The sequence below is a fragment of the Streptomyces seoulensis genome, assembly GCF_022846655.1.
In the GTDB taxonomy this organism is placed as follows: domain Bacteria; phylum Actinomycetota; class Actinomycetes; order Streptomycetales; family Streptomycetaceae; genus Streptomyces.
In genome coordinates this window covers 1,984,459-2,209,192 of the sequence record NZ_AP025667.1, presented here as the reverse complement: position 1 = coordinate 2,209,192, position 224,734 = coordinate 1,984,459, and the positions used below count along the sequence as shown (strand labels likewise).

Annotated in this window: 210 protein-coding genes, 8 tRNA genes and 2 pseudogenes (2 of these 220 running past the window's edge); 84 read left to right on the top strand and 136 right to left on the bottom strand. The window is 72.3% G+C overall.

Annotated elements, in window-relative coordinates:
* From ruvB to pgsA, 10 genes and pseudogenes are all read right to left on the bottom strand, one after another.
* On the bottom strand, positions 1-785 hold the 5' portion of the coding sequence (gene ruvB / locus HEK131_RS10195) for a Holliday junction branch migration DNA helicase RuvB (protein WP_244334442.1). It extends 283 nt beyond the left edge of the window; the window shows 785 of its 1,068 coding nt (coding positions 1-785); its start codon is at positions 783-785; its stop codon lies beyond the left edge, outside the window.
* Positions 786-813: 28 nt separating this feature from the next.
* Positions 814-1,419 (bottom strand): Holliday junction branch migration protein RuvA, encoded by a 606-nt coding sequence (ruvA, locus tag HEK131_RS10190; RefSeq protein ID WP_217460903.1) that lies wholly within the window; start codon positions 1,417-1,419, stop codon positions 814-816.
* Positions 1,416-1,955, bottom strand: a complete 540-nt coding sequence (gene ruvC, locus HEK131_RS10185; protein ID WP_217460902.1) for a crossover junction endodeoxyribonuclease RuvC — start codon at positions 1,953-1,955, stop codon at positions 1,416-1,418. Before ruvC ends, ruvA begins: the two co-directional genes overlap by 4 nt.
* Before the next feature lie 139 nt (positions 1,956-2,094).
* Positions 2,095-2,847, bottom strand: a complete 753-nt coding sequence (locus tag HEK131_RS10180) for a YebC/PmpR family DNA-binding transcriptional regulator (protein ID WP_217460901.1) — start codon at positions 2,845-2,847, stop codon at positions 2,095-2,097.
* Positions 2,848-2,927: 80 nt separating this feature from the next.
* Complete coding sequence (pdxT, locus tag HEK131_RS10175) at positions 2,928-3,533, bottom strand: pyridoxal 5'-phosphate synthase glutaminase subunit PdxT (protein ID WP_244334441.1); 606 nt, start codon at positions 3,531-3,533, stop codon at positions 2,928-2,930.
* Between the two features lie 12 nt (positions 3,534-3,545).
* On the bottom strand, positions 3,546-4,451 hold the full coding sequence (gene pdxS, locus HEK131_RS10170) for a pyridoxal 5'-phosphate synthase lyase subunit PdxS (protein WP_279614248.1): 906 nt from the start codon (positions 4,449-4,451) through the stop codon (positions 3,546-3,548).
* A 129-nt stretch (positions 4,452-4,580) separates the two neighbouring features.
* A complete protein-coding gene (locus HEK131_RS10165) occupies positions 4,581-5,123 on the bottom strand; it encodes a hypothetical protein (RefSeq protein WP_217460898.1) in 543 nt (180 codons plus the stop codon).
* Positions 5,120-6,340 (bottom strand): glycosyltransferase family 4 protein, encoded by a 1,221-nt coding sequence (locus HEK131_RS10160; protein WP_244334440.1) that lies wholly within the window; start codon positions 6,338-6,340, stop codon positions 5,120-5,122. The genes HEK131_RS10165 and HEK131_RS10160 overlap by 4 nt, the downstream gene beginning before the upstream one ends.
* Positions 6,337-7,245 (bottom strand): phosphatidylinositol mannoside acyltransferase, encoded by a 909-nt coding sequence (locus HEK131_RS10155; protein WP_217460896.1) that lies wholly within the window; start codon positions 7,243-7,245, stop codon positions 6,337-6,339. Before HEK131_RS10155 ends, HEK131_RS10160 begins: the two co-directional genes overlap by 4 nt.
* A pseudogene (gene pgsA, locus HEK131_RS10150) lies at positions 7,242-7,965 on the bottom strand (phosphatidylinositol phosphate synthase). Before pgsA ends, HEK131_RS10155 begins: the two are co-directional and overlap by 4 nt.
* Before the next feature lie 236 nt (positions 7,966-8,201).
* Between pgsA and HEK131_RS10145 the strand changes: the two are divergent.
* Both HEK131_RS10145 and HEK131_RS10140 read left to right on the top strand, forming a co-directional pair.
* Positions 8,202-10,400, top strand: a complete 2,199-nt coding sequence (locus tag HEK131_RS10145) for an elongation factor G-like protein EF-G2 (protein WP_217460894.1) — start codon at positions 8,202-8,204, stop codon at positions 10,398-10,400.
* A gap of 196 nt (positions 10,401-10,596) precedes the next feature.
* Complete coding sequence (locus HEK131_RS10140) at positions 10,597-12,240, top strand: hypothetical protein (RefSeq protein WP_244334437.1); 1,644 nt, start codon at positions 10,597-10,599, stop codon at positions 12,238-12,240.
* A 66-nt stretch (positions 12,241-12,306) separates the two neighbouring features.
* Here the strand turns inward: HEK131_RS10140 and HEK131_RS10135 are convergent, their stop codons facing one another.
* The gene (locus tag HEK131_RS10135) at positions 12,307-12,867 is read right to left on the bottom strand and encodes an HIT family protein (RefSeq protein WP_161150217.1); all 561 of its coding nucleotides are present in this window, start codon (positions 12,865-12,867) and stop codon (positions 12,307-12,309) included.
* A gap of 112 nt (positions 12,868-12,979) precedes the next feature.
* Here HEK131_RS10135 and HEK131_RS10130 point away from each other — a divergent pair, with 112 nt between their 5' ends.
* On the top strand, positions 12,980-13,591 hold the full coding sequence (locus HEK131_RS10130) for a potassium channel family protein (protein WP_432215695.1): 612 nt from the start codon (positions 12,980-12,982) through the stop codon (positions 13,589-13,591).
* Between the two features lie 29 nt (positions 13,592-13,620).
* On the opposite strand, the gene thrS is transcribed toward HEK131_RS10130, so the two are convergent.
* The 3 genes from thrS to HEK131_RS10115 form a co-directional block, all read right to left on the bottom strand.
* Positions 13,621-15,597: a threonine--tRNA ligase gene (gene thrS, locus HEK131_RS10125; protein ID WP_244334433.1), complete on the bottom strand. Its 1,977-nt coding sequence runs from the start codon at positions 15,595-15,597 to the stop codon at positions 13,621-13,623.
* 115 nt (positions 15,598-15,712) lie between these two features.
* Entirely contained in the window at positions 15,713-16,927 is a 1,215-nt protein-coding gene (locus HEK131_RS10120; RefSeq protein ID WP_244334432.1) for a hypothetical protein, read from the bottom strand.
* Complete coding sequence (locus HEK131_RS10115; protein WP_244334431.1) at positions 16,924-17,490, bottom strand: DUF4365 domain-containing protein; 567 nt, start codon at positions 17,488-17,490, stop codon at positions 16,924-16,926. The genes HEK131_RS10120 and HEK131_RS10115 overlap by 4 nt, the downstream gene beginning before the upstream one ends.
* Before the next feature lie 169 nt (positions 17,491-17,659).
* Here HEK131_RS10115 and HEK131_RS10110 point away from each other — a divergent pair, with 169 nt between their 5' ends.
* Positions 17,660-18,385 carry a 3'-5' exonuclease gene (locus tag HEK131_RS10110; protein ID WP_161149306.1) on the top strand — a complete coding sequence of 242 codons (726 nt, stop codon included), beginning with the start codon at positions 17,660-17,662 and terminating at the stop codon, positions 18,383-18,385.
* 64 nt (positions 18,386-18,449) lie between these two features.
* On the opposite strand, the gene HEK131_RS10105 is transcribed toward HEK131_RS10110, so the two are convergent.
* From HEK131_RS10105 to HEK131_RS10095, 3 genes are all read right to left on the bottom strand, one after another.
* Positions 18,450-18,521: transfer RNA gene (locus HEK131_RS10105), tRNA-Val, on the bottom strand.
* Between the two features lie 378 nt (positions 18,522-18,899).
* Positions 18,900-18,971, bottom strand: a tRNA-Val gene (locus HEK131_RS10100).
* Between the two features lie 61 nt (positions 18,972-19,032).
* Complete coding sequence (locus HEK131_RS10095) at positions 19,033-19,485, bottom strand: TIGR02611 family protein (protein ID WP_217460887.1); 453 nt, start codon at positions 19,483-19,485, stop codon at positions 19,033-19,035.
* Positions 19,486-19,675: 190 nt separating this feature from the next.
* On the opposite strand from HEK131_RS10095, the gene HEK131_RS10090 reads away from it, so the two are divergent.
* Both HEK131_RS10090 and HEK131_RS10085 read left to right on the top strand, forming a co-directional pair.
* A complete protein-coding gene (locus tag HEK131_RS10090) occupies positions 19,676-20,089 on the top strand; it encodes an SsgA family sporulation/cell division regulator (protein ID WP_010351314.1) in 414 nt (137 codons plus the stop codon).
* Positions 20,090-20,378: 289 nt separating this feature from the next.
* Positions 20,379-20,939, top strand: a complete 561-nt coding sequence (locus tag HEK131_RS10085; protein WP_217460886.1) for a CGNR zinc finger domain-containing protein — start codon at positions 20,379-20,381, stop codon at positions 20,937-20,939.
* A 73-nt stretch (positions 20,940-21,012) separates the two neighbouring features.
* On the opposite strand, the gene HEK131_RS10080 is transcribed toward HEK131_RS10085, so the two are convergent.
* Together HEK131_RS10080 and HEK131_RS10075 are read right to left on the bottom strand one after the other, a co-directional pair.
* Positions 21,013-21,165 (bottom strand): hypothetical protein, encoded by a 153-nt coding sequence (locus tag HEK131_RS10080; RefSeq protein ID WP_202496316.1) that lies wholly within the window; start codon positions 21,163-21,165, stop codon positions 21,013-21,015.
* Positions 21,166-21,353: 188 nt separating this feature from the next.
* Positions 21,354-21,812, bottom strand: coding sequence for a hypothetical protein (locus HEK131_RS10075; RefSeq protein ID WP_244334430.1), 459 nt, complete (start codon positions 21,810-21,812; stop codon positions 21,354-21,356).
* A gap of 220 nt (positions 21,813-22,032) precedes the next feature.
* Here HEK131_RS10075 and HEK131_RS10070 point away from each other — a divergent pair, with 220 nt between their 5' ends.
* Complete coding sequence (locus HEK131_RS10070; protein WP_217460884.1) at positions 22,033-22,557, top strand: DsbA family protein; 525 nt, start codon at positions 22,033-22,035, stop codon at positions 22,555-22,557.
* Positions 22,558-22,561: 4 nt separating this feature from the next.
* On the opposite strand, the gene HEK131_RS10065 is transcribed toward HEK131_RS10070, so the two are convergent.
* The 3 genes from HEK131_RS10065 to HEK131_RS10055 all read right to left on the bottom strand — a co-directional run bounded on the left by HEK131_RS10065 (position 22,562) and on the right by HEK131_RS10055 (position 25,348).
* Positions 22,562-23,386: a GNAT family N-acetyltransferase gene (locus tag HEK131_RS10065; protein WP_244334428.1), complete on the bottom strand. Its 825-nt coding sequence runs from the start codon at positions 23,384-23,386 to the stop codon at positions 22,562-22,564.
* A gap of 70 nt (positions 23,387-23,456) precedes the next feature.
* Positions 23,457-24,278 (bottom strand): aminotransferase class IV, encoded by an 822-nt coding sequence (locus tag HEK131_RS10060; RefSeq protein ID WP_244334426.1) that lies wholly within the window; start codon positions 24,276-24,278, stop codon positions 23,457-23,459.
* The gene (locus tag HEK131_RS10055) at positions 24,275-25,348 is read right to left on the bottom strand and encodes a chorismate-binding protein (protein ID WP_244334424.1); all 1,074 of its coding nucleotides are present in this window, start codon (positions 25,346-25,348) and stop codon (positions 24,275-24,277) included. Before HEK131_RS10055 ends, HEK131_RS10060 begins: the two co-directional genes overlap by 4 nt.
* A gap of 179 nt (positions 25,349-25,527) precedes the next feature.
* On the opposite strand from HEK131_RS10055, the gene HEK131_RS10050 reads away from it, so the two are divergent.
* From HEK131_RS10050 to HEK131_RS10030, 5 genes are all read left to right on the top strand, one after another.
* Positions 25,528-25,600 (top strand) — tRNA-Gly (locus HEK131_RS10050).
* A gap of 38 nt (positions 25,601-25,638) precedes the next feature.
* Positions 25,639-25,712, top strand: a tRNA-Cys gene (locus HEK131_RS10045).
* Position 25,713: 1 nt separating this feature from the next.
* Positions 25,714-25,785, top strand: a tRNA-Val gene (locus HEK131_RS10040).
* 26 nt (positions 25,786-25,811) lie between these two features.
* Positions 25,812-25,883 (top strand) — tRNA-Val (locus HEK131_RS10035).
* Between the two features lie 53 nt (positions 25,884-25,936).
* Positions 25,937-26,008 (top strand) — tRNA-Val (locus HEK131_RS10030).
* A gap of 57 nt (positions 26,009-26,065) precedes the next feature.
* Here the strand turns inward: HEK131_RS10030 and HEK131_RS10025 are convergent.
* Both HEK131_RS10025 and HEK131_RS10020 read right to left on the bottom strand, forming a co-directional pair.
* Complete coding sequence (locus HEK131_RS10025; RefSeq protein WP_217460880.1) at positions 26,066-26,362, bottom strand: zf-TFIIB domain-containing protein; 297 nt, start codon at positions 26,360-26,362, stop codon at positions 26,066-26,068.
* A gap of 81 nt (positions 26,363-26,443) precedes the next feature.
* Entirely contained in the window at positions 26,444-27,385 is a 942-nt protein-coding gene (locus tag HEK131_RS10020; RefSeq protein WP_244334422.1) for a phosphotransferase family protein, read from the bottom strand.
* A 924-nt stretch (positions 27,386-28,309) separates the two neighbouring features.
* Here HEK131_RS10020 and HEK131_RS10015 point away from each other — a divergent pair.
* The gene (locus HEK131_RS10015; RefSeq protein ID WP_244334421.1) at positions 28,310-29,653 is read left to right on the top strand and encodes a serine/threonine-protein kinase; all 1,344 of its coding nucleotides are present in this window, start codon (positions 28,310-28,312) and stop codon (positions 29,651-29,653) included.
* A gap of 10 nt (positions 29,654-29,663) precedes the next feature.
* Here HEK131_RS10015 and HEK131_RS10010 read toward each other — a convergent pair whose 3' ends face one another.
* The 9 genes from HEK131_RS10010 to HEK131_RS09970 all read right to left on the bottom strand — a co-directional run bounded on the left by HEK131_RS10010 (position 29,664) and on the right by HEK131_RS09970 (position 41,358).
* Positions 29,664-30,485: a TrmH family RNA methyltransferase gene (locus HEK131_RS10010; RefSeq protein ID WP_161148018.1), complete on the bottom strand. Its 822-nt coding sequence runs from the start codon at positions 30,483-30,485 to the stop codon at positions 29,664-29,666.
* Between the two features lie 50 nt (positions 30,486-30,535).
* A complete protein-coding gene (cobA, locus tag HEK131_RS10005; RefSeq protein ID WP_244334420.1) occupies positions 30,536-31,771 on the bottom strand; it encodes a uroporphyrinogen-III C-methyltransferase in 1,236 nt (411 codons plus the stop codon).
* Positions 31,772-31,923: 152 nt separating this feature from the next.
* Complete coding sequence (gene cobT / locus HEK131_RS10000; RefSeq protein ID WP_244334419.1) at positions 31,924-35,298, bottom strand: nicotinate-nucleotide--dimethylbenzimidazole phosphoribosyltransferase; 3,375 nt, start codon at positions 35,296-35,298, stop codon at positions 31,924-31,926.
* A gap of 385 nt (positions 35,299-35,683) precedes the next feature.
* The gene (gene cbiE / locus HEK131_RS09995; protein WP_217460875.1) at positions 35,684-36,901 is read right to left on the bottom strand and encodes a precorrin-6y C5,15-methyltransferase (decarboxylating) subunit CbiE; all 1,218 of its coding nucleotides are present in this window, start codon (positions 36,899-36,901) and stop codon (positions 35,684-35,686) included.
* Between the two features lie 101 nt (positions 36,902-37,002).
* Positions 37,003-37,641, bottom strand: a complete 639-nt coding sequence (locus tag HEK131_RS09990) for a GNAT family N-acetyltransferase (RefSeq protein ID WP_217460874.1) — start codon at positions 37,639-37,641, stop codon at positions 37,003-37,005.
* Positions 37,642-37,802: 161 nt separating this feature from the next.
* A complete protein-coding gene (locus HEK131_RS09985; RefSeq protein WP_217460873.1) occupies positions 37,803-38,633 on the bottom strand; it encodes a MetQ/NlpA family ABC transporter substrate-binding protein in 831 nt (276 codons plus the stop codon).
* A gap of 46 nt (positions 38,634-38,679) precedes the next feature.
* Positions 38,680-39,510 (bottom strand): MetQ/NlpA family ABC transporter substrate-binding protein, encoded by an 831-nt coding sequence (locus HEK131_RS09980; protein ID WP_217460872.1) that lies wholly within the window; start codon positions 39,508-39,510, stop codon positions 38,680-38,682.
* 76 nt (positions 39,511-39,586) lie between these two features.
* Entirely contained in the window at positions 39,587-40,321 is a 735-nt protein-coding gene (locus HEK131_RS09975; RefSeq protein WP_244334417.1) for a methionine ABC transporter permease, read from the bottom strand.
* The gene (locus HEK131_RS09970; RefSeq protein ID WP_217460871.1) at positions 40,318-41,358 is read right to left on the bottom strand and encodes a methionine ABC transporter ATP-binding protein; all 1,041 of its coding nucleotides are present in this window, start codon (positions 41,356-41,358) and stop codon (positions 40,318-40,320) included. The genes HEK131_RS09975 and HEK131_RS09970 overlap by 4 nt, the downstream gene beginning before the upstream one ends.
* A gap of 570 nt (positions 41,359-41,928) precedes the next feature.
* On the opposite strand from HEK131_RS09970, the gene HEK131_RS09965 reads away from it, so the two are divergent.
* Entirely contained in the window at positions 41,929-42,288 is a 360-nt protein-coding gene (locus tag HEK131_RS09965; protein WP_161146605.1) for a hypothetical protein, read from the top strand.
* A 1-nt stretch (position 42,289) separates the two neighbouring features.
* Positions 42,290-42,709, top strand: coding sequence for a hypothetical protein (locus tag HEK131_RS09960; protein ID WP_217460870.1), 420 nt, complete (start codon positions 42,290-42,292; stop codon positions 42,707-42,709).
* Positions 42,710-42,728: 19 nt separating this feature from the next.
* Here HEK131_RS09960 and HEK131_RS09955 read toward each other — a convergent pair whose 3' ends face one another.
* The 3 genes from HEK131_RS09955 to HEK131_RS09945 all read right to left on the bottom strand — a co-directional run bounded on the left by HEK131_RS09955 (position 42,729) and on the right by HEK131_RS09945 (position 45,062).
* Positions 42,729-43,226, bottom strand: a complete 498-nt coding sequence (locus HEK131_RS09955; RefSeq protein WP_217460973.1) for a GNAT family N-acetyltransferase — start codon at positions 43,224-43,226, stop codon at positions 42,729-42,731.
* 44 nt (positions 43,227-43,270) lie between these two features.
* Positions 43,271-43,777 (bottom strand): sigma-70 family RNA polymerase sigma factor, encoded by a 507-nt coding sequence (locus tag HEK131_RS09950; protein ID WP_244334416.1) that lies wholly within the window; start codon positions 43,775-43,777, stop codon positions 43,271-43,273.
* 109 nt (positions 43,778-43,886) lie between these two features.
* Positions 43,887-45,062: a glycerophosphodiester phosphodiesterase gene (locus HEK131_RS09945; RefSeq protein ID WP_217460868.1), complete on the bottom strand. Its 1,176-nt coding sequence runs from the start codon at positions 45,060-45,062 to the stop codon at positions 43,887-43,889.
* Between the two features lie 311 nt (positions 45,063-45,373).
* Between HEK131_RS09945 and HEK131_RS09940 the strand changes: the two genes are divergently transcribed.
* Positions 45,374-46,003, top strand: coding sequence for a lysophospholipid acyltransferase family protein (locus HEK131_RS09940; RefSeq protein WP_374201406.1), 630 nt, complete (start codon positions 45,374-45,376; stop codon positions 46,001-46,003).
* 57 nt (positions 46,004-46,060) lie between these two features.
* Here the strand turns inward: HEK131_RS09940 and HEK131_RS09935 are convergent, their stop codons facing one another.
* The 5 genes from HEK131_RS09935 to HEK131_RS09915 all read right to left on the bottom strand — a co-directional run bounded on the left by HEK131_RS09935 (position 46,061) and on the right by HEK131_RS09915 (position 51,954).
* Complete coding sequence (locus HEK131_RS09935; RefSeq protein WP_244334414.1) at positions 46,061-47,587, bottom strand: MFS transporter; 1,527 nt, start codon at positions 47,585-47,587, stop codon at positions 46,061-46,063.
* Positions 47,584-48,135, bottom strand: a complete 552-nt coding sequence (locus tag HEK131_RS09930) for a TetR/AcrR family transcriptional regulator (RefSeq protein WP_161150021.1) — start codon at positions 48,133-48,135, stop codon at positions 47,584-47,586. Before HEK131_RS09930 ends, HEK131_RS09935 begins: the two co-directional genes overlap by 4 nt.
* A 78-nt stretch (positions 48,136-48,213) precedes the next feature.
* The gene (locus tag HEK131_RS09925; RefSeq protein ID WP_244334413.1) at positions 48,214-49,185 is read right to left on the bottom strand and encodes an aldo/keto reductase; all 972 of its coding nucleotides are present in this window, start codon (positions 49,183-49,185) and stop codon (positions 48,214-48,216) included.
* A 60-nt stretch (positions 49,186-49,245) separates the two neighbouring features.
* Positions 49,246-50,676: an argininosuccinate lyase gene (gene argH / locus HEK131_RS09920; protein WP_244334411.1), complete on the bottom strand. Its 1,431-nt coding sequence runs from the start codon at positions 50,674-50,676 to the stop codon at positions 49,246-49,248.
* A gap of 84 nt (positions 50,677-50,760) precedes the next feature.
* The gene (locus tag HEK131_RS09915; RefSeq protein WP_161150018.1) at positions 50,761-51,954 is read right to left on the bottom strand and encodes an argininosuccinate synthase; all 1,194 of its coding nucleotides are present in this window, start codon (positions 51,952-51,954) and stop codon (positions 50,761-50,763) included.
* A 135-nt stretch (positions 51,955-52,089) separates the two neighbouring features.
* Here HEK131_RS09915 and HEK131_RS09910 point away from each other — a divergent pair.
* The 5 genes and pseudogenes from HEK131_RS09910 to HEK131_RS09890 form a co-directional block, all read left to right on the top strand.
* Positions 52,090-52,296, top strand: a pseudogene (locus HEK131_RS09910) (pyridoxamine 5'-phosphate oxidase family protein); the annotation flags it as partial.
* A gap of 3 nt (positions 52,297-52,299) precedes the next feature.
* Entirely contained in the window at positions 52,300-53,007 is a 708-nt protein-coding gene (locus tag HEK131_RS09905) for a L,D-transpeptidase family protein (protein WP_244334410.1), read from the top strand.
* An 89-nt stretch (positions 53,008-53,096) separates the two neighbouring features.
* Positions 53,097-54,479 carry a ferredoxin reductase family protein gene (locus HEK131_RS09900; RefSeq protein ID WP_244334409.1) on the top strand — a complete coding sequence of 461 codons (1,383 nt, stop codon included), beginning with the start codon at positions 53,097-53,099 and terminating at the stop codon, positions 54,477-54,479.
* Positions 54,480-54,495: 16 nt separating this feature from the next.
* Complete coding sequence (locus HEK131_RS09895) at positions 54,496-55,260, top strand: FMN-binding protein (protein ID WP_217460862.1); 765 nt, start codon at positions 54,496-54,498, stop codon at positions 55,258-55,260.
* A gap of 55 nt (positions 55,261-55,315) precedes the next feature.
* On the top strand, positions 55,316-56,056 hold the full coding sequence (locus HEK131_RS09890; RefSeq protein WP_254640933.1) for an FAD:protein FMN transferase: 741 nt from the start codon (positions 55,316-55,318) through the stop codon (positions 56,054-56,056).
* Between the two features lie 342 nt (positions 56,057-56,398).
* On the opposite strand, the gene HEK131_RS09885 is transcribed toward HEK131_RS09890, so the two are convergent.
* The 6 genes from HEK131_RS09885 to HEK131_RS09860 form a co-directional block, all read right to left on the bottom strand.
* Positions 56,399-56,944 carry an arginine repressor gene (locus tag HEK131_RS09885; RefSeq protein WP_161145803.1) on the bottom strand — a complete coding sequence of 182 codons (546 nt, stop codon included), beginning with the start codon at positions 56,942-56,944 and terminating at the stop codon, positions 56,399-56,401.
* Between the two features lie 10 nt (positions 56,945-56,954).
* On the bottom strand, positions 56,955-58,151 hold the full coding sequence (locus HEK131_RS09880; RefSeq protein ID WP_217460860.1) for an acetylornithine transaminase: 1,197 nt from the start codon (positions 58,149-58,151) through the stop codon (positions 56,955-56,957).
* Entirely contained in the window at positions 58,148-59,062 is a 915-nt protein-coding gene (argB, locus tag HEK131_RS09875) for an acetylglutamate kinase (protein WP_217460859.1), read from the bottom strand. The genes HEK131_RS09880 and argB overlap by 4 nt, the downstream gene beginning before the upstream one ends.
* Complete coding sequence (gene argJ, locus HEK131_RS09870; protein ID WP_244334405.1) at positions 59,059-60,210, bottom strand: bifunctional glutamate N-acetyltransferase/amino-acid acetyltransferase ArgJ; 1,152 nt, start codon at positions 60,208-60,210, stop codon at positions 59,059-59,061. The genes argB and argJ overlap by 4 nt, the downstream gene beginning before the upstream one ends.
* A complete protein-coding gene (gene argC / locus HEK131_RS09865) occupies positions 60,207-61,235 on the bottom strand; it encodes an N-acetyl-gamma-glutamyl-phosphate reductase (protein ID WP_244451976.1) in 1,029 nt (342 codons plus the stop codon). Before argC ends, argJ begins: the two co-directional genes overlap by 4 nt.
* 243 nt (positions 61,236-61,478) lie before the next feature.
* Positions 61,479-62,054, bottom strand: a complete 576-nt coding sequence (locus tag HEK131_RS09860; RefSeq protein ID WP_244334404.1) for a CGNR zinc finger domain-containing protein — start codon at positions 62,052-62,054, stop codon at positions 61,479-61,481.
* Positions 62,055-62,136: 82 nt separating this feature from the next.
* Here HEK131_RS09860 and HEK131_RS09855 point away from each other — a divergent pair, with 82 nt between their 5' ends.
* Positions 62,137-63,318 (top strand): epoxide hydrolase family protein, encoded by a 1,182-nt coding sequence (locus HEK131_RS09855; RefSeq protein ID WP_244334402.1) that lies wholly within the window; start codon positions 62,137-62,139, stop codon positions 63,316-63,318.
* A 103-nt stretch (positions 63,319-63,421) separates the two neighbouring features.
* Here HEK131_RS09855 and hchA read toward each other — a convergent pair whose 3' ends face one another.
* The gene (gene hchA, locus HEK131_RS09850; RefSeq protein WP_217460856.1) at positions 63,422-64,300 is read right to left on the bottom strand and encodes a glyoxalase III HchA; all 879 of its coding nucleotides are present in this window, start codon (positions 64,298-64,300) and stop codon (positions 63,422-63,424) included.
* A gap of 110 nt (positions 64,301-64,410) precedes the next feature.
* Here hchA and HEK131_RS09845 point away from each other — a divergent pair, with 110 nt between their 5' ends.
* On the top strand, positions 64,411-66,288 hold the full coding sequence (locus HEK131_RS09845) for a GMC family oxidoreductase (RefSeq protein WP_244334401.1): 1,878 nt from the start codon (positions 64,411-64,413) through the stop codon (positions 66,286-66,288).
* Here HEK131_RS09845 and rox read toward each other — a convergent pair.
* Positions 66,239-67,711 (bottom strand): rifampin monooxygenase, encoded by a 1,473-nt coding sequence (gene rox / locus HEK131_RS09840; protein WP_244334400.1) that lies wholly within the window; start codon positions 67,709-67,711, stop codon positions 66,239-66,241. The two genes, HEK131_RS09845 and rox, sit on opposite strands and share 50 nt — an antisense overlap.
* Positions 67,712-68,103: 392 nt before the next feature.
* On the opposite strand from rox, the gene HEK131_RS09835 reads away from it, so the two are divergent.
* The gene (locus HEK131_RS09835) at positions 68,104-68,970 is read left to right on the top strand and encodes an AraC family transcriptional regulator (RefSeq protein ID WP_244334399.1); all 867 of its coding nucleotides are present in this window, start codon (positions 68,104-68,106) and stop codon (positions 68,968-68,970) included.
* Between the two features lie 263 nt (positions 68,971-69,233).
* Positions 69,234-69,689 (top strand): DUF6314 family protein, encoded by a 456-nt coding sequence (locus HEK131_RS09830; RefSeq protein WP_244334398.1) that lies wholly within the window; start codon positions 69,234-69,236, stop codon positions 69,687-69,689.
* On the opposite strand, the gene HEK131_RS09825 is transcribed toward HEK131_RS09830, so the two are convergent.
* A complete protein-coding gene (locus HEK131_RS09825) occupies positions 69,671-70,264 on the bottom strand; it encodes a histidine phosphatase family protein (RefSeq protein WP_161145792.1) in 594 nt (197 codons plus the stop codon). The two genes, HEK131_RS09830 and HEK131_RS09825, sit on opposite strands and share 19 nt — an antisense overlap.
* 124 nt (positions 70,265-70,388) lie before the next feature.
* Positions 70,389-71,822, bottom strand: coding sequence for a PLP-dependent aminotransferase family protein (locus tag HEK131_RS09820; protein WP_244334397.1), 1,434 nt, complete (start codon positions 71,820-71,822; stop codon positions 70,389-70,391).
* On the opposite strand from HEK131_RS09820, the gene HEK131_RS09815 reads away from it, so the two are divergent.
* Positions 71,821-72,732 carry a DMT family transporter gene (locus HEK131_RS09815; RefSeq protein WP_244334396.1) on the top strand — a complete coding sequence of 304 codons (912 nt, stop codon included), beginning with the start codon at positions 71,821-71,823 and terminating at the stop codon, positions 72,730-72,732. The two genes, HEK131_RS09820 and HEK131_RS09815, sit on opposite strands and share 2 nt — an antisense overlap.
* A gap of 19 nt (positions 72,733-72,751) precedes the next feature.
* Positions 72,752-72,949 carry a DUF1918 domain-containing protein gene (locus tag HEK131_RS09810; protein ID WP_217460848.1) on the top strand — a complete coding sequence of 66 codons (198 nt, stop codon included), beginning with the start codon at positions 72,752-72,754 and terminating at the stop codon, positions 72,947-72,949.
* 17 nt (positions 72,950-72,966) lie between these two features.
* Here the strand turns inward: HEK131_RS09810 and HEK131_RS09805 are convergent, their stop codons facing one another.
* Positions 72,967-74,199 carry a glycoside hydrolase family 10 protein gene (locus HEK131_RS09805; RefSeq protein ID WP_244334395.1) on the bottom strand — a complete coding sequence of 411 codons (1,233 nt, stop codon included), beginning with the start codon at positions 74,197-74,199 and terminating at the stop codon, positions 72,967-72,969.
* A gap of 169 nt (positions 74,200-74,368) precedes the next feature.
* Between HEK131_RS09805 and HEK131_RS09800 the strand changes: the two genes are divergently transcribed.
* A complete protein-coding gene (locus HEK131_RS09800) occupies positions 74,369-75,241 on the top strand; it encodes a 3-hydroxybutyryl-CoA dehydrogenase (protein ID WP_161149171.1) in 873 nt (290 codons plus the stop codon).
* 206 nt (positions 75,242-75,447) lie between these two features.
* Positions 75,448-75,705 (top strand): hypothetical protein, encoded by a 258-nt coding sequence (locus tag HEK131_RS09795; protein WP_217460846.1) that lies wholly within the window; start codon positions 75,448-75,450, stop codon positions 75,703-75,705.
* Here HEK131_RS09795 and HEK131_RS09790 read toward each other — a convergent pair.
* The 9 genes from HEK131_RS09790 to infC form a co-directional block, all read right to left on the bottom strand.
* Positions 75,699-76,238: an NUDIX hydrolase gene (locus HEK131_RS09790; protein ID WP_217460845.1), complete on the bottom strand. Its 540-nt coding sequence runs from the start codon at positions 76,236-76,238 to the stop codon at positions 75,699-75,701. The genes HEK131_RS09795 and HEK131_RS09790 overlap by 7 nt on opposite strands.
* 98 nt (positions 76,239-76,336) lie before the next feature.
* Positions 76,337-77,677 (bottom strand): transcriptional regulator, encoded by a 1,341-nt coding sequence (locus HEK131_RS09785; RefSeq protein WP_217460970.1) that lies wholly within the window; start codon positions 77,675-77,677, stop codon positions 76,337-76,339.
* A 388-nt stretch (positions 77,678-78,065) separates the two neighbouring features.
* Positions 78,066-80,579 (bottom strand): phenylalanine--tRNA ligase subunit beta, encoded by a 2,514-nt coding sequence (gene pheT, locus HEK131_RS09780; protein WP_244334394.1) that lies wholly within the window; start codon positions 80,577-80,579, stop codon positions 78,066-78,068.
* On the bottom strand, positions 80,579-81,700 hold the full coding sequence (gene pheS, locus HEK131_RS09775; RefSeq protein WP_217460843.1) for a phenylalanine--tRNA ligase subunit alpha: 1,122 nt from the start codon (positions 81,698-81,700) through the stop codon (positions 80,579-80,581). Before pheS ends, pheT begins: the two co-directional genes overlap by 1 nt.
* Positions 81,701-81,836: 136 nt before the next feature.
* Positions 81,837-82,964 (bottom strand): sensor histidine kinase, encoded by a 1,128-nt coding sequence (locus HEK131_RS09770; RefSeq protein ID WP_217460842.1) that lies wholly within the window; start codon positions 82,962-82,964, stop codon positions 81,837-81,839.
* A 50-nt stretch (positions 82,965-83,014) separates the two neighbouring features.
* Positions 83,015-83,875: a TrmH family RNA methyltransferase gene (locus tag HEK131_RS09765; RefSeq protein ID WP_217460841.1), complete on the bottom strand. Its 861-nt coding sequence runs from the start codon at positions 83,873-83,875 to the stop codon at positions 83,015-83,017.
* 206 nt (positions 83,876-84,081) lie between these two features.
* On the bottom strand, positions 84,082-84,465 hold the full coding sequence (rplT, locus tag HEK131_RS09760) for a 50S ribosomal protein L20 (RefSeq protein WP_030812835.1): 384 nt from the start codon (positions 84,463-84,465) through the stop codon (positions 84,082-84,084).
* A gap of 108 nt (positions 84,466-84,573) precedes the next feature.
* Complete coding sequence (rpmI, locus tag HEK131_RS09755) at positions 84,574-84,768, bottom strand: 50S ribosomal protein L35 (RefSeq protein WP_018549118.1); 195 nt, start codon at positions 84,766-84,768, stop codon at positions 84,574-84,576.
* Between the two features lie 111 nt (positions 84,769-84,879).
* Entirely contained in the window at positions 84,880-85,554 is a 675-nt protein-coding gene (gene infC, locus HEK131_RS09750) for a translation initiation factor IF-3 (RefSeq protein ID WP_217460969.1), read from the bottom strand.
* A 387-nt stretch (positions 85,555-85,941) separates the two neighbouring features.
* Here infC and HEK131_RS09745 point away from each other — a divergent pair, with 387 nt between their 5' ends.
* Positions 85,942-86,298: a DUF1844 domain-containing protein gene (locus HEK131_RS09745; RefSeq protein WP_217460840.1), complete on the top strand. Its 357-nt coding sequence runs from the start codon at positions 85,942-85,944 to the stop codon at positions 86,296-86,298.
* Positions 86,299-86,320: 22 nt separating this feature from the next.
* On the opposite strand, the gene HEK131_RS09740 is transcribed toward HEK131_RS09745, so the two are convergent.
* A complete protein-coding gene (locus tag HEK131_RS09740; RefSeq protein ID WP_244334393.1) occupies positions 86,321-87,052 on the bottom strand; it encodes an SseB family protein in 732 nt (243 codons plus the stop codon).
* Positions 87,053-87,103: 51 nt separating this feature from the next.
* Between HEK131_RS09740 and HEK131_RS09735 the strand changes: the two genes are divergently transcribed.
* Positions 87,104-87,793, top strand: a complete 690-nt coding sequence (locus HEK131_RS09735; protein ID WP_347881851.1) for a serine hydrolase — start codon at positions 87,104-87,106, stop codon at positions 87,791-87,793.
* Here HEK131_RS09735 and mycP read toward each other — a convergent pair whose 3' ends face one another.
* Entirely contained in the window at positions 87,794-88,963 is a 1,170-nt protein-coding gene (gene mycP / locus HEK131_RS09730; protein WP_244334392.1) for a type VII secretion-associated serine protease mycosin, read from the bottom strand. It abuts the gene before it with no gap.
* Positions 88,960-90,219, bottom strand: coding sequence for a hypothetical protein (locus HEK131_RS09725; RefSeq protein ID WP_244334391.1), 1,260 nt, complete (start codon positions 90,217-90,219; stop codon positions 88,960-88,962). The genes mycP and HEK131_RS09725 overlap by 4 nt, the downstream gene beginning before the upstream one ends.
* A gap of 276 nt (positions 90,220-90,495) precedes the next feature.
* Here HEK131_RS09725 and HEK131_RS09720 point away from each other — a divergent pair, with 276 nt between their 5' ends.
* Positions 90,496-91,698, top strand: a complete 1,203-nt coding sequence (locus HEK131_RS09720) for an amino acid deaminase/aldolase (protein ID WP_244334390.1) — start codon at positions 90,496-90,498, stop codon at positions 91,696-91,698.
* 7 nt (positions 91,699-91,705) lie between these two features.
* Here the strand turns inward: HEK131_RS09720 and HEK131_RS09715 are convergent, their stop codons facing one another.
* The 4 genes from HEK131_RS09715 to HEK131_RS09700 form a co-directional block, all read right to left on the bottom strand.
* Positions 91,706-92,947 carry a haloacid dehalogenase-like hydrolase gene (locus tag HEK131_RS09715; protein ID WP_244334389.1) on the bottom strand — a complete coding sequence of 414 codons (1,242 nt, stop codon included), beginning with the start codon at positions 92,945-92,947 and terminating at the stop codon, positions 91,706-91,708.
* Positions 92,948-93,012: 65 nt separating this feature from the next.
* Positions 93,013-93,801, bottom strand: a complete 789-nt coding sequence (locus HEK131_RS09710; RefSeq protein ID WP_244334388.1) for a 3-oxoacyl-ACP reductase — start codon at positions 93,799-93,801, stop codon at positions 93,013-93,015.
* Positions 93,798-95,171: an aldehyde dehydrogenase family protein gene (locus tag HEK131_RS09705; RefSeq protein WP_244334387.1), complete on the bottom strand. Its 1,374-nt coding sequence runs from the start codon at positions 95,169-95,171 to the stop codon at positions 93,798-93,800. Before HEK131_RS09705 ends, HEK131_RS09710 begins: the two co-directional genes overlap by 4 nt.
* A gap of 39 nt (positions 95,172-95,210) precedes the next feature.
* Positions 95,211-96,569 carry a glutamine synthetase family protein gene (locus HEK131_RS09700; protein ID WP_244334386.1) on the bottom strand — a complete coding sequence of 453 codons (1,359 nt, stop codon included), beginning with the start codon at positions 96,567-96,569 and terminating at the stop codon, positions 95,211-95,213.
* Between the two features lie 91 nt (positions 96,570-96,660).
* Between HEK131_RS09700 and HEK131_RS09695 the strand changes: the two genes are divergently transcribed.
* On the top strand, positions 96,661-97,398 hold the full coding sequence (locus tag HEK131_RS09695; protein WP_244334385.1) for a FadR/GntR family transcriptional regulator: 738 nt from the start codon (positions 96,661-96,663) through the stop codon (positions 97,396-97,398).
* A 47-nt stretch (positions 97,399-97,445) separates the two neighbouring features.
* A complete protein-coding gene (locus HEK131_RS09690) occupies positions 97,446-98,144 on the top strand; it encodes a gamma-glutamyl-gamma-aminobutyrate hydrolase family protein (protein ID WP_244334384.1) in 699 nt (232 codons plus the stop codon).
* An 11-nt stretch (positions 98,145-98,155) separates the two neighbouring features.
* Here HEK131_RS09690 and HEK131_RS09685 read toward each other — a convergent pair whose 3' ends face one another.
* A complete protein-coding gene (locus HEK131_RS09685) occupies positions 98,156-99,070 on the bottom strand; it encodes a LysR family transcriptional regulator (protein WP_244334383.1) in 915 nt (304 codons plus the stop codon).
* A gap of 70 nt (positions 99,071-99,140) precedes the next feature.
* Between HEK131_RS09685 and HEK131_RS09680 the strand changes: the two genes are divergently transcribed.
* Positions 99,141-100,262, top strand: a complete 1,122-nt coding sequence (locus HEK131_RS09680) for a TDT family transporter (RefSeq protein WP_244334382.1) — start codon at positions 99,141-99,143, stop codon at positions 100,260-100,262.
* Here the strand turns inward: HEK131_RS09680 and HEK131_RS09675 are convergent.
* The 4 genes from HEK131_RS09675 to HEK131_RS09660 form a co-directional block, all read right to left on the bottom strand.
* Complete coding sequence (locus tag HEK131_RS09675; protein ID WP_244334381.1) at positions 100,174-100,893, bottom strand: helical backbone metal receptor; 720 nt, start codon at positions 100,891-100,893, stop codon at positions 100,174-100,176. The genes HEK131_RS09680 and HEK131_RS09675 overlap by 89 nt on opposite strands.
* Positions 100,893-101,465, bottom strand: coding sequence for a helix-turn-helix domain-containing protein (locus HEK131_RS09670; RefSeq protein WP_161149496.1), 573 nt, complete (start codon positions 101,463-101,465; stop codon positions 100,893-100,895). Before HEK131_RS09670 ends, HEK131_RS09675 begins: the two co-directional genes overlap by 1 nt.
* 380 nt (positions 101,466-101,845) lie before the next feature.
* Positions 101,846-103,648, bottom strand: coding sequence for an ABC transporter permease/substrate binding protein (locus HEK131_RS09665; protein WP_244334380.1), 1,803 nt, complete (start codon positions 103,646-103,648; stop codon positions 101,846-101,848).
* The gene (locus HEK131_RS09660; protein WP_217460826.1) at positions 103,641-104,723 is read right to left on the bottom strand and encodes a quaternary amine ABC transporter ATP-binding protein; all 1,083 of its coding nucleotides are present in this window, start codon (positions 104,721-104,723) and stop codon (positions 103,641-103,643) included. Before HEK131_RS09660 ends, HEK131_RS09665 begins: the two co-directional genes overlap by 8 nt.
* A gap of 186 nt (positions 104,724-104,909) precedes the next feature.
* Between HEK131_RS09660 and HEK131_RS09655 the strand changes: the two genes are divergently transcribed.
* Positions 104,910-105,830: a 5'-3' exonuclease gene (locus HEK131_RS09655; protein WP_244334379.1), complete on the top strand. Its 921-nt coding sequence runs from the start codon at positions 104,910-104,912 to the stop codon at positions 105,828-105,830.
* Between the two features lie 119 nt (positions 105,831-105,949).
* Positions 105,950-106,801, top strand: a complete 852-nt coding sequence (locus HEK131_RS09650) for a siderophore-interacting protein (RefSeq protein WP_244334378.1) — start codon at positions 105,950-105,952, stop codon at positions 106,799-106,801.
* 28 nt (positions 106,802-106,829) lie between these two features.
* On the opposite strand, the gene HEK131_RS09645 is transcribed toward HEK131_RS09650, so the two are convergent.
* Positions 106,830-107,447, bottom strand: coding sequence for a GNAT family N-acetyltransferase (locus HEK131_RS09645; protein WP_217460823.1), 618 nt, complete (start codon positions 107,445-107,447; stop codon positions 106,830-106,832).
* Between the two features lie 67 nt (positions 107,448-107,514).
* On the opposite strand from HEK131_RS09645, the gene HEK131_RS09640 reads away from it, so the two are divergent.
* A complete protein-coding gene (locus tag HEK131_RS09640; protein ID WP_244334377.1) occupies positions 107,515-108,468 on the top strand; it encodes a pseudouridine synthase in 954 nt (317 codons plus the stop codon).
* 26 nt (positions 108,469-108,494) lie between these two features.
* Here the strand turns inward: HEK131_RS09640 and HEK131_RS09635 are convergent, their stop codons facing one another.
* From HEK131_RS09635 to HEK131_RS09560, 16 genes are all read right to left on the bottom strand, one after another.
* On the bottom strand, positions 108,495-109,982 hold the full coding sequence (locus HEK131_RS09635; RefSeq protein ID WP_217460821.1) for a cytochrome P450: 1,488 nt from the start codon (positions 109,980-109,982) through the stop codon (positions 108,495-108,497).
* A 49-nt stretch (positions 109,983-110,031) separates the two neighbouring features.
* Complete coding sequence (locus tag HEK131_RS09630; protein WP_217460820.1) at positions 110,032-110,664, bottom strand: GTP-binding protein; 633 nt, start codon at positions 110,662-110,664, stop codon at positions 110,032-110,034.
* A complete protein-coding gene (locus tag HEK131_RS09625; protein WP_217460819.1) occupies positions 110,645-111,055 on the bottom strand; it encodes a DUF742 domain-containing protein in 411 nt (136 codons plus the stop codon). The genes HEK131_RS09630 and HEK131_RS09625 overlap by 20 nt, the downstream gene beginning before the upstream one ends.
* Complete coding sequence (locus tag HEK131_RS09620) at positions 111,052-111,459, bottom strand: roadblock/LC7 domain-containing protein (protein ID WP_217460818.1); 408 nt, start codon at positions 111,457-111,459, stop codon at positions 111,052-111,054. Before HEK131_RS09620 ends, HEK131_RS09625 begins: the two co-directional genes overlap by 4 nt.
* Positions 111,456-113,093 (bottom strand): ATP-binding protein, encoded by a 1,638-nt coding sequence (locus HEK131_RS09615; protein ID WP_244334376.1) that lies wholly within the window; start codon positions 113,091-113,093, stop codon positions 111,456-111,458. Before HEK131_RS09615 ends, HEK131_RS09620 begins: the two co-directional genes overlap by 4 nt.
* A 297-nt stretch (positions 113,094-113,390) precedes the next feature.
* Positions 113,391-116,243, bottom strand: a complete 2,853-nt coding sequence (locus HEK131_RS09610; RefSeq protein ID WP_217460816.1) for a DEAD/DEAH box helicase — start codon at positions 116,241-116,243, stop codon at positions 113,391-113,393.
* A gap of 135 nt (positions 116,244-116,378) precedes the next feature.
* Complete coding sequence (gene tatC, locus HEK131_RS09605) at positions 116,379-117,275, bottom strand: twin-arginine translocase subunit TatC (RefSeq protein WP_217460966.1); 897 nt, start codon at positions 117,273-117,275, stop codon at positions 116,379-116,381.
* Between the two features lie 90 nt (positions 117,276-117,365).
* Positions 117,366-117,653: a Sec-independent protein translocase subunit TatA gene (gene tatA / locus HEK131_RS09600; RefSeq protein ID WP_161150347.1), complete on the bottom strand. Its 288-nt coding sequence runs from the start codon at positions 117,651-117,653 to the stop codon at positions 117,366-117,368.
* Between the two features lie 257 nt (positions 117,654-117,910).
* The gene (locus HEK131_RS09595) at positions 117,911-118,105 is read right to left on the bottom strand and encodes a hypothetical protein (RefSeq protein WP_161150348.1); all 195 of its coding nucleotides are present in this window, start codon (positions 118,103-118,105) and stop codon (positions 117,911-117,913) included.
* A gap of 19 nt (positions 118,106-118,124) precedes the next feature.
* A complete protein-coding gene (locus tag HEK131_RS09590) occupies positions 118,125-118,394 on the bottom strand; it encodes a hypothetical protein (protein ID WP_217460965.1) in 270 nt (89 codons plus the stop codon).
* 29 nt (positions 118,395-118,423) lie between these two features.
* Entirely contained in the window at positions 118,424-119,464 is a 1,041-nt protein-coding gene (locus HEK131_RS09585) for a helix-turn-helix transcriptional regulator (protein ID WP_244334375.1), read from the bottom strand.
* Positions 119,465-119,484: 20 nt separating this feature from the next.
* Positions 119,485-120,438: a helix-turn-helix transcriptional regulator gene (locus HEK131_RS09580; RefSeq protein ID WP_217460814.1), complete on the bottom strand. Its 954-nt coding sequence runs from the start codon at positions 120,436-120,438 to the stop codon at positions 119,485-119,487.
* 167 nt (positions 120,439-120,605) lie between these two features.
* Positions 120,606-120,986, bottom strand: coding sequence for an FKBP-type peptidyl-prolyl cis-trans isomerase (locus HEK131_RS09575; RefSeq protein ID WP_217460813.1), 381 nt, complete (start codon positions 120,984-120,986; stop codon positions 120,606-120,608).
* A gap of 103 nt (positions 120,987-121,089) precedes the next feature.
* Complete coding sequence (locus tag HEK131_RS09570) at positions 121,090-122,091, bottom strand: FKBP-type peptidyl-prolyl cis-trans isomerase (RefSeq protein WP_217460812.1); 1,002 nt, start codon at positions 122,089-122,091, stop codon at positions 121,090-121,092.
* 144 nt (positions 122,092-122,235) lie between these two features.
* Positions 122,236-123,597, bottom strand: coding sequence for a Pup--protein ligase (gene pafA, locus HEK131_RS09565; RefSeq protein ID WP_026249154.1), 1,362 nt, complete (start codon positions 123,595-123,597; stop codon positions 122,236-122,238).
* Between the two features lie 9 nt (positions 123,598-123,606).
* The gene (locus tag HEK131_RS09560) at positions 123,607-124,866 is read right to left on the bottom strand and encodes an MFS transporter (RefSeq protein ID WP_217460811.1); all 1,260 of its coding nucleotides are present in this window, start codon (positions 124,864-124,866) and stop codon (positions 123,607-123,609) included.
* A 137-nt stretch (positions 124,867-125,003) separates the two neighbouring features.
* Between HEK131_RS09560 and HEK131_RS09555 the strand changes: the two genes are divergently transcribed.
* The gene (locus HEK131_RS09555; RefSeq protein ID WP_244334374.1) at positions 125,004-126,020 is read left to right on the top strand and encodes a LacI family DNA-binding transcriptional regulator; all 1,017 of its coding nucleotides are present in this window, start codon (positions 125,004-125,006) and stop codon (positions 126,018-126,020) included.
* Between the two features lie 81 nt (positions 126,021-126,101).
* Here HEK131_RS09555 and prcA read toward each other — a convergent pair whose 3' ends face one another.
* The 6 genes from prcA to arc all read right to left on the bottom strand — a co-directional run bounded on the left by prcA (position 126,102) and on the right by arc (position 132,297).
* Positions 126,102-126,884: a proteasome subunit alpha gene (prcA, locus tag HEK131_RS09550; RefSeq protein ID WP_161147837.1), complete on the bottom strand. Its 783-nt coding sequence runs from the start codon at positions 126,882-126,884 to the stop codon at positions 126,102-126,104.
* Positions 126,885-126,947: 63 nt separating this feature from the next.
* Positions 126,948-127,793: a proteasome subunit beta gene (gene prcB, locus HEK131_RS09545; RefSeq protein WP_217460809.1), complete on the bottom strand. Its 846-nt coding sequence runs from the start codon at positions 127,791-127,793 to the stop codon at positions 126,948-126,950.
* Entirely contained in the window at positions 127,745-128,350 is a 606-nt protein-coding gene (locus HEK131_RS09540; protein WP_217460808.1) for an endonuclease VII domain-containing protein, read from the bottom strand. Before HEK131_RS09540 ends, prcB begins: the two co-directional genes overlap by 49 nt.
* Positions 128,351-128,399: 49 nt before the next feature.
* Positions 128,400-128,618: a ubiquitin-like protein Pup gene (locus HEK131_RS09535; RefSeq protein ID WP_161147845.1), complete on the bottom strand. Its 219-nt coding sequence runs from the start codon at positions 128,616-128,618 to the stop codon at positions 128,400-128,402.
* Between the two features lie 167 nt (positions 128,619-128,785).
* The gene (gene dop / locus HEK131_RS09530; RefSeq protein WP_346267326.1) at positions 128,786-130,297 is read right to left on the bottom strand and encodes a depupylase/deamidase Dop; all 1,512 of its coding nucleotides are present in this window, start codon (positions 130,295-130,297) and stop codon (positions 128,786-128,788) included.
* A 233-nt stretch (positions 130,298-130,530) separates the two neighbouring features.
* Positions 130,531-132,297 (bottom strand): proteasome ATPase, encoded by a 1,767-nt coding sequence (arc, locus tag HEK131_RS09525; protein ID WP_161147834.1) that lies wholly within the window; start codon positions 132,295-132,297, stop codon positions 130,531-130,533.
* Positions 132,298-132,795: 498 nt separating this feature from the next.
* Here arc and HEK131_RS09520 point away from each other — a divergent pair, with 498 nt between their 5' ends.
* The gene (locus HEK131_RS09520; protein ID WP_217460807.1) at positions 132,796-133,098 is read left to right on the top strand and encodes a ferredoxin; all 303 of its coding nucleotides are present in this window, start codon (positions 132,796-132,798) and stop codon (positions 133,096-133,098) included.
* Between the two features lie 70 nt (positions 133,099-133,168).
* Here HEK131_RS09520 and HEK131_RS09515 read toward each other — a convergent pair whose 3' ends face one another.
* The 3 genes from HEK131_RS09515 to HEK131_RS09505 all read right to left on the bottom strand — a co-directional run bounded on the left by HEK131_RS09515 (position 133,169) and on the right by HEK131_RS09505 (position 136,470).
* Positions 133,169-133,756: a hypothetical protein gene (locus HEK131_RS09515; RefSeq protein ID WP_244334373.1), complete on the bottom strand. Its 588-nt coding sequence runs from the start codon at positions 133,754-133,756 to the stop codon at positions 133,169-133,171.
* A gap of 204 nt (positions 133,757-133,960) precedes the next feature.
* Positions 133,961-134,863: a tRNA (adenine-N1)-methyltransferase gene (locus tag HEK131_RS09510; RefSeq protein ID WP_161147831.1), complete on the bottom strand. Its 903-nt coding sequence runs from the start codon at positions 134,861-134,863 to the stop codon at positions 133,961-133,963.
* 53 nt (positions 134,864-134,916) lie between these two features.
* A complete protein-coding gene (locus tag HEK131_RS09505) occupies positions 134,917-136,470 on the bottom strand; it encodes a site-2 protease family protein (RefSeq protein WP_432215619.1) in 1,554 nt (517 codons plus the stop codon).
* On the opposite strand from HEK131_RS09505, the gene HEK131_RS09500 reads away from it, so the two are divergent.
* Both HEK131_RS09500 and HEK131_RS09495 read left to right on the top strand, forming a co-directional pair.
* The gene (locus tag HEK131_RS09500) at positions 136,469-137,398 is read left to right on the top strand and encodes a RecB family exonuclease (protein ID WP_244334371.1); all 930 of its coding nucleotides are present in this window, start codon (positions 136,469-136,471) and stop codon (positions 137,396-137,398) included. The two genes, HEK131_RS09505 and HEK131_RS09500, sit on opposite strands and share 2 nt — an antisense overlap.
* Before the next feature lie 15 nt (positions 137,399-137,413).
* Positions 137,414-138,085: a response regulator gene (locus tag HEK131_RS09495; protein WP_161147828.1), complete on the top strand. Its 672-nt coding sequence runs from the start codon at positions 137,414-137,416 to the stop codon at positions 138,083-138,085.
* A 66-nt stretch (positions 138,086-138,151) separates the two neighbouring features.
* Here the strand turns inward: HEK131_RS09495 and HEK131_RS09490 are convergent, their stop codons facing one another.
* The 4 genes from HEK131_RS09490 to metH form a co-directional block, all read right to left on the bottom strand.
* Positions 138,152-139,732, bottom strand: a complete 1,581-nt coding sequence (locus tag HEK131_RS09490) for an ABC transporter substrate-binding protein (protein ID WP_244334370.1) — start codon at positions 139,730-139,732, stop codon at positions 138,152-138,154.
* A 63-nt stretch (positions 139,733-139,795) separates the two neighbouring features.
* Positions 139,796-141,400: an ABC transporter substrate-binding protein gene (locus HEK131_RS09485; RefSeq protein WP_217460802.1), complete on the bottom strand. Its 1,605-nt coding sequence runs from the start codon at positions 141,398-141,400 to the stop codon at positions 139,796-139,798.
* A 430-nt stretch (positions 141,401-141,830) separates the two neighbouring features.
* The gene (locus HEK131_RS09480; protein WP_161147825.1) at positions 141,831-142,532 is read right to left on the bottom strand and encodes an HAD family hydrolase; all 702 of its coding nucleotides are present in this window, start codon (positions 142,530-142,532) and stop codon (positions 141,831-141,833) included.
* Between the two features lie 184 nt (positions 142,533-142,716).
* The gene (metH, locus tag HEK131_RS09475) at positions 142,717-146,235 is read right to left on the bottom strand and encodes a methionine synthase (protein ID WP_217460801.1); all 3,519 of its coding nucleotides are present in this window, start codon (positions 146,233-146,235) and stop codon (positions 142,717-142,719) included.
* 291 nt (positions 146,236-146,526) lie between these two features.
* Between metH and HEK131_RS09470 the strand changes: the two genes are divergently transcribed.
* The 6 genes from HEK131_RS09470 (at position 146,527) to HEK131_RS09445 (ending at position 155,877) form a co-directional block, all read left to right on the top strand.
* Positions 146,527-147,291, top strand: coding sequence for an IclR family transcriptional regulator (locus HEK131_RS09470; RefSeq protein ID WP_217460800.1), 765 nt, complete (start codon positions 146,527-146,529; stop codon positions 147,289-147,291).
* A 231-nt stretch (positions 147,292-147,522) separates the two neighbouring features.
* Positions 147,523-148,314: an MIP/aquaporin family protein gene (locus HEK131_RS09465; RefSeq protein WP_217460799.1), complete on the top strand. Its 792-nt coding sequence runs from the start codon at positions 147,523-147,525 to the stop codon at positions 148,312-148,314.
* An 87-nt stretch (positions 148,315-148,401) separates the two neighbouring features.
* Positions 148,402-149,937 (top strand): glycerol kinase GlpK, encoded by a 1,536-nt coding sequence (gene glpK / locus HEK131_RS09460; protein ID WP_217460798.1) that lies wholly within the window; start codon positions 148,402-148,404, stop codon positions 149,935-149,937.
* Positions 149,938-149,990: 53 nt separating this feature from the next.
* Complete coding sequence (locus HEK131_RS09455) at positions 149,991-151,613, top strand: glycerol-3-phosphate dehydrogenase/oxidase (protein WP_244334369.1); 1,623 nt, start codon at positions 149,991-149,993, stop codon at positions 151,611-151,613.
* Between the two features lie 210 nt (positions 151,614-151,823).
* A complete protein-coding gene (locus tag HEK131_RS09450) occupies positions 151,824-154,790 on the top strand; it encodes a hypothetical protein (RefSeq protein ID WP_244334368.1) in 2,967 nt (988 codons plus the stop codon).
* Positions 154,791-154,884: 94 nt separating this feature from the next.
* Positions 154,885-155,877 (top strand): PAC2 family protein, encoded by a 993-nt coding sequence (locus HEK131_RS09445; RefSeq protein ID WP_161147213.1) that lies wholly within the window; start codon positions 154,885-154,887, stop codon positions 155,875-155,877.
* A gap of 81 nt (positions 155,878-155,958) precedes the next feature.
* On the opposite strand, the gene mshC is transcribed toward HEK131_RS09445, so the two are convergent.
* From mshC to HEK131_RS09425, 4 genes are all read right to left on the bottom strand, one after another.
* Positions 155,959-157,188, bottom strand: coding sequence for a cysteine--1-D-myo-inosityl 2-amino-2-deoxy-alpha-D-glucopyranoside ligase (gene mshC / locus HEK131_RS09440; RefSeq protein WP_244334367.1), 1,230 nt, complete (start codon positions 157,186-157,188; stop codon positions 155,959-155,961).
* Between the two features lie 113 nt (positions 157,189-157,301).
* Complete coding sequence (locus HEK131_RS09435) at positions 157,302-158,147, bottom strand: SCO1664 family protein (RefSeq protein WP_217460794.1); 846 nt, start codon at positions 158,145-158,147, stop codon at positions 157,302-157,304.
* On the bottom strand, positions 158,111-158,701 hold the full coding sequence (locus HEK131_RS09430) for a DUF3090 domain-containing protein (RefSeq protein WP_217460793.1): 591 nt from the start codon (positions 158,699-158,701) through the stop codon (positions 158,111-158,113). Before HEK131_RS09430 ends, HEK131_RS09435 begins: the two co-directional genes overlap by 37 nt.
* A 105-nt stretch (positions 158,702-158,806) precedes the next feature.
* Positions 158,807-159,493 carry a histidine phosphatase family protein gene (locus HEK131_RS09425; protein WP_244334366.1) on the bottom strand — a complete coding sequence of 229 codons (687 nt, stop codon included), beginning with the start codon at positions 159,491-159,493 and terminating at the stop codon, positions 158,807-158,809.
* Between the two features lie 99 nt (positions 159,494-159,592).
* On the opposite strand from HEK131_RS09425, the gene corA reads away from it, so the two are divergent.
* The gene (corA, locus tag HEK131_RS09420) at positions 159,593-160,591 is read left to right on the top strand and encodes a magnesium/cobalt transporter CorA (protein WP_244334365.1); all 999 of its coding nucleotides are present in this window, start codon (positions 159,593-159,595) and stop codon (positions 160,589-160,591) included.
* A 12-nt stretch (positions 160,592-160,603) separates the two neighbouring features.
* On the opposite strand, the gene HEK131_RS09415 is transcribed toward corA, so the two are convergent.
* Complete coding sequence (locus HEK131_RS09415; protein WP_244334364.1) at positions 160,604-161,392, bottom strand: ferritin-like domain-containing protein; 789 nt, start codon at positions 161,390-161,392, stop codon at positions 160,604-160,606.
* A 204-nt stretch (positions 161,393-161,596) separates the two neighbouring features.
* Complete coding sequence (locus HEK131_RS09410; protein WP_217460789.1) at positions 161,597-162,652, bottom strand: LLM class F420-dependent oxidoreductase; 1,056 nt, start codon at positions 162,650-162,652, stop codon at positions 161,597-161,599.
* Between the two features lie 157 nt (positions 162,653-162,809).
* On the opposite strand from HEK131_RS09410, the gene HEK131_RS09405 reads away from it, so the two are divergent.
* Positions 162,810-163,793 carry an aldo/keto reductase gene (locus tag HEK131_RS09405; protein ID WP_244334363.1) on the top strand — a complete coding sequence of 328 codons (984 nt, stop codon included), beginning with the start codon at positions 162,810-162,812 and terminating at the stop codon, positions 163,791-163,793.
* On the top strand, positions 163,790-166,003 hold the full coding sequence (locus HEK131_RS09400) for a helix-hairpin-helix domain-containing protein (RefSeq protein ID WP_244334362.1): 2,214 nt from the start codon (positions 163,790-163,792) through the stop codon (positions 166,001-166,003). The genes HEK131_RS09405 and HEK131_RS09400 overlap by 4 nt, the downstream gene beginning before the upstream one ends.
* A gap of 145 nt (positions 166,004-166,148) precedes the next feature.
* Here HEK131_RS09400 and HEK131_RS09395 read toward each other — a convergent pair whose 3' ends face one another.
* Positions 166,149-166,829 carry a hypothetical protein gene (locus HEK131_RS09395; RefSeq protein WP_217462885.1) on the bottom strand — a complete coding sequence of 227 codons (681 nt, stop codon included), beginning with the start codon at positions 166,827-166,829 and terminating at the stop codon, positions 166,149-166,151.
* 47 nt (positions 166,830-166,876) lie between these two features.
* On the opposite strand from HEK131_RS09395, the gene HEK131_RS09390 reads away from it, so the two are divergent.
* Complete coding sequence (locus HEK131_RS09390) at positions 166,877-167,065, top strand: DUF5703 family protein (protein WP_046732800.1); 189 nt, start codon at positions 166,877-166,879, stop codon at positions 167,063-167,065.
* A gap of 85 nt (positions 167,066-167,150) precedes the next feature.
* Here HEK131_RS09390 and HEK131_RS09385 read toward each other — a convergent pair whose 3' ends face one another.
* From HEK131_RS09385 to HEK131_RS09375, 3 genes are all read right to left on the bottom strand, one after another.
* Positions 167,151-168,095 carry a chaplin family protein gene (locus HEK131_RS09385; protein ID WP_244334361.1) on the bottom strand — a complete coding sequence of 315 codons (945 nt, stop codon included), beginning with the start codon at positions 168,093-168,095 and terminating at the stop codon, positions 167,151-167,153.
* 121 nt (positions 168,096-168,216) lie between these two features.
* On the bottom strand, positions 168,217-168,450 hold the full coding sequence (gene chpH, locus HEK131_RS09380; RefSeq protein ID WP_161151169.1) for a chaplin ChpH: 234 nt from the start codon (positions 168,448-168,450) through the stop codon (positions 168,217-168,219).
* Positions 168,451-168,597: 147 nt separating this feature from the next.
* The gene (locus tag HEK131_RS09375; protein WP_244334360.1) at positions 168,598-169,923 is read right to left on the bottom strand and encodes a M20/M25/M40 family metallo-hydrolase; all 1,326 of its coding nucleotides are present in this window, start codon (positions 169,921-169,923) and stop codon (positions 168,598-168,600) included.
* A 188-nt stretch (positions 169,924-170,111) separates the two neighbouring features.
* Here HEK131_RS09375 and HEK131_RS09370 point away from each other — a divergent pair.
* A tRNA-Leu gene (locus tag HEK131_RS09370) sits at positions 170,112-170,199 on the top strand.
* A 73-nt stretch (positions 170,200-170,272) separates the two neighbouring features.
* On the top strand, positions 170,273-170,671 hold the full coding sequence (locus HEK131_RS09365; RefSeq protein WP_244334359.1) for a YchJ family protein: 399 nt from the start codon (positions 170,273-170,275) through the stop codon (positions 170,669-170,671).
* Positions 170,672-170,680: 9 nt separating this feature from the next.
* On the opposite strand, the gene HEK131_RS09360 is transcribed toward HEK131_RS09365, so the two are convergent.
* Positions 170,681-171,382: a FadR/GntR family transcriptional regulator gene (locus HEK131_RS09360; RefSeq protein ID WP_217462881.1), complete on the bottom strand. Its 702-nt coding sequence runs from the start codon at positions 171,380-171,382 to the stop codon at positions 170,681-170,683.
* A gap of 141 nt (positions 171,383-171,523) precedes the next feature.
* On the opposite strand from HEK131_RS09360, the gene HEK131_RS09355 reads away from it, so the two are divergent.
* Genes HEK131_RS09355 through HEK131_RS09345 form a run of 3 tightly spaced genes read left to right on the top strand, consistent with a single transcriptional unit; the run spans position 171,524 to position 174,271 of the window.
* A complete protein-coding gene (locus tag HEK131_RS09355) occupies positions 171,524-172,042 on the top strand; it encodes a gluconokinase (protein WP_161151165.1) in 519 nt (172 codons plus the stop codon).
* A 53-nt stretch (positions 172,043-172,095) separates the two neighbouring features.
* Positions 172,096-173,493 carry a GntP family permease gene (locus HEK131_RS09350; RefSeq protein ID WP_217462879.1) on the top strand — a complete coding sequence of 466 codons (1,398 nt, stop codon included), beginning with the start codon at positions 172,096-172,098 and terminating at the stop codon, positions 173,491-173,493.
* 13 nt (positions 173,494-173,506) lie between these two features.
* Complete coding sequence (locus HEK131_RS09345; protein WP_161151163.1) at positions 173,507-174,271, top strand: SDR family oxidoreductase; 765 nt, start codon at positions 173,507-173,509, stop codon at positions 174,269-174,271.
* A 10-nt stretch (positions 174,272-174,281) separates the two neighbouring features.
* Here the strand turns inward: HEK131_RS09345 and HEK131_RS09340 are convergent, their stop codons facing one another.
* From HEK131_RS09340 to HEK131_RS09330, 3 genes are read right to left on the bottom strand one after another with little or no spacing between them, the layout of a single operon-like run.
* The gene (locus HEK131_RS09340) at positions 174,282-174,908 is read right to left on the bottom strand and encodes a cytochrome b/b6 domain-containing protein (protein ID WP_244334358.1); all 627 of its coding nucleotides are present in this window, start codon (positions 174,906-174,908) and stop codon (positions 174,282-174,284) included.
* Positions 174,892-175,665: a molybdopterin-dependent oxidoreductase gene (locus HEK131_RS09335; protein ID WP_244334357.1), complete on the bottom strand. Its 774-nt coding sequence runs from the start codon at positions 175,663-175,665 to the stop codon at positions 174,892-174,894. The genes HEK131_RS09340 and HEK131_RS09335 overlap by 17 nt, the downstream gene beginning before the upstream one ends.
* 41 nt (positions 175,666-175,706) lie before the next feature.
* Positions 175,707-176,681 (bottom strand): hypothetical protein, encoded by a 975-nt coding sequence (locus HEK131_RS09330; protein WP_432215694.1) that lies wholly within the window; start codon positions 176,679-176,681, stop codon positions 175,707-175,709.
* Positions 176,682-177,026: 345 nt separating this feature from the next.
* Here HEK131_RS09330 and HEK131_RS09325 point away from each other — a divergent pair, with 345 nt between their 5' ends.
* Genes HEK131_RS09325 through HEK131_RS09310 form a run of 4 tightly spaced genes read left to right on the top strand, consistent with a single transcriptional unit; the run spans position 177,027 to position 179,179 of the window.
* Positions 177,027-177,920 carry a DMT family transporter gene (locus HEK131_RS09325; protein ID WP_244334355.1) on the top strand — a complete coding sequence of 298 codons (894 nt, stop codon included), beginning with the start codon at positions 177,027-177,029 and terminating at the stop codon, positions 177,918-177,920.
* A gap of 18 nt (positions 177,921-177,938) precedes the next feature.
* A complete protein-coding gene (locus HEK131_RS09320; protein ID WP_244334354.1) occupies positions 177,939-178,454 on the top strand; it encodes an NUDIX domain-containing protein in 516 nt (171 codons plus the stop codon).
* A gap of 21 nt (positions 178,455-178,475) precedes the next feature.
* Positions 178,476-178,868 (top strand): YidH family protein, encoded by a 393-nt coding sequence (locus HEK131_RS09315; protein ID WP_217462872.1) that lies wholly within the window; start codon positions 178,476-178,478, stop codon positions 178,866-178,868.
* On the top strand, positions 178,865-179,179 hold the full coding sequence (locus HEK131_RS09310; protein WP_217462871.1) for a DUF202 domain-containing protein: 315 nt from the start codon (positions 178,865-178,867) through the stop codon (positions 179,177-179,179). Before HEK131_RS09315 ends, HEK131_RS09310 begins: the two co-directional genes overlap by 4 nt.
* Positions 179,180-179,253: 74 nt before the next feature.
* Here the strand turns inward: HEK131_RS09310 and HEK131_RS09305 are convergent, their stop codons facing one another.
* Positions 179,254-179,730, bottom strand: coding sequence for a YbaK/EbsC family protein (locus tag HEK131_RS09305; RefSeq protein WP_217462870.1), 477 nt, complete (start codon positions 179,728-179,730; stop codon positions 179,254-179,256).
* 28 nt (positions 179,731-179,758) lie between these two features.
* A complete protein-coding gene (locus HEK131_RS09300; RefSeq protein WP_217462889.1) occupies positions 179,759-180,310 on the bottom strand; it encodes a GNAT family N-acetyltransferase in 552 nt (183 codons plus the stop codon).
* Positions 180,311-180,361: 51 nt separating this feature from the next.
* On the opposite strand from HEK131_RS09300, the gene HEK131_RS09295 reads away from it, so the two are divergent.
* The gene (locus tag HEK131_RS09295) at positions 180,362-180,955 is read left to right on the top strand and encodes a TetR/AcrR family transcriptional regulator (RefSeq protein ID WP_244334353.1); all 594 of its coding nucleotides are present in this window, start codon (positions 180,362-180,364) and stop codon (positions 180,953-180,955) included.
* A gap of 96 nt (positions 180,956-181,051) precedes the next feature.
* On the opposite strand, the gene HEK131_RS09290 is transcribed toward HEK131_RS09295, so the two are convergent.
* Entirely contained in the window at positions 181,052-181,990 is a 939-nt protein-coding gene (locus tag HEK131_RS09290) for an NADP-dependent oxidoreductase (RefSeq protein ID WP_244334352.1), read from the bottom strand.
* A 251-nt stretch (positions 181,991-182,241) separates the two neighbouring features.
* On the opposite strand from HEK131_RS09290, the gene HEK131_RS09285 reads away from it, so the two are divergent.
* Positions 182,242-183,264, top strand: coding sequence for a phosphotransferase family protein (locus HEK131_RS09285; protein ID WP_217462867.1), 1,023 nt, complete (start codon positions 182,242-182,244; stop codon positions 183,262-183,264).
* A gap of 5 nt (positions 183,265-183,269) precedes the next feature.
* Positions 183,270-184,484: an acyl-CoA dehydrogenase family protein gene (locus HEK131_RS09280; protein WP_217462866.1), complete on the top strand. Its 1,215-nt coding sequence runs from the start codon at positions 183,270-183,272 to the stop codon at positions 184,482-184,484.
* A gap of 55 nt (positions 184,485-184,539) precedes the next feature.
* Here the strand turns inward: HEK131_RS09280 and HEK131_RS09275 are convergent, their stop codons facing one another.
* Both HEK131_RS09275 and HEK131_RS09270 read right to left on the bottom strand, forming a co-directional pair.
* A complete protein-coding gene (locus HEK131_RS09275; protein ID WP_217462865.1) occupies positions 184,540-185,133 on the bottom strand; it encodes a TetR/AcrR family transcriptional regulator in 594 nt (197 codons plus the stop codon).
* A gap of 112 nt (positions 185,134-185,245) precedes the next feature.
* Entirely contained in the window at positions 185,246-186,019 is a 774-nt protein-coding gene (locus tag HEK131_RS09270; RefSeq protein ID WP_244451974.1) for an SDR family oxidoreductase, read from the bottom strand.
* Positions 186,020-186,197: 178 nt separating this feature from the next.
* Here HEK131_RS09270 and HEK131_RS09265 point away from each other — a divergent pair, with 178 nt between their 5' ends.
* Entirely contained in the window at positions 186,198-187,439 is a 1,242-nt protein-coding gene (locus HEK131_RS09265; protein ID WP_244334351.1) for an exo-beta-N-acetylmuramidase NamZ family protein, read from the top strand.
* A gap of 68 nt (positions 187,440-187,507) precedes the next feature.
* Here HEK131_RS09265 and HEK131_RS09260 read toward each other — a convergent pair whose 3' ends face one another.
* Positions 187,508-190,300: a penicillin acylase family protein gene (locus tag HEK131_RS09260; protein ID WP_244334350.1), complete on the bottom strand. Its 2,793-nt coding sequence runs from the start codon at positions 190,298-190,300 to the stop codon at positions 187,508-187,510.
* Between the two features lie 256 nt (positions 190,301-190,556).
* Here HEK131_RS09260 and HEK131_RS09255 point away from each other — a divergent pair, with 256 nt between their 5' ends.
* Positions 190,557-191,159 carry a hypothetical protein gene (locus tag HEK131_RS09255; protein ID WP_161148869.1) on the top strand — a complete coding sequence of 201 codons (603 nt, stop codon included), beginning with the start codon at positions 190,557-190,559 and terminating at the stop codon, positions 191,157-191,159.
* A 22-nt stretch (positions 191,160-191,181) separates the two neighbouring features.
* Positions 191,182-191,904, top strand: coding sequence for a 3-keto-5-aminohexanoate cleavage protein (locus tag HEK131_RS09250; RefSeq protein WP_244334349.1), 723 nt, complete (start codon positions 191,182-191,184; stop codon positions 191,902-191,904).
* On the opposite strand, the gene HEK131_RS09245 is transcribed toward HEK131_RS09250, so the two are convergent.
* Both HEK131_RS09245 and soxR read right to left on the bottom strand, forming a co-directional pair.
* Positions 191,889-192,611, bottom strand: coding sequence for a hypothetical protein (locus tag HEK131_RS09245; RefSeq protein ID WP_244334348.1), 723 nt, complete (start codon positions 192,609-192,611; stop codon positions 191,889-191,891). The two genes, HEK131_RS09250 and HEK131_RS09245, sit on opposite strands and share 16 nt — an antisense overlap.
* Positions 192,598-193,074: a redox-sensitive transcriptional activator SoxR gene (soxR, locus tag HEK131_RS09240; RefSeq protein ID WP_244334347.1), complete on the bottom strand. Its 477-nt coding sequence runs from the start codon at positions 193,072-193,074 to the stop codon at positions 192,598-192,600. Before soxR ends, HEK131_RS09245 begins: the two co-directional genes overlap by 14 nt.
* 106 nt (positions 193,075-193,180) lie before the next feature.
* Here soxR and HEK131_RS09235 point away from each other — a divergent pair, with 106 nt between their 5' ends.
* On the top strand, positions 193,181-193,642 hold the full coding sequence (locus HEK131_RS09235) for a MaoC family dehydratase (RefSeq protein ID WP_244334346.1): 462 nt from the start codon (positions 193,181-193,183) through the stop codon (positions 193,640-193,642).
* A gap of 16 nt (positions 193,643-193,658) precedes the next feature.
* Here HEK131_RS09235 and HEK131_RS09230 read toward each other — a convergent pair whose 3' ends face one another.
* From HEK131_RS09230 to HEK131_RS09220, 3 genes are read right to left on the bottom strand one after another with little or no spacing between them, the layout of a single operon-like run.
* Positions 193,659-194,282, bottom strand: a complete 624-nt coding sequence (locus tag HEK131_RS09230; RefSeq protein WP_244334345.1) for a TetR/AcrR family transcriptional regulator — start codon at positions 194,280-194,282, stop codon at positions 193,659-193,661.
* Between the two features lie 57 nt (positions 194,283-194,339).
* A complete protein-coding gene (locus tag HEK131_RS09225; protein ID WP_217462857.1) occupies positions 194,340-194,648 on the bottom strand; it encodes a YiaA/YiaB family inner membrane protein in 309 nt (102 codons plus the stop codon).
* Positions 194,649-194,708: 60 nt separating this feature from the next.
* On the bottom strand, positions 194,709-195,860 hold the full coding sequence (locus tag HEK131_RS09220) for an acyl-CoA dehydrogenase family protein (RefSeq protein WP_217462887.1): 1,152 nt from the start codon (positions 195,858-195,860) through the stop codon (positions 194,709-194,711).
* 107 nt (positions 195,861-195,967) lie between these two features.
* Here HEK131_RS09220 and HEK131_RS09215 point away from each other — a divergent pair, with 107 nt between their 5' ends.
* The 3 genes from HEK131_RS09215 to HEK131_RS09205 all read left to right on the top strand — a co-directional run bounded on the left by HEK131_RS09215 (position 195,968) and on the right by HEK131_RS09205 (position 198,415).
* Positions 195,968-196,615: a TetR/AcrR family transcriptional regulator gene (locus HEK131_RS09215; RefSeq protein WP_244334344.1), complete on the top strand. Its 648-nt coding sequence runs from the start codon at positions 195,968-195,970 to the stop codon at positions 196,613-196,615.
* 40 nt (positions 196,616-196,655) lie between these two features.
* Entirely contained in the window at positions 196,656-197,369 is a 714-nt protein-coding gene (locus HEK131_RS09210; RefSeq protein WP_244334343.1) for an ArsR/SmtB family transcription factor, read from the top strand.
* A gap of 113 nt (positions 197,370-197,482) precedes the next feature.
* On the top strand, positions 197,483-198,415 hold the full coding sequence (locus HEK131_RS09205; protein WP_217462854.1) for a DMT family transporter: 933 nt from the start codon (positions 197,483-197,485) through the stop codon (positions 198,413-198,415).
* A 6-nt stretch (positions 198,416-198,421) separates the two neighbouring features.
* Here HEK131_RS09205 and HEK131_RS09200 read toward each other — a convergent pair whose 3' ends face one another.
* The 4 genes from HEK131_RS09200 to HEK131_RS09185 all read right to left on the bottom strand — a co-directional run bounded on the left by HEK131_RS09200 (position 198,422) and on the right by HEK131_RS09185 (position 203,983).
* A complete protein-coding gene (locus HEK131_RS09200) occupies positions 198,422-199,504 on the bottom strand; it encodes a Zn-dependent alcohol dehydrogenase (protein WP_217462853.1) in 1,083 nt (360 codons plus the stop codon).
* Positions 199,505-199,518: 14 nt separating this feature from the next.
* Positions 199,519-200,907 (bottom strand): aldehyde dehydrogenase family protein, encoded by a 1,389-nt coding sequence (locus tag HEK131_RS09195; protein WP_244334342.1) that lies wholly within the window; start codon positions 200,905-200,907, stop codon positions 199,519-199,521.
* Between the two features lie 98 nt (positions 200,908-201,005).
* Positions 201,006-203,264 (bottom strand): molybdopterin oxidoreductase family protein, encoded by a 2,259-nt coding sequence (locus HEK131_RS09190; RefSeq protein ID WP_244334341.1) that lies wholly within the window; start codon positions 203,262-203,264, stop codon positions 201,006-201,008.
* A gap of 104 nt (positions 203,265-203,368) precedes the next feature.
* Positions 203,369-203,983: a TetR/AcrR family transcriptional regulator gene (locus HEK131_RS09185; RefSeq protein WP_244334340.1), complete on the bottom strand. Its 615-nt coding sequence runs from the start codon at positions 203,981-203,983 to the stop codon at positions 203,369-203,371.
* Between the two features lie 165 nt (positions 203,984-204,148).
* Here HEK131_RS09185 and hmgA point away from each other — a divergent pair, with 165 nt between their 5' ends.
* From hmgA to HEK131_RS09165, 4 genes are all read left to right on the top strand, one after another.
* Complete coding sequence (gene hmgA, locus HEK131_RS09180; RefSeq protein ID WP_244334339.1) at positions 204,149-205,498, top strand: homogentisate 1,2-dioxygenase; 1,350 nt, start codon at positions 204,149-204,151, stop codon at positions 205,496-205,498.
* A 61-nt stretch (positions 205,499-205,559) separates the two neighbouring features.
* On the top strand, positions 205,560-206,309 hold the full coding sequence (locus tag HEK131_RS09175) for a GntR family transcriptional regulator (protein WP_217462626.1): 750 nt from the start codon (positions 205,560-205,562) through the stop codon (positions 206,307-206,309).
* Positions 206,310-206,352: 43 nt separating this feature from the next.
* Positions 206,353-207,501, top strand: a complete 1,149-nt coding sequence (locus tag HEK131_RS09170; RefSeq protein ID WP_244334338.1) for a type ISP restriction/modification enzyme — start codon at positions 206,353-206,355, stop codon at positions 207,499-207,501.
* 47 nt (positions 207,502-207,548) lie between these two features.
* Positions 207,549-208,745: a CaiB/BaiF CoA transferase family protein gene (locus HEK131_RS09165; RefSeq protein ID WP_244334337.1), complete on the top strand. Its 1,197-nt coding sequence runs from the start codon at positions 207,549-207,551 to the stop codon at positions 208,743-208,745.
* A gap of 93 nt (positions 208,746-208,838) precedes the next feature.
* Here the strand turns inward: HEK131_RS09165 and HEK131_RS09160 are convergent, their stop codons facing one another.
* From HEK131_RS09160 to HEK131_RS09150, 3 genes are all read right to left on the bottom strand, one after another.
* The gene (locus HEK131_RS09160) at positions 208,839-209,108 is read right to left on the bottom strand and encodes a hypothetical protein (protein ID WP_217462628.1); all 270 of its coding nucleotides are present in this window, start codon (positions 209,106-209,108) and stop codon (positions 208,839-208,841) included.
* Positions 209,109-209,236: 128 nt separating this feature from the next.
* Positions 209,237-210,058, bottom strand: coding sequence for an anti-sigma factor (locus HEK131_RS09155; protein WP_217462629.1), 822 nt, complete (start codon positions 210,056-210,058; stop codon positions 209,237-209,239).
* On the bottom strand, positions 210,055-210,645 hold the full coding sequence (locus HEK131_RS09150; protein ID WP_217462630.1) for a sigma-70 family RNA polymerase sigma factor: 591 nt from the start codon (positions 210,643-210,645) through the stop codon (positions 210,055-210,057). The genes HEK131_RS09155 and HEK131_RS09150 overlap by 4 nt, the downstream gene beginning before the upstream one ends.
* 157 nt (positions 210,646-210,802) lie before the next feature.
* On the opposite strand from HEK131_RS09150, the gene HEK131_RS09145 reads away from it, so the two are divergent.
* The 4 genes from HEK131_RS09145 to HEK131_RS09130 all read left to right on the top strand — a co-directional run bounded on the left by HEK131_RS09145 (position 210,803) and on the right by HEK131_RS09130 (position 217,212).
* A complete protein-coding gene (locus HEK131_RS09145; protein WP_217462631.1) occupies positions 210,803-212,338 on the top strand; it encodes a DUF4331 domain-containing protein in 1,536 nt (511 codons plus the stop codon).
* Between the two features lie 100 nt (positions 212,339-212,438).
* On the top strand, positions 212,439-213,863 hold the full coding sequence (locus HEK131_RS09140) for a tetratricopeptide repeat protein (RefSeq protein WP_244334336.1): 1,425 nt from the start codon (positions 212,439-212,441) through the stop codon (positions 213,861-213,863).
* Positions 213,860-215,632 carry a nickel transporter gene (locus HEK131_RS09135; protein ID WP_244334335.1) on the top strand — a complete coding sequence of 591 codons (1,773 nt, stop codon included), beginning with the start codon at positions 213,860-213,862 and terminating at the stop codon, positions 215,630-215,632. Before HEK131_RS09140 ends, HEK131_RS09135 begins: the two co-directional genes overlap by 4 nt.
* 44 nt (positions 215,633-215,676) lie before the next feature.
* Positions 215,677-217,212: a serine/threonine-protein kinase gene (locus HEK131_RS09130; protein ID WP_244334334.1), complete on the top strand. Its 1,536-nt coding sequence runs from the start codon at positions 215,677-215,679 to the stop codon at positions 217,210-217,212.
* Between the two features lie 136 nt (positions 217,213-217,348).
* Here HEK131_RS09130 and HEK131_RS09125 read toward each other — a convergent pair whose 3' ends face one another.
* Entirely contained in the window at positions 217,349-218,143 is a 795-nt protein-coding gene (locus tag HEK131_RS09125; protein WP_217465460.1) for an SGNH/GDSL hydrolase family protein, read from the bottom strand.
* Between the two features lie 310 nt (positions 218,144-218,453).
* Between HEK131_RS09125 and HEK131_RS09120 the strand changes: the two genes are divergently transcribed.
* The 5 genes from HEK131_RS09120 to HEK131_RS09100 all read left to right on the top strand — a co-directional run.
* On the top strand, positions 218,454-218,900 hold the full coding sequence (locus tag HEK131_RS09120) for a hypothetical protein (protein WP_347881850.1): 447 nt from the start codon (positions 218,454-218,456) through the stop codon (positions 218,898-218,900).
* Between the two features lie 374 nt (positions 218,901-219,274).
* Positions 219,275-220,093, top strand: a complete 819-nt coding sequence (locus HEK131_RS09115; RefSeq protein ID WP_217465459.1) for a glycosyltransferase family 2 protein — start codon at positions 219,275-219,277, stop codon at positions 220,091-220,093.
* On the top strand, positions 220,090-221,082 hold the full coding sequence (locus tag HEK131_RS09110; protein WP_244334333.1) for a glycosyltransferase family 2 protein: 993 nt from the start codon (positions 220,090-220,092) through the stop codon (positions 221,080-221,082). The genes HEK131_RS09115 and HEK131_RS09110 overlap by 4 nt, the downstream gene beginning before the upstream one ends.
* Complete coding sequence (locus HEK131_RS09105) at positions 221,079-221,879, top strand: polysaccharide deacetylase family protein (protein ID WP_244334332.1); 801 nt, start codon at positions 221,079-221,081, stop codon at positions 221,877-221,879. Before HEK131_RS09110 ends, HEK131_RS09105 begins: the two co-directional genes overlap by 4 nt.
* Positions 221,872-224,734, top strand: partial view of a lipopolysaccharide biosynthesis protein gene (locus HEK131_RS09100; protein WP_244334331.1) — the 5' portion only. The gene runs 731 nt beyond the window's last position; the window shows 2,863 of its 3,594 coding nt (coding positions 1-2,863); its start codon is at positions 221,872-221,874; its stop codon lies beyond the right edge, outside the window. The genes HEK131_RS09105 and HEK131_RS09100 overlap by 8 nt, the downstream gene beginning before the upstream one ends.

Genomic DNA, 224,734 nt, shown 5'->3' with positions numbered 1-224,734 from the left:
TCGTAGACGGCGAGGGCGGCGGCCGCGATGTCCCGGTCGATCAGGCCGTCGGCCTTGACCTGGGCGTAGTCGCGCACCCGGCGCAGCAGCCGGTTGGCGATACGGGGCGTGCCGCGGGAGCGGCCGGCGATCTCGGCGGCGCCGGACGGGTCGATCTCGACGTCCAGCAGGCTGGCGGAGCGGTGCACCACGCGCTGGAGCTCGCGCGGCTCGTAGAACTCCATGTGCGCGGTGAAGCCGAAGCGGTCGCGCAAGGGGGGCGGCAGCAGGCCGGCGCGGGTGGTGGCGCCGACCAGGGTGAACGGCGGGAGCTCCAGCGGGATGGCGGTGGCGCCGGGGCCCTTGCCCACGATGACGTCGACCCGGAAGTCCTCCATCGCCATGTACAGCATCTCCTCGGCGGGCCGGGACATGCGGTGGATCTCGTCCAGGAAGAGGACCTCGCCCTCCTGGAGGGAGGAGAGGATCGCGGCGAGGTCGCCGGCGTGCTGGATGGCGGGGCCCGAGGTGATGCGGATGGGGGCACCCATCTCGGCCGCGATGATCATCGACAGGGTGGTCTTGCCGAGGCCGGGGGCGCCGGAGAGCAGGACGTGGTCGGCGGTGGCGCCGCGCGCGCGTGCGGCGCGCAGCACGAGGTCGAGCTGTTCGCGGACCTTCTCCTGGCCGATGAACTCGCCGAGGTCCTTGGGGCGCAGGGCGGCTTCGACGGCCTGGTCCTCCCGGTCGGCGGCGGTGTCCACCAGCCGTTCCGCGGCGCCGTCCGTCGTGTCGTCCCAGTTCACTTCAGGTGCTCCTAGCGGGTGGCGCGGATCAGCGGGCGCGGTTCAGGGTCTGCAGGGCGGCCTTGAGCAGCGGGCCGACCTGGGGGGTGCCGCCCGCCGCCTCGGCCTGGGGGGCGACGGCGGCCACGGCCTCGTCGGCCTCGCGGGTCGCGTAGCCCAGGCCGATGAGGGCCGCGTGCAACTGGTCGCGCCAGCCCTGGGTGACCGGTGCGCCGACGGCGGGAGCCCCGATGGGCGCGCCGAGCCGGTCCTTCAACTCCAGCAGCAGCTTCTGCGCGCCCTTCTTGCCGATACCGGGTACGGCGGTGAGGGCCTTCTCGTCGGCGGTGGCGACGGCGCGGCGCAGCGCGTCGGGGCGGTGCACGGCGAGCATCGCCTGGGCGAGGCGGGGGCCGACGCCGCTGGCGGTCTGGAGGAGCTCGAAGACCTGGCGCTCGTCGTCGTCGGCGAAGCCGTACAGGGTGAGGGAGTCCTCGCGGACGACGAGGGAGGTGTGCAGCCTCGCCTCCTGGCCGATCCGCAGCTTCGCCAGGGTGTCGGGCGTGCACTGGACGGCCATGCCGACCCCGCCGACCTCGACGACCGCCGTGTCGGGGGCGAGGGCGGCGACGGTGCCGCTGACGAAGGCGATCATGCCGTTCGGCCTTTCGATGCGTGGGCGGTGTGCCGGGCTACTGCTTGCTGGAGCCGGTTCTGGGCGGGGGCGCGCCAGATGTGGCAGATGGCGAGGGCGAGGGCGTCGGCGGCGTCGGCGGGCTTGGGGGGCGCGCTGAGCCGGAGCAGCCGGGTGACCATGGCGCCGACCTGGGCCTTGTCGGCGCGGCCGGCGCCGGTGACGGCGGCCTTGACCTCGCTGGGGGTGTGCAGGGCGACCGGGATGCCGCGCCGGGCGGCGCACAGCATGGCGACGGCGCTGGCCTGGGCGGTGCCCATGACGGTGCTGACGTTGTGCTGGCTGAAGACGCGCTCCACGGCGACGAATTCCGGCTTGTGCTCGTCCAGCCACTGTTCGAGGCCCTGCTCGACGGCGAGCAGCCGGTGGCTCAGCTCGGCGTCCGGGGGCGTGCGCACGACACCGACGCCGACCATGGTGAGCGGCCGTCCCGCGACCCCTTCGACCACGCCCACCCCGCACCGCGTCAGTCCGGGGTCCACCCCGAGTACCCGCACGCCGCCCCCAACCCTTCGATCACCTGTTTGTGCAGGCTATCGGGTGACACCGACAACGCCCCGCAACCGGGCCCCGGCAACGCGACGGGCCGACGGGAAAACCCGTCGGCCCAGGCGCACCGCGAAGCCCGCGGCGGTGTTACGCGTCGACCTTCTCCATGACCTCGTCGCTGACGTCGAAGTTGGCGAAGACGTTCTGCACGTCGTCGCTGTCCTCCAGGGCGTCGATCAGCTTGAAGATCTTCCTGGCGCCCTCCTCGTCCAGCTCGACCTGCATGGTCGGGACGAAGTTGGAGTCGGCGGAGTCGTAGTCGATGCCGGCCTCCTGGAGGGCGGTGCGGACCGCGACCAGGTCGGTGGCCTCGCTGAGGACCTCGAAGGACTCACCGAGGTCGTTGACCTCCTCGGCACCGGCGTCCAGGACGGCGCCGAGCACGTCGTCCTCGCTCAGCTCGCCCTTGGGGACGATGATGACGCCCTTGCGGTGGAACAGGTACGAGACCGAGCCGGGGTCGGCCATGTTGCCGCCGTTGCGGGTCATGGCGACGCGGACGTCGGAGGCGGCGCGGTTGCGGTTGTCGGTGAGGCACTCGATGAGCACCGCGACACCGTTGGGGCCGTAGCCCTCGTACATGATCGTCTCGTAGTCGGCGCCGCCGGCCTCCAGGCCGCCGCCGCGCTTGACCGCGGAGTCGATGTTCTTGTTGGGGACCGACTGCTTCTTCGCCTTCTGGATGGCGTCGTACAGCGTCGGGTTGCCCTCGATGTCGACGCCGCCCATGCGGGCCGCGACCTCGATGTTCTTGATGAGCTTCGCGAAGAGCTTGCCGCGCTTGGCGTCGATCACGGCCTTCTTGTGCTTCGTCGTAGCCCATTTAGAGTGGCCGGACATCTGCCTGTCTCCTTCGCGTAACCCGATCAAATACGGACTCCCCCGGCGCTGGGAGAGCCTGAGGGGTACCGCCGCAGATCCTACAAGGACTCCGGTGTCCGGTTCGCGCGGACCATGTCGACGAAGAGCGCGTGCACGCGGTGGTCGCCGGTCAGCTCCGGGTGGAACGAGGTGGCGAGCACGTTGTCCTGGCGGACGGCGACGATGTGACCGCCGTGCTCGGCGAGGACCTCGGCCGCGGCTCCCACGGACTCGACCCAGGGTGCGCGGATGAAGACGCCCTCCACGGGATCGCCCTCGACGCCCTTGACGTCGACCGCCGCCTCGAAGGACTCGTTCTGGCGGCCGAAGGCGTTGCGGCGCACGATCATGTCGATGCCGCCGATGGTCTCCTGCCCCGAGCGGGGGTCGAGGATCTTGTCGGCGAGCAGGATCAGCCCGGCGCAGGTGCCGTAGACGGGCATGCCCTCGCGCACGCGGGCGCGCAGGGGCTCCATCAGGCCGAAGAGGACGGCCAGTTTGGAGATGGTGGTGGACTCACCGCCGGGGAGGACGAGGGCGTCGACCTCGGCGAGTTCCTCGGGGCGCCTGACCGGCCTGGCCACGGCGTCCGCCGCGGCCAGGGCGATGAGGTGCTCCCGGACGTCGCCCTGGAGGGCCAGGACGCCGATTACGGGGGTGTTCATGGTGTCGGGGTCCTACCAGCCGCGGTTGGCGTAGCGCTCGTTCTCGGGGAGGGTGTCGCAGTTGATGCCGACCATGGCCTCGCCCAGGTTGCGGGAGGCGTCCGCGACGATCTTCGGGTCGTCGTAGAAGGTGGTGGCCTTCACGATGGCGGCGGCGCGCTTGGCCGGGTCGCCGGACTTGAAGATGCCGGAGCCGACGAAGACGCCCTCGGCGCCGAGCTGGCGCATCAGGGCGGCGTCGGCCGGGGTGGCGACGCCACCGGCGGAGAAGAGGACCACGGGGAGCTTGCCCAGCTCGGCGACCTCCTTGACCAGCTCGTAGGGGGCGCGCAGCTCCTTCGCGGCGGCGAACAGCTCGTTGTGGTCGCAGCCGCGGAGCTTGGCGATCTCGCCCTTGATCTGGCGCAGGTGGCGCACGGCCTCCACGACGTTGCCGGTGCCGGCCTCGCCCTTGGAGCGGATCATCGCGGCGCCCTCGGCGATGCGGCGCAGGGCCTCGCCCAGGTTGGTGGCACCGCAGACGAAGGGGGTGGTGAACGCCCACTTGTCGGAGTGGTTGACCTCGTCGGCCGGGGTGAGGACCTCGGACTCGTCGATGTAGTCGACGCCGAGGGACTGGAGCACCTGGGCCTCGACGAAGTGGCCGATGCGGGACTTGGCCATGACCGGGATCGAGACGGCCTCGATGATGCCCTCGATCATGTCCGGGTCGGACATGCGGGCCACGCCGCCGTCCTTGCGGATGTCGGCCGGGACCCGCTCCAGGGCCATGACGGCCACGGCGCCCGCGTCCTCGGCGATCTTCGCCTGCTCGGCATTGACCACGTCCATGATCACGCCGCCCTTGAGCTGCTCGGCCATGCCGCGCTTCACACGGGCGGTGCCGGTCTCGGGAGCCTGGTTGTCGATGATGGACACGGGTGACCTCACAGGTGGGTAAAGACGGTTTCTGCAACGATGAGGAAACGCGACCGGACCAGGCCACATCAAGGGCCAATGGGAAGCCGGTGGATCATTTTGTCCCGGCGTGCCCCGGCGGGACCCCTCTCACGCGACCCGCTCGACCAGTGCGGCGGGCGGTTCGTCGTCCATCTCGAAGGCCAGTGGGAACGGCGCGTGCCCGGCCAGCCGGAACCAGCGGACCTTGCGGTGCTCGCGCAGCCGCCGCGCGGCGCCCACGGCGTCGTTGAGGAACCGGCGGGCCATCGGCACCCGGCGGACCGCCTCGGCCAGCTCACGGGCCGCGTCCTCGCCCCCGGGGGCGGCCCGTACGCCCTCCACCTGCCGGGCGTCCTCGAAGACGGCGCGCAGCGCCTGGCTCAGCTCGCTCTCCGCCACCTCGCGCTGCTCCTCCTCGGCCTGTCTGGCGGCGTGCGCGGCCTCGTAGAGCACGATCGAGGCGGCGGGGTCCAGGACGCCGGCGGTGGCCAGCTCCTGCGCCACGGACGCCCGGCGCAGCAGTTGGGCGTCCAGGGCGGCGCGGGCGGCGTCCATGCGGACGTGCAGCCGGTCCAGCCGTCCGGCGGTCCAGCTCAGGTAGACGCCGACCGCCACCAGCGCGACGAGAATCCAGATGAGGGTTGGGATCACGCGCGAAGGTTATCGGTGGAGTGCGGGGAGCTCTGTTCCGCGTCCCGCTCCGGGTAGCGGTCGCGGGCCAGGCCGAACCGCGACCACAGGCCCGGCCGCTCGTCGGTGGCGACCGCGGAGGTGCCGGTGGTGACCGTCTCGTACACCGAGAGGATGTCCGCGCCGACCGTGGACCAGTCGAAGCGGCGCACATGGGCGCTGCCCCGCTCGCGCAGCTCCGCCCGGCGCTCGGGGTCCGCGAGCAGGGCCACGGCCTTCTCCGCGAGCGCGCCGGCGTTCTCGTTGGCGAACACCTCGCCCGCCTGCCCCTGGTCGAGGACCTGGACGAAGGCGTCGAGGTCGGAGGCGAGGACGGGGGCGCCCGCCGACATGGCCTCGACCAGGATGATGCCGAAGCTCTCGCCGCCGGTGTTGGGCGCCACGTACAGGTCGACGCTGCGCAGGAAGCGGGCCTTGTCCTCGTCGCTGATCATGCCGAGGAACTCCACGCGCGAGCGCAGCTCCTCGGGCAGTTCCTCGACGGCGGCCTCCTCGTCGCCCCGGCCAGCGACCAGCAGCCGGGTTCCGGGGTGGGCGGCGACGATCGCGGGCAGGGCCCGCATCAGCACCGGCAGGCCCTTGCGGGGCTCGTCGATGCGCCCTATGAAGCCGATGGTGCCGCCCTGCCACTCCTCCTTGGGCTCGGCGTCGGCGAAGAAGTCGACGTCGACCCCGTTGGGGATCACCACCGCGTCCCCGCCCAGGTGCTCGACCAGGGTGCGGCGGGCGTACTCGCTCACCGCGATCCGGGCGCTGATCTTCTCCAGCGCGGCCTGGAGGATCGAGTAGGCGGCGATCATCGCGCGGGAGCGCGGGTTGGAGGTGTGGAAGGTGGCGACGATCGGCCCCTGCGCCGCCCAGCAGGTGAGCAGGCCGAGGGAGGGCGAGGTCGGCTCGTGGATGTGCACCACGTCGAACGCGCCGTCGTGCAGCCACCGCCGCACCCGCGCGGCCGAGAGGAACCCGAAGTTCAGCCGGGCCACCGAGCCGTTGTACGGCACCGGCACCGCGCGGCCCGCCGAGACCACGTAGGGCGGCAGCGGGGTGTCGTCGTCGGCCGGGGCGAGCACGGAGACCTCGTGGCCGAGGCGGATGAAGTACTCGGCGAGGTCCCGGATGTGGAACTGGACGCCACCGGGCACGTCCCAGGAGTACGGGCAGACGATCCCGATTCTCACGCGGGTCCCTTCGCCGGGTCGAGGTCGGCGAGCCACAGCCGCTGAAGCATGTGCCAGTCCTCCGGGTGCTCCGCGATCCCGGTGGCGAAGGCGTCGGCCAGCGCCTGGGTCATGACGGCCGTCCTCTCGGTCCGCGTACCCGCCTGGGGCACCTCGACGGGCGGGTGCACCCGGCCCTGCATCACGGGCGAGTCGTCGTACCAGAGGGTCACCGGGAGCAACTGGGCACCGGTCTGCTGGGCGAGCAGCGCGGGGCCGGCCGGCATCCGGGCACGTTCGCCGAAGAAGTCGACCTCGACGCCGCTGGCCGACAGGTCCCGGTCCGCGACCAGGCAGACCAGGCCGCCGTCACGCAGCCGCCGGGCCAGGGTGCCGAACGCGGAGGCCCCGCTGTGCGGCAGCACCTCCATGCCCAGACCCTCGCGGTAGGCGACGAACCGGTCGTACAGCGTCTCGGGCTTCAGGCGCTCGGCGACGGTGGTGAAGGGGATGCCGAGGCTGGTGGTGACCCAAGCGCCCGCCAGGTCCCAGTTGGCCAGGTGCGGCAGCGCCAGTATCACGCCCTTGCCCGCGGCCAGGCCGTCCGTCAGATGGTGGGCGCCCTTGGGGTCGAAGCCGGTGCGCACCCGCTCCGGGCTCCAGGCGGGCAGCCGGAAGGACTCCATCCAGTAGCGCAGGTAGGAGCGCATGCCCGCGCGGGACAGCTCGGCCAGGCGCTCGGGGGTGGCGTCCGGCACCACGCGCGCGTAGTTGGCCTCCAGGCGCTGGACGCCCTTGCCGCGCCGCTTCCAGGCGGCGTCGGCGACGGTCCGGCCCAGCCGGGCGGCGACGGGCTCCGGAAGCTTCTTGACGGTGCTCCAGCCGAGCCCGTACAGCCCGTCGGTGAGGCGATCGGCGGTGCTCACCGGCCCGCCTCGCTCCCGGCGTCCAGCCGGGCCGCCTCTTCGGCCTCGGCGGACTCACGGCGCACGGTCACGACCCGCTGGACCAGCGTGACGAGACTGCCGACCGCGACGATCCACAGAGCGACCGGCAGCAGCCACTGGATACCCGGCACACCGAACTTGTGCAGACCCGCGAAACCGGCCGCGACCAGCGAGATCACCAGCCGCTCGGCCCGCTCCACCAGCCCGTTGACCGCCACCGGCAGCCCGATCGACTCACCGCGCGCCTTGGTGTACGACACCACCTGGCCGCTGGCCAGGCAGAAGATGGAGACCGCGCACAGCGCGTTGTCGTCGCCGTTGCCCGCGTACCAGAGGGCGAAGCCGCCGAAGATCGCGCCGTCCGCGACCCGGTCCAGCGTGGAGTCCAGGAAGGCGCCCCAGCGGCTGGTGCGGCCGAGCTGCCGGGCCATGTTTCCGTCGACCAGGTCCGAGAAGACGAACAGCGTGATCACGATCGTGCCCCAGAAGAACTCTCCCCGGGGGTAGAAGACCAGCGCACCCGCGACCACACCGGCCGTACCGATGAGCGTGACGGCGTCGGGGCTCACCCCCCGCCGGATGAGAAACGCGGCGAACGGCGTGAGGACACGCGTGAAGAATGCACGCGCGTACTTGTTCAGCATGGCCTTCCCGACGGTCGGTGTCGCCGTGGCCCGTGGTGGCCGTCGGCTGGCCCATCGTAGCCACGCGCGCCCGCGCACGGGGGCGCGCACCCTCGGCGACGGCACGATCCGTGACCATCCACACGGTGCCCGGAGGCCCGGCGGCGTCTGCCGGAGGTCCGTCGTATGGACGCGGCATGGCGGGAGTGGAAAGCTCGAAGGACCGCGGGCGCCGCCGGAGCCGCCGCACTCACGCGGGTCCCCGCCGCGTTCGCGTCCCCGATGACCTCACCGTGCACGGGAGGCAGGATCATGGGCGACAAGACTCACGCACACCCCGGAGCCGCCGGCAGGGCAATGACGGCCGACCACCCCGCGTCCGTAAGGAACGTGGTGCTGGTCGGCCCCTCCGGATCGGGCAAGACCACCCTGGTCGAAGCCCTCGCACTGACCGCGGGAGCGGTGAACCGGGCCGGCCGCGTCGAGGACGGCGGCACCGTCTCCGACTACGACGACATCGAGCACCGGCAGCACCGCTCCGTACAGCTCTCGCTGGTCCCCGTCGAATGGGACGGCATCAAGATCAATCTCCTCGACACCCCCGGATACGCCGACTTCGTCGGTGAACTCAGGGCCGGTCTGCGCGCGGCGGACGCGGCCCTCTTCGTCGTCTCCGCCTCCGACGGCGTGGACGGCTCGACCCGGATGGTGTGGGAGGAGTGCCAGGCCGTCGGCATGCCGCGGGCCATCGTGGTCACCCACCTGGAGTCCGCCCGCGCCGACTTCGAGGAGATGACCCGGGTGTGCGCCGAGGCGTTCGGCGCCGACGACCCCGACGCCGTCCTGCCCCTCTACCTCCCGCTGCGCGGCCCCACCGGCCCCGACGGGCACGCCCCGGTGACCGGCCTGGTCGGCCTGCTCTCGCAGAAGCTCTTCGACTACTCCCCCGGCGAACGCAAGGAGTCCGAACCCGGCGAGGACCAGCTCCCCGGCCTCGAGGACGCCCGCAACCGGCTGATCGAGGGGATCATCGCCGAGAGCGAGGACGAGACCCTCATGGACCGCTACCTCGGCGGCGAGCAGGTCGACGTCAAGACCCTGATCGAGGACCTCGAACGGGCCGTGGCACGCGGCGCGTTCCACCCCGTGCTCGCCGCCGCACCCGCCCCCGAGGGCGCCCGGCAGGGCCTCGGCACCGTGGAACTCCTGGAACTGATCACCCGCGGGTTCCCCACCCCCTTCGAGCACCCGATGCCCGAGGTCACCGGGATCGACGGCACCCCCCGCGCCCTGAGCCCCTGCGACACCGAAGGCCCCCTGGTCGCCGAGGTCGTCAAGACCTCCTCCGACCCCTACGTCGGCCGCATCTCCCTGGTCCGCGTCTTCTCCGGCACCCTGCGCCCCGACGACACCGTCCACGTCTCCGGACACGGACTGGCCGACCGGGGCCACGAGGACCACGACGTCGACGAGAAGGCCGGCGCCCTCTCCATGGCCTTCGGCAGACAGCAGCGCCCGGTCCCCCAGGCGGTCGCCGGCGACCTCGTGTGCGTGGCCAAGCTAGGCCGCGCCGAGACCGGCGACACCCTCTCCGCCAAGGACGACCCCCTGCTCATGCGGCCCTGGCGGATGCCCGACCCGCTGCTCCCCCTCGCCATCCAGGCCCACAGCAAGGCCGACGAGGACAAACTCTCCCTGGGCCTGTCCCGGCTCGTCGCCGAGGACCCGACCATGCGGCTCGAACAGAACCAGGACACCCACCAGGTCGTCCTGTGGTGCCTCGGCGAGGCCCACGCCGACGTCGCCCTGGAACGGCTCCGCAGCCGCTACGGCGTCCAGGTCGACGTCGTCCCGCACAAGGTGCCGCTGCGCGAGACCTTCGCCGGCAAGGCCGCCGGACGCGGCCGGCACGTCAAGCAGTCCGGCGGCCACGGGCAGTACGCCATCTGCGAGATCGAGGTCGAGCCCCTGCCCGGCGGCTCCGGCATCGAGTTCGTCGACAAGGTCGTCGGCGGCGCGGTGCCCCGCCAGTTCATCCCCTCCGTCGAGAAGGGCATCCGCGCCCAGGCCGCCAAGGGGGTCGCCGCCGGCTACCCCCTGGTCGACCTGCGCGTCACCCTGCTCGACGGCAAGTCCCACTCGGTGGACTCCTCCGACGCCGCCTTCCAGACGGCGGGCGCCCTCGCGCTGCGCGAGGCGGCCGGCGAGACCCGCATCCACCTGCTCGAACCGGTCGCCGAGGTGAGCGTGCTGATCCCCGACGACTACGTGGGCGCCGTCATGAGCGACCTGTCCAGCAGGCGCGGCCGGGTCCTGGGCACCGAGCAGACCGGCTCGGGGCGCACCCTGATCCGCGCCGAGGTACCGGAGTTCGAGATCGGCAGGTACGCCATCGACCTGCGCTCCCTCTCCCACGGCACGGCCACGTTCAGCCGCGCCTACGCCCGGCACGAACCGATGCCCCCACAGGTCGCCGAGCGGCTGCGCGAACAGGCCGGCGGCACCCCCTGACCCGGCGTCGGCGGGCGGCTTCGGCCGTCCGCCGACGCGGGAGGGCCGGCTGCGGATACGCTGGCCGACGGGGTCCCGGACCGGCCGAACAGGCGCCGTGGCCACGGGACATCGCAACGATGTCCGGTTCGGCAGGTGTGCGCGGCGGGGAAGCCGGGAAGGCCGCAGGAGCGACACGGCGGCGATGGGGGCGGGAATGTCGGTTGGTACGGAGTGGGACGGTCCTCAGGTGCCCGTCTCCGGGGACGAGGGCCAGGCGGCGACCCTCGCGCTGGCCTCGGCGGCCTACCGGGACAACGCCATCGAGGAGATCAAGAAGGCCGACAACGAGTGGCACGCGTCCACCGTCAAGCCCGGCCGCATCCCGCTGTTCCGCCCCAATCTGGGCGAGGCGTTCTCGCGTGCCGTCGCCGACCGGATGCTCGCACCGGGCCGCAAGCCCCTGATCCAGTCCTTCGGCGCCGACCCCCAGGTCGTCGTGGAACACTGCCTGGCCGCCAACAACATCCGCCGCGAGCGCGACAACAAACTGTCCCTCGTGATGGTCGTGTGCGGCCTGATCTTCCTGCCCGGCCTCCTCGCCTGGCTCCTCGTCTTCCTGCTCCGCTCCTTCCTGGCCAAGCGCGAGGGCCGGGCCGGAGCCCTGGGCACCGCGCTCCTCGCCGGGGTCGGGGTCCTCGCCGTGCTCTTCCTGCTGAAGCTGCCCTTCGGCGGCATCCTGGGCTGGTACGTCCGCGCGGCCGTCGTCGTCCCGGTACTGGGCTGGTTCTGGGCCCGCCGCATCTGCGAGCGCACCGCCGCCGACCTGCGCGAACGCTGGGCCGGACTGCTGTCGGGCAGCAGCGTCGGCGCCAAGGTCCCCGAGGCCGTGCCGCGCAGCCCCGGCGAGACGGCCGCCGAGCAACTGCGCCAGTCCCTGGCCCGGCTCGGCGCCGAACAGCGCTCCAACTCCGTCTTCTACGCCGGGCCCAAGGGCATCCTCGGCATGGGCACCCGCTGGGGCTCCTGGCAGCTCGCGGAGGACCTCGTCTCGGCCGAACCCCCGCGCGAGATCCACCCGTTCCGGAGCTGGGACGTCATTCGCGCCATCCACGACCAGCTCAGCCTGCTGGAGCGCGGCCCCCTCAACACCGGCGGTTTCCCCCGCCCGTCGATACGGCACTGGATCGTCACCCCGATCGGCGAGAAGGCCGACGCGGTCTCCCGGCCCGAGGGCACGGACGTCGAGGCGTTCCAGATCAAGCCGCACGCCATACAGGAGATCTGCAACAAGCAGCAGTTCGGCAGCGGCGACCGGCACTACCTGGGCGTGCAGTGGACGCTGTGGGACGGCCAGCTCGTCCTCACCATGATGATCACGGTGACCGTCCTCCACGAGACCCTGCGCATCGAGGTCACCGGCCACGCGCTCGGCCCGGTCAACCCGCTCTTCCACGCCAAGCCGGCGGCCCCCACCAAGGAGGTCGCCAAGTCACTCAAGCCGTGGGAGAACCGGACCGTCAAGCTCCCCCTGGTCCCCACCGACGAGGTCGTACGCCTCGCCGTCCGGGCCCCGCTCACCTGGTACACCCCGGCCCTGAACTGGCTCGGCGGCTCCATCGGCCTCCCCGAGCCCTTCGGCCTGCGGCACTCCTGGGCCGACCAGCCCTGGCGCCACCGCTTCATGGCCGACGACGCCCTGCGCGCCGCCACCCCGGTACTGCGGGTGGTGCACTCCGCCGCGATCAAGGTGCTGAAGGAGAACGGCGTGGACACCGACAAGTTCGGCGCCCGCTCGGCGTTCCTCAGCGGCCTGGTCCAGGACCCGAGCCCGAGGAAGGCCGACCTCTACGACGCGTGAGCCCCGGGCGCCTCGGCGGGAGGCGCCGGCGGCCCGCCCGCGCTCGTCGGCCCTGGTCGGGCCTCGTCAGGCAGCGGGCCACGCCTCCGCGAGCATCTTGCGGGTGTCGCCGAGCAGTTGCGGCAGCACCTTGGTGTGGCCCACCACCGGCATGAAGTTCGTGTCCCCGCCCCAGCGCGGCACGATGTGCTGGTGGAGGTGGGCCGCGATACCCGCACCGGCCACCGCGCCCTGGTTCATGCCGATGTTGAAGCCGTGCGCACCGGACGCCGTACGCAGCGCCGTCATCGCCTGCTTGGTCAGCTCCGCCAGCTCGGCGGTCTCCGGACCGGTCAGATCGGTGTAGTCGGCCACGTGCCGGTAGGGCACGGTCATCAGATGGCCGCCGTTGTACGGGTAGAGGTTGAGCACCGCGTACACGTGCTCGCCGCGCCGGACGATCAGACCGTCCTCATCGGATTTGGCCGGGATGGAACAGAACGGGCAGCCGTCGTCCGCTCCGGGACCGCTCGGCTTGTTCTCGCCCTGGATGTAGGCCATCCGGTGGGGCGTCCACAGGCGCTGGAACGCGTCCTGCGTCCCCACTCCGATCTGCTGCTCCGGCTCACTCGTCATGCAAGGCAGCATATGGCTTCGCCCGTTCGCGGCGTGTCGCCGGGGCGGGGTGGAAGGAGCCAGCGGCCAAGCTGGACCGGTGCACCACGACAGCCCCAGGACGCGCTGGGAACGCCGCGCCGAGATGCCTCTCACCGTGGCGTCCCTGACGTTCCTCGGCTCGTACGCGGCCCTCGTCCTCGCCCCGCGCTTCGGCACCGCGTGGGACGACCTGTGGCTGGGGCTGCTGCTCGCGTGCTGGGCGCTGTTCGCCGTGGACTACGCGATGCGCTGGCGGCTGAGCGGCCAGGGCACGCGTTTCGTCCGCACCCACTGGCTGGACACCCTCGTACTGATCCTGCCCCTGCTGCGCCCGCTGCGGATCGTGCGGATCTACGAGTCCCTGGAGCGTCGGCGCGGCCTGCCCAGGCTCCCGCTGTACGCGCGGGTGATCGCCTACTCCGGGCTCGCGACCCTGCTGATGGGCTTCACCGGCGCGCTCGCCGTCTACCAGCAGGAGCGCGGTGCGCCGGCCTCGCACATGCAGACCTTCGGCGACGCCGTCTGGTGGGCCTGCTCGACGCTGTCCACCGTGGGCTACGGCGACGTCGTCCCGGTCACCACGGGCGGCCGGATCATCGCGGCGGCGATGATGGCGGGCGGCCTGGCCCTGCTGGGCGCGGTGACGGGGTCGTTCTCCTCCTGGCTGCTGCAGGTGTTCGCGCGGGAGGAGGACGAGCAACCCCCGGGGCGGTGATGCCCCGGGGGTCGCTCACGGGCTCCGGATCAGACCTGGACCCGCTCCTCCACGACCTTCTGGATCTTGGCGATGGCGTCCGCGAACGGGATGCCGTTCTCCTGCGAGCCGTCGCGGTAGCGGAAGGAGACGGTGTCCGCGTTCATGTCCTCGTCACCGACGATGATCATGAACGGCACCTTCTGGCGCTGGGCGTTCCTGATCTTCTTCTGCATCCGGTCGGAGGAGGAGTCCACCTCGACCCGCAGACCCTTCCGCTTGGCCTCGGCCGCGAACTTCTCCAGGTACTCGACGTGCGCGTCACCGATCGGGATGCCCACCGCCTGCACCGGAGCCAGCCACGCCGGGAAGGCGCCCGCGTAGTGCTCCAGGAGCACGGCGAAGAACCGCTCGATGGAGCCGAACAGGGCACGGTGGATCATCACCGGACGCTGCTTGGAGCCGTCGGGGCCGGTGTACTCCAGGTCGAACCGCTCGGGCAGGTTGAAGTCGAGCTGGATCGTGGACATCTGCCAGGTCCGGCCGATGGCGTCCTTGGCCTGCACCGAGATCTTCGGGCCGTAGAAGGCGGCGCCGCCCGGGTCGGGCACCAGGGGCAGGCCCTGCTTCTCCGCGACCTGGCGGAGGGTCTCGGTCGCCTCGTCCCACGCCTCGTCGGAGCCGACGAACTTCTCCGGGTCCTTGGTGGACAGCTCCAGGTAGAAGTCGGTCAGGCCGTAGTCGCGCAGCAGGCCGAGGACGAAGGTGAGCGTCTTGTCCAGTTCCTCGGACATCTGCTCACGGGTGCAGTAGATGTGCGCGTCGTCCTGGGTGAAGCCGCGGGCACGGGTGAGGCCGTGCACGACGCCCGACTTCTCGTACCGGTACACGGTCCCGAACTCGAAGAGGCGCAGCGGCAGTTCACGGTACGAGCGGCCGCGCGCGTCGAAGATCATGTTGTGCATCGGGCAGTTCATGGGCTTGAGGTAGTAGTCCACGCCCTCGTCGAGCTGCATGGGCGGGTACATGCCGTCGGCGTACCAGTCCAGGTGGCCCGAGGTCTCGAAGAGCTTCCCCTTCGTCGCGTGCGGGGTGTAGACGAACTCGTAGCCCTCCTCCTCGTGGCGGCGCCGCGAGTAGTCCTCCATGACCCGGCGGATGATGCCGCCCTTGGGGTGGAAGACGGCGAGGCCGGAGCCGATCTGCTCCGGGATGGAGAAGAGGTCCAGCTCGTTGCCGAGCTTGCGGTGGTCGCGCTTCTCGGCCTCGGCGAGGAACTCCAGGTGCGCCTTCAGCTCGTCCTTGGACGGCCAGGCGGTGCCGTAGATGCGCTGGAGCATCGGGTTCTTCTCGCTGCCGCGCCAGTAGGCGGCCGCGTTGCGCATCAGCTTGAACGCCGGGATGTTGCGGGTGGAGGGCAGGTGGGGACCGCGGCAGAGGTCCTTCCAGCACAGCTCGCCGGTCTTGGCGTCCAGGTTGTCGTAGATCGTCAGCTCGCCGGCGCCGACCTCGACGTCCGCGCCGTCGTCGGAGGAGGCCGAGCCCTTGAGGCCGATCAGCTCCAGCTTGTACGGCTCGTCGGCCAGCTCGGCGCGGGCGTCCTCGTCGGTGACGACGCGGCGGGAGAACTTCTGACCCCGCTTCTGGATCTCCTGCATCTTCTTCTCGATGGCCTTGAGGTCATCGGGGTGGAAGGGCTTCTCGACGTCGAAGTCGTAGTAGAAGCCGTCCTTGACCGGCGGGCCGATGCCGAGCTTGGCCTCGGGGAAGAGCTCCTGCACGGCCTGGGCCATGACGTGCGCGGTGGAGTGGCGCAGGATGCCGAGGCCGTCCTCGGAACTGATCTCGACGCCCTCGACCTCGTCGCCGTCGGAGAGCTCGTGGGTGAGGTCCCTGAGCTCGCCGCCCACACGCGCGGCGATGACGGAGCGCTCGCCCGCGAAGAGGTCGGCGGCGGTAGTGCCCGTCGTCACCACGCGCTCTTCCCGCTCGGAATCGCGTTGGATGATCACACGGACGTCTGACACCGGTCTCTCCTGACTGAAGGCTTGAGTGCGGCGCCGTACCAGGAGCGCGCGCACAAGGGATCGTACCGACCCGCCCCCGCCGACCGCGAAACGGTTACTTTTCGTGCCCGTCCCGCTACGCGTCCCCGCACGCCTCCTCGAAGAAGTCGAGGTTCTCCTGGAGGGACTTCATCAGCCGGTCGCGTTCGGTCTCGTCGACCCGGACGGGCACGACCCCGGTGGCGCCGGTGAGCCTGCGGAAGCCGCCCCGGCGCTCCAGCCGGCCGCGCACCCGCACGGGCAGGCCGACGAGGTGGGCGTGGCCCGCTATGCGGTAGTCCTCCTCGCCGAGGGTGAGCCGCAGGTGCGGGACCTCGGCGCCCGCCAGGACCCGCAGCCGTACGGTCCCCTCGCCGCGCGGCCCGGAGCGGCGCAGGCGGACGACGACCCCGGTGACGCTGACCGGCACGGAGGGCTCGGCGCGCAGGTAGCGGGTGCCCGCGGCGCGCAGTGCGGGGAGGTCGCCGGGCGAGAACTCGACGGGTCCGGCGGAGGGTGCGCAGCCTTCGGGGACCCCGGCGGCGGGGGCCCAGGCGATGGCGACGCGGGCGCCCTCGGAGCCCCGGACGAGCGCGGTCAGCGCTTCGGTGAGTTCGCGGCTGACTCCCGCCTCGACCGCTCCGTCGAAGGCGTCCATGGCGCCGGTGGCCCGCTGGTAGTCGATGGCCTCGCGGGCGGCGTGCAGGGCGTGGTGGAGCCGGACGGTGAGGGGGCGGCCGCCGGGGAGGGGGGCGAAGGCGGTGAGGGCACGGCCTTCGGTGGCGGGGCCGACGAGGACGTCGGCGAGAAGGGCGGTGGCCGGGCCGCGGTGCCGGGCGCCGTGGTAGCCGGTGCGGGCGCGGGTGGCGAGGGCCCCGGCGAGGAGGGTCTGGCGGGCGGCGGTGCGCAGCCGTTCGTCGAGGGTCCAGGGGGCGGCGCCGTCGACGGGTCCGCCGGGGGTGTCGCGGTGCCAGCGGATCTCGTCGCTGGGGACGGCGAGGGCGATCAGGATCTCGCGGGCGGAGGGGGCGGCGCTGCGGTGGAGGGCGTGTAGTGCCTCGCCGAGGAGGTCGTCGGCGTCGGGGAAGGCGCGGCTCTCGGGCACGAGGAGGCTGGTGGGGCCGTCGGCGGGGGCGGGCGGGGTCCAGCGGCCGTAGCGGCCGGGGACGCCGCCGCGTCGCCGCCAGCCGTGGCGGCGCAGCAGGGTGCCGAGGTCGGCGGGGTCTACACGGGCGGGGTCGGGGGGCCGGTGCCAGGCGGAGTCGTCCGGGTGGGCACGGAGCCGGCGGACGGGCTCGTCGGGGCTTGTCATGGCCTGCCTCCCGTACCGACGCGCGTCATGATCTCGCAGAGGGCGCGGTCGTCGAAGATGCGCGCGGTGGGGACGCGGACGGTGGTGCGGGTGCGTCCGGTGACGGGGTGCCCGGCGAGGTTGACCCAGTAGCAGCAGTGTCTGAGGTCGAGCCGGTCGTGTCCGGCGCGCAGCCAGTCGCCCTGGGAGCGCGGGACGATCATGACGACGAGGATCTTGTGCACCGAGACGGGGGTGCGGGCGAGTTTGCGCAGGTGGTCGTTGTCGAGCGTGAAGGAGAAGAAGGGGCCGGGGGGCCGGGGGGCGATCTGGTAGGTGCATTTGAGCTGCACCTTGATGGTGACCTCGTCGTCGACGGTGTGGCCGGGGGCGCTGTGGCTGACGTGCCAGTCGATGCCGTTGTCGGGGAAGGGCTGGGACAGCGAGCAGCCGGCCGCGGCGGCGACCGCGTGTAGATAGCCGACCTGCAGGGTCTCCATGCAGGCGGTGGTGGCGAGGGTGCCGCGAAGGTGGCCCGCGCTGTCGGGCAGCAGCCCGCTCCGCTCGGGCTGCGCCATGGCCATGGGACAACAGCCTTCCGAACCAGGGGTTTCCCCACTGCGGGCCGCTGAACTGCAAAGACCCGTACTCCTGTTGTCTCCTCCCGGCGTACGGCGCAAACGGGCCGGGTATCACCAAACGGGCAGAAGACGGAACGTCAGCCGCCATGTGCGGGCGAGGAGTTGGGTTGGTATGACGTGCTGGTACGAAGGGGCGCTGGTCGCCTTCGACACGGAGACGACGGGCGTGGACGTCGAGACCGACCGGATCGTGTCGGCCGCGGTCGTCGTCCAGGACGCGCCGGGGACGCGGCCGCGGGTGAGCCGCTGGCTGGTGAATCCGGGGGTGCCGGTGCCCGAGGGGGCGACGGCGGTGCACGGCCTGACGGAGGAGCACCTCCAGCACAACGGGCGCTGGCCTGCGCCGGTGGTGTACGAGATAGCCCAGCAGTTGGCCGAGCACACGGCGATGGGCCGGCCGCTGGTGGTGATGAACGCGCCGTTCGATCTGACGCTGCTGGACCGGGAGTTGCGCCGGCACCGGGCGTCGTCGCTGGACCGCTGGTTCGATTCGGCGCCGCTGCGGGTGCTGGACCCGAGGGTGCTGGACAAGCACCTGGACCGCTACCGCAAGGGCCGTCGCACGCTGGGCGATCTGTGCGAGCAGTACGGCGTGGCCCTGCGGGACGCGCACGACGCCGCGGCGGACGCGATGGCGGCACTGGACGTCGTACGGGCGGTGGGCCGGCGGTTCTCGGCGCGGCTGGAGCGGCTGTCCCCCGCGGAGCTGCACGCGCTGCAGGTGGGCTGGCACGCGGCGCAGGCGCGGGGGCTGCAGGCGTGGTTCGCGCGCAGCGGTTCCCCGGAGCTGGTGAGCACGGAGTGGCCGCTGCGGCAGGAGTTGTCGGCGGCGGCGTAGCCGGGGCGGACCCCGGACAGCGGAAGAGCCGGCCCGCTGTGTGCGGACCGGCTCCTCGTGCCGGTGGGCGATACTGGGTTCGAACCAGTGACCTCTTCGGTGTGAACGAAGCGCTCTCCCACTGAGCTAATCGCCCGGCAACGCACTGAACCATACAGGTCCGGGCGGGGTGAGTCCAAACCGCCGCAGCCCCGCCGCGTGGGCGGCCGGGGACCCCGAGTGCCGTGCGTGCGGTGGGTGATGGACGTGACCCGGAATCAGAAGCATTGCTCCAAAAGGGACTTGGAGCGGACTCTGCGGCTCCGGGAATTCGCATGTTGTCGCACTTGCGCGGAAATCCGAACGCATTCCGAGGAATATCGTCGGGATTTCCACCGACGGCCGGAATCCGCCGCTCCCCGCCAGGGTCCGGTACGTCCGGAAGTAAGCCTTGACCGTCTGCGTGGCGACGCACGGACGGGCGCGGACATGACGAAGGCCCGTCCGCTGTTCGCGGACGGGCCTCGGTCCAGGGTGGGCGATACTGGGTTCGAACCAGTGACCTCTTCGGTGTGAACGAAGCGCTCTCCCACTGAGCTAATCGCCCTGGGCGCAGGAAGAACATTACCCCATGTCAGAGGGTGCCTGTGACCACCTGCGGCACCGGCTCACTGGTCCTGGATCTTCCACGGCACGACGACGCCGAACTTCCAGAGGTAGATCCCGACGAGCACGCCGATGATCACCAGGCCGATCACGGTGAGGGTGATGTTGCGGCGGCGTACCCGCGGGTCCAGGGCCTTCTGGGCCGCCTCGGTGACCTTGCGCTTGGTCCAGCGCAGCACGAGCTGGGCCCAGACGAACTCGGTCGCCCAGATCGCCATGCCGCCGAAGATCACGACCCAGCCGGGCCCGGGCAGCGGGAGCATGACGATGCCCGCCGCGACCACGGCGAGCCCGATCACGAAGACGCCGACCTGCCAGCTCAGGTGCAGGGCCCTGCGTCTCTTGACGAACTGCGGCGCTCGCGAGCCGAGGCCGTCCCCGGCCGACCCCTCATCCGTCTCCGCCTTGTCCGGCACCACGGCGACCTCACCCGGCTCGTCACTCCCCGTATTCATACGGTCAAACCCTACCGGAGCGAATGAGTCACTGGAATGGTGGCAGATCTCGTACAACTTCTCGGCCGGAAGAGGTACGTAAAGCCGCGCAAAACCCTCAGAGGGGTTTACAACGGCACCGTAGGTGGCATGTCGATTTCGCCGACGTGCGAATCCCCGAGCGCACACTGAGCGAAAGGCCCTGGCGCTTATGAACACCACGGTCAGCTGCGAGCTGCACCTGCGCCTCGTTGTGTCGAGCGAGTCCTCCCTGCCTGTCCCCGCAGGCCTGCGGTACGACACGGCCGACCCCTACGCCGTGCACGCCACCTTCCACACCGGAGCCGAGGAGACCGTCGAGTGGGTGTTCGCCCGCGACCTTCTCGCCGAGGGGCTGCACCGCCCCACGGGCACCGGCGACGTCCGCGTCTGGCCATCGCGCAGTCATGGCCAGGGCGTCGTCTGCATCGCGCTCAGCTCCCCGGAGGGCGAAGCTCTGCTGGAGGCCCCCGCACGGGCCCTGGAGTCCTTCCTGAAGCGAACCGACGCCGCCGTGCCGCCCGGCACGGAACACCGGCACTTCGATCTCGACCAGGAGCTGTCGCACATCCTGGCGGAGAACTAGGCCCTGACACCCCACCGAGCCGCCCGGCGCCGTCCACTCGGGGAGACGGCCCGGGCCGAGACAACCGCATAGGGCACTCAGCGGCGTCGCCATCGTGAGCGTTCACGGGGCGGCGCCGCTGTGCGTTCTCGGCCGCGCGGGGCCCGCGAGGGAACCGCGGCGGCCGTGCGGGCGTTCTCAGGGGGCAGGGGTGGCCGCGCGACGGCACCCGGTGGGGCGGGCGCGGTTGTCGCTACCATCTGCCCCCATCGGCGGGCGCTCGCCCGACCCTCAGGCCAGGGAGCGAAACGTGCTGATCACCCACGACACCCGGTGCGCGCTCGACACCGTGGTGGATCTGGTGAACACCGCGCCGGAGGACGACACGGCGGCGGACGGACTGCGGGACGTGGCGGCGCTGGCGGAGTTCACACGCGGCCACGCCGTCAGTGACATCGGCACGCTGTCCGAGTCCGACCTGTCGGCCGTGCGGGAGATCCGCGCCCGGTTCGCCGGGATCTTCGCCGCGCCGGACGCCCGCGCGGCGGCCAGGATGATCAACGAGCTGGTCGCGGCCGCGGGCACCACCCCGCGCCTGACGGACCACGACGGCTACGACTGGCATGTGCACTACTTCGCCCCCGGCGCGTCGCTGTCCGACCACCTCGCCGCGGACTGCGGGATGGCGCTGGCCTTCTTCGTGGTGGCCGGGGAGCAGGAGCGGCTGCGGCGCTGCGAGGCACCGGACTGCCGGCGCGCTTTCGTGGACCTCTCGCGCAATCGCTCGCGCCGCTACTGCGACAGCCGCACCTGCGGGAACCGGCTGCACGTGGCCGCCTACCGGGCGCGCCGCAAGGAGGCGGCGGGCTGAGCGCGGGGACGACGCGGGGGAGGGCGAGGCGACGCCGGTCCCGGCGGGTGACGCCGGGACTGACGCGTACGGCTCACAGCAGCAGCAGGTCGTGCAGCGCGGCCATGAGGATCAGGAACCCGATCACCGCCAGGAAGATCATCAGCGGTGGCTGGGAAAGGGCGAAGAGGCATCCGCGCGGCTCGTCCTTCTGCGGCGCGGCCTCGCTCTGTGTCGTGTCGACCATCTCGCGGCGATGATGACCCAGGTCAGGCCCTGTACGCGATCAACACTCACGTAAAGAGCGGGACTTCATCGAATTCGTACCGTAGTTTTCGCGTCGCTCCGCGTGGTGAACGGTTTCGTGCGTGCCATGACGGTATGTGGCGAGTCGTCCGTCATGCCCAGGTCATCGGTGCGGCATATGCCGTCGGCTCATATGCCGTGCTTCTTGAGGATCGCCTCGATGTCGCTGAAGTCGTCCGCCGAGGATGCCGGAGACGCCGAGGAGCCGGGAGCGGACGAGGTGGCGGGCCGGGAGCCGCGAGCGGTGCCCTGGCGCAGGGCGGGTGCGGAGGCGGACGGGCTCACCGGGGTGGCCTTGCCGTCACCGGCGGCGGCCCGCTCGGCACGGACGCCCCGGCGGCGCTCCACGGCGCGGGTGAGGGCGAAGAGCCCCCAGGACGCACCGAGCACACCGAAGCCGGCCCAGGCCAGCGGGCTGAAGGCGGTCGAGGCGAGCCAGCCGACGGCGCCCGTCATCACCAGGCCGACCGGGATCAGCGAGTAGGCCGTGATGCGCAGGGCGGTCAGGAAGCGCTTGCGGTACGCGGTGACCGCGGCGATGCCCAGGCCCGCCGCGGACACGGCGGAGCAGATGGTCTCGGCGAGCATCCGGTCCTCCTGGCGGGGTCGGTCGGTCCTCCGGTCCGGTGTTCCGGGCCGGAGCGGCGAGGGCACCGGCGGTGCGCTTCGTCCCTTCCATCCTGCACCGTCCGGACCCGGCGGGGCCATGGTCAGGCCCGGAGATCAGGGACTTCTCAGGGATGCCCCGGTCCCGTCTCCGGGACGGCCGGGATTGGGCCGGGCCCCGCCCGCCTGGAAGACTGGCCGCATGAGCGACACCTCCCCCGCACACCCCGAGCCCGTCGTGCTCGACGTCTGGTGCGAACTCCAGTGCCCCGACTGCCGCGCCGCCCTGGACGACGTACGCGCCCTGCGCGCCCGCTACGGCGACCGGCTGGAGATCCGGCTGCGGCACTTCCCGCTGGAGAAGCACAAGCACTCCTTCGCCGCCGCCCAGGCCGCCGAGGAGGCGGTGGAGCAGGGGCAGGGCTGGCCGTACATCGAGGCGGTGCTGGCCCGGGTCGAGGAGCTCGACCGGCGGGGCGAGGCCGTACTGGTCGACGTGGCCCGCGAACTCGGCCTGGACGCCGAGGAGTTCGACGTCGCGCTGATCGACGGGCGGCACATCCTGATCGTGGACGCCGACCAGGCCGAGGGCAAGGCGATCGGCGTCACCGGCACCCCGACCTATGTCATCGGCGACGAGCGGCTGGACGGCGGCAAGAGCCAGGACGGGCTGCGCGAGCGGATCGAGGAGATCGCCGACCGCCTGCTGGCGGACGCGGGGGCCTGAGCCGCTACAGCAGGGCCTTGTTCAGCGTGCGGTACGTCGTCTCGTAGCCGAGCGACTCGTACAGCCGCTCGGCCGGGGTGTTGCCCGCGAAGACGTTGAGGCCGAGGGTCTGCTCGCCCTCGGCGACGGCGTGGGCCTCGGCGAGGAGCATGAGGGCGCGGCCGTGGCCCCGGCCGCGCCGCGCCTCCTCGGTCTGCACGTCGTAGACCCAGCGTTCGCCCTCGCGGCGGCCCAGCCACACCTGGCCCACCGGGTCCCCCTCGTGCTCCAGGACGCCGAACCACGCCCCCTCGGTGGCCAGCCCGTCCGGGAGGACGGTGGCGTGGTCGCGCCGGGCCTTGGCGTGCGCGTCGGCCTCGGGCACACCGCGCTCGATCCACTCCCCCGCGTACCGCACCCGCTCCGCCGCCTGCCAGAGCGCGAACTCCGCCTCGGTCATGGGCCGCGCCGTGCTGCCCGGCGGCAGTCGCGGGGGCTCGTCCCCGAGCCGCTTGCGCATGCCGCGGTTGCGCGGGACGTAGCCGAGGGCGTCGGCTAGCCGGGACGCTGCCTCCGCGCCGGCCGGGAGCGTCAGCTCGATCTGGCGGCAGCCCCAGCCGCGCGCGACCTCCTCGGCGGCGAGCATGGCCACGGTGCCCCGGCCGCGCCGCCGGTCGGGCTCGTCGATCCGCAGCTCGGTGACGCGGGCCACCGAGGGGCCGAGGAACGGCGAGGTGCCCAGGTGGACCTCACCGGCCGGGCGGCTGTTCACACAGACCTGGAAGCGGCGCGAACGGGTTCCGTCCGCGTGCTGTCGAAGCGGCTCGGTCGGCCGCAGTGTCGTCGTCATCACGGGAGTTCTACCCGTTCGGCGGCCCGGGCTCAGCCGAATTACCGGCGCCCGCCCGGCGGATGGGGGGTCACGGGTTCATGTCGGCCCGCGAGCGCTCCTCGAAGATCCGCATCGCCTTGGCGGTCACCGGGCCCGACGTGCCTGGCAGTTCACGGCCGTCGACCCGGTGCACGGCCTGCACGTCGCGCAGCGAGGAGGTCAGGAAGATCTCGTCGGCGCGCTCCAGCACGTCCAGCGGCAGGTCGGTCTCCTTGGCGCCCGTCCACTGGACGGTCAGGTCGCGGGTGATGCCGGCCAGGCAGCCGGAGGCGACCGGCGGGGTGTGGATCTCGCCGTCGAGGACGACGAAGACGTTGGAGCCGGTGCCCTCGCAGAGCTGCCCCACGGAGTTGGCGAACAGCCCTTCGGACGCGCCCTGTTCACGGGCACGGGCCAGCGCGACGACGTTCTCGGCGTACGAGGTGGTCTTCAGGCCGGTGAGGGCGCCGCGTTCGTTGCGGATCCAGGGGACGGTGACGACGGCCGTGGAGTCGGGGCGCCGGGTGGTCCCGCTCACGGCGACGACCAGGGTCGGGCCGTGCGCGCCGCGCTCCGAGCCGAGGGGCGCCTGGCCGCCGGTGTACGTGACGCGCAGCCGCCCGAGCGGCATGGGGTTGGCCTCCAGCACGGCCGCGCAGGCACGGGTGACCTCGTCGTGGTCGGGGTCGGGCAGACCGAGGCCGCGGGCGGAGCGGGTCAGCCGGTCGAGGTGGCGGGTGAGCGCGAACGGCCTTCCCTCGACCGTCTTCAGCGTCTCGAAGACGCCGTCGCCCACGGTCAGGCCGTGGTCGAAGACGGAGACGCTCGCGGTCGTGGCGTCCCGCAGGGCGCCGTCCAGCCAGATGCTCATGTGCGGGCCTTTCCACTGTCCAGGTACTGCCCCGACGCTACCGCGAGCAGCCGGGACGCCTTGAGTTCGGTCTCGCGCCACTCCGCGTCGGGGTCGGAGCCCCAGGTGATCCCGGCGCCGGTGCCGAAGCGGAGGGCTGCCGGGCCGTCGGGGGACCGGTCGATCCAGAAGGTGCGGATGCCGACGGCCAGCTCGGCGGTGCCCCGGTCGGCGTCGACCCAGCCGATGCCGCCGCAGTAGGGGCCGCGCGGCGCTGTCTCCAGGGCGGCGATGATCGTGAGGGCGCTCTGTTTGGGGGCTCCGGTGACCGAGCCGGGCGGGAAGGCGGCCGCGAGCAGCTCGGGCCAGCCGGTGCCGGCGCGCAGTTCGCCGCGCACGGTGGAGACGAGGTGGACCAGTCCGGGGTGCTTCTCGGTGACGCACAGGTCGGGGACGGTGACGCTGCCGGTGGCGCAGACGCGGCCGATGTCGTTGCGGACCAGGTCCACGATCATCACGTTCTCGGCGTGGTCCTTCTCCAGCAGGTCGGCCTCCGTGCGGCCGGTGCCCTTGATCGGGCCGGACTCGACGGTGCGGCCGTCCCGGCGCAGGAACAGCTCCGGCGAGGCGGTGGCGATCTCCACCCCGTGCGCGGGCAGCCGTACGGTGCCCGCGTAGGGGGCGGGGTTGCCGCGGGCCAGCAGGGCGGTGAGGGCGTCCACGTCGGCGTCGGCGCGGACCGGCGCGCTCAGCACGCGGCACAGGTTGGCCTGGTAGACCTCGCCGGCCGCGATGTGCTCCCGGATGCGGTGCACGGCCCGTACATAGGCGGCGCGGTCCAGGGAGGTCGTCCACTCCTCGGGTACCGGACCCCGCCAGGCGCCCGGTACCGGGGCGGGCACGGGCGCGTGCCGTACTTCGGCGAAGCGTGCGCAGGTCAGCGCGCCCTCGAAGTCCGCGACGACGGCCCAGAAGCCGGTGGAGTCGAGGGCGGCGGGGTCGCTGGTGACGTCCAGGAGGCCGGTGGCGACGCGGTCGCCGAAGCGGGCCAGAGGAGCCTGGGAGGGGGCGGCGGCCGGGAGGTGGAGCACGTGGCCGAGTCTAGGCCGGGTGTCCGAAAGCCGAGCCGGGGAGGCGTCCCGCGGGGGCCTTGACGACGGCGTCCACCGGGTGCACCGCAGCACGCTGCGCAAACGCGTTTTTGTGCTGGCTCAGGAATCCGCTAGAGTTCAACACGTCGCCGGGACGCGCAAGCCGACCGAAACGACAAGCGGACGTAGCTCAGTTGGTAGAGCGCAACCTTGCCAAGGTTGAGGTCGCGAGTTCGAGCCTCGTCGTCCGCTCGCAGGAACTAGGGGTCTTCCCGATCCCCTACACTCCTGGTGGAGTGGCCGAGAGGCGAGGCAACGGCCTGCAAAGCCGTCTACACGGGTTCAAATCCCGTCTCCACCTCCAAGGACGATTAGCTCAGCGGGAGAGCGCTTCCCTGACACGGAAGAGGTCACTGGTTCAATCCCAGTATCGTCCACTGGATCTTCTTCGAGGTCCCATCCCGCGCGATTAGCTCAGCGGGAGAGCGCTTCCCTGACACGGAAGAGGTCACTGGTTCAATCCCAGTATCGCGCACGCAGTGCCCATGATCCGCTCCATGGAGTGACATCGAGTGATCGTGGTCCCGAGGACGATTAGCTCAGCGGGAGAGCGCTTCCCTGACACGGAAGAGGTCACTGGTTCAATCCCAGTATCGTCCACACACCGAAGAAGCCCCCGGCCGTCTCGCACGGCCGGGGGCTTCTTCGTGCCCGGACTCAGCTCGAGAACAGCATGTGGCCGAAGCTCTTGTGGCGGTGGTGGCCGCCGTAGTGGCCGCCACCGTGGTGACCGCCGTGCGGGGCACCCCAGGCGGGCGCGGCCGGGGCGGCGGCGGGGTAACCCTGCGGGGCGGGCGGCGGCGGGCCGGGCTGGGTCCACTGGGACTCCATACGGGTCAGCGCCTCCAGCTCGCCGTAGTCGAGGAAGATGCCGCGGCAGCCGTTGCACTGCTCTATCTGGACGCCGTTGCGGTTGTAGGTATGCATCGGCGCATGGCACTTCGGACACTGCATGGTTCGGCTCAACTCCTCGCCGTCGGGTACTGCTTGGTGTTTCCCCAGGACAGACTCCGTCCTGCCCCGGTCGGTTGCAGCCTATTCCGGGAAATCGCGGGCCAACTGGGCGGGGGCACCCGTCATTCGCGCGCAGGCGTCCACGAGCGCCTGTTCCACCTCGTCCAGCGGCCGCCTCGCCGTGAGCGCCTTGGTGAGGGCGAGGGCGGCGCTCTGCACGGTGAGCGCGCGGGCGGGGACGTCCAGGACCGGCCAGGGGTCGCCGTCCGCCGGTACGCCCGGGCCGTCGGCCTCCTGGTAGGCGGTCAGGAAGCGGAGCCATTCGTCGGGCGGGAGCAGGCCGCAGGCGTACCAGGCGGCGGGGCGGGCGAGGTCCCAGGCGGGGTCGCCGAGTCCGAGGTCGTCGACGTCGATCAGGCACCAGGGGCCGTCGGGCGCGGGGTGGCGGACGAGTTGGCCGAGGTGCAGGTCGCCGTGGCAGAGGAACGGCGTGCCGGGGGCGGGGGTTTCGGCGCGGGCCCAGGGCGGGAGGGCGGCCCAGGCCGCCAGGACGGGCGGGGCCGCGGTGGAGGTGTGGCCATCGAGGGCCCGGCGCAGGCGGGATATCGCCTGCGCCGCTTTAGCGGGGCCGCGCATCGGGGGCAGTCCGGCGGGCGGGGCGGCGCGGTGGAGGCGGGCGAGGAGGGTGGCGACGGCTTCCCAGGGGGCGGCGTCGGGGTCGTCCCGGTCCACCGGGGCGCCGTAGGGCCAGTGGGTGACGAGGCGGTCGTCCAGGCGGGCCGGGGCCGGTGCGAGCGGGGGCAGCAGGACGCCGGGGAGGCGGGCGGCCACGGCCATGCGGAGGGCCAGCTCGTGCGGGTCGGTGTCCGGGGCGTGGGCCTTGGCGACCGTCGCGCCGTGCCGGACGACGGTGGCGTCCGGGCGGTCGGCCAGCGGGCCGCAGACGCAGGCGCAGGGCCCGGTGCCGGAGTGCGCGGCCGCGCGGACCCGGGCGGTCAGGGCCGGGGCTGCTTCTCGGGTCACGGGAGGTGAGCGTACCGGGGTGCGGGAAACGCAATGCCGGCGCAGCTCCCCAGCTACGCCGGCATTGCGTGTCGTCCGTCGCACCCCCGTCCCCACGGGGTTTCCTGGATGGGAGGGATATCCCGCCCGGACCGCTCTTCCGGGCCTGGTCCGCTTCTCAGCGCCCCAGCATCGCACCCACGGACGACGCCTGTGTGGCCACCGTCTCCCAGCCGTCGAAGACGATCAGGAGCAGGGCCGCCAGGGGAAGGGCCATGAGCGTCGCCACCAGTGGGTGGCGGCGGCCCGGGTGACGTCGAGCGAGTGCGTCGCGCCTCGGTGCCGTGTGGGCCATGGTCCCTCTCCCGGCCGATTCGGTTGTTGGCAGCGGCGGGCGTCAGGCCTCGGGGGGCGAGCGCCGCACCCGCCGCTTGACTACAAATCTAGGTAACCGGTGTTTCGCGGGCGTCATGCCCTCGTACCGAATGGCGGGCCTCCCGGAGGATGAGCCTCCTCTCCGCGAGTACTCCCCTGGGTGGAGACGCGGGGCGCGGTCTCAGGGTCTTCCCGGAGGGGGCGCGGGCGCCTGTCCCCGTGTCTCCTCCCAGGGGTGGATTGCCGTGACTTCAGTCACTTTGACCTCCCGAGTCCGGAGCCGGGTGGTGGGGCGGCACCGTGAATCGTGCGGGTGGCGGCCCGCCCGCTCCTCCCCCGCGATCCGCCACTGGCCCGGGACCGGCCAATTGACTTAAAGTCAATGACCGTGCCAGGTCAGAGGGTTGATCACGTCCTTACATCAACCACACAACAAGATCCGTGTCGCTGACCGCGTTTCACCTCGGGCGTGGGGTAGGCGCAATCCATCGGCCCGAGAGGGCGCGGCCTCTGCGCGCGGGCGGCCGTGGAAACGTAAGCTGGGCACGTCACAGGGACCGGGCAGCGGGGATGAACATGGCGATGATGCGCCTGAGGCGCGAGGACCCGCGCGTCGTCGGCTCGTTCAGGCTTCACCGACGGCTCGGGGCGGGCGGGATGGGCGTGGTCTATCTCGGTTCCGACAAGAAGGGCCAGCGGGTCGCGCTGAAGGTGATCCGGCCCGATCTCGCGGAGGACCAGGAGTTCCGTTCCCGGTTCGCGCGCGAGGTGTCGGCGGCCCGGCGCATCCGGGGCGGCTGCACGGCGCGGCTGGTGGCGGCGGACCTGGAGGCCGAGCGGCCGTGGTTCGCCACGCAGTACGTGCCCGGCCCCTCCCTGCACGACAAGGTCGCCGAGGAGGGTCCGCTGTTCGCGGCCGACGCGGCGGCGATCGGCGCGGCCCTGTCCGAGGGGCTGGTGGCGGTGCACGAGGCCGGTGTGGTGCACCGGGACCTCAAGCCGTCCAACATCCTGCTGTCCCCCAAGGGCCCGCGGATCATCGACTTCGGCATCGCCTGGGCCACCGGCGCCTCCACGCTCACGCACGTCGGTACGGCGGTCGGCTCCCCCGGCTTCCTGGCTCCGGAGCAGGTGCGCGGCGCGGCGGTCACCCCGGCCACGGACGTGTTCTCGCTGGGCGCGACCCTGGCGTACGCCTCGACCGGTGACTCGCCCTTCGGGCACGGCAGTTCCGAGGTCATGCTCTACCGGGTGGTGCACGAGGAGCCCCAGTTGCACGGGGTGCCGGACGCGCTGGCCCCGCTGGTGCGGGCGTGCCTGGCGAAGGACCCCGAGGACCGGCCGAGCACGCTCCAACTGTCGCTGCGGCTCAAGGAGATCGCCGCCCGCGAGGCACAGGGGCTCGGCGACGTACGGCCGCCCGGACCGCGTACGCCCGTGCAGGACCGGCCCTCCGGGCGGCTCGTGGACACCTCGCCCGACCAGCAGCGCACCACCCAGCGCCGGGCCGCTCCCGGCACCCCGCCCCCGCGTGGAACCGCACCCTCCCGGGGCGGGGCTCCGTCACGCGGCGGCGTCGCCTCCCGCCCCGGCCCGGCGCCGCGCGGCACCGGCAACCGTTCCGCTCCGCGCAGCGGCGCCGGCCGTCCGGTTCCGCGCACCACGGGGACCAAGCTCCGCCCGGCCAACCCCCGGCTGCTGCGGCAGCGGCTGACCGTGTTCGTGGTGGTGACGCTGCTGGTCGCCCTGGGCATCGCGGTGGCACAGGGGTGTACGGGCCCGGCGCGCGGCCTGGGCGGGGGTCACGGCGAGCGGCACACCAGCGTCCAGCAGGTCCCCGTACCGCAGGACGGCGGCAGCCCGCTCCCGCCGCAGTACGACCCGACGCCGCGCCCCACGCCCAGGGGGCGGTGAGGCCGGGCGGTCAGGGGCGGGTCGCGTAGAAGGCGACCGCCGAGGCGGCCGCCACGTTCAGGGAGTCGACGCCCGCCTCCATCGGGATGCGCACATGGACGTCGGCCGCCGCGAGCGCCGCCGGGGACAGGCCCTCGCCCTCGGTGCCCAGCATCAGGGCGAGCTTCTCCGGGCGGCGGGCGGCGAGTTCGTCCAGGGTGACGGAGTCGTCGGACAGACACAGCGCGGCCAGTTCGAAGCCGTGCGCGCGGAGCGTGTCGGCGTCGTGCGGCCAGGAGTCGAGGCGGGCGTACGGCACCGCGAACACCGTGCCCATGGAGACCTTCACCGAGCGCCGGTAGAGCGGGTCGGCGCAGCGCGGGGTGAGCAGGACCGCGTCCACGCCGAGGGCGGCCGCGTTGCGGAAGGCGGCGCCCAGGTTGGCGTGGTCGACCATGTCCTCGAAGAGGGCGACCCGGCGCGGGGTGCCCTGGGGGCCGGCGGACTCCAGCAGTTCGGCCGGGGTGGGCAGCGGCTTGCGGGCCATCGAGGCGAGGGCGCCCCGGTGGACGTGGTAGCCGGTGACGCTCTCGGCCAGCTCGGGGGTCACGACGTGGATCGGGCAGGCCGCTTCGTCGATCAGGTCGGCCATGGTGTCGACCCACTTGGGCGTGAGCATCATCGAGCGCATGCCGTAACCGGCGTTCCGCGCGCGCCGGATGACCTTCTCGCCCTCGGCGATGAACAGCCCCTCGGCGGGCTCGCGCCTGCGGCGCAGGGCCACGTCGGTGAGGTCGGTGTAGTCGTGCAGGCGCGGGTCGGCGGGGTCGTCGACGGTGATGAGCTGGGCCACGGGGTGCGGGTGCCTTGTTCTTCGGAAGGGTTCTTCGGACGCGGACGGGGTCAGGGCTGTTCGGTGGGCGGGGTCACGTCCACCACGGCACCGATGACGATGACCGCCGGGGGCTTCACGCCCTCGGTCCGTACGGTCTCCGCCACGGTGGCGAGGGTCGCGTCCACCCGGCGCTGGGCGGCCGTGGTGCCCTCCTGGACGAGGGCCACGGGGGTCTCGGGGGCCTTGCCGTGCGCGATCAGGGTCTCGGCGATCCGGCCGATCTTGTCGACGCCCATGAGGACGACGAGGGTGCCGGTGAGGCGGGCCATCGCGGGCCAGTCGACCAGGGAACGCTCGTCGTCGGGGGCGACATGGCCGCTGACCACGGTGAACTCATGGGCGACCCCGCGATGGGTGACGGGTATCCCGGCCGCGGCCGGCACCGATATCGAGCTGGAGATGCCGGGGACGACGGTGCAGGGGATGCCCGCCTCGGTGAGCGCCTGCACCTCCTCCATGCCCCGGCCGAAGACGAACGGGTCGCCGCCCTTGAGCCGCACCACGGACTTGCCCTGCCCGGCGTGCTCGATCAGGGCGTTGTTGATGGCCTCCTGGGCCATGTACCGCCCGTAGGGGATCTTCGCGGCGTCGATGACCTCGACGTGCGGGGGGAGTTCGGCGAGCAGGTCGCGCGGGCCGAGCCGGTCGGCGATCACCACGTCCGCCTCGGCGAGCAGGCGCCGTCCCCGGACGGTGATCAGGTCGGGGTCGCCGGGGCCGCCGCCGACCAGGGCGACGCCCGGAGTGCGGGTGCGGTGGTGGGGGGCGACGAGGGTGCCGTCGCTGAGGCCCGCCACGACCGCGTCGCGGATGGCGGCGGTGTGCCGGGGGTCGCGGCCGCGCGCGCTGGTGGTGAGGACGGCGACGGTCACGCCCTCGCTGGTGCCGGTGGCGGGCGTCCACGCGGTGGCCTGGTCGGCGTCGTCGGAGCGGACGCACCAGACGCGGTGGCTCTCCGCCTCGGCGGAGGCGGTGGCGTTGGCGGCGGGGTCGCTGGTGGCGATCAGGGCGTACCAGGCGCCGGAGAGGTCGCCCTCGGCGTACGGGCGGCGCAGCCAGGTGATCTCGCCGGCGTCGGCCATCGCCTCGACGGAGGGAGTCGCCTCCGGGGAGACCAGGAGGACGTCGGCGCCCGCCGCGATCAGCGCGGGCAGGCGGCGCTGGGCGACCTGGCCGCCGCCGAGGACGACCACGCGGCGACCGGTCAGGCGGAGGCCCACGGGGTAGGCGGGGTGTTCGGCCATGAGGTGCGGCTCCTCGTACAGCTTGCGGTGGGCGCGCCGCGTCGTCGCCGGCGGCCCTGACGTGCGGATCCTAATGTCCGGGCCGGCCGGAGGGCACGGGTGGTCCGGCAGGTGAACGCCGGACCGCCCGAGCGGGACCGTACTCGGTGACGCTACTTCTCGGTGACGCCCGCCGAGTCGAACGTCGCCACCTCGTGCATCGCGCGGGCCGTGCTCTGCACCAGCGGCAGCGCGAGCAGCGCGCCGGTGCCCTCGCCCAGGCGCAGGTCGAGGTCGACCAGCGGGCGCAGGCCCAGCTTGTTGAGCGCGGCCACATGGCCGGGCTCGGCGCTGCGGTGCCCGGCGATGCAGGCCGCCAGCACCTCGGGGGCGATGGCACGGGCCACGAGGGCCGCCGCACCGGCGCTCACCCCGTCCAGGATCACCGGTGTGCGCAGGGAGGCGCCACCCAGCAGCAGGCCGACCATGGCCGCGTGCTCGAAGCCGCCGAGGGCCGCGAGGACACCGATCGGGTCGGCCGGGTCCGGCTGGTGGAGTTCCAGCGCACGGCGGACGACCTCGGTCTTGCGGGCCAGGGTCTCGTCGTTGATCCCGGTGCCCCGGCCGGTGACGTCGGCCGGGTCGGCGCCGGTGAAGACGGAGATCAGCGCGGCGGAGGAGGTGGTGTTGCCGATGCCCATCTCGCCGGTGAGCAGCGCCTTGTTCCCGGCGGCGACCAGGTCGCGGGCGGTCTCGATGCCGACCTCGATGGCGGCCCTGGCCTCCTCGCGGGTCATCGCGGGCCCGGTGGTCATGTCGGAGGTGCCGCCGCGGATCTTGCGGGGCAGCAGACCGGGGGTGGCGGGCAGGTCGGCGACGACGCCGACGTCCACGACGCACACCTCGGCGCCGACCTGGTTGGCGAAGGCGTTGCAGACCGCGCCGCCGCCCAGGAAGTTGGCCACCATCTGCCCGGTGACCTCCTGCGGCCACGGGGTGACGCCCTGGGCGTGCACTCCGTGGTCACCGGCGAACACGGCCACGGCCGCGGGCTCCGGGATGGGCGGCGGGCACTGCCGGGACAGGCCCGAGAGCTGTGCGGAGATGATCTCCAGCATGCCGAGCGCGCCGGCCGGCTTGGTCATACGCTTCTGGCGCTCCCACGCCTCGCCGAGCGCCTTGGCGTCGAGCGGGCGGATCTGCGCGACGGTCTCGGCAAGCAGGTCGTGGGGTTCCTCTCCGGGCAGGGCGCGGCGGCCGTACGTCTCCTCGTGCACCACCCAGGACAGCGGGCGGCGCCTGGACCAGCCGGCCTGCATCAGCTCGGGCTCGTCCGGGAACTCGTCGACGTACCCGACGCACAGGTAGGCGACGACCTCCAGGTGCTCGGGCAGGCCGAGCGCGCGGACCATCTCCCGCTCGTCGAAGAAGCTGACCCAGCCGACGCCGAGGCCCTCGGCACGCGCGGCGAGCCAGAGGTTCTCCACCGCGAGCGCGGAGGAGTACGGGGCCATCTGCGGCTGGGTGTGCCGGCCGAGGGTGTGGCGGCCGCCACGGGTGGGGTCCGCGGTGACGACGATGTTCACCGGGGTGTCGAGGATGGCCTCGATCTTCATTTCCTTGAACTGCTTGGCACGGCCCTTGGGCAGCGACTTGGCGTACGCCTCGCGCTGGCTCATGGCCAGGTCGTGCATCGCGCGCCGGGTGTCGGCGGAGCGGATGACGACGAAGTCCCAGGGCTGCGAGTGGCCGACCGAGGGGGCGGTGTGGGCCGCCTCCAGGACGCGCAGCAGCACGTCGTGCGGGATCGGGTCGCTGCGGAAGCCGTTGCGGATGTCGCGGCGCTCGCGGATCACCTTCAGGACCGCTTCGCGCTCGGCGTCGTTGTACGCGGGCGCGGCGGGTCCCGTGTGCGGGACCGGCTCCGACTCGGCGAGCGCGGACTCCTCGTCCTGGTCGGCCTCGGTCGTGGCCAGGTCCTCGGCGTGCTGGACGAAGTCCGGCTCGGCCACCTCGGCCGCGCGGGGCGCGGGCGCGGCGGCCTCGGGGGCCTGCGGGGCGGCGGCGTCCAGGTCGGGGAGGATCAGCGGCTGCGGCGGGGTCGGCGCCAGGTGCGGGGTGGTCGGCACCTGCCCGTCGACCGCCACGAACTGCCCGAGCGCGTGGTCCGGGTGCGGCTCCGGCGGAAGGCCGGAGGGCAGGGGCTCCACGGGGGCGGGGAGTTCTTCGGGGGCCTGGAGCTGGGGACCCGCGGGGGCTTCGTGGGCGGCGAGGGCCTCGACGGGAGCCGGGGCGGCCGGGGGCACGGGCTGCTCGGGGGCCTCCTGGACCGGGGGCTGCGGGGCGGCCACCGGGATGTCCTCGGGCTCGGCGAGTGCCTCGGCCTCGGGCTCCGGGAGCAGGATCTCCTCCGGGGCCAGCAGGTCCTCGGGCTCCGGGAGGAAGGTCTCCTCGGGAGGCAGCGGGGCTTCCGCGTCCGGGGCTTCGACGGGGGCCACGGCTTCCGGGGCCGGCTCCGCCGCCGCCTCTTCGGCGGGAGCGACGGGGGCCTCGGGCTCGGGAGCCACGACGGACTCGACGGGCTCGGCGGGCTGCGGGACCTCCTCGACGGGGACGAACGCCGCGGCCTCGGGAGCCTCCGGCGCGACCTCGGGCACCGGGACGGCGACAGGCTCGGGAGCCACCTCGGCGGCCTCGACGGGAACCTCGGCGGCGGCCACCTCCTCGGGGGCGACCTCGGGCGCGTACGCCGGAGCGGCCTCGGCCTCGTACGCCGGTACGGCCTCGGGCGCGGGCTCCGCGCTCTCGACGGCCTCCACGGCGGGCTGGGCCTCCACGACGGGCTCGGCCGTCTCCGGCACCGGCACCTCGGCCGCGACGGGCTCGACGCTCTCCGGCGCCTCCTCCACGGCGACCTCGGCCTCGGCCTGGGCGGTCAGCCGGTCCACGGCGGCCTGCGCGGCGGCGGGCTCGACGGGCGCGCCCTCCACGTCCGGGACAACCGTTTCGGCGGCCGGCGCCATGGCCTCCACCGGGGCGGCGGCCCAGGGCGCGGCGGCCTGCGGGGCCGGGTCGGGCAGCGCCTGCACCTCGAGGTACTCGGGGCCGGCCATGGGCCGCGGCAGTGCTCCGGCGGGTCCGCGGTCGGCGAGGGAGCGGACCGGGCTGGCGGAGGCGTCCGGGATCGGCGGGCCGAGGTGCAGCGGGCGGCGCGGCGGCTGTACGGCCGCGGGCGCCTCGTGCGCCGCCGGCGGTACGGGGCCGGGGCCCTGCTCGGGCAGCCGTACACCGCTGAGGTCGACGGAGCCGGTGTCCCGGCCCGCCGTCTCGTGGGCGCCGGGCTGGTGGACCGCCTCGAGGATCGGTTCGGGTGCGGGCGGCGGCATCTCGTTGCCCCACGCGCCCTGAGCGCCCGGCAGCAGCAGGTCCTCGTCCTCGGCGGGCGCCTCGGCGAGGTAGGTGTACGCGCCGTGCCCGAGGCCCGGCTGCTCCACCATGCCTGCGCTCTCCGGCTGTCCCTCGGCCGGGACCTGGCCGGTGTCGGTCATGCGTACCCCTCGCCCATCGGTTTAGTGCTCCTACGACCAGCTCACCCGGAACGGCGCACCGACCGCCCCGTAGTGAGAACGAGCGTCCGTGCGCATCGGCACGAACGACCCGCCAGAAATGGCGACAAAGCCATTCGGTGGCATTCTCGCGGCCGTTCGGCCGTCGTGACAGCGAGATCACGCGACAGCCCGTTGTGGACTGCGCCACGTTGCGCGTCCTCCGGTTTTGCCGTACCTCACCCACCGCCCCAAAGCGGGCGAGCTTTCCGGACATTGACGAACGAACTTCCGGACCGCGGGTGCGGTACAACGATCGGCCAGCCTACCGCGCGCGGTACGACAAACGGATCACGGGGCGACGTCGGCCGGGAGGTACGGCGGTGGTTCAGCGCGAGGTCTCGCGCGGGGGCAGTTCGCCGCTGAGCAGGAAGACGACGCTCCGCTCGTTCTCCGTCCAGGACCTGGTGTCGAGTCCGACGGCCTGGAGCAGCGCGCACTCGACGCGGTAGCCGTGCTCGGTGAGGTCCCTGCCGATGAGTTCGGCGGCGTCGCGGGTGGCCGCGTGGGCCACGATGCGCTGCGGGCGCCGGTCGGCCACGGCCGAGACGACGGCCGCTCCCCCGCCGCCGACGCGTACGACGTCGGGCTCGGCCAGGTTCTCCAGGATGTGCGGTGCCTCGCCCCGCACGATCTGGAGCTGGACCCCGAACTGGCGGGCGGCGGCGTCGGTCCGGGCGCAGGACTCGGGGTCCTGGTCGACGGCGAGGACGGCCGCCCCGGCGCGGGCGGCCTCGACGGCGAAGGCGCCGGAGCCGCAGCCGATGTCCCACACCAGGTCTCCGGTGCGCGGGCCGAGCCGGGCGAGCTGGGCGGCGCGGAGCAGTTCGTTCTCACCCTCGCCGAGCAGGCCGCCGTACGCCTCGTCGGGCTGGGTCCAGCCGCGCGGGCCGGCGGCCGGGTCGCGGCCGGCGATCCAGCCGCCGCCCTCGACGGCGGCCGCGGGGCCGCCGATGACGATGACGACGTTGGGGTCGCGCCAGGTGTGGTCGGGGGCCTTGTCGGAGGTGAGGACGCTGACACGCTCGTTCTCGGTGCCGAGTTCCTCGCAGACGACGAAGGTGCGGTGCACCTCGTCGAGAAGCAGGCCGAGTTCGGCGGGGCCTGCGCCGGGTGCGGTGAGGACGGCGACCTTGGTGTGGGCGCGGCATACGTTCACGGCGCGGCGCAGGGTGCGGGGGTGTGCGACGACCACATGGGCGTCGTCCCAGGGCATGCCCGCGCGGGCGAAGGCGGCGGCCACGGAGGAGACACCGGGCACGACTTCGACCTCCAGGCCGAACTCCGGCGCGCGCAGGGCGCGGACGACGCCGAAGAAGCCGGGGTCGCCGTCGGCGAGCACGACGGCGGTGCCACGGTGGGCCGCGACACGGCGGGCGGCCAGGGGGACGCTGCCGAGGCGGACGCGTTCGGCGGCGGCCGGGATCTCGGGGAGCGCCAGATGATGGGGGGCGCCCGCGACGAGCGTGGCGGCGCCGAGGGCGCCGCGTGCCGCTTCGGTCAGCGGCGAGCCGTCCCAGCCGATCACCGTGACCCGATCGGCCATCTCGTCAGTCTCCAGGTCTCGGCGGGTCGTCAGGGGTGGCCTCACATGCGGGCTTCGTGAGGGTACCTGGTGGTGCGGCGGCGAGGGGCGGCGGGGCGGTGTCAGTTCCAGTTGGCGTAGGTGCCGAAGCCGCGGCTGTCCGCGAGCTGCTCGTCGCTGGCTTCGAGGTCCTCGGGCAGCAGGCTCCAGACGATGAAGTCGGTGCGCATGTCGGTCCAGGTGCCGTCCTCGGTGCGCACGTGGACTATGCAGGCGTTGCGCAGCACGCCCTCGCTGATGCACCCGATCTTCTGGGCGACCTGCTGGGAGGCGGTGTTGTCGGCGGCGGTGCGCAGCTCGACGCGCTCGAACTTCTGGTCGTTGAACAGCCACTGGACGGTGGCGAGCGCGGCCTCGGAGGCGTAGCCCTCGCCGCGGGCCCAGGGGGCGATGATGTACGACAGCTCGGTGGAGCGGGTCGTCCAGTTGGTCTTGCCGAGCTGGACGATGCCGACCAGGCGCTGGGTGAGGAACTCGGTGACCGCGAGGTCGATGCCGCGTCCGGCGGCGCGTTCGGCGGGCGCGTACTCGGTGATCCAGCGCCGGGCACCGTCCTCGGTGAACGGCTGGGGCACGTCGGTCCAGACGGCGACCTGCTCGTCGTTCATCATCTCGGCGAGGGCGGGCACGTCGTCCTCGTCCAGGGGACGCAGGCCCAACCGCTCCGTCGAGATGGAGATGTTGGGGAAGGTGCTGCTCATGCGCCACTCCGTAACCGTCGAGGATTCTTGAGGGTCCGTCAGGACCCTGCTGAACTGCCCAGCATGCAGCATGACAGCACCGGAACGCACGCACGGGCCCGCCCCCTGCCGCCCCTTGCGGGACGCGGGGGCGGGCCCGTGCGCCGTGTCCGGCCGTCGGGTCAGTCGCCGTCGACGGGCAGGACCGACCCCTTGTACTTGTCCTCGATGAACTTCTTCATCTCGGGCGAGGTCAGCAGCTTCGCCAGCTTCTTGACCCGGGGGTCGTCCTCGCTGCCCTTCTTCACCGCGAGCAGGTTGGCGTACGGGTTGTTCTTCGCGGACTCCAGGTAGACGGCGTCCTTGGTGGGGCTGAGGCCCGCGTCCTGGGCGAAGTTGTTGTTGATGACGGCGGCGTCCATGTCGTCCAGGGAGCGGGGAAGCTGGGCGGCCTCCATCTCCTGGAACTTCAGGTGCCTGGGGTTGGACGTGACGTCGGCCGGGGAGGCGTCGGCGCCAGCGCCGGGCTTCAGCTCGATGACGCCGGCGGCGGCGAGGAGCTTGAGCGCACGTGCCTCGTTGGTGAGGTCGTTGGGCACACCCACGGTGGCGCCGTCGCGGAGCTTGGTGACGTCCTTGGCCTTGTGGGAGTAGACCCCCATGGGCGGCAGGTACGCCTTCACCACCGACACCAGGTCCGTGCCCTTGGACTTGTTGAAGTCGTCCAGGAACGGCTGGTTCTGGTAGAGGTTCGCGTCGAGCGTGCCCTCCTGGAGCGCGGTGTTCGGCAGGACGTAGTCCGTGAACTCCTTGATCTCCAGCTTGAGTCCGGCCTTGGCGGCGAGGTGGTCGTCGATGTGGTGGAGGACTTCACCGGCGGGCACGGGGGTGACGCCGACGACGAGCGGGCCGTCGTCACCTCCCTTGCCGGCGGCCGAGCCTGAGCCGCAGGCGGTCAGGCCGAGCGAGAGGGCGGCGGCGGTGGCCGCGGCGAGCCATACGGTCTTGCGCATGTGTCGATCCCCTTGGGCGGGTCGGGGTCTGGCAGCTCGGGGGAGGTCAGAACGAGGGGATGACGGAGCCCTGGTACTTGTCCTCGATGAACTTCTTCACCTCGGGCGAGGTGAGCAGCTTGGCGAGCTTCTTGACCCGGGGGTCGTTCTCGTCGCCCTTCTTCACCGCGAGGAAGTTGCCGTAGGGGCTGTTCTTCGCGGACTCCAGGGCGATGGCGTCCTTGGCGGGCTTGAGGCCGGAGGATATGGCGTAGTTGCCGTTGACGACCGCCGCGTCCACGTCGTCCAGGGAGCGCGGGGTCTGGGCCGCCTCGACCTCCTTGAACTTCAGGTTCTTGGGGTTCTTGGCGATGTCGGCGGGGGTGGCCTCGGAGCCGACGCCGTCCTTGAGGGTGATCAGCTTGTTCGCGGCCAGCAGCTTGAGGGCGCGGGCCTCGTTGACGGCGTCGTTGGGCACTGCGACGGTCGCACCGCTCTTGAGGTCGTCGGCCTTCTTGACCTTGTGGGAGTAGAGGCCGAGCGGTTCCAGATGGACCGTGACGACGGGCACGATGTGGGTGCCGCGCTTCTTGTTGAAGTCGTCGAGGTACGGCTGGTTCTGGAAGTAGTTGGCTCCGACCGAGCCGTCCTCGGTGGCCGTGTTCGGCGTGATGTAGTCGGTGAACTCCTTGACCTGCAGGTCGAGTCCGGCCTTCTTCGCCAGGTTCTTGCTGACGAAGTTCAGGATCTCGGCGTGCGGGGTGGGGCTCGCGGCGACGATCAGCGGGCCGTCGGCGTCGGCGGAGCCGGAGTCCTTTCCGGAGCCGCAGGCGGAGAGCCCGAGGGTGAGGGCTCCGGCGGCGAGGACGGCGGTGGTGAGCTTGGCGGCGTTACGCACGAAAAGTGCCTTTCCTTGAGGGTGGTGCGCCCCGGGCTTGGGTGGCCGGGGAGTCTTCGGAGAAGTACGGGCGCGCTCAGGCGACCTTGCCGATGTCGGCGGCGGCCGGCTCCTCGGCCTTCAGCAGGCGCAGCTTCGGCACCGGTCCGGAGCCGCCGCGGCCGTGCAGGGAGCGGGCGGCGAAGTCGCCGGCGAACTGGATGAGGGAGATGACGACGGCGAGGATGCCGACGGTGATCCACATCAGTCCGGTCTCGAAGCGCTGGTAGCCGTAGCGGACGGCGAGGTCGCCGAGTCCGCCGCCGCCGACCGTGCCGGCCATGGCCGAGTAGCCGATGAGGGCGATGATCGTGGTGGTGGTGCTGGCGATCAGCGACGGCAGCGCCTCGGGGATGAGGACCTTGCGGACGATGGTCCAGCTATTGCCGCCCATGGCCTGCACGGCCTCGACGAGTCCGCCGTCCACCTCGCGGACGGCCGTCTCGACCAGCCGGGCGAAGAACGGGATGCCGCCGATGGCGAGCGGCACGATCGCGGCCGTGGTGCCGATGGTGGTGCCGGTCACCCAGCGGGTGAAGCTCATCAGCGCGACCATCAGGATGATGAACGGCATGGAGCGGCCGACGTTCACGATCTGGCCGATCACCTTGTTGGCGACGACGTTCTGGAGCAGTCCGCCGCGCTCGGTGAGGACGAGGAGGATGCCCAGCGGCAGGCCGAGGGCGATGGCGATCAGGGTGGACCAGAGCACCATCGAGAACGTCTCGGAACACGCCTGCGACAGCAGCGGCTGTATCTCGGACCAGGTCACTTCGCACCCTCCTTCACCAGCACGGACTCACCCTCGGTGCCGACCACGTCGACCTGGAGGCCCTGCTCGCGCAGGAAGCCGACCGGCACCACGTTGTCCTCGTAGCGGCCGGGCAGTTCGATGCGCATCCGGCCGATCTGGAGGCCGCCGACGGTGTCGATGGCCGCGCCGAGGATCGAGATCTCGATGTTGTAGGTGCGCGCGAGCTGGGAGACGACCGGCTGAGTGGCGGCCTCGCCGTGGAAGGTGATGTCCAGGACGGTGCGGTCCTCGCCGGTGGCCTCGCCGCCGACGGGGAACAGGGCGGAGGCGAGCTGCGAGCCGGGGGTGGCCAGCAGTTCGCTGACGGTGCCGGATTCCACGATGCGTCCCTTCTCCATGAGCGCGGCGGAGTCGCAGATCGACTTCACCACGTCCATCTCGTGGGTGATGAGCAGGACGGTCAGGCCCAGTTGCCGGTTCAGGTCGCGCAGCAACTGGAGGATGGAGCGGGTGGTCTCCGGGTCGAGGGCGCTGGTGGCCTCGTCGGAGAGCAGCACCTTCGGGTCGCCGGCCAGGGCGCGGGCGATGCCGACGCGCTGCTTCTGGCCGCCGGAGAGCTGGGCCGGGTAGGACTTCGCCTTGTCGGCGAGGCCGACCAGGTCGAGGAGTTCCAGCGCCTTGCGGGAGCGCTCCTTGCCGGACTTGCCGAGGATCTCCAGCGGCAGCTCGATGTTGTCCTGCACGGTCCGGGAGGACAGCAGGTTGAAGTGCTGGAAGACCATGCCGATGTGGCTGCGGGCCCGGCGCAGTTCCTTGCCCGCGCGCGGTCCGCGGCCGGCGAGGGCGGTGAGGTCCTGTCCGGCGACGCTCACGGTGCCGGCGGTGGGGCGCTCCAGCAGGTTAACGCAGCGGATCAGGGAGGACTTACCGGCGCCGGACTGGCCGATGACGCCGTAGACCTCTCCTTCGCGGACGTGGAGGTCGACGCCGTCGAGGGCGGTGACCTCGCGGCCGCGCGAGCGGTAGACCTTGGTCAGGCCCGAGGTGGTGATCACAGGGGTTTCCGTCACTGTCGAGTGCCGGCGCGGGTGTGCCTGGCACAGGTGCATGGGATTGCATTTCAGGGACGCGGCACGGTTCTCGCGGTGGCGAGTGAACCGGGGAGAACAGCGTGTGCGCGAACGGCACGGGTTCCGGTACGCCGGTGTTCCGGAGCCGGCCGGGCCATGGCTCTCGCTTCGGGGCGCGAGGCTCTTCGGTGGTGCGGGGGCCCTCTAGAAGGCGCGCATTCGGCACGTCATGCGACACATACAACGAGCACCGGGCGTGTTGGTCGCCTCGGTCGCAAGGGTGCGGCTGCTCGTCGTGGTCATGCGGTCAGTAAACCAGACCGGCCGCGGCGACCGGAGTGAGCTGTCCACATGCTGGACAGCCGTGGATGGTCCCGGTGAGACGCGCGGGGCGGGCCGGTCGGCGGTCACCCGTGGCGTCAAGGGGCAGGGCGCCGTTACCGGCGAGTCGGCATCGGCCCTCCGGCGCGGCCCGGCTGTGGCCAACGCCACGGTGGCCGTGCGAGCGCCGGGGGCGGCGACGGGCGTCCGTTTCGGCCGTAATAAGGTCTCGGCATGCTCAATGCCCTGACGCTGGCGACCGGGATCGCCGCGCTGCTGCTGGCCGCCTGGTGCGGCTGGGCCGCGCACCGGGACCAGCCGACCAAGGACTGGCACTTCATCGGCATGGCCGTGGTGTCCCTGCTGGCCGTGATCCAGCTGGTCGTCGGGATCGTGCTGCTGGCGCGGGGCGAGAAGCCGGACCAGGGCATGACGATCTTCCTGGCGTATCTGCTGGGCGCGCTGGCCTGCGTTCCGGCGGCGGGCTTCATGTCGCTGGCCGAGCGCACGCGCTGGGGTTCGGTGACGGTGGCCGCGGGCGGCGTGGTGCTGGCCGTTCTCGAAGTACGGCTCTTTGACATCTGGGGAGGCTGACATGACGGCGCTGGAGGAGAAGCCGGCCCGGCTGATCAGCGGGCCGGGCATGCTGCTGGTCTGGTTCTACGGCGTGATGGTGGTCGGCGCCGTGTCGCGCTCGGTCTACCAGATCGCCACGGAGTTCGACCGGGCACCGCTCGCCTACTCGCTGTCGGCGCTCGCGGGCGTGGTGTACGGGTTCATCACGTACACGCTGGTCCGGGGCGGCGAGACGGCCCGCCGTGCCGCGGTGGTGTGCTGCGCCGCCGAGCTGGCCGGGGTGCTGATCGTGGGCACGTGGACACTGGTCGAGCCGTCCGCGTTCCCGGACGCCACCGTGTGGTCGGACTACGGGATGGGATACGTCTTCATCCCCGTGCTGCTGCCGCTGACCGCGCTGTACTGGCTGCGCGGGGCGCGGCTGCGGCAGGCGGGCTGAGCCCGCCCGCCCCGGCGGCTCAGGCGGTGGCCGCGTAGGCCGCGGCCGGTTTCTCCAGGACGATCATCTCGACGCCGTCGGCGCCCAGGGAGCGGCCCACCGCCCGGTAGCCCAGCTTCCGGCAGAGCCGGAGCCCGCCCTCGCTGCGGTGGCCGGTGCGCAGCCGGTACGTGGTGGCGCCGCGCTGCTCGGTGAGCGCCTTCTCGGCCGCGCCCAGCAGACGGGCACCGATGCCGTGGCCCTGGAGGCGGGGGTGCACGCAGAGCATGCCGATGGCCGCCGCGCCGTCCTCGGTGAGCCTGCCGCGCACCGAGCCGACCACTTCGTCCCCGAGCCGGGCGACGAAGACGCAGTCGGCGGCGACCTCCTCGCGGACCTGGTCCAGGCTCTGCACGAGCGGGTCGATGCGGTAGTTGCCGTAGCGCGCGGCCTCGCTCTGGAAGCAGAGGTACTGGAGCCGGAAGATCTGCTCCGCGTCCGGCTCGGTCGCCGCCGAGATGGTCACGCTCATGCCCATGTGCGCATGCCTCCCGCTCACCTGATCACTGTTGTCCCCCACCTCTATCCCCGTGCTTCGGTACCGGCAACCTCCGCCGCCAGCATTCGTCGCAGACATCCCAGACATCTGGAGCGTTCCGGTCCGAGGCTGCCCTGTGAGATGCCCAACTCCCCCGCGATCTCGCGGTAGGTGAGGTCGCGCGGGGAGAGCAGGGCCTCCATGAGCCGGGGGCAGCGGCCGGGCAGTCTGCGTACGGCCTCGCGCACCACCCGGTGCCGGGCGGCCCGCAGGGCGAGCTGTTCGGGGCCGTGCCGGGTGTCGTCGGCGGGTTCGCCGTCGTAGGGCCGCTCGACGCCGTGGGCGCGGCGGCTGATGCGGCCCTCGTCCCGGACGGCGTCACGCAGCCAGCCGGACGGGTCCGGCGGCGGCCCCTGGCTCTCCAGGCGCTCCAGGAGCCGTAGCCAGACGGCCTGCTCCAGATCGCCGGGTTCACCCCCGCAGGCATATGCCTCGGCGGACGCCTCCGCGGTGAGGAGCGGGCGCAGCTCGGCCAACAGGTCATGGGTCATATGCGTCCAGACGCGCCGTCCCGGCGGTGGGTTTCCGGGACGGCGCGCTGTCACCCTCATCGGGGTGTGCGGGGCCTCGGTGTTGACGCCCCGCCCGGTTCCGGGGCCCTCAGCGGCCGAGGAAGTCGGCGCGGGCCAGCACACCGGTGTCGGCGTTGTCGGTGAAGACGCCGTCGATGCCGGTGGCGAAGTACGTGCGGTACGCGCCGAAGACGTCGCCGTAGCCGTCCGGGGTGCTGCCCTTGCGGAACTCGGCCGGGAGGAAGGGGTTCTCGTTGCGCATGGTGTAGGGGTGCAGGATCAGGCCGACCTTGTGCGCGTCGGCGACCAGCCGGGTGGGTTCGCCCAGGGTGCCGTCGGACTTCTTCGGGATGACCAGGTCCAGGGTGGGGCCGATGCCCTGGGCGTAGCCCGCGATCTCGCGCAGGCCCCGGGGGGTGACGAGGTCGGCCACCGTACGGGGATCGCCGGTGGCGACGAAGTCGTAGGGGCGGCTGGTGGCGGCGTCGAGCAGGACGACGAGCGGATTGTCGACGATCCGGTTGAGCCGCTGGATGCTGGTCGGCTCGAAGGACTGGAGGATGACCGGCGCGTTCCGCCCCTCCTTGCCGTACTTGCGCAGCACCTTGGCCACCCGCTCCTCCAGGCCCAGGCCCAGGCGGCGGAAGTAGGTGGGGTGCTTCAGCTCGGGGTAGATCCACACCTGGCGGCCGCGCTCGCGGGTGCGGGCGTCCTGCCACTTCAGCACCTCTTCGAAGGTGGGGATCTCCCAGCGGCCGTTGTAGAGGGTGTTGTGCGGTCGGTTGGCCGGGATGCGCTCCACCGCGCGCAGCGTCTTGAGCTCGGCGAGCGTGAAGTCCTCGGTGAACCAGCCGGTGACGGAGACGCCGTCGAGGACCTTGGTGGCCTTGCGGTCGGCGAACTCCGGGTGCGCGGCGACGTCCGTGGTGCCGCCGATCTCGGGTTCGTGGCGGCAGACGAGATGCCCGTCCTTGGTGGGCACCAGGTCACCCGCCTCCACGATGTCGGCGCCGAGCTCGAGCGCGAGGTCGTAGGAGCCGAAGGTGTGCTCGGGGCGGTAGCCGCTGGCACCCCGGTGGCCGATGATCGTCGGCACGGGCAGGCTCTTCAGGCCGCGTCCGCCGGACCCGGCCGTCCGGGTGCCGGCCGCGTGGGCGGCCGAGGGCAGCCCGAGGACCGCCCCGCCCGCGCCGAGCACCGCCGCACCGAGGACCGCGCGCCGTCCGGTCGCGCGTGAGGGCTGATTGGTCCGGTCGCTTTCCATACGCGTCTCCCGCTGTCGTTTCCCGGGTCTGAGGTCCGACCTGGCTGTGTCTCCTGGCTGCGCGCCGATCGTAGGGGCGTGGACATGACGAAGGGGAGATCTCGGCGGGAACACGCGGGTGACGCCTGATGGCTCCTGGGAGGTGAGCCCATGTCAACAACACGTAAGACCTCGGTGAATCGCGCGGCCCGATGTGCGCTTTTCCCATAGCCGCGAGTAATGTCCTCACCTGCACAGACTCATATCGCCCGCTCGGCCTGGAGGACCCGTTGTCCCGCTTCGCGCTCATCAAGGCAGTGCTCGCGCCGGTCATGCGCCTGATGTTCCGCCCCCAGGTGGAGGGCCTTGAGCGCATTCCGGGCGAGGGTCCGGTGATCCTGGCGGGCAACCACCTCACGTTCATCGACTCGATCGTGCTCCCGGTGGTCTCCAAGCGGCAGGTGCAGTTCATCGGCAAGGACGAGTACGTCACCGGCAAGGGGATCAAGGGCCGCGCCATGGCCTGGTTCTTCACCGGCGTCGGCATGATCCCGGTGGACCGGGACGGCGCGAACGGCGGGGTCGCGGCCCTGATGACCGGCCGCCGTGTACTGGAGGAGGGCAGGGTCTTCGGGATCTACCCCGAGGGCACCCGTTCCCCCGACGGGCGGCTGTACCGGGGGCGTACGGGCATCGCCCGGCTCACCCTGATGACCGGGGCGCCGGTGGTGCCGTTCGCCATGATCGGCACGGACAAGCTCCAGCCGGGCGGGAAGGGCTTCCCCCGGCCGGGGAAGGTCACCGTGCGGTTCGGTGAGCCGATGGAGTTCTCCCGGTACGAGGGGATGGACCGGGACCGGTACGTGCTCCGTGCCGTGACGGATTCCGTGATGGCCGAGGTCATGCGGTTGTCCGGGCAGGAGTACGTGGACATGTACGCCACCAAGGCCAAGGCCGCTTGACGCCTCCGGCGGCTCGGTGACGGTGCGCGGGGGCTGGTCGCGCCGTTCCCCGCGTCCCTAGAAACCCCTGTCCAGCCGTTGGTCCTTCAGCAGGAACCACGCCGCCGCCGACGTCGCCAGCAGTACCGCCGCTCCCGCTCCCGACGCCAGATGCAGCCCGTGCACGAACGACTCCCTGGCCGCGCCCAGGAGCGCTTCGGAGGTCGGGGCGGGCAGGCCCGCCGACGCCTCCACCGCCGCGCCCAGCGACTCGTGGGCCGCTTCCGGGGTGCCCGCCGGGCCGGTGAAGCCGCGGTAGGCGGCCGTGACGATCGAGCCCAGCAGGGCGATCCCCAGGGCGGCGCCCAGTTCGTAGGCCGTCTCGGAGACCGCCGAGGCGGCGCCCGCGCGGTTCCTGTCCACGCTGGAGAGGATCACGTCCGAGGTGACGGTGAAGGAGAAGCCCGCGCCGACTCCGACGATCAGCAGGGCGGCGCCGAGCAGCGGATACCCGGTGGCCCGGTCGAGTGTGGTGAGGACGGCGAGGGCCACGCCGATCGCGGCGAGGCCGCCGGAGACCACCGCGCGCACCGAGAAGCGGCGTGCCGCGTGGCCCGCGACCAGCCCGGCCGCCACCGCGCCCACGGCGGCGGGCAGTTCGGCCAGGCCCGCCTCGAAGGGCGGCCGCCCCTGGACCAGTTGCAGGAACTGGGACAGGAAGAACACCAGCCCCGACATCCCGAGCACGGTGAGCAGATCGGCGAGCACCGCCCCGCTGAAGCCCCGGTTCCGGAACAGCCGCATGTCGAGCAGCGGGGTGGGCAGGGTGAGCTGGCGGCGGACGAAGCCGTACAGCGCGGTCGCGCCCAGCAGGCCCGTGGCCAGGGTGAGCGGGCCGAAGCCGTGGGTGGCGGCCTCCTTGACCGCGTAGACCACGGCGAGCATGCCGACCAGGGACAGCAGCACGCTCACCAGGTCCCAGGGGCCGGGGGCCGGGTCGCGGGACTCGGGCAGGGTGCGGATGCCGACCAGGACCAGGACCGCCATCACCGGCAGGTTGATCAGGAACACCGAGCCCCACCAGAAGTGCTCCAGCAGGAGGCCGCCCACGATCGGGCCGACGGCGGTGCCGGCGGAGGCGGTGGCGCCCCAGACGCCGATGGCGAGGCTGCGCTCGCGCGGGTCGTGGAAGAGGTTGCGGATCAGGGCGAGGGTCGCGGGCATCAGGGTGGCGCCCGCGACGCCGAGCAGGGCCCGCGCCAGGATCATCAGGCCGGGCGTGCTCGCGTACGCGTTCAGCACCGAGATCGCGCCGAAGGCGGCCGCGCCGCACAGCAGGACGCGCTTGCGGCCGATGCGGTCGCCGAGGCTGCCCATCGAGACGAGCAGACCGGCGATGACGAAGGAGTAGACGTCACCGATCCACAGCAGTTGGGTGCCGGAGGGGTGCAGGTCCTCGCTGATGTAGGGGGTGGCGAGGCCGAGGACGGTGGCGTCGACGGCGACCAGCAGCACGGCGAGGACCAGTACCGCCAGCGCCAGCCAGCGGCCCGGACGCCGCTCGCTCCCGGTCCGTACGGGTAGCAGGGTGCTGGTGCCGGTCATGACTCCGCCCGGCGCAGCGCGCCGCCGAGCAGCAGTTCGGCGACCATCGTCGGGAAGTCGCGGGAGGCCACGCGGCCGTCCACCGCGGCCCAGGCGCACGAGGTGATCAGCCCGTAGAAGGCTTCGGTGAGCCAGCCGGGGGTGAGGTCGATACGGAGTTCGCCGTCGCGCTGGCCGCGCTGGAAGAGGGCGCTGATCCGGGTGTCCAGACCCAGCCAGCCGGTGTTCTGCCCTTCGCCCTCCCAGAGCTGGTTCTCGCCGTAGAGGAAGGCGAGCAGTCCGGCGGCGGGCTGGATCTCGCGGACCAGTCGGCGGACCGCCTCGGCGGTGGGGCCCTCGTCCAGCCGGGCGCGGTCGAGCGCCGCCTCGCACTCGGCGATGCCGAGCGCCTCCAGCGCGCGGACCAGCGCGTCACGGCCGGCGAAGTGGCGGTGGAGGGTGGCGCGGCTGATCCCGGCGGCTCGGGCGACCTCGTCCATGGTCGCGGTGGACTTGCGGGTCAGCAGGGCGGCGGCGCTGCGCAGCACGTGGTCACGGTCGAGAGCCATGAGACAAGGATACCTCGCGTGAGACATGAGTGTCTCATCACGGGCATGTGTGACTCACCGGGGCCGGTCGGACGGGGCTCAGTGCCAGGGCAGCTCGCCGCGTCGTGCCCAGTAGGTGTGCGGGTCCTCGGCGAGGGCGTCGAGGCGGGCCCGCTGGTCGTCGGTGAGGTCGACGGCGGCGGCGTGGAGGTTGGAGCCGAGCTGGGGGACGGTCGCGGCGCCGGAGAGGACGACACCGGCCCAGGGACGGCAGAGGATCAGCGCGAGGGCGACGGCGTCGCAGCCGAGGCCGGTCTCCCCGGCGATCTCCCGCAGAGCCTCGGGCGCGTGCTCCGGAGCGAGGCGGCCGTTGGCCATGCCCTCCTTGACGATCACCGTGAGCCCGGCGTCGTGCGCCTCCGCCAGCGCGGGACCGGCCGAGGTCTCCAGCGCGTTGTACGTGGACTGCACGGTGCGGAAGAGGGGCGCGCCGTCAACGATGATCTCCAGGGCGGCCCGGATGGTGTCGGCCTGGGCGGGGCCGCTGGTGGAGAAGCCGACGGTGAGGCCGCCCGCTGCCGCTTCGGCGAGCCTTCGATGCAGCTCGCGGTCGGTGAGGGCGGGGCTGTCGGGGGTGAGGGAGTGGATCTGGTAGAGGTCCAGCCGGTCCCCGAGCAGCTCGGCCGTCTCGGCGCGCTGCCGGTCGTACGTGGCCAGGCTGTGGTCCTTGACCTCGTGCCGGTCGGCCTCGGCGGACCAGTCGGCGGTGTAGGTGTAGCCCCACTTGCTGCCGACCACCACGTCGTCGGCCTCCGGGCGGGCCTTCAGCCAGTCCGCGAGGAACTCCTCGCTGCGGCCGTAGGAGCGGGCGGCGTCGAAGTAGCGCACACCCTGGGCGTAGGCGGCGTCGAGCAGCTCATGGGTGCGGGCGCGCAACGCCTCGGCGCTGCGGTCCTCCCCGAGGTCGCGGTCCCGGCCCAGGTTGATGTAGCCGGGGCGGCCGACCGCGGCGAGCCCCAGGCCGAGGTGGCTGGTCGGGGTGGTCGCGGAGGACAGGCGGGCGAAGGGCATCGCGGGCTCCGTTCGGTCGGGTGATCAACCACGACCAACCTAACCCGCGACGCCCTTCGTTCAGTTCTGCTTGGCGTCGACCCAGGCGTGCTGTTCCGCGAGGTCGGCCTTGACCTCCGCCAGTTGCACCGCCACCGCGCCCGGCGCCGTGCCGCCCCGGCCGTTCCGGGAGGCCAGCGCTCCCTGGACGTTCAGGACGGTACGCACCTCCGGGGTGAGGTGGGCGGAGATCTTGGCGAACTGCTCGTCCGTGAGCTCGTCCAGTTCCTTGCCGTCGGCCTCGGCGACCTTGACGCACTCCCCCGCGACCTCGTGCGCGACGCGGAACGGCACGCCCTGCCGGACCAGCCACTCGGCGATGTCGGTGGCGAGGGAGAACCCGGCCGGGGCCAGCTCCTCCATGCGCTCGCGGTTGACGGTGAGGGTGGCGATCATGCCGGTGAAGGCGGGGAGCAGGACCTCCAGTTGGTCGCAGGAGTCGAAGACCGGCTCCTTGTCCTCCTGGAGGTCGCGGTTGTAGGCCAGCGGCAGCGCCTTCAGCGTCGCCAGCAGGCCCGTCAGGTTGCCGATCAGCCGGCCGGACTTGCCGCGCGCCAGCTCCGCGATGTCCGGGTTCTTCTTCTGCGGCATGATCGAGGAGCCGGTGGAGAAGGCGTCGTGGAGGGTGACGAAGGAGAACTCCTTCGTGTTCCAGATGATGATCTCCTCGGCGATCCGGGAGAGGTCGATGCCGATCATCGCGGTGATGAAGGCGAACTCCGCGACGAAGTCCCGCGAGGCCGTGCCGTCGATGGAGTTGCCGACGCTGCCGCGCTCGAAGCCGAGGTCGCGGGCGACCGCCTCGGGGTCCAGTCCGAGGGAGGAGCCGGCGAGCGCGCCCGACCCGTACGGGGACACGGCCGTGCGCTCGTCCCACTGGCGCAGCCGCTCGGCGTCCCGCCCGAGGGACTGGACGTGGGCCAGCACATGGTGGGCGAAGAGCACCGGCTGGGCGTGCTGGAGATGGGTGCGGCCGGGCATGGCCACGTCCGGGTGGGCCTCGGCGAGGCCGACCAGGGCGTCCTGGAGGTCCGCGATCAGGGCGCCGACGATCCGGGCGTGGTCGCGCAGGTACATCCGGAAGAGGGTGGCGACCTGGTCGTTGCGCGAGCGTCCGGCGCGGAGCTTGCCGCCGAGGTCGGGGCCGAGCCGCTCCAGCAGGCCGCGCTCCAGGGCGGTGTGGACGTCCTCGTCGGCGATGGTGCCGGTGAACTCGCCCGAGGCCACGTCGGCTTCGAGCCGGTCGAGCCCCGCGAGCATCCGGGTCAGCTCGTCCTCGGTGAGGAGGCCCGCGGTGTGCAGCACGCGCGCGTGGGCGCGGGAGCCGGCGATGTCGTAGGGGGCGAGCCGCCAGTCGAAGTGGACGGACGCGGACAGCTTCGCCAGGGCCTCGGCGGGACCGTCGGCGAAACGGCCGCCCCAGAGCCGTACGTCACCGCTGTTGCTGCTCACTGCGTTGCTCCTCAAGGTCGTGGTGTGCCACCGCCTCCCCACCCTTGCGGGTGAGGAGGCGGTCGGGCTGTTCAACGACGTCGCTTACGCGAGGTCCCGCTTGGCCGCGATCTTCGACGACAGGCTGTAGATGTCGATGAAGCCCTTGGCCGCGGCCTGGTCGAAGGTGTCGCCGGTGTCGTAGGTGGCGAGGTTGAAGTCGTACAGCGACGACTGGGACCGGCGGCCGGTGACGACGGCGCGGCCGCCGTGCAGGGTCATCCGGACGTCGCCGGAGACGTGCTCGTTGGCCTCGGTGATGAAGCCGTCCAGCGCGCGCTTGAGCGGGGAGAACCACTGGCCGTCGTAGACCAGTTCGCCCCAGCGCTGCTCCACCTGCCGCTTGTAGCGGGCGAGTTCACGCTCGACGGTGACGCTCTCCAGCTCCTGGTGGGCGGTGATCAGGGCGATGGCGCCCGGCGCCTCGTACACCTCGCGGGACTTGATGCCGACCAGGCGGTCCTCGACCATGTCGATCCGGCCGATGCCCTGGGCACCGGCGCGCTCGTTGAGCTGCTGGATGGCCTGCAGGACGGTGACGGGGCGGCCGTCGAGGGCGACCGGGACGCCGCGCTCGAAGGTGATGACGACCTCGTCGGCCTCGCGGGCCTCGGCCGGGTTGGACGTGTACTCGTAGATGTCCTCGATCGGGGCGTTCCAGATGTCCTCCAGGAAGCCCGTCTCGACGGCGCGTCCGAAGACGTTCTGGTCGATGGAGTACGGGGACTTCTTGGTGGTGGCGATCGGGAGGTTCTTCGCCTCGCAGAAGGCGATCGCCTTGTCGCGGGTCATCGCGTAGTCGCGGACCGGGGCGATGCACTTCAGGTCGGGGGCGAGGGCGACGATGCCGGCCTCGAAGCGGACCTGGTCGTTGCCCTTGCCGGTGCAGCCGTGGGCGACCGTGGTGGCGCCGTGCTTCTGGGCGGCGGCGACGAGGTGCTTGACGATCGTCGGCCGGGACAGGGCGGAGACCAGCGGGTAGCGGTCCATGTACAGGGCGTTCGCCTTGATCGCCGGGAGGCAGTACTCCTCGGCGAACTCGTCCTTGGCATCGGCCACCTCGGCCTCGACGGCACCGCACGCGAGGGCGCGCTTGCGGATGACGTCCAGGTCCTCGCCACCCTGACCGACGTCCACCGCAACGGCGATGACCTCGGCGCCCGTCTCCTCGGCGATCCAGCCGATGGCGACGGAGGTGTCCAGTCCGCCTGAGTAGGCGAGTACGACGCGCTCGGTCACGGTTTCTCTCCTCACGTGCATTCGCTGATATGCATGAGTATGCAGAACTCCGCATGATTCGTCAATCGCGGCAGGGGGATGGCCGGCCGACAAGGGAAAGACATATGAGCGCATCGACGGCCGGATCACCCTGACGTGGTGCGCGCGGACCCGATCCGTGACGCCTGCGGATACTCCGTGCCCCGCATGGCCTACGAGGAGGACCGCGACCCGCACGAACGGCGCTTCGCCCGCGAGGACGACGCATCGGCCGGCGACCGCTTCACCGGGAAGGAGCACATCGCCACGAGCGTCGACGGACCGCCCGGCCTGCCGCTGCCGCCACCGCCCTCTACGGTCTGAGCCATGCGCCGCCGCCTGGTCACCGCCCTCGTGTCCGCCTCCTTCTGCGCGCTCGGTCTCGCGCCCGCCGAGCCGTCCGCCGGCACCCCGCTGCCCGCGCTCCTCGCGGACACCGGCGGGGGCACGCAGCTCATCACCGCCGAGGCGCCGGACGCCGGCTCCACCACCGGCACGCTCACCTGGTGGGACCTGAGGCACGGCCGGTGGACGGCGGCCGGGACGGCGCCCGCGCGGTTCGGGGCGGCCGGGCTGGTGGCGGGCACCGAGCGACAGCAGGGCACCAACACCACCCCGGCCGGGCTGTACGACCTGCCGTTCGGCTTCGGCATCGAGGCACCTCCGACCGGGACACGCGTCAAGTACCTTCCGGTGCAGAAGAGTTCATGGTGGTGCCAGGACAACGACAGCCGCGCCTACAACCGTTGGACGGACCCCCTCCCCGCCGACTGCCGCGCCTCGGAGTCCGAGCACCTGGTCTCCTACGCCACCCAGTACGCCCACGCCCTGGTCATCGGCTTCAACTACCACCGTCCGGTGCGCGGGCGCGGCGCGGGCATCTTCCTGCACGTCAACGGCAAGGCGGCCACGGCGGGTTGCGTCTCGGTGCCCTCCGACGCCATGACCGATGTCCTCCGCTGGGCCGACCCGGCCCGCCGCCCGCACATCGCCATCGGGACCGAGGGCGGGGCCACCGCGCTCACCCGCTACTGAAAGCCGCCAGGTCACCCGCCGGGACGCTGAACACTCCGCCCACACCGCACGTATGTGTGGGCCTAGGGTCAAGTCCCCCCGGAGGAACCGTGACCACCACGCTCGCAGGCGGACGTGCCGCCCGCCGCCAGACGATGCGCCGCATCCGCCCGCGCCGCTCGCCGGCCGTCCCACTGCTGCTCGCGGTGTGGGCGGGCGCGGCGGCCGTGCTGTGGCTCTGGTGGCACAACACGCCCTCGATCGCCGACAACGCGGGCCGCGTCCTGAACGCGGGCCGGATCACCGGTCTGCTGGCCGGGTACCTGATGGCGCTGGTCGTGCTCCAGATGGCGCGCGTACCGGCGCTGGAGCGGCGGGTCGGCTCGGACCGGGTGGCCCGTTGGCACGCGATGAGCGGCCGCTACACGCTCAGCCTGGTCGTCGCGCACGTCTTCCTCACCATGTGGGGGTACGCCCTCCAGGCGGGCAAGTCGCTCGGCGACATCGTGCAGCAGACCGTCGACTCGGTGAACCAACTGCCCGACATGGGCAAGGCGGCCATCGGCACCGGCCTGTTCGTGGTGATCGGCCTCTCGTCCATCGGGGTCGTGCGGCGCAGGCTGCCGTACGACACCTGGTACCACGTGCATCTGCTCACCTACGCCGCGGTGTTCCTGACCTTCTGGCACCAGATCACCACCGGTAACGACTTCGCGGTGGAGCCGTCCGCCAAGACCTTCTGGTACGTGCTGTACGGTGCGGTCACCGCGCTGGTGCTCTGGTACCGGGTCATCGTGCCGGTCCGGCTGAACCTGCGGCACCGGATGCGGGTGGAGGCGGTGATCGAGGAGTCGCCGGGCATCGTGTCGGTGCTGATCTCGGGGCGGAAGCTGCACCGGATGGGCGCGGAGGCGGGCCAGTTCTTCCGCTGGCGGTTCCTGGCGCCGGGGATGCGGTTCAGCTCGCACCCGTACTCGCTGTCGGCCGCGCCCCGGCCGGGCATGCTGCGGATCACCGTGAAGGCGATCGGCGACCACAGCGCCCGGCTGCGCGAGCTGGAGCCGGGGACCGGGGTGTGGGCGGAGGGCCCGTACGGGGCGCTCACCGCGCAGCGGCGCAGCCGGGGCAAGGTGCTGCTCGTGGCGGGCGGCGTCGGCATCACGCCGATGCGGGCACTGTTCGAGACGCTGCCGGGCGCCTCCGGTGACATCACGCTGCTGTACCGGGCCAACACCACGCAGGACCTGGCCCTGTGGGACGAGCTGGCCGCGATCGCCGAGGAGCGGGGCGCCCGGCTGATGTACGCGGTGAACAGCCCGGACGGCGAGCGGCCGGACATCTCGGCGGAGAACCTCCGGCGCAAGATGCCCGACATCGACCGCCACGACGTCTTCATGTGCGGGCCGCCCGGCTTCGCGCAGTCGGTGTACGAGGCACTGCGCGGCGCGGGTGTCCCCGCCCGGCGTATCCATCACGAGTCTTTCGAGATGTGAGCGGAGCTCAGAGGTCATGAGGAAGAGCCACCCCATTCGGCGCGTGATGCTGGCCACCGCGGCCACCGTGTCCGGTGTCGTGCTGCTGCTGTCGCTGAAGCCCGCCTCCGATCCGGCCTCCGCCTCGGCGGCGGCCCCGCCGGCGTCGGCCGCGGCCGAGGAGTCGCCGCAGGGCGGACAGGCCGGTGCCCAGGCGTCGGACCAGGCCGGCACGGTGACCGGGGACGCGGCGCAGACGCCGTACGGTGCCGTGCGGGTCCGGCTGACGGTCAGCGGCGGGAAGATCAGCAAGGCGGAGGCCGTCGAGGCGCCCAAGGGCCCGACCAGCGACGAGAAGACGGCGCTCGCCGTGCCCCGGCTCAACCAGGCGGCGCTGGCGGCGCAGAGCGCGGACATCGACTCGGTGTCGGGCGCCACCTACACCAGCACCGGGTACAAGAAGTCGCTCCAGTCGGCGCTGGACCAGGTGAAGAAGGGCTCCGCGGGCGGGAGTTCCGGGGCCGCGCAGGCCCGTACCGTCACCGGGAAGGCCGAGCAGACGCCGTACGGGCCGATCCAGGTCCGGGTCACGCTCAGCGGGAAGAAGATCACCAAGGCGGAGGCCGTCCAGGCGCCCAAGGGCGGCGAGAGCGACCAGAAGACCGCACTGGCCGTACCGCGGCTGAATCAGGCGGCCGTCGCGTCGGGGAACGCGGACATCGACTCGGTGTCCGGGGCCACCTACACGAGCACCGGGTACAAGAAGTCGCTCCAGTCGGCGCTGGACCAGGCCGGTGGCTGAGACGGTGGCCGAGCGGGCTGGGACACCGCATGTGGTGCGGCACGCGGAGGAGGTCATGGGGACCGTCTTCTCCTTCGACGTGCGCGGCGGCGACCCCGAGGAGGTGCGCGCGGCGCTGGAGAGCGCGGTCGCGGGACTGCACCGGGTGGACGCCGTGTTCAGCACCTACCGCGAGGACAGCGAGGTCTCCCGGCTGGCGCGCGAGGAGCTGACGCCGGACCAGTGCGCTCCCGAGGTCGCCGAGGTGCTGGAGCTGGCGGCCGAGGCGGAGCGGGTCAGCGACGGCTGGTTCAGCACCCGGTACCGGGGGACGCTGGACCCGACCGGCATCGTCAAGGGCTGGTCCGCCGAGCGGGCCGCGCGCTCGCTGGCCGCCGTGGCCGGTGTGTGCGGGGTCAGTGTGAACGGCGGCGGTGACGTCCAGATGCTGGGGACGCCCGAGCCGCACCGGGCCTGGCGGGTGGGCGTGGCCGACCCGCTCCGGCCGGGCGGGCTGGCGGCGGTGGTCTCTGCGGCCGGTGCGGACGAGCTGGCGGTGGCCACCTCGGGCACGGCCGAGCGCGGCGCGCACATCGTGGACCCCCGAACCGGCCGCTCCGCGGTGACGGACCTGGTCGCGGTCACCGTCGTCACCCCCCGCCTGACCTGGGCCGACTGCTGGGCCACGGCCGCCTTCGCGATGGGCTCCCGCGCGGGCCTGGCCTGGCTGGAGTCCCTCCCGGACGTGGAGGGGCTGCTGATCACGGCGGGCGACGAGGTGCGCTGCACAGGGGGTCTGGCGACCCGGCTGGGCTGAGGGCGCCCCCGGCCGGGGTGAGGGCGACCCGGCTGGGCTGAGGACGCCAACGGCCGGGGGGGGAAGCGCGAGGAGCGGCATCCCCGCCGGGCCGACGGCGTCCGGCCCGAGCCACGACACCCTGGCCGGGCCACCGGGCCACGACCTGCACGGCGCCGGCCAGAACGGCGGACCGAGGGCGCTCATCCGGCTCGGCCGACGGGACCTCGCCTGGTGGCCGGCCCGCGGGGTGCGGTGGGCACGAGCGACGCCTCCCCCCGCCTCACGGGGTGCGTCGGGCGCCGCCCCGGTCACCGCGCGGGCCCGACGGGACGCGGGAGTCGGATGCCCCGCACCGATGCCTCACGGCGCGTTCTGGGCCAGCCGCAGCAGATGGTCGGCGAGGGCCTGGCCGCCGGTGGGGTCGCGGCTAATGAGCATCAGGGTGTCGTCGCCGGCGATGGTGCCGAGGATGTCGTGCAGTTCGGCCTGGTCGATGGCCGAGGCGAGGAACTGCGCGGCGCCGGGCGGGGTGCGCAGCACGACGAGGTTGGCGGACGCCTCGGCGGAGATCAGCAGCTCCTGGGACAGCCGCCGCATCCGCTCCTCCTTGGCGGAGCCGCCCAGCGGTGCGCGCGGGGTACGGAAGCCGCCCTCGCTGGGCACCGCGTAGATCAGGTCGCCGTCGGTGTTGCGGATCTTGACCGCGTTCAGCTCGTCCAGGTCGCGGGAGAGCGTCGCCTGGGTGACGCTCAGCCCGTCGTCGGCGAGCAGCTTGGCGAGCTGGCTCTGCGAGCGCACCGGCTGCCGGTTGAGGATGTCCACGATCCGGCGGTGGCGGGCCGTGCGGGTCTGCGGCACCGCGGGCCCGGCACCCGCCGCGGAATCGTGGTCCTGCGCCTGACTCATCGTCGTCGTCTCATTCTCGGGGTCGTCCGTCCTCATCGCTGGCGTCGAGGATGCCGGGGAGCGCCTGGAGGAAGGCGTCCACCTCGTCGTCGCGGAGGTTCAGCGGGGGCATGAGCCGTACGACGTCGGGGGCAGGCGCGTTCACCAGGAACCCGGCCTCCTGGGCCGCCGCCTGCGCCTGCGCGGCGTGCGGCCCGGTGAGCACGATACCGAGCAGCAGCCCCGCGCCCCGGACATGGTCGACCAGCGCGTGGTCCAGCGCCTCGATCCCGGCGCGCAACGCCTCGCCCTGCCGCTTGGTGTTGGCGAGCAGGTCCTCGCCGACGATGGTGTCGAGGACGGCGAGCCCGGCGGCGCAGACGACCGGGTTGCCGCCGAAGGTGGTGCCGTGCTGGCCGGGCCGGAGCAGGTCGGCGGCGCGGCCGAAGGCGATGGTGGCGCCGAGCGGCAGCCCGCCGCCGAGCCCCTTGGCGAGGGTGACGACGTCGGGCAGTACGCCCTCGTGGGCCTGGTAGGCGAACCAGTCCCCGGTGCGGCCGACGCCGGTCTGCACCTCGTCCAGCACCAGCAGCGCGCCCGTCGCAGCGGTGATGGCGCGGGCGGCCTTGAGGTAGCCGGGCGGGGGCACCACGACCCCGTTCTCGCCCTGGATGGGCTCGATGATCACCATGGCGGTGTCCGGGGTGACGGCTGCGGCGAGCGCCTGCGGATCGCCGTAGGGGACGTGCGTGACGTCGCCGGGCAGCGGCCGGAACGGCTCCTGCTTGGCGGGCTGGCCGGTGAGCGCGAGGGCGCCCATGGTGCGGCCGTGGAAGCCTCCGTCGGTCGCCACCATGTGGGTGCGCCCGGTCAGCCGGCCGATCTTCAGCGCGCCCTCGTTGGCCTCGGCGCCGGAGTTGCAGAAGAACACCTTGCCGTCCCGGCCGAACAGCCGCAGCAGGCGCTCGGCGAGGGCGACGGGCGGCTCGGCGACGAACAGGTTGGAGACATGGCCGAGGGTGCCGATCTGCTCGCTCACCGCGCGGACGACGGCCGGGTGGGCGTGCCCGAGGGCGTTGACCGCGATACCGCCGACGAAGTCGAGGTAGCGGTTGCCGTCGGCGTCCCACAGGGCGGCGCCCTCGCCCCGTACGAGGGGGAGGCGCGGGGTGCCGTAGTTGTCCATGAGCGCGCCCTGCCAGCGCGCGGTCAGTTCCTCGTTGCTCATGACTCCCCCGGGGTGTCCGGCTCGTCGGGCACGACCATGGTGCCGATGCCCTCGTCGGTGAAGATCTCCAGCAGGATCGAGTGCTGGACCCGGCCGTCGATGACGCGGGCGGTGCGCACGCCGTTGCGCACCGCGTGCAGGCAGCCCTCCATCTTGGGCACCATGCCCGAGGACAGTTCGGGCAGCAGTTTCTCCAACTGGGTCGCGGTGAGGCGGCTGATCACCTCGTCGGAGTTCGGCCAGTCCTCGTAGAGGCCCTCGACGTCGGTGAGGACCATGAGGGTTTCGGCGCCCAGCGCAGCAGCGAGTGCCGCAGCCGCCGTATCAGCATTGACGTTGTAGACATGTCCGTCGTCCTGGGAGCGGGCGATCGAGGAGACGACCGGGATGCGGCCGTCGGCGAGCAGGGTCTCGATGGCGCCGGTGTCGATCCGGGTGATCTCGCCGACGCGTCCGATGTCGACGAGTTCGCCGTCGACCCTCGGCCGGTGCCGGGTGGCGGTGATGGTGTGGGCGTCCTCGCCGGTGAGGCCGACGGCGAGCGGCCCGTGCTGGTTGAGCAGGCCGACCAGCTCGCGCTGCACCTGGCCGGCGAGCACCATCCGTACGACGTCCATGGCGTCCTCGGTGGTGACGCGCAGGCCCGCCTTGAACTCGCTGACGATGCCGTGCCGGTCGAGGGCGGCGCTGATCTGGGGGCCGCCGCCGTGCACCACGACGGGCCGGAGGCCGGCGTGGCGCAGGAAGACGACGTCCTGGGCGAAGGCCGCCTTCAGCCCCTCGTCGACCATGGCGTTGCCACCGAACTTGATGACGACGGTGCGGCCGTGGTGGCGGGTGAGCCAGGGCAGCGCCTCGACGAGGGTCTGTGCCTTGGGCAGCGCGGTGTGCTTCCGCGTGGGCGTGCTCATGAGCTGTACGCGCTGTTCTCGTGGACGTAGTCCGCGGTCAGGTCGTTGGTCCAGATGATGGCCGTCTCGGTGCCCGCGGCGAGGTCGGCGACGATGTGCACCTCGCGGTAGCGCATGTCGACCAGGTCGCGGTCCTCGCCGACGGAGCCGTTCTTGCAGACCCAGACGCCGTTGATGGCGACGTTGAGCTGGTCGGGCTCGAAGGCGGCCTTGGTGGTGCCGATGGCGGACAGCACGCGGCCCCAGTTGGGGTCCTCGCCGTGGATGGCGCACTTGAGGAGGTTGTTGCGGGCGATGGAGCGGCCGACCTCGACGGCGTCCTCCTCCGTGGCCGCGCCCACGACCTCCACCTTGATGTCCTTGCTGGCGCCCTCGGCGTCCCCGATGAGCTGGCGGCCGAGGTCGGCGCAGACCTCGCGGACGGCGTCGGCGAACTCGTCGTGGCCGGGGGTGATGCCGGAGGCGCCGGAGGAGAGCAGCAGGACGGTGTCGTTGGTGGACATGCAGCCGTCGGAGTCGACCCGGTCGAAGGTGACCTTGGTGGCGGCGCGCAGGGCCTTGTCCAGGTCGGCGTCGGTGAGGTCGGCGTCGGTGGTGAGGACGACCAGCATGGTGGCGAGGCCGGGGGCGAGCATGCCCGCGCCCTTGGCCATGCCGCCGACCGTCCAGCCGTCCCTGGTGACCACGGCGGTCTTGTGGTGGGTGTCGGTGGTCTTGATGGCGAGGGCGGCCTTCTCGCCGCCGTGCTCGGAGAGCTGGGCGGCGGCCTTCTCGACGCCGGGCAGCAGCTTGTCCATGGGCAGGGTGACGCCGATGAGGCCGGTGGAGCAGACGGCGACCTCGATGGCGCCGCGCCCGAGGACCTCGGCCACCTTCTCGGCGGTGACGTGGGTGTCCTGGAAGCCCTGGGGGCCGGTGCAGGCGTTGGCGCCGCCGGAGTTGAGGACGACCGCGCTGACCTGGCCGCCCTTGAGGACCTGCTCGGACCACAGCACCGGGGCGGCCTTGACGCGGTTGGCGGTGAAGACGCCGGCGGCGGCTCGGCGGGGGCCGGTGTTGACCACGAGGGCCAGGTCGGGGTTGCCGTTCTGCTTGATCCCGGCGGCGATGCCCGCCGCGGTGAATCCCTTGGCCGCTGTGACGCTCAAGGTGCGACTCCGATCGTGGAAAGCCCGGTGGTCTCGTCGAGCCCGAGGGCGATGTTCATGCTCTGTACGGCACCGCCCGCGGTGCCCTTGGTCAGGTTGTCGATGGCGCTGATCACGATGACCCGGCCGGTCTCCTCGTCCAGGGCGGTCTGCACCTGGACGGCGTTGGAGCCGGTCACGGAGGCCGTGGCGGGCCACTGCCCCTCGGGCAGCAGCCGGACGAACGGCTCGTCGGCGTACGCCTTCTCGTAGACCGCGCGGACCGCCTCGGCGGTGACTCCGGCGCGGGCCCTGGCGCTGCACGTGGCGAGGATGCCGCGCGGCATGGGGGCGAGGGTCGGGGTGAACGAGACGCTCACCCGCTCCCCCGCCGCCGCGCTGAGGTTCTGGATCATCTCGGGGGTGTGCCGGTGTCCGCCGCCGACGCCGTACGGGGTCATGGAGCCCATGACTTCGCTGCCGAGCAGATGCGCCTTGGGCGCCTTGCCCGCGCCGGAGGTGCCGGAGGCGGCGACGATCACGGCTTCGGGCTCGGTGATCCCGGCTGCGTAGGCGGGGAACAGGGCGAGCGATACGGCGGTCGGATAGCAGCCCGGTACGGCGATGCGCTTAGCCCCCTCCAACGCGGTGCGTGCGCCAGGGAGTTCGGGCAGGCCGTAGGGCCAGGTACCGGCGTGCGGGGAGCCGTAGAACCGCTCCCAGTCGGCGGAGTCCGCGAGCCGGAAGTCGGCGCCCAGGTCGATCACCAGCACATCCGGGCCGAGCTGGTCGGCGACGGCGGCGGACTGCCCGTGGGGCAGCGCCAGGAACACCACGTCGTGCCCGGCGAGCGCCTCCGCGGTGGTCTCCGCCAGCACCCGGTCGGCCAACGGCGCGAGCTGCGGCTGCAGCTCCCCGAGCCGTCGCCCCGCACTGGAGTGCCCGGTCAGCGTCCCGACCTCGACCCCGGCATGCCCGAGCAGCAGCCGGAGCAACTCCCCGCCCGCATACCCACTAGCCCCGGCCACCGCCGCGCGCACCACCATGCCGACCTCCTTCATTGGCATGACTATACGTAGCTCTGCACTTTTATGCAATCAGTTGTGCGAGGGTGGGAACCGGGACCACGACTGAGCGACAGAGCTGGTTCGGGGCAGGTGGGCCATCAAGCGCGATCCGCGGGACTGCCGCGGGGTCCACTTCGAGGACCCCGAGCACTCGGGGCAATTCCGATGACCGGCGAGGCCGGCGGTCCGTTGATCTACTCCGCATGCCGCCTGCGGAGTAGATCACTCCGCCACAGCGGAGTTCTTGCGCTGGCCGGCGTTGAAGCGCGCCTTCTTCTGGCGATTCCCGCACGTGTTCATGTCACACCAGCGGCGGGTGCGGCTCTGACTAGTGTCGAAGAAGGCGGCTCGACAGGTAGGTGACGCGCACAGGGCCAGCCTTCCGTCTCGTTCACCCGCGATGACACTGACCGCGTCGGCGGCGATCACACCGAGGGCGTCCTCCACGGAGGAAGCCGAGCCGAGCTGCCATCGCCGCTCGCCCTCGGGCGTCAGGATCGCCGCGGCCCGCCCTTGAGCACTGCGGTGATTGATGACCTGGACGGCGGACGCGGGGAGAGCGTCCCCCGTCGCGGCCGCCGTCGCGGCGGCGTGGATCGACTCCCTCAGCTCCCGGGCGAGGTCGAGCTGGGCAGGGGTGCAGGAGGCCACGGCGAGGCCACTCACCTCCAGCCAGTCGACGAGTCGCCGCGGCGTGGGAATGCGCTCCACGGCGTCGCCATGACGCTCCGACAGAGTCCCCGTGAAGCTGGTGGCCAGCACCTTGCCGAGGCGGAAGTCAGGGAACCGAGCATGCATGGAACCACCTTAGGGGGTTGCGGCTCGGCTTGACCGGCTGCTAGAACCGGCTAAGCCGGTTCGTCAATGGACAGGAGGCTCCATGCCCCACCTCACCGCCGATGTGCAAGCATTTGAAGCCCACGCGAGCGACGCCGATCTCGATGATCTGCGCGCGCGACTGGTGTCGGCGCGACTGCCGGAGGCCGAGACGGTCCGTAGCGCCGCGCCCGACCCGCGCCGGTGGGAACAGGGTGTCCCTCTCTCCGACCTCGTCGATGTCGTGGACTACTGGCGCACCGGTTACGACTGGCGGTCGTTCGAAGAGCGCCTCAACCGGATCGGCCAGTTCCGCACGACCGTCGATGGCCTGGGAATCCACTTCCTGCACCGCCGGTCCACGCGCGCGGACGCCACTCCGCTGATCCTGACGCACGGCTGGCCGGGCAGCATCGCCGAGTTCATCGACGTGGTGGACGAGCTGGCAGATCCGGAAGACGCGGAAGCGCCGGCATTCCACGTCGTGGTCCCGTCGCTGCCAGGGTTCGGGCACAGCGACAAGCCGGCCACCACCGGGTGGGGAACCGAGAAGATCGCGGCCGCCTGGGTGGAACTGATGGGAAGGCTCGGTTACAGCAGGTTCGCGGCCCAAGGCGGCGACTGGGGAGGCAATATCACCACGGTTCTCGGCGGCCGGTTCCCGGAGCACGTAATCGGCATCCACACGACGTTCGCGCAGGCGCCGCCGGGACTGACGACGGAGGGGCTGACGGCGATGGAACGCAGGTGGACCGAGGAGACCCACGATTTCTGGCACCACCGCGCGGCGTACGCGAAGCAGCAGGCGACCCGGCCCCAGACGATCGGCTACTCGCTCGTCGACTCACCGGTCGGGCTTCTCGCCTGGATCCTCGACAAGTTCGCCGAGTGGTCGGACACCGAGGACAGCCCGTTCGAGAGGATCTCCAGGGACCGCGTTCTCGACAACGTCACCCTCTACTGGCTGACGCGGACCGGTGCGTCGGCGGCCCGTATCTACTACGAGAGCCACAACTCGCTGGACCCCGAACTCCGGGTCGACGTCCCGGCAGCGATAACCATGTATCCCCGCGACATCGAGAAGTGCCCGCGCCCCTGGGCGCAGGAGCGGTACCGGAAGATCGTCCGATGGAGGTCGCCCGAGATCGGGGGTCACTTCCCGTCGCTGGAGGTTCCCGAGTTCTTCGTCAAGGACCTGCGAGAAGGCCTAGCGGCGGTGCTGGCCGCTGATCGGCATCAGCCGTAGAGCGCCGCCGTGGCCACCGTCGGCGGAACCTGGTGGACCAGGTTCTTCGAGCACCTGTGATCACCCGGCGCCCCCCTCAGCCCTCCCCGACCCGGCGACCCGCTCAGCCCTCCCCCTTCACCGCCTCCACCAGCGCCTCCGCGGACATCAGACCCAGGGCGTTGGACGCGAGCGGGCTGTCCCCGGTGAGGAGTTTTCGGTCCTGGTGGGTCTGGCCGGTGATGTCGGAGTTGAGGACGGTGACGCCCTGCCGCTCCAGCAGGTCGGCGACGAGCCAGCGCAGCCGGCCGGGGAGGTAGCCCATCTCCAGGTTGGCGCCGGTGTCGAGGGCGTCGGGGAAGACGCAGAGGGAGTAGCCGTCGAAGGGGGACCTGTCCTTGCCCTGGGCGGCGGCGAGCAGGGCCGCGGGGCCGTGGCACAGGGTGATCACGTACTTGTCGTTGGCCAGCGCCCAGTCCAGGGTCTTCGTCACGTCCTCGCTCTCCGCGAGACCGATCACCGCTCCGTGTCCGCCGGGGATGAAGACGGCGATGTAGTCGGACTCCGGGCCGAGCTTGTCCGCGACGACCTCGGACAGCTTCAGCGGCTCCTTCAGCTTGGGTCTGACCGCCTCGTAGGTCTCCATGACGGCCTTGTCCTCCTCCGGCATGGCCCACAGTTCGAGCTTCACGGGGTTGCCGCTGAGGGTGGCCACATCGACGTCGAAGCCCGCCTCCATCATGTGGTGCAGCGGGAGCAGCATCTCGACCGGATGGTTGCCGGTGGAGAAGAACTTGCCATCCTCGGTGAGGAGATAGCGCTCGTCGGTGCCGATCATCAGCACCTTCCACCGTCCACCGGTGTAGGCGCCCTTGTGCTCCACCCCGTCGAAGTTCGTCTTCGGGGAGGTGTACTTGCTCAGCGAGTACGGAGAGGGGAAGAACGCGTTGTCCTCGGCCGGGTCCGGAGCCGGGTCCTTGCTCAGGTCGTGCGCGTCTGACATGGGAAACCTCCTTTTCTCCAACGTAGGCACCACCCCGGCCGCACGCATGATGTGGCGGGCGTGGCCTCGGAGGTGCACAGTGGCCGGGAGGAGCGCGGGGAGGAGATCGCATGCCTCAGCAGCCACCGGAAACCGCTCAGGAATTCGACTTCGTCGTCGTCGGCTCGGGTGCCGGCGGTGGCCCCCTGGCCGCGAATCTCGCCCTGGCCGGGCACCGCGTGCTGGTGCTGGAGGCGGGCGACGAACACGACTGCCAGTACTACTCGATCCCGATCATGCAGGCTTTCGCCAGCGAGGATCCCGACATGGCGTGGAGCTTCTTCGTACGCCACTTCGACGACACGGCGACCCAGCGTGAGGACCGCAAGTTCACCGGCGCCGAGGACGGCGTGCTGTACCCCCGCGGCAGCTCCCTCGGCGGCAGCACGACGGTCAACGCGCTGATCATGCTGTTCCCGCAGGGCAGGGAGTGGCAGCGGCTGGTCGAGCTGACCGGCGACTCGGGGTGGAGCGCCGAGGCGATGCGCGAGCGGTTCCGGCGCCTGGAGAACTGGCAGGGCCAGGACGCCGAGCCGCTGCCGGGCGAGACTCCCGCCGAGCGGGACGCCAAGGCCCGCCATGGCAAGGACGGCTGGCTCGGCACGACCCGGGCCGCCCCCTCCCTGGCCCCCCGCGAGCCCCGGTTCCTCGACATCATCGGCGCCGTCGAGCGGACCGCCCGCGACCGCTTCGGCATCCCGGACGACGTCCCGCTCCCCCGCGACCCGAACGCGGCCGACACTCCGCCGGACTTTGAGGGCATGGCGTTCATCCCGGCATCGGTCCACGACGGCGCCCGCAACGGCACCCGCGAGCGGCTGCTGGACGTACGGCACCAGGTCGGGGACCTCCTGACGATCAGGACGAACACCCTGGTCACCCGGGTACTCTTCGACGGCGACCGGGCGGTGGGCGTCGCGTACCGGGAGCAGCATCGCGCTTACGGCGCCTCCTCGGACGGCACGTGCCGCCTGCGCCCCGACGCGGCGGACCGGGACGGGGGCGAGGTCACCGAGGGGACGGCGTACGCCAGGAACGAGGTCGTCCTGGCCGGCGGCACCTACAACACACCGCAGTTGCTCATGCTGTCCGGCATCGGCCCCCGCGAGGAACTGGAGCGGCTCGGCATCCCCGTGCGGGTGGACGCACCCGGCGTGGGGCGCAATCTGCACGACCGGTACGAGGCTTCGGTGGTCGCCGAACTGGACGAGGACTACCCGCTGTTCGAAGGCTCGTCGCTGAACGTCCCCCTCGCGGGCGAGAGACAGGACGAGTTGATCACCGAGTGGAACGCGGACCGGGGCGGCCCTTACGCGACCAACGGCCAACTGGCGGCGATCATCGGCAGGTCGAGCGTCTCCGAGGGCGACTCCGACCTGATGCTGCTGGCGATGCCCGTCGACTTCCACGGCTACTACCCCGGCTACGCCGAGGACGGCACACACGGCCGCGACCGGCTGGGCGTGGTCGTGCTCAAGGGCCACACCAAGAACCGGGGCGGCTCGGTGACCCTGCGCTCGACCGATCCCACCGAGCCGCCGGAGATCCGGTTCCACTACTTCTCCGAGGGCACCGCGGGCTGGGAGGAGGACCTGGACGGCCTGGTGGACGGCTTGCGCATCGCCCGTGACGTGATCGCCGAGGCGAGGGACGCGGGCGTGAAGGGCGAGCTGGTCCCCGGCCCCGAGGTCCGGACCGACGACCAGCTCAAGGAGTGGGCGCGGACCCAGTCCTGGGGCCATCACGCGTGCGGCACCGCCAGGATCGGCACCGAGGACGATCAACTGGCGGTGCTGGACGGTGACTTCCGCGTACGCGGGGTGGAGGGGCTGCGGGTGGTGGACGCGTCGGTGTTCCCCGACATCCCCGGTCTGTTCATCGCCTCCGCGGTCTATCTGGTCAGCGAGAAGGCGAGTGAGACGCTGCTGGCGCAGTACCCGGCGCCGTGACGGCGCCGAACCACTTGGGCAGGTGGACGAGCAGGTCCTCCTGGCTCTCCCCCGCCCACGCCACATGGCCGTCCGGGCGCAACAGCACCGCCGGTACGTCGAGTTCCTCGCTGATGTCGACGACGTGGTCGACCCGGTCCGCCCAGCCCTCCACCGAGAGGCGGCCGGTCTGGTCCAGGAGCAGGCCGCGGGCGTGGTGCATGCGCTCGTAGAGGCGCCCCTCCTTGAGCTTCACGTCCCGCAGCCGCCTGCCGACCAGGTCGTGGCCGTCGCCGAGGTCGTAGCGGATGTCCACGGCGGTGATCATGCCGGTGACGTGGCGGTTCACCTCCTCGAAGTCCATGAGCCGGGCGAAGAGTTCACGCAGGGCGGTGGCCCCGGGGCCGGTGCCGAGGAGGGTCATCGCGGCGCGGGTGGTCTCCAGTACGCGGGCGCCGACCGGGTGGCGCTCGGCGTGGTAGCTGTCGAGCAGGCCGTCCGGGGCCCAGCCGTGCACCTCGGCGGCCAGCTTCCAGCCGAGGTTGAAGGCGTCCTGCACCCCGAGGTTGAGCCCCTGGCCGCCGGCCGGCGGGTGGATGTGCGCCGCGTCGCCGGCCAGCAGGACCCGGCCGACTCGGTAGCGCTCGGCCTGCCGGGTGGCGTCGCCGAAGCGGGACAGCCAGCGGGGCGAGTGCACGCCGAAGTCGGTGCCGGCGACCGCCCGTAGCTGCGCGCTGAACTCCGCGAGGGTCGGGGCCGCACGGTCCTCGGAGACACCGTCGGCGGGCACGATGACGCGGTACACCCCCTTCTGGCCGTCCACGTCGGGCGAGAGCCCGAACCGCAACTGCGTCCTGCGGACCTCCTCCACGACGGCGGCGATCGTCGCCGGGTCCTCGGTGGCCTCCATGTCCCCGAGCAGCGTCTCCACCGTGGCGGGCTCGCCGGGGAAGCCGACGCCGAGCAGCTTGCGCACCGTGCTGCGGCCCCCGTCGCAGCCGACGACCCAGCGCGAGCGGAGGTCGGTGCCGTCCGCCAGTCCTACGGTCACCCCGTCCGCGTCCTGGCTCAGCGCGACCACCTCCTGGCCGCGCCGGATCTCGGCGCCCAGTTCGCGCGCCCACGCGCCGAGCAGCCGCTCGGTGATCGCCTGCGGGGTGGCCAGGCCGTACGGGTGTGCCGTGTCCAGGCGGTCCGGCCACGGCTTCATGATGCCGCCGAAGAGACCGCCGACCTGGAACGTCTCGCTCTCCGCGCGGAACCGCTCCAGCAGACCCCGCTGGTCCATCACCTCGACGCTGCGCGCGTGCAGGCCGCGGCCTCGGGACTGGCTGGTCGGCTCGGTCAGCCTCTCCAGCACGAGGACGCCCACTCCGGCCAGCCGCAGCTCCCCGGCCAGCATCAGCCCGGTCGGCCCGCCGCCGACCACGATCACATCGGTCATCTACCCGCCCCATCGAAGAAGTTCGTCCGCAGGCCGACAAAAGCACGCATACGTCACCAACGTGCTTTTCCTGTCACTCCCGGCCGCGGCCGCCCATTCTGCGACAGCGAGGGGGCCTTGCCGCAAGGCCCCCCATCCGCTATATCTTGAAAGTGGCAAGGAGTGTCCGACCTCCTTGCCTTCGCTGTTTCCGGCGCCGGTCAGGTGGCTCAGGCCCTGGCCGCCGCGCGACGCGCCCTCCCCCTCGCGGTGACCGACGGCAAGGGACTCCGACCTCCACGCCCTCCACCCGACAGACACGACCTCCACCCGACAGAATCGGGCACGGATTGTCGGGTGCCGGACCGCCGGTCGCGCCTAGCGTTCCGGGTGTCAAGAGGAAGGAACGGGGCGTGCTGGAGCGGCTCAACGAGGCGATGGAACACATCGAGCGGGGACTCGACGGGAGTGTCGACCCCGAGGAACTCGCGCGGGTCGCGGGTACGTCGGTGTACCACCTGCGGCGGATGTTCTCCGCGCTCGCCGGGATGCCGTTGTCGGAGTACGTCCGGCGCAGGCGGCTCACGCTCGCGGCCGCGGAGGTGGTCGCGGGCCGGGAGACGCTGCTCGACATCGCGGTGCGCCACGGCTACGGCTCGGGTGAGGCGTTCGCCAGGGCGTTCCGCGTGATGCACGGCGTCGGCCCGAGCGAGGCACGGCGGGCCGGTGTCACGCTCAGTTCACAGCCCCGGATGTCCTTCCGCCTCGTCATCGAAGGGAACAGCGGTATGCGACACCGGATCGAGCGGAAGCAGGCGTTCGGAGTGGTCGGGTTCAAGGCCAGGGTGCCCCTGGTGCACGCGGGGCCGAACGAGGCGATCATGAAGTTCGTCCGGGGGATCGGCCGGCCGGACCTGGAGCGGCTGGCGAAGCTGTCGGACCAGGAGCCGGAGGGCGTCGTCGCGGTCTGCGACGACCTCGACCCGAGCCGGGCCGAGGGCACGGAACTCGACTACTACCACGGCGTGGTCACCTCGGCCCCCGCCCCCGAGGGCATGACCGCGCTGCCCGTCCCGGCCGGCACCTGGGCGGTGTTCACGGCCTCCGGGCCCATGCCGCTGGCGGTCCAGACGCTGTGGCGGGACGTGTTCACGCAGTGGTTCCCGTCGAACCCGTACGCGAGCCGCCCCGGCCCGGAGATCCTGCGGGTCCGGCCGACCGGGGACGGGTCCGAGGCGGACGCGGAGCTGTGGCTGCCGGTGGAGGGGGCGGGCCGGTGACCTCGCCGGAGGGCGGCCCGTAAGCTCGGACCATGGATGTGTGGGTGCCGTACCTGATCTTGTGCGGTGGGCTGGCGGTGGTGCTGGGCACCCTGTCCTGGCTCGCGCGGTTCATCCGGCGGCACGGGGGCGCGGGGGGGCGCCCTGGCCGCGTACGAGGAGGCGTTCCGGGCCTCCGGGCATGTCGCGCACCAGGAGATCCGGGTGCAGGCCGAGCGGAAGTCGCCGGCGGACTCGCCCGACGGGCCGTTCCGGAGGACGCGGTGACCGGCGGCGAGTGGTGGCCGGTGGCCGACGCGCTCGGGTTCCTCGCCGGGCGGTGGCGGGTCACGCGGACCGTGCGGGACCTCTCGGGCGCGGACGAGGGGCACTTCGAGGGGCACACCGCCTTCGGGCCGCTGCCGGACGGTGCGGACGGGCTGCTGCACGAGGAGGCCGGGGAGTTCACCTGGCAGGGGGTGACGCGGCCCGCGACACGCACGCTGCGGTTCCTTCCGGGGGCGGTGCCGGGCACGGCGGACGTGCGGTTCGCGGACGGGCGGCCCTTCCACGACCTGGATCTGCGCGGCGGGCGGCACGTCGCGGGGCACCCCTGCGCGGCCGACTTCTACCGGGGCGAGTTCACCGTCACCGACGCCGGTCACTGGCGTTCGGTGTGGCGGGTCGGCGGACCGAGGAAGGACCTCGTGCTCACCACGGACTACGTGCGCGAGGGCTGAGGGGACACCGCGTCCAGGCGCAGGGTCCAGCGGCCCGCGCGGCCGGCCACCGTGATCGTGGACAGCGGCCGTACGTCGATGCTCCAGAAGGCGGCCGGGGGCGCCTGGAGGGCGTAGACGAGGGCCGCGCGGATCACGGACGGCTCGGCGACGGCGACGATGCGGGCGTGGTCGTCTCCGGGCCGGGTGTCGAGCCAGCCGCCCACCCGTGAGATGAAGGCGAGCATCGACTCGCCGCCGTGCGGGCTGGCCCTCGGGTCGGCGAGCCAGGCGTCCACCGCCTGCGGCTCGCGGGCCATCGCCTCGGCCAGGGTCAGCCCTCGCCAGCGGCCCATGTCACAGTCACGCAGGGCGAGTTGGGCGAGCGGGGCATAGCCGAGCGCGTCGCCGGTGGCGCGGCTGCGCGGGGTCGGGGAGCAGTAGCGCAACTCGGCCGCGGCCAGCGGCAGCAGGTACCCCACCACGCGCTGCACCTCGTCCCAGCCCGCCTGGTCCAGCGGCCGGTCGTCCTGGAACCGCTCCGCCTGCGACGGGTAACCGTGCGCCGCGGCCACGAACGTCACCCGAAGTGGCATGCGGTGATGGTGAGCCCCGGACGGGGGCCGGTCAAGAGCGATCGCTCCCACTTCACCGACGGTGACCGGAAACCATCGCCCCTGCTGTCTCAACCCCTCTGTTCCGCAAGTGACTTGAGCTGCTTCACCGCACTTCGTCCCACGCCGCTCGCAGCCGTCGCACCCCCTCCGTGATCTCCCCCGTACCCGCGACCGCGGCGAAGCTCAGCCGGACGTGGGCCGCCGGGGGTTCGGCGCTGAAGTAGGCGCGGCCGGGGGTGATGGAGATGCCCGCGCGAAGGGCGGCCGCGGTCAGGGCGGCCTCCGGGACGCCCTCGGGCAGGCGGAGCCAGAGGTGGAAGCCGCCGAACGGGATGTGCGGCAGGGCGAGTTCGGGCAGTTCGAGCGCGAGCGCCCCGGTCATGGTCTCGCGCCGCACCGCCAACTCGGCCGACAGTGAGCGCAGATGGCGCGGCCAGGCCGGAGAGCCCACGAGTTCGAGCGTCGCCTCCTGGAGCGGCCGGGGCACGAAGAAGCTGTCCACGATCTGGATGGCGCGCAGCCGTTCCAGCACCGGCCCGCGTGCGGCGAGAGCGCTCACCCGGAAGCTGGGCGAGGTCGCCTTGGTGAGCGAGCCGACGTGCACGACGACGCCGTCCGGGTCGTCCGCCGCGAGCGGGCGGGGCAGCGGGGGCGCGTCGGCGTGCGCGAGGCGGCGTACGTAGTCGTCCTCGATCACGAAGGCGCCCGAGGCGCGGGCGATGCGCAGCACCTCGGCACGGCGGTCGGGGGCGAGGACGGCGCCAGTCGGGTTCTGGAACAGGGGCTGGCAGACGAAGACGCGGGCCCCGGTGGCGCGGAAGGCGTCGGCCAGCAGGTCGGGGCGTACGCCGTCGGGGTCGACCGGGACCGGGACGGGCCTGAGGCCGGCCGCGCGGGCGAGGTCGAGCATGCCGGGGTAGGTGGGCGACTCGACCAGGACCGGCGCGCCGGGCGGGGCGAGCGCGCGCAGCGCGGTGGCCAGCGCGGACTGGCCGCCCGCCGCGATCAGCACCTCGGCGGCGGTGACGGAGCCGCCGATGCCGCGCGCGAACCACTCCCGCAGTTCCGGCAGCCCCTCCAGCGGCGGCCGGCCCCAGGCGCCGGGGCGCCGTCCCGCGCGGGCGAGCGCGGCGGCCATCGCCTGCTCGGGCTGGAGGCAGGGGTGCGGGTAGCCGCCGCTCAGCTCCAGGACGCCGGGCGGCGGGGCGGGCAGCGAGACCATGACCCCGGAGGCGTCCACGGTGCGGGGTACGACGTCCCCGGCGGCGTCGGCGCTCAGCGCGACCTCCTGCCAGGAGGTGTCCCCGGCGGGCGGTGCCAAGGCGCGCGGCCCGGCCCGGAAGGCGCCCGCGCCGGGCCGGGTGACGACCAGCCCCTCGGCGGCGAGCTGGGCCAGCGCCCGGGAGACGGTCACCGGGCTGACCCGGAACCGTTCGACCAGGGCCCGGCTCGACGGGAGCTTTCCACCGGGTGAGTAGCGGTCCAGCTCCATGCGCAACTGTTCCGCCAGCTCACGCACACTGCTACGCTCGTTCATGAGAGCACAGAGTAGCGCTACCGATACGACCCCGATAACAGTCACCGCGTCCCGCGAGCCCCTGCTCCTGGGCAGCGGCCAGGCGGCGCTCGGTGTCGTCGCCTTCTCCCTCACCTTCCCCGCCACCGCGTGGGGCCTGGAGAGCTTCGGGCCCTGGTCGCTGGTGGCGGTCCGGGGCGTCCTCGCGGCCCTGGTCGCGGGCGCCTGCCTGCTGCTCCTGCGGGTGCCACTGCCCGCCGCCCGCCATCTGGCGGGGCTCGCGGTGGTCGGAGCCGGTACGGTGCTCGGCTTCCCGCTGCTGACCACGCTCGCCCTCCAGACGTCCACCACCGCGCACGCGGCCGTCGTGGTCGGCCTGCTCCCGCTGACCACGGCCGCCGTGTCCGCCCTGCGCACCGGTGTGCGCCCCTCGCGTCGTTTCTGGACGGCCGCACTGGCGGGAGCGGCGGCCGTGGTCGCGTTCACGGTCACCCAGAGCGGCGGCGCCCTGACCAGGGCGGACGCCTACCTCTTCGCGGCGCTGCTGGTGTGCGCGGCCGGATACACCGAGGGCGGCAGGCTGGCCCGTGCCATGCCGGGCTGGCAGGTCATCGGCTGGGCGCTGGTGCTGTGCCTGCCGCTGAGCGCGCTCGGCACCGCGCTGGCGCTGGGCCACGAGCCGGTACGGCTCACCGCGCACGGGATCGCCGGGGTGCTGTGGGTCGCGGTGGGCTCGCAGTTCCTCGGGCTGCTCCTCTGGTACCGGGGCATGGCCGCCGTCGGCATCCCGCGGGCCAGCCAGTTGCAGTTGGCTCAGCCGCTGCTCACACTGGTGTGGTCGGCACTGCTACTGGGCGAGCACGTCCCCGCGGCGGCACCGCTGACCGCGCTCGCCGTGCTCGTCTGCATCGCCGTCACCCAACGGTCTTGACCGTGAGGAGGGCCTGAAGATGCGCGCGTCCAAGGGCGACCACCTTGTCCAGCACGGAAGAGTGGTCGGCCAACACGATCAGGTCACGGAAGTGGTCGAAGTGATCGGCGAGGAGGGCGAACCGCCCTACCGCGTCCGCTTCGAGGACGGGCACGAGGCCATCATGTCGCCCGGCCCGGACTGCCAGGTCCGTCACCACGAGGACGAGACGAACTAGGCGAACAGCGAACGGGGTCAGCGCGGGGGTCTCGCCGGCCGCAGATAGTGGTCGGCGACGACCCGCGCCATCGCGCCCAGCGGATCGCGGGCCACGTCCTGGGCGGCGAAGAAGACGTGCCCGCGCACCTCGGGATACCGGGCGGCCAGCGCGAGATGCCGGGACAGTTCGGCGGGGTCCTGCCAAGCCGGGGGCTGCCCGGCCGCGCCCGCCTTGTACAGCGCCTCCCCCACGTAAAGCCGGGTCCGGGTGCCCGCCGCCTGCTCCGCCCACCAGTCGAGGAGCCGGGCGTAGTCGGCGGCCGGGAAGCCGATGTTCCAGTAGATCTGCGGGACGACGTAGTCGATCCAGTGCTCGCGGACCCATCGCCGGGTGTCCGCGTACAGGTCGTCGTAGGTCTGCACGCCCGCCTGGGTGTCGGAACCGCGTGGGTCGGTGGCGGCGTTGCGCCACACCCCGAAGGGGCTGATCCCGAAGCGGGTGCCGGGCCGCACCCGCCGGATGCCGGCCGCGACCTCGCGGACCAGCCGGTCGATGTTGTCACGCCGCCAGGCGGCCCGGTCGTCGAAGGCGCCGCCGTACGCGTCGTAGGCGGCGTCGTCGTCGAAGGTCTGTCCGGCGACGGGGTACGGGTAGAAGTAGTCGTCGAAGTGGACGGCGTCCACGGGATAGCGGGCGACCGCGTCCAGCATCGCCCGGCGGACGAAGCGCCGGACCTCGGGCAGGCCAGGGTTGTAGTACAGCTTGCCGCCGTAGGGCACGACCCACTCCGGGTGCAGGCGCGCCGGGTGGTCGGGGACGAGCCGGGTGGGGTCGGTGTGGTTGGCGATGCGGTAGGGGTTGAACCACGCGTGCAGTTCCAGTCCGCGCGCGTGGGCCTCGTGGACGGCGGTGCCGAGCGGGTCCCAGCCGGGGTCACGGCCCTGGGTGCCGGTCAGGTACTGGGACCAGGGCTCGTACGGGGAGGGCCACAGGGCGTCGGCGGTGGGGCGCACCTGGAAGATCACGGTGTTGAGCCGGTCGGCCACCGCCCGGTCGAGGTGGGCGATCAGCTCGGCGCGCTGCTCCTCGGGCGCGAGTCCCGGCCGCGAGGGCCAGTCCCGGTTGGCGACGGTGGCGAGCCACACCCCGCGCATCTCCCGGCGGTGCTGCCCGGAGGCGTACGCCGGGGCGCTCGGTCCCGTCGCCAGAGCCGCCAGTGTCCCCAGGGCGAGCGTCCGCCGCGAGACGGTTGCCGCACGAGTGGCCATTCCTGCCTCCCCCACGCTCCGAGTCCGCCCCGTGACGGATCGTCCCCGAGGCACGGCTTGTCCCTACCCCGTCGATCGATCATCGATACTTGGCGGTAACGTGCACGATCGGAGCAGGCACCGAAACCGGACGCCCTGCACGAGCCTGAGAACCAGCGAAGGGGACGATGTGACGGACTTCCGAGCCGGAGACATCTCGCGCGTCGGAGTCGTGGGCTGCGGCCAGATGGGCGCGGGCATCGCCGAGGTGTGCGCACGCGCGGGACTGGACGTGATGGTCGCCGAGACCACGGGCGACGCCCTGGAGTACGGCCGTACCCGCCTGCACAACTCCCTGGGCAAGGCGGCGGAGCGCGGCAAGATCAGCGAGGAGGAGCGGGACGCGGCCCTGGCGCGGCTGAGCTTCACCACCGACCTGGGCGAGTTCGCCGACCGCGATCTGGTGATCGAGGCCGTGGTGGAGAACGAGCAGGTGAAGACGGAGATCTTCCAGGTGCTCGACCAGGTGGTGACGCGTCCGGACGCGATCCTGGCCTCCAACACCTCCTCCATCCCGCTGGTGAAGCTGGCGGTCGCCACCTCGCGCCCCGACCACGTGATCGGCATCCACTTCTTCAACCCGGCCCCGGTGCAGAACCTGGTCGAGCTGATCCCGGCCCTCACCACCTCCGAGGGCACGCTCAGCCGCGCGCAGATCTTCGCGGAGAAGACGCTCGGCAAGCACGCCATCCGCGCCCAGGACCGCTCCGGCTTCGTCGTCAACGCCCTGCTGGTGCCCTACCTCCTCTCCGCCATCCGCATGTTCGAGTCCGGCATCGCCAGCCGCGAGGACATCGACAACGGCATGGAGATGGGCTGCGCCCACCCGATGGGCCCCCTGAAGCTCTCCGACCTCATCGGCCTGGACACGATCGTCTCGATCGCCAACTCGATGTACGCGGAGTACAAGGAGCCCCTGTACGCCGCTCCCCCGCTCCTGCAGCGCATGGTCGAGGCGGGCCGCCTGGGACGGAAGTCGGGGTCGGGCTTCTACTCGTACTGACGCTTCTCGAAGCTTCCCGGTCGAAGACCGCACATGGACCCGGCACCTCATGGGTGCCGGGTCCATATGTTTCACACTCCGTGTGCGTCGCGGGCTCGCATATGCCGTTCGCACACGCTCCCCCCGGGTCCGCCGGGGCGGTTGACTCTGCATGCGCATGCAAGGGATGCGGAGTCGTCCCGTCCGACCACCCAAGGAGTGGACCCGTGACCGTCGAACCGGAGCAAGCCGTGGTTCACGGAGAACTGGCCGAGTTACGCCGCCGCCTCGACGTCGCCTACGCGCGCGTCGAAGGCGGGCTGGCGTTGCTCAGTCACCGTACCGAGGAGACCGCCAAGGAGCTGGATGAGCTGAACTCCCGTGTGAACTCACTCGAACACGCCCGCTGGCCGTTGGCCTCGGTCGCCGCGCTCACCGCCCTGGGGGCGCTCGCCGTCGCCGTCTGGCAGGCGCTGGCTCACTGACCGTCCGCGAGCCGGAGATGGTGCAGCAGGAGTAACGCGGCCGCCATGTTGGCGGCCGGGACCTCCCCACGGGCGATCAGGTCGGGGACGAGTTTGAGCGGGACCCACTCACGGCGGTCCGACTCGAAGTCGTCCACGGGATGACCGGTGTACTCACCCTGGTCGGACCAGTACACGTGGTGCCGGGCGTCGGTGAGGCCGTTGGACGGCTCCACGCTCATCAGGTGGTGCAGAGGCCCCGGCCGCCAGCCGGTCTCCTCCTCCAGTTCCCTCGCGGCCGCGCTCATGATGTCCTCGCCGTCCTCCACGACTCCTGCGGCCAGCTCCCAGCCCCAGCTATCAGTGATGAAGCGGTGCCGCCACAGCAGCAGGACCTCGTTGGCCTCGTTGACGACCGTGGCGACGGCGACCGGACGCAGCCGGATCAGGAAGTGGTCGAGATGCGAGCCGTTGGGCAGCTCGACATCCGCCAGATTGACGCTGAACCAGCGGTTCGCGTACACAGTTTGCTCGTTTTGTTTTGTCCACTGCACGGTTCTGCCACCTTCCGCCGAGTAAGTGGCAATATCGCAGCAGGGACTCTTCTCGGCCTACAGGGCGCCCGCGACGGCGCCCTGTGCGCCCCTCGGCGTCACAGCGGCACGCGCAGCGCCCCGTCGATCAGCTCCGCCGCGTCCGCGGTCCCGGCCGATCCGCAGCGCACCAGGTACTCGCGCACCGCCCGGAGCCGGTCGCGCAGCCGCTGGGACTCCATGCCGCGTGCCTGCTCGGCCATCTGCACGGCGGTCGCCACCGCCTTGTCGGCGTTGCCCTGCCGCAGCTCGATCGTGCTGAGCATCGCCAGCCGGTGCACGCGGCCCCGGTCGTGCGCCGGGTTGTCCACCGCGGCCGCCGCGTGCTCCCGCGCGGCCGACAGCTCCCCGAGGCTCAACAGCGCCTCCGCCACTTGCACGTTCACCAGGCCGGGCTGCACGTATCCCGTCTCGTCGGGTTCGCTCCCCGGCCGGATCCGCCCGGCCGCCGTCTCCGCCCGCCGGATGCAGGACAGCGCGCCGCCCCCGTCGCCGAGGTGGGCGTACGCCTTGGCCTGCATCGCGTACAGGTCGGAGGCGAGCGCCGGGGTGATGTGGCGGCCGGCCGTGCGCAGCGCCGCCTCCGCGAAGGCGACCGCCTGCCGGTACTCCCGCATGAACAGCGACTGGTTGACCAGCAGCGCTATCACGTACGCGCCCAGCCCCCGGTCCCCGCTCGCCTTCGCCAGCCGCAGCGCCTGGTGGAAGTAGCGCTGGGCCAGCCCGTGCGCGTCGGAGTCGTAGGCGCAGATGCCCGCGATGGCCACCAGCCCGCCCGTGGCGCGGTGCAGCCGGCGGCCGGTGTCGTCGGGGTAGCCGCCGCGCAGCAGGGGCGCGGCCTCGGCGTTGAGGAAGCCGACGATGCGGGTGCGGGTCGCCACCCCGCCCGCCTTGCGGTACATCTGCTCGTAGTGCGCGCGGGCCGCCCGCAGCGTGCCGATGTCCGCCTCGGTGACCCGTTGCTGCCCGCCGCGCGAGACGTCCACGTCCTCCGGCGGGTTCTCCCACTCCCACACCGGCATCACCGCGGGCGTTCCGGTGACCGCGGGGGCGCCCAGCACGTGCGGGCGCTGCTGTTCGTCGGAGCGCCACAGCGCGGTGGCCCGCTCCACGAACCCGGAGAGCGAGCCGGCGTGCGCGGTGGCCGGTTCACCCGGTACGCCGAGACCGATGTCGTCCAGCGTGACCGGGCGCCGTAAGCGGCCCGCGAGCACCTCGCAGATCAGATCGGGCACCTGGCCGCGCGGCCGCTGGCCCTTCAACCACCGTGCCACGGCGGTGTGTTCGTATCTGAGTGCGAGACCCCGGCGACGGCCGGCCTGGTTCACATGCGCGGCGAGCCCGGCGTGCGAGATGCCCGCCTCGTCAAGGATCGCGTCGAGCAGGGTGTTGGGCTGCATCATGCCCCCCGAGTGGCGTGGTGCCGTAAGCGTAGTGCGAACGGGTTCACACGGGGTGTGAACGGAGTACGCGCATCCGCACCCCACGCGCACTGTCCGGCGCGGGGCCGGGACCGCTTCACTGGGTGACCCGCCTCACCGAGGCGGGCCGGGCCGCTCGCTCCCCCTCACAAGGCGGCGGTCCGGCCGAGCGCCCCCGGGTGTCGGGCGGAGCCCCGCACTTCGCCGCCGCGCGGAACCGGTACCGCGTCGCCGGTACGGCTCCTGGCCAACCGGCCCGCGTTCGCGCGGCGGCAGCCGGGCACCCGGCCCGGCGGGCGCCGGGAACGGCGCCGGCCGGCCACGGATCGAGTCCGTGACCGGCCGGTGCCTTCGGCTTCGGCGGGGGTCAGCCGCGCAGCTCCGCGCCCGTGCGCTCGTTCGCCAGGGCGACCGCGGCGTCGCGCGCGGCGGACGCCTCGTCCACGGTCAGCGTGCGGTCGCCGGCCCGGAAGCGCAGCGCGTACGCGAGGGACTTGCGGCCCTCGCCGAGCTGCTCCGGGTTCTCGTAGACATCGAACAGCCGGATGGACTCCAGCAGTTCGCCCGCGCCCTCGCGCAGCGCCGCCTCGACCTCGGCGGCGGGCACCGGCTTGTCGACGACCAGGGCGACGTCCTGGGTGGCGACCGGGAAGGCGGAGATGCCGGGCGCCTGCGGGGTGTCGTCGCCGGCCCGCTCCAGGGCGTCCACGTCCAGCTCCATCGCGCAGGTGCGCTCGGGCAGGCCGAGGGCCTTGAGCACGCGCGGGTGCAGTTCGCCCGCGTGGCCGACGACGCGCTCGGCGCCGTCCGTGACGACCGCCAGCTCGGCGCAGCGGCCGGGGTGCCACGGGCCGTACTGGGCCTTGCGCACGATCAGCTCGGCGCCCGCCTCGTGGGCGACGGTCCGCGCGGCCTCGACGGCGTCGGCCCAGTCGGCCGGGCGGCCCTTGCCCCACCAGCCGGCCTGCTCGCGGGCACCGGTGAGGACGACGGCCACATGGCGCGGCTGCTCGGGCAGCACGGCGTCCAGGCGGGCGATCTCCTCGTCGGTGGGACGGCGGTCGACGGGCAGGTGCCCGGCGACGGCGCCGGCCTCACGCGGGTGGAAGACCAGGCCGGTCTCGAACAGCGCCAGGTCGTGCGAGCCCCGGCCGTCGTTGCGGCGCAGGGCGCCCAGCAGGCCGGGCAGCAGCGTGGTGCGGAGCGCGGGCTCCTCGTCGTTCAGCGGGTTGGCCAGCTTGACGACGCGGCGGGCCGGGTCGTCGGCGTCCAGCCCGAGCTGGTCGAAGACCTGCTCGGCGACGAACGGGTAGTTCGGCGCCTCGACGTAGCCCGAGCCGGCCAGGGCGCGGCCGATCCGGCGGTGCAGCCGCTGACGGTGGGTCAGGCCGCGGCCGGCGTGGGGCTTGGGCAGCGTGGAGGGCAGGTTCTCGTAGCCCTCCAGCCGGATGACCTCTTCGGCCAGGTCGTTGGCGTCGGTGAGGTCGGGCCGCCAGGACGGGACGGTGACGATCAGCTCGTCCTGCCCGTAGACGTCGCAGCCGATCTCCTGGAGGCGGCGGACGACGGTCTCGCGGCCGTAGGTGACGCCCGCGACCTTGTCCGGGTGGTCGGCCGGGATGGTGATCGTGCGCGGCGCGAACGGCGCGATGATCTCCGTGACGCCGGCCTCGGCGGTGCCGCCCGCGAGCAGGACCAGCAGGTCCACGGTGCGCTGCGCGGCAGCGGCGGCGGCCTCGGGGTCGACGCCCCGCTCGAAGCGCCGGGACGCCTCCGAGGACAGCTTGTGGCGGCGGGCCGTACGCGCGACGGAGACCGCGTTGAAGTGGGCGGCCTCGACGACGACCTCGGAGGTGGAGCGCTCGGTGTCGTCGTGGTCGGCGATCTCCGTGTCGGCGCCGCCCATGACACCGGCCAGGCCGATGGGGCCGCGCTCGTCGGTGATGACGAGGTCCTCGGCGTGCAGCGTGCGCTCGACCCCGTCGAGGGTGCGCAGCTTCTCGCCCTCCTCGGCGCGGCGGACCCCGATGGCGCCCTGGACCGAGCCGCGGTCGTAGGCGTGCAGGGGCTGGCCCAGCTCCATCATCACGTAGTTGGTGACGTCGACGGCCAGCGAGACCGGGCGCATGCCGACCTTCTGCAGCCGGCGGCGCAGCCAGATCGGGGAGCGCGCCTCGGGACTCAGACCGGTGATGGTGCGGGCGGTGAAGCGGTCGCAGCCCATCGGGTCGGAGACCTTGACCGGGTAGCCGTAGGCGTTCGGCGCGGGGACGTCGATGAGGGCCGGGTCGCGCAGCGGCAGGCCGTAGGCGATGGCGGTCTCGCGGGCGACGCCGCGGATGGACAGGCAGTCGCCGCGGTTGGCGGTGACGGCGATGTCCAGGACCTCGTCGACCAGCTCCAGCAGCTCGATGGCGTCCTTGCCGGTCTCGGTCTCCGGCGGCAGCACGATGATGCCGTGGCTGCCGTCGTCGCCCATGCCCAGCTCGTCGCCGGAGCAGATCATGCCGTGGGACGTCTTGCCGTACGTCTTGCGCGCGGCGATCGCGAAGTCGCCGGGCAGGACCGCGCCGGGCAGGACCACGACGACCTTGTCGCCGACGGCGAAGTTGCGGGCGCCGCAGACGATCTCCTGCGGCTCGCCGGTGCCGTTGGCGGTGCCGACGTCGACCGTGCAGAAGCGGATCGGCTTCTTGAAGCCCTCCAGCTCCTCGATGGTCAGCACCTGGCCGACGACCAGCGGACCCTTGAGGCCGGCGCCGAGCTGCTCGACGGTCTCGACCTCGAGGCCCGCCGAGATGAGCTTGGCCTGGACGTCACGGCCGGTTTCGGTCGCCGGCAGGTCGACGTACTCCCGCAGCCAAGAAAGCGGGACCCGCATCAGATCTCCATCCCGAACGGCCGGGTGAACCGGACGTCACCCTCGACCATGTCTCGCATGTCTTCGACGTTGTGGCGGAACATCAGCATCCGCTCGATGCCGAACCCGAAGGCGAATCCGCTGTACTTCTCCGGGTCGACGCCGCAGGCGGTCAGCACCTTGGGGTTGACCATGCCGCAGCCGCCCAGCTCGATCCAGCCCTCGCTGGAGCAGGTGCGGCAGGGGCGGTCGGGGTTGCCGACGGACTCGCCCTTGCAGACGTAGCAGAGCATGTCCATCTCGGCGGACGGCTCGGTGAACGGGAAGAAGTTCGGCCGCAGCCGGGTCTTCATGCCGGGACCGAACAGCGACTGGACCATGTGGTCCAGGGTGCCCTTGAGGTCGGCCATGGTCAGGCCCTCGTCCACGGCGAGCAGCTCGACCTGGTGGAAGACCGGGGTGTGCGTGGCGTCCAGCTCGTCGGTGCGGTACACGCGGCCGGGGCAGATCACGTAGACCGGCGCCCCGCGCCCCAGCAGGGAGCGGATCTGCACGGGCGAGGTGTGGGTGCGCAGCACGACACCGGACTCGGTGCCGCCCTTCTCACCGCGGACGAAGAAGGTGTCGGCCTCGCCGCGCGCGGGGTGGTCGGGGCCGATGTTGAGGGCGTCGAAGTTGAACCACTCGGCCTCGGCCTCGGGGCCCTCGGCGACCTCGTAGCCCATGGCGACGAAGACGTCCTCGATGCGCTCGGAGAGCGTGGTCAGCGGGTGGCGGGCACCGGCGGGGACGCGGTCGTACGGCAGGGTGACGTCGACGTCCTCCTCGACCAGCACGCGCGCGTCGCGCTCCACCTCCAGCTCGGCCTGGCGGGCGGCCAGCGCCTTGTTGACCGCGCCGCGCGCCATGCCGACACGCTTGCCGGCGTCGGCCTTGGCGTGCGGGGGCAGGGCGCCGATCTCGCGGTTGGCGAGGGACAGCGGGGAGGCCGGGCCGGTGTGGGCGACCTTGGCCTCGTGGAGCGCGTCGAGGGAATCCGCGGCACCGAAGGCGGCGAGCGCCTCGTCCCGCATACGCTCGATCTCTTCCGGTTTCAACGCCTCGACCTCGACAGGGTCGTACGACTTATTCGGTGCCGACATCTCTTCCCGTGCTTCCGATTGGCTGGCTGGTGGTCCCGTCACCGCCCGAAGGGGTCCCGGCGGGCCGCGTGCGGACACAAAGGTGCCAGGGGCCGAGTCTAACGGGGACGGGCTGGGCGAATGGCCCGCGGGCGGCTCAGGCCAGGTAGGCCGGGGCGCTCACGGGCAACGTAAATCGGAACTGCGCGCCGCCGCCGGGGGCGCGGCCGACCGTGATGGTGCCGCCGTGGGCCTCGACGATGCCCTTGACGATGTAGAGCCCGAGGCCGGTGCCGCCGCGCTTGCTGCCCCGCCAGAAGCGGGTGAAGACGCGGTTCATGGACTCCTCCGGGATGCCGGGCCCCTCGTCGCTCACGGTGACCGACGTGCCTGTCTCCTCGCCCTCGCGCGGGGACGGCGCGGGGGTGACGTCGATCGTGACAGTTCCGGCGCCGTGGCGCACCGCGTTTTCCAGCAGGTTGCTGAGCACCTGGTCGACCTTGTCGGGGTCGGCCCACAGGGCGGGCAGGGGGTGCTCGACGCGGAGCAGGAAGCGGTCGGCGGGCTGGCCCGAGGCGACATGGGCCTGGATGTGGCGGCCGACGGCGGCGGCGGTGTCGACGGGCTGGCGGCGCACCTCCAGGCGGCCGCTGTCGATGCGGGAGATGTCGAGGAGCTCGGCGATGAGCCGGGTGACCCGGTCGGCGTCGGCGTCGACGGTCTCCAGCATCAGCCGCTTCTGCTCGTCGGTGAACCGCTCCCACTTGGCCAGCAGGGTGGCGGTGAAGCCCTTGACGGAGGTGAGCGGGGAGCGCAGCTCGTGCGCGACGGTGGCGATCAGCTCGGCGTGGCTGCGCTCGGTGCGGCGCCGGGCCTCGGTGTCGCGGAGGGTGACGACGAGGCGGTGCAGGGGGCCGAGGGGTTCGTCGCGCACGTAGCGGGCGGCGACCAGGACCTCACGGCCGCCGGGCAGCAGCAGGTTCCGCTCGGGCTGCCGGACCCGGATGGCGAGGCCGCCGTAGGGGTCGGTCAACTGCCACCACCGCCGCCCCTCCAGGTCCTCCAGCGGCAGCGCCTTCTCCAGCGGCCGGCCGAGGGCGTCGGCCCGGCTGACGGCGGTGATCCGGGCGGCGGCGGCGTTGAAGCGCACGACCCGCCCGTGCTCGTCGGCGACGACGAGCCCGTCAGGGAGCTGGTCGGGGTCGATCGCGTCGGCGGGGTCCTGTTCCACGGGCGCGCGGACCTCCTGCCCGTCCGGCGCCGTGCTCGTGCCGACCACACTCATCCCCGTACCCCACCTCTCAGCCTGCGCAGGGCCCCGAGTGGGTCACCCTACTAGTTCCGGGGGACGGAACGGCAGCCTCCGGGTGCGCGCTGGGCCCTTGCCGACGCGTACAGACATACGGCCGCGGCGGTGGCGAGGTTCAGGCTCTCGGCCTTGCCGTGGATCGGGACGCTGACCACGGCGTCGGCCAGGGCGCGGGTCTCCTCCGGCAGCCCCCACGCCTCGTTGCCGAACACCCAGGCGGTGGGGTCGCCCATGGCGCCCTTGTCCAGTTCCTCGTCGAGGTCCCGGTCCCCGGCGCCGTCGGCGGCCAGGATGCGCACCCCGGCGTCCTTCAGCCCCTGGACGGCCTGCTCGACGGGGACGCCCATGGCGACCGGCAGATGGAACAGGGAGCCCACGGAGGCGCGTACGGCCTTGGGGTTGTACAGGTCGACGGAGGCGTCGGTGAGGATCACCGCGTCGGCACCGGCGGCGTCGGCGCAGCGCAGTACGGTGCCCGCGTTGCCGGGGTCGCGCACGTGCGCGAGGACGGCGACGAGCTTGGGGCGGGCGGCGAGGATGTCCTCGAACGGGGTGTCGAGGAACCGGCAGACGCCGACGACACCCTGCGGGGTGACGGTGGTGGAGATGTCGGCGATGACCTCCTCGTCGGCGAGATGCACCCGGGCGCCCGCGGCCCGCGCCTCACCGATGATGTCGGCGTACCGTTCCGCGGCCTCCACGGTGGCGAACAGTTCCACCAGCGTGGACCCGCCCTGGACCCGGTGCCCGGCGGCCTCCCGCACGGCCTGCGGCCCCTCCGCGAGGAACAGCCGCTCCTTCCCCCGGAAATTCCGCCTCCCCAACCGCCGCGCGGCACTCACCCGCGCGGAACGAGGAGAGATCAACTCAGGGTTGGCGGAGCCCATGTTCCTATTCACCTTCGACAGAGATCAAACGGCAAGCGGTGCCTTTTCAGGGGCAGCGAGCGGTGTTTTCCAGGGGCGCGGGGAACTGCGCGACCAGCCACGACGCACCCGCACCCGAAGACGCGCCCGACCACCCACAACAGCAGGACCCGCAAGCTCAGCAGCCTGCGGGTCCTGAAGTCAACCGGCTCAAGGCCAGCGCGGCGTCACGCGGCCTTCGGCGCGTTCACGTCCGCCGGGAGCGCCTTCTGAGCGACCTCGACGAGCGCCGCGAACGCGGTGCCGTCGTTGACGGCCAGCTCGGCCAGGATCTTGCGGTCGACCTCGATGTTCGCGGCCTTCAGACCCTGGATGAAGCGGTTGTAGGTGATGCCGTTGGCGCGGGCAGCGGCGTTGATCCGCTGGATCCAGAGCTGACGGAAGTCGCCCTTGCGCTTCTTGCGGTCGTTGTAGTTGTAGACCAGGGAGTGGGTGACCTGCTCCTTGGCCTTGCGGTACAGGCGCGAGCGCTGACCACGGTAGCCGGATGCCTGCTCGAGGATCGCCCGGCGCTTCTTGTGGGCGTTGACTGCCCGCTTGACGCGTGCCACTTGTTAACTCCTTGTAGCGGGGCCGCGGAGTGGACTCAGACTCGCACGACCCGAAAACGATTGGGTCCCGGTGAAGACGTACGGCGCTCGGTGTGAACGCCGACTACGTCACTTGCCGAGAAGCTTCTTGATCTTCGCGGCGTCGCCCGGAGCCATCTCGGCGGTGCCGGTGAGGCGGCGCGTCACGCGGGACGACTTGTGCTCGAGCAGGTGGCGCTTGCCGGCGCGCTCGCGGAGCACCTTGCCGGAGCCGGTGACCTTGAAGCGCTTGCTGGCACCGCTGTGCGACTTGTTCTTCGGCATAGCGCCGTTATCTCCTCGTCGGTGGCGCTCCGGTGCCCGGTCGTGAAACCGGGCACGGTGGAGCGTCGCTCTCTTATCGGTTGGTTCCGTCGGGACTCGCGTCCCTCTGGATCACGCCTCGGCGGGAGCCTCGGCAGGGGCCTCGGTGTCCTCGACGATCGTGTCTTCCACGACGTCGTCGTTCTCCGCGGCGTTCTGCGAGCGGCCGGGGTTGGCCTTCGCGTCGGCCTTGCGGGCCTCCTGCGCCTGGCGGGCCTCGGCCATCGCCTCGGTCTTCTTCTTGTGCGGACCGAGAACCATGATCATGTTTCGGCCGTCCTGCTTCGGGTTCGACTCGACGAACCCGAGGTCCTGGACGTCCTCGGCGAGGCGCTGCAGCAGTCGGTAGCCCAGCTCGGGGCGGGACTGCTCACGGCCACGGAACATGATCGTGATCTTGACCTTGTCGCCCTGCTTGAGGAACCGGACGACGTGACCCTTCTTGGTGTCGTAGTCGTGCGGGTCGATCTTCGGCCGGAGCTTCATCTCCTTGATGACCGTGTGCGCCTGGTTCTTGCGCGCCTCACGGGCCTTCATGGCCGACTCGTACTTGAACTTCCCGTAGTCCATGAGCTTGCACACGGGCGGACGGGCGTTCGCCGCGACCTCGACCAGGTCCAGGTCGTACTCCTGCGCAAGCTCCAGTGCCTTGGCCAGGGGGACGATGCCCACCTGCTCGCCACTGGGACCGACAAGTCGCACCTCGGGAACGCGAATCCGGTCGTTGATGCGGGGCTCGGCGCTGATGGATCCTCCTCGGTAGCACCACGCGACGGTCTGGCGGACAGCCGCGTAACGTCTGTATCAGTAAGACCTAACCGCGCCGAAGCACAAAAAATGCCCCGGACGATCACAGGCGGGGTTCCTCGAACTACCGGAACACCGCCGCGATGGTCGCGGGGCGCGCTCTCGGACGGTGTTCCGCCGCATCCACGGCGAATCCGTCTGACCGGTGACCCGCCGCCCGTGAGGGTGGCCGGGTGGGAGTTCGAAGCCTCCACTTGTGGGCCGGAGTGCTCACCGCAGGGCGTGCTCGTCCGACCGGTCGTGACACAAGGCTAGCAGCTCCGGGGAGGAAGGGCTAACCAGGGCCGCCGGGCCTCGGGCGGGGGCGCGGCGCCTATCGTGTGGGGTATGAGTGAGACCTCCCCTGAGACCCCCGACTTCGACGCCATGACCCGCGACATCGCCGAGGTCCCCGCCGTCGAGGTGATCGTGACGGTCGCCGTCAACCTGATGAGCGCCGCCGCCGTGAAGCTCGGGCTGAGCGAGGAGGGCGAGAAGTACAAGGACCTGGACGAGGCCCGCAAGCTGATCAGCGCCCTCGCCGGCCTGCTGGACGCCAGCACGACCGAGATCAGCTCCTTCCACGCGGCCCCGCTGCGCGACGGCCTGAAGTCGCTCCAGCTCGCCTTCCGCGAGGCGTCCCTCGTCCCGGACGAGCCGGGCCAGGGCCCCGGTGAGAAGTACACGGGGCCGGTCTACGGCTAGTACCCCGCGGCGACGGCTTCCTTCAGTCGCGTACGTACAAGGGCTCGCCCGGAGGGGTGGTCCCGGCCGGCAGGAGTGCCAGGTCGAGGCCGCGCACCAGGCGGGCCCTCAGCGTCTCGTCGGCGGCCAGCCGCTCGGCCACGGCGCGGGCGGCTTGCGCGGGGGCCACGGCCGGGTCGAGGACGAGGGCGAGGGTCCCGTCGGCCTCGCCGGGGCCCAGGTGGGCGGAGCACACGGCGGGCTCGGCGGCGACGGCCGCGCGCACGGCGGCCACCACGGCCGGGTCGGTGAGCGGGTCGACGCTGGTACGGCCCTCGGCCAGCGCGAGCAGCGTCGGACCGGTCAGCTCGAACGGCACGGGCCCGGCGAGGTCCAGCACGACCGTGTCGGCCTTCTCGTGCGCGGCGGCCTGGAGGGCCTGGTGCAGCGGTACGGCGACCGGCCGGGCGGCGGGGTCCCAGCGGGCCAGCGACGCGGTGGAGGTGAAGGCGGGCAGCGCGGTGCGCCCGGCCGCCTTGAGCGTGGGAACGGCCATGTCGCTGGTCTTCTCCCGGCGCAGCCCGGCCTCGTCCACCTCGACCTCCCCGAGGACGGCGACGACGGGGACGAGCAGCCGCGCGCCCTTGAGTGCCTCCAGCACGGGCCCGAGGGCGCTCCGGTCCTCGGCCCAGGCCGCGAGCGCGGCGCTCAGCCGGGGGTCGGCGGAGCCGTCGTCGTCGGAGAAGCCGGAGTCGGGAATGTTCTTGTTCGCCACGGTCCCGAGCCTATCGGGGCCGGTACGGGGCTGTTCCGACGGGAGGCATCGGTGGAAGGGCTGAGCGTGGAGGTGCCCGAGGGCGTCCGCCTCTCGGTGGGGGTGTGTGATCCGGGCAGCGGGCGGAGCGCGGTGTACGGCGACGACTCCTACGACGCGGCGAGCGTCGTCAAGGTCGGCATCCTGGCCGCGCTGCTGCTGGGCGCCCAGGACGCGGACCGGCCGCTGACGGCGGCGGAGCGGGAGCGGGCCGCGAGCATGATCGGGCGGAGCGACAACGACGCGGCGACCGCGCTGTGGCACGGGATCGGCGGGGCCGCCGGTCTGGACGCGGCGCACCGCCGCCTCGGCCTCACCGCGACCACGGCGGGCGAGAACGGCTACTGGGGCCTGACCCGCACCACGGCCGGCAACCAACTGACCCTGCTCCGGCACGTGTTCGGGCCGTCCCCCGTGCTGAGCCCGGCGTCACGCGCGTACCTGGCCGGGCTGATGGGCTCGGTGGTGGCGGAGCAGCGGTGGGGTGTGTCGGTGGTGGGGCCCGGCGCGCTGAAGAACGGTTGGTTCCCGCGCGACGCGACCGGCCGGTGGGTCGTACACAGTGTCGGCCGGGTGAGCGGGGCCGACGGCGACCGCCTGCTGGCGGTCCTCACCGAGGGCACGGCGAGCCGCTCGGAGGGCGTCGCGCTGGTGGAGTCGGCGGCGCGGGCGGCGGTACGGGCGTTCGCCGCCCCGGAGTGATCAGCCGGTCCCGCCGGGCCTGCGGTTGCGCCACAGCACGGTGGCCGCGGTGACGAGGAGGGCGGTGCCTGCGCCGCCCGCCAGCCAGGCCGCCCAGCCGGCGCCACCGGAGGCGGAGCCGGCGCTGTCGGGGCCGGGCCCGAAGTACTTCTTGCCGTAGGCGGCCGGGCGCGGGCTCTCGGGCTTCAGGCCGGCGGCGGCCTTCAGAGCGGCGGCCGGGTCGATCATGCCGAAGCCGCGGGAGTCGTCGCGGCCGCCGGAGGGGGCGTCCCGCGCGCTGTCCTCCAGCACCTTCTTGATCTGGGGCGGGGCCAGTTCAGGGCGCTCCGCCTTGAGCAGGGCCGCCGCGCCGGAGACGAAGGCGGAGGCCGCCGAGGTGCCCCAGCCCTCGTAGTAGCGGTGGTCGGGGTCGGCGATGACGACGTCCACGCCGGGCGCGCTGACGGCGGCGTACCAGCGGCGGGTGGAGAAGGAGGCGCGGGTGCCGTAGCGGTCGACCGCGGTGACGGCGATGACGCCGGGGTAGGCGGCCGGGTAGGAGACGTGGTCGCCCTTGTCGCCGCCGTTGCCCGCCGAGGCGACCACCACGACGCCCTTGCCGAGCGCGTACTGCACGGCCTCGTCCTCGCTGGGCTCGGGGTGCGCGGAGTCGGAGTCGTCGCCGAGGGAGAGGTTGATGACGTCGGCGCCGTGGTCGGCGGCCCAGCGGATGCCGTCCGCGAGGGCGTTGCCGCGGGTGACGCGGGCCTTGGCGCGGGCGGGGTCCTTGTCCTCCAGGATGACCCGCACGGGCAGGATCTTCGCCTCGGGCGCGACGCCCATGACCCCGGAGCCGCCGCCGGGCCCGTGCCCGTGGCCGGCGATGATCCCGGCCATGGCGGTGCCGTGCCGGGCCCAGGCGCGGTCGCCCGGACCGGCGCCGAAGCCGACCATGTCCTTGCCGGACAGGACGTTGCCCGCGAGGTCGGGGTGGTCCTCCTCCACACCGGTGTCCAGCACGGCGACGGTGACGCCCTGCCCCCGGGTGGTGCCCCACGCCTCGTCGAGGTGGAGGGCGGACAGTCCCCACTGCTGGGCGCGGATGGAGTCGGCGTGGGCGGTGGTGGCGGGGACCAGGGCGAGGCCGGCGGCGAGCAGCAGACTCGCGGCGGTACGGGCGCGACGCCTCATGAGGGTTTCTCCGTGGCCGGGCTGACGGTCTGGCGCAGCCGCCGCTGGATGCGGTCGGCGAGCCCCTGGGCCTCGTTGCCGAGTCCGGCCTGCGCGGGCGCGGAGGTGGCGCCGGAGCGTACGGCGTCCGGGGCGGGCTGCGGGGTGTCGACGGTGCGGCCGTCGGCCCAGCCGGAGACGGCGAAGGCGACGACGGGGGCGTCGGTGAGGACGCTGATCGCCCAACTGGCGCGCTGTTTCGCGCCGAACCCGGCGGCCGGGGTGCCCTTGGCGGCGTACGGGAGGGGCAGCAGGTCGGTGCGGCGGTCCAGGCGCTCGTTGTGGAAGCGGGCGGCGAGCCCGGCCATGGCGGCGGGGTCGGCCTTGGTGAACAGCAGTCCCACGGTGGTGACATGGGTGCGGGTGGCGTCGGTGTAGGTGGCGCGCAGCAGGCGGGCGCAGCCGACGGGGGCGAGGGCGCGCAGCAGCAGCGGGTCGAAGGCTGCCGCGCAGCTCGCGTCGGGGGCCACGGCGATCCGGATCCAGGTCCGGTCGGCGCCGCCGGGCCCGGCGCCGGTGCCCTTGACGGTGGGCGGGAAGAGCTGGTCGACGGGCACGTCGTGCCAGAGCGCCCCGGCGGCGGTGAACCCGCTGTCGGTGGCGGGTCCGCCGTCCTCGCCGGTGAGCCAACTCCCCGCCAGGGCACCGCCGATGAGACCGAGCCCGAGGACCACCGAGACGGCTGCGACACCGGTGCGGCTGCGCAGCCGGGCCAGCGAGCCGAGCCCGCGCACGGGCTGCTCGAACGGCTCGGGCTCTCCGAACGCGCCTACCGGCCAGGGCGCGTTCCAGGAGAGGGCGGGGTCGGGCGCGGGCGCGACGGCCGGGCTCCAGGCGGGCGGGGCCGGCACCTGGGGCCTCGCCTCGGCCGCCCCGGTGTGCGTCCGGGGAGCCGCCGGGACGGGGCGCAGCCGGGTCGTGGTCTCCGTGGGTGACTCGGCCGGGGCGCGCGTGGGCATCGGCGGGGTGTCCGGGAAGCGGGCGGAGGCCGGCGGGGGCGGCGGGGGTGTGGTGAGCCCGGTGCCGGGGAGCGGCGACCGGGTCTCGCGGGGCCGTTCGAGGGGGCGGCGCGGGGCGAACACCGAGGGCTCGTCCTCGACCCGCTCGTCCACCGCCGCGGCGGTGGCCGGGGGTGTGTCGGGTTCGGTGTCCCCGGTGATCACCGGGTCCTCGCCGGGGCGCGGAGGGAACGGGGCGCGACGCGCTTCCGTGCTCATGCACCCCCCGTTTCCTGGCGACCGGGCCGACTGCTCGTACGCGGGCCGTCGTGGTCGGCGGCCGCGGCCCGTCGGACGAGTTCCGTCCCGTCGGCACGCATACCCGTACGGCTGGACCGGCATCCCGGTTCAGCGCTGCGGCCGGGTGTTTTCCGCCGTACGTGCGCGTCACTTTACGGGTTCCGGCCCGACGGGACGGAACCGGTGCGCGCCGCCGGGGCATCTGCCCGGAACGTCCCCCTACCCTCGGGAAATCGCGTCTGGCAGGCTGCCGTCATGACTGCGCGTGCCGCCGACCGGGCCCGGTACGACCGGGCCACCGCCGCCTACGACGCCCCGCTCGCCCTCGTGGATCTGGCCGCCTTCGACGCCAACGCGGCCGACCTGGTGCGCCGGGCGAACGGCAAGCCGATCCGGGTCGCCTCCAAGTCGGTCCGCTGCCGGGCCCTGCTGGAGCGGGTGCTGGCGCGGGACGGCTTCCAGGGGATCATGTCGTTCACACTGGCCGAGTCGCTGTGGCTGGCGCGCTCGGGCTTCGAGGACGTGCTGCTGGCCTATCCGTCCGCCGACCGGGCGGGGTACGCGGAGCTGGCCGCCGATCCCAAGCTGGCCGCGACGGTCACGGTGATGGTGGACGACGTGGCCCAACTGGACCTGATCGACGCCTCCCGCGCCGGCGGGCGTGAAGTGGTCCGGGTCTGCCTGGAGTTGGACACCTCGCTGCGCCTGCTGGGCGGCCGCATCCGGGTGGGCGCCCGCCGCTCCCCGCTGCACTCCCCCGCCCGACTGGCCGAGCTGGCGCGGTCGGTGGCCCGGCGGCCGGGGTTCGAGCTGGTGGGGCTCATGGGGTACGAGGGTCATGTGGCGGGCGTGGGTGACGCGTTGGCCGGGCGGCCGGTGCGCTCGCGGGCGATCAGGGTGATGCAGGCGGCGGCCCGGCGGGAGCTGGCCGAGCGGCGCGGGGCCGCGGTGCGGGCGGTCCGGGCGGTGGCGCCGGGGCTGGAGTTCGTGAACGGCGGTGGCACGGGCAGTGTGCAGCACACGGCGGCCGAGGACGCGGTCACGGAGATCGCGGCCGGCTCGGGGCTGTACGTGCCCCGGCTGTTCGACAACTACACGTCGTTCACGGGCCGTCCGGCGGCCCTGTTCGCGCTGCCCGTGGTCCGGCGGCCCGGTGTGGGAGCGGTGACGGTGCTGGGCGGCGGCTATCCGGCCTCCGGCGCGGCGGGCCCGGACCGGCTGCCGGTGCCGTACCTGCCGGAGGGCTTGCGCTACGACCCGCAGGAGGGTGCCGGGGAGGTGCAGACCCCGCTGCTCGGCTCGCCCGCCGACGATCTGCTGATCGGCGACAAGGTGTGGTTCCGGCACGCCAAGGCGGGCGAGCTGTGCGAGCGGTTCGACGTGCTGCACCTGGTGGAGGGGGACACGGTCACGGCGACCGTGCCCACCTACCGGGGCGAGGGGCACACGTTCCTGTGACGGGCCCTCAGTAGACCGTGTCCGCCTGGTCCGTCACCACAGAGCCGTCCGGGCGGAGCAGCGGGGTGTGGCCGCCGTCGGGGGCGTTGTAGGCGGTGGTGGAGCAGGGGTACGGGTCGCCCTTGCGGGGCAGGGGCTCGATGAACATCGGGTTGATCACCCAGCGGCCGTCCGTGTCGTCGTAGGCCCGGCACATCAGCTCGGCCTTGTTGCGGTTGAGGACGAGGTGGGCGCCGGTGGCGTCGGAGACGAAGGTGACGTCGGTGTCCGCGTCGCCGCCGCCGACGGCGATCCGCTGCTTCCACGCCTGCTTCTGCCAGGCGGCGGGGCCGCGGATCCCGTAGATGTCCTGGTTGATCCAGCACCGCTTGCCGTCGATGTACGGGATCGCCTCGCCCTTGTTCTCCCCGAGGCCGCCGCAGCCCTCGTTGCGGGTGGTGATGCGGCCCCGTCGGTCGAGGACCGAGCGGATGGCGATGGTGTGCGCGGCGTCGATGCCGACCCCGCGCGACCAGACCTCGGTGACCGGTTCGGACCCGGCGGAGACGATGTACACCCGGAACCCGGCCCGCTGGAGGGTGCGGATGAGGTCGCGCTGCTGGTCGTAGTAGCGGACGTAGGCGGGGACGGTGTGGGTGCCCAGGGTGCGGGTGGCGCCAATGGGGGCGGCCAGCGCCTCGGTGCGGGCGGCGGCCGCGTAGGAGGAGAGCTGGGCCGGGGTGCGGCCCGCGAAGAGCTGGGGCACCCAGGCGTACTGCGGGACGGTGTGCCGGTGGTTCCAGGTGCCCGCGAAGGCGGCGGCGCCGCTCATCGTGGTGCCCTTCTCCCGGATCTCCACGATCTCGTCGGTGCAGCGGGGCCGGTCGGAGGTGCGCAGGGAGCCGCCCGTGCCGGTGCCGCAGGCGGCGGTGAGCGCCCGGTCCCCGGCGTCGGTCATCCAGGCGCTGGTGTCCTTCCAGCGGGCGGGGCGGGGCAGGGCGTCGTGGCGCAGGGCCCAGGAGAGGGTGGCGTCGGTGACGTCGTTCTTGGTGATCGTGTTGTCCCAGTCGAACGCGGCGACCGCGCCCCGGTGTCCGGAACAGGTGCCGCGGGCGTCGATGACCTTCTGTAGCTGGGCGCGGTTGTGGCCGTACCAACTGGTGCTCAACTTCGGGCAATTGGTGTCGGCTGCCGCCGCGGCGGGGGTGAGGGCGGGAGCGGCCGCGAGGACGGCGGCCGCGGCCAGGGACCAGGCGAGTAGCTGTCGCATGGGAGGGGGACCGTGCACCTTTCGACTGGAGGCTGGAGGGCTGGAGGGGGTGACGTGCGCGCCGGCTAGAGCGGGGTGACGTACGCGCCGGAGATGCCGCCGTCCACGAGGAAGTCGGTGGCGTTGACGAAGGAGGAGTCGTCGCTGGCGAGGAAGGCGACGGCGGCGGCGATCTCCTCGGCCCGTGCGAACCGGCCCAGCGGGATGTGCACGAGGCGGCGCGCGGCCCGCTCGGGGTCCGTGGCGAACAGCTCCTGGAGCAGCGGGGTGTCGACCGGGCCGGGGCACAGGGCGTTGACCCGGATGCCCTCGCGGGCGAACTGCACCCCGAGTTCGCGGGACATGGCGAGCACGCCGCCCTTGGAGGCGGTGTAGGAGATCTGGGAGGTGGCCGCGCCCATCCGGGCCACGAAGGAGGCGGTGTTGATGATGGACCCCCGGCCCTGGCGCCGCATGTAGGGCAGCGCGGCCTTGCAGCACAGGTAGACGGAGGTGAGGTTGACCTCCTGCACCCGCTTCCACGCCTCCAGGCCGGTGTCCAGGATGGAGTCGTCGTCCGGCGGGGAGATACCGGCGTTGTTGAAGGCGATGTCGACGCTGCCGTAGGTGTCGTGGGCGGCCTTGAACAGCGCCTCGACCTGGCCGGGGTCGGTGACGTCGGTCTTCACGAACAGCCCGCCGACCTCCTCGGCGGCGGCCTTGCCGCTGGTCTCGTCGATGTCGGCGCAGACCACGCGGGCGCCCTCGGAGGCCAGCCGCCGGACGGTGGCCAGCCCGATGCCGCTGCCGGCTCCGGTGACGACGGCGGTACGGCCGACCAGGCGGCGGCAGACGGGAGCTTCGGTATCGGTCACTGGGCAGGCCCCTCCGTGCTGAGGAAGACGTTCTTGGTCTCGGTGAAGGCGTTCAGGGCGTCCGGACCGAGTTCGCGGCCGAGTCCGGACTGCTTGAAGCCGCCGAACGGGGTCCAGTAGCGGACGCTGGAGTGGGAGTTGACGGACAGGTTGCCCGCGCGGACGGCCCCGGAGACGCGCAGGGCGCGGCCGAGGTCGCGGGTCCAGATGGAGCCGGAGAGCCCGTACGGGGTGTCGTTGGCGAGGCGGATCGCGTCCTGCTCGTCGGTGAAGGGGAGCAGGACGGCCACGGGCCCGAAGACCTCCTCGCGGGCGGCCGGGCTGTCGGGGGCCGCGTCGGTGAGCACGGTCGGCGGGAACCAGAAGCCGGGCCCGTCCGGGGCGGTGCCCCGCAGGGCGGGGGCGTGTTCGGGGACGTAGGAGCGGACGCGGTCCAGTTGGGCGCGGGAGATCAGCGGGCCCATCTGCGTCTTCTCGTCGGCCGGGTCGCCGACGACCACGGCGGCGAGGGCGTCGGCGAGGAAGGCGCGGGCCTCGTCGTACACCTCGCGCTGGACCAGGACGCGGGTGCGGGCGCAGCAGTCCTGGCCGGCGTTGTCGAGGAAGGAGAAGGGGTCGAGCGCGGTCTTGAGGTCGGCGTCGGCGAAGACGATGTTGGGGCTCTTGCCGCCGAGTTCGAGGGTGACCGGCTTGGCCTGCCGGGCGCAGCGCTCCATGACCTCGTGCCCGGTGCGGGTGGAGCCGGTGAACACGATCTTGGCGACGTCCGGGTGGTCCACCAGGGCGCGTCCGGCGGTGTGGCCGTAGCCGGGCAGGACCTGGAAGAGGTGTTCCGGCAGGCCCGCGTCCAGGGCGAGTCGGGCGAGGCGGAGCGCGGTGAGCGGGGTGGTCTCGGCGGGCTTGAGGACGACGGCGTTGCCCGCGGCGAGGGCCGGGAAGGAGCCCCAGGCGGCGATGGGCATGGGGAAGTTCCAGGGGGCGATCACGCCGACGACGCCGAGGGGTTCGCGGAAGGTGACGTTCCAGCCGCCGGGCACCGGGATCTGGCTGCCGAGGAGGCGTTCGGCGCCGCCCGCCGCGTAGAGGAGCAGGTCGCGGGCGTTGCCGGCCTCCCAGCGGGCGTTGCCGAGGGTGTGGCCCGCCTCGCGGACCTCCAGCCGGGCGAGTTCCTCCACGTGGGCGTCGACGGTGTCGGCGAAGCGGCGCAGCAGCCGGGCGCGGTCGGCGGGGGCGAGGGCGGCCCAGGCGCGCTGGGCGCGGGTGGCGCGGGCGACGGCGGCGTCCACGTCGGCGGCGCTCGCGGCGGGGACGGTGGCGACGGTCTCCTCGGTGGCGGGGTTGACCACCTGGAGCTGGTGCGGGTCCGTCAAGGTGTCACCTTTCACGGGTGTTCACAGTCGGCGGGCTGTTCACAGGCGTTCGAAGGAGCGGCGCAGTTCCCAGTCGGTGACGGCGGCGTCGAAGGCGGCGAGTTCGACGCGGGCCATGTTGGCGTAGTGGGCGACGACCTCCTCGCCGAAGGCGGCCTTGGCGATCGGGCTGGTCTCCCAGAGCTGGGCCGCCTCGCGCAGGGTGGTGGGAACGTGCTCGTAGTCGGCGGTGTAGGCGTTGCCGGGGCAAGGGTCGGGCAGTTCGAGCCGCTGCTCGACGCCGTAGAGCCCGGCGGCGACGAGTCCGGCGACGGCGAGGTAGGGGTTGACGTCGCCGCCGGGCAGCCGGTTCTCGAAGCGCAGCGAGCGGCCGTGGCCGACGACGCGCAGGGCGCAGGTGCGGTTGTCGTGGCCCCAGGCGACGGCGGTGGGGGCGAAGGAGCCGGGCTGGAACCGCTTGTAGGAGTTGATGTTCGGCGCGTACAGCAGGGAGAAGTCGCGCAGGGCGGCGAGCTGTCCGGCCAGGAAGTACCGCATCACCTCGGACATGCTGTCGCCGAGGGCCATCACGTTGCGGCCGTCCTCGTCGGCGAGCGAGAGGTGGATGTGGCAGGAGTTGCCCTCGCGCTCGTTGAACTTCGCCATGAAGGTGAGCGCCATGCCCTCCTGGGCGGCGATCTCCTTGGCGCCGGTCTTGTACACCGCGTGCTGGTCGCAGGTGCGCAGCGCCTCGGTGTAGCGGAACGCGATCTCGTGCTGGCCGGGGTTGCACTCCCCCTTGGCGGACTCGACGGTGAGGCCGGCGCCCGCCATCTCGTTGCGCAGCCGGCGCAGCAGGGGCTCCACGCGGCCGGTGCCGAGGATGGAGTAGTCGATGTTGTACTGGTTGGCCGGGGTCAGGCCCCGGTAGCCGGTGTCCCAGGCGTGCTCGTAGCTGTCCTTGAAGACGATGAACTCCAGCTCGGTGCCGGCCTGGGCGGTGTACCCGAGCGCGGCGAGCCGCTCCAGTTGGCGGCGCAGGATCTGGCGCGGGGCGGCGACGACGGGCGTCCCGTCCTCCCAGGCGAGGTCGGCCATGAGCAGGGCGGTGCCGGGGTGCCAGGGCAGGCGGCGCAGGGTGGCGGGGTCGGGGCGCATGGCGAAGTCGCCGTATCCGCGGTCCCAGGAGGACATCTCGTAGCCGTCGACGGTGTTCATCTCGGTGTCGACGGCCAGGAGGTAGTTGCAGCCCTCGGTGCCGTGGTCGAGCACCTCGTCGAGGAAGAAGCGGGCGGCGAACCGTTTGCCCTGGAGCCGCCCCTGCATGTCGGGGAAGGCGAGGACGACGGTGTCGATCTCGCCGCCGTCGACAAGGGCCCGTAGCTCCTCGACGCTCAGCGGGGGTGTGCGGTCTGCCACGGGAGGGCCTCCTGGGACGTGCTGCGCGCGGTCCTGCGGGGAGCCATAAGGTATGGCGGGGAACCATTGCTTGGGAAGGGGGCGCGACCGGATGGCGGAGAAGACGGGGGCGCGCGAGGGGGGTGACCGGCTGGGCGCGGTGCTGCGGCCGGTGCGGGCGGGCAACGGCTTCGAGGAGGCGCTGGAGCAGATCCTCCAGGTGGTCCGGCTGGGCCTGGTCCCTGACGGGGAACGGCTGCCCGCCGAGCGGGAGTTGGCGGAGCGGCTGGGCATCAGCCGGGTCACCCTGCGCGAGGTGCTGCGGGTGCTGCACGACCAGGGTCTGGTGGAGTCCCGGCGCGGGCGGTACGGCGGCACGTTCGTGCTGCGCCGCCCGGACGGCGTCGGCGAGGACGAGCTGCGGCGCCGCACGGCGGAGGTCGACATCGAGGACGTGCTGCGCTTCCGCGAGGTGCTGGAGGTGGGCGCGGCCGGGCTGTGCGCGGCGCACGGGCTGTCCGGTGAGGGCGTCGTACGGCTGCGGCGGGCGCTGGACCACACGCGGGACGCGCCGCTCGCGGACTACCGGCGCCGGGACACCCTGCTGCATCTGACGCTGGCCGGGCTGTGCGGCTCGCCGTCGCTGGCCGCGCAGTACGCGGCGGTCCGGGCGACCGTCAACGACCTGCTGGACTGCATCCCGTTGCTGGTGAGGAACCTGGAGCACTCCCAGCGGCAGCACACCGCGCTGGTGGAGGCGGTGCTGGAGAGGGACGCGGACGCGGCGCGGGAGATCGCGCGGGAGCACTGCGGGGGCACGGCGGCACTCCTGCGGGGCTTCCTGGCCTGACCGGCTCCGGCTCTGCAAAGGTACGCGTGAGCACCTTTGGAGGACACATGGGCGGAAGGCCGCTGATCGGCGTGAGTACGTATCTGGAGGCGGGCGCCCGCTGGGGCGTCTGGGAGCTGGAGGCGGCCCTCCTCCCCGCCGCCTACCCCCGCCTGGTGAGCCGTTCCGGCGGTCTTCCCGCCCTGCTGCCCCCGGACGACCCGGCGGTGGCACCGGAGGTGGTGGCCCGCCTGGACGGCGTGGTCGTCGCGGGCGGCCCCGACGTCGACCCCGCCCGCTACGGCGCCGAACGCAGCCCCCGCTGCGGCCCGCCCGCCCCGGAGCGCGACGCCTGGGAACTCGCCCTGATCGAGGCCGCGTTGGCCGCACGTGTCCCGCTGCTCGGCATCTGCCGCGGGATGCAGCTCCTGAACGTCGCCCTCGGCGGCACCCTCGTCCAGCACCTCGACGGCCACGCGGAGACGGTCGGCGTCTACGGCGCGCATCCGGTACGCCCGGTGCCGGGCACCCTGTACGCGGAGATCGAGCCGGACGACACGAGCGTCCCCACCTACCACCACCAGGCGGTGGACCGCCTCGCTCCCGGCCTGATCCCCTCGGCCCACGCCGCCGACGGCACGATCGAGGCGCTCGAACTCCCCCCGGCCGAGGGCTGGGCGCTCGGTGTGCAGTGGCACCCGGAGATGGGCACGGACGAACGGGTGATGCGCGCGCTGATCGCGGCCGCGAGCGGAGGCACCCTCTGACCACGGGTCAGCTAACCACGGGTCAGCGACAGCAGCTCCCTGGCCGGTCCCGTGGGCCGGTGCCCCGTCGGCCAGACCGCCCGCAGATCACGGCGCAAGGAGACGCCCTCCACCGGGATGCCCACCAGCCGCCGGGTCGCCAGCTCCTCGCCGACCGCGAGTTCGCTGAGGACGGCGGGCCCGGCGCCGCCGACCACGGCCGCCTTCACGGCCGTGGTGGAGGAGAGCTCGATCAGGGGGCGGGCGGCGGCACCGAGGGCCGCGTCGAGGACCTGGCGGGTGCCGGAGCCCCGCTCGCGGAGGATGAGCGGGGTGGCGGCCAGTTCCGCCGTCTCCAGCGGGCGTGGGCGGCGGGCCCAGGGGTGGGTGGGGGCGGTGACGACGGTGAGGCGGTCGTGGGCGATGACGGCCGAGTCCAGACCGGTCGGGACCGTGAGGCCCTCCACGAAGCCGAGGTCGGCCTCACCGGACAGCAGGAGTTCGGCGACCCTCGCCGAGTTGCCCGCGAGCAGGGACACCGCCGTGTCCGGCCGCCCGGCGCGCAGCGCGAGCAGCCAGCCCGGCAGCAGGTACTCGGCGATCGTCATGCTGGCCGCGACCCGGAGCCGGGAGTCCCGCCGGGCCCGCAGCGCCTGCGCGCCCGCGTCGAACACCTCGGCCGCGGCCACGACCTGCCGCGCCCAGTCGGTGACCAGGGCGCCCGCGTCGGTGAGCCGGGAGCCGCGTGGCGAGCGGTCGACCAGGGCGACACCGAGCTGCCGTTCCATGGAGCGCAGGCGGCTGCTGGCGGCGGGCTGGGTGATGCCCAGTTCACGCGCGGCCGCCCCGAGGCTGCCCAGCCGGGCCACGGCCAGCAGCAGCTCCAGCGCGCCGAGGTCGGGCACCCGGTGCGTGAGCGAGCCGCCCCGCCCATGCTCTTCACTCATAAGACCACCTTATGCCCCCATAGGAACGACGTCCCTGGTCAGCCACCACGGGCCCGGCCAGGCTGGATGCATGCACCTCACCGCCCGCCTCCGCCACCTCGGACCGAACTGGTACGCCGCCGTCATGGGCACGGCGATCGTCGGCTCGGCGGGCGCCGCCCTCCCCTCGCACGTCCCGTGGCTCTGCGCCGCCGCCTGGGCCCTCTCCCTCCTCCTGCTGCTCGCCCTCCTCGCCGCCCGCGCCCTGCACTGGACCCACCACCGCGACCAGGCCCGCGCCCACCTGCTCGACCCGGCGACGGCGCCCTTCCACGGCTGCGCCGCCATGGCCCTGCTCGCGGTCGGCGGCGGCGCGCTCTCGGCCGGCCGGTACTGGATCGGCACGCCGGCCGCCGTGGCACTGGACGCCGTGCTGTTCACGGCCGGTACGGCGCTGGGGCTCGCGGCCGCCGTGGCGGTGCCGTACCTGATGGTGACCCGGCACCGCACCGCCCTCGCCGACGCCACCCCGGTGTGGCTGCTGCCGCTGGTCGCGCCGATGGTGTCGGCCGCGCTGGGCCCCGCCCTGGTGCCGTATCTGCCGCCCGGACAGCCCCGCGAGACCCTGCTGCTGGGCTGTCTCGCGCTGTTCGGCCTGAGCCTGCTGGCCACGCTGCTGATGCTGCCGCTGCTCCTGGCCCGGCTGCTGCTCCACGGCCCGCTGCCGCTCGCGCTGACCCCGGCGCTGTTCCTGGTCCTCGGCCCGCTGGGCCAGTCCACCACCGCCACCGGCGCCGTCGCGGATCTGGCACCGGGCGTCGTACCGGCGCCGTACGACCGGGGGCTCGCGGTGTTCGCCGTGCTGTACGGGGTGCCCGTCATGGGGTTCGCGCTGCTGTGGCTGACCTTCGCCGCCGCGCAGGTGGTGCGGGCGCGACGGCGGGGCATGCGGTTCGCGCTCACCTGGTGGGGGCTGACCTTCCCGGTGGGCACCTGCGTCACCGGCGCGGCCTCGCTCGCCCGGCACACCGGCCTGACCGTGTACGCCGCACTGGCGGTCGGCCTGTACGCCCTGCTGCTCATGGCCTGGGCCGCCGCGGCCACCGGTACCGTGCGCGGCCTGCTCAGCGGCTCGCTGCTGCCAGCGCCTGCGCCAGCACACGGGGAGCTCGGAGCAGCGAGGGTCCGTACCAGGTCAGGTGCCGCCCGCTGACGAGGGCGCAGGGCAGGCCGGGGAACGCCTCGGGGCCGTCGTCGGCGGTGAAGCGGTACGGCTCGTCGGGCAGCACCACCAGCCCGGGGGCCGCCGCGTTCAGCTCGTCCAGCGGGACACGGGGGTAGCGCTCGGGGTGCCCGGCGTACAGGTGGCGCACACCGAGGCGGGCCAGGACGTCACCCGCGAACGTGTCCCGGCCGAGCACCATCCAGGGGCGGCGCCAGACGGGTACGACAGCGCTGACCGGCCGCTCCGGCTCCCGCAGCCCGGCCCAGGCCGCCTCGGCGCCGTCCAGCCAGCCGGGGCGGGTCCCGGCGCCGCACGCCCTCAGCACCCGCTCCAGCTCGGTGAACGCCTGCGGCACCGTCCGCACCTCGGTGACCAGCACCGTGAGGCCCGCCGCGCGCAGGGCGTCCAGGTCGGGGGCGCGGTTCTCCTCCTCGTTGGCGATCACCAGGTCGGGAGCGAGGCCGGCGATCCGCGCGGTGTCGGGGTTCTTGGTGCCGCCGATCCGGACGACGTCGAGACCCGCCGGGTGCTCGCACCAGTCGGTGGCCCCGACGAGGACACCGGGCAGCGTCACGGCGACCGCCTCGGTGAGGGACGGGACGAGGGAGGCCACCCGCACTAGCGGGACCGGTCCTGGACCGCCTCGATGTGCTCGGCAACGGCCACCACGATGACCCTCGTGTCCGGCACGGTGGCCCGCCAGCGGTGGCGGACGCCCCCGGTCAGGTACAGGGTGTCGCCCCGGCCCAGCCGGTAGGCGCGGCCCTCGGCCTCGATCTCGACCGCGCCGTCCGCGACGTACATCAGCTCGTCGTTGCGGTGCTGGAACTCGCGGCCCGCGTCGTGGTCGCCGGTGAACTCCGAGGCGTGCAGTTGGTGGTGGCCGCGCACCAGGGCGCGGGTACGGGCGGCGAAGTCACCGTCGGCGACCGGCTCGCCGCGTACGACGTCCACGCTGCACGCGGGGTCGGCGGCGGCGAGCAGTTCCACCGCCGTGGTGCGCAGCGCGTCGGCCAGCTTCTCCAGGGAGGTGCGGCTCGGGCGGGCCCGGTCGTTCTCCACCTGGCTGAGGAAGGGCACCGAGAGGCCGCTGCGCTCGGCCACGACCGCGAGGGTGAGTTCGAGCGTCCGGCGGCGACGCCGGACGGCCGCGCCGACCCGCACGGGCTGTCGCTCTTTGTGGTCGCCCATCGCTGCGGCTCCCTCCTTCACGCGTGACGCGGCTGCCCGGACGCCTCGTGCCGGGCGTCCCTGTCCTTAAGTTGTCTGCACCCTACGCATGTTCGGCAAACCGTTTCACGCGCCTCTCACATCCCGCGCCGCCGCCGGGCCGGGACCCCACGGTTCGCGCCACCGCCACGCTCCGCCGGGCGCGCCCCCGCGAGCCCGCCGTCCTCTTCCGTCCCCGCGCCGGAGTTCCGCGGCTTTCATCTGCTTCAAGGCCCGGACGGGCCCAGGTGTTCCCGCCGGGCGGGGTCCGTGGCGCTCCGTGGTTGGCCGGATCTGCACGGTGGTGAGAACGCCCGAGGGGCGGACGCCCGCGAGCGTCCGCCCCTCGGGTGAGCCCGGTGTCACCCGGCCGCTTCGTCCTTGGCGGCCGGTGCCCACTTGTCGGCCAGCGCCGGGTGCGCGTCGAGCCAGGTGCGCACGGCGTCCTGCTCCTTGCCCTTGCCCGCCTTCTGGATACGCGCCTCCAGCCCGGTGAGCTGCTCCTCCGTCATGGAGAAGTCCTTCAGCCACTTGGCGATCTCGGGGTTGTCGGCGGCGAACCCCTTGCGGGCGAGGGTGTGCACGGTGTCGCCCTTGCCCCAGGCACCCGCCGGGTCCTTGAGCTTCTTCAGCTCGTAGTCGCTGTAGGCCCAGTGCGGGGACCACAGGGTGACGACCACGGGCTGCTTCTTGGCGTAGGCCCGCTTCAGCTCGGTCAGCATGGCCGGGGTGGAGCCGTCGATCACCTCGTACTTGCCCTTGAGCCCGTACTCGGGAATGACCTTGTCCTTGAGCAGGCCCATCATGCCCGCGCTGGGCTCGATGCCGATGATCCGGCCGTCGAACTCGGCGGCGTGCTTCTTCAGGTCGGCCAGGGAGTTCACGTCCTTCACGTAGGACGGGACGGTCAGCTCCAGGGAGGTGGAGCCGTACCAGTTGCCCAGGTCCTCCATCCGGTCGCCGTACTTCTTCCAGTACTCGGCGTGCGTGGTGGGCAGCCAGGAGTCGGTCTCGAAGTCGAGGCGTCCGGTGGCGAGTCCGGTGTAGAGCGGGCCGGCCGCGTACTGGGTGACGGTGACCTTGAAGCCGCGCCGCTCCAGCAGCTCCTTCCAGAGGAAGGTGGAGGCGATGCCCTCGTCCCACGGGATGTACCCGAGCTTGATCTCCTTGCCCTGGCCGATGTCCGTGCCGGAGGCGGTGGACTTGGCGGCGCCGGGCCCGAAGACCCCGAGCCCGCCCGCGACCAGCGCGAGCACGACCACCGCGACGACGGCGACGGCCGGGCGCGGGCGGTAGGACCAGGCGCTGGGCCGGGCCTTGGCGGCGGCGCGGCGGCCGAGCGGGGAGAGCTGGGTGCCGAGCGCGCCGGTCACCCGGTCGAGGTAGATGGCGAGGACGACGATGCCGACGCCCGCCTCGAAGCCGTAGCCGATGTCGAGCTGGCCGATGGCCTCGTTGACGGCGCCGCCGAGGCCGCCGGTGCCGACCATGCCCGCGATGACGACCATGGACAGGCCGAGCATGATGACCTGGTTGACGCCCGCCATGATGGTGGGCAGGGCGAGCGGGAGCTGCACCCGCCACAGGGTGTCGCGCGGTGTGGTGCCGAACGCCTCGGCGGCCTCGACCAGTTCGGCGTCGACCTGGCGGATGCCCAGTTCGGTCATGCGGACGCCGGGGGCGAGCGCGAAGATCAGGGTGGCGACGACACCGGCGGCGGTACCGAGCCCGAAGAAGAGCATGGCCGGGATGAGCAGCACCATGGACGGCATGGTCTGGAGCAGGTCCAGCGCGGGGCGCAGCGTGGCGCTCACCGCGCGGGAGCGGGCGGCCCAGATGCCCAGCGGGATCGAGATGACCAGCGCGATGATGGTGGCGACCAGGACCAGCGCCAGCGTGGACATGGCCTTTTCCCACAGGTCGAGGGAGTCCACGAGCGCGAATCCGGCGAAGGCGAGCACGCCGGCTGTCAGTCCGCGCAGCCACCAGGCGAGGACGGCGAGGATGCCGGCCAGCAGCAGCGGCTGGGGGGCGTTGAGGACGGCGTCGATGCCGTCGTACATGCCCTCCAGGACGGCGCGGACGGCGTCGAAGAGCCAGGAGAGGTGGCCGACCAGCCAGTCGACCCCGGAGTCGACCCAGTCGCCGAGCGGAAGCCTAGGCACGGGCGGTCACCTTCCTCTCGTCGCCGCCGTGGTCGCAGGCGATCGGGTCTCCCTGTCCGTCGCCCAGGAAGCCGACCAGGCGGCTCCCGGGGACGACGCCGAGGAGGGTCCGGTCGGCGTCGACGACGGCGACCGGGTGGCTGAGGCGGGCGCTGAGCGCGCACAGCTCGGTGAACGGCGTACCGGGCGCGGCGGTCTCGCAGCCGCAGTCCGCCTCGTCACCCGTCACGTCGGTGTCCATGACGGCGGCCGCCGTGAGCACGCGGGAGCGGTCGACGTCCTGGGTGAAGGAGGCGACGTAGTCGTCGGCGGGGCGCAGCAGGATGTCCTCGGCGGTGCCGGTCTGCACGATCCGGCCGTCGCGCATGACGGCGATGCGGTCGCCCAGGCGCATGGCCTCGTTGAGGTCGTGGGTGATGAAGACGATGGTCTTGCGCAGCGTCTTCTGCAGTTCGAGGAGCTGGTCCTGCATGTCGCGGCGGATCAGCGGGTCCAGCGCGCTGAAGGACTCGTCCATCAGCAGCAGGTCGGCGTCGGTGGCGAGCGCGCGGGCGAGGCCGACGCGCTGCTGCATGCCGCCGGAGAGTTCGTCGGGCCAGGAGTTCTCCCAGCCGGCCAGGCCGCACAGGGCGAGCGCCTCGTCGGCGCGGCGTTCGCGCTCGGCGCGGGGCACGCCCTGCACGGCCAGGCCGTAGGCGGCGTTGTCGCGGACGCTGCGGTGCGGGAAGAGCGCGAAGTGCTGGAACACCATGCTGATCTTGTGGGCCCGGACCTCGCGCAGCTCGCGGTCGCCGAGGCCGGTGAGGTCCTGCCCGTCGTAGCGGACGCGGCCCGCGGTGGGTGTGAGCAGGCCGTTGAGCGTGCGCAGCAGGGTGGACTTGCCCGAGCCGGACAGGCCCATGACAACAAAGATCTCGCCCGGGGCGACGGCGAAGGACGCGTCGATGACGGCCGCGGTGCTGCCCTCCCCACGCAGCTCGTCGCGGTCGGCGCCCTGCTCCAGCCGTTCCACGGCCTGTTCCGGTCGTCTGCCGAACACCTTGTAGAGATGTTCGGCTTCGATTCTCGCGGTCATGCATGTCCCTCGGCTAGGCGGCAAGGAGCAGGAGACGAGGGATCGTTGTCGCTGGAAAAGCAATTGCCTCGTTCCGGCGCGCGGCGCCTGCCCGGTCATATTTGAGCCAAACTCAGAAGTGGCCCAGGTCACACCTGCGGCCCGGTGCGCGGGAGCGCTGTCGGTGCGGTGCGGCATGATGCCAGCGTGACCGGACGACTGATGCTTCTCGACACCGCCTCGCTGTACTTCCGCGCCTACTTCGGCGTGCCGGACTCGGTCAGAGCACCCGACGGCACCCCGGTGAACGCGGTGCGCGGACTGCTGGACTTCATCGACCGCCTGGTCAAGGACCACCGCCCGGACGAGCTGGTGGCCTGCATGGACGCCGACTGGCGCCCCCAGTGGCGGGTCGACCTGATCCCCTCCTACAAGGCGCACCGGGTGGCCGAGGAGCACGAGGGCGCCCCGGACGCCGAGGAGGTCCCGGACACCCTCTCCCCGCAGGTCCCGGTGATCGAGGAGGTGCTGGACGCGCTCGGCATCGCCCGCGTCGGCGTGGCCGGTTACGAGGCGGACGACGTGATCGGCACGTTCACCGCCCGCGCGGACGGCCCGGTCGACATCGTCACCGGCGACCGTGACCTGTACCAACTGGTCGACGACGCCCGCGGGGTCCGTGTCCTGTATCCGCTCAAGGGCGTCGGCACCCTCCAGCTCACCGACGAGGCGTGGCTGCGCGAGAAGTACGGCGTCGACGGCCGGGGTTACGCGGACCTGGCGCTGCTGCGCGGCGACCCGAGCGACGGCCTGCCGGGCGTCGCCGGTGTCGGGGAGAAGACGGCCGCCAAGCTGCTCGCCGAGTTCGGGGACCTGGCCGGGATCGTCGCGGCCGTCGACGACCCGAAGGCGAAGCTCACCCCGACCCAGCGCAAGCGCCTGACCGAGGCGGCGCCCTACCTCGCGGTCGCCCCGAAGGTGGTCCGGGTGGCCGGCGACGTCCCGCTGCCCGAGGTCGACACCGCGCTGCCGCACGCCCCGCGCGACCCGGCCGCCCTGGACGCCCTGGCGGCCCGCTGGGGCCTGGGCGGCTCGCTCCAGCGCCTGCTGACCACCCTGGAGGCGTGACCGCGCCGCCCGCCCCTTCCGCAAGGGGAATTTCCGGACGAAGGTGTCCCCGGGAGCGGGGCACCGGCGGCGCGGGATGCTAACTTAGGTAAACCTAACCAAGGCAGCAGGAGGCCGTCATGGCAGAGCGTCCGGGGCGTAAGCCGCGCAAGCTCCATTCCGCCCAGGTGGTGCGCACCGAGCGGCTGACCCCGCACGTCCAGCGGATCGTGCTCGGCGGCGACGGCCTCGCCGAATTCTCGGCCGACACCTGGACCGACCACTATGTGAAGCTCCTCTTCGCCCCGGTGGCGGGGATGACCTACCCGGAGCCGTTCGACCTGGAGCGGATCCGCGCCGAACTCCCCCGCGAACAGTGGCCGGTGACCCGTACGTACACCGTGCGCGCCTGGGACGGCGAGCACCGGGAGCTGACCCTCGACTTCGTGATCCACGGCGACGAGGGCCTCGCCGGGCCCTGGGCCACCCGGGTACGCCCCGGCGAGACCCTGCGCTTCTTCGGCCCCGGCGGCGCCTACACCCCCGATGTGACGGCCGACTGGCATCTGTTCGTCGGGGACGAGAGCGCACTGCCCGCCATCGCCCGCGCGCTGGAGACCCTGCCGCCCGGCACGCCCGCGCACGCCTTCGTGGAGGTGTCCGGCCCCGAGGAGGAGCAGAAGATCGACTCCGACGTGGAGGTCGTCTGGCTGCACCGCGGGGACCGCCCGGTGGGCGAGCTCCTGCTGGAGGCGGTGGGGGCGCTCCGGTTCCCCGAGGGCCGCCCGCACGCGTTCGTGCACGGTGAGGCGTCCTTCGTGAAGGCGCTGCGCCGGACGCTGCGCGTGGAGGCGGGCATCCCGCGCGAGGACCTGTCCATCTCCGGCTACTGGCGCCTGGGTCACGACGAGGACGGCTGGCAGGCCAGCAAGCCGGAGTGGAACGCGCGGATCGAGGCCGAGCAGGAGAACTCCGGGGCGGCCGGGGCCTAGGGGATGCCCGGCGGGTCGAGCGCGGCCGTCAGACCCCGCGTCCGTACCCTGAGCCGCCGGAAGGCTGGTCGGCCCGGAGGCGGGCGTGCAGGTGCATGTCGTGCCAGCCGTCCGGGTGCAGCAGGGCCCGGCGGCGGGTGCCCTCCACCGCGAACCCGGCCTTGGTGGCGACCCGGCAGGACGCCTCGTTGGCCGTGGCGTGCATCAGCTCCAGCCGGTTGAAACCGGTCTCCTCCAGCGCCCAGCGCACCAGCGCGTCCGTGGCGTGCCCGGCGACGCCCTGGCCGCGCGCCCGCGTCACCGTCCAGTACGCCACCTCGGCCACGCCGTCCCGCAGCCGGATCTCCCGCAGCGCGGCCCGGCCGCGCAGTTCGCCGGTGTCCGCGCGCACCACGGCCCACTGGGCGCCGCCCTCGTCCGCCCACTCCGCGTGCCACGCCTCGATCCAGCCGGCCGCCTCCTCCTCGGAGTCGCAGGACCGCCCGTGCCACTGGTGCAGCACCGGGTCCTGGAAGGCGGCGTGGACGGCGGGCGCGTCCTCGGCCCGCCAGGGGCGCAGGCGCAGACCGGCGGCGGCCGGGATGTCGGGCTGCGGCTGACGGGAGAGGGTTCCTGCGGGCAGCACCGGGCTGGTGAGAAACGGCATGCCCGGCATCCTGCCAAGCGTCCGGCACCCGGCGGGCGGATTTCGGCCCCCGTACCCTGGGAGCCTGATGAGACGCCGTACGCCAGCCCCGCCCGCCCCGCTCCCCCAGCGCCGGGGTGTCGACCCCGTGCGGCTGCGGCTGCCGGCGGACGGGGCGTGGGGCACGGTGCGTGAGCATCTCGTGGCCCGGCTCACGGGCGCCGGGCCGGGGGTGGTCGAGGCGATGTTCCACGCCGGGGCGGTCGTGGGGGCCGACGGGCTGCCGGTGGCACCGGACGCGCCGTACCGGCCGGGGATGTTCGTGTGGTTCCACCGCGAGCTGCCGCCGGAGGTGCCGGTGCCGTTCCCGGTCGAGGTGGTGTACCGGGACGAGCACATCGTCGTCGCCGACAAGCCGCACTTCCTGGCCACCACCCCGCGCGGCTCCCATGTCGCCGAGACCCTGCTCGCCCGCCTGCGCCACGACCTCGGCCTGCCGGGATTGGGCGCCGCGCACCGGCTGGACCGGCTCACCGCCGGGCTGGTGCTGTTCACCGTGCGCCCCGAGGAACGCGGCGCCTACCAGGGGCTGTTCCGGGACCGCCGGGTGCACAAGGAGTACGAGGCGGTCGCCCGGCACGACCCGGCGCTGGAGCTGCCCCGGACCGTGCGCAGCCGCATCCTGAAGGAGCGCGGGGTGCTGGCGGCACGGGAGGTCGAGGGCGAGCCCAACGCCGTGACACGGGTGGAGCACGCCGGACACCGCGAGGAGGACGGGCTGGCCCGCTACCGCCTGCTGCCCGCCACCGGCCAGACCCACCAGCTCCGGGTCCACCTCAACTCACTCGGCGTTCCCATCCTCGGCGACCCCCTGTACCCGGAGGTGGCCCCCGAAACAGCGCCCGGCGACTTCCGGCGCCCCCTCCAACTCCTCGCCCGCGCGCTGGAGTTCACCGATCCGGTCACCGGCGCCCGGCACAGCTTCGCCAGCGGGCGCACGCTCGCGGCATGGACCTCCCCGAAGGACTGGGCCCGCCCCTGACCCGACGCCCGCTCGCGAAGCGGCCCCTACTCCCCCAGCAGCCACCGCCACATCCGCTGCCAGCGGCTAGGCGGCTCGCTCCCCGGGACGGGCCAGGACACGGCCGGGGCGGCGGACGGGACCGGCTCCACCCGTTCCTCCGCCTTCTCCTCCACCCGCTCCCGCAGCGGCTCCACCGGCTCCTCCACCCGATGCGGGTGCAGGGACGACATGCTGGGCGCCCGGTTGACGTCCTGCTTCGGCTTGGGCTCGAACAGCACCGGCAGCGAGACCAGATGCCGGGACGCGATGGAGGACCGCCAGCGCAGATCCTCCTCCGCGCACTCCAGCCGGATGTCCGGCAGCCGGGTCAGCAGGGCGTCCACCCCGATGTCGGCGATCGCCCGCCCGATGTCCTGGCCGGGGCATTCGTGCGGGCCGCCGCCGAAGGCGAGATGGGAACGGTTGCCCTTCATGTGCGCGGTGGGGTCGGGGCGTACCCGCGGGTCGAGGTTGCCCGGCGCGGGCGCGAACAGCAGCCCGTCGCCCCGCCGGATGCGCTGCCCGCCCAGCTCCGTGTCCTGCTTGGCGTAGTAGCCGAGGACGGTGCTGAACGGCGGCTCGTCCCACAGCGACTGCTCGATCGCCTCCGGCACCGTCATCTGCCCGCCGTTGAGCCGGGCGCGGAAGCCCGGTGCGGTCAGCACCATGCGCAGCGCGTTGGCCAGCAGGTTGGCGGTGGTCTCGTACGCGGCGAAGAGGAGCAGCCGCAGGTGTTCGCGGACCTCGTCGTCGCTCAGACCCGCCTCGTGGGTGATCAGATGGCTGGTGACGTCGTCCTCGGGCCGGGCCCGGCGCCGGGTGGTGAGCCTGCTCAGCGCGTCCATGACGTAGGCGTGGCTCTCGTTGGCGGTCTCGGTGCCCTTGAGCGCGTCACGGGCCGCCTGCACCATCCGGTCGCTGTACTCCTCGGGCATGCCGAGGATCTCGCACATCACGGCCATCGGCAGGTGCTCGGCGAACTGGGAGACCAGATCGGCCCGGCCGCGTCCGCAGAAGCCGTTGACCAGTTCCTGGGTGGAGCTGTTGATGGAGCGGCGCAGGCCGCGGTGGTCGATGGTGCCCATGGCGGCGGTGACGGCCGCGCGCAGCCGCTGGTGCTCGTCGCCCTCGGCGTGCGCGCAGATCGGCTGCCGGGCGATGTGCGGCATCAGCGGATGGTCGGGCTTGACCATGCCCTCCAGCAGCGGTGTCCAGCCCCGGCTGTCCCGGGTGTACTGCGAGGGGCTGCGCACCATGTGCAGGTTCTCGGCGTGCCCGAGCACCACCCACATCGGTACGTCGTCGTGGAGGAGTACGGGGGCGACCGGGCCGTGCTTCTCGCGCAGCCGCTCGTAGAGCGCGTCCAGGTCGGGCGCGTCCGGCCCGTACAGCCGGTGCAGGCCGCCGGGGCCGGTGCCGTGCGCGGGGCAGCCCGGCGGCGGGCCGGGGGCGGTGTCGGGGGTGCCTGTCGGGGTCTGGGGTTCAGGCGTCACAGTGATCGCTTTCGGAAAAAGGCGGGGGTGGGCCCGTGGGGCCGCGGGGTCAGGTCAGGGCGCCGGACCGGGCGAGGGAGTGCAGGAAGTGCATCAGCGTCAGCAGGGTGTCCCGGCTGGAGGCACGCCGGCGTACGTCGCACTCGACGATCGGGATCTCCGGGGCCAGGTCGAGCGCGCCGCGCAGCTCCTCGACCGGGTGACGGGGCGCGTCCGGGAAGGAGTTGACGGCGACGATGAACGGCACACCGCGCTCCTCCAGGCGGCCCATGACGTCGAAGCTGACGTCCAGGCGCCGGGTGTCGACCAGGACGACCGCGCCGAGCGCGCCCTCGAAGAGGCGGTTCCACAGGAACCAGAACCGTTCCTGGCCGGGGGTGCCGAAGAGGTAGAGGACGAGTTTCTCGGTGATGCTGATGCGGCCGAAGTCCATGGCCACGGTGGTGGCCGTCTTGGTCTCGGAGCCGTAGTCGTCGTCGACCCCGATCCCGGCCTGGGTCATGGTCTCCTCGGTGGTCAGCGGTCTGATCTCGCTCACCGAGCCGACCATGGTGGTCTTGCCGACGCCGAAACCGCCCACGATCACGATCTTCACCGCGGCCTGGGCGGTCTGCGGGAGCCGGTCCTCGGTGCGCGGGCCGGGGATCGGGGCGGGGACGGCGTCAGAGCCGTTGAAGTCCATGCATCACCGCTTCGAGGAGGGACCGGTCGGGGAGCGCCTGGCGGACGATCGGGGCGCGCGCCTGCACCAGGTCGGCGCCGATCAGCTCGGTGATCAGCGCGGTCATCGCACTGAACGGCAGGTCGAGGTAGGCCGAGAGTTCGGCCACGGACAGCGGGGAGGAGCAGAGCCGGAGCACGGCCGCCTGTTCGGGGGTGCCGGACGGCGGGGGCGCCGAGCGCGCCACGATCAGGGTGACCAGATCGAGCCGCGCCCGTCCGCCCTCGTGCAGGCCGGTGACGGCGTACAGCCGCTCGGGATTGCCGCTCTCCCCCTCGTCGTCCGCCTCGGGGGCGGCCGGCGGCGGGGAGGGCGCCTCCTGCGGCAGGCGCCGTTTGCGTCGCGGGGTCATACGGCCTGCCCGCCGCGCCGGGGCGGAGAGGTGAGGTGGGCGCCGATCCGGACGACGAGGTCGCGCATCATGCCGCCCATCCGGCCGGGCTCGCACACCACGTCGGCGAGGACGGCGAGGTAGGCGTTGTCACCGGCGGCCATCAGATAGAAGTAGCCGCCGTCGATCTCGATGACGACGAGCTTCATCTCGCCGCTGCTGCCGGGCAGTTCCTGGGCGACCGCCCCGGCCAGGCTCTGTACGCCGGCGCAGGCGGCGGCCACCCGGTCGGCGGCGTCCGGGTCGCCGCCGAAGCGGGCGATGCGCAGGCCGTCCGAGGAGAGCACCACGATCATCTCGATGCCCGGTACGCCGTCGTGCAGTTGCTTGAGCATCCAGTCGAAGTTGGCACGCTGCTGGATCACTTGGGCTCCCCCTCGTCGCCGGCACCGGTGTCGGCCGAGTCGTCGATCAGATGCAGGTAGGCGGTCGGATTCCGGGTGAAGTCGGTCGGGTGGGCGCCCTCGTTGCCCTTCTTCATGCCGTCCCAGAAGGCGTCGACCCACATGCCCGGTTCGCGGTCCAGCAGCTTCTGCCGCTCGGGGTCGGTCTCGGTCCGGGGTTCCGGCTCGGGCCGGGACCAGACGGTGGGCCGCCCCTCGCGTTCGGCCTGCTCGATGGCGGCCTGTTCGGCGTAGCGCTGGCTGAGCGGCACCGTCGCCCGGCTGCGGCGCTGGGGCAGTCCGTTCGCCGTCCACTCGGTGACCTCGGGGGCGTCGTCCTCCATCGAGGCCGGGGCGGGGACGCGCGGTGCGGTGGGGCGGCGCCGCTTGGGCGGACGCTTGGGGCCTTCCAGCGCGCCGAGTTCGGGCATCGGCACGGCGGTGGCGCCGATGCCGTGCGCGGCGCCGACACCGGGTTCGGTGGTCGTCATGTCGCGCGGGACGACGAGGATGGCGCGGACGCCGCCATAGGCGGAGGCGCGCAGCGAGACGTCCATGTTGAAGGCGTTGCAGAGCCGGCCGACCACGGCGAGGCCGAGGCGGGGGCTGTCACCGAGGTTGTGCGCGTCGTCGTCGGCGCGGGCGTCCAGGATCATCTGCTCGACCCGGGCGCGCCCCTCCTCGCTGAGGCTGACTCCGGCGTCCTCGATCTCGATGGCGAGGCCGGTCTGCACCTCGAAGGCCGTGACGTGCACCTTGGTCGACGGCGGGGAGTAGCGGGTGGCGTTGTCGAACAGCTCGGCGGCCGCGTGGATGATCGGCTCGACGGAGGTGCCCTTGATGTTGATGTTGACGATCGAGGCGAGGTTGATGCGGGGGAACTCCAGGATGCGGGACATCGCACCCCGCAGCACGCTGTAGAGCGAGACGGGCACCGGCCACTGGCGGCCCGGACGGCCGCCGCCGAGCACCGAGATGGAGTCGGCCAGGCGGCCGATCAGCGCGGTGCCGTGGTCGACCCGCAGCAGGTCGTCGAAGACCTCGGCGTTGCGGCCGTGGTCCTCCTCCATCTCCCGCAGTTCCTTGGCCTGTTGGTGGACGATGGCCTGCACGCGGCGGGCGGTGGTGACGAACGCGCGCTGGGTGGCGTCGCGCATGTTGATCTCGTGCTCGGCACCGCGCAGCGCGACCCGCAGCAACTCACGCTGGGACGGCGGGAGATGACGCAGCTCGGGGTCGTCGTCGACGACGTTGCGCAGGACGTCCCGCAGCCGCTCGCCTCTGCGCAGCCGGGCCAGCGCGTGGGGCAGCACCTCGGAGCCGAGGCGGACGATCTCCGCGTCATGGGCGGCGATGCGGTGCTCCAGATACGCGGTGTGCCGGGCGTGCTCGGCCTGGACGGCGCGGAGTTGACGCCCCCGGCGCAGCACTTCGGCCGCGGTGGCCAGCACCAGCAGCGTGGCCACGACCCCGCAGCAGCCGACGGCGATCCGGGCGGCCCCCGGCACCAGGAACACGGCGGCCGCGGTGACCGCGACCATCACCAGGGCGGGCGGCAACAACACCTGTGCGTACGGACGTTCACGGACACCGGGAGGTTTCTGAACACTCACCATGGATGCCTTCTGGGAAGGAACGGTATATAGGGGAACAGGCGTCCGATATCCATCTCAACCGGGTCCGCCGCGGGCGAGCCTAATCCGACCGGGACACCCCCGTGTCATATTCGGCAAGCACCTGAAATCCCCCGCGCAACAGGAGTACCGTCCCCCCTATTTACACAGCGAGCAGCCACTCGAACACGCTTGGTAGCGCAGGACAGGCATGCAAAAAGGGCCGGCTGGACCGGCCCTTCTTGGGGGCGCGGGGAACTGCGCGACAAGCCACAGCCCACCCGCACCCGCTCTGCGACCTCACCCCACGGACGAGTAGGCGACCACTCCCCGCAGCAGTTGATCGACAGCCTTGCGCGCATTCTTGGCGACGGTCGAGTTCTCGGTGGGCGCGGCCGCGGCCACCTGCCCCAGAACGTCGATCACCTGCTTCGTCCACCGCACGAAGTCCCCGGCAGGCATCTCCGCCTCCCGCAGCACCTCGTCGAGCCCCTTGCCGGACGCCCACTGATGGGCGACCCAGGCGAACCCGAGATCGGGCTCCCGCTGTCCGACCCCCTCGGTCTGGCTGATCCGGAAGTCCTCCTCCAGGGCGTCCAGCCGCCCCCAGATCCGGACCATCTCCCCGAGCGCGGCCTGGGCCTGCCCGGAGGGCAGCTTGGGCGCCATGGCGTCGTCGCTGACCCGCGACTCGTACACCAACGCCGAGACGCAGGCGGCGAGTTCGGCGGGGCCGAGCCCCTCCCAGACGCCCTCGCGCAGACATTCACTGGCCAGCAGGTCCAACTCGCCGTAGAGCCGGGCGAGCCGCTTGCCGTTGGTCGTGACCTCGTCGCCGCGCAGGTAGTCCAGCTCGGTCAGCAGGGCCACGATCCGGTCGAAGGTCCGCGCGATGGTGTTGGTACGGCCCTCGATGCGCCGCTCCAACTGCGAGGTGTCGCGCTGGAGCCGGTGGTAGCGCTCGGCCCAGCGGGCGTGGTCCTCACGGTCGTCGCAGCCGTGGCAGGGGTGCGCGCGGATCGCGGTGCGCAGCCGGGCGATCTCCCGGTCGTCGGCGGCCTGCGAACGCTTCTTGCGGGCACGCTCCGGCGGGATGTGCCCGGCCTTCGTGCGCAGCGCCGAGGCGAGGTCGCGGCGCGACTGCGGGGAGCGCGCGTTGAACGTCTTCGGGATGCGCATCCGGTCCAGCGCCTCCACCGGGACGGGGAAGTCGATGGACGCCAGCCGCTTGACCTGCCGCTCGGCGGTGAGCACCAGCGGGCGCGGCCCGTCGTGCTGGTCGAAGCCCCGGTTGCCGCCGGTCCGCCCGGCGGGCAGGCCGGGGTCGAGGACCAGGGCGAGACCGGCGAACTTGCCGGTGGGCACATGGATGATGTCGCCGGGCTTGAGCTTCTCCAGGGCGACCGCCGCCTCGGCGCGCCGCTCGTTGGCGCCCTGCCGGGCCAGTTCGGTCTCCCGGTCCTTCAGCTCGCGGCGCAGCCGCGCGTACTCGTCGAAGTCGCCGAGGTGGCAGGTCATGGAGTCCTTGTAGCCCTCCAGACCCTCCTCGTTGCGCTGCACCTGCCGGGAGATCCCGACGACCGACTTGTCGGCCTGGAACTGCGCGAACGAGGTCTCCAGCAGTTCCCGCGAGCGGTGCCGCCCGAACTGCTCCACCAGGTTGACCGCCATGTTGTACGACGGCTTGAAGCTGGAGCGCAGCGGATAGGTGCGGGTGCCCGCGAGCCCGGCCAGGTGCTCGGGGCTCATCCCCCGCTGCCACAGCACCACGGCATGGCCCTCGACGTCGATGCCGCGCCGTCCCGCGCGCCCGGTGAGCTGGGTGTACTCGCCGGGGGTGATGTCGGCGTGCTGTTCGCCGTTCCACTTGACGAGCTTCTCCAGCACCACCGAGCGGGCCGGCATGTTGATGCCGAGCGCGAGGGTCTCGGTGGCGAACACGGCCTTGACCAGGCCGCGCACGAACAGCTCCTCCACGACCTCCTTGAAGGTCGGCAGCATGCCCGCGTGGTGGGCGGCGATGCCGCGCTCCAGCCCTTCCAGCCATTCGTAGTAGCCGAGGACGTGCAGGTCCTCGGGCGGGATGTTGGCGGTGCGCTCCTCGACCAGGGCGCGGACCTGTTCCCGCGCCTCCTCGTCGTTGAGGCGCAGGCCCGCGTACAGGCACTGCTGGACGGCCGCCTCGCAGGCGGCGCGGCTGAAGATGAAGGTGATGGCGGGCAGCAGGCCCTCGGCGTCCAGGCGCTCGATGACCTCGGGGCGGCCCGGCGTCCAGGCGCGCGAACGCTGCCGGCGCTCCCGCTCCCGGTCGGCCTCGCGCATGGAGCGGCCGCGCTTGCGGTCCTGGTAGGAGGGCCGGGTGGCCTCCATCCGGGCGAGCCGGGCGAGGTCGGGGTTGACGGCCTTCTTGTGGCCCTCACCCTCCTCGAACAGGTCGTACATCCGCCGCCCGGCCAGCACGTGCTGGAACAGCGGCACCGGCCGGTGCTCGGAGACGATCACCTCGGTGTCGCCGCGCACGGTGTCCAGCCAGTCGCCGAACTCCTCGGCGTTGGACACGGTGGCCGACAGCGACACCAGGGTCACCGACTCGGGCAGGTGGATGATCACCTCTTCCCAGACCGCGCCCCGGAAGCGGTCGGAGAGGTAGTGCACCTCGTCCATGACCACATAGCCGAGGCCCAGGAGGGTCTGGGAGCCCGCGTACAGCATGTTCCGCAGCACCTCGGTCGTCATGACGACGATCGGGGCGTCGGAGTTCACGCTGTTGTCGCCGGTGAGGAGGCCGACCTTGTCGGCTCCGTAGCGACGGCACAGGTCGGCGTACTTCTGGTTCGACAGCGCCTTGATGGGTGTCGTGTAGAAGCACTTCTTGCCCTGCTCCAGGGCGAGGTGGACGGCGAACTCGCCCACGATCGTCTTGCCCGAGCCGGTGGGGGCGGCCACCAGCACGCCCTTGCCGCCCTCCAGCGCGGAGCAGGCTTCCACCTGGAAGTCGTCGAGGCCGAAGTCGTACATCTCGCGGAAGTCGGCGAGCGCGGTGGCCTGCTCGGCTGCCCGCACTCGGGACGCCGCGTACCGCTCGGCCGGTGAGAGGTCCTCTGTCATCGTGCTTTCGAGCGTACCGGGCCGCACCGACAACAGGACGATCATTATCGCTTCCCACGCCCACCGAAACGGAATGATCGACTCCGATCCGGTGGCGCGCACGGAAGGACCGGTGGCGCACGAAGGAAGAGGGGCCGGACGGAAAGATCCGTCCGGCCCCTCTTCGCGGTACTGGTGCGATCAGGTGACGTCGTCGTAGCCGTCGTACCGGCCCGGCGGCAGGGCCTCGGCCTGACGGCCCTGCTCGGGCACCGCCGCGGACAGCCGCTCGGGCAGGGCGACCGCCTCCGGCCGGTGGTCGAGCGGCGAGGCTTCGTCGTCGTCCAGCTCGGCGGCCTCGTCGGCACGCTGGCGGCGCCGGTCGTTCAGCAGCGCGATGCCGACGGCGATGAAGTACAGCACCACGATGGGGCCCGCCAGCGCGATCATGCCGAAGGGGTCCGTGGTGGGGGTGGCGACGGCGCCGAAGACGAAGACGCCCATGACCACACCGCGCCACCAGCCGGCCATACGGCGCCCGGTCACCACACCGGCGAAGTTCAGCATGACCAGCAGCAGCGGAAGCTCGAACGCGCCGCCGAAGATGAGGATCATCCGGACGATGAAGTCCAGGACCTTGTCCATCGGCAGGATGTTCGCCGAGCCGTCCGGGGTGATGCCCAGCAGCACCCGCATGCTGATCGGAAGGATCGTGTAGGCGAGCCAGGCGCCCGCCATGAAGAGCGGCACCGCCGCGGCCACGAAGCCGTACGTGTACTTGCGCTCGTTGCGGTGCAGGCCCGGCGCGATGAACGCCCAGAGCTGGTAGAGCCAGACCGGGCTGGAGAGGACCACGCCCGCCATGAAGCAGACCTTCACCGTGGTGGTGAAGGGCGACAGCAGGTCGGTGTAGGCGATGACCGCGCAGGAGCCTCCGGTGGACTCCCCCAGCCCCTCGGTGCAGCGCGGGACCGGATGCGAGAGGAAGGACATCAGGTCCTGGCTGTAGAAGGCGGCCACCACGGAGACCACCGTGATCGCCAACATGCCCTTGGCGAGCCGGTTGCGCAGCTCACGCAGGTGCTCCACGAGGGGCATCCGCCCCTCGGGGTCCTTCTCTTTCTTGCGGGCAGACTTGGGCAACCCACGTCCTCATCTCGTGCGGCAGGCCGGGAATGCGGCCGCGGGTCAGCGCTGGGTGGTGTCCGTGGGCTCGTTGACCGGGCGGGCGCTGTTCACGTCGCCGGGGGCGGCCTGGATGGTGCGCTGCGCGGGGGGCTGCTCGCCGGGGTTCGGCGGACCGGCCGGGGCGGAGGTGTTGCTCTCCTCCTTCATGGCCTTGGCCTCGCTCTTGAGGATGCGCGCGGACTTGCCCAGCGAGCGGGCCATGTCCGGAAGCTTCTTCGCGCCGAAGAGCAGGAAGACGACGACGAGGATGAGGATGATCTCGGTAGGACCGAGCCGTCCGATGCCCATGAGTTACTACCTTCTCACCGAGGCGGGGGTGGGGGTGCTGTCCGACCGTTCGGACAAGCGTCCGGATGGTCGTGCCGACAGCGATCGTAACGCTCAGGGGTAAACGAGAGGCAATCCCCGTGCGTACTCCCGGTCGGCGGTACGCGCCTCGTTCTCCGTACCGCGACCAGCAGCGTACCCGCACGTCTGTCCCGCATGACAGGGCGAAGTGACGCAAACCGCTTGTGGCGTGTCCGGTGTCCCCGGGGCGCCGCAGGTCAGAGCGTGTCGGCGGCGCGGGCGGTGCTCACCGCGGCCCGCTCGAGGTCCTCGGCGGCCCGGCTGATCCGGCGCCCGGAGTCGGCCACCTGGACGCCCAGTTGCCGCGCCGCCAGGAACACCCTGACGGCGAGCACCCCCAGGACGGCGAGACCCAGGAAACCCACAGCTACCGCGAACATCGGCCAGAACATGGAAGGAGCCTAGACCGTCCTACACGGCCGAGTGCAGCCGCAGGGTCCGCACCCCGGCACCGCTGAGCAGTTGCACGATCCGCTCCCCGGCGGGCTTGCGCACGGCCGTGCCGCACTCGGGGCAGGTGAAGGAGTAGAACGTGGTGCGGCTGGAACCCCCGATGGCCAGCCGCAGCGCGCCCGCGGCGAGTTCGAACCGGCCCCGGCAGTCGGGGCAGCCCGCCTTGAACACCACGGGGACGACGCGCCGCATCCCGGCGAACGCGGCGGCCGCCGTCACACGGGTCATGGTCGTCGTGTCCGGCACCGAAGACTCGCTCACAGCGTGCGCTCCCGCCTCTCGTACGGTCCGTCCCCCGCTCCGTGCCCCACGGCCCCGGTGCCCTCGTACGCGGCCAGGGCCTCGCGGGCGGCCCGGCGCGCGCGGTCGGCGAGGTCGGGCGGCGACACGATGCGGCCGTCCGGGCCGAGCCGCAGGGCCAGCCGCCTGAGCGAAGCCGGGTCGGGGGTGCGCAGCGTGATGCGCAGACCGCCGTCGGGCAGCTCCTCGGCGCTGTCGTGCGGGTAGTACTCGGCGACCCACCGGCCGCCGGGGCCGACCTCGACCACAACCTCCGGGTCCTCGGCGGCGGGCTGCACCAGCCCCTCGGACAGGTCGCGCGGTTCGATCTCGGGCGGCGCGGCGGGCTCGTCGAGGATCCGGATCTCCGCGACCCGGTCCAGCCGGAAGGTACGGCGCGCCTCCGAGCGGCGGCACCACGCCTCCACGTAGGTGTGCCCGACGCTGACCAGGCGGATCGGGTCGATCTCGCGCTCGGTCAGCTCGTCGCGGGCCGGGGAGTAGTAGCGCACCCACAGCCGGCGCCGCTCGGAGATGGCCCGGTCCACGTCGGCGAAGACACCGCCCTCGGACTCGAAGGTCACCGAGAGGCGGGAGCTGGCCCCGGCCGCCTCACCGGCCGCGGTCTCCACCTTGGCCGTCGCCCGCACCAGCGCCTGCCGGTCGCTCTCGCGCAGACCGGGCAGGGTGGCCACCGCGCGGGCGGCCACCAGCAGGGCGGTCGCCTCGTCCGCGGCGAGCCGCAGCGGTTCGGCCGCGTCCTCGCCGAGCGCGGCCGCGTTGTGCCACCAGATGCGCTCGCCGTCGGTGTCGATGTCCAGCAGGTCGCCGCCCCGGAAGCTGGTGCCGCACATGGGCAGCACGTCCAGGTCGGAGACGAGTTCGTCCTCGGTGATGCCGAAGGCGCGGGCCACGTCCGCGATCCGGGCGCCGGGGCGCTCGCGCAGATACGTGACCAGCGACAGCATCCGCCGGGTCTGGTCGATGGCGTTCACGGGCCTTGCCGGTTTGCCTGCCATGGTCTTAGCTTCGCTTCCCCTCAGCCCTTGGCCACGGCGCGCAGCCGGTCCACGACGTCCGCCCGCAGCTCGGCCGGTTCCAGCACCACCACGTCCGGCCCGAACTCCACCAGCCAGGCGTCCAGCCCGTGCCCGTACGGGATCTCCAACTCGTCCCAGCCGTCGCCCAGATCCCGCACCTTGGTGGCCCTGGCCCGCAAGGGGTAGCCGGCGCCCGTGCGCAGCCGGATCAGCGCGGAGCGGTCGGCGGTCTCCCCCGCCCAGCCCCGGACGGTCTCCCGCACGGTCACCACGTCCGGCACCGGCGCGGTGAAGCCGGTACCGCGCGCGCGGACCTTGCCGGTGATCCGGGACAGCCGGAAGACCCGCTCGGCGCCCCGCTCGCGGTCGTAGCCCGCCAGGTACCAGTGGCCCCGCCAGCACTCCAGCGCCCACGGCTCGACATGCCGGGTCTCGGGGTGGGCGGCGGACGCCTTGCGATAGTCGAAGACCACCGGGCGGCGGTCCCGGCAGGCCAGCATCAGCGGTTCGAAGGCGGCCTCGTGCACCGGGATGCGGGGCTCCAGCGCGCCGTGCGAACCGTAGGGGTCGACGTCCTCGGGCAGCCCGGCCGCGCGCAGCTTCTGCAGCGCGCCGCTGGCCGCGCCGGCCAGCCGGGCCTGCTGCCAGACCTTGGCGGCCAGGCCCAGGGCCGCGGCCTCCTCGGCGTCCAGGGTGATCGCGGGCAGCCGGTTGCTGTCCCGGCGGGCGAGATAGCCGACCTCGCCCTCGATGTTCTCCACGGTCTCGATGACCAGACCCAGCTCGCGCAGATCGTCCTTGTCCCGCTCGAACATGCGGTTGAAGGAGTCGTCCGACCCCGCTTCCAGGTACGCCTCGATGGACCCGCGCAGCTCGCGCTTGCTGAGCGGCCGCCGTGTGCCGAGCAGGCACAGCGCGAGATTCATCAGCCGCTCGGCCTTGGCAATGGCCATCGACGCCCTACGCCTTCCCTCATGTGCTTCCGACCGTTGACCGTACCGCTCCCAGGTGGCGCGGCAAAAGCCGAAGCAAAGAACGAGGGCCGTCACGGACGACAAGGGACAAAGAAGAAAGGCCCGCGCACACGGCGCGGGCCCCACTTCGATCGGAACCGATCAGATCAGCGCTTGCCGACGCCCACGAGGTCGCAGACGAAGATCAGCGTCTCACCCGGAGCGATCCGGCCACCGGCACCCCGGTCGCCGTACGCCAGGTGCGCGGGGATGACGAGCTGGCGGCGACCGCCGACCTTCATGCCCTGCACACCCTTGTCCCAGCCCTGGATGACCTGACCGATGCCGAGCTGGAAGTCCAGCGGCGTGCCACGGTTCCAGGAGGCGTCGAACTCCTCACCCGTGGAGAACGCGACGCCCACGTAGTGAACCTTGACGAAGTCGCCCGCCTCGGCGACCTCGCCGTCGCCCTCCCAGATGTCCTTGATCTCAAGGTCCTTCGGCGGCTCGCCGCCCGGAAAGTCGACCTCGGGCTTCTCGATGCTCACGTCAAAAGCTCCTGCTTGTGTACGACACGAATCATGGACAGTCTGTCATCCCCGCAGCTCCACCGCCCGCAACGGGCCGCCCGGCGCGCGAACGCCCGGCACCTTACATCGCCGCGAGGATGTCCACGGTGAAGACGAGCGTGGCGCCCTTCTTGATACCGCTCCCGCTCGGCGGGTTGTCGCCGTACCCCAGGTCCGGCGGCACCACGACCAGCACCCGGCTGCCCACCTTCTTGCCCGTCACACCCTGCGCCAGCCCCTTGACGACCTGCTCCATCTGCTCCACCGAGAACTGGCTCAGCCGCCCCGAGCCGTACGTCTGCTGGAACACCTTGCCGCCCTGCCACTCCAGCCCCTGGAACTGGCACAGGATCGCCTGCTTGCCGGTGACCTCCTCGCCGTCACCCTCCAGCACGTAGTTCGACACCAGCTTCTTCGGCGGCGCCGACTTCGGCAGCGTCACCTTCGGCACCTTGCCGTCCGTGTTCGTCGCCACCTTCGGCAGCGCCGCGTCCGTCTGGGGGACGGCCTTGCCCTTCGCCGAGCTCTTGTCGTTGTAGGAGTCCAGCAGATCGATCACGAACACCAGCGTGTCCGTGCCCTTGATCCCCGCCTGCTCGTTGCCCGACGGCCCGTACCCCCAGGTCGGCGGCACCGCGATCTCCACCCGGCTGCCGATCTTCTTCCCCGTCAGCGCGTACCGCCAGCCGTCGATGATGCTGCCCTGCGCCAGCTGGAGCACCAGCGGATTGCGGTCGTAGGAATTGTCGAAGACCTTCCCCGAGCTCCAGATCTGGCCCAGGTAGTTCGCCTTGATGAAGTCGTTCTCCGCCACCGTGCGGCCACTGCCCGCGATCACCGTGCGGACCGCCAGGTCCTTCGACGGCTCGCCCTTCCCCTTGGCGACCGTCGGCTTCTCACCGAACTTCGTCCCCGCCGTGATCGCCGGCAGCGGCCCGTCCACGATCTTCGGCGGCGGAGGCGACGACGCCGACGGCGAGGGAGACGCACTGGTCTTGCTGGACTTGGACCCACCGTCGCCGCACCCGGCGAGCGTGACCAGTCCAGCGGGAACGGCGGCCATGAGGAGTGAGCGTCGGCGCACGGAGATGCCTCGTAATCGGTCGATCTTGCGGATTGGCGTGCGCGCAACTCTACGGCGTGACAAGGGCGCCGTACGGTAAACGTACGGCGCCCGTGTGGCGCTCCGTCACCGGACCGCCTAAACCCGCGGTTCACACCGCGAGGACTACATTCCGGCGATCAGTTTCTCCACCCGGTCGTCCACCGAACGGAACGGGTCCTTGCACAACACCGTGCGCTGCGCCTGGTCGTTGAGCTTCAGATGCACCCAGTCGACCGTGAAGTCCCGGCGCTGTTCCTGCGCACGCCGGATGAAGTCACCGCGAAGCCGCGCCCGAGTCGTCTGCGGCGGCACCGACTTGCCCTCGAAGATCTTCAGGTCATTGCAGATCCGCGCCGCCTGACCCTTCTTCTCCAGCAGGTAGTACAGCCCACGACGCCGGTGGATGTCGTGATACGCGAGGTCTATCTGCGCGACCCGCGGATGCGACATCGTCATGTTGTGCTTCTCGCGGTACCGCTCGATGAGCTTGTACTTCATCACCCAGTCGATCTCGGTACCGATCCGGTCGAGCTCCTCCGTCTCGATCGCGTCCAGCGTGCGGCCCCACAGCTCCAGCACCTGTGCGACCGTGCCCGTACGGATGCCCCGGCGGTCGCAGAAGTCCACCGCCTTGTCGAAGTACTCGCGCTGCACCTCCAGCGCCGACGCCTCCCGGCCACTGGCGAGGCGCACCTTGCGCCGTCCGGTGATGTCATGGCTGACCTCGCGGATCGCCCGGATCGGGTTCTCCAGCGTCAGATCCCGCATCACCGTGCCCGCCTCGATCATGCGCAGCACCAGATCGGTGGCGCCGACCTTCAGCAGCATCGTCGTCTCGGACATGTTCGAGTCACCCACGATGACATGCAGCCGCCGATAACGCTCGGCGTCCGCGTGCGGCTCGTCACGGGTGTTGATGATGGGACGAGAACGCGTCGTCGCCGACGACACGCCCTCCCAGATGTGCTCCGCCCGCTGGCTCACGCAGTACACCGCACCACGCGGCGTCTGGAGCACCTTGCCCGCGCCGCACAGCAACTGCCGGGTCACCAGGAACGGGATGAGGATGTCCGCGAGCCGGGAGAACTCCCCGTGCCGCGCCACCAGATAGTTCTCGTGGCAACCATAAGAGTTGCCCGCCGAGTCGGTGTTGTTCTTGAAGAGGTAGACGTCGCCCGCGATTCCCTCCTCGTGCAGGCGTCGTTCCGCGTCCACCAGGAGTCCCTCGAGAATGCGCTCGCCGGCCTTGTCGTGGGTGACCAGTTCGGTCACATTGTCACACTCGGGTGTCGCGTATTCCGGATGTGAGCCCACGTCGAGATACAACCGAGCGCCGTTCCGCAGAAAGACATTGCTGCTGCGGCCCCATGACACGACACGGCGGAAGAGGTACCGCGCCACCTCGTCAGGAGACAGACGCCGCTGTCCCCTGAACGTGCACGTGACGCCGTACTCGTTCTCCAGCCCGAAAATGCGGCGGTCCATGACTGAACATTACGCCCGATCCCCTGAACTGAAACGGGGTTCGGCAGCACGATCTGGATCATTTTCCGATGAAGCCGCAACCACACCGCCCCCGACAGGAGCCGTCAGCACCCGCCCCGTGGCCAACAGCACCAGCAACGAGACACCCCCCGCCACCCCCGGCAACGCGAACCCCCACGACGCGCCACCCGACTGGACCACCGGCCCGGCGAGCCCCGTACCCACCGACGCACCCACCATGAACGTCGTCACCAGCCACGAGAACGCCTCCGTCACCGTCCCCGCCGGAGCATGCCGGTCCACGATGATGAACGCGCACGCGATGCACGGCGCCAGGAACACCCCCGACACCACCGACAACAGCACCATCGCCACCACACCCGGCATCAGCAGCAACGGCAGGTAACACACCGCCAGCAGCGCCACCAGCACCCGGAGCCGCCGCTCCGGCGCCCCGGCCCACCGCCGCGCCCCGTACACCGTCCCCCCGGCCAGCGCACCCAGCCCCAGCCCCGCCATCATCCAGCCGTACACCGCGTCACCACCGTGCCCGTCCGCGTACGACACCGACGCCACCGTGATCGACCCCATGGCGATCCCCACGAACAGGAACGCCCCCAGCAACGCCAGCAGCCCCCGCGAACGCAGCGCGCCCAGCCAGTGCGCCTCCCGCGGCTCCGAACGCCACGCCCGCGACGGCGCCGACGCCACCACCGACAGCGCCCCCAGCACCCCCACCACGTTCAGCACCAGCAACGCCGCCCGCTCCGACCACACCGACACGCACAGCGTCACCAGCAGCGGCCCGACCGTGAACATCACCTCCTGCGCCACCGCGTCCAGCGCGTACGCCGTGTGCACCTGATCCCCCCGGCGCAGCACCGACGGCCACAACGCCCGCAGCCCGCCCTCCAGCGGCGGCGTGAACAGCCCCGCGAGCGCCACCATCGCGTACGCGAGCGCCAGCGGACCGATCCCGCAGAACGCGAACCCCGTCATCGCCAGCGCCGACGCCACCGCGGCCGGCAACTGCACCCTCGGCTGCCCGTACAGGTCCACCAGCCGCCCCAGCAGCGGCTGCCCCACCGCGTTCGCCACCCCGTACACCGCCGCCAGCGCACCGGCCAGGCTGTACGAACCGCCCTCCGCGCGCACGAACAGCACCATCGCGATCGGCGCCGTCGCGTTGGGCAGTCTGCCCACCAGCGTCCCCGTCAGCAGACGCAGCGCATGCCGCGCCCGCAGGATCTCCAGATAACCCGTCGCCATGTCCCGCCCCTTCAGCGGCCGCTCCGGACCGCCGCGACGTCTCCGAAGTGTTACGTATAACTACCGCTTTCATACGTACCATGTGCGCTGTTCACCCGTCCAGAACGCACCCCGACCCCACCAAGGAGCGACCCACGGTGGCACGCAGCAGCACGCGCCCGACCAGCCGTGACGTCGCCAGCGCGGCCGGAGTCAGCCAGGCCGCCGTCTCACTCGTCCTCGGCGACAAATGGCGCGGCCGCGTCTCCGAGACCACCGCCCAGCGCGTACGCCAGGCCGCCACCGACCTCGGCTACCGCCCCAACCTCGCCGCCCGCAACCTCCGCCTCGGCCACACCCGCACCGTCCTCCTCGTCGTCCCCGCCCTCACCACCGAATTCTTCGCCGGCGTCTACACCGGAGCCGCCCGCGTCGCCGCACAGCACGGCTTCGGCGTCGTCCTCTACCCCTCCCCCGAAGGCGTCGGCCCCGCCCGCGACCCCTTCGCCAGCGCCCAGGCCGCCCTCGACGGCGTCATCGCCTCCTCCATGGCAGCCGACGCCCTCACCGCCATCAGCGGCGACCAGCTCCCCCTCGTCATGCTCGACAGCGACCCCGCGGGCAGCCTCGGCGCCGCCACCGTCAACCTCGACATCACCGACGGCGTACGCCAGGTCGCCGACCACCTCCTCGGCCTCGGCCACCGCCACCTGCTCCACCTCGCCGCCGACGTGCCCTCCTGGACCTTCCGGATCCGCGCCCGCGCACTCGCCGACCGCCTCGCCGCCACCCCCGGCACCCGGCTCGGCACCGCCCACGCACCCATCACCATCGACGCCGCCCGCGCCGCCGCCGAAGCCGCCCTCACCGCCCCCGGCCCCCGCCCCACCGCCATCGTCTGCGACGACGACAAACTCGCCGCAGGCGCCTACAAGGCCGCCCGCCGCCTCGGCCTGCGCATCCCCGACGACATCTCCGTCACCGGCCTCGACGACCTCGCCCTCGCCACCGCCCTCGACCCCGAACTCACCACCGTCCGCCTCGACGCCGAACTCTTCGGCGAACGCGGCATGCAAGCCCTCCTCGCCGTCCTGGACGGCCGCGAACCGGAACACGGGGACATCCCGGTCCACCTCGTCCCGCGAGCCTCCACGGCCCCGCCACGGCCCTCCTAGCCCCCTCCCGGCGGGCAACGCGAAGTGCCCCCGACCGGAAACCGGCCGAGGGCACCTGAAAACACCGCGCGAAGGCGCGCCTCACTCCTTCTCGGAGCCCGACCCACCCGACGCCCCCGAGGCGTCCGCAGGGTCGTCCGCGCTCTCCGCCTCGGTCGCGGCCCCGTTCGCCGCCAGCAGCCGCGAGAGCTGACCGCCCACGATGCGCTTGAACTTCCGCTTCTGCGGACGCGTCCGGTCCAGCACCGCCACCTCGAGACGCTCCGCCGGAATCTCCCGCTCACCGCCGTTGGTGTCCCGCGACAGCGCCTGCACCGCCAGCTTCAGCGCCTCCGCCAGACTCATCCCGTCCCGGTGCCGCTGATCCAGGAACGTGCTGATCTGCTCCGCGTTACCGCCGACCGCCACCGAACCGTGCTCGTCCACGATGGAACCGTCGTGCGGCAGCCGGTAGATCTGGTCACCCTCCGGAGTCTCACCGACCTCCGCCACCACCAGCTCCACCTCGTACGGCTTCTCGGCCGCCGAGGAGAAGATCGTGCCCAGCGTCTGCGCGTACACGTTCGCCAGACCACGGGCGGTCACATCGTCACGGTCGTACGTGTAACCCCGCAGATCCGCGTACCGCACACCGCCGATGCGCAGGTTCTCGTACTCGTTGTACTTGCCGGCGGCCGCGAAGCCGATCCGGTCGTAGATCTCGCTGAACTTGTGCAGCGCACGGGACGGGTTCTCGCCGACGAACACGATGCCGTCGGCATACTGCATGACCACCAGGCTGCGACCGCGCGCGATGCCCTTGCGGGCGTACTCGGCGCGGTCCGCCATGGCCTGCTGGGGTGAGACATAGAACGGCGTCGACACCGGTTATCCGTCCCTTTCTGTCATGGTCACTGGATCACCTCACTGCGAAGACCGGGCGCCCGCTCAGAGCAGGGCGGCCCGCGGACCGTCCGGCTCCTCCAGCCGCCGCTGGAGCACCGCGCGCGACAGCTCGGACGCCTCCTGCTCGGTCAGCCTGCGGAAGCCGTCGTCGGTGATCACCGTGATGATCGGATAGATCCGGCGGGCGACGTCGGGACCACCGGTCGCCGAGTCGTCGTCGGCCGCGTCGTACAGCGCCTGCACCACCAGGGTGGTGGCCTCTTCCTGGGTCAGGTCGTCCCGGTACAGCTTCTTCATCGCACCGCGCGCGAACACCGAGCCCGAGCCCGTCGCCGCGAAGTTGTGCTCCTCGGAACGGCCGCCCGTCACGTCGTACGAGAAGATGCGGCCCTTCTCGCGGTCCAGGTCGTACCCCGCGAACAGCGGCACCACGGCCAGGCCCTGCATGGCCATGCCGAGGTTGGAGCGGATCATCGTCGACAGACGGTTCGCCTTGCCCTCCAGCGAAAGCTGGGCGCCCTCGACCTTCTCGAAGTGCTCCAGCTCCAACTGGAAGAGCTTCACCATCTCCACGGCCAGACCCGCCGTGCCGGCGATGCCGACCGCCGAGTGCTCGTCCGCCGGGAACACCTTCTCGATGTCCCGCTGGGCGATGACGTTGCCCATGGTGGCCCGGCGGTCACCGGCGAGGACCACACCGCCGGGGAAGGTGACGGCCACGATCGTCGTCCCGTGCGGGGCCTCGATCACGCCCTGCACCGGCGGCAGCGTCCGCTTGCCCGGCAGCATCTCCGGCTGGTGATCGGACAGGAAGTCCATGAAGGAGGACGACCCAGGCGTCAGGAAGGCAGCTGGTAGACGCCCGGTGCTACGAGTGTTGGCTTCCACGCGTTTCCTTCCACGTATGCAGCAGCCCGCCTTATGGCATCGGGCCGATCCCTCAACTGCCCCAGCGCGGCATTGCAACTGAAGCACAGTACGCCTCGGACCCTACCCGTCTCATGGCAGTGATCCACATGTGCGGGCGGAGCGGAAAGACAGATGCAGCAGACACCGCCCTGCGAGGCGATCAGGGCGTCCCGCTCGGACTCGCTGAGGCCGTAATTGCGCTTGAGGTGGTCCTGCCGACCGTAAGCCGCCCGGCAGGCCCGGCACCGGGTGGACAGGCCGTCCGAGGCGCTCGCGTTGCGATGCCATTCGCTGTGCGGCTTGACCTCGCCGCACGCCCGGCAGAGCTTGTGCCCGGACGGCACGTCCACGCTTTCCCGGACCGGCTTCCCCACGGCCTCGCGGCGGCGCCGGTAATGCGAGGCGCTGTATTTCGCCACGCATTCCCGGCAGTACGGCTGGAGGCCGTCGCGTCGGTTCCGGTCCCGCGCGAACGCCGCGGGAGCCAGCTCCCGCTCGCACTTCCCGCAGCGTTTCGCGGTCGGTCCCTCAGCCACCGGATTCCCCCGCACCCTTCACTTCGAAGGCGAGCTTGCCAGCCGGCCTTTACTCGCCGCCCTTTTGCACGAAGGAGCGCACGAAATCCTCCGCGTTCTCCTCGAGTACGTCATCGATTTCGTCCAGCACCGAGTCGACGTCGTCGCTCAGCTTTTCCTGTCGTTCCTTGAGGTCTTCGGAGCCCTGTGCTTCCTCGGTCTGCTCCTGGACCTCTTCGGTGGAGCGTGTGGCCTTCTGCTGGCCGCCGCCGGTGTCCTTGGTCGCCATAACCCTCACCCCGCTCAGTTCGCCGTTCGGTGATGATCAGACCCTACAAGCCAGGCCCGACATCGGCCCCGTAGTTCCGGGAACGTACGGGGGCCATCTCGATGATTCCCTGACGCCGGGATTTCCACCCTGCGAAGGGAGCCGAATCAATGCCCCGAGCCGGGGTTTCAATTGCCGGAGAGCACCCTGACCAGCTCGTCCGCCGTCCGGCACCGGTCCAGCAGCTCCTTGACGTGATTTCGCGTTCCGCGAAGCGGTTCCAGGGTTGGCACCCGCTGGAGCGAGTCACGGCCGGGGAGGTCGAAGATGACCGAGTCCCAGGAGGCCGCGGCCACGTCGTCCGCGTACTGCTCCAGGCACCGGCCGCGGAAGTAGGCACGGGTGTCCTCCGGCGGCTTCGTACGCGCCCGCTCGACCTCGGCCTCGTCCAGCAGCCGCTTCATGCGGCCCTTGGCCACCAGCCGGTTGTAGAGGCCCTTCTCGGGGCGTACGTCGGCGTACTGGAGGTCGACCAGGTGCAGCCGGGGCGCGTCCCAGTCGAGGTCGTCACGGCGCCGGTAGCCCTCCATGAGCTGCCGCTTGGCGACCCAGTCGAGTTCCGCGGCCAGGCTCATGGGGTCGTTCTCCAGCCGGGTGAGGGTGTCCTCCCAGCGGACGAGGACGTCCTTGGTCTGGTCGTCGGCGTCGGCGCCGTAGCGCTCCTCGACGTACTTGCGGGCCAGCTCGAAGTACTCCATCTGCAACTGCACGGCGGTGAGCGTGCGCCCGCTGCGGAGCGTGACGAGGTGCTTGAGGGAGGGGTCGTGGGAGACCTGGTGGAGCGTGCGGACGGGCTGGTCCACGGCGAGGTCCACCGCGATGAAGTTGTCCTCGATCATGGACAGGACCAGCGCGGTGGTGCCCAGCTTGAGGTAGGTGGAGATCTCCGAGAGGTTGGCGTCGCCGATGATCACGTGGAGGCGGCGGTACTTCTCGGCGTCGGCGTGGGGTTCGTCGCGGGTGTTGATGATGGGCCGTTTGAGGGTGGTCTCCAGGCCCACCTCGACCTCGAAGTAGTCGGCGCGCTGGCTGAGCTGGAAGCCGTGTTCGTGGCCGTCCTGCCCGATGCCGACGCGGCCGGCGCCCGTGAAGACCTGCCGGGAGACGAAGAAGGGCGTCAGGTGGCGCACGATGTCCGAGAAGGCGGTCTCCCGCTTCATCAGGTAGTTCTCGTGCGTGCCGTAGGAGGCGCCCTTGTTGTCGGTGTTGTTCTTGTAGAGGTGGATGGGCTGGGCGCCGGGCAGCGCGGCGGCGCGTTCGGCGGCCTCGGCCATGATGCGTTCGCCGGCCTTGTCCCAGAGGACGGCGTCGCGGGGGTTGGTGACCTCGGGGGCGCTGTATTCGGGGTGGGCGTGGTCGACGTAGAGCCGGGCGCCGTTGGTGAGGATGACGTTGGCGAGGCCGATGTCCTCGTCGGTGAGCTGGCTGGAGTCGGCGGCCTCCCGTGCGAGGTCGAAGCCTCGCGCGTCGCGCAGCGGGTTCTCCTCCTCGAAGTCCCAGCGGGCCCGTCGGGCCCGGTGCATCGCCGCCGCGTAGGCGTTGACGATCTGGGACGAGGTGAGCATGGCATTGGCATTGGGGTGGCCGGGGACGGAGATGCCGTACTCCGTCTCGATGCCCATTACTCGCCGTACGGTCATGCGGCCCTCCTTGCCCGGCGGCACCCTCTGTCTTGGGTGCTGCTCGCGTACCGCTGGCGCTCCGGTGCGTGTGCGGTGCCCGTCCCCGCACTGCGCGACTCGGCGGTAGGAAAGAGCCTAGAACGCCTTTGCACTGGTGGGGAGATCATTTGCGTCATTGACTGCTCCGGTCGTGGCCTGAAAAGCGAGCGGCTGCGGATGCCCGAGGCGGGCATCCGCAGCCGCTCGGCCTTTTACAGGTACTGACCGGTGTTCGCCACCGTGTCGATGGAACGTCCGGTGTCCGCGCCCTGCTTTCCGGTGATGAGGGTGCGGATGTAGACGATCCGCTCGCCCTTCTTTCCGGAGATCCGGGCCCAGTCGTCGGGGTTGGTGGTGTTGGGCAGGTCCTCGTTCTCCTTGAACTCGTCCACGCATGCCTGGAGGAGGTGGGAGACGCGGAGGCCCTTCTGGCTCTTGTCGAGGAAGTCCTTGATCGCCATCTTCTTGGCACGGCCCACGATGTTCTCGATCATGGCGCCGGAGTTGAAGTCCTTGAAGTAGAGGACTTCCTTGTCACCGTTGGCGTAGGTGACTTCCAGGAAGCGGTTCTCCTCGGATTCGGCGTACATCTGCTCGACCGCCGTCTGGATCATGCTCTGGACGGTGATCTCCTTGTCGCCGCCGTGCTCTCCGAGGTCGTCGGAGTGCAGCGGGAGGCGCTCGGTGAGGTACTTGCCGAAGATGTCCTTGGCCGCTTCGGCGTCCGGACGCTCGATCTTGATCTTCACGTCGAGCCGGCCGGGCCGCAGGATGGCGGGGTCGATCATGTCCTCGCGGTTGGAGGCGCCGATCACGACCACGTTCTGCAGGCCCTCGACACCGTCGATCTCCGCGAGGAGCTGCGGGACGATGGTGTTCTCGACGTCGGAGCTGACGCCGGAGCCGCGGGTGCGGAAGAGGGATTCCATCTCGTCGAAGAAGACGATGACGGGGGTGCCCTCGCTGGCCTTCTCCCGGGCACGCTGGAAGACGAGGCGGATCTGCCGCTCGGTCTCGCCGACGTACTTGTTGAGCAGTTCGGGGCCCTTGATGTTCAGGAAGAAGCTCTTGCCCTGGGCCTGTCCGGTCACTTCCGCGACCTTCTTGGCGAGCGAGTTGGCGACGGCCTTGGCGATCAGGGTCTTACCGCATCCGGGGGGACCGTAGAGCAGGACGCCCTTGGGCGGCCGCAGCTCGTGCTCCTTGAAGAGGTCGGGGTAGAGGTAAGGGAGTTCGACGGCGTCGCGGATGGCCTCGATCTGGCCGCCGAGTCCGCCGATCTGTTCGTAGCCGATGTCGGGGACTTCTTCGAGGACGAGTTCCTCGACCTCGCTCTTGGGCACGACCTCGTAGACGTAGCCGGAGCGGGGTTCGAGGAGGAGGGCGTCGCCGGGGCGGATGGTGACGCCCCGGAGCGGTTCGGCGAGCCGGACCACGCGCTCCTCGTCGGTGTGTCCCAGTACCAGGGCTCGTTCGCCGTCCTCGAGGATCTCCTTGAGGGTGACGATGTCGCCGACGCTCTCGTACTCCATGGCCTCGACCACGTTGAGCGCTTCGTTGAGCATGACTTCCTGGCCGCGCCTGAGGGTGTCGAGTTCGACGCTCGGGCTGACGTTGACGCGGAGCTTGCGGCCGCCGGTGAAGATGTCGGCGGTGCCGTCCTCGTTGGCCTGCAGGAAGGCTCCGAAGCCGGCCGGCGGCTGGGCGAGCCGGTCGACTTCCTCCTTGAGGGCCACGATCTGGTCGCGGGCTTCGCGGAGTGTGTTGGCCAGGCGCTCGTTCTGTGCCGAGACGCCGGCCAGGTTGGTCTGCAGCTCGACGATCCGCTCCTCGAGAATCCTCGTGTGCCGCGGAGAGTCGGCGAGCTTGCGGCGCAGGACGGCGATCTCCTGCTCAAGATAGGCGATCTGCCCGGCAGGGTCGTCGGACCCTCGTCCCGGGCGGATGCCGCGGTTCATGTCGTCGTCGTGGGCTGCCACGGTCCTCACCTCCTCCAAGGGGAGCTGGACGCTTCCAGACCCTACCTGGGTGGGTGTCGATTGAAACCCCTAGATCACAAAGACTGTCAAGGTGTGTCGTCGGTCACCCGGTGCGCTCCCTCTCGCACGGAGGGGATACCCACTGAACGTGATGCGGAAGCCGCTTGTTCCGGGTCGGTGAGTGTCAAGACCCTTCAGGAGTGGCCGGAGTTGCCCTTGGCGGGGTGGTCGGCCGGTTCGTGGGCGGGGTGGAGGGGGTTCGTACGGTCATCACACTGAGCGACGGGACGGGTCCAGGGGTGTCATGTCCAGGATGGCGGGATGTGGCCGGCCGCGGCCTCCGTCTCTCCGGCTGCCCCCTACGGCGCGCGGTATCCGGGGCAGGTGGGAGGAACCCCCCACCCCTTCGCACACGGCGGGAAAGCGGGCGGCGGAGGTAGGGTCGTGGTGTTCGACAGCCGCCGGGCGCATCCGCCCGGCGAATCCAGGTCAGGAGAGATGAGCGTGCAGCAGGAGGCCCCGGACGGCGAGGCGCTGGAGGTCTGGATCGACCAGGACCTGTGTACCGGCGACGGGATCTGCGTCCAGTACGCCCCTGAGGTGTTCGAGCTGGACATCGACGGGCTGGCCTATGTGAAGGACGCCGACGACGAGCTGCTCCAGGGCGCGGGCGCGACGACGCCGGTGCCGCTGCCGCTGCTCACGGACGTGGTGGACTCGGCGAAGGAGTGTCCGGGGGCGTGCATCCATGTGCGCCGCGTTTCGGACAAGGTCGAGGTGTTCGGGCCGGAGGCGGACTGAGTCCGCCACGGGACGGCTCGGGCGAGGACGCGCGCATGCGACGGCATGCGCGCGTCCTTTGCGTCCGGGGTCAGATGCCTCGGGTGTCGGCGGGGGTGGAGCGCAGGAAGGCGTGGCCGTTCCAGCGCCAGGCGGCGGGTTTGCGTACGTCGGGGCAGCAGCTCGGTACGTCGTCGGAGGAGTAGCCGAGCAGAGTGGCCGTCACGGTGCGGGCGCTCAGGCCGAGGTCGGTGACGGTGAGGCGGTCGGCCGGCTGGACGAGGGTGGCGACGATGCGTGGCTTGCCGTCGCCGGTGCTGCGGGTGATGACGTAGACGGCGTCGGGCGGGGTGCCCATGGCGGCGTCGCAGTGGACGACGGCGACCGTCTCGGGTTTGCCGTCGCCGTCGAGGTCTCCGTCGGCCCGGTGGGCGACGACGGCTTCGACGGGGCCGCAGTCCAGGGGGAAGGTGACGCCGGTGGTGCCGGGCGGGGTGGTGGCGGTGGGCGCGGGGGCGGGCCTGGCCTCGGTGGCGTGGGTCGGCTGGGCCGCGGTGGCCGGGCCGGGCTGTACGAGGGAGGACAGTGCGATCACGCCGGCGACCGCGGTGGCCGTGGCGACCCAGTGGATGGGCCGGGTGTCCGTGCGGGCGAGCTCCGGGACGGCGGATTGCTGCACTAGGAGGGTCTCCTGTGGGGCTGTGCCGGTGAAGGGGTGGCCAGCATGGTGTCACACGTCACGGTGGGTGGGAACGGCGGGGCGGGTGCGGATTCGGCGGCCCGGGGGGTTCGGCGGGGTGCATGCGAGGGGCGCCGCGCCCGGGTTCCCGTGGGTGTGGGGACCTGGGCGCGGCGCCCTCGTGTGGTGCCGGGTGGGTGCGGGTCAGCGACCGGCGCCGCCGTCGGCGTTGGGGCCGGCGTAGTCCTCGCCGTAGGCGCCCTTGGCGGGGCGGCGGCGGCGCATGGGCGGCTCGACGCCGTCGGCGAGGCGACGGGCGGTGAGCAGGAAGCCGGTGTGGCCGATCATGCGGTGGTCCGGGCGGACGGCCAGGCCCTCGATGTGCCAGTTGCGGATCATGCTTTCCCAGGCGGTCGGCTCGTTGAAGCAGCCGATCTCGCGGATGGACTCGACGGTCCGGGCGAGCTGGGTGGTGGTGGCGACGTAGGCGCAGAGGATGCCGCCGGGGACGAGTGCCTTGGAGACGGCCTCCAGGCATTCCCAGGGGGCGAGCATGTCGAGGATGACGCGGTCGACGTCGGTGTCGGACAGGTTGTCCTGGAGGTCGCCGACGGTGAGCTGCCAGGCGGGGTGTTCGCCGCCGAAGTAGCGCTCGACGTTCTGCTTGGCGATCTCCGCGAAGTCCTCGCGGCGCTCGTAGGAGTGCAGCATGCCCTGGTCGCCGATGGCGCGCAGCAGGAAGCTGCTCAGGGAGCCGGAGCCCACGCCCGCTTCGACGACGCGGGCGCCGGGGAAGATGTCGGCGAAGGCGAGGATCTGCCCCGCGTCCTTGGGGTAGACCACGGCGGCGCCGCGGGGCATGGACAGGACGTAGTCGGGGAGCAGGGGGCGCAGCGCGAGGTAGGCGACGTTTCCGGTGGTGCGGACAACGCTGCCCTCGGGAGCGCCGATCAGCTCGTCGTGGGGGAAGGAACCCTTGTGGGTGTGGAAGTTCTTCCCGGCCTCGAGCGTGAACGTGTAGTGGCGGCCCTTGGGGTCGGTCAGCTGAACCTGGTCCCCGACCTTGAAGGGCCCGCGCCTGCGGGCGGCACCGGTCGGTTCGGACATGTGACCAGCCTACCGGCAGCCGAGGGGGGTGCCGACCACGGTCGCCGGTAGGGCTAGGAGGGGCGGGCCATGGCCTTGACGAAGGCACGCTCGACGTCGGCCGCCGACAGGACCCCGTAGATCTCGCCGGTGTCCTCGATGACGAGGTACTCGGTCGCGGGGGTGGCGCGCAGGGTGTCCAGGAGTTCCTCGCCGGAGAGTTCCGCGGAGACGCGCATGCCGTCGGTGAGGTCCTGGGCGAGTTCGCTGACGGCGACCCAGGGGCGGCGGTGTTCGGGGACGCCGACGATGGCGGCTTCGCGGACGAGGGAGAGGGGGGTGCCGTCGGCGTCGACGACGACGAGGGCGCGGGCGCCGGCGGCGTTGGCGCGGCGCAGGCCCTCGGAGAGGGGGGTGTCGGTCTGGACGGGGACGGCGCGGCGGGTGAGGGTGCGGGCGCGGAGGTCGGGGAGGTGTTCGCGCAGGCGGGCCATGCGGAGGCTGTTTCCGGCGCCGGTCCAGATGATCGCGGCGAGGATGGCGGCGAGCAGGGCGTCGGTGACGGTGTCCATGCCGCTGATGTCCTGGTCGCCGCCGAGGGCGCCGGACTGGTTGAGCAGGGGCAGTCCGATGAGGACGGAGACGGCGAGGGCGCGGCCGACCCAGGCTGCGGCGACGGTGCCGGTCATGGGTTTGCCGGTGATCTTCCAGACGACGGCGCGGAGCATGCGGCCGCCGTCGAGGGGGAGGCCGGGCAGCAGGTTGAAGATGGCGACGATCAGGTTGGAGACCATGAGGCCGGCGAGGAGGACGCCGGGGACGGTGCCGGGTTGTACGGGTTTGAGGGCGAGGTAGAAGAGTCCGGCGAGGACGAGGGAGAGCAGGGGTCCGACGAAGGCGAGGACGAATTCGCGGCCGGGTGTCTCGGCTTCCTTCTCGATCTCGGAGACGCCGCCGAAGAACTGGAGCTGGATGCGGCGGACGGGGAGTTTGAAGCGGAGCGCGGCGATGGTGTGGGCGAGTTCGTGGACGAGTACGGAGGCGTAGAAGGCGACCGCGAAGAAGAGGGAGACGAGGTAGCGCAGGGCGCCGAGTTCGGGCAGGACGCGGTCGAGCTGGCCGCCGAAGACCCAGGTGATGAGGGCGGCGACGAGGAACCAGCTCGGGGCGACGTAGACCGGTACGCCGAAGGGGCGGCCCATGAGGATGCCGCCGCCGGGTTCCTTGGGGCGCTCGGGGGGCGGGTCGGTGCGGGCGATGCCGGCGTGGGCGAGGGAGCGGTGTTCGTGCTCGGTCCGGTCCTCGGTGTCGGCTGGTCCGGGCCGGCCGGGGGTGGCCCTGTCGTGGTCCGGGCCGTGTTCGGGGTCGTGTTCCGGGTTCGGGGTCGGAGGCACTGGGGGGTGCTCGGCCGGGTGGTCCTCGTCCGGCCGCGGCTTCCCGTTCCCGCCGCTCACGTCCACGGTGTCCCCTCGTTCGAAGCGTCTTCCGCTCGTGACCGGGCGGAAGGGTCTCGGGTCGATGGTATGCGGCCGGGGTGGCGCGGTCCGCTCCGGCACCCTGGTGTTCTCGGGGCGGGGGGTTGTGGGGCTGGGTCGCTGTCGGTGCCGGGCCGTATGGTCTGGGGTCATGGAGAGCAGTGGTGAGGACAGGGCCCCTGAGGGCGTTCGGGGTGGCGAGGGCGGCGCGGAGGGTGTCGCGCGGGTCGTCGTGGCGCCTTCGTCGCTGTCTCCGTCGCGGGCGAGTGATTTCATGCGGTGTCCGTTGCTGTACCGGTTCCGGGTGATCGACCGGTTGCCGGAGAAGCCGAGCGAGGCGGCGACGCGGGGCACGCTGGTGCACGCGGTGCTGGAGCGGCTGTTCGACGTGCCGGCGGCGGAGCGTACGGCGCCGGCGGCGAAGTCGCTGATCCCGGCGCAGTGGGACCGGTTGCGGGAGAGCCGGCCGGAGGTCTCGGAGCTGTTCGAGGGTGATCCGGAGGGCGAGCGGCTGGCGCGCTGGCTGGGTGAGGCGGAGCGGCTGGTGGAGCGCTGGTTCTCGCTGGAGGACCCGACGCGGCTGGAGCCCGCGGAGCGTGAGCTGTTCGTGGAGACGGAGCTGGAGTCGGGGCTGCGGCTGCGCGGGATCATCGACCGGGTGGATGTGGCGCCGACGGGTGAGGTGCGCATCGTCGACTACAAGACGGGCAAGGCGCCGCGGCCGGAGTACGCGGAGGAGGCCCTGTTCCAGATGAAGTTCTACGCGCTGGTGGTGTGGCGGCTGAAGCAGGTCGTGCCGAGGCGGTTGCAGCTCGTGTATCTCGGCAGTGGGGACGTGCTGACGTACGACCCGGTGCCGGCGGATCTGGAGCGGGTGGAGCGGAAGCTGCTGGCGCTGTGGGAGGCGATCCGGGAGGCGACGGAGTCCGGGGTGTGGCGGCCACGGCCGACGAAGCTGTGCGGCTGGTGCGATCACCGTGAGGTGTGTCCGGAGTTCGGGGGTACTCCCCCGCCGTATCCGCTCGCCGTGAGGGCGGCGGAGCCCGGTGCGGACGGCGCGGGCACAATGGGCGCGGTCTAGTGAAGGAGTTCTCTCGTGGCCATCCGCGTTCTTTTGGTCGATGACCAGCCGCTGTTGCGTACCGGGTTCCGGATGATTCTGGAGGCGGAGCAGGAGATCGCGGTCGTCGGTGAGGCCGGTGACGGTCTGCAGGCGCTCGATCAGGTGCGTGCGCTGCAGCCGGATGTCGTGCTGATGGACATCCGGATGCCCCGGATGGACGGGGTGGAGGCGACCCGGCAGATCACGGGTCCGGAGCGGGACGGTCCGGCGAAGGTGCTGGTGCTGACGACGTTCGATCTGGACGAGTACGTGGTGGAGGCGCTCAGGGCGGGGGCGAGCGGTTTCCTGCTGAAGGACGCGCCCGCGGACGAGTTGGTGCAGGCGATCCGGGTGGTGGCGGCGGGTGAGGCGATGCTGGCGCCGAGCATCACGCGGCGGCTGCTGGACAAGTACGCGACGCATCTGCCGTCGGGTGAGGAGCCGGCGCCGAGCACGCTGCACACGCTGACGGACCGTGAGGTGGAGGTGCTGAAGCTGGTGGCGCGCGGGTTGTCGAACGCGGAGATCGCGGCGGATCTGTTCGTGTCGGAGACGACGGTGAAGACGCATGTGGGGCATGTGCTGACGAAGCTGGGCCTCAGGGACCGGGTGCAGGCTGCGGTGTACGCGTACGAGAGCGGTCTGGTGCGGCCGGGCGCGCAGTAGGTCCTGGTACGGGCAGAGGGCGCCCCTTCCTGGTGGGAGGGGCGCCCTCGGTGTGTCCGGGCGGGGTCAGCTCTTGCTGAGTTCCCAGAAGCGGAACACGGTGGAGGCGTCGAGGCAGTATTCGAGGCCGTAGACGCCGTCGCGGACGACGGCGTACTGCTTGGCCTGCCAGACGGGCAGGACGGGCAGTTCGTCGGCGACGATGTCCTGGACCTGCGCGAAGTCCTTGTCGGTGGCGGCGCGGTCGCTCTGGGCGGCGGTGGCCGGGAGCAGGGTGCCGGTGAGGCGGGTGTTGTCGTAGTGGTTGGCGAGGACGTTGTCCTTGCCGAAGAAGGGGGCGGTGAAGTTGTCGGCGTCCGGGTAGTCGGGCACCCAGCCCTTGACGTAGACGCCGTACTTGCCGGCGGCGATGTCCTTCTCGTACTGGCCGAAGTCGACGGACTTGACGTTGGCGTCGAAGAGGCCGCTGGCGTTGAGCTGGGCGGCGACGGCGCGCAGTTCGGCGTCGGTGGCGGGGCCGTAGCGGGCGGGGGTGGACCACAGGGTCAGCTCGACCTTGCCGGTGATGCCGTCGGCGCGCAGGGCCTGGGCGGCCTTGGCCTTGGAGGGGCGGGCGCCGTAGGTGTCGAAGAAGGCGGTGTTGTGGCCGATGATGCCCGCCGGGATGATCGAGTACAGCGGGGTGGCGGTGCCCTGGTAGACGTTGTGGATGAGGGCGTCGCGGTCCAGCAGGTGGGCGATGGCCTTGCGTACGCCGAGCTTTCCGGCGACGGGGTCCTTCATGTTGAAGACGAGGTGCTGGACCTCGGCGCTGCTGCCCTCGATGACGTCGATGCCCTTGGTGCCTTCCTGGGCGTCGATGCCGGTGATGTCGGTGGCGCTCAGGCCGCGGTAGGCGATGTCGATGTCGCCGCCGACGAGGGCCTTCTTCAGCTTCTTCTGGTCGCCGTGGAAGAACTTGAGGGTGACGCCGGAGTTCTTGATGTCGGCGGTGCCCTTGTAGTGCGGGTTGACCGAGAAGACGGCCTGGCCCTTGTCGAAGGAGTCGAGCTCGTAGGGGCCGGAGCCGATGGCCTTGCGGTCGGTGCGCAGCCGGCCGGGGTCGTACTGGCGGTGGTCGACGATGGAGCCGGCGCCGGAGGCGATCTTGCTGGGGAAGGTCGCGTCGGGGGCGTTGAGGTGGAAGACGACGGTCTTGGCGTCCGGCGTCTCGACCTCCTCCAGCGTCGGGAACATGACAGCCGGACCGGCGGGGTCGTTGATCTTCAGCAGGCGGTCGAAGGAGAACTTGACGTCCTCGGAGGTCAGCGAGTCGCCGTTGCTGAACTTCAGACCGGGCTTCAGCTCGCATCTGAAGACGGTGGCGCGCGTGTCACCGAAGGAGCAGGACTTGGCCAGCTCGGGCTCGGGCTGGGTGCCGCCGTTGGGGAAGCTGAGGAGTGACTGGAAGACGTTGTTGAACAGCAGCCAGGAGCCTGGGTCGTAGCCGGATGCCGGGTCGGTGGCCAGGACGTCGTCGGACATCCCCATCACCATCGCCTGGCCGGTGCCCTTGGCGTCGTCGGTACCGGAGCCGCAGCCGGTCAACAGGCCGCAGGCCAGCCCCGCCACCACGGGCAGGACCGGCCACTGGGTGCGCATGTTCACAGCAGTGCCTTGTCGTCGGTTCGTGGCCCGGAGCCGCCGTCGCGGCTCCGGGTACGGGAGACGTCAGCCGCTCACACCACGGCCGAGCTCCCACAGCTGAAGCGTCGAGGAGGAGTTCAGGGCGTAGGAGGTGCCCGTGATGTCGTCCCGCGCGGCGACGTACTGCTTGCCCTGCCACAGCGGCAGCACGGGGACGTCCTCGGCGACGGTGTCCTGGATCTCGGTCAGGCTGTTGCCGGCGTCGAGGCGGTCGGCGTCACGGCGCGACTCGGGGATCAGCGTCCGCTCGATCTCGCTGTTGGAGTACGGCGAGCCGAGGAAGTTGTCCTTGTCGAGGAACGGCGCCAGGAAGTTGTCGGCGTCCGGGAAGTCGGGGAACCAGCCCATGCCGTAGACGTCGTACCGGCCCTTCTGCTCCGCGGGGCGGAAGGTGGCCCAGGGGTGGCCCTGGATGGTGACGTCGAAGACTCCGCTGTCGTTGAGCTGCTTCTGCAGGACCTCGAACTCCTGCTTGGTGGCGGAGCCGTAGTGGTCGGTGGTGTAGTGCAGGGTCAGCTTGACCGGGGCGGTGACGCCGGCCTTGGCGAGCAGGGTCTTGGCCTTTGCGGGGCTGGGGTCGCCGTACTTGTTGAAGAACGAGTTGGAGTGGCCGGCCAGGGTGGCGGGCACCAGGGAGTACAGCGGCTCGGCCTGGGTGCCGTAGACCTTGGAGACCAGTTCGCCGCGGTTGATGACCTGGGCCATGGCCTGGCGGACGGCCTTGTCCTTCACGGTCGGCGCGGCGGTGTTGAAGGCGAGGTAGCGGATCTCCAGACCCGGCATGTCGACCAGCTCGGCGTTGGCGTCCGAACCGCCGTCGAGCTTCTGGATCTGGCCCGGCGACATGGTGCGGCTCATGACGTCGATGTCACCGCGGTCGATGGCGGCGCCCATGGCGTCGGCGTCGTCGAAGGAGCGGATCTCCACCTTGTCGTTGTTCACCTCGGAACTCCCCTTGTACGAGGGGTTCTTGGTGAACACGCCACTGACCATGGCGTCGCCCTTGACCTGGGCCTTGAAGGTGTACGGGCCGGAGCCGTCGACCTCGAAGCCGTCGCGCAGCTTGCCCTTGGCGTAGACCTTGGGGTTGACGATGCCCGCGACCGGGGTGGACAGCTTGAACGGGAAGGTCGCGTCGGCGGTCTTCAGGTGGAAGATGACCTCGCGGTCGCCCTGCGTCTCGACGGTGTCGACGGTGTTCAGCAGGGCGGCGACACCACTGTCGGCCTGGAGCTTCATCGCGCGGTCGATGGAGTACTTCACGTCCGCGGCGGTGACGGGCTCGCCGGAGGCGAACTTCAGTCCGCTGCGCAGCTTGCAGGCGTAGCGCTCGTTGCCGGTGTCGGTGAAGCTGCAGCTCTCGGCGGCCTCCGGGACGGGGCTGCCCTCGCCCTTGGGCTGGGTCATCAGGGTCTGCACGGTCTGGCGCAGGATGTTCCAGGTGCCGACGTCGTAGGCGTAGGCGGGGTCGAGGGGCGCGGGGGCGTCGCTCGTGGCCGTGAACCGGTCCGTGGTGCCGACGACGATGGGGTCGCCGTTCTTGGCCCCACTGTCGGTTCCGCCGCACGCGGCGAGAACCGGCGTGAGCAGGCCGGCCACTGCCGGCAGCACCAGAGTCTTGCGGTTCATGCGGGACTTTCTCCAGAGCTTCGATTCCGTGAACCCGGCAAGCGGGATGGCGCGGCGGATCACGGGGGTTGCTGCGATGTTGTCGCGTCGACATTAGTCCGCGGTCGCAGCGCGGTTCGCGGCCGCCCGAGTTGAGGGCTCATCACGCAGTGAAACCGGGTGTGGACGCACCGAAAAACCGACAGCGGCAGGATTCGTACAACGGTCCATCAATCAGGACACAAGGGCCCGCTGACGGTGCGTGCGGAGCGGTTTTCTGCACACGCGGGCAGCCTTGTCGAGGCCGCCCGGAGTGGCGAACGTCACAGTGTCAACTGCGGTCCGGAATACCGGAATTCGGTCACCCGGACGGCCGGGGAATTAGCTCCTGGGCGCGGTTTTCACGGAATTGCGCCCTGGTCGGCATTGTTTTCGCACGCTGGGTGAACGCCTAGTGCGTGAGCGTCATCAGCCCGCGCAGAAAAGACAGGTCGACCTGTTCCAGCGAGGGTACGACGGTGCGCCGTTCGGCCGGGACGATGGGGGCGATGGAGGGGACGGCGACCACGTGGCAGCCGGCGGCCTCGGCGGCGGCGACTCCGGTGGCGGTGTCCTCGATGACGGCGCACCGGGCCGGGTCGGCGCCGAGTCCGGCCGCGGCGAGGAGGTAGGGGTCGGGGTGCGGCTTGGTGCGGGAGACCTCGTCGCCGCCGATGGAGAGGGTGAAGTGGTGCGGGCCGAGCGTGGTCAGCACGCGGTCGATGATGCGCCGGTGGGAGGCGGAGACCAGGGCGGTGGGGATGTCGTGCTCGTGGAGTTCGGCGAGCAGCCGGGCGGCGCCGGGCATCAGCGGGAGATGGCTGCCGATCCGGGCCTCGAAGCCGTCGTTGAGGAGGACGGAGAGTTCGGCGAGGGTGATGGCGGCGCCGGTGGCCTCGATGAGGAAGCCGGCGCTGCGGGTCATGGGGCCGCCGACGACGACGTGCCGCCAGGACTCGTCGAGGGTGTGACCGAGGGCGGCGAAGACCTCGACCTCGACGTCCCACCAGAAGCCCTCGGTGTCCACCAGGGTGCCGTCCATGTCGAGGAGGACCGCTTGAAGGGCGGAGCCTTCGGCCGTACGGGTTCCGAGCGCGGGGACCGTGCTGGTCATCCGGGCACACCTCCTTGAGGGACGATCAGGCCGGTCCCCGGAAAGGGAACCGGCCTGCGGTGGACCGACCAGCATACGTCGCCTTCGCGCGAAGCGCCTCGTTTACGCCCGGCGTGGCGGGGTACGCGGGCCTGTCCCCCGGCGTGGGACGCCGGACGGGGGCCCGTGTGCCCGTCTCGCCTGGTCAGCGGGCGTTGAAGTACTTCGCCTCGGGGTGGTGGATGACGATGGCGTCGGTGGACTGCTCGGGGTGGAGCTGGAACTCCTCGGAGAGGTGGACGCCGATCCGCTCGGGCTGGAGCAGGTCGGCGATCTTGGCGCGGTCCTCCAAGTTGGGGCAGGCGCCGTAGCCGAGGGAGAAGCGGGCGCCCCGGTACTTCAGGGCGAACATGTCCTCGATGTCGGCGGGGTCCTCACCGGCGAAGCCGAGTTCGGAGCGGACGCGGGCGTGCCAGTACTCGGCGAGCGCTTCGGCCAACTGGACGGAGAGGCCGTGCAGTTCGAGGTAGTCGCGGTAGGCGTTGGCCTCGAAGAGCTTGGCGGTCTCCTCGCCGATGCGTGAGCCGACGGTGACGACCTGGAGGCCGACCACGTCCCGCTCGCCGGACTCCTCCGGGCGGAAGTAGTCGGCGAGGCAGAGCCTGCGGCCCCGGCGCTGGCGGGGGAAGGTGAAGCGGGTGCGCTCGTTGCCGTCCTCGTCCAGGATGATCAGGTCGTCGTCCTTGGAGACGCAGGGGAAGTAGCCGTGGACGACGGCGGCTTCCAGCAGGTTCTCCGTCTGGAGGCGGTCGAGGAGGCCGCGCAGGCGGGGGCGGCCCTCGGTCTCGGCGAGTTCCTCGTAGGTGGGGCCGTCGCCGGCGCGGGCCTGCTTCAGGCCCCACTGGCCCTTGAAGAGGGCGCCCTCGTCCAGCCAGGAGGCGTACTCCTTGAGCTGGATGCCCTTGACGACGCGGGTGCCCCAGAACGGCGGGGCGGGCACCGGGTTGTCGGTGCGCACGTCGGAGCGGACGTTGCCCTCCTGCGGGGTCTCCTCGGGGAGGTCCACGGCGGGGGTGGCGCGGACCCGGCGCTGCTTGAGCTCGGGGAGCTGGGCGCCGGGCACGCCGCGCTTGACGCCGATGAGGGCGTCCATCAGGCGCAGGCCCTCGAAGGCGTCGCGGGCGTAGCGGACCTCGCCCTCGTAGATCTCGTGGAGGTCCTGTTCGACGTAGGCGCGGGTGAGGGCGGCGCCGCCGAGGATGACCGGGTAGTCGGCCGCGAGACCGCGCTGGTTCAGCTCCTCCAGGTTCTCCTTCATGATCACGGTGGACTTGACCAGGAGACCGGACATGCCGATGACGTCGGCGCGGTGTTCCGCGGCGGCGTCCAGGATCGCGGAGACGGGCTGCTTGATGCCGATGTTGACGACGTTGTAGCCGTTGTTGGACAGGATGATGTCGACGAGGTTCTTGCCGATGTCGTGGACGTCGCCGCGCACGGTGGCCAGCACGATGGTGCCCTTGCCCTCGGCGTCGGACTTCTCCATGTGCGGTTCGAGGTGGGCGACGGCCGTCTTCATGACCTCGGCGGACTGGAGGACGAACGGCAACTGCATCTGGCCGGAGCCGAAGAGCTCGCCGACGGTCTTCATGCCGTCCAGCAGGGTGTCGTTGACGATGTCGAGGGCGGGGCGGTCCTGGAGCGCCTCGTCCAGGTCGGCCTCCAGGCCGTTGCGCTCGCCGTCGATGATGCGCCGCTTGAGGCGTTCGTCCAGGGGCAGCGCGGCCAGTTCCTCGGCCTTGCCGGCGCGCAGGGACTTGGCGGTGGCGCCCTCGAAGAGTGCCATCAGCTTCTGGAGCGGGTCGTAGCCCTCGGCGCGGCGGTCGTGGATGAGGTCGAGGGCGGTCTGCACCTCCTCCTCGCTGAAGCGGGCGATGGGCAGGATCTTGGAGGCGTGCACGATGGCCGAGTCCAGGCCCGCCTTGACACATTCGTCGAGGAAGACGGAGTTCAGCAGGATGCGGGCGGCCGGGTTGAGGCCGAAGGAGATGTTGGACAGGCCGAGGGTGGTCTGGACGTCCGGGTGGCGGCGCTTGAGTTCGCGGATGGCGTCGATGGTGGCGATGCCGTCCTTGCGGGACTCCTCCTGACCGGTGCAGATGGTGAAGGTCAGGGTGTCGATGAGGATGTCCTCCTCGCGGATGCCCCAGTTCCCGGTGAGGTCGTCGATCAGCCGTTCGGCGATCTCGACCTTCTTCTCGGGGGTGCGGGCCTGGCCCTCCTCGTCGATGGTGAGCGCGATCAGGGCGGCGCCGTGCTCGCGGGCGAGCCGGGTGACCTTGGCGAAGCGGGAGTCGGGGCCGTCGCCGTCCTCGTAGTTCACCGAGTTGATCACGGCGCGGCCGCCGAGCTTCTCCAGGCCGGCCTGGATGACGTCGACCTCGGTGGAGTCGAGCACGATCGGCAGGGTGGAGGCGGTGGCGAGGCGGCCGGCGAGTTCGGCCATGTCGGCGACGCCGTCGCGGCCGACGTAGTCCACGCAGAGGTCGAGCATGTGCGCGCCCTCGCGGATCTGCTCGCGGGCCAGCTCCACGCAGTCGTCCCAGCGGGCCTCCAGCATGGCCTCGCGGAACTTCTTCGATCCGTTGGCGTTGGTGCGCTCGCCGATGGCGAGGTAGGAGGTGTCCTGGCGGAACGGGACGGACTGGTAGAGGGAGGCGGCGCCCGCCTCGGGGCGCGGCTCACGCTCGGTCGGGGTGAGGTCCCGGACGCGCTCGACGACCTGGCGCAGATGCTCGGGGGTGGTGCCGCAGCAGCCGCCGACCAGGGAGAGGCCGTACTCGTGGACGAAGGTCTGCTGGGCGTCGGCCAGCTCGGGGGCGGTCAGCGGGTAGTGCGCGCCGTTCTTGCCGAGGACGGGCAGGCCGGCGTTGGGCATGCAGGCCAGCGGGATGCGGGCGTTGCGGGCGAGGTGGCGCAGGTGCTCGCTCATCTCGGCGGGGCCGGTGGCGCAGTTCAGGCCGATCATGTCGATGCCGAGGGGTTCCAGCGCGGTGAGCGCGGCGCCGATCTCGGAGCCGAGCAGCATGGTGCCGGTGGTCTCGACGGTCACGGAGACGATGACGGGCAGGTCGATGCCGAGGGCGTCCAGGCCGCGCCGGGCGCCGAGGACGGCGGCCTTGGTCTGGAGGAGGTCCTGGGTGGTCTCGATCAGCAGGGCGTCGGCGCCGCCGGTGACCAGACCCTCGGCGTTGCGCTGATACGCGTCGCGCAGGGTGGTGTAGGGGGCGTGGCCGAGGGTGGGCAGCTTGGTGCCCGGGCCCATGGAGCCCAGCACCCAGCGGGGGCGGCCGTCGCGGGCGGTGAACTCGTCGGCCACCTCGCGGGCGACGCGGGCGCCGGACTCGGAGAGTTCGTGGACGCGCTCGGGGATGTCGTACTCGCCGAGGGCGGAGTGGTTGGCGCCGAAGGTGTTGGTCTCGACGCAGTCGACGCCGACCGCGAAGTACTCCTCGTGCACGGAGCGCACGATGTCGGGCCGGGTGAGGTTGAGGATCTCGTTGCAGCCCTCGAGCTGCTGGAAGTCGTCGAGCGTGGGTTCCTGGGCCTGGAGCATGGTGCCCATGGCTCCGTCGGCGACCACCACACGGGTGGCGAGTGCCTGACGGAGCGCGGACGCACGGGTCCGGCTGTCGGCGGAAGGGGACGTCGGCGACGAGGCCATGAAGGGGCTCCCTTGAGTGCGACGGCTGTCGGCTATGCGCCTGCCCAGGACGGACCTGGCGTGGGGCACGGCGCCAGAGTAACCGCCAGTGGGCTTGGATGGGCACAGGCGTCCACGACACGGACGCGGATGGCGGAGTCCGGCCGGGCGCGTGCCGTGGCTGGAACCATGGGTGTCCGGGACGGTCCTGCTCATTGGCGGGAGGTCGACATCGACCGGTAGTGTTCGGCATTGCCGAACGCGCATGGGATGGCTCGGCGGGTGGCCGAAGCGGACGGAGGCAGGACGGCGATGGCACGGAACATCCAGTCGCTCGAACGGGCGGCCGCGATGCTGCGTCTGCTCGCGGGCGGCGAACGGCGGCTCGGCCTCTCCGACATCGCCTCGTCGCTGGACCTGGCCAAGGGCACCGCGCACGGCATCCTGCGCACGCTGCAGCACGAGGGCTTCGTGGAGCAGGACGAGGCTTCGGGCCGCTACCAACTGGGCGCCGAGCTGCTGCGGCTGGGCACGACCTATCTGGACGTGCACGAGCTGCGCGCGCGTGCGCTGGTGTGGACCGACGACCTGGCCCGCTCCAGCGGGGAGAGCGTGTACCTGGGTGTGCTGCACCAGCAGGGCGTGCTGATCGTGCACCACGTCTTCCGCCCGGACGACAGCCGGCAGGTGCTGGAGATCGGGGCGATGCAGCCGCTGCACTCCACGGCGCTGGGCAAGGTGCTCTCCGCCTACGACCCCGTCGCGCACAGCGAGGCGCTGGACTCCTCCCGCAAGGCGTTCACCGACCGTACGGTGTGCGCGCCGGAGGACTTCGAGCACGTCCTGGACCTCACACGGGCCCGCGGGTACGCGGCGGACGTGGAGGAGACCTGGGAGGGCGTGGCCTCGATCGCCGCGCCGATCCACGACCGGCGCCGGATGCCGGTGGGCGCGGTGGGCATGGCGGGCGCGGTCGAGCGGCTGTGCCGGGACGGCGAGCTGCGGCCGGAGCTGATCGCGGCGGTGCGGGACTGCGCCCGCGCGGTGTCACGGGACCTGGGCGCGGCCCGCTTCTGACGTTCGGATACGGCCCCCCCGCACGCGGGGGTGGGTCTGCTGTGCCCCCGTCCGTAACGATCCTGCCCTCAGCGTTCTTTTTCGCCCCCGGAACCCTTGACGCGTGTGCGCGGCGAAAGCAAGACTCCCGTCCGTCGGTCGGCATTGTCGAACACCTATCGGTATTACACGTTAGGGTGTGACAGCGCCTAGGGCCGGCTTCCCCCTGGACGAAGGACAAAGGAGTCGCGGGTGTCCAGCTCCGACATCTTCATCGGCGAGACCATAGGTACCGCCATACTCATCCTGCTCGGCGGCGGTGTGTGTGCCGCCGTGACGCTGAAGGCGTCCAAGGCGCGCGGCGCCGGATGGCTGGCCATCGCCTTCGGGTGGGGTTTTGCCGTTCTGACGGCCGTCTACACCTCGGCGCCCCTCTCCGGCGCGCATCTCAACCCGGCCGTGACCCTCGCACTGGCGATCAAGGATCACGACTACGGCAACCTCCCCGTGTACTGGGGCGGCCAGTTGCTCGGCGCGATGATCGGCGCCACGCTGGTCTGGGTGGCGTATCTCGGCCAGTTCCACGCGCACCTCACCGACCGGGAGATCGTCGGCGGGCCCGGTGCGCAGGACACGGTCAAGGCGGTCGAGGCCGAGGAAGCGGCCGCGGGCCCGGTGCTGGGCATCTTCTCCACCGGTCCGGAGATCCGGAACGCGGTGCAGAACCTCCTGACGGAGATCATCGGAACGATCGTGCTGGTGCTGGCGGTCCTCACGCAGGGCCTGAACAACGAGGGCAACGGTCTGGGCCCGGTGGGCGCCCTGATCACGGCCCTGGTGGTCGTCTCGATCGGCCTGTCGCTGGGCGGTCCGACGGGGTACGCGATCAACCCGGCCCGTGACCTGGGCCCGCGCATCGTGCACGCCCTGCTGCCGCTGCCCAATAAGGGCGGTTCGGACTGGAGCTACGCGTGGGTCCCGGTCGTCGGTCCACTGATCGGCGGCGCCATCGCTGCGGGCATCTACAACGTCGCTTTTGCTTGATGAGTAACGATTTGCGCAAAAAGCACCGATCATTCAAGTAAGCGCCGTAAGCACCGCACCTCACCTCGGATCTCCCAGGAGCACACAGTGACCGACGCCCACACCGCAGGCCCCTTCATCGCGGCCATCGACCAGGGCACCACCTCCTCGCGCTGCATCGTCTTCGACCGGGACGGCCGGATCGTCTCGGTGGACCAGAAGGAGCACGAGCAGATCCTTCCGAAGCCGGGCTGGGTCGAGCACGACGCGAACGAGATCTGGACGAACGTCCAGGAGGTCGTCGCCTCCGCCATCGCCAAGGCCGGCATCACCCGCGACGACATCAAGGCGATCGGCATCACCAACCAGCGCGAGACGACCGTGCTGTGGGACAAGAACACCGGTGAGCCCGTCCACAACGCCATCGTCTGGCAGGACACCCGCACCGACGCCCTCTGCCGGGAGCTGGGCCGCAACGTCGGCCAGGACCGCTTCCGCCGCCAGACCGGCCTCCCGCTGGCCTCCTACTTCGCCGGGCCCAAGGCCCGCTGGCTGCTGGACAACGTCGAGGGCCTGCGCGAGCGCGCCGAGGCGGGCGACATCCTCTTCGGCACCATGGACAGCTGGGTCATCTGGAACCTGACCGGCGGCGTGGACGGCGGCAAGCACGTCACCGACGTCACCAACGCCTCGCGCACCATGCTGATGAACCTGCACACCATGCAGTGGGACGACAAGATCTGCGAGTCCATCGGCGTCCCCGAGCAGATGCTGCCCGAGATCCGGTCCTCCGCCGAGGTCTACGGCGAGATCACCGGCGGCAGCCTGGGCGACCTGCTCGGCGGCATCCCGGTCGCCTCCGCGCTCGGCGACCAGCAGGCGGCCCTGTTCGGCCAGACCTGCTTCTCCGAGGGCGAGACCAAGTCGACCTACGGCACCGGCACCTTCATGGTGATGAACACCGGCGAGAAGATCATCAACTCCTACGCCGGTCTGCTGACCACCGTCGGCTACAAGATCGGCGACAAGCCGACGGTGTACGCCCTGGAGGGCTCCATCGCCGTCACCGGCTCGCTGGTGCAGTGGATGCGCGACCAGATGGGCCTGATCTCCACCGCCGCCGAGATCGAGACGCTCGCGCTCTCGGTCGAGGACAACGGCGGCGCCTACTTCGTACCGGCCTTCTCCGGCCTGTTCGCCCCGCACTGGCGCTCCGACGCGCGCGGTGTGATCGCGGGCCTGACCCGGTACGTCACCAAGGCGCACCTCGCGCGCGCCGTCCTGGAGGCCACCGCCTGGCAGACGCGGGAGATCGCGGACGCCATGACGAAGGACTCCGGGGTCGAGCTGACCACGCTCAAGGTGGACGGCGGCATGACCGCGAACAACCTGCTGATGCAGCAGCTCGCGGACGTGCTGGACGCCCCCGTGGTGCGCCCGATGGTCGCCGAGACCACCTGTCTCGGCGCCGCCTACGCCGCCGGTCTCGCCGTCGGCTTCTGGTCCAGCACCGACGAGCTGCGCGCCAACTGGCGCCGGGCCGCCGAGTGGACCCCCCGCATGGACGCGGAGACCCGCGACCGTGAGTACAAGAGCTGGCTCAAGGCCGTCGAGCGGACCATGGGCTGGCAGGACGAGAGCTGACCGGGCCGGCACAGCCGCCAGGTCCGGCTCCGACGAGGAGTTAAGTACCCGACATGACCAGTCCCACCACCCTGAAGTCCGTACCTGCCCTTGGCACGCACCCGGCCTCCGGCTCCAACCCGAGCCGCGCCGAGACCAGGGAGCAGCTCGCGGGGGCGTCGTACGACCTACTTGTGATCGGCGGCGGCATCCTGGGCATCTCCACCGCCTGGCACGCCGCGCAGTCCGGGCTCAGGGTGGCGCTGGTCGACGCCGGTGACTTCGCCGGCGCCACCTCCTCCGCCTCGTCCAAGCTGCTCCACGGCGGTCTGCGCTACCTGCAGACCGGCGCGGTGCGGCTGGTGGCGGAGAACCACTTCGAGCGGCGGGCGGTGTCCCGCCAGGTGGCCCCCCACCTGGCGAACCCGCTCACCTTCTACCTCCCGGTGTACAAGGGCGGCCCGCACGGCGCGGCCAAGCTCGGCGCGGGCGTCTTCGCCTACTCGGCGCTCTCCGCGTTCGGGGACGGCGTGGGCCACCTGCTCTCGCCCTCGAAGGCCGCGCAGGACGTGCCCGAGCTGCGCACCGAGAACCTGAAGGCCGTGGCCGTGTACGGCGACGACCAGATGAACGACGCCCGCATGGCGCTGATGACGGTCCGCGCGGCCGTCGACGCGGGCGCGGTCGTCCTCAACCACGCCGAGGTCACCGGGCTGCGCACCACGCGCGGCCGGGTCACCGGCGCCGAGCTGAAGGACCGGCTCACCGGGGAGGAGTTCGGCGTCAACGCCCGCCTGGTGCTGAACGCGACCGGACCCTGGGTGGACCACCTGCGCCGGATGGAGGACCCGCACGCGGCCCCCTCGATCCGTCTGTCCAAGGGCGCGCACCTGGTCCTGAAGCGCACCGCCCCCTGGAAGGCGGCGCTGGCCACCCCGATCGACAAGTACCGCATCACGTTCGCCCTGCCCTGGGAGGACATGCTGCTGCTCGGCACCACCGACGAGGTGTACGAGGGCGATCCGGCCGACGTGTCCGTCACCGAGGCGGACATATCCCAGATCCTGGACGAGGCCGCGTTCTCCGTGCGGGACCAGCAGCTCCAGCGGGATCTGATCACCTACTCCTTCGCCGGGCTGCGGGTGCTGCCGGGCGGTCCCGGTGACACCGCGAAGGCGAAGCGGGAGACCGTGGTCACCGAGGGTCCGGGCGGCATGCTGTCGGTGGCCGGCGGCAAGTGGACCACGTTCCGGCACATCGGGCGCACCGTGCTGAAGAAGCTGGAGGAGCTGCCGGGCCGGCCGCTCGGTGACGACTTCGAGCCGGTGTCGGAGCTGCCCAAGCGGCTGCCGCTGCCCGGTGTCGCCAACCCGCGCGCGGTCGAGCACCGGCTGCTGGTGGACCGTCCGGCGCCCGGTCCGCGCATGGGCGCCGACACCGCCCGCCATCTGGCCACGCACTACGGCTCGCTCGCCTTCGACATCGCCCGCCTCGCCAACGAGCACCCCGAGCTGGCCGAGCGGGTCCACCCGGACGCCCCGGAGATCTGGGCGCAGGTCGTCTGGGCCCGCGACCAGGAGTGGGCCGAGACGGCGGACGACGTGCTGCGCCGCCGCACCACGCTCACCATCCGCGGCCTGGCCACCGACGACGTGCGCGCCAAGGTGCGCGAGGTCCTGGACGGCAAGCGGAAGTAGACGCCGTGTGAGGGGCGGTTCCGTGCCGACGGAACCGCCCCTCACACGCATTCGCACCTCCATCCGCCCCCGAACACTTCCGTGCGCTCCCTCGAACGTGTTTCGAAGTGCGTGTTTAACACCTTCTCTACGGCTAAAACGGATCTTTCCGACAACAGTCGGATGGGACAGAGGCCGAGTGGGACGAGGTCCGGTGCGGGGAGCGGTCATATGCGAGGCGGTTGGCACACTGCGCGGGCACGGCGGCGTCTCGGGTTCGCCGCGTGCGGTGCCGCGCTCGCCGCGCTCGCGGCGGTCCTGCGGTTCTGGTGGCTGGACGCGGCGGTCGCGGGCGTCCTGATCTCCGCGATCGGCGCGTTCGTGTCGGTGGTGGCCCTGGTGGCCGACATCCTGCGCGGCGACGGGGACCCGCCGCTGCGCTCGGCGGCCGAGGACCGGCGCCGGGCCGCCGACGCGCTGGCCGAGGTGGTCCGGGACCAGTGGGCGGCGGAGGCGCGGTCCCGGCGGCTGCGGGACCCGATGCCCATCGAGGTGCGCTGGGCCCCGGCCGACCGGCGGCTGGCGGACCACCCGGAGAACATCCGGCGCGGCCAGCCGCTGCCCGCCCCGCGCGACGCCGTGGTGCAGCACGTCGCCGACCCCTTCCCGGTGCCGTCCGGCCGGCGGCTGGTGGTGCTGGGCGGTCCGGGCTCCGGCAAGAGCGTGCTGGCGCTGCGGTTCGTCCTCGGCCGGCTGGCCGTGCGGACACCGGGCGGCCCGGTCCCGGTGATCGTCCCGCTGGCCGGCTGGGACCCCTGGCGTACGGGGCTGCGCGACTGGCTCGCCGAGCGGCTGGCCGCCGACTACCCGCCGCTCGCCGCCGCCGACGGCCGTCGTACCCTGGCCCGCGCCCTGCTGGACTCGGGGCTGGTCATGCCGGTCCTGGACGGCTTCGACGAACTGGCCCGGCCCGGCTGGGCGCAGGCCGTACGGCGCGTCAACGCCGAGCTGGACGACGATCTGCCGCTGCTGCTGACCAGCCGCAAGGAGGCGTGGGCGACGGCGGTGGCCGAGGGCGACGTGCTCACCGCGGCCGAGGTGGTCGAGCTGCTGCCGCTGGACCTGGCGCAGGCCGCGGCCCACCTGGAGCGCACGGCCCGGCCCCTGTCGACGGCGGACGGCGCACGGGCCACGGTGTGGACGCCCGTACTGCGGGAGCTGCGCGAGCGGCCCGGGTCGGTCCCGGCGCGGGCGCTCACCACTCCCCTGATGGTCTCGCTGGCCCGTGCCGTGTACGGCGACACCTCCGGCGACCCCTCGGAGCTGCTGGACGCCGGGCGCTTCCCCACGGTGGCCTCGGTCGAGGAGCACCTGCTCGGGGCGTTCGTGCCCGCCGCGTTCGCCGGTTCCGGGCCACGCGCCACCTCGGACGCGGCGCGCCGGCTCACCGTGCTGGCGCGGGCGTTGCAGCACCGGGACACCGGCCGGCTGGCCTGGTGGGAGCTGGAGTCGATGCTGCCGCGCGCGCTGCGGGTGTACACGCCGGGGCTGCTGGCGCTGGCGGTGCAGGCGTTGCTGGTGCTGCCGGTGATGCTGGCGCGGGTGGTGAGCGGGCAGGCCGGGACGGAGGACGTGGTGTCGGTGGGCGCCACGCTGTTCGGCCAGACCCTGGGCTTCGCGTTCGGGGCCGCCTGTCTGCTGCCGCGCGACGGCGGCCTGCCCAGCAGGAAGTTCATGCTCCGCCAGACCGTGCTGACCGCGCTGGTGAGCGGCCTGCTGTGGGCGGCGTTCGCCTGCACCGACGATCTCCGGTTCGGCTTCCGCTACGGCACGGTGACCGACGGCTGGATGCCGGATCTGCTCGGCGGGTGCCTGTTCTCGCTGCTGTTCACGCTGTTCTTCGGCATCGCGGGGCTCCCCCGGCGGCCGGTGCCGCTCAGCCTGCCCTGGAGCGGTGCGGCGGGCCGGGCGGTGGCCCGTGTGCTGGGCGCCGGCCTGCTGCTGGGCGGCGCGGGCTCGGCGGGGTCGGTGCTGCTGGACTCCTCGCGCGACCCGTGGACCGCGCTGATCGGCACGACCTGTATGGCGGCGGGCACGGCGCTGCTGGTGAGCGGCACGCACCGGCAGGACGGCCCGCATCCGGGCCGGGCGGGCCGGGTCGGCCAGCGGTTCGCGGCCGGGGCCGTGCGGGGCACCGCGGCGGCGCTGCTGATCGGGATCACCGCCTGCACGGCCGCCGGGCTGACCGCGGTCGGGGTGACGGTGCTGAGGTCGGGCGGCGTGGAGGACCTGGCGGGCAGGCGGATCGACGACTGGCGGTTCGCCGTGCGGGACGGGGTGCGGACGGCCGCCACCTCGCGGCCGCTGCGGGGCATGATGCTGATCCCCGGCGACGGGGCGCGGCCCATCGCCTACCCCGGTGACGCGGAGCCGCCCGACTGCACGATCCCGCTGGTGCACGACCGCGGGTGCCGCCCCTTCACGTCCCGGCGGACGGTGTTCGAGTCGCGCAACGGGGTCGTGGTGGTGCGGCTGGCGCTCACCGGCGGCGTGACGGAGGCGTATCCCGCGAATCTGCGGTCCGTGCTGCCCGCGCCCGCCCGTGGCTGGCTCACCCAGGGCCCCGCGATGGGGCTGCTGGCGCGGTGTCTGCCGCCGTTCGTGGCCAGCGGTGTGCTGATCGGACTGGTGGGCGGGTGCGTGTGCGGGGTCTACCGGGCGCTGAGCGTGCCGTCGGACATCATGCGGGCGACCGGTCCCGCTTCCTCGCTGCGGACGGACCGCACGGCGTCGTTCACGCGTGCGGGTGTGGTGGCGCTGCTGGTGGCGCTGGTCTGCGTGCCGGTGATGGTGCTGCCCGGTGACTGGGGCGGCCTCGCGCATGTCGGGACCCGGCTGTGGCTGCCGCTGGGCGCGGCGGCGCTGGCGCTGAGTGCCTGGGGGCGGTTCGCGGTGGCCCGGGTGTGGCTGGCGGCGACCGGGCGGCTGCCGTGGCGGTTGATGGCGTTCCTGGAGGACGCCCACCGGCGGGGCGTGCTGCGCAGGTCGGGGGCGTGCTTCGAGTTCCGGCACCTGCGGCTGCAGTCCCACCTGGCGGGCGGCGGTGCGCCGCAGGCGCGGGACGGGGGCGGCCCGGTCGAGGGCGCCTGGGAGCAGGCTCCGCTGCGGGGTGTTCCGGGCCGGGGTTCGGGGCAGTGATCCGTTCAGCCCCTTGCGAGGGGGCTGCGGAGGCTCCCGTCGGACGCCGTAAGGTTGGGTGGTCAGGCGAGAGCACGTCGGAAGGAGGCACTGGGTGATCGAGCTGGAGGGTGTTCCCGAGCTGATCGACCCAGTCATGGTGGCCGCGTTCGAGGGCTGGAACGATGCCGGTGACGCCGCCTCCACGGCGGTCGCGCATCTGGAACGCGAGTGGAAGGGCGAGGTGTTCGCGGCGCTGGACGCCGAGGACTACTACGACTTCCAGGTGAACCGCCCGACGGTCTTCATGGAGGGCGGCGTACGCAAGATCACCTGGCCGACGACCCGGCTTTCGGTGGTCCGTGTCGGCGGGGACAAGCCGCGTGACCTGGTGCTGGTGCGCGGTATCGAGCCGTCGATGCGCTGGCGCTCGTTCTGCAACGAGCTGCTGGGTTTCGCGCACGAGCTGGGCGTGGAGCTGGTGGTGATCCTGGGCGCGCTGCTCGGCGACACCCCGCACACGCGTCCGGTGCCGGTCAGCGGGGTCACCTCGGACGCCGACCTGGCCCGCCGGATGAACCTGGAGGAGACCAAGTACGAGGGCCCGACGGGCATCGTCGGCGTCCTGCAGGAGGCGTGCACGCACGCCGGTGTCCCCGCGGTGTCGCTGTGGGCCGCGGTGCCGCACTACGTCTCCCAGCCGCCCAACCCGAAGGCCACGCTGGCGCTGCTGAACCGTCTGGAGGACCTGCTGGACCTGCGGATACCGCAGGGCGAGCTGCCCGAGGACGCGCGTGCCTGGCAGACGGGCGTGGACCAGCTCGCCGCCGAGGACAGCGAGGTCGCGGAGTACGTACAGACGCTGGAGGAGGCCCGCGACACCGCCGAGCTGCCGGAGGCGTCCGGCGAGGCCATCGCGCGCGAGTTCGAGCGGTATCTGCGGCGCCGGGACGTGGGCGGACCCGGCGGGCACGCCACGGCGGACGGCGCGGACAGCGGGCCCTACCGCCGTGACACCCCGAGCGGCCGCACCCGCCCGCCCAAGCCCCCGAAGCCGGAGGCGCCGGGCGCCTCCGACAGCGAAGAGGCGGACGGCTCGGAGGACTGAGCGAGCCTGCGGACATGACGAGTGGGGCGGCACCCGGCCGGGTGCCGCCCCACTCGTCATGTCAGGTCACGTCATGTCAGCTCAGAGAGCCACGCCGAGCAGCGCGTCGACGGTGCGGCTGACCAGGCCGGGGGCGCCGATGTCGGTGCCGCCCTCGGCCTCCTGGCGAGCGGCCCAGCGGTCCACGGCCTCGAGCGCGGCGGGCGCGTCCAGGTCGTCCGCCAGGGCCTCGCGGACCTCGTCCACCAGCGCGTCGGCGGACGGGCCGTCCGGCCGGGACACGGCGGCGCGCCAGCGGCCGAGGCGGTCCACGGCGTCCTGGAGCACCTGGTCGGTCCACTCCCAGTCCGCGCGGTAGTGGTGGGAGTGCAGGGCGAGCCGGATGGCCGCCGGGTCGACGCCGTCGCGGCGCAGCGTGGAGACGAAGACGAGGTTGCCCTTGGACTTGGACATCTTCTCGCCGTCCAGGCCGACCATGCCGGCGTGGACGTACGCCTTGGCCATGGGGAACTCGCCGGTGAGCACCTGGGCGTGGGAGGCGCCCATCTCGTGGTGCGGGAAGGCGAGGTCGGAGCCGCCGCCCTGGACGTCGAAGCCCATGCCGAGGTGGTCCAGCGCGATGGCCACGCACTCGATGTGCCAGCCGGGGCGGCCCCGGCCGAGCGTGCCGCCGTCCCAGCTCGGCTCGCCCTCGCGGGCCGCGAGCCAGAGCATCGGGTCGAGCGGGTTCTTCTTGCCGGGGCGGTCCGGGTCGCCGCCGCGCTCGGCCGACAGCAGCCGCATGGCGGCCGCGTCCAGGTTGGAGACCTGGCCGAAGTGCGGGTCGGAGTCGACGGAGAAGTAGATGTCACCGTCCAGGTCGTAGGCCGCGCCGAGGTCCCGCAGCCGTTCCACCAGCGGGACGATGCCGGGTATGGCCTCGACGGCGCCTATGTAGTGCTGGGGCGGCAGCATCCTGAGGGCGGTCATGTCCTCGCGGAACAGGGTGGTCTCCTGCTCGGCGAGGGCGACCCAGTCGACGCCGTCGCGCGTCGCGCGCTCCAGCAGCGGGTCGTCGACGTCGGTGACGTTCTGGACGTAATGGACCTGCCGCTTGGTGTCGAGCCACACGCGCTGGACGAGGTCGAACGCGTTGTAGGTCGCCGCGTGACCCATGTGGGTCGCGTCGTACGGCGTGATGCCGCAGACGTAGATCCGGGCGACGGGACCGGGGTCGAGGGTGACCGGACCGTCGGTCGCGGTGTCGTGAATCCTCAGGTCGCGGCCCTGACCAGGCAGGGCGGGGACCTCGGAAGCGGGCCAGGCATGCATGTACATGAGCGTAACCGGCCATGAGCTGGGGCTACGAACCGGATCACGCCCAAGGCGGCCGGATGGCCGGATGGGCACCCTTGCGCCCGGCGGCCTTCCCGTGCTCGCCGGCCTCAGACCGGGGGCCAGGGGATGGCGGGCCAGTCGCCGGTGGGCTCGGGGTGGCGGCCGGTGGCCAGGAGGTCGTCGACCCGTGCGCGGGTGGCGTCGATCTCGGCCGGGGTGAGCAGCGGGGTCAGCTTCGCGGCCAGGGCGCCGCCTTCGGCGAGGGCCTCGCGCAGTCGGCCCAGGACCGCGACGGCGTCCTCGGTGAGGGGTTCGCCCGCCCAGCCCCACAGCAGGGTGCGCAGCTTGTTCTCGGCGTTGAAGGAGACGCCGTGGTCGATGCCGTAGAGCCGTCCGGCGACGGTGGGCAGGAGGTGGCCGCCCTTGCGGTCGGCGTTGTTGATCACGGCGTCGAGGACGGCGAGGCGGCGCAGCCGTTCGTCGTCGGCGTGCACGAGCAGCGCGGTGCGGCCCTCGCCGACCTCGGCGAGGCCGATGGCCTTCCAGCCGGGTCCGGCTTCCTCGCCCTCGGCGAGCGCGAGGAGTTCGGCCTCGGTGCTCACCTCGATCCACAACTGGCACATGCCCTCGCCGAAGGGCCCCTCGCGCAGCACGGTCGGCGGGATCAGGCTCCAGCCGGTGGCCTCGGACACCTCGTAGGCGGCGACCTCGCGGCCGGCCAGGGTGCCGTCGGGGAAGTCCCACAGCGGGCGTTCGCCGGCGACGGGCTTGTACACGCAGGTGGCCTCGCGGCCGTCGAGGGCGACGGTGCAGAACAGGGCGGCGTTGGAGGCGTCCCGGATGCGGCCGCGTACGGTCAGCTCGCCGTGGGCGAGCAGTGCGGCGGCGTCCGCGTCGGTTCCCGTCTCCGCGGCGCTCACGCTCCCCGGCGGTATCCGTTCTGGCGCGGACATACGTGTCCTTCCGGGTCGAGCGGGAGGCTGCACAGCGGGCACGGCGGCCGCCCGGCGTTGACGACGTCGAGGGCGCGCTTGGCGAAGGCCCTGGCCTGCGCGCCGGTCAGCCGGACCCGCAGCATCGGGGGCCCGTTCTCCTCGTCCTGCAGGAGGCGTTCCTCGGCCTCGGCGAGGTCCTCGGCGGTCTCGGCGTCCAGCTCCACCAGGGCCTGGGCCTCGACGACCATGCGCTGTTCCTCGCCGTCCCAGGCCAGGGCCATGGTGCCGACGCGGAACTCCTCGTCGACGGGGCTGTCCAGCGGGCCGGTGTCGGCGATCTCGACGGGGGCGACCGCGGGGACCGCGGCGTTGCCGCCGCTGCGGCGCACCACCTCGTCGAGGAGTTCGTCCATGCGTTCGGCGAGCGCGGCGACCTGGGCCTTCTCCAAGGCCACGCTGGTCACCCGCGGACCCGCGGTGGCCTGGAGGAAGAACGTACGGCGTCCGGGCAGTCCGACCGTGCCGGCCACGAAGCGGTCCGGCGGGTCGTAGAGGAACACCTGACGGGACACGTCCTGTCTCCATTGGGGTCGGGATCGTTCGAGCGGTTCAAGCGGTCGGTACGGGTGTGCGGGCACCCCGCGCGGCCGACCGCCTCACCCTACTGCGGGCGGCGATCACGGTGCGCCCGCACCACCCCCGACCGGTGCGTCGTCGTCGGGGGGAGTCTCGCGGGGGGCGAGGGAGGCGAGGTCGCCGGTCTCGCCGAGGCGGACGAGATAGGGCCGCAGCCGGGTGTAGCGGATGGCGGTGACGGAGCAGGGCTCGACCGAGACGCGCTGGAACAGGTCGAGGTGGAGTCCGAGGGCGTCGGCGACGATCGACTTGATGATGTCGCCGTGGGAGCACATGAGGTAGACGGCGTCGGCGCCGTGCTCGCTCTCCACGCGCGCGTTCCAGTCACGTACGGCCTCGACGGCGCGGGTCTGCATCTCGCGCATGGACTCGCCGCCGGGGAAGGCGGCGGCGGACGGGTGGGTCTGGACGACCTCCATCAGCGGTTCGTCCTTGAGCTCGGCGAGCTTGCGGCCCGACCAGTCGCCGTAGTGGCACTCCCCGATCCGGTCGTCGGTGTGGGGGCGCAGGCCGGGGCGGGCGTCCAGCAGCGGCCGCATGGTCTCCTGGCAGCGCTGGAGGGGGCTGACGACGATCTCGGCGAGGGGCAGGCCGTCGAGGCGGCCCGGCAGCGCGGCGGCCTGCTGGGCGCCGCGTTCGTCGAGGGCGACGCCGGGTGTCCAGCCGGCGAGGAGCCCCGCGGTGTTGGCGGTGGAACGGCCGTGCCTAACGAGGATCAGGGTGGGCATGCGGCCCAGCGTAGACCGGCGCCGCCGGGTGGTGATCCGGGGCGCTCAATCATGGGACCCCGAGTGCGTGCGGGGCGGGACGGCGGGAGAATGCACTCCGTGATCTTCGACTGCGCCATCTACCGTGACGGACATCGGACCGAGTCGTCCGACGACCCCGCGAAAGCCCTGCGGGAGGCGCGTGCGGCGGCCGACGCCTTCGTGTGGATCGCGCTGCACGATCCGGCGCCGGCGGAGTTCGAGGAGGTCCGCAAGGTGTTCGGCCTGCACCCGCTGGCCGTCGAGGACGCCCTCAAGGCCCACCAGCGCCCGAAGCTGGAGGTGTACGACGACTCGCTGTTCGTGGTGCTGAAGCCGGTGTTCTACGAGTCCTCGCGCGACGAGGTGTCCACGGGTGAGGTCATGCTCTTCCTCGGTGACTCGTTCGTGGTGACGGTGCGGCACGGCGAGGCGTCACCGCTGCCGGAGGTACGGCGGCGGCTGGAGGCCGACCCGGACAAGCTGCGGCACGGCCCCACCTCGGTGCTGTACGCGGTCGCGGACGCCACGGTCGACGAGTACCTGGAGGTGGCGACCGAGCTGGGCACGGACCTGGACGAGCTGGAGGCGGAGGTGTTCTCCCCGTCCGACGCCGGTTCGCGGGGCACCGCTTCGCGGATCTACCTGTTCAAGCGGCAGGTGCTGGAGTTCCGCCGGGCGACGGTGCCGCTGACGGTGCCGCTGACCCGGCTCTCGGGGACGGGTCCCTCCACGGCCGAGGTGCCGTTCGTGGACGCGGCGGCGCGGCCCTTCTTCCGGGACGTCAACGACCATCTGACCCGCGTCAACGAGTCGGTGGAGGGCCTGGACCGGCTGGTGTCCGACATCCTCTCCGCGCATCTGGCGCAGATGGGCGTGCGCCAGAACGACGACATGCGCAAGATCTCGTCCTGGGCGGCGATGGCCGCGATCCCGACGCTGATCGCGGGGATCTACGGCATGAACTTCGAGCACATGCCGGAGCTGCGCTGGGTCTGGGGCTATCCGACGGTGGTCGCGGTGATGCTGGCGCTGGAGATCCTGCTGTACCGCAACTTCAAGCGGCGCGGCTGGCTGTAGCCACCCCTCGGTTCACGCGAACTCCGTGGCCCTGGGGGCGGGGCCGCCGAGCGCGTCGCGTCGCTCGGGCATCTCCAGGGTGACCATGCGGCGCCAGCCGGCGGCCCGCTCCCACGCGTACAGGGCGTGGATGCCGGCTGCCAGGAGCGCGCTCCTGGCGCGGGACCAGCGAAGGACGCGGCCCATGTGGGCCATGACGGCGAGGCTGACGTCCCGGTAGATCCGGATCTCGGCCAGCGCGCTCTCGCGCAGGACGCGCTGGATGGCGCGGCCGTGGCCCGCGCGGGCGAGGCGTAGCAGTTCCTCGTGGCAGTAGGCGAGGTGGTTGTCCTCGTCGTGGGAGATCATGCGCACCGCGCGGCCGACGTCGGGATGGTCGCCGAAGTGCCGGACGAGCATCCGCATCTGCTCGGAGGCCCGCTGCTCGGTGACGCGGCTGTGCGCGAGGTAGGTGACGATGTCGCTCTCGGTCAGCGGCCGGTCGGCCTTGAGCCTGTCGTGGGCCAGGCCGATTCCGCGCCGTTCGAGGAGCATCGTGTAGTCGGTGTCCGGCGGGACCTCGACGGGCTTCAGGCCGCGCTTGCGCAGCAGTGCCTCGAAGATGCGTCCGTGCTTGTCCTCGTCGGCGCCGTGCCGGGCGATCCTGGGCGCGAGCCCGCGCGCGCTCTCGGGGACCAGGGCGGCGATCCTGCGGTTCTCCCAGCCGCCCTGGGACTCGCCGCCGGCGGCGATGGAGCAGAAGAGCCGGAAGGACGCGTCGTCGTCGAGGATCTCCTGGAACAGGCTCTTGGCCGAAAGCATCGCGGGCCCCTCTCTGCACGATTCCGCAGAGAAGTAGTCAAATGCGGGTCAAGGGGGCGCGCAACAGGAGCACGTCCGCGCTGGGCCGAAAGAAGGACGGGCGGGGCGTAACCCCCTCCGTCCCGGCGCGTTGTTCCCCGTGACGGCCGTGGCGGGGAAGACCCCCCGAGCCCCCACCACGGCCGCAGACTCCCCCGGCCCCCGTCAGGCGAGGCCGGCGCGCTCCAGGGCCTCGGCGCCGCCGCGCAGGGCGGCGATCCGCTCCTCCAGGGTGAAGCCCGCCGGGGCGAGCGTGAGGGTGGTGACGCCGGCCGCCGCGTACGCCTTCATGCGGTCGGCGATGCGGTCGACGGAGCCGAGCAGGGTGGTCTTGTCGATGAGGTCGTGCGGGATGGCGGCCGCGGCGCCCTCCTTGTCGCCGGCGAGGTACTTGTCCTGGATCTCGGCGGCCTCCTTCTCGTATCCCATGCGCTGGGCGAGCCGGTTGTAGAAGTTCTGCTTGCGGCTGCCCATACCGCCCACGTAGAGCGCGGTGTAGGGGCGGAAGGTGTCGGCGAGCCGGGCCACGTCGGCGTCCTCGCCGAGCGCGAGCGGCACGGTGGGGCAGATGTCGAAGCCGTCGAGGGTCTTGCCCGCCTTCTCCCGGCCGGCCCGCAGATGCGTGACCGCGGTGTCCTCCAGGTGCTCGGCGGACGGGAAGATCAGCAGGGCGCCGTCGGCGATCTCGCCGGTCTGCTCCAGGTTCTTCGGGCCGATGGCGGCGATGTAGAGCGGGATGTGCTCGCGCTGCGGGTGCACGGTCAGCTTCAGCGGCTTGCCGGGGCCGCCGGGCAGCGGCAGCGTCCAGTGCTCGCCCTCGTACGACAGGCGGTCGCGGGACATCGCCTTGCGGACGATCTCGACGTACTCGCGGGTGCGGGCGAGCGGCTTGTCGAACTTGACGCCGTACCAGCCCTCGGAGACCTGCGGCCCTGAGACGCCGAGGCCGAGGCGGAAGCGGCCGCCGGAGAGGGAGTCGAGGGTGGCCGCGGTCATCGCGGTCATGGCGGGCTGGCGAGCCGGGATCTGGAAGATCGCCGAGCCCACGTCGATCCGCTCCGTCTGGGCCGCGACCCAACTGAGCACGGTGGCCGCGTCGGAGCCGTACGCCTCGGCCGCCCAGCAGACGCCGTAGCCGAGCCGGTCGGCCTCCTGCGCCACGGCGAGGTTGTCCCCGTCCATCCCGGCGCCCCAGTAGCCGAGGTTGATCCCGAGCTGCATGACCGATCCCCTTACTCGCAAGTAACGTATCTGCGGCCGACCTTAGCGACCCTTTCCCGCGCGGCCCACCCCGCCTCGGGTGTTCCGTGGGCAGTGGCCGGGTCCCGTTGTCCACAGGCAACCCACGGCACCAGCTCTGGCCAGTAATCTCGCGCACATGGAGCAGAGGCATCTCGGCCGTACCGGCCTGCGCGTGTCCCGGATCGGGCTCGGCACCCTCACCTGGGGCCGGGACACCGAGGAGCACGACGCCGCGGGCATGCTGAAGACGTTCTGGGAGGCGGGCGGCACCCTGGTGGACACCGCGGACGTGTACGGCGACGGGGCCGCCGAGTACCTGCTCGGACGACTGACGGACGGTCTGGTGCCGCGCGAGGACCTGGTGATCTCCACCAAGGCCGGCAGCGTGCCGGACCCCGAGCGCCCGGCCGACGGCTCCCGGGGGCATCTGCTCGCCGCCCTGGACGCCTCCCTGGAGCGTCTGGGCACCGACCATGTCGACCTGTGGCACATCCACTGCCACGACCCCGACACCCCGCTGGAGGAGACGCTCCAGGCGCTGGACCTGGCCGTGAGCACCGGGCGCGCCCGGTACGTGGGGGTGTCGAACTTCTGCGGCTGGCAGCTCGCCAAGGCGGCCACCTGGCAGCTCGCCGCACCTGGCACCCGGACCCGGCTGGCCGGGACGCAGCTCGAGTACTCCCTGCTCCAGCGGGGCGTCGAGCGCGAGGTGCTGCCCGCCGCGCTGGACCTCGGGGTCGGCCTGCTGCCCTCCTCCCCGCTGGGCCGGGGGGTGCTGACGGGGAAGTACCGCGGCGGTGTGCCGTCCGACTCGCGCGGCGCCTCCGAGCACATGGCGCCGTTCGTCGAGCCGTATCTGGACGACACCGCGAGCCGGATCGTGGACGCGGTGACCACGGCCGCCGACGGGCTCGCGGTGACCCCGCTCCAGGTGGCCCTCGCCTGGGTCCGGGACCGGCCGGGTGTGACGGCCCCGGTCGTCGGCGCGCGCGACGCACGGCAGCTCGCGGCGGCGTTGTCGGTGGAGGCGCTTACGCTTCCTGACGAGATCTGCCGGGCGCTGGACGATGTGTCGGCGCCCGTGCACCGCTATCCCGATCACGACTGGAGCACCCTGTGACCACGGAGCCGGACCCGCAGACGCCTGCCGGCAGCACGGAGGAGGAAGCGGTCGTGGGTGCCGCGTCGGACGAAGTCACCTCCGGCGGCGCGGCGGAGGCCGGCGCGCCGGACCACGGGGGCGGCGAGGACGACCCCGGTGCTCCGGGCCAGGACCCGTCAACCGAGGGCGGGGACGCTCCGGCCGAGGGCGCGGCCACGCCGTCCGAGGCCGCGGCCGAGCTGGCCGCCCAGCGCGTGGAGCGGGAGCGGATCGCCCGGCGCAAGGCGGAGCGGGAGGGACCGGTCGAGAGCGGCAGCAAGCTGAGCGGTACGGCGGCCGACCTGCTGGCCGCCGTACGGGCCGTGGAGAGCGGGGAGAAGCCGGTCGCCCCGGCCTTCACCGAGCCCGCTCCGGCCCCGCGCCGCTCCGCGCCCGAGCCCGTGCAGCGCCCGCAGCCCGTGCGGGCGGCTCCCGCGCCCGGCGCCGAGGCCGTGGGCGCCGTGCGCGCGGTGCTGGCCGAGGGCGGCGCCCCGGAGGCGCTGGCCGCCCAGGCGGCCGCGGCGCTGGGTGACGGCGCCGAGGACGCGCTCCGCGCCGACCCCTGGCAGTTGCTGCGGATCGCGGGCGTACGCCCGGAGCAGGCCGACGGTTTCGCGCGGGCCCTGCTGGGCGCTCAGTGCGGTCCGGACGACGAGCGGCGCGGGCGCGCGCTGACGGTGTGGCTGCTGGAGCAGGCCGCGCTGGCCGGGCACACCGCGCTGGATCTCCCGGCGCTCACCGAGGCCCTCGGCCGGCGGGCCGTACCGGACCCGGACGCAGCCGTGCAGAGCGCGCTGGCGGAGGGCGACGCGCTGGTCTTCCAGGACGCCCTGGAGCAGCCCGGAGCCCAGCCGGCGGCCCGCGCGGCGGCGGATGACGACGAGGAGGCCGCGGAAGAGGTCCCGGTCCGCGTCCTGGCCGGTCTGGAGCGGTACGCGCTCGCCGAGGAGAGCCTCGCGGACGCGCTGGCCCGGCTGGTCAACTCGCTCGCCAAGGAGACGGAGGAGCCCTGGGAGGCGGCCGTGGCCGCGCTCTCGGGCGGTGCGGCCGAGCTGGCCCGCCAGGTCGCCGGGCACGGCCTGGTGCTGCACACCGGCGGCGAGGCCGCCCGTGCCGAGCCCGCCGCGCTGCTCGGCGCCGCCCGCGAGGCGGGCCTGCGCGCGTTCGCGGTCTGCCACACCCCCGACGGCGCCCGCCGCTTCGCCGCTCAGCTCGGCGAGGAGCCCGGCACGGGTGCCGTGGGCACCGTCGCGGGCCTGCTGTCCGGCGCCTCGGGCCCCGGCCGGGACGCGGAGGGCGCGCTGGACCTCGATCTGCTGATCGTGCTGGACGCGCCCCAGTTGGACGTCGAGGGCGCCGCGATGCTGGCCGAGTCGCTGCCGGACGGTGCGCGGCTGCTGCTCAGCGGTGACCCGGCGCTGCTGTGGTCGACCGGACCCGGCCGGGTCTTCGCCGACCTGCTCGCCGTCCCCGCCTGTCCCCAGGTCGCCTCCCGCGTCCCCGACCCCGGCCCGCTCGGTGAGCTGGTCTCGGGCATCGGCGTGGGTGAGCTGGGCCAGGTCGAGGCGCCCGGCAAGGAGATCGTGATCGTCCCGGTGCGGGACGCGGGCGAAGCGGTGCACCGCACGGTGCAGTTGGTGGCGGACTCGGTGCCGCGCGCGTTCGGGGTCCGGCCCGAGGAGACGGTGGTGATCACTCCGGGGCACGGGGGCGCCGCGGGCACCCGCGCGCTCAACACGGTCCTGAAGGAGCGGCTGAACCCCGGCCCCGGCCGCTTCGGCGGCTTCGACCCGGGCGACCGGATCGTGCACTCCCCCGCGCCGGGCCGTACGGTGCCGGGCCGGGTGGTGCGGGCGGACGAGGCGGGGCTGCACCTGGAGTGCGCGGGCGCGCCGGTGGTCGTGCCCAGGGAACTGGTGGAGAGCCGGGTGCGGCACGGCTGGGCGCTCACCGCGCACCAGGCGGTGGGCGGCCGCTGGCCCGCCGCCGTGGTGGTGCTGCCCGGTGACGCGGCGGGGGTGCTGACCCGGCCGTGGGTGTACACCGCGTTCGGCCGGGCGGAGCGTCATCTGTCCGTGGTGCACGGAGTGGAGCAGGCGCTGCCGAAGGCGGTCGCCGAGAGCGTGGCCAAGCCGCGTACGACCCGGCTGCGGACACTGCTGCGGGTGCAGCTTCCCCCGGCCGGCTGAGCGGGCGGCGCGAACACGGCGGTGCCGTACCGGAGCGTTCCGGTACGGCACCGCTGGTCGTTCATCTCTGGCCGTTCATCTCTGGCCGTTCACCGCTGGTCGTTCACCGCTGGTCGTTCACCGCTGGTCGTTCAGCGTCGTGGGTTCACCGGTCGCGGTCGTGCGGATCCAGGTCGTCGTCGGCCGGTCCGTGCGGCTCGTCGGTGTCGTCGCTGTCGTCCCGGTCGAAGACGGCACTGACGTCGAAGCGGCAGATCACGTGCTGTGGGTCGGCCTCCTCGAAGGGGGCCTCCAGCCATTCGCCGGGCTCGGCCGCCTCCTCCGCCGCCGTGACCCAGAGCGTGGAGTCGCCCTCGGCGAGGCCGAACTCGCGGTGCCGGGATGCGATCTCGTCGGGCTCGAACTCGCCGAACAGGATGCCGAGCGCGCCGGGGACCGTGCTCGCGGTGTCGTCGTCCGTGAGGGGCTCCTCGAACTCCGCCGCCTCCACCCGCTGGGCCTGGGCCAGCAGCCGCTGGGGTTCGGCCACCGTGTAGTCACGGCGGATCAGGACGCTGACGGCGTGGGGCTCCTCCGGGCCCGCGTACGGCGGCAGCGAGTCGTCGGCACCGGGGATCTCGAAGGGGGTGACCTCGTCGTAGCGGTCGTAGAGCAGCTCGTCGTACACCTCGCCGGCCGCCGCAAGCTGATTGAACGCCTCGTGGACGGCCGGGTCGTCGTCACCCGTCCTGCGTTCGACGGCCGCCAGGTGACGGTCGAGCGCGGTCTTGACCGCCTCGGCGGCGGCGCGTACCTCGGCAGCGGTGGGCTGCGCAGCATCAGACATAGTGCAGACGCTATCCGTACCGGGCACCAGCCCGCACAATAGATGCGATGCCGGAATACGAATTTGTCGACGTGTACGTCCCTCGCGGGGTGTCCCGCAAGGAGGCTACGCGCCTACTCACGGACCATGCCGAGTACGGACACTGGGAGTTGGACCGACTGAGCCTGATGCGCGATGGCAGCCGCAGGGTGCGGTTGCGCCGGCGGATCATCCGCCAGGTGCGTGCCACGTGGTGAGGGCGCGCGAGCGGAAAGACTGATCGGAGCGGGCCCCGCCGTCATACGGCAGGGGGCCGCTCCGTCTTTCGGGTCACTCCTCGGATCAGGCCGCCTTGCGGGCCTTGCGGTACAGGACCGCGCCCGCGAGCGCCGCGCCCGCACCGGCCGACAGCCCGAGGCCGAGCGGCAGGTCACCACCGGTGTGGGCGAGCTGGCCGCCGGAGACGTGTCCGCCCTGGTGGCCGACCTGCGAGGCCCCCTGCGGGGTGTGGCCACCGCCGGTGGAGGGGGTGGTCGGGGTCGCGGGAGTGCTGGGGGTGTCCGGGGTGTGGGGCCGGGTCGGGGTGCCGGGGTTGCCCGGCTGACCGGGGTTGCCCGGAGTGCCGGGATTCCCAGGCGTGCCGGGATTCCCCGGATGACCAGGGTTCCCAGGCGTACCGGGATTCCCCGGATGACCGGGATTCCCAGGCGTACCGGGATTCCCCGGATGACCGGGGTGATGGTCATGGTGGCCGGGAGGGCACGAGCCCCCGTGGTGGCCGGGGTGTCCCGGCGTACCGGGGTTACCCGGCTGTTCCGGCTGGCCGGGGTTGCCCGGATGTCCGGGCGGATTCTCCTGGCCTCGGCCCGGGCCACCGTTCCCGCACCGGTTGCCCAGCGCCGGGTTCCCCACGCCGATCACGTCGACGCTGTTGCCGCAGAGGTTGACCGGGACGTCGATCGGCACCTGGACGGTGTTGCCGGAGCCGATGCCCGGCGAGTCACTGGTGCGGCCGCCGGCGTGCGCGCCCCCCGGACCGCCACGCGCCCCGTTGCCGCAGGCGTTGCCCACGGCCGGGTTGAGCAGTCCGACGACGTCGACGGTGTTGCCGCAGGCGTTCACCGGTACGTGGACCGGGACCTGCACGGTGTTGCCGGACAGTACGCCGGGCGAGCGGGTGGCGGAGCCGGCCGCGCCCGAGTCGGCGTGTGCGTATCCACCGGCGGCGGCGATCACTCCGGTCGCGGCCGCCATGGTCATCAGGCCCTTACGGGTGCCCTGTCGCATGTTCTGAATCCCCCCTGGGATTTCCCTGCTTCGACTGGGTGCGAAACCGGTCGGCCCCGGAGCGCGTGATGCGCGCTCCGGGGCCGACGGTTCGCTGAAGACGCCCCTCGAACAGCCGACGTCAGTCGTTGACGCAGGTGTTGCCGAAGGCGGGGTTCAGGAGCCCGATCACGTTGATCGTGTTGCCGCAGACGTTCACCGGGACGTGCACCGGCACCTGGACCACGTTGCCGGACAGGACACCGGGGGAACCCACGGCGGCACCGTTGGCACCCGCGTCGGCGGCGGCCATGCCAGCACCCGCGAGAACCAGTCCACCGGTGGCAACCGCGGCGGCGACGACCTTCTTGATCATTATTCCTCCTAGTTGGAAACGCGGCCCCAAGGTGCGGGGTCGCATCACCTGTAACGAGGGGGAAGTAATCGGGCTACGAGCTTATCGGCGCATTCACTCTTCTCAGTCGATCTCGTACGCCTGCCTGATTACCCGTGACCGGTGGCCTCAGGAGGCGTCGATGAACCGGTCGAGCACCCGCACGCCGAACTGGAGCCCGTCCACCGGAACCCGCTCGTCCACGCCGTGGAACATCCCGGCGAAGTCCAGCTCCGGCGGGAGCTTGAGCGGCGCGAAGCCGAAGCCCCGGATGCCGAGGTCGTCGAACGACTTGGCGTCCGTGCCGCCGGAGAGCATGTACGGCACCGCACGGGCGATCGGGTCCTCGGCCAGCAGCGCGGACTGCATGGCCTCCACCAGGGCCCCGTCGAAGCTGGTCTCGACGGCCTTGTCCGCATGGACGTCCGAGCGGCGCACGTGGGGACCCAGCAGCCGGTCGAGGTCGGTGAGGAACTCCTCCTCGTGACCGGGCAGGAAGCGGCCGTCGATGTGGGCGGTGGCCTCGCCGGGGATGACGTTGACCTTGTAACCGGCGTTCAACTGGGTGGGGTTGGCGGTGTTGCTGAGGGTGGCGCCGATGAGCTTGGCGATGCCGCCGAGCCGGGCGAGGGTGGACTCCATGTCCTCGGGGTCCAGTTCGGTGCCGAGCGCGTCGCCGAGTTCGTCCAGGAAGGCGCGGGTGGTCTTGGTGACCCGCACCGGGAACTTGTGGCGGCCGACGCGGGCGACCGCCTCGGACAGCTCGGTGATGGCGTTGTCGCGGTGGATCATCGAGCCGTGCCCGGCGGTGCCGGCCACGGTCAGCTTCATCCAGTGCATGCCCTTCTCGGCCGTCTGGATCAGGTAGAGGCGCCGCTGCTCGTTCACCGTGAAGGAGAACCCGCCGACCTCGCTGATGGCCTCGGTGACGCCCTCGAACAGCTCGGGGTGGTTGTCGACCAGGTAGCGGGCGCCGTAGGTGCCGCCCGCCTCCTCGTCGGCGAGGAAGGCGACGACGATGTCCCGCGGGGGCTTGCGCCCGCTGCGCAGCCGGTCACGGACGACCGCGAGGGTCATCGCGTCCATGTCCTTCATGTCGACGGCCCCGCGTCCCCACACGCACCCGTCGGCGATCTCGCCGGAGAAGGGGTCGTGGGTCCAGTCGTCGGCGTTGGCCGGTACGACGTCCAGGTGGCCGTGGATCAGCAGGGCCGGCCGGGACGGGTCCTCGCCCGCGATGCGGGCGACGGTGGAGGCGCGCCCCGGATGCGACTCGAAGATCTTCGGCTCGAGGCCGACCTCGGCGAGCTTCCCGGCGACGTACTCGGCGGCGGCGCGCTCGCCGGGACCGGAGTGGTCGCCGTAGTTGCTGGTGTCGAACCGGATCAGGTCGCGGCAGAGGTCCACGACCTCGTCCTCACCGGTGACGCCCTTGGCCGTGTCCGTCTCGCTCACGCTGCTTCCTCCCGCTGTCACTGCTGGTGGGTCACCCCCATCCTCCCCCTGCCCGGCCCGTTCGCGTCCACCCCGCCACAGGGCGTTCACACGGCGGGAGCCTGGCAAGGGGGGTGATCGGACACCCTCGAAAGCCTGGTAATGTTTCCTTCGTCGCCGCGGGGAACACCCCGCACGACAGACACCTTGTCCGGGTGGCGGAATGGCAGACGCGCTAGCTTGAGGTGCTAGTGCCCTTTATCGGGCGTGGGGGTTCAAGTCCCCCCTCGGACACCACTGAAGGACCCCTGTGGATCAGGGGTCCTTCTGCTTTCCCACGCTCCGGGCGCGGTCCGGCACAATGGCCCGCATGGCCCGACGCACCTCCCGTACCGCCCGCCCCGTCTCCTGCCCCTGCGGGCTGCCGGGTTCCTACGCCGACTGCTGCGGGCGGTTCCATTCGGGGGCGAGTGCCGCGCCGAGCGCCGAGGCGCTCATGCGGTCGCGGTACAGCGCCTTCGTCATGGGAGACGTGGAGTACCTGGTGCGGACCTGGCATCCGCGGACCCGGCCCGCCGAGTTGGAGCTCGATCCGGGCATGCGGTGGACGGGGCTGGAGATCCTGGACACCGGTGACGGCTCCGCCTTCCACTCCACGGGGACCGTGACGTTCCGGGCCTCGTACCGGGGCGGTTCGCTGCACGAGCGGAGCCGGTTCGAGCGGGTGGACGGGGCCTGGGTGTACGTCGACGGCGAGTTCCTGGACTGAGCGCGGCCGCTACGGCACCAGGATGTCCAGCTCCTGGAGCGCGCCCACGGTGATCTCCCTGGTCAGTTCCTCGGCGCGGACGCTGTCGCCGGCGCGCACGGCCTCGGCCACACGGACGTGCAGGGTGACGGCGGGCGGGTCGGGGTCGGCGAACATCACGTCGTGATGGGTGCGGCCCGCGAGGACCTCGGCGACGACGTCCCCGAGGCGGGCGAACATCTCGTTGCCGGAGGCCGTGAGGATGATCCGGTGGAAGGCGATGTCGTGGATCAGGTACTGGTCCAGCTTGTGGCCGCGTGAGTTGGCGACCATGCCGAGGGCGCACTCGGTGAGTTCGGCGCACTGTTCGGCGGTGGCGTTGCGTGCGGTGAGGCCCGCCGCGATGGGTTCGATCGCGGAGCGCAGCACGGTCAGCGAGCGCAGTTGGTGGGGGCGGTCGGCGCCCGCGAGGCGCCAGCGGATGACCTGCGGGTCGTAGACGTTCCACTCGTGCTTGGGGCGCACGGTGACGCCGACGCGGCGGCGGGAGGCGACCAGGTGCATGGACTCCAGCACGCGCACCGCCTCGCGCATGACCGAGCGGGAGACCTCGAAGTGCTGGGCCAGCTCGTCGGTGCGCAGCACGCTGCCCGGCGGATAGTCCCCCGCCGTGATCGCGGGGCCGAGGGTGTCCAGTACGCGGCCGTGCAGCCCCCGGCCCGGTGTGCTCATGCACTCAGCGTACGGCCTGGATCACAGACTCAAAAAGTCAGACTTATATGTCACACCCACTTGAATTTGTCGTACCTAATAGGTTTCAGTGTGGCGACGCCGGAGTTCGGCGTCGATGTCGAAGAAGACAGCGAGGCAGTCATGCGCACCCCCCAGGTCGTCGTCGTGATGGGCGTCGCCGGGACGGGCAAGACCACGATCGGTCCTTTGCTCGCCGCCCGGCTGGGCGTCCCGTACGCCGAGGGCGACGACTTCCACCCCCAGGCCAACATCGACAAGATGTCGGCCGGGACCCCTCTGGAGGACGCCGACCGGTGGCCGTGGCTCGACGCCATCGGGCGCTGGGCGCACAGCCGGGCGGGCCTCGGCGGGGTGGTGAGCAGCTCGGCGCTGAAGCGGTCGTACCGCGACCGGCTGCGGGCCGAGGCTCCTGGAGCCGTGTTCGTGCACCTGACCGGTGACCGCGAGCTCATCGAGGGCCGCATGTCCCAGCGTCAGGGGCACTTCATGCCGACCGCGCTGCTGGATTCCCAGTTCGCCACGCTGCAGCCGCTGGAGGCCGACGAGGCGGGAGTCGCCGTCGACGTCAGCGGTTCGCCGGAGGAGATCACCGAGCGCGCGGCCGAGGCCCTCGCCGCGTTCGCCGCCGCCTCCGCGTAGTACCTCTCTTCACCCCTCTTTTCCCCGAATCCCCGTATCTGCAAGGGAATCCCGTGACCAGACTCAGCGTCGAGATGCTGGCAGCGGACACCGTCCAGCCGATCACCTCGGCCGGCCACGCCCAACTGGGCATAGCCGTCCTGGCGGGCATCGCCGTCATCGTTTTTCTCATCACCAAGTTCAAGCTCCACGCCTTCCTGGCCCTGACCATCGGTTCGCTGGTGCTGGGTGCGGTGGCCGGTGCTCCGCTCGACAAGGCGATCGTGAGTTTCACGACCGGCCTGGGCAGCACGGTCGCCGGTGTCGGTGTGCTGATCGCGCTGGGCGCGATCCTCGGCAAGCTGCTCGCCGACTCCGGCGGTGCGGACCAGATCGTCGACACGATCCTCGCCAAGGCGGGCGGCCGTGCGATGCCGTGGGCCATGGTGCTCATCGCGTCCGTGATCGGTCTGCCGCTGTTCTTCGAGGTCGGCATCGTGCTGCTGATCCCGGTCGTGCTCATGGTGGCGCGGCGCGGCAACTACTCCCTGATGCGCATCGGCATCCCGGCGCTGGCCGGTCTGTCCGTGATGCACGGTCTGATCCCGCCGCACCCCGGCCCGCTGGTCGCCATCGACGCGGTCAAGGCCAACCTGGGTGTGACGCTGGCGCTCGGCATCGTGGTCGCCATCCCGACGGTGATCATCGCCGGTCCGCTGTTCTCGAAGGTCGCCGCCCGCTGGGTGGACGTCCAGGCGCCTGAGCGGATGATCCCGGAGCGCGCCTCGGAGAACCTGGAGCGCCGTCCGGGCTTCGGTGCCACGCTGGCCACGGTGCTGCTGCCGGTGGTGCTGATGCTGGCGAAGGCCCTGGTGGACATCGTCATCGACGACCCGGCCGACATGACCCAGCGGGTCTTCGACGTGATCGGCTCCCCGCTGGTCGCGCTGCTCGCCGCGGTGCTCGTCGGCTTCGTCACGCTGGGCCGCCCCGCCGGTTTCACCAAGGGCCGGCTCCAGCAGACCGTCGAGAAGGGCCTGATGCCGATCGCCGGCATCCTGCTGATCGTCGGCGCGGGCGGTGGCTTCAAGCAGACGCTGATCGACTGCGGTGTGGGCCAGATGATCCTGGAGATCTCCAAGGACTGGTCGATCCCGGCGCTGCTGCTGGCCTGGCTGATCGCGGTGGCGATCCGGCTGGCGACCGGTTCGGCGACGGTGGCGACGGTCTCGGCGGCCGGTCTGGTCGCGCCGCTCGCGGCCGACATGTCGACCACGCACACGGCCCTGCTGGTGCTGGCCATCGGTGCCGGTTCGCTCTTCTTCAGCCATGTCAACGACGCCGGCTTCTGGCTGGTGAAGGAGTACTTCGGGCTGAGCGTCGGCCAGACGGTGAAGACCTGGTCGGTGATGGAGACCATCATCTCGGTGGTCGCCGGTGGCCTGGTCCTCCTGCTGTCACTGGTGATCTAGGAGCGCTACGGCGATGACGGCTCACCCTCTCTTCGACATCAGCGGCCGTACGGCCCTGGTCACCGGTTCCAGCCGGGGCATCGGTCTCGCCCTGGCCCGTGGTCTCGCCGAGGCGGGCTGCACCGTGGTCCTCAACGGACGTGACGGTGACCGCCTCGCGCGGGCGGCGGCGGAACTGCCGGGCGACCTGGTGCACACGGCGGTGTTCGACGTGACCGACGGCCCCTCGGTGGCCGCCGGGATCGCCGAGGTCGAGGAGCGGGTGGGCCCGCTCGACATTCTGGTGAACAACGCGGGGATGCAATTGCGGGCGCCGCTGCTGGAGTTCACCGACTCCGACTGGCACCGCATCCTCGACACCAATCTGACCAGCGCGTTCCTCACCGGCCGCGAGGCGGCCCGGCGGATGACCGAGCGCGGGCACGGCAAGATCGTGAACGTGTGCTCGCTGCAGAGCGAGGTGGTCCGCCCCGGCATCGCGCCGTACGCGGCGACCAAGGGTGCGCTGAAGATGCTCACCAAGGGCATGTGCGCGGACTGGGGTCCGCGGGGTGTGCAGGTCAACGGGCTGGGGCCCGGTTACATCGAGACCGAGCTGACCCGGCCGCTGGTCGAGGACGCCGAGTTCAGCGCGTGGGTGCGGGGGCGGACCCCGGCCGGGCGCTGGGGGCGTACCGAGGACCTGGTCGGCGGGCTGCTGTTCCTGGTCTCGCCCGCCGCGGACTTCGTCAGCGGTCAGGTGCTGTACGTCGACGGCGGCATGACCAGCGTGCTCTGAGGCGCGACGCTCACGGGCGCCACAGCGGGTGTTCCCGCTCCGCCCACTCCCGGCTCACCGTGCCGGTCCGCAGTCCCCGCCGTGCCTCCGGGTCGCCGAGGGCCTTGCCGATGTGTCCCGCGAGGACCACGCCGACGGTGAGCGCCAGCCAGTCGTGCACGAAGGTGGCCGAGGTGCGCCACAGCAGCGGGGTGAGGTGGGTGAACCACATCATCAGGCCGGTGCCGAGCATCACCAGGACGGCTCCGGCGATCCAGGCCGTGTAGATCTTCTGCCCCGCGTTGAACTTGCCCGCCGGGCGCGCCGAGTGGCGGGTGTCGCGGCGCAGCGCGGCACGCAGCCAGCGCCGGTCGTGCGGGCCGAACCGGTTGAGCACGCCGAGGTCGGCGCGGAACGCCCGCGAGACCAGGCCCAGCAGCACGGGCACCGGCAGCGCGAGTCCGGCCCATTCGTGGACGCGTACGACGAGTTCACGGCGCCCGACCAGGACGGCGAGCTGGGGCACGTAGAGGCAGGCGGCCGTGAGCACGCAGAGGCCCATGAGGGCGGCGCCGGTGCGGTGCACCCAGCGTTCGGCGGGGGTGAAGCGGTGGACGCGGGCCCTCGTGGGCGCCGGGGCGTCAGCTCGTAGGGTCATCGGTCCGTCCGTTCGAGCGGCCGACCCAGGCGTCGACGTCGTAGCCGAGTCTCTCCCAGTAGCCGGGCCGGACATGGTCGCTGACCGTGATGCCGGAGAGCCACTTGGCGGACTTGTAGAAGTACATCGGTGCCACGTAGAGGCGGACGGGGCCGCCGTGGTCGTGGCCGATGTCCTTGCCCTGCATGCGCAGGGCGACCAGGACGTCGGGGCGGCGGGCCTGGTCGAGGGTGAGGCTCTCGGTGTAGGTGCCGTCGAAGCAGGTGAAGCGGATGGCCCTGGCGGTGGGGCGTACCCCGGCCGCGTCCAGCAGGGTGCTCAGGCGTACGCCCTCGAAGGGTGTCTGGGGGACGCGCCAGCCGGTGACGCACTGGACGTCCCTGGTCAGCCGGGTGCGGGGCAGGGCGCGCAGGTCGGCGAGGGTGTAGGAGCGCGGGTGGTCGACGAGGCCGTCGACGGTGAGCCGGTAGTCGGCGGGGCCCTTGCGCGGGACGGAGGCGGCGACGGAGTAGTACCGGAAGCCGCCGCCGTTGGGGAGCAGGCCGCTCAGTCCGGTGGGGTCCTGGCCGGAGAGCGCCCCGAGGGTGCGTTCCGCGCCGCTCTGCAGCCAGGGTGCGGTGGCCACGCCGAGCGCGCCCAGGCCGAGGGTGCCGAGGAAGAGGCGGCGGCCGATGGGCTTGCCGTGCGCGTCGGGGTCGGCCGGGGCGTCGGGGGGCCCGGGGGTGTGCCGGTCCGGGTCGGGGGTCACGTCGAACATTCGAGCACGTCCGGGGGCGGTGGGGCCAGTGTTCCCCGGGATCAGCCGATGGCCCGGGCGTGGGTGCGGGCCTGGTGGAAGGCGGTCCAGGGGTCCTGGCCGGTGTAGGACCAGGGGGCGGGGGTGGCGTGGGGGCCGATGCGGTGGAAGAGGGCCGCGGCTTCGGCGGGGCGGCCGGCGGCGGACATGGCGAAGGCGAGGTGGTTGAGGTCGATGTGGCGTCTGGGGTGTTCGTCGTGCTCCCACTCCAGCCACCAGTCGAAGGCGGCGCGCAGGACGCGGCGGGCCCGGGGCCCGGTCCAGTGGGCGCAGGGGGTGGGGCCGGGGACGGCCGGGGCGAGGCCGGCGGCGGCGAGGACGCGGTGGCGTTCGGCGTACGCGACGACCGGGAGGACGGCGAGCGGGGAGTCGGCGGGTGCCTCGGCCGCGGCGCGCTCGGCGGCGTCGTACGCCTCGTGGGACTCGGGGCCGCCGGGCGGGCGTTCGGCGAGGGCGGCGATGAGCAGGTGGTGGCCGTGGTGGTGCTCGGGGTGGCGGGCGCGCAGTTCCCTGAAGGCGGCCGTCAGTTCCGCCTCGGGGCCCAGGGCGCGGGTCAGCAGGAGCAGCCCGAGCCAGGGGGTGGGGTCGGCGGGGGCCAGTTCGGCGGCGGTGCGGCAGGAGGCGCGGGCGTGGCCGGGGTCCTCCTCGCCGCGCAGGGCGCGGTGGACCAGGGCCAGGGCGAGCAGGGTGGCGGCGTCGGCGGAGCCGGGTTCGGCGAGCAGCCACTGCCCCGCCCAGGTGTGGGCGCCGGGTCCGGCGGCGAGCACGGTGACGCGGTGGCCCCGGCGGTCCCAGTCGTCGCCGGTGTGCAGCAGCAGGGAGCGGGCGGACTGCGGGCGGCCCTGGGCCAGGGCGGAGCGCGCGGCGAGGAGTTCGGCGTCGCCGAGGGCGGCGTCGAAGGTGCCGGAGCGCTCGGGCGCGCGGGCGCCGGGCGGTCGTGAGGGGGCCCGGTCTGTGACGGGCGGGGGCGGGGTCAGGGGCACCGCAGGACTTCCTGTTTTTCGGGCTGCCATCGGCCGATCACTCACAGCAAACTCCCCGCCCAGGTTTGCGTCAAGCGGAATCAGGGTGTTGCCGAGTTCAACCACCGGGTCAGCAGGGGGACTTGAGGGACAGGTGCCCTGGTCGGCGCCGGACACGCCGGTCCGGAGGCGGCGGGTGTGGCGTACGCCATGGCGCCGGGCGGCGGAGCGTCGGAACATGACCGGACGGTTCCACCGAAACATGCCCGCTTCCGGGCACTCTCCACGGCTGTGCCGCTTCAGGGCGCTACAGTCGGCCACTACGCAATCGTGGCCCGGCCGATGATCGAGGTACGCAGCGTGTCCGTTCTGGTTCTCCTCCTCGCCGTCGGTGCGGCGGCGTGCCTGGGGTTCGGGTTCGTGCTCCAGCAGAACGTGGCGCGCGACGCGCCGCCGAGCGACTTCCTGTCCTTCCGGCTGCTGCTGGACCTGATGCGGGTGCCGCGCTGGCTGGGCGGTACGGCGCTGATGGTGGCGGGCATGGCGCTGGGCGCGGTGGCGCTCGGCAACGGCGAGATCTCCCTGGTGGAGCCGCTGCTCGCCACCAATCTGCTGTTCGCGCTCGCCCTGTCCCGCCGCCAGAGCGGCCAGTCGGTGGGCCGGCAGGGCTGGACCGGTCTGGTGCTGCTGGCGGGCGGGGTGAGCACGTTCATCCTGGCGGGCCGGCCGCGCGGCGGCACCGCCGTCACCGATCCCGTCCGGCACTGGCTGATCCTCGGCGTGATGGTGGGGGTGGCGCTGGCGCTGGCCGGCTGGGCGAAACGCTCGCGGCGGACCTGGAGCCCGGTGCTGCTGGCGACGGCCGCCGGGCTCCTCTACGGCGTGCAGGACGCGCTGACCCGGGTCAGCAGCATCCGCTTCCGGGAGGGCGGTGTCACGGAGCTGTTCACCGGCGGGCATCCCTACGCGGTGCTGGCGCTCGGGGTGACCGGGCTGCTGCTGGTGCAGAGCGCGTTCGAGACGGCCCCGCTGCGCATGTCGCTGCCCGCGCTGACCGCTGCCCAGCCGCTCGCGGGCATCCTGTGCGGGGTCGGCTTCCTCGGCGACCGGCTGCACACCGACACCGGGGCGCTGGCCTGGGAGGCGGCCGGGCTCGCGGCGGTCGTCGCGGGCATCGTGCTGCTGGGGCTGCACCCGGCGATGCCGTGCGGCGCGGCCGAGGAGCGGCCGGTGCGGGACCTCCAGCGGAACTGAGCTGCTTGGATGGCGGGCATGAATCCCGCCGACGAGATCCTCGACATCGTGGACGAGCACGACCGTGTCGTCACCCAGGCAGCGCGCGGGGAGGCGTACGCCCGGGGGCTGCGTCACCGCTGCGTCTTCATCCAGGTCCGCGATGCCGCGGGCCGTCTCTTCGTGCACCGGCGCACCGCGACCAAGCTGGTCTTCCCCGCGCTGTACGACCCCTTCGTCGGGGGCGTGGTGGGGGCGGGCGAGTCCTACGACGAGGCGGCGCTGCGCGAGGCGGAGGAGGAGCTGGGGGTGAGCGGGCTGCCGGAGCCGTCGTTCCTCTTCAAGTTCCTCTACGAGGACGGGACGGGGCTCAGTTGGTGGTCGGCGGTGTACGAGGTGCGCTGCGAGCTGCCGGTACGGCCGCAGGTGGAGGAGGTGCAGTGGCACGCCTTCCTCACCGACGAGGAGGTCGCGGCGCGGCTCGGCGAGTGGGAGTGGGTGCCGGACGGGCTGGCCGCGCACGAGCGGCTGAGGGTGTTCCGGGCGGCCGGGTGAGGCGCCGGTAGGGTCCGGCGTGTGAGCGAATTCGTGCGGAACGCCCGGCTCTGGTTCGCGCCCGAGCGGGTGCGGGACGAGGGCACCACCCCGGACTACCGGTTCTCGCTGGCCAACGAGCGGACCTTCCTGGCCTGGCTGCGGACCGCGCTGGCGCTGATCGGCGGCGGGTTCGCGGTCGACCAGTTCCTGCCGCACCTGCGCTGGGCGTGGCGGGTGGGGCTGGCGCTGGCGCTGCTGGGCGGCGGGGTGCTGTGCGCGCTGCGGGCGGTGCACCACTGGGTGCGCTGCGAGCAGGCGATGCGGCGGGGCGAGGATCTGCCGGTGTCCCGGTTCCCGGCCGTGTTGAGTCTGCTGGTGGCGGTGGTGGCCGTGGCGATGGTCGTGGTGGTGCTGGCCGGATGGGCGGGATGACCGCTCCGGCCGGGGACCCGGGGCTCCAGCCGCAGCGCACCCGGCTGGCGTGGCGGCGCACGACGCTGTCAGGCACGGTGACCGCGGTACTGGCGATACGGGCCGCGGTCCGGGCGGCCAGTCCGCTGACCGGGGCGGTGCTGGTCCTGCTGTGCTGCCTGTGCTGGCTGGCCTTCCTCGCGCTGGCCCATCTGCGCATCCGGACCCTGGCGGCGAGCGCGGTGCCCGCCGCGCTGTCCCCGCGCCTGGCGTGGGCGGCGACGGGGTGCGCGGTGGCACTGGCGGTGTGCGCGGCGGTACTGGTGGCCTAGGGGACTCGCCGATCAGGCCGGGACCGCGACGCCTGGCACCGCTCCCTGATCCGGCCTGACCGACAGGACGCCCCCTAGTCCGCGGCCACCACGGCGGGCTCGCCGCCCGTCATGCGCACCAGCTCCGCGAAGGTGGTGGGGAAGACGGTGTGCGGCATGCCCGCGCCCGCCCAGACCTGCCCGTGCTCCTCCAGCGCGACGTCGACCAGCGTGCGCACCGGCCGGGGATGGCCCACGGGTGCCACGCCGCCGACCTCCTGGCCGGTCACCTCCAGGACGAACGCGGGGTCGGCGCGCCGGATCCTGCCGCGCCCGACCCCGGTCAGGCGGGCCAGCAGCCGGGTGTCGACCCGGTGGGCACCGCTGGTCAGGACGAGCAGGGGCGTGTCGTCCACGGAGAAGACCAGGCTGTTGGCGACCGCTCCCACGGTGCAGCCGAGTTGGGCGGCCGCGTCGGCCGCGGTGGGGGCCGGGGCGGGCAGTTCGACCACCTTCGCGGCACTGCCGTGCTCCCGCAGGGCGGTGCTGACCCGTCGTACTCGCTCGTGCATGAAGTTCCTTTCCGGGCAGGGGCGTCGGTCACCGCTCCCGAGCGTGCCACTGAGGCGCGAGGACCGCCCAGACCTGCTTGTCGTGCCGCGTGCCCGCGTACGGCCACGCCTCGCGTCGTATGCCCTCCAGTGTCATGCCGAGCCGCTTCGCCACCGCCGCGCTGCGGTCGTTGTCGGCCCGGCAGTGCCACTCCGCCCGGTGCAGGCGACGGGTGCCGAACGCCCAGTCCAGCAGCGCGGCGCAGGCCGGCGTGATCAGGCCGTGGCCCTCGGCGGACGGCTCCAGCCAGCAGCCGACCTCGCACGAGCCGAGGGCCGTGCTGAAGTCGGTGAACATCACGCCGCCGACCAGGGTGCCGTCCCGCCATATGCCGTACAGACGGCCGCCGTCGGCGGCCTGGCGGGCCGCGTACCGCTCGAGGGTGGCCCGCGCCCCCGGCACGTCCTCGGTGACGAATGCGGCGCCGACCCACGGGCGGATGTGCTCGCGGGCACGGTCCAGGTGCTCGGCGAACTCCTCGGCGTGCCAGGGCTCCAGCGGGGCGAGGTGGGCGCCGTCGCGCAGCGGCAGCAGGAACATGTGGGCCTCCCCGTTCACGTAACAAGTGTTATGGCAATGTACCGTGGCGGCATGCCACGCACCAAGGGAGATCACGAGGCCCGCCGGCGGGACGTGTCCGAGGCGGTCTGGCGGGTCATGGCCACGCGCGGCTTCGCGGGGCTGACGCTGCGCGCCGTCGCCGCCGAACTCGGCGCGACCACGGGCCTGCTCACGCACTACTTCCCGACCAAGCCGGCCCTGGTCGAGTACGCCCTCGACCTGCTCGACCGGCGCACCCGCGCCCGGCCCCGCCGCTCCACCGGGCCGGGTCTCGCGGCGCTGCGGGACGCGCTGCTCGACATCCTGCCGCTGACCCCCGAGGCCACCGACAGCAACCGCGTCTGGGTCTCCTCCTGGGACACCGCCCTCTCCGACCCCGCCCTGAGCGCCGGCCACGCCCGCAGGTACGCCGAGAGCCGCGCCCGCCTGGCGGAACGCGTGGCCGCCGCCCAGGCCCGCGGCGAAGTGGCCCCCGGCGACCCGGCCGGTATCGCGACGGGCGCCCAGTCCTTCACCCTCGGCCTGGTGGTGCAGGCGCTGCTCGCTCCGGCCCAGTTCCCGCCCGAGCGGCAGGTGGAGCTGCTGGACGAGTACCTGGCCGGGCTGGCCCCCCGCACCGAATGACGGCTCGGGCCACTGCGGGCCGGGCTGGCCCCCCGCACCGGGTGACGGCTCGGACCACTGCCCGGCGACCGGCCGCCCGGCGCGTGTCCGCGGTCCCTAGTCGTCCTCCCCGGCCACCGTGACGACGATCTTGCCCCGGGTGCGGCCCTCCTGGCTGAGCTGCTGGGCCTCCGCGGTGCGCTCCAGCGGGAAGGTCCGGTCCACGTGGACGGAGACGGCACCCTGGTCGGCCAACCGGGCGAGCTCGGTGAGGTCCTCGGCGTCGGGGCGGACGAACCAGTAGCGGCCGCCGTACTCGGTGACGTCCGGGTCGGCGATGGAGGCGAGGCGGCCGCCGGGGGTGAGGAGCTGGGCGGAGATCTTCAGGGTTTCGCCGCCGACGGTGTCGAAGGCCGCGTCCACCCCCTCGGGTGCGATCCCGCGCACCCGTTCGGCCAGGCCCTCGCCGTAGCTGACGGGTTCACCGCCGAGACTGCGTACGTAGGCGTGGTTGCGCTCGCTCGCGGTGCCGATGACGCGGGCGCCCAGATGGCTCGCGATCTGCACGGCGAGGGAGCCGACGCCGCCGGCGGCCGCGTGGACGAGCACGGTCTCGCCGCGCCTGACGTTCAGGATCTGGACGAGGACCTGGTAGGCGGTGAGGCCGGCCAGGGGCAGTCCTGCGGCCTCCTCGAAGGACATCGCGGCGGGCTTGCGGGCCAGGGTGCGCACCGGGGCGGCGATGTACTCGGCGAAGGTGCCGAGCGAGAGGAGGTCCTCGCGGACGTAGCCGATCACCTCGTCCCCCTCCTCGTACTCGACGACGGAGGCGCCGGGTCGCGCCACGACGCCGCTGACGTCCCAGCCGGTGACGACGGGGAAGACGGTGTTGAGGATCGGGTCGAGATAGCCTTCGCGGCACTTCCAGTCGACCGGGTTGACCGCGGCCGCGCGCACCCGGATCAGCACCTGGTCGGGGCCGACCTTCGGCTCGGGGAGCTCGCCGTACTCCAGCACCTCGGGGCCGCCGTAGCGGCGGTAGCTGATGGCCTTCATGATCTGGACCCTCCAGGGTGTTCACGCGCCACGCAACCCAGGTGTCCCGGTATGAGCGGTTCGCGGCGTTCGCACGTAGCCTGTCCGTCGCCGCCCGCCCCTATCCCCCGGGTCCCCCGGAAGTGGGCGCCTTGGCCGAGGAGGTGTGCCCGGTCACGTCATGGCACGGTTCCGGTGAACACACTGGACGGCATACCGACCGGTCGGCATCATGTGTCGGGTTCCTGTTCACCCGTTCGTAGGAGTGATGAATGAGCGCCGACCACCCGCCCGGACTCGATCTCGACCGGCTGCGCGCGCTGCTCGACCGTGAACGGCCCGGCCTGGTGACCGGCCCCCTGACCGGCAGGCTGATCGAGGGCGGCCGGTCGAACCTCACCTACGCCGTCTCCGACGGCACCTCGCGCTGGGTCGTCAGACGGCCCCCGCTCGGCCATGTGCTGGCCACCGCGCACGACATGCGGCGCGAGCACCGGGTGATCAGCGCCCTGCACCCCACACGCGTGCCGGTCCCCCGGCCGGTGCTGCTGTGCGAGGACGACGAGGTGCTGGGCGCGCCGTTCTACGTCATGGAGTTCGTCGAGGGCACCCCGTACCGCACGGCGGACCAGCTCGCGCCGCTCGGCCCGGAGCGCACCCGGAACGCGGTGCTGTCGCTGGTGGACACGCTGGTCGAGCTGCACGCGGTGGACCCCGCCGAGGTGGGCCTCGCCGACTTCGGCCGCCCCGAGGGCTTCCTGGACCGCCAGTTGCGCCGCTGGGGCAAGCAGCTCGACGCCTCCCGCAACCGCGAACTGGCGGGCGTGGACGAGCTGCACGCGGCCCTCGGCCGCTCCCTGCCGACCTCCCCGGCCCCGGCCGTGGTGCACGGCGACTACCGCCTCGACAACGTGCTGATCGGCGACGGCGACCGGATCGAGGCGATCCTCGACTGGGAGATGTCGACCCTCGGCGACCCGCTGACCGACCTGGGCCTGCTGGTGATGTACAGCCAGCCGCTCGGCATGACGGACTCCCCCGTCTCCACCACCGCCGAGGCCCCCGGCCACCCCTCCCCCGCCGAGCTGATCGAGCGGTACGCGGAGCGCTCCGGGCGCGACGTCTCGGACATCGGCTGGTACACGGCGTTCGCCTGGTTCAAGCTCGCCGTGATCCTGGAGGGCATCCACTACCGGTACACCCTCGGCCAGACGGTGGGGCGCGGCTTCGACCGCATCGGGGACCTGGTGCCCGTCTTCATCGACCACGGACTGACCACTCTTCAGGAAGGCTAAAGCAGATGGACTTCGCGTTCGACGCGCGCACGGAGGAACTGCGGGAGCGGCTCCTCGCCTTCATGGACGAGTACGTGTACCCGGCCGAGCCGGTCGCCGAGGAGCAGCGGGCCCTGCTGGCCTCCCCGTGGGACACCCCGGCGGTGGTGGAGGAGCTGAAGGCCGAGGCGCGCAGGCAGGGTCTGTGGAACCTCTTCCTGCCCGACCCGGAGCACGGTGCCGGGCTGACCAACCTCCAGTACGCGCCGCTCGCCGAGATCACCGGCCGGTCCCCGCAGTTGGCGCCGACCGCGCTGAACTGCGCGGCGCCGGACACCGGGAACATGGAGGTGCTGGCGCAGTTCGGCACCGACGAGCAGAAGAAGCGGTGGCTGGAGCCGCTGCTGGCCGGGGAGATCCGGTCGGCGTTCGCCATGACCGAGCCGGAGGTGGCCTCCTCGGACGCCACCAACATCACCACGCTGATCGAGCGGGAGGGTGACGAGTACGTCATCACCGGGCGCAAGTGGTACATCTCCGGGGCGATGAACCCGGACTGCGAGATCTTCATCCTCATGGGCAAGACCGACCCGGACGGCGCGGACATCCGGCGCCAGCAGTCGATGGTGCTGGTCCCGCGTGACACGCCCGGTGTGACCGTGAAGCGGGCCATGCGGGTCTTCGGGTACGAGGACCACTCCCATGGCGGCCACGCGGAGGTCGTCTTCGACCACGCGCGCGTGCCGGTCGCCAACCTGGTGGGCGAGGAGGGCGGCGGCTTCGCCATCGCGCAGGCCCGGCTGGGTCCGGGTCGCATCCACCACTGCATGCGGCTGATCGGCATGGCCGAGCGGGCCATCGAGCTGATGTGCCGGCGGGCGGTCGCCCGTACCGCGTTCGGCAAGGCGCTGGCCCAGCAGGGCGTGGTGCAGAACTGGATCGCCGACGCTCGGGTGACGGTGGAGCAGCTCCGGCTGCTGGTGCTGAAGACGGCCTGGCTGATGGACACCGTCGGCAACCGGGGCGCCCACACCGAGATCCAGGCCATCAAGATCGCCACCCCGCGCGCGGTGGTGGACATCCTGGACCGGGCGATCCAACTGCACGGCGCGGGCGGGGTGAGCCAGGACTTCCCGCTGGCCGAGCTGTACGCGGGCGCGCGCACGCTGATGCTCGCGGACGGTCCGGACGAGGTGCACCAGCGCTCGCTGGCCCGGCGTGAGCTGAAGAAGTACCTGTAGCGGAAGCACTGTTGTAAGGGGCGCCCGCGATGGCGGGCGCCCCTTACGCGTGCGGTCAGGGCCGCAGGGCGCGCAGGAGGAGGTCGGCGAGGTGGTCGGCGACCTGCTGCGGGGTGAGCGGGCCCTTGGGGCGGTACCAGGTGGACAGGTGGTGGACCGAGCCGAAGTGGTAGTCCACGACCAGGTCGGCCGGGGTGGCGGTGGTGAACACGCCCTCGCGCTGGCCCTCTTCGATGAGCGCGCGGAACCGTTCGTGGTAGCGGCGGCGCTCGGCGCGGACCTGCTTGTTCTTCTCGGGGCTCAGGTGGTGCATCGAGCGGAAGAAGATCATCGCGTCGTCGAGGTTCTCGATGGTGGTGACGACGACGTCGGCGGCCGCGTCCCGCACCCGCTTCTCCACCGGCTCGTCGGCGTCCGCGAAGGCGTCCAGGCGCTCCTGCTGGACGCGCAGCACACGGGCGTAGACCTCGTGCAGGAGGTCGTCCTTGGAGCCGAAGTAGTGGTAGAGCGCGCCCTTGGTGACTCCGGCGGCCTCCACGATCTCCTGCACCGAGGTGCGGTCGTAGCCCTGCTCGGCGAAGAGGCGGGTCGCGGCGTCCAGCAGCCGCCGCGGGACGGGCGTCGTGTCTCCGTCCGTGGTCCTGGGCACTGCCGCCACCTGCCTTTCCGTCGTGTCGAAGACTGATCTCACCTGGCGCGGGAACGCTCTCCCGCCGGAGGATCTTCCCATCCCGCGGCGGCCGCGGGTGGCGCGGGCCGGGTCAGCGGGACTCCTCCCAGGCACGCTGGAGGCGGTTCATGCCTCCCAGCCACTTGTCGGGGAGGGCCGCGCGGGCCTGGTAGTACTCGGCGACCTCGGGGTGCGGCAGGATCAGGAAGCGGTCCTCGGCCATGCCTTCGAAGAGGGCGTCCGCGACGTCGGCCGGCTCGATGGCGGTCGGCTGGAGCACCAGGTCGCCCGCGCTGCCGGTGGCGGCCAGCATGTCGGTGCGCACGCCCTGCGGGCAGATGGCGTGCACCTTGACGCCCCGGTGGCGGTAGGTGAGGGACAGCCATTCGGCGAAGGCCAGCGCGCCGTGCTTGGTGACGCTGTAGGAGGGTGCGCCGATCATAGTGAGCAGTCCGGCGGCGGAGACGGTGGAGACGAACCGGCCGCCGCCGTTCTCCAGCCAGTCGGGCAGCAGATCGTGGGCGGCGCGGACGTGGGCCATCACGTTGACGTCCCAGGACACCGCCCACGAGCGCTCGTCCAGCGGGGCGCCGGGCACCCCGTCCTCGAAGGCGACGCCCGCGTTGGCGCAGTACACGTCGATGGTGCCGCCGAGTGCCGCGCGGGCCTCGGCGACGATGCCGGAGGCGTCGCCGGGTACGGCGGTCGCGCCGATCTCCTCGGCCACGGCCTTGGCCTTGTCGGCGTCCAGGTCGTTGACGACGACGCGGGCGCCCTCGGCGGCGAACCTGCGGGCCAGTGCGGCCCCGATCCCTCCGCCCGCCCCGGTGACGACGACTCCGGCGTCCTGCACGGCTTCCACCAGCGGCCTCCTTCGGCAACGGCTGTACGCGGCGGTGCGGCCGCGGCGCCAGACTAACCAGTCGGTATGCCGTAGGGAAGGGGAATCCCCGACGGCCACGGTCCGGCGCGTTCCCTGGCGGGCCGCCAGGCGCTAGCGTCCCCGTGGTCATGACACCCGCCGCGCTCACGGAGGTCCACGTATGACGCTGTCCAGACGGAGCCTGCTCGCCACCAGCGCCACGGCCGCGGCCGGAGCCGCCGTCCCGGCCCCCGCCTCGGACGCCGGTGCGGGGCACCGGGTGCGCACCGGGTTCGAGCGGCTGGCCGCCGACGGCTACGCCCTGCTGGCCGGGCGGAAGGTCGGGGTCGTGACCAACCCGACCGGGATCACCCGCGACGTCCGGCACATCGTCGACGTGATGCACGCGGACGACCGGGTGCGGCTGACCGCCGTCTTCGGCCCCGAGCACGGTTTCCGGGGCACCGCCCAGGCGGGCGGCTCTGAGGGGCGGTACGACGACCCGGCGACCGGGCTGCCGGTCTACGACACGTATCTGAAGAGCGGCAAGGCGCTCGCCGACGTCTTCACCGCCTCCGGGGTGGACACGGTCGTCTTCGACATCCAGGACGCGGGCGCCCGCTTCTACACGTACATCTGGACGCTGTACGACTGCATGGAGGCGGCCGCGCTCGCGGGCAAGCGGTTCGTGGTGCTGGACCGGCCGAACCCGGTGACCGGCCGCGCGGCCCTGGGGCCGGTGCTGCACGAGGAGTTCGCCACGTTCGTCGGCCGGCGCCCGATCGCGCAGGCGCACGGGATGACGGTGGCGGAGCTGGCCCGGCTGTTCAACGGGGAGTTCCTCGACGAGCGGGTGCCGCTTCAGACGGTGGCGATGACGGGCTGGCGGCGCGGGATGTTCTTCGACGGGTGCGGGCTGCCCTGGGTGCCGCCGAGCCCGAACATGCCGACGCCGGAGACCGCGCTGGCGTACTCCGGCACCTGTCTGTTCGAGGGCACCAACCTCTCCGAGGGCCGGGGCACCACGCGCCCCTTCGAACTCCTCGGCGCGGAGGGGATCGACGGGCGCTGGGCGGAGGCCGCGAACGGGCTCGGTCTGCCGGGGGTGCGGTTCCGGGAGGCGTACTTCGCGCCGACGTTCTCCAAGTTCGCGGGGAAGACGGTGGGCGGGGTCCAGCTCCATGTGCACGACCGGGCGGCCTTCGACCCGGTGCTCACCGGGGTGGCGCTGCTGGTGACGGCGCGGCGGGTGTGGGACGGCTTCGCCTGGCGGCCGGACAACTGGATCGACAAGCTGACGGGTTCGGAACTGGTCCGCACGAAGATCGACGCCGGGGCCGGGGCGGAGGAGGTGGCGACCGCCTGGCACGGCGAGCTGGCGGCGTTCCGCCGGGTGCGGGCGCGGTACCTGGCGTACCGCTGAGCGCGGCGGCCCCTGGTGAGGAGCCGCCGCTGTCGAGCGGTCAGCGGTCAGCGGTCAGCGGTCAGCGGTCAGCGGTGCGAGGTGTACTCCACGACCTGCTGGTAGGTCGGCCGGTTCTGCCAACTGATGTTGCCGTGCTTGATCCCGCCGAGGGTGCGCTGCTGGATCGAGTCGGCGCACCACTGGTTCCCGGCCGAGCACAGGTCGTCGCCCGGGTAGACCTGGGCGGCGGTGAGCCCGGCGGCCTGCTTCAGCGTGCCGAGCAGGGCGTCCCGGCAGGCGGTGAGGCTGCCGTCGCCGCAGTACTTGCGGGCGAGGCCGCCCTGCACGGGTTCGCCGAGGACGGCCCGGATGTCCTTGTCGACGTAGCTCCACCAGCCGTACTGGAAGGAGCTTCCGGCGTGCGCGCCGGTCGGGCCGTGTCCGGCTGACGGTGCCTCGTCCACGGGCAGGTTGGCGCCGAACGCGCCGTACAGGCCGGCGCCGAGGCCGGGTTCGAACTCGGCCTTCACCAGCAGCGGCCACCAGGCGTCCAGGATGCGGATCGCGTCGGCGTCGGCGTACTTCTTCGACCCCGCCGAGGTCTCGGTGCGTTTCGCACCCGCGTCCAGCCACTGCTGGAGCTTGGCCGCCGCCGCGGCTGCCGTCGGGTCGCTCACCGGGGCCGAGTTGACCACCTTGAGCAGCTTGGGCAGCACGTCCTCGGCGCGCAGGTCGGCCAGTGCCGCGTCGGCCATGGCCTGCACCAGCTTGGTCCGGGTCACCCCGCCCTGCGCGACCAGCTTGCTCACCCGGTCGTCGAGGAGGTCGCCCCGGTGCACCGAGCCCTCGCCCCAGGGCGCGGCGGTGTACGCCTCGGCCTGCTTGTTGTTCCAGGAGATGTAGTAGTCCTGGTCGACCGAGTTCGGGTGGGCGGAGGCCGGGGTGTACTCGGCGATGTTGGCGGCCGGGTCCCAGTTCCGCCACTCGTAGGCGGGCTGTGCCCACACCGGGAACTCGGCGTCGACACCGGAGGCGCGGACCGGGTTGTCGCCGCTGTTGTAGTACGCGGTGTGCGCGGAGTCGGCGTAGAACCAGTTGAAGGTGAAGTTGATGTGCTGGGCCGCCTTCTGGAAGTCCTCGGGGCCCTTGACGTAGCCGGGGTCGTTCAGCATCTGGAAGCCGATGATCGAGTCGGCCTCGTGCAGGTAGGAGGAGCGCAGGGTCGTGTAGGCGACCTTCTTTCCGCCGACGGTCGCCCGGTACTGGACGGGGCCGTACTTGGTGCGCCACACGCGCATGGCGTACGAACCGGCCGCGGTGCCGTCGGCCACGGTGGGCTTCCAGGCGTTCTTCCGCTCGACCTGCTCCATCGCGGTGCAGGTGCCCCGGTAGAGGTAGTGGTGGTCGTCCTGGCACAGCTCGACCGCGTAGGTGTCGATGATGTCCTGGCCGGAGGTGGTGGCGCTCCACGAGTAGTCCTGGCCGCGGCCGAGTTCGACGTACATGCTCAGGCCCGCGAAGGAGGCGCCGCGGGCGCTGATGCCGGGGCCCTGGATCTCCTGGAGCAGCAGCAACTGCGGGGCGAAGTAGCCGGTCTGGGGGCCGAAGACGGCGACGGGGTGACCGCTCGCCGTGTGCTTGCCGCTGACCACCAGGGCGTTGGACATGCCGCGCCTGGCGGAGCTGAGCGTGTCCCTGGCTGCGGAGGTGGAGGTGCCCTTCGCCTTGGCGGTGGCGGCGCTGCCCGTGCGGTCGTACACCAGGGGCTCCTGGGTGACCGAGCCGGCGTCGGGCAGGGCGCGGCCCTGGGGGCTGTCGGGGCGGCCGGCGTAGGGGAAGCGCTGTCCGTCGTGGAGGGTGAGGACGGCCTCGGGGTCGTTGCGCTCCCGGAAGGACTCCCAGACGCGGGTGCCCTCCTCGACGCCGTACCTGGACTGGGCGGCGATCAGGGAGAGGGCGTTGTTCACCTCGCCGCCCCCGCCGGAGCCGAACAGGGTGCCGACGACCGAGGCGAGCGCCACCAGGTCGGTGACCTTGAAGTGGTCGATGGTGCCCGCGTTGGTGATGGAGTCCTTGTGGCCGGTGAGGACGTACTCGCCGGGGAAGTAACGGCCGCTGTCGGAGGCGTCGATGTAGGCGTTGATGCCGTCGAGGTAGGCGGTGACGTCGGCGAGGGCCTGCTGTCCGCGCTCGCCGTTGCGGGACACGGCGCTGTCGATCTGCGCCTGGAGGTCGGCCTCGGTGTAGGGGGCCTGGCGGTAGAACTCCTGCTCCAGGCCCTGGTTGGCGGGGGCGCCGCCGGCGAAGCCGGTCAACTGGCCGCGTCCCACGTGCCGGAACACGTCCATCAGCCAGAGCCGGTCCTGGCCGGCCGCGTATCCGGCGCCGAACTCGGTTCCGTAGCGCGTGGTTCCGGTGATGTGGGGCACGCCGGTCTTCTTGTCCCGGACGATCGTCACGTCGGTGCGCCCGGCGGGCTTCTCGGTGGAGGCGACCTGGTCGGCGGGGACGCCGAAGGAGGCGTCGTTGAAAAAGTTGTTGATCTTCGCGTCGGTCAGGCCGGGGTGTCCGGTGGCGAGATTCGCGTAGGGCCCGAGCTGGTCCTCGGCGTGCGCGGGCTGGGTGCCGAACGCCTGGTTGAGCAGGATCTGGGCCAGGGTGGCATTGCCGTTCTCACCCGGCGGAAGGATGTCCGAACACTGGCCGGAACAGTGGTCGTTCGCGGCGGTGGGGGCGCTTGTGGCGGCCGCCGCCTGACCGAGCGGTGAAAGACAACCGGCGATGAGGACGCATATCGAGGCCGTCTTCAGGAACCCGGAGAGTGTGCGAGGAGTTCTGAGTCTGTCGGACAACGCGTTACGTGGGGTGCGCCGTGGCATGGCAGCTCCTCCCGACGGGGGTGGGCCGGACGTTACCGCCGGTATCCCCGCGAACGAAGGTGAACATGCGTCAAGTTCGGCGGCCACTGGGGCCGGTGCCCGGCGGTCAACACGGAGCGCGTTATGGGAGGGCATCGGAAATCGGATGGAGCCGGATCGGCCCGCGACACGTCTATCCGGCGACGTCGCGCGAATGCCGTACGGCGACGCCGAGGTGACCGAAGAGCGGACACAGGTGTGACGGAGGTGCAGGGCGATGGCCGGATTCCGAAGTCTGGCGAGACAGGTGCGCGATCCGCGATGCGATCTGGCGCTGCGGCGCTACTCACTGCGCAAGTGCCTGGAGCGGTTCGCTCCTTACGGGCACCGGGCGACCTGGGACCATCTGTGCGCGCGGGCCGGTTTCGGCCCGGAGGACCGCTCCCCTGACCCGGCGCGGCTCGTGGCCGCACTGGAGGAGCTGGAGCAGGCGCGCGGTGTGTGGCTGGCCTACGAGGCCGAGTTCGCGGAACGCCGTAAGAAGGAGAAGCACGACGGGCTGCGCAGGCCCGGCACGGTGGACGACTGGCATCGGATGACCTGGGGCGGCTTCGGCGTCGCCTGGTGCGACGACCCGCGGCTGCACCCCCGTGAGCCGCTGGCCGAGGTACTGCACCGGCTGACCGGAGCGCTGGAGCGGCAGCCGGGGGCCCTGTGCCCGGTGTGCGACGGCGAGCGGCTGGTGTGGCGCTACGGCCTGGACCACGAGCCGTCCGCCGGACCCGTCTGCACGGACTGCGGCATCCTGGTGCCCCGCCCGGTGCTCACCGCGGGCGCGCTCGCCTCGGCCCGGCGGGAGCGGCTGCTGATGTCGGCCTGAGCGGGTAGGGCACCATGGCCCGGTGCAGGTCTGTCTGAACGGGAGCAGAACGGCGGCGGACGGGGCCCAAGTCCCGCTGACGCCGGATGAGTTGGCACGGTCGGCGGCGGAAGCGGTCGCCGCCGGGGCCACGGAGGTGCATGTGCATCCCCGGACGCCGTGCGGGCGGGAGTCCCTGTCCGCACGCGTCGTCGGGCCCGTGGTCGAAGCGCTGCGCGAGCGCGCAGGGGTGCCCGTCGGGGTGACCACCGGCGCCTGGGCCGAGCCCGGTCCGGCCGAGCGGCTGGCGCGGGTGCGGTCCTGGTCGGTGCTGCCCGACTTCGCCTCGGTCAACTGGCATGAGCCGGGCGCCGAGGAGCTGGCGGAGCTGCTGCTCGCGCGGGGCGTCGGCGTGGAGGCGGGCCTCTGGTCCGGCACGGTGGGTGCGGCGCGGTTCGCGGTCTCGCCGCTGGGGCCGCGCGTACTGCGGGTGCTGGCGGAGGTGACGGACCCCGACCCGGCCACCGCCGAGGCGTCGGCACACGCCCTGCTGGCCGAGCTGGGCACGGCGCATGGCCGTCCCGTCCTGCTGCACGGCGAGGAGGGCGGCGCGTGGCCGGTGCTGCGGCTGGCCGGACGGCTGGGCCTGGCGACGCGCATCGGGCTGGAGGACACGCTGTTCCTGCCCGATGGCCAACGTGCGCTGTCGAACGCCCGGTTGGTGTCTGCGGGGCTGGCGGAGCACGGGGCTCAGCGGGACCAGTAGGGGTCGTTCCAGCGGGTGTCGTACGGCAGCGCGAGCAGGGCCGTGCGGTCGGCCAGGTCGGTCAGGCCCAGGGAGCGGAGGCGGGCGGGGGCGTGCCGGCCCAGCCAGGTCTGGAGTTCCTCGCGAGTGTGGGGCTCGTCGTCCGGGCGCCACCAGGTGAAGGGCCAGCGGTCGGCGAGAAGGTCGTGCGACCACCATTCCACGCAGTCCGCGAGATGCGCGTCGGCCTCGGGTCCGGCCTCCCACACCGCCAGCAGCGGCGCCGCCTCGCCGAGTACGGAGCAGCAGACCTCGAACATGTCCCGGACCGGGTAGGGCGGCTCGGCGGCGCCGAGGGCCTCCCGCCACCAGGCGCCGAAGAACACCTCGACCGCTCGCGCCTGGGCTCCCGGCCAGGACCGCCAGTCCACCCGGCTCAACCCGAGCGGCCCCCACCCGGTGTCCTCCAGGGTGCCGTCGGCCATGGCGTGCGCGCCCTGCGGCAGCAGGCGGCGCATCGCGGCGGCGTGGTCGGCGAAGTGCTGCGGCGACTTGTACAGGAAGCGGTTCAGCAGCGCGGCCGGCACGCGGGTGTGCGGGCTCCGCAGATACGCCGCGTCCTCGGCGGTGCAGCAGTAGCGGGCGCAGCCGAACTCGGCGCGGCTCGCCTCGCCGTTGAACACCACGTCGATCTCCGCGAGCGCGGCGGTGAGTTCAGGGGTGCGCACGCGGCCGGCGCTCCTCCCGCATCAGCCGGGACCCGGGCCCGCGTTCGCCGAAGACGTCGTCCGGGTTGGACAGGACGCAGGTGGCCAGGGAGAGGCAGCCGCAGCCGATGCAGTCGGTGAGGTGGTCGCGCAGCCGGTTGAGCTGGTTGATCCGGTCGTCCAGTTCGGAGCGCCACGCCTCGGAGAGCCGGGCCCAGTCCGCGCGGGTCGGGGTGCGCTCCTCGGGCAGCTCCGCGAGGGCCTCGCGGATGGTGGCGAGCGGGATGCCGACCCGCTGGGCGGCGCGTACGAAGGCCACCCGGCGCAGGGTGTCGCGGGTGTAGCGGCGCTGGTTGCCGGAGGTGCGGCGGCTGGCGATCAGGCCCTTGGCCTCGTAGAAGTGCAGGGCGGAGACGGCCACGCCGCTGCGCGCGGACAACTGGCCTACGGTCAGCTCGTGGATCTTCTCGGGAAGCTGGGGCACCGTCCCGAGCCTACCGACCCGCCCGGACCCGCGAGCCGTTGACAGGCGCCGCGCACCCCACCATGCTAAGCAGTTGCTTAGACACGCGACGCGAGAGGCCGGGATCATGGCAGAACCGAGGACCTTCACCTCCCCCGACGAGCTGAAGGCCGCCGTGGGCGAGCAGCTCGGCCACACCGACTGGCTGGAGGTCGACCAGAAGCGGATCGACCTGTTCGCGGAGGCCACCGGCGACCACCAGTGGATCCACGTCGACCCGGAGAAGGCCGCGGCGGGCCCGTTCGGCACCACCATCGCCCACGGCTACCTGACCCTGTCCCTGCTCCCCCTCTTCGGGCCGCAGCTCATCGCGGTCGAGGGCGTGCGGATGGGCGTCAACTACGGCACGAACAAGGTCCGTTTCCCCGCTCCCGTGCCGGTCGGCTCCCGGCTGCGCGCCACCGCGGTGATCACGAACGTGGAGGACGTGCCCGGCGGCGTCCAGGTGTCGGTCGCCTTCACCGTGGAGCGCGAGGGCGGCGACAAGCCGGTGTGCGTGGCGGAGTCGGTGTCCCGGTACTACTTCTGAGGGCGCGTGGCCGGGGTCAGTGGGCCCCGACCATCCGCAGCACGAGACCGGCGTAGAGGTCGCCGACCTGGTCGGGGGTGCGCGGGCCGTCCACGTTGAACCAGCGGGCCACGTCGATGCAGAGCGACAGGATGGCGAGGGTGGTGCCCTGCACGTCGGGCACATCGAACTCGCCGGCGGCGACCCCGTCCTCGATGATCCCGCGCACCTCGGCGTCCACCTGGCGGCGCAGCGCGACGATCTCGGCGCGGGCGTCGGGGCCGAGCGCGTCCAGCTCGTACTGCACGACCCGCGCGGTGGTGCGGCGGCCGGCGTGCCAGCGGACGAAGGAGCTGACACCGTCCGCGAGCCGCTCGGCCGCCGTGCCCTCGCCGCGCGCGGCGGTGCGCAGGATGTCGAGCGCCTTGTCGTGGCCGATGCGGCTGATCCGGTGGAGCAGCTCTTCCTTGGTCTTGTAGTGGATGTAGAGCGCGGCGGGGCTCATCCCGGCGCGGCCCGCGATGTCGCGGGTGGTGGTGGCGTGATACCCGCGCTCGGCGAAGGCTTCCACGGCGGCGACGAGAAGCCGCCGGGCCGCGTCAGGGGTGACCTCCGCCCACGGCTCGGCCTCGCCGTCGACCATCTCCTCCGCCGCACTCATCGCTCGCCCCTCCTCGGTGACAGGAGCACCACCATACCGCCGAAGGTGAGCGCCCGCTTAGTGAGACTGCTGCGGACCTGGGGTCTTGCGGTACGGGTCGTGGGCCGTGAGGAGTTCCTCCATGCGGGCCTGGTCGACTCTGCTGACGATCTCCCCGGCCTCCTGTCTGTCGCGGATCACCTTGGCGAGGGTGAAGGCGGAGGTGACGAGGTAGAGGACGGCGATGGCGAGGAAGCCGCGCACCCAGGCGTTGGCGTCCAGCCGGTAGATGCCGATCGCGGTGGCCGTCATGGCGACGGCGAAGGAGGCGACGGCCTGACCGTAGAAGGCGGCCGTGCTCTGCTGCTTGACGGGTGTGTCGCTCATGAGACGAGTCTCGGCGGACGCGGCGCGGGCCACATCCGCCGAGGTACTCAGTGCCGGTACTCAGAAAGCTGAAACACCTGTGAGCGCCCGGCCGATGAGCAGCTTCTGGATCTGGCTGGTGCCCTCGTACAGGGTCATCACGCGGGCGTCGCGCAGGAGCTTGCCGACCGGGTACTCGTCGATGTAGCCGTAACCGCCGAACACCTGAAGGGCGTTGGAGGCCGCGCGCACGGCGGCCTCGGAGGCGAACAGCTTGGCCTTGGAGGACTCGGTGGCGAACGGCTCGCCCCGGTCGACCAGGTCGGCGACCCGCCAGGTGAGCAGCCGGGCGGCGTCCACGTCCACGGCGATGTCGCTGATCAGCTCCTGGACGAGCTGGTGCCGGGCGATGGAGGTGCCGAACTGCTCGCGCTCGCCCGCGTACCGGACGGCCGCGTCCAGGGCGGCCTGGGCTATGCCGACGCAGCCCGCGGCGACCGACATCCGGCCCTTGGCGAGCGCGGACATGGCGACGGAGAAGCCCTTGCCCTCCGCGCCGACCATGGCGGAGGCGGGCACCCGCACGTCTTCCAGGACCAGTTCGGCGGTGGCCTGGCCGCGCAGGCCGAGTTTGCCGTGGATGGCGCGGCGGGTGAGGCCGGGCGTGTCGGTGGGGACCAGGAAGGCGGAGACGCCCTTGTGGCCGGGGGCGTCGGTGGAGCGGGCGAAGAGCAGGACGACGTCGGCCCAGGTGCCGTTGGTGATGAACATCTTGGTGCCGCTGAGCACGTAGTCGTCGCCGTCGCGTACGGCCCGCGTGGTGAGGTTGCCCGCGTCGGAGCCGGTGCCGGGCTCGGTGAGGCCGAAGCAGCCGATCAGCTCGCCGGAGGTCAGCCCAGGCAGCCACCGCCGCTTCTGCTCCTCGCTCCCCCACGCCGCTATCGACTTGGCGACCAGACCGAGGGAGACGGAGACGATCCCGCGCACCGAGGAGTCCCCGCGTCCCAGCTCCTCGGTGACCAGGCAGTACGCGAGATGGTCGCCGCCGGAGCCGCCGTACTCCTCGCCGATGGTCAGCCCCAGGAAGCCGACCTCGCCGAGCTTCTTCACGATGCCCCGGTCGACCTCCTCGGCACGGTCCCAGGCCGTCACGTACGGGGCGATCTCGCGCTCCACGAAGTCACGGGCCAACTGCCGTACGGCCGCCTGCTCCTCGCTCAAGCCCAGGTCCACCACGCGATCACCCCACACGGCCTCGGCGGGAACCCCGCAAGGCCCTTGAAAGACGTACATTTAAATTAGCACTGCTAGTTTCTGCTCGCAGCCCTACTATGTGCGCCATGGCCCGACCGCGCAAGCCCCTCCTCAGCACCGACCGGATCGTCCAGACGGCGCGGGCCCTCGTGGACGCCGAGGGCCTCCAGGCCGTCTCCACCCGGCGGCTCGCCGCCGAGCTCGGCGTCAGCGGGCCCTCCCTCTACAACCACTTCCGCACCAAGGACGAGATCCTGGAGGCGGTCGCGGACTCGGTGAGCGCGCAGGTCGACCTGTCGATGTTCGAGGACGGCCGGGACTGGCGGACCGCGCTGCACGACTGGGCCGTCTCCTACCGGTCCGCGCTGCGCGACCACCCCAACGTCGTCCCGGTCCTCGCGCACGGCCCCGGCCGCCGTCCGGCCGGACTGCGCCTGGCGGACGCGGTGTACGGGGCGATGGTCGACGCGGGCTGGTCGCCCGCGCAGGCGACCTCGATCGGCGCGCTGATGCGGTACTTCATCATGGGCTCCGCGCTCGGCTCCTTCGCCGCGGGCTTCGTGGACGACGCGAGCGCCTACGACCCCGCCGACTACCCCCACCTCGGTCAGGCCCACCTCCTCGCCGAGCAGCAGCACAAGATCGACGAGCGGGCCTTCGAGACCGGACTTGCGGCCCTGCTGGACGGGCTGGAGCGGCAGTACGGGCAGCCGGAGCCCGGGGCCCGGCCATGATTCGGCGGCCACCGAAGTGTCCGTGCCGCATGCTGGGCGCATGACCGCCAGGGACCCGCGGGCCGCCGCTCTCGCCTCGCTCGCCGCGCTGCTCGCCGACGAGACGCGGGCCGGCTGTCTGCTGACCCTGCTGGACGGGCGCGCGTGGACCGCCGGGGAACTCGCCCGGCACGTCGCGGTCGCGCCCTCCACGCTCAGCGAGCACCTGAACCGGCTGGTCGCGGGCGGCCTGCTCGCGCAGGAACGTCAGGGCCGGCACCGGTACGTCCGGCTGGCCGACCCGCGCGCGGCGCAGTTGGTCGAGGACCTGGCCGCGCATCTGCCGCAGGACGCGGTGCGCCAGGTCCCGCGCTCCTTGCGGGAGTCGAGCGCCGGGTCCGCGATGGCGCGGGGCCGCACCTGCTACGACCACCTCGCCGGCCGGCTGGGCATCGCGGTCACCGACGCGCTGACCGCGCGCGGACTGCTGCGCCAGGACACCGGGTTCGCGCTCACCGACGCGGGGCTCGCCTGGTTCGGGGACGCGGGCATCGGCGTGGACCGCTCCACACGCCGCCCGCTGGCCCGCGCCTGCCTCGACTGGACCGAGCGGCGCCCGCATCTCGGGGGCGCGGCGGGCGCCGCACTGTGCCGGCACGCGCTGGACACCGGCTGGTGCGTCCGCGTGGGCTCGGGGCGCGCGGTGCGGGTGACGCCCGCGGGGGCGCGTGCGCTGGCCGACCTGCTGGGCATCGACGGGCGGGCGCTGGCCTGACACCCCCTTTTTCTCCACCCCCTTTCCTTCCCTCCCTTTTTCCCTTCCTTCTCTCCCCGCTTCTCTCCTTACTTCTCTCCGCCGTCTTCTTCTCCACCGATCCGAGGAGTCCGATGGACCTCAGTCCGCGTCATCGTCTGCTGCCCGCGGCCGCCGCCGTGGTCACCGTGCTGCTGTGGGCGTCCGCCTTCGTGGTGATCCGCACCGCCGGGGACGCCTACTCGCCGGGTGCGCTGGCGCTCGGACGGCTGCTCGCGGGCGGTCTCACCCTGGCCGCGCTGTGCGCCGTACGGCGTGAGGGGCTGCCGCCGCGCGCCGCCTGGCCGGGCATCCTGGTGTCCGGGGTGCTCTGGTTCGGTTTCTACATGGTGGCCCTGAACTGGGGCGAGCAGCGGGTGGACGCGGGCACGGCCGCCCTGGTGGTGAACGTCGGCCCGCTGCTGATCGCCCTGTTCGCCGCCCGGTTCCTCGGGGACCCGATGCCGCCCCGGCTGCTGGCGGGGATGGCGGTGTCGTTCACCGGCGCGGTGATCGTGGGTCTGTCCATGTCGGCCGGGGGCGGCGGTTCCTCTGTGCTCGGCGTGGTGGCCTGCCTGCTCGCGGCGGTCGCGTACGCGGCCGGGGTGGTCGCGCAGAAGCCCGCCCTGGCACGGGCGAGCGCCCTGCAGGTGACGACGTACGGCTGCCTGGTCGGCGCGGTGGCCTGCCTGCCGTTCGCCGGGCAACTGGTGTCGGAGGCGGCACACGCCCCGCTGTCGGCGACGCTGGGCATGGTGTACCTCGGCGTCTTCCCGACCGCGCTCGCGTTCACCGCCTGGGCCTACGCCCTGGCCCGCACCAGCGCCTCCAAGCTGGGCGCGACGACGTACGCCGTGCCCGCGCTGGTCGTGGTGATGTCCTGGCTGGCCCTGGGCGAGGTACCGGGACCGGTCATGCTGGGCGGCGGCCTCCTGTGCCTGGCGGGCGTGGCCGTGGCCCGGTCGCGCGGGCGTGCGGCGCCGGCCCGGGTGACGGACGCGGCGCCCCGGCCCGACCGGGTGCGCTGAGTCCGGTCAGAACACCACCAGCGCCCGGCCGCCCCGGCCCGCAAGCATGGCGTCGAAGGCGGCCGGGATGTCCTTCAGGGTGATGTGCTCGGTGACGAGGGCGGAGAGGTCGAGGCGGCCCTCGCGGATGTGGGCGGCGATGGCCGGGAGGTCGCGGGCGGGGTCGGAGTTGCCGTAGACGCAGCCGGAGAGGGTGCGGCCCCAGTGGAAGAGCTCCAGGGCGTTGAAGGTGACCTGCTGGTCCTTGCCGCCGATGCCGACGACCGTGGTGCGCCCGCCCCGGCGGGTGGACTCCCAGGCGGCGCGGATGCTCTGCGCGCGGCCCGCGCACTCCACGGCCACGTCGACGCCCTGCTTGTCCGTGAGGGCGCGGATCGCGCGCGGGGTCTGTTCGTCGGCGAGCACGAAATCGGTGGCGCCGCAGGCGCGGGCCAGCTCCTCCTTCTGCTCGGTGACGTCCACAGCGACGATGCGGGAAGCGCCCGCGATCCGGGCCGCCTGGAGGGTCGCGAGCCCGACCCCGCCGACCCCGAACACGGCGACCGTCTCACCGGGCCGGACCTGTGCCGAGTGGTGGACGGCGCCGTAGCCGGTGAGGACGGCGCAGCCGAGGAGGGCCGCGTCGGTGAGCGGCACGCCCTCGGGAAGCGGCAGCGCGCAGGCGGCGGGTACGACGGTCTCCTCGGCGAACGCGCCCACGTTCAGGCCGGGATGGAGTTCGGTGCCGTCGGCGGTGCGGGCGTGGACGCGGGCGGCGCCGTCGAGCGCGCTGCCGCACAGCCAGACCTCGCCGCGCGCACAGGCCGGGCAGCCTCCGCAGGCGGGGGCCCAGTTGAGGACGACGGGCGTGCCGGGCGCGAGTCCGGCCACTCCTTCACCGACGGCCGTCACGGTGCCGGCGCCCTCGTGGCCGAGGACGGCGGGGACCGGCACCCGCATGGTGCCGTTGGACAGGGACAGGTCGGAGTGGCAGACCCCGGCGGCTGCCAGGCGCACCCGCACCTGGCCGGGCCCCGGCTCGGGCAGTTCGATGCCGGTGATCTCCAGCGGGGCCCCGACTGCGGGCAGGACGGCGGCTCGTACGGTCATCGCGCGCGATCTCCTCAGAACTGCAGGGACTTGGTCTGGAGGTACTCGGCCAGTCCGTGCGTGCCGAGTTCCCGGCCCACCCCGGACTGCTTGTACCCGCCGAAGGGGGCGAGGGGGTTGAAGCGGCCGCCGTTGATGTCGACCTGCCCGGTGTGCATCCGGCGGGCGAACGCGGCGGCCTCCTCCGCGTCCCCGGCCCACACGGCGCCCGCGAGGCCGTACACGGTGCCGTCGGCGATGCGCAGCGCGTCCTCCTCGTCCTCGTAGGCGAGTACGCAGAGCACGGGGCCGAAGATCTCCTCCTGCGCGATCGTCATCTCGGGGGTGACGTCCGCGAAGACGGTCGGGCTGACGAAGTACCCCTTCTCCCGCGGGGTTTCGGTTCCACCCGCGACCAGCCGGGCGCCCTCGGCGACACCCCGCTCGATGTAGCCGCGCACCCTGGCGTGCTGCCTGGCGTTGACGACGGGCCCGATGCGGTCGCCGTACTTCGCCGCGGCGGCGGCCGCCAGTCCGACCGCCTCCTCGTACCGGTCGCGGTGGACCAGCATCCGGGTCCAGGCGCTGCAGGTCTGGCCGGAGTTGGACATCACGTTGGCGACGCCGACGTTGACCGCCTTGGCGAGGTCGGCGCTCGGCAGGATGACGTTGGCGGACTTGCCGCCGAGTTCGAGCGCGACCCGCTTCACGCCCGCTCCGGCGGCCGCGCCGATCTCCCGGCCGACGGCGGTGGAACCGGTGAAGGAGACCATGTCGACACCGGGATGCCCGGCGAGGGCCCGTCCGGCTTCCGTACCGAGGCCGGTGACAAGGTTGAACACCCCGGCGGGGACACCCGCGTCATGGACGGCCTCGGCGAAGAGCTGGGCGGTGAGCGGGGTGTCCTCGGCGGGCTTGAGCACGATCGCGCAGCCCGCGGCGAGCGCCGGGGCGACCTTGGCGACAATCTGGTGGAGCGGGTAGTTCCAGGGGGTGATCGCGCCGACGACGCCCACGGGCTCGTGCAGGACGGTGGAGCTGCCGATCCGCTCCTCGAAGGGGTGGGCGGCGGCCAGTTCGGCGTAGGAGGCGGCCACGGCGAGCGGCAGGCCGACGTGCACGGCGCGCGCGAACTGCGGTGGAGCGCCCAGTTCGGCGGTGACCGTCTCGGTGAAGTCCTCCTCGCGGGCGGCCAGCGCGTCCCGCAGGGCGGCCAGTCGGGCGGCACGCTCGACCGGGGGCGTGGCGGCCCAGCCGGGCAGCGCGGCACGGGCGGCCCGCACGGCGGCGTCGACGTCGGCCGCGCCGCCCGCCGGGACGCGGCCGATGACCTCCTCGTCGACGGGGTTCACGACCTCGATGACGTCCGGGCTCTCGGCCGGGCGCCATGCGCCGTCGATGTAGAGACCGTCGTGTGGCTTCATGGTGCTTCCTCCCGGCGGTGTGGCATGCGTCCGGCCCGGCCAGAAGACTCCCAGGACTCCGGCGCCTTCGGGGGTGACCACGCACCAAACTAGCGGTGTTAGTTTTCCGGCGCCAGGGATGCCGGGGTGCTCGCGGGGCTGAGCCGGACCGGGATTCCGTTGAGGACGGCGTTGCCGGACAGGGGATCGAGGAGGGTGCCGTCGAGGAGCTGGTTGACGTTGACGCCGGGTTCGCGTCCGGCGTGGGTCAGCCGGGTGCCGGGACGGCCGTGGCCCCAGCCGTGCGGGAGGCTCACCACGCCGGGGCGGATGGCGTCGGTGACCTCGGCCGGCGCGGTCACCTCTCCCCCGGCGCCCTTGATCCGCACCGGCTCGCCGTCGCGCACGCCGAGACGCTCGGCGTCCTCGGGGTGCAGGTGCAGGGTGCAGCGGTTGGTGCCGCCGGTGAGGGCGGGCACGTTGTGCAGCCAACTGTTGTTGGAGCGCAGATGGCGGCGGCCGACGAGGACGAGCCCGGTGGGCCGCTCGCGCAGGGCCTCGCGCAGCCGGGGCAGGTCGGCGGCGATGGGGGCGGGCAGCAGCTCGACCTTGCCACTGGGCGTCTTCAGCGGCTGGGGCAGGCGGGGGCGCAGCGGGCCGAGGTCGATGCCGTGCGGGTTCCCGAGCAGGCGGGCGAGGGTGAGGCCGTCGGGGCGGGCGCCGAAGCCGTCGCCGTAGGGGCCAAGGCGCAGCATCAGGTCGAGGCGGCGCTCGGGGCCGTCGGCGCCGGTGAGCAGCCCGGCCAGTTCGCGCGGGTCGCGCCCGTGGACCGGGGAGTGGGGTTCCTGGACAGCCTTGCCGAGGGTCTGCTCGATGACCATGGTGTCGACAGCGGCCGGGTCGGCGCCGTGCATGCCGCTCGCGGCGAGGACCAGCCGGGCGAGTATCTCGGTCTCGGCCATCCTGCCGGGCTCCAGCGGGACGGCGGGCCGGGTGTAGCGGACCTGGTTGCGGACGGCCAGGGTGTTGAACGCGAAGTCGTGGTGCGGGCTCTGCGCGGGCGGCGGCGGGGGCAGCACGACGTGGGCGTGGCGGGAGGTCTCGTTGAGATAGGGATCGACACTGACCATGAAGTCCATGGATTCCAGGGCCTTGTCGAGCCGGTCCCCGTCGGGCGCGGACAGCACCGGGTTGGCGGCGATCACGATCAGCGCGCGTACGGGTTCGCCCTCGGGGGTGGCGGTGTCGATCTCCTCGGCGAGCGCGGAGAGCGGCAACTCCCCCTTCGCCTCCGGAAGCTGTCGTACGCGGCTGTGCCAGCGGCCGAGCGTGAAGCCCCGGCCGGGGCCGGCGGGGCGGGGGGTGCGGTCGGTGGCGGCCTGGGGGAAGAGGGCGCCGCCGGGGCGGTCGAGGTTGCCGGTGAGGGTGTTGAGCACGTCGACGAGCCAGCTCGCCAGTGTGCCGTGCGGGACGGTGCAACTGCCGATGCGGGCGTAGACGGCGGCGGTGGGGGCGGCGGCGAGTTCACGGGCGAGGGCGCGGATGGTGTCCGGCTCGACGTCGCACGCTCCGGCGACCGCCTCGGGCGTGAAGTCCGCCAGTTCCTGCCGGAGTCCGGGCAGCCCGTCGACGTGTGCCGCGAGGTCTCCGAGGTCCACCAGACCCTCCTCGAACAGCACGGTGGCCATCGCGGCGAGCAGCAGGGCGTCGGCGCCGGGCCGGATGGCGATGTGCCGGTCGGCGAGCTTGGCGGTGCGGGTGCGCCGGGGGTCCACGACGGTGAGGGTGCCGCCGCGCGCCTTGAGCGCCCTGAGCTTGCCGGGGAAGTCCGGCGCGGTGCACAGGCTTCCGTTGGACTCCAGGGGGTTGGCGCCGATCAGGAGGAGGTGGTCGGTGTGGTCGAGGTCGGGCACGGGGATGGCGTTGGCGTCGCCGAACAGCAGGCCGCTGGAGACGTGCTTGGGCATCTGGTCGACCGTGGAGGCGGTGAACAGGGAGCGGGTGCGTACCGCGCCGAGCAGGACGGTGGGATAGAGGGCGCCTGCCATGGTGTGCACGTTGGGGTTGCCGAGGACCACCCCGAGGGCGTCGGCGCCGTACCGCTCCACGACCGGGCGTAGGCCCCGCGCGACCGCGTCGAACGCCTCCTCCCAACTTGCCTCGCGCAGCTCGCCGTTCTCGCGGATCAGCGGGGTGCGCAGCCGGTCGGGGTCGGCGTCGAGCGCGCCGAAGGAGGCGCCCTTGGGGCAGATGAAGCCCTTGCTGAACACGTCGTCACGGTCGCCCCGGGCGCCGGTGACTCGGGTGCCCTCGATGGTGAGGGTCAGCCCGCAGGTGGCCTCGCACAGGGGGCAGATACGCAGAGCGGTGCGGGACACGGGTCCTCCCGGAGGGTCGGCGGCGCTGCCGGACGGGCACGGGCGTGCCGGCCCAGGCGAGCATACCGACCGGTAGGCATGGTGGGGAGCCCTGTGCGGTCGGTTCAGTCCAGAACGCGGCCCAGGTAGGCCCGCAGGAGTTCCCGCGTCTCGTGGATGATCGCCGGGTCCCCGTCCGGGTCACCGCGGAAGGCGAGCTGGATGAGGGTGTCCGCGCTCTCCACGGCGACCAGGAGGACGCGGCGCAGGTCTTCGTCGGGGGTGCGGCCCAGGTAGCCGGCGATGAGTTCGGTGAGCCGGTCCGCCACGCGGGTGTTGGGCGCCGCGCTCCGGGTGCCGACCGGTATCTGGTTGCCGAAGTCCACCAGGGCGAAGCCGGGGGCGGTGCGTTTCATGCCGAGGTACTCGTCCAGGACGACGTCCATCGCGGCCCGCCAGTCGCCGGGCGGCGCCTCGCTCAGCCGTACGGTGACGTGCTCGGCGTAGTGGCGCAGGTTGCGCTGGGCGAGGGCGTCGGCCATCTGCCGCTTGTTGCCGAAGAAGCGGTACACCGAGCCGATGGGCACCGCCGCGCGCTCGGCGACCGCGCGGGTGGTCAGGGCGTCGTAGCCGACCTCGTCCAGGAGGGCGGCGCAGGCGTCGAGGATTCTGGTCAGCCGTTCGGCGCTGCGCTGCTGTACGGGGACGCGGCGGAGCGTTGTCACATGGGGCACGGCCACATGATGCCTCCCCACATGGGGCTGGTGAAGGGCGGGGAGCCGCCGCCGCTCCCCCGGGCGGCTGGTTCTCGCGCTCCCCTCGGGTGAAGGGCGGGCCGGCCTCTTGCGCACACCCCTCCGCATTCCTACGGTGCTGCATAGGAATCAGGACGCAAGGGAGCGATCATGACCGATGGGGGTACCTCCCGCGCGAGCGGGTTCGAGCGTGGGGGAGCGCGGAAGACTGCCGAAGGGCTGGCGTACCTGACCGGCTTCGGCAACGAACACGCCTCGGAGGCGGTGCCCGGCGCCCTGCCCGAGGGCCGCAACTCACCGCAGCGCGCGCCGCTCGGCCTGTACGCGGAGCAGTTGAGCGGTACGGCCTTCACCGAGCCCCGCGCGCACAACCGCCGCTCCTGGCTGTACCGCGTCCGCCCCTCGGCCGCGCACCCCGCCTTCACCCGCACCGCCAACGGCGCGATCCGCACGGCCCCCTTCACCGAGACCGTGCCCGACCCCAACCGGCTGCGCTGGAGCCCGCTGCCCGAGCCGCTGCCGGGCACGGACTTCCTGGCGGGCCTGTGGACGCTGGGCGGTAACGGCGACGCGACCCAGCGCAGCGGCATGGCCGTGCATCTCTATCACGCCAATTCCTCGATGGAGCGGGTCTTCTCGGACGCCGACGGCGAGCTGCTCATCGTGCCGGAGCGGGGCGGGCTGCTGCTCCACACCGAGTTCGGGCGGCTGCATGTGGAGCCCTCACACGTGGCTCTGATCCCCCGTGGGGTCCGCTTCCGTGTGGAGCTGCTGGACGACTCGGCGCGGGGCTATGTGTGCGAGAACTATGGGGCGCCCTTCCGGCTGCCCGACCTCGGCCCCATCGGCGCCAACGGCCTCGCCAACCCGCGCGACTTCCGGGCGCCCGTCGCCGCGTACGAGGACGTCGAGGGCCCGGTGGAGGTGGTCAACAAGTTCTGCGGCAACCTCTGGACGGCCACCTACGACCACTCCCCGCTCGATGTGGTCGCCTGGCACGGCAACTATGTGCCGTACAGCTATGACCTGCGCCGGTTCAACGTGATCGGCACCATCTCCTACGACCACCCGGACCCGTCCATCTTCACCGTCCTGACCTCCCCCTCGGACACACCGGGCCTGGCGGGTGCCGACTTCGTGGTCTTCGCACCGCGCTGGCTGGTCGGCGAGGACACCTTCCGGCCGCCGTACTTCCACCGGAACGTGATGAGCGAGTACATGGGCCTCGTCGAGGGCGCCTACGACGCCAAGGCGGAGGGGTTCGTGCCGGGCGGCGGCTCGCTGCACAACATGATGTCGGCGCACGGCCCGGACCGGGAGACCTTCGACCGGGCGAGCGCGGCCGAACTGCGCCCGCAGCGGATCGACGACGGGCTCGCGTTCATGTTCGAGACCCGCTGGCCGCTGACGCTCACCCCGCACGCGGCCCGCGCGGACCACCTCCAGCAGGGCTACGACGACGTGTGGCGCGGACTCGAGCCGCATTTCCGTACGGCGTGACAACTGCGATGTGTGACAGGTCCGTTGCGCCGGACGAACCACCACGGGTACGGATAGCCGCGTGACCTCTTTCGCCCCGGACTCGATCGTCCTGAACCGCAAGCTGCCGCTCTGGTACCAGGTGTCGCAGTCGCTGCGCGCCTCCATCCTGGGCCGCTCCCCCGAGGACCCGCTGCGGCTGCCCACCGAGGAGCGGCTGGCGGAGCACTACGGGGTGAGCGTGCTGACGATGCGGCAGGCGCTGAAGGAGCTGGAGGACGAGGGGCTGATCAGCAGGCACCGGCGGCGCGGCACGTTCATCGAGCCGGGCGTGCGGCGCGGGGCGCCGGTGCGGCTGCTGGGCTCGGTGGACGCGATCGTGGCCCAGCAGTCCGGGATGACGGCCGAACTGCTCGACCACGCGCGGGTGCCCGTGCCGCCCCTGCTGGCCGAGCACTTCCCGGACCTGACGGAGGTGGCGGTCTACCACCGGCTGCGCGGGGACGCGAAGACGGGCGAGCCGACCAACCACGCCGTCAACCACGTGCGCCCCGAGCTGGCCGACCGGATCGACCCTGCGGACCTGGCCCGCTGGCCGATGACGAAGGTGCTGCGGGACGTCGTGGGCGCCGACATCAGCCGGATCACGGACACGGTGGAGGCCCGGCTCGCCGACCCGGAGACCGCCCGGCTGCTGCGCGTACCGCTGCTGAGCCCGATCCTGCACTACACGGGGGTCACCTACGACTCGGCGGGCCACGTGCTGGACGTGGCCGTCATCCACTACCGGGGTGACCGGTTCTCCTTCACCGTCACCCTGGAGGCCACCTGAGCCGCACCCCGTTCCCGTACTCCGTCCGGGCCGAGGCCGTAGCATGCCGGGCGTGACGAACGAGGACGCACCGCCCCTGGCGGACCTCATGCCGTGGTCCGTCGCACCGCTGCGGCTCGGCCGCGCCTGGCCGACGGCACCCGACCCGGCGTCCCTGAAGGCCCGCTGGACGGCCCTGCTGGCGGCCGAGGGGCCGGAGCGGGAGACCCTGTTCGAGCCGACCCGGTCGCGTGATGCCAGGTCGGCGGTACCCCAGTTGCCCGGACGGCGTACCGGCACGGAGCGGCTGGCCCGGGCCTCGGGGCCGTGTCCGGAGCCGGTACGGGTGCTCGCGGCGCCCTTCGACGAGCGGTGGCTGATCCCGGACCACCGGCTGATCGACACCGCCCGCCCGGAGCTGTGGCGGGTGGCGGACGACCGGCAGGTGTTCGTGGTCGAGACGGGCGCCGGGGAGCAACCCCTGCTGGCGACCTCGCTCCTGCCGACCCTCGCGGCGAGACGCGTCCGCCCGCTGTACCGGCGTCCCGGCGGCGCCGAACCCAACCTGGCGCCCGGCCTGTCGGAGCGGCTGGCCGTGCGGCTCGGCTCCCGGCCCGCCGAGGCGGACGTGCTGGCGTGGATCCTGGCCGCCGTCCGCGCCGACCGGACCGTCCCGCTCACCGGGGACCCCGAGGTGTGGGCGCGGGGCGTGGCGGCGGGCCGGCGCGCGCTGTGGCTGATGCGCCGGGACGGGGAGCGCCCCAAGCTGCCCGGCGGCAGGCGCCCGTACGTCCGCGCGCCGCTGCCCCCGTACCCGCGCACCCTGCGCTACGACCCGGACGAGGAGGCACTCCACCTGGACGAGGGCCGCGTCTCCCCCGTCCCGCGCGCGGCCTGGGAGCACGAGGTGGCCGGGGTGCGCACGCTGGAGTCCTGGTTCGCGGCGCGCACGACGCCCGGCACCCCCGGCACCCTGGCCGCGATCGGCCCTGCGGTCTGGCCCCAGAGCTGGACCTCGGAGCTGCTGGAGCTGATCACGGTGCTGTCGCTTCTGACGGAGCCCGCGGCCGACCTGGACCTGGTTCCCGACCCGGTCACCGCAACCTCCCTCCGTGCGGCCGGAGTTCTCCCGCCCGCACCCCGCACGCGCCGCCCCGCCTCGGTCCTGGACCACCAGGAGGAGGGCCCGGAGGGACAGTTCGCCCTGCTCTAGGGCGGTGACTGGTGACAGCGGGGGCCTGCCGGGAGATCATCGCGGGCATGGATCTGCTGCCGCCGCCCCTGGAGGGCGTCACCGTCGTCGCCGTCGAACAGGCCGTGTCCGCGCCCTTCGCCACCCGCCAACTGGCCGATCTGGGCGCCCGGGTGATCAAGGTGGAGCGGGTCGACGGCGGTGACTTCGCGCGCGGTTACGACACCGCCGCCGAGGGCCTCGCCTCGCACTTCGTGTGGTGCAACCGGGGCAAGGAGTCCATCGCGCTGGACCTGAAGGACCCGCGCGGCCTGGACGTCGTACGGCGGCTGATCGCGGACGCGGACGTGTTCGTGCAGAACCTCGCGCACGGCGCGGCGGCCCGGCTGGGCCTGGACGCGGCCACCCTGTGCGCGGCGGACCCGAGGCTGATCGCCGTGGACATCTCGGGCTACGGCGGCTCGGGCCCGTACGCCGACAAGCGGGCGTACGACATGCTCGTGCAGTGCGAGGCCGGGCTGGTCTCGGTCACGGGCACGCCCGAGCGGCCGGTGAAGGCGGGCATCCCGGCGGCGGACATCGCGGCGGCCATGTACGCCTTCTCCGGGGTACTGGCCGCACTGGTGCGGCGCGGCACGACCGGGCGGGGCGGGCCGGTGGAGGTGTCGATGCTGGAGGCGCTGGCCGAGTGGATGGGGCATCCGCTGCACCACACGATGCACGGGGGCGAGGCCCCGGCGCGCACCGGCCTCGCGCACGCCGTGATCGTGCCCTACGACGCCTACCCGACGGCGGACGGCGGGCGGGTGCTGCTGTCGGTGCAGAACGACCGCGAGTGGCGCCGGCTGGCGGAACAGGTACTGGACAAGCCGGAGTTGGCGCACGACCCGGCGTACGCCACCAACGTGGCACGGGTGGCCGGGCGGGAGCGGACCGACGCCTTGGTCGCGGGGGCGCTGGGCGGGCTGGGGACGGACGAGGCGCTGGCGCGACTGGAGACGGCGGGGATCGCGTGTGCGCGGATCAGGGATCTGTCCGAGCTGGCGGAGCATCCGCAACTGGCGGCGCGCGAGCGGTGGCGGCGGGTGGGCTCGCCGGTGGGACCGCTGCGCGCGCTGTTGCCGCCCATCACTCTGCCGGGCGGCGAGGAGGTGCGGCCGGGGGACGTACCCGCGCTCGGCCGGCACACCGACGCGCTGCTCCGTGCCGTGGGGATGACGGACGACGAGATCGCGGCTCTGCGCCGGGACGGTGTGGCGGCCTGAGCGCGGGCTACGCGCGGACCTGCGGGTGACGCCGGTTCACTCGGGGCCGGGCCGGAACCGGGCGGGACTCGGGAGAAGTCCGCTCGGTGCGGCTCAGTGGCTGCCGAAGAGGGACCGGCGCAGCCGGCGCAGGGGCGCGAAGAGGGAGACCCGGCTGACGCGAGCACGCCGGTCGCTGCGCTGACGCACGGTGTCCCGCGCGGTCAGTTCACGCATCAGCGACGTCGCCTCGACCGTCTCCCGCTGCGGTATGGCGGGTCCGCCCAGCACCGCGAGGTGGCGGTCCAGACGCCTGCTGGTCGACCCGCTTCCGCAGGTGATCGCAGGAACCCTGGCCCTGCTGCGCACTGTTATCTGCTCCATGTCACTCCCCACCCGTACGAATCCACCCGGCCCACGGGCAGAGTAACCCTATCGTCCCTATAGGGCATGCGTGTATCTAGGCCACGGGATTCACCTTCCCCACAAGGAGGTTGATCATCCCTATTTGACTACTCTCCGAATCCGACTGATTTCAGGGTGAGTTGGACAACGGGCTGGCCAGTGGGGTGCGTCGAGCCGCCGTTCGGCTCGACGGTCACGGCGAGTGACGTGGCGGACTTGTCGAGGCCCTTCGCGACCAAGGGCGTGTCGCGGCCGAGAAGCCCGAGGGAGCGGGGTTGTGCGCCGGGGCGCGTGAGCCAGAGCTGATGCACCCGGCCACCGGAAGGGGTGGCGTACCCGCTGAGGGTGACGACGGCTCGGCCCTCCGACGGGGAGGCGATCACCGCGAGCGCGCGGCCCCGCGCGTCCGTCCCGGCCGTGGCGCGGGCGTCGGGAGCGGCGAGAACGTGGGCGATGTCACGCGACCGCGCCCGCTCGGCGGCGAGCCGGTCCTCGGTGCGCTGGGCCTGGACCGCGAAGAGCGAGGCGACGACCAGCGCGGCCGCGGCGGTCACGGTGGCGAACGGCGCGAACAGCGGGCGCCGCCCCGCACGCCGGCCACGGGCGGGCGGCGGCTGGACTCCCCAGACGTGCGGGGGGAGTTGGGCCGCTCGCTCCCGTCCGGCGGGCCGGGGTGCCGGCTCCTGGGGTGTGGTGCGCACGGCGGCCAGCACACGGTCGCGCAGGGCGGCCGGGGCCGGGGCGGCGGTGGACCAGGCCAGCCGGACGGCGTCCTCGGACAGTTCGCGGACCTCGGCCGTGCAGCGGCCGCAGCCCGCGAGGTGCTTCTCGAAGCGGCGCCGCTCGCCGGGTTCCAGGGCGTTCAGAGCGTAGGGAGCGGCCAGCGAATGCGGGTCCTCGCGGCGCGTCAGCCGGGCGAAGAGACTCACGCGGCACCTCCCAGGCAGCCGCGCAGCCGGGTGAGGCCGTCACGCATACGGGTCTTGACGGTGCCGAGCGGCAGGGACAGCCGTTCGGCGACCTCGCGGTAGGTGTAGCCGTCGTAGTAGGCGAGAGTGACGGACTGGCGTTGCAGGTCGGTCAGCCGTCTCAGACAGCGGCGCACCCACTCGCGTTCGAGTCCGGCCTCCACCTCCTCGGTGACATGGTCGAAGGCGGGTTCCCCGGCGCGCAGGGCCTCGCGCTGCTCGCGTTCGCCGGCCGCGCGGGCGCTGCGCACCCGGTCGACGGCACGGCGGTGGGCGAGGGTGAGTATCCAGGACAGCGCGCTGCCCCGCGCGGGGTCGAACCGGGCGGCGGAGCGCCACAGTTCGAGCAGCACCTCCTGGACGACCTCCTCGGACTGGGCGGGGTCGCGCACGACCCGCCGGACCAGCCCGAACACCGGCCCCGACACCATCGCGTACAACTCCTCGAACGCCTGGTGGTCGCCGCCCGCCACGCGCACCAGCAGCGTCTCGGCCCCCTCACCCCGGCCGCCGTGGCCGCACCCGGCCCTGCCTGTGGCCCCTCGCATCCGCACGAACGCACACCTCCGGCGGTTGATACGGATCGGCGGGCCGAAAACGCGGGTCGGGAACGGGAAAAAGAAAGTTCCTCTCCGGCCAATCCGCAGCGGCCGGTCGCTCCGTATATCCGTCCGTCAAGGCAAGTCGCACCCAAGGACGGACGGCATGACTCTCTTCGCCAGAAGCGGCACGGCACGCAAGGGGCTGGTCCCGCTCATCTGCGGCGCGCTGGCCGCCGGTGGGCTCGCGGCCGCCGGTGTCGCCACGCTGGAGCCGGGGGTGGCCGCCGCCTCCTCCCACCGGGAAGCCCCGCTGATCTCGGGCACCCCGCAGTACGACAACACCGACCTGTACGCCTTCGTCAGCCCCGACAAGCCGGACACGACGACGATCGTGGCCGACTGGATACCGTTCGAGGAGCCGGCGGGCGGTCCGAACTTCTACACCTTCGCGGACGACGCGCAGTACGACCTCCACATCGACAGCGACGGCGACGCCCGGGACGACCTCCTCTTCCGCTACACGTTCAGGACGAAGACGAAGAACGGGAAGACGTTCCTCTACAACACCGGCCCCGTCACCAGCCTGGACGACCCCGACCTCAACATCACCCAGACCTACGACCTCGAACTGGTCCGCCTGAAGGGCGGCCACGCGATGTCCCGGACCAAGGTGGCGGACGACGTGCCGGTGGCGCCGTCCAACGTGGGCAAGGCGTCCATGCCGGACTACGGCAAGCTCCGGTCGCAGGCCGTGTACAAGACGGCGGGCGGCGCGGCGACCTTCGCGGGGCAGGCGGACGACCCGTTCTTCCTGGACCTGCGCGTCTTCGACCTGCTGTACGGCGGCAACCTCAGTGAGGTCGGCCGGGACACCCTCAAGGGCTACAACGTCAACACGATCGCCCTCCAGGTCCCCAACGACCTGATCCGCCAGTCGGCGGACCAGCCGGTCGTCGGCATCTGGTCCACCACCCAGCGCCGCAACGCGCAGGGCTACTACAGCCAGGTCTCGCGCCTCGGCAACCCGCTGGTCAACGAGGTCGTCAACCCGCAGGCGGACAAGGACCGGTTCAACGCCTCCCAGCCCTCGCACGACGCCCAGTTCCTGAAGAACGTCACCAACCCCGAGCTGCCGAAGCTCATCGAGGGCATCTACAAGATCGACGCCCCCGCCGAGCCCCGCAACGACCTGGTCGACGTCTTCCTCAAGGGTGTCAAGGGGCTCAACCAGCCCCCGAACGTGCGCCCTTCGGAGCAACTGCGGCTGAACACCTCGATCAAGCCGACCATGCACCCCAAGCGGCTCGGCGTGCTGGACGGTGACAACGCGGGCTTCCCCAACGGGCGGCGGCTCACCGACGACGTGATCGACGAGGCCCTTCAGGTGGTCGAGGGCGAACTCCTCGGCGCCAAGAACGACCTGGGCGACGCGGTGGACGCGAACGACAAGAAGTTCGAGAAGTCCTTCCCCTACGTGGCCCAGCCCACGGAGGGTTCGCGCGGCGCGCTGGCCAAGGGCACGACCGCGGGCGCCGATGTGAAGAGCCAGCTCGGTGACGCGCTGAGCCCGGCCTCCGCGACGGGCGGCACGGACAACACGGTGCTCGTCGCCGGCTCGGCGGCCGCGGGCGCGGCCGGCATCCTGCTGATCGGCACCGTCGTCGCCTGGTGGCGTCGCCGGATGCAGCGCGCGTACTGACCCCTCCCCCCCCCAGACGACCGGCACGGCCCGTACCCCTTCCCCCACGGCGGGCCGCGCCGGTCCTTCCGGAACACCATCAGGCGAGCTAGGAGAGGGCATGGGCCCGCGTAGGAATGACGCCCCGGACACGAGCGGTGGCGAGGCGGCCGGCGGAGCGCCGGCCGGGACCGGCGAGAACGCGCCCGCGGGCGCGGGTCGGCGCCGGACGTTCCGGCGGGTGTGCTCCGCCGCCCTGCTGGCCGTCGCGCTGACCGGCGGCGCGGTCGCGTTCGGGGCGGCGCGGGACGACGGGCGGGCGGCTCCGGCCGCCGCCTCCGCCGCCGCCGTGGACCCCGGCGCGCTGGCCGGTGGCGACCCGGACGCGGCCGTCACCGCGCTCCAGGCCCATCTCCGCGCGCAGCCGAAGGACCACGACGGCTGGGCCACGCTCGCCCTCGCCTATGTCGAACAGGCACGCACCAAGGGCGACCCGGCCCGGTACCCGCAGGCCGAGGCCGCCCTGAAGCGCTCCCTCGCACTCTCCCCCGGCAACGACGAGGCACTGGCCGGCCGGGCCGCCCTCGCCGCCGCCCGCCACGACTTCAAGGGCGCCCTCGCCGACGCGGACCGGGCGCTGAAGCACAACCCCTACGACGAACGCGCCCTGTGCTCCCGGATCGACGCCCTGGTCGAGCTCGGCCGGTACTCCGAGGCGGAGCGGGCCGCCGACACCGCCGACGCCCGAAAGCCGGGCACCCCCGTCTTCACCCGGTACGCGTACGTGCACGAGCTGCGCGGCGACGTCACCACGGCCCGGCGCGTCCTGCGACAGGCACTGGCCGGCGCCACCTCGCCCGGAGACATCGCCTACGTGGCCACCCAGCTCGGCCAACTCGCCTGGAACCAGGGCGACTACAAGGACGCCCTCACGTACTACGCGCGCGCCCTCGCGGCCGACGACACCTACCTCCCCGCGCTGGAGGGCCGGGCCCGCGCCCAGGCGGCGAGCGGTCGGCGGGCCGCCGCCGTCGAGGGACTGGAGGCCGTGGTCGCCCGCGCCCCGCTGCCCGGCCCGCTGGTCGCGCTCGGCGAGCTGTACGAGGCCCGAGGCGCGGCCGGTGACCAGGCGAAGGCGCGCGCGCAGTACACGCTGGTCCGGGCGTGGATCGCGCTGGCCCGCGCCAACGGGGTCGACGCCGACCTCGACACCGCGCTGGCCGCCGCCGACCACGGCGACAAGGCGGCCGCCCTGCGCGCTGCCCGTGCCGAGTGGGCCCGCAGGCACACGGTCCACACGGCCGACGCCCTCGCCTGGGCGCTGCACGTGAACGGCCACGACGAGGAGGCGCTGCGGCACGCCCGCGAGGCCACCGCCACCGGCTACCGCAACACGTCCTTCCTCTACCACCGGGGCGTCGTCGAACTTGCCACCGGCCACACCAAGGAGGGCCGTGCCTCACTGGCGGCGGCGCTGAAGCTGAACCCCGGCTTCTCCCCGCTGGGTGCCGCCGAGGCCCGCAAGGCACTGGAGGCGGCCAAGTGAAGCTCCGCCGTACTCTCGCCGTCCTCGCCGGTGCCGGTGCCGTCCTGCTCGGCTCGGCCCCGGCGGCGGACGCGCATCCCCTGGGCAACTTCACCGTCAACCGGTACGACGGCCTGGTCGCCGCTCCCGGCCTGCTCCGGGTCACCCATGTCGAGGACCTGGCGGAGATACCGGCGACGCAGGCCAAGCCGGACCTGGAACGGCTCGGCACCGCCGGGTGGGCCGAGCGGCGCTGCGCGGAGGCGGCGCGGGGCAGTGAACTCACCGTGGACGGAAGGCGTGTCACGCTCACCGTCTCCACCGCGCGGGCCACGCTGCGGCCCGGTCAGGCCGGGCTGGACACCCTGCGCCTGGAGTGCGCGGAGTCGGCCCCGCTGCCGAAGGGCGCGACCGTGAGCCTCGGCTTCCGCAGCGCGGGTCTGTCCTCCGGGCCGGGATGGCGGGAGATCACCGCGCGCGGCGACCGTATGACGCTGAGCCGGTCCGACGTGCCGGGGAAGTCCGTCTCGCATGAACTCACCACCTATCCGGCCGACTTGCTGTCCTCCCCCGCGGACACCTCCGCCGCCCGGCTCACGCTCCGGCCCGGCGGGACCGCTCTGACACCGGAACGGGACGCGCCGGGCGCCTCGGTGCTGCCGCGCGGCGCCGACCGCTGGACCCAAGCCCTGAACGACCTGGTCGCCCGGCGTGACCTCACCCTCGGCTTCGCCGCGCTCGCGCTGCTCATCGCGGTGGGCCTCGGCGCGGCCCACGCCCTCGCTCCGGGGCACGGCAAGACCCTGATGGCCGCCGCCGCGGCGGCCCGCGGCGGCCGGGCCAGGCTGCGGGACGTGCTCCCGCTGGCGGCCTCGGTCACCGTCACCCACACCCTCGGCGTGATCGCCCTCGGGCTGCTCGTCACGGCCGGTTCCGCCGCCACGCCCTCGGTGGTCGCCTGGCTGGGCGTGGCCAGCGGCGCCCTGGTCCTCGGCGCGGGGGCCAACCTCCTCCGACGGGCCTGGCGGGCGCGGGCGGCCGAGGCGGCGCATACGCACGAACACGTCCCGTCGTCCGGGGCCGGGCACACCGGGGCGGCGGCGGAGGTGCGGGCGTTGGCGCTGGTGGGCGGGGCCCATGGTGAGGGGGGTGAGGGGGACCATGTGCATACGCACCATGGGGCGGGAGCACATGTGTCGAGCCCACATGGGGACACCGCACATGTCCCGAGCTCACATGGCGACACCCCACACATGGCCAACCACCACCACCCGCACAGCCACTCACACGACGACGACCACACCCACGCACACGGCCAGACCCACGACCACACCCACGCACACACCCAGACCCACGACCACGGTCACGCCCACGACCACCCCCACGCGCACCCCCACACCCTCGTCCACACCCACGGCGGCCACACCCACTCCCACCCCACCGCCCCCACCCTGAGGGGCACGATCCTGCTCGGCTTCGCGGGCGGTCTGGTGCCCAGCCCCTCCGCCGTGGTCGTCCTGGTCGGCGCGGCGGCGCTCGGGCAGGCATGGTTCGGGCTGCTGCTGGTCGTGGCGTACGGCGCCGGACTCGCGCTGACGCTGACGGCGGCCGGCTTCGCCGTGGTCCGGCTGGGCTCGGTGGCCGGACGGCTGCTGGACCGGAACCCGGCGGGCCCCACCCGCCCGGCGGCCGCGCTGCTCCGCCGCACGATCCCGCTGGCGTCGGCGCTGGCCGTGCTCCTGCTGGGCGCCGGATTGATGCTCAAGGGGGTCGCAACCGCCTTCGGCTGAGCTACTTTGTTCAGGAATCGCGCGACTTGCCGTGGGGGGCGCCCGTGTCCGAAGAGCAGGGACGCGATCGGTTGATCGCGGGCCGCTACCGTCTGCTGTCCCCGCTGGGCGAGGGCGGCATGGGCACGGTGTGGCGCGCGTACGACGAGGTGCTGCACCGCGAGGTGGCCGTCAAGGAGGTGCGGGCCCCGGCCGGGCTGCCCGCGCCCGAGGTGGACCGGATGTACGCCCGCCTGGAACGCGAGGCGTGGGCGGCGGCCCGGGTGGCCCACGCCAACGTGGTCACGGTGTACGACGTGGCGATGGAGGGCGGCCGCCCCTGGATCGTGATGGAGCTGGTGCGCGGCCGGTCCCTCGCCGACATGCTGGAGACGTCGGGCCCCCTGTCCGTGCCGGACGCCGCCCGCGTCGGCGCGGAGGTGCTGGACGCGCTGCGCGCCGCGCACGACGTCGGCGTGCTGCACCGCGACGTGAAGCCGGCCAACGTCCTGCTGGCCGACGACGGCCGCGTGGTGCTGACCGACTTCGGGATCGCCTCGGTGGAGGGCAGCTCGGCGCTGACCATGGCCGGAGAGGTGATCGGCTCGCCCGAGTTCCTCTCCCCGGAGCGGGCGTTGGGCCGGACCCCGGGCCCCGAGTCGGACCTGTGGTCCCTGGGCGTGCTGCTGTACGCGGCGGTGGAGGGCGGCTCCCCGTTCCGCCACGACACCCCGATCTCCACCCTGCGCGCGGTGGTGGACGAACCGTTGCCGCCCCCGCACCGGGCGGGCCCGCTGACCCCGGTCGTCGAGGGCCTGCTGCGCAAGGAGCCGGGCGACCGGCTGCCCGCCGAACAGGCCATGCGGGAACTGCGGTTGATCGCGGCCGGGGGCACGTCCACGACCCGGGTGCGGTACGTCCCGCCACCGCCGCCGACCGTCCCGCTCCCGGAGCCGGAGCCCGACCCCGGCCCACCGGTACGCAACCGTCGCGCGGGCGTGGTCCTGGTCGTCGGGGTGCTCGCCCTGGCGCTCGCGCTGGCCGGTCTGACGTACACCCTGCTGAACCGGGACGACGGCGACCGGAACGAGGGCGGGAGCAGTCCGAGCCCGACCCTGACGACGGACGGGCCCCGCTCCCCGAACCCCACGCCGACCAGCCACTCACCGTCCCCGACGAGGAGCAGCGCCTCGCCGAGCAGCGAGCCCGCGCAGTCGGTCCGGGTCGCGCTGACCGGCACTCACACGGAGTACGAGGGGAGTTGCCCGCCGCCGGACACCGGATCCCCGGTGTTCACGGCGACGTTCACCGTGGGCAGGCTGCCCGCGGAGGTGCGCTACCGGTGGAAGCTGCGGCGCGGCTCGTTCGAGGGCGAGGAGTGGCGCACGCTGTCGTTCCCGGAGGGCGGGGAGCGGACGAAGCAGGCGCGGGTGACCGTGCGGACAAAGGACGAGGACGGCACCTCGCGGAACGCGCTCGCCGTGGAGGTGCGCGAGCCGGTGCGGGTCACGTCCGAGGAGGTGCCGTTCTCGGTGACGTGCCGCACGGCGACGGAGACCCCGACGGGCGGGGCCTCCGCTTCAGCCTCGGGCACACCCTGACACGGGGAACCGGCAGGACCGCCCTGGACGTTCGCCTTGCGTTCTCAGCCTTGCGATTTCAGCCTTGCGATTTCACTCGTACGAGTGAGTCCCGGACGGCTCTTCTTGACGGGCTCACCCTCGCGGACCGCGTGGCTCAGGCGGCGTTGGTGAGCACGGGGAGGTAGCCGCCGGACTGTCCGGCCGCGGTCGGGTGGTACGACTCGCCGATGTTGGTCCAGTTGACGCTGTGCAGCCAGGAGTTGCTGGAGCAGATCTCGTGGCCGGTGAAGGTGGTGCGGACGTCGCCGAAGACGAAGCCGTGGGCCTGGGCGCGCTTCTGGATGGCGCTGTTCATGTAGTCGGACGCGCTGTTGATGGCGGAGCGCTTGGTCTCGGAGAGGCCGAGGCAGCTCTGGCCGAGGAGGTAGAAGCGCGGGTAGCCGATGACCACCACGCGGGCGGAGGGGGACCTGGCCGTGATCGCGTTGTACACGGCGTCGAGCTTGCCGGGCAGCGTGGAGTCGATGTAGGCGCGGGCGGTGTTGATCCGGGACAGACAGGTGCTGTCGGACTGGATGACACAGGTGGTCATGACGTCGGCGAAGCCGGCGTCGTTGCCGCCGATGGTGATGGACACCAGGCCGGTCGAGGAGTTGAGCGAGCCGAGCTGCCCCGCGAGGACGTCGTCGGTGCGGGCGCCCGAGCAGGCGTTGAAGGCGAACGAGGACGGGCCGTGCGCGGCGTTCCACAGGTAGGGGTACGCCTTGGTGCTGCGGTCGCAGTCGCCGCTGGAGCTGATGTAGCTGCCCGATCCGACCCCGGAGGAGTAGGAGTCGCCGAGCGCCACGTAGCCGCCGGTGGCGGCCTGCGAGGGAGCGGCACCGGCGAAGGTGAGGCCGGTGGCGAGGAGGAGTGAAGTCACGTATGCCGCAATTCGGGTACGTCTCATGGAACCTCCCTTTAGCAGGATCTCTGCCACAACTTTGGTACCAGCTACGCGCGTTGACGGGAAGTGTCCATGCCAAAACAATTTCGCCCTCAACCACGCGTCGACAGGATCAGCCCCGGACCCTCACCGTCCCGCATATTGCGGGTACGCCTCCGATCTGTTGACGACCCGCCACATAGCACATGACGTAGGCCGGTTCGGGCAGATTTCCCCAGAAGGGGTATGCGGGGAGGGGTCGTCTTGACGGCCTCGGAGCGGCTGAGCCACATTGAAGCCCGGCATCCGGCGCGTCGGGGGGCAAAGTCGGCCCATGCGGTCCTCAACTGGCAACAGAACCACGGCAGATGGTGAAGGCAGAGAGCGGGCGGGACCGGGGAGGGACCTGTCACCGCTGCTCGCCGGAGCCGCGACCGGCATCGCCGCGTGCGGCGCGCTGCTCGCGCTCATGGACTCCGGCTCACCGCTGCGCGGACCGTGCGCGCTCTTCTTCCTGCTCGCCGCACCCGCCCTGGCGATCGCCGTGGCGCTGCGCGGGCTGGACCCCTTCGGCCGGCTCGCCACCGCGCTCGCGGGCGCGGTCGCGCTCGACATGCTGGTCGCCCAGGCCATGCTGACCGTGCACCGCTGGTCGGTGACCGGCGGGATCACCGCCGTGGCCGTGCTCAGCCTGCTGCTCCTCCTGGCCACCCGCGTACGGCGGCGGGCGCCTTCACGGGAACGACCTCCGGAAGGAGTAAAACAGGCCAAAGTTCCGTAACGGCCAAACCAACTGAATCGTGAGACCACGTCCAGGTCTTGCCATTCTGCTTCTATCGTCAATACCGTCGTACATCTCACCCAGATCGGTCCGTCGCCACATGGTTCAGGGGAGGGCTCGGAGCCGTGACGTACCGGGGTGAGGCGCGGTAGGGGGGTGCCGTGCTCGGTGGCCGTACCAGGTGACCGAGCCGTGCCGCGCGACCGGATGTCCTCGGTCTCTTCGGGGGCCCGGTCAGCTTTGCCAGCTCGTCTTCCCGGCGCGGAGAGTCGTTCCGCCGTGCCGCGACCAGGGACGAGAACCCCCCTTTCGAACCGGACACACAACCGGGCCGCCCGGGGGCGGGCGGTCCACCGGACGAGAGGGACACAGTCATGAGTTCTGTTCTGCGCACGCCGGGTCCGGACCGGGAGCCGCTGCTCGCGGCCCACTACCGGCCCATCTCCTCACATCTGGCGATCACTCCGCCGGTGAGCGTGGTGATCCCCGCCATGAACGAGGCGGAGAACCTGCCGTACGTGTTCAAGACGCTGCCGGACTGGATCCACGAAGTGGTCCTGGTCGACGGCGACTCCACCGACGACACCGTGGACGTGGCCCGTTCGCTGTGGCCGGACGTGAAGGTCGTCGCACAGCGCGGCAAGGGCAAGGGGGACGCCCTGATCAGCGGGTTCGAGGCGGCTTCCGGCGACATCATCGTGATGGTCGACGCGGACGGCTCGGCCGACGGCAACGAGATCGTCTCCTACGTCTCCGCGCTGGTCTCCGGCGCCGACTTCGCCAAGGGCTCCCGCTTCGCCAACGGCGGCGGCACCGACGACATGACCTTCATCCGCAAGCTCGGCAACTGGGCGCTGTGCACGGTCGTCAACCGCAAGTTCGGCGCCCGCTACACCGACCTCTGCTACGGCTACAACGCCTTCTGGCGGCACTGCCTGGACAAGATCGACCTGGACTGCACCGGCTTCGAGGTCGAGACCCTGATGAACATCAGAGTGGTCAAGGCCGGGCTGAAGGTGCAGGAGATCCCCAGCCACGAGTACCTCCGCATCCACGGCACCAGCAACCTGCGCGCCGTGCGGGACGGTCTGCGGGTGCTCAGGGTCATCCTCCAGGAGCGCTCCAACCGCCGTGCGCTGCGCCGGGGTCGCCGCTCGCCGCTGGCGGACTCCCGTCGAGGAGCGGCGTCTTGACCGCTCCGGACATCTCCGTGGTGATCTGCGTGTACACCGAGGACCGCTGGGAGGACATCCTCGCGGCGGTCGCCTCGGTGCGCGCCCAGTCCCACCCGGCGCTGGAGACGCTCCTCGTCGTGGACCACAACGCCGCCCTGCTGGACCGGCTGGCCCACGAGTACAAGGAGCCGGCGGCGGAAGGGCCGGTCCGGGTGCTCGCCAACGCGGGTCCCCGCGGCCTGTCCGCGGGCCGCAACACCGGGGTCGCCGCCTCCCGCGGCGAGGTGATCGCCTTCCTCGACGACGACGCCGTGGCCGAGCGGGACTGGCTGCGCCGCTTCGCCGAGGGGTACGCCGACCCGCGCGTGCTGGCGGTCGGCGGCCGGACGGAACCCGTGTGGGCGTCGGGTCGGCGGCCGGCCTGGTTCCCGGAGGAGTTCGACTGGGTGGTGGGCTGTACGTACCGGGGCCTGCCGCCCGGCCGGGTCCGGGTCCGCAACGTGCTGGGCGGCAACGCCTCCTTCCGGCGTACCGCGTTCGCGGCGGCGGGCGGTTTCGCCACCGGTATCGGCCGCGACGGGGACCGCCGCCCGCTGGGCTGCGAGGAGACGGAGCTGTGCATCCGGCTCACCCGGGCCCGGCCCGACGCCGTGCTCCTCATCGACGACCGCGCGGTGATCCACCACCGGGTGCCCGAGGCCCGCGAGCGCTTCGCCTACTTCCGCACCCGCGCCTACGCCGAGGGCCTGTCCAAGGCGCTGGTGGCGCGGAGTGTGGGTGCGGCGAAGGGGCTGGAGTCCGAACGCCGTTACACCACACGGGTGTTGCCCGCCGGGATCGCGCGTGGTCTGCGCGACGCCCTGCTCGCCCGGCCGGGCGGCGCGGGACGTGCGGGCGCCATCGTCGCGGGCGTGCTCACCGCGGCCGGCGGCTATGTGGTCGGCAGTGTGCGCGCCCGGCGCGGCGGGGCCCGGTTCGCGGTGCCCCCGGTGGAGGTGGGCGGATGACCGGGCCGGCCGTACCGATCCTCATGTACCACGCGGTGGCGGCCGCACCCAACGACGCCACCCGTGCCCTTTCGGTCGCCCCGGAGGCGTTCGCCGAGCAGATGGCGCTGATCGGCGAGCTGGGCCTGACCCCGCTCACCACCGCGGGGCTCGCGGCCCACTGGCGCTACCGGCGCCCGCTGCCCGCCCGGCCGGTGCTGATCACCTTCGACGACGGCTACGAGGGCGTCCACCGGCACGCCCTCCCGGTGCTCGCCGAACACGGCTTCGCAGCCACCCTGTTCGCCTCCACCGGCTGGATCAGGGGCCCGCACGACACCGGAGGCGGCCTGGACGCCATGCTCGACTGGGCCCAGGTGCGCGAACTCGCGGACAACGGGGTCGAGATCGGCGGCCACAGCCACAGCCACCCCCAGCTCGACCAACTGGACGACGCCGCGCTCGACGCCGAGCTGGAGCACAGCACCGCCATCCTCACCGACGAACTGGGCACGCGCCCGGAGTCCTTCGCCTATCCCTACGGCTACTCCAGCCGCCGGGTGCGCCGAGCCGTGCGGGAGGCGGGGTACACCCAGGCGCTCGCGGTGGGCAACGCGCTGGCCCGGCGCGGGCAGGGTCCGTACGCGCTGCGCCGGGTCACCGTGCGACGGAGCACGGGTGCGGCGGAGTTCGAGCGGCTGCTCCAGGGCCGTTCCGTCACACGGGACTTCGCCCGGGACCGGGCTCTGACCAAGGGATACGCACTCGTGCGAAGAGCACGCCAGGTCTGCCGGAAGGCCATCCGCTCCCGTGTCTGACACGACCACCGCCCAAGAGGCCGCCCCGGCCGTGTCTACGCCGGGGCGCCGCCCGCGACTGCCCGTGCTGGGGCGCGCGTTCGGCGGCAACCCGTTGTTCCGCAACGCCTACGCGCTGATGCTGAACACCGGAATCTCCGCCGTCCTCGGTCTCGGCTTCTGGCTGGCGGCGGCGCGCTACTACTCCGAGTCGGCGGTCGGGCAGGGCTCGGCCGCCATCGCCGCGATGAAGCTCCTCGCCGGGCTGACCGCGGTGACCCTGACCGGCGCCCTGGCTCGCTTCATCCCGGTCGCCGGCCGCTCGACCGCCCGGCTCATCTTCCGCACGTACGCCGGGTCTTCGCTGGTGGTGGCGGTGGCGGCGGGGGTGTTCCTGCTGACGCTGCACGTGTGGGGGCCGTCGTACCGGTTCCTGCACGGGCCGGTGAGCGGGCTCGGCTTCGTCGCGGCCGTGGTGGCCTGGAACGTGCTCACCCTCCAGGACGGGGTGCTGACCGGGCTGCGCAGCGCGCCCTGGGTGCCGGTGGGCAACACCGTCTTCTCGGCGGTGAAGCTGGGGCTGCTGGTGGCCTTCGCGGTGGCGATCCCGGCCGCCGGTGTCTTCGTGTCCTGGGTCGCGGCCATCGCCACCTCGGTGATCCCGCTGGGCTGGCTGGTGTTCCGGCGGCTGGTGCCCCGGCACACGGCGGCGACCGAGGGGCGCACCCGCCCGCCGACGCTGCGGGAGATCGGCCGGTTCCTCGCCGGCGACTACACCGGCTCGCTGTTCTCCCTCGGGGTGGTCTACCTCGTCCCGGTGATCATCGCCTCGCAGGTCAGCGCCGAGGACAACGCGTACTTCTACATCACCACCACCATCGGCGGCACGACCAACCTGCTCGCCATCAACATGGGCGCCTCGCTGACCGTGGAGGGTTCGCACGACCCGGCGCGGCTGGCCGCCAACACCCGGGCGGCGCTGAAGCGGATGGCCCGGATCATGCTGCCGGTCGCGGGCGTGCTGTTCGTCGGCGCCCCGTGGATCCTGGGCGTGTTCGGCGCGGGGTACGCGGACGCGGCGACCCCGCTGCTGCGCTGGTTCGCGGTCGGCGCGGTGCTGCGGGTGGTGATGGAGACCTATTTCGCGGTGCTCCGGGCGCAGAGCCGGACCGCCGGACTCGCCTGGCTGCAGGGGCTGTTGTGCGTGCTGGTGCTGGGTCTGACCCTGCTGCTCCTGCCCCGGATGGGGCTGGCCGGCGCGGGGGTCGCGGAGATCTCCAGCCTGGCGGTGATCGTGGCCGTCGCGGCGCCGCGCCTGTGGCAGGTCATTCGGCCCGGCCCGGTGACCGCGGCCCCGGACGGCGACCTCGCCGACCTCGGCCCGCGCGAGGCGACCCGGGTACGCACCACCCGGCGGACGCCCTCCTGGGCGGTGCTCCCGGAGACGGACAAGGAGACAGGAGAAGTGGACTCGGTGGACGCACCCTCCGAAGTGGCGCCGCCGGAACAGGGACGGGCACCGGCGACGAGGGGGGAAAGCCCCTCGCCCGCGGGGAGGGTGGAAAGCCCCGCTCCCCCGCGCCTCCGCTCCCTGGCACCCACCCGCACCGGTGTCGTCCTCGGCTGTCTCCTCGTCGCGGCGCTGATGCTCTACTGGGTGCCCGCGCTGCGGCTGACCGACGCCGACCTGGACCGGATGGGCGGCCTCGGCCTGGTCTCCGTGCTGCCGCTGCCGACGCTGGTGGGTGCGGCGCTGCTGGTCACGGTCTTCGCCGCGCTGCTGTGGACGCGCCGGGAACACCGGGCGCTGCTGCTGCTCACCCTGGTGGCGACCGTGGTGTCGCTGCACGCGCTGCCCGCCGCCATCGAGAGCGCGCCGAGGTTCCCCACGGCCTGGCAGCACCTCGGGTTCCTCGACCACATCGACCGCACGGGGTCGACGGTGCCCGATCTGGACGCCCGCTGGAGCTGGCCGGGCTTCTTCGCGGTGATCGCGTTCGCCGCGAAGGCGTGCGGGGTCTCCGACTTCACCGAGGTGATCCGCTGGTGGCCGACGGCCATCCAACTCGCCTATCTCGCACCGATGTTCCTGCTGACCCGGTCACTGCGTGCGAGCTGGCGGGCCCGGTGGACCGGGGTGTGGCTGTTCGCCCTGAGCGGCTGGGTCGGCCAGGACTACTTCTCCCCGCAGGGCTTCACCTATCTGCTGTACCTGGTGTTCGTGGCGGTCCTGCTGGTGTGGTTCCGGGCCCCGCACATGATCTGGACCCGGTTCCGGCCCGGTGAGGCCGAGGTGGAGCCCACCGACCGGCGCCAACGGGTCGTCCTGCTACTGGTGTTGATCGGCCTGTTCCTGGCCTGCGTCCCGGCCCACCAGCTCACCCCGTTCGTGATGCTCGGGGTGCTCACGGCCCTGGTGCTGCTCGGCCGGTGCGAACTGCGGGGCCTGCCGCTGCTGTTCGCGGTGGTGGTGGCGGTGTGGGTCGGCTTCATGGCGGAGCCGTACTGGTCGGGGCACTTCGACGAGCTGTTCGGCGGGCTCGGCGGCGTCGGCGGCAATGTGTCGACCTCGGTCTCCGGTCGTATCGAGGGCGGGAGTTCGACGCACAAGCTGGTGCTCTACGCCCGTGTGCTGCTGGCCGGCTCGGTGCTGGCGCTGGCCTGCTGGGGCTGGTGGCGGCGGCGCGGACACGGCTACCGCGAACGCTCCCTGCTGGTGCTGGCGTTCGTGCCGTTCCTGGGCTTCGGCATGCAGTCGTACGGCGGCGAGATGGCGCTGCGCGTCTTCATGTTCGCACTGCCGGGCGCGGCCCTGCTGGGCGCGCTCGCCCTGTTCCCGCGTACCGGGGCGAGTGCGAAGGAGCGGGGGCGGGACC

Bases quoted from the DNA above. Each gene is read 5' to 3' on its own strand.
- HEK131_RS09520 (WP_217460807.1), top strand. From the start codon at position 132,796: ATGAGCGTGCAGCAGGAGGCCCCGGACGGCGAGGCGCTGGAGGTCTGG.
- HEK131_RS09335 (WP_244334357.1), bottom strand. From the start codon at position 175,665: ATGTTCGACGTGACCCCCGACCCGGACCGGCACACCCCCGGGCCCCCC.
- HEK131_RS09355 (WP_161151165.1), top strand. From the start codon at position 171,524: ATGCGCACCCCCCAGGTCGTCGTCGTGATGGGCGTCGCCGGGACGGGC.
- HEK131_RS09435 (WP_217460794.1), bottom strand. From the start codon at position 158,147: ATGTCCGCGCCAGAACGGATACCGCCGGGGAGCGTGAGCGCCGCGGAG.
- HEK131_RS09615 (WP_244334376.1), bottom strand. From the start codon at position 113,093: ATGGTGAGTGTTCAGAAACCTCCCGGTGTCCGTGAACGTCCGTACGCA.
- pheT (WP_244334394.1), bottom strand. From the start codon at position 80,579: ATGCGGGTCCCGCTTTCTTGGCTGCGGGAGTACGTCGACCTGCCGGCG.
- HEK131_RS09670 (WP_161149496.1), bottom strand. From the start codon at position 101,465: ATGGGCGACCACAAAGAGCGACAGCCCGTGCGGGTCGGCGCGGCCGTC.
- HEK131_RS09265 (WP_244334351.1), top strand. From the start codon at position 186,198: ATGACGCTGTCCAGACGGAGCCTGCTCGCCACCAGCGCCACGGCCGCG.
- HEK131_RS09650 (WP_244334378.1), top strand. From the start codon at position 105,950: ATGGCAGAGCGTCCGGGGCGTAAGCCGCGCAAGCTCCATTCCGCCCAG.
- HEK131_RS10070 (WP_217460884.1), top strand. From the start codon at position 22,033: ATGAGCGACACCTCCCCCGCACACCCCGAGCCCGTCGTGCTCGACGTC.
- HEK131_RS09625 (WP_217460819.1), bottom strand. From the start codon at position 111,055: ATGACCCCGCGACGCAAACGGCGCCTGCCGCAGGAGGCGCCCTCCCCG.
- HEK131_RS09935 (WP_244334414.1), bottom strand. From the start codon at position 47,587: ATGACCGGCACCAGCACCCTGCTACCCGTACGGACCGGGAGCGAGCGG.
- HEK131_RS09905 (WP_244334410.1), top strand. From the start codon at position 52,300: ATGCGCCGCCGCCTGGTCACCGCCCTCGTGTCCGCCTCCTTCTGCGCG.
- HEK131_RS09890 (WP_254640933.1), top strand. From the start codon at position 55,316: ATGGGGACCGTCTTCTCCTTCGACGTGCGCGGCGGCGACCCCGAGGAG.
- HEK131_RS10090 (WP_010351314.1), top strand. From the start codon at position 19,676: ATGAACACCACGGTCAGCTGCGAGCTGCACCTGCGCCTCGTTGTGTCG.
- HEK131_RS09770 (WP_217460842.1), bottom strand. From the start codon at position 82,964: ATGAGTGTGGTCGGCACGAGCACGGCGCCGGACGGGCAGGAGGTCCGC.
- HEK131_RS09215 (WP_244334344.1), top strand. From the start codon at position 195,968: ATGGCCCGACCGCGCAAGCCCCTCCTCAGCACCGACCGGATCGTCCAG.
- HEK131_RS09720 (WP_244334390.1), top strand. From the start codon at position 90,496: ATGACTGCGCGTGCCGCCGACCGGGCCCGGTACGACCGGGCCACCGCC.
- HEK131_RS09660 (WP_217460826.1), bottom strand. From the start codon at position 104,723: ATGACCGCGAGAATCGAAGCCGAACATCTCTACAAGGTGTTCGGCAGA.
- HEK131_RS09145 (WP_217462631.1), top strand. From the start codon at position 210,803: ATGACTCTCTTCGCCAGAAGCGGCACGGCACGCAAGGGGCTGGTCCCG.
- HEK131_RS09810 (WP_217460848.1), top strand. From the start codon at position 72,752: ATGCGCGCGTCCAAGGGCGACCACCTTGTCCAGCACGGAAGAGTGGTC.
- HEK131_RS09640 (WP_244334377.1), top strand. From the start codon at position 107,515: ATGAGACGCCGTACGCCAGCCCCGCCCGCCCCGCTCCCCCAGCGCCGG.
- HEK131_RS09880 (WP_217460860.1), bottom strand. From the start codon at position 58,151: ATGAGCAACGAGGAACTGACCGCGCGCTGGCAGGGCGCGCTCATGGAC.
- HEK131_RS09385 (WP_244334361.1), bottom strand. From the start codon at position 168,095: ATGCGACAGGGCACCCGTAAGGGCCTGATGACCATGGCGGCCGCGACC.
- HEK131_RS09805 (WP_244334395.1), bottom strand. From the start codon at position 74,199: ATGGCCACTCGTGCGGCAACCGTCTCGCGGCGGACGCTCGCCCTGGGG.
- HEK131_RS09295 (WP_244334353.1), top strand. From the start codon at position 180,362: ATGCCACGCACCAAGGGAGATCACGAGGCCCGCCGGCGGGACGTGTCC.
- HEK131_RS09680 (WP_244334382.1), top strand. From the start codon at position 99,141: ATGCACCTCACCGCCCGCCTCCGCCACCTCGGACCGAACTGGTACGCC.
- HEK131_RS09200 (WP_217462853.1), bottom strand. From the start codon at position 199,504: ATGACCGTACGAGCCGCCGTCCTGCCCGCAGTCGGGGCCCCGCTGGAG.
- hchA (WP_217460856.1), bottom strand. From the start codon at position 64,300: ATGTCAGACGCGCACGACCTGAGCAAGGACCCGGCTCCGGACCCGGCC.
- HEK131_RS09305 (WP_217462870.1), bottom strand. From the start codon at position 179,730: ATGCACGAGCGAGTACGACGGGTCAGCACCGCCCTGCGGGAGCACGGC.
- HEK131_RS09685 (WP_244334383.1), bottom strand. From the start codon at position 99,070: ATGAGTGAAGAGCATGGGCGGGGCGGCTCGCTCACGCACCGGGTGCCC.
- HEK131_RS09150 (WP_217462630.1), bottom strand. From the start codon at position 210,645: ATGCGAGGGGCCACAGGCAGGGCCGGGTGCGGCCACGGCGGCCGGGGT.
- HEK131_RS09340 (WP_244334358.1), bottom strand. From the start codon at position 174,908: ATGACCCTACGAGCTGACGCCCCGGCGCCCACGAGGGCCCGCGTCCAC.
- HEK131_RS09535 (WP_161147845.1), bottom strand. From the start codon at position 128,618: ATGGCGACCAAGGACACCGGCGGCGGCCAGCAGAAGGCCACACGCTCC.
- HEK131_RS09285 (WP_217462867.1), top strand. From the start codon at position 182,242: ATGAGCGCCGACCACCCGCCCGGACTCGATCTCGACCGGCTGCGCGCG.
- HEK131_RS09955 (WP_217460973.1), bottom strand. From the start codon at position 43,226: ATGGGCATGAGCGTGACCATCTCGGCGGCGACCGAGCCGGACGCGGAG.
- HEK131_RS10115 (WP_244334431.1), bottom strand. From the start codon at position 17,490: ATGGCCATGGCGCAGCCCGAGCGGAGCGGGCTGCTGCCCGACAGCGCG.
- HEK131_RS10080 (WP_202496316.1), bottom strand. From the start codon at position 21,165: ATGGTCGACACGACACAGAGCGAGGCCGCGCCGCAGAAGGACGAGCCG.
- HEK131_RS09990 (WP_217460874.1), bottom strand. From the start codon at position 37,641: ATGAGCAGCACCTTCCCCAACATCTCCATCTCGACGGAGCGGTTGGGC.
- HEK131_RS09425 (WP_244334366.1), bottom strand. From the start codon at position 159,493: ATGCCCACCCTGATCCTCGTTAGGCACGGCCGTTCCACCGCCAACACC.
- HEK131_RS09725 (WP_244334391.1), bottom strand. From the start codon at position 90,219: ATGAGCACGGAAGCGCGTCGCGCCCCGTTCCCTCCGCGCCCCGGCGAG.
- HEK131_RS09715 (WP_244334389.1), bottom strand. From the start codon at position 92,947: ATGCGACAGCTACTCGCCTGGTCCCTGGCCGCGGCCGCCGTCCTCGCG.
- HEK131_RS09765 (WP_217460841.1), bottom strand. From the start codon at position 83,875: ATGGGCTCCGCCAACCCTGAGTTGATCTCTCCTCGTTCCGCGCGGGTG.
- HEK131_RS09510 (WP_161147831.1), bottom strand. From the start codon at position 134,863: ATGTCCGAACCGACCGGTGCCGCCCGCAGGCGCGGGCCCTTCAAGGTC.
- HEK131_RS09320 (WP_244334354.1), top strand. From the start codon at position 177,939: ATGAATCCCGCCGACGAGATCCTCGACATCGTGGACGAGCACGACCGT.
- HEK131_RS09160 (WP_217462628.1), bottom strand. From the start codon at position 209,108: ATGGAGCAGATAACAGTGCGCAGCAGGGCCAGGGTTCCTGCGATCACC.
- argB (WP_217460859.1), bottom strand. From the start codon at position 59,062: ATGAGCACGCCCACGCGGAAGCACACCGCGCTGCCCAAGGCACAGACC.
- HEK131_RS09820 (WP_244334397.1), bottom strand. From the start codon at position 71,822: ATGAACGAGCGTAGCAGTGTGCGTGAGCTGGCGGAACAGTTGCGCATG.
- HEK131_RS09595 (WP_161150348.1), bottom strand. From the start codon at position 118,105: ATGTTCTGGCCGATGTTCGCGGTAGCTGTGGGTTTCCTGGGTCTCGCC.
- HEK131_RS09165 (WP_244334337.1), top strand. From the start codon at position 207,549: ATGGATCTGCTGCCGCCGCCCCTGGAGGGCGTCACCGTCGTCGCCGTC.
- HEK131_RS09225 (WP_217462857.1), bottom strand. From the start codon at position 194,648: ATGAGCGACACACCCGTCAAGCAGCAGAGCACGGCCGCCTTCTACGGT.
- HEK131_RS09210 (WP_244334343.1), top strand. From the start codon at position 196,656: ATGACCGCCAGGGACCCGCGGGCCGCCGCTCTCGCCTCGCTCGCCGCG.
- HEK131_RS09690 (WP_244334384.1), top strand. From the start codon at position 97,446: ATGGGCGGAAGGCCGCTGATCGGCGTGAGTACGTATCTGGAGGCGGGC.
- HEK131_RS09480 (WP_161147825.1), bottom strand. From the start codon at position 142,532: ATGACCAGCACGGTCCCCGCGCTCGGAACCCGTACGGCCGAAGGCTCC.
- HEK131_RS10025 (WP_217460880.1), bottom strand. From the start codon at position 26,362: ATGCAGTGTCCGAAGTGCCATGCGCCGATGCATACCTACAACCGCAAC.
- HEK131_RS09120 (WP_347881850.1), top strand. From the start codon at position 218,454: ATGCGGTCCTCAACTGGCAACAGAACCACGGCAGATGGTGAAGGCAGA.
- HEK131_RS09470 (WP_217460800.1), top strand. From the start codon at position 146,527: ATGGCACGGAACATCCAGTCGCTCGAACGGGCGGCCGCGATGCTGCGT.
- mshC (WP_244334367.1), bottom strand. From the start codon at position 157,188: ATGCATGCCTGGCCCGCTTCCGAGGTCCCCGCCCTGCCTGGTCAGGGC.
- cbiE (WP_217460875.1), bottom strand. From the start codon at position 36,901: ATGGCCGATCGGGTCACGGTGATCGGCTGGGACGGCTCGCCGCTGACC.
- ruvA (WP_217460903.1), bottom strand. From the start codon at position 1,419: ATGATCGCCTTCGTCAGCGGCACCGTCGCCGCCCTCGCCCCCGACACG.
- HEK131_RS09845 (WP_244334401.1), top strand. From the start codon at position 64,411: ATGCCTCAGCAGCCACCGGAAACCGCTCAGGAATTCGACTTCGTCGTC.
- HEK131_RS09280 (WP_217462866.1), top strand. From the start codon at position 183,270: ATGGACTTCGCGTTCGACGCGCGCACGGAGGAACTGCGGGAGCGGCTC.
- HEK131_RS10130 (WP_432215695.1), top strand. From the start codon at position 12,980: ATGCCTCTCACCGTGGCGTCCCTGACGTTCCTCGGCTCGTACGCGGCC.
- HEK131_RS09965 (WP_161146605.1), top strand. From the start codon at position 41,929: ATGCTCAATGCCCTGACGCTGGCGACCGGGATCGCCGCGCTGCTGCTG.
- HEK131_RS09195 (WP_244334342.1), bottom strand. From the start codon at position 200,907: ATGAAGCCACACGACGGTCTCTACATCGACGGCGCATGGCGCCCGGCC.
- HEK131_RS09950 (WP_244334416.1), bottom strand. From the start codon at position 43,777: ATGACCCATGACCTGTTGGCCGAGCTGCGCCCGCTCCTCACCGCGGAG.
- HEK131_RS09885 (WP_161145803.1), bottom strand. From the start codon at position 56,944: ATGAGTCAGGCGCAGGACCACGATTCCGCGGCGGGTGCCGGGCCCGCG.
- HEK131_RS10180 (WP_217460901.1), bottom strand. From the start codon at position 2,847: ATGTCCGGCCACTCTAAATGGGCTACGACGAAGCACAAGAAGGCCGTG.
- cobT (WP_244334419.1), bottom strand. From the start codon at position 35,298: ATGACCGACACCGGCCAGGTCCCGGCCGAGGGACAGCCGGAGAGCGCA.
- HEK131_RS10075 (WP_244334430.1), bottom strand. From the start codon at position 21,812: ATGCTCGCCGAGACCATCTGCTCCGCCGTGTCCGCGGCGGGCCTGGGC.
- HEK131_RS10065 (WP_244334428.1), bottom strand. From the start codon at position 23,386: ATGACGACGACACTGCGGCCGACCGAGCCGCTTCGACAGCACGCGGAC.
- HEK131_RS09360 (WP_217462881.1), bottom strand. From the start codon at position 171,382: ATGAGCACACCGGGCCGGGGGCTGCACGGCCGCGTACTGGACACCCTC.
- HEK131_RS10120 (WP_244334432.1), bottom strand. From the start codon at position 16,927: ATGACAAGCCCCGACGAGCCCGTCCGCCGGCTCCGTGCCCACCCGGAC.
- tatA (WP_161150347.1), bottom strand. From the start codon at position 117,653: ATGGGCATCGGACGGCTCGGTCCTACCGAGATCATCCTCATCCTCGTC.
- HEK131_RS09895 (WP_217460862.1), top strand. From the start codon at position 54,496: ATGAGGAAGAGCCACCCCATTCGGCGCGTGATGCTGGCCACCGCGGCC.
- HEK131_RS09985 (WP_217460873.1), bottom strand. From the start codon at position 38,633: ATGCGCAAGACCGTATGGCTCGCCGCGGCCACCGCCGCCGCCCTCTCG.
- HEK131_RS09580 (WP_217460814.1), bottom strand. From the start codon at position 120,438: ATGGCCATTGCCAAGGCCGAGCGGCTGATGAATCTCGCGCTGTGCCTG.
- rox (WP_244334400.1), bottom strand. From the start codon at position 67,711: ATGACCGATGTGATCGTGGTCGGCGGCGGGCCGACCGGGCTGATGCTG.
- HEK131_RS09260 (WP_244334350.1), bottom strand. From the start codon at position 190,300: ATGCCACGGCGCACCCCACGTAACGCGTTGTCCGACAGACTCAGAACT.
- HEK131_RS09140 (WP_244334336.1), top strand. From the start codon at position 212,439: ATGGGCCCGCGTAGGAATGACGCCCCGGACACGAGCGGTGGCGAGGCG.
- HEK131_RS09255 (WP_161148869.1), top strand. From the start codon at position 190,557: ATGGCCGGATTCCGAAGTCTGGCGAGACAGGTGCGCGATCCGCGATGC.
- tatC (WP_217460966.1), bottom strand. From the start codon at position 117,275: ATGCCCCTCGTGGAGCACCTGCGTGAGCTGCGCAACCGGCTCGCCAAG.
- HEK131_RS09415 (WP_244334364.1), bottom strand. From the start codon at position 161,392: ATGCTTTCGGCCAAGAGCCTGTTCCAGGAGATCCTCGACGACGACGCG.
- argC (WP_244451976.1), bottom strand. From the start codon at position 61,235: ATGGTGGTGCGCGCGGCGGTGGCCGGGGCTAGTGGGTATGCGGGCGGG.
- rpmI (WP_018549118.1), bottom strand. From the start codon at position 84,768: ATGCCGAAGAACAAGTCGCACAGCGGTGCCAGCAAGCGCTTCAAGGTC.
- HEK131_RS09695 (WP_244334385.1), top strand. From the start codon at position 96,661: ATGGCGGAGAAGACGGGGGCGCGCGAGGGGGGTGACCGGCTGGGCGCG.
- pdxT (WP_244334441.1), bottom strand. From the start codon at position 3,533: ATGAACACCCCCGTAATCGGCGTCCTGGCCCTCCAGGGCGACGTCCGG.
- cobA (WP_244334420.1), bottom strand. From the start codon at position 31,771: ATGGCCGAACACCCCGCCTACCCCGTGGGCCTCCGCCTGACCGGTCGC.
- HEK131_RS09485 (WP_217460802.1), bottom strand. From the start codon at position 141,400: ATGAACCGCAAGACTCTGGTGCTGCCGGCAGTGGCCGGCCTGCTCACG.
- HEK131_RS09125 (WP_217465460.1), bottom strand. From the start codon at position 218,143: ATGAGACGTACCCGAATTGCGGCATACGTGACTTCACTCCTCCTCGCC.
- HEK131_RS09630 (WP_217460820.1), bottom strand. From the start codon at position 110,664: ATGGACTTCAACGGCTCTGACGCCGTCCCCGCCCCGATCCCCGGCCCG.
- HEK131_RS09860 (WP_244334404.1), bottom strand. From the start codon at position 62,054: ATGCATGCTCGGTTCCCTGACTTCCGCCTCGGCAAGGTGCTGGCCACC.
- HEK131_RS09925 (WP_244334413.1), bottom strand. From the start codon at position 49,185: ATGCCCTTCGCCCGCCTGTCCTCCGCGACCACCCCGACCAGCCACCTC.
- HEK131_RS09345 (WP_161151163.1), top strand. From the start codon at position 173,507: ATGACGGCTCACCCTCTCTTCGACATCAGCGGCCGTACGGCCCTGGTC.
- HEK131_RS09930 (WP_161150021.1), bottom strand. From the start codon at position 48,135: ATGGCTCTCGACCGTGACCACGTGCTGCGCAGCGCCGCCGCCCTGCTG.
- HEK131_RS10110 (WP_161149306.1), top strand. From the start codon at position 17,660: ATGACGTGCTGGTACGAAGGGGCGCTGGTCGCCTTCGACACGGAGACG.
- HEK131_RS09815 (WP_244334396.1), top strand. From the start codon at position 71,821: ATGAGAGCACAGAGTAGCGCTACCGATACGACCCCGATAACAGTCACC.
- dop (WP_346267326.1), bottom strand. From the start codon at position 130,297: ATGACCGTACGGCGAGTAATGGGCATCGAGACGGAGTACGGCATCTCC.
- HEK131_RS09105 (WP_244334332.1), top strand. From the start codon at position 221,079: ATGACCGGGCCGGCCGTACCGATCCTCATGTACCACGCGGTGGCGGCC.
- HEK131_RS09230 (WP_244334345.1), bottom strand. From the start codon at position 194,282: ATGAGTGCGGCGGAGGAGATGGTCGACGGCGAGGCCGAGCCGTGGGCG.
- HEK131_RS10135 (WP_161150217.1), bottom strand. From the start codon at position 12,867: ATGCTGCCTTGCATGACGAGTGAGCCGGAGCAGCAGATCGGAGTGGGG.
- HEK131_RS09450 (WP_244334368.1), top strand. From the start codon at position 151,824: ATGCGAGGCGGTTGGCACACTGCGCGGGCACGGCGGCGTCTCGGGTTC.
- HEK131_RS09590 (WP_217460965.1), bottom strand. From the start codon at position 118,394: ATGACCCGTGTGACGGCGGCCGCCGCGTTCGCCGGGATGCGGCGCGTC.
- HEK131_RS09410 (WP_217460789.1), bottom strand. From the start codon at position 162,652: ATGCAGCTCGGGATCAACCTCGGCTACTGGGGCGCCGGGATGGACGGG.
- HEK131_RS09365 (WP_244334359.1), top strand. From the start codon at position 170,273: ATGGCCCGACGCACCTCCCGTACCGCCCGCCCCGTCTCCTGCCCCTGC.
- HEK131_RS09505 (WP_432215619.1), bottom strand. From the start codon at position 136,470: ATGACCCCAGACCATACGGCCCGGCACCGACAGCGACCCAGCCCCACA.
- HEK131_RS09395 (WP_217462885.1), bottom strand. From the start codon at position 166,829: ATGTCTGATGCTGCGCAGCCCACCGCTGCCGAGGTACGCGCCGCCGCC.
- pafA (WP_026249154.1), bottom strand. From the start codon at position 123,597: ATGGACCGCCGCATTTTCGGGCTGGAGAACGAGTACGGCGTCACGTGC.
- HEK131_RS09645 (WP_217460823.1), bottom strand. From the start codon at position 107,447: ATGCCGTTTCTCACCAGCCCGGTGCTGCCCGCAGGAACCCTCTCCCGT.
- HEK131_RS10060 (WP_244334426.1), bottom strand. From the start codon at position 24,278: ATGAGCATCTGGCTGGACGGCGCCCTGCGGGACGCCACGACCGCGAGC.
- HEK131_RS09390 (WP_046732800.1), top strand. From the start codon at position 166,877: ATGCCGGAATACGAATTTGTCGACGTGTACGTCCCTCGCGGGGTGTCC.
- HEK131_RS09960 (WP_217460870.1), top strand. From the start codon at position 42,290: ATGACGGCGCTGGAGGAGAAGCCGGCCCGGCTGATCAGCGGGCCGGGC.
- HEK131_RS09290 (WP_244334352.1), bottom strand. From the start codon at position 181,990: ATGAAGGCCATCAGCTACCGCCGCTACGGCGGCCCCGAGGTGCTGGAG.
- HEK131_RS10145 (WP_217460894.1), top strand. From the start codon at position 8,202: ATGGGCGACAAGACTCACGCACACCCCGGAGCCGCCGGCAGGGCAATG.
- HEK131_RS09115 (WP_217465459.1), top strand. From the start codon at position 219,275: ATGAGTTCTGTTCTGCGCACGCCGGGTCCGGACCGGGAGCCGCTGCTC.
- HEK131_RS09500 (WP_244334371.1), top strand. From the start codon at position 136,469: ATGGAGAGCAGTGGTGAGGACAGGGCCCCTGAGGGCGTTCGGGGTGGC.
- HEK131_RS09560 (WP_217460811.1), bottom strand. From the start codon at position 124,866: ATGGCGACGGGTTATCTGGAGATCCTGCGGGCGCGGCATGCGCTGCGT.
- HEK131_RS09455 (WP_244334369.1), top strand. From the start codon at position 149,991: ATGACCAGTCCCACCACCCTGAAGTCCGTACCTGCCCTTGGCACGCAC.
- HEK131_RS10015 (WP_244334421.1), top strand. From the start codon at position 28,310: ATGAACATGGCGATGATGCGCCTGAGGCGCGAGGACCCGCGCGTCGTC.
- pheS (WP_217460843.1), bottom strand. From the start codon at position 81,700: ATGTCGGCACCGAATAAGTCGTACGACCCTGTCGAGGTCGAGGCGTTG.
- HEK131_RS10140 (WP_244334437.1), top strand. From the start codon at position 10,597: ATGTCGGTTGGTACGGAGTGGGACGGTCCTCAGGTGCCCGTCTCCGGG.
- HEK131_RS09940 (WP_374201406.1), top strand. From the start codon at position 45,374: ATGCGCCTGATGTTCCGCCCCCAGGTGGAGGGCCTTGAGCGCATTCCG.
- chpH (WP_161151169.1), bottom strand. From the start codon at position 168,450: ATGATCAAGAAGGTCGTCGCCGCCGCGGTTGCCACCGGTGGACTGGTT.
- HEK131_RS09170 (WP_244334338.1), top strand. From the start codon at position 206,353: ATGCCGGGCGTGACGAACGAGGACGCACCGCCCCTGGCGGACCTCATG.
- HEK131_RS09235 (WP_244334346.1), top strand. From the start codon at position 193,181: ATGGCAGAACCGAGGACCTTCACCTCCCCCGACGAGCTGAAGGCCGCC.
- hmgA (WP_244334339.1), top strand. From the start codon at position 204,149: ATGACCGATGGGGGTACCTCCCGCGCGAGCGGGTTCGAGCGTGGGGGA.
- HEK131_RS09585 (WP_244334375.1), bottom strand. From the start codon at position 119,464: ATGGCAGGCAAACCGGCAAGGCCCGTGAACGCCATCGACCAGACCCGG.
- HEK131_RS09785 (WP_217460970.1), bottom strand. From the start codon at position 77,677: ATGCAGCCCAACACCCTGCTCGACGCGATCCTTGACGAGGCGGGCATC.
- HEK131_RS09610 (WP_217460816.1), bottom strand. From the start codon at position 116,243: ATGATCGTCCTGTTGTCGGTGCGGCCCGGTACGCTCGAAAGCACGATG.
- HEK131_RS09310 (WP_217462871.1), top strand. From the start codon at position 178,865: ATGACCGCTCCGGCCGGGGACCCGGGGCTCCAGCCGCAGCGCACCCGG.
- HEK131_RS09825 (WP_161145792.1), bottom strand. From the start codon at position 70,264: ATGCCACTTCGGGTGACGTTCGTGGCCGCGGCGCACGGTTACCCGTCG.
- HEK131_RS10095 (WP_217460887.1), bottom strand. From the start codon at position 19,485: ATGAATACGGGGAGTGACGAGCCGGGTGAGGTCGCCGTGGTGCCGGAC.
- metH (WP_217460801.1), bottom strand. From the start codon at position 146,235: ATGGCCTCGTCGCCGACGTCCCCTTCCGCCGACAGCCGGACCCGTGCG.
- HEK131_RS09945 (WP_217460868.1), bottom strand. From the start codon at position 45,062: ATGGAAAGCGACCGGACCAATCAGCCCTCACGCGCGACCGGACGGCGC.
- HEK131_RS09300 (WP_217462889.1), bottom strand. From the start codon at position 180,310: ATGTTCCTGCTGCCGCTGCGCGACGGCGCCCACCTCGCCCCGCTGGAG.
- HEK131_RS09405 (WP_244334363.1), top strand. From the start codon at position 162,810: ATGGAGCAGAGGCATCTCGGCCGTACCGGCCTGCGCGTGTCCCGGATC.
- HEK131_RS09745 (WP_217460840.1), top strand. From the start codon at position 85,942: ATGAGTGAGACCTCCCCTGAGACCCCCGACTTCGACGCCATGACCCGC.
- HEK131_RS09205 (WP_217462854.1), top strand. From the start codon at position 197,483: ATGGACCTCAGTCCGCGTCATCGTCTGCTGCCCGCGGCCGCCGCCGTG.
- HEK131_RS09855 (WP_244334402.1), top strand. From the start codon at position 62,137: ATGCCCCACCTCACCGCCGATGTGCAAGCATTTGAAGCCCACGCGAGC.
- mycP (WP_244334392.1), bottom strand. From the start codon at position 88,963: ATGAGGCGTCGCGCCCGTACCGCCGCGAGTCTGCTGCTCGCCGCCGGC.